The sequence below is a fragment of the Allocellulophaga tsushimaensis genome, assembly GCF_055383085.1.
Genome location: NZ_AP039451.1, coordinates 1,903,157 through 2,133,842, shown reverse-complemented (window position 1 = coordinate 2,133,842; position 230,686 = coordinate 1,903,157). Strand labels below are relative to the sequence as shown.

General features: G+C 32.4%; 200 protein-coding genes, 5 tRNA genes, 3 rRNA genes and 2 riboswitches (2 of these 210 cut by a window edge). Of the genes, 75 read left to right on the top strand and 133 right to left on the bottom strand.

From position 1 onward, the window contains the following. On the bottom strand, window positions 1–779 hold the 5' portion of the coding sequence (locus ACZ451_RS09125; protein WP_464216807.1) for a hypothetical protein. It extends 691 nt beyond the left edge of the window; the window shows 779 of its 1,470 coding nt (coding positions 1–779); its start codon is at window positions 777–779; its stop codon lies beyond the left edge, outside the window. Between the two features lie 180 nt (window positions 780–959). Here ACZ451_RS09125 and yiaA point away from each other — a divergent pair, with 180 nt between their 5' ends. Beyond that, window positions 960–1,442 carry an inner membrane protein YiaA gene (yiaA, locus tag ACZ451_RS09120; RefSeq protein ID WP_464216806.1) on the top strand — a complete coding sequence of 161 codons (483 nt, stop codon included), beginning with the start codon at window positions 960–962 and terminating at the stop codon, window positions 1,440–1,442. Between the two features lie 428 nt (window positions 1,443–1,870). Here the strand turns inward: yiaA and ACZ451_RS09115 are convergent, their stop codons facing one another. From ACZ451_RS09115 to ACZ451_RS09100, 4 genes are all read right to left on the bottom strand, one after another. Beyond that, entirely contained in the window at window positions 1,871–4,150 is a 2,280-nt protein-coding gene (locus tag ACZ451_RS09115) for a sodium-translocating pyrophosphatase (protein WP_464216805.1), read from the bottom strand. A 146-nt stretch (window positions 4,151–4,296) separates the two neighbouring features. After that, window positions 4,297–4,824, bottom strand: coding sequence for an inorganic diphosphatase (locus tag ACZ451_RS09110; RefSeq protein ID WP_464216804.1), 528 nt, complete (start codon window positions 4,822–4,824; stop codon window positions 4,297–4,299). A 153-nt stretch (window positions 4,825–4,977) separates the two neighbouring features. Then, complete coding sequence (locus tag ACZ451_RS09105; protein ID WP_464216803.1) at window positions 4,978–7,473, bottom strand: DUF5686 family protein; 2,496 nt, start codon at window positions 7,471–7,473, stop codon at window positions 4,978–4,980. Between the two features lie 102 nt (window positions 7,474–7,575). Further along, the gene (locus tag ACZ451_RS09100; RefSeq protein WP_464216802.1) at window positions 7,576–8,556 is read right to left on the bottom strand and encodes a pyruvate dehydrogenase complex E1 component subunit beta; all 981 of its coding nucleotides are present in this window, start codon (window positions 8,554–8,556) and stop codon (window positions 7,576–7,578) included. A 178-nt stretch (window positions 8,557–8,734) separates the two neighbouring features. Here ACZ451_RS09100 and ACZ451_RS09095 point away from each other — a divergent pair, with 178 nt between their 5' ends. From ACZ451_RS09095 to ACZ451_RS09050, 10 genes are all read left to right on the top strand, one after another. Then, window positions 8,735–9,475 (top strand): electron transfer flavoprotein subunit beta/FixA family protein, encoded by a 741-nt coding sequence (locus ACZ451_RS09095; protein ID WP_464216801.1) that lies wholly within the window; start codon window positions 8,735–8,737, stop codon window positions 9,473–9,475. A gap of 77 nt (window positions 9,476–9,552) precedes the next feature. Continuing rightward, complete coding sequence (locus ACZ451_RS09090; protein ID WP_464216800.1) at window positions 9,553–10,521, top strand: electron transfer flavoprotein subunit alpha/FixB family protein; 969 nt, start codon at window positions 9,553–9,555, stop codon at window positions 10,519–10,521. Between the two features lie 90 nt (window positions 10,522–10,611). Next, complete coding sequence (locus ACZ451_RS09085) at window positions 10,612–11,241, top strand: bifunctional nuclease family protein (protein WP_464216799.1); 630 nt, start codon at window positions 10,612–10,614, stop codon at window positions 11,239–11,241. A 21-nt stretch (window positions 11,242–11,262) separates the two neighbouring features. Further along, window positions 11,263–13,074: a NupC/NupG family nucleoside CNT transporter gene (locus tag ACZ451_RS09080; RefSeq protein WP_464216798.1), complete on the top strand. Its 1,812-nt coding sequence runs from the start codon at window positions 11,263–11,265 to the stop codon at window positions 13,072–13,074. Between the two features lie 100 nt (window positions 13,075–13,174). Next, entirely contained in the window at window positions 13,175–13,999 is an 825-nt protein-coding gene (locus tag ACZ451_RS09075; protein WP_464216797.1) for a thymidylate synthase, read from the top strand. Between the two features lie 43 nt (window positions 14,000–14,042). Next, entirely contained in the window at window positions 14,043–14,921 is an 879-nt protein-coding gene (locus tag ACZ451_RS09070) for an energy transducer TonB (protein WP_464216796.1), read from the top strand. A gap of 11 nt (window positions 14,922–14,932) precedes the next feature. Continuing rightward, a complete protein-coding gene (locus tag ACZ451_RS09065; protein WP_464216795.1) occupies window positions 14,933–15,796 on the top strand; it encodes an energy transducer TonB in 864 nt (287 codons plus the stop codon). Window positions 15,797–15,856: 60 nt separating this feature from the next. After that, window positions 15,857–17,017, top strand: a complete 1,161-nt coding sequence (gene egtB / locus ACZ451_RS09060) for an ergothioneine biosynthesis protein EgtB (RefSeq protein WP_464216794.1) — start codon at window positions 15,857–15,859, stop codon at window positions 17,015–17,017. A gap of 13 nt (window positions 17,018–17,030) precedes the next feature. Then, complete coding sequence (gene egtD / locus ACZ451_RS09055) at window positions 17,031–18,008, top strand: L-histidine N(alpha)-methyltransferase (RefSeq protein ID WP_464216793.1); 978 nt, start codon at window positions 17,031–17,033, stop codon at window positions 18,006–18,008. A 35-nt stretch (window positions 18,009–18,043) separates the two neighbouring features. Then, entirely contained in the window at window positions 18,044–18,325 is a 282-nt protein-coding gene (locus ACZ451_RS09050) for a DUF427 domain-containing protein (RefSeq protein WP_464216792.1), read from the top strand. Window positions 18,326–18,401: 76 nt separating this feature from the next. On the opposite strand, the gene ACZ451_RS09045 is transcribed toward ACZ451_RS09050, so the two are convergent. Then, window positions 18,402–18,698, bottom strand: coding sequence for an isoamylase early set domain-containing protein (locus ACZ451_RS09045; RefSeq protein ID WP_464216791.1), 297 nt, complete (start codon window positions 18,696–18,698; stop codon window positions 18,402–18,404). Between the two features lie 152 nt (window positions 18,699–18,850). Continuing rightward, window positions 18,851–19,936, bottom strand: a complete 1,086-nt coding sequence (locus ACZ451_RS09040) for an aminotransferase class V-fold PLP-dependent enzyme (protein WP_464216790.1) — start codon at window positions 19,934–19,936, stop codon at window positions 18,851–18,853. A gap of 342 nt (window positions 19,937–20,278) precedes the next feature. On the opposite strand from ACZ451_RS09040, the gene ACZ451_RS09035 reads away from it, so the two are divergent. Beyond that, on the top strand, window positions 20,279–20,758 hold the full coding sequence (locus ACZ451_RS09035) for a dihydrofolate reductase (protein WP_464216914.1): 480 nt from the start codon (window positions 20,279–20,281) through the stop codon (window positions 20,756–20,758). A 37-nt stretch (window positions 20,759–20,795) separates the two neighbouring features. Here the strand turns inward: ACZ451_RS09035 and rlmN are convergent, their stop codons facing one another. The 8 genes from rlmN to rsgA form a co-directional block, all read right to left on the bottom strand. Next, a complete protein-coding gene (gene rlmN, locus ACZ451_RS09030) occupies window positions 20,796–21,839 on the bottom strand; it encodes a dual-specificity RNA methyltransferase RlmN (RefSeq protein WP_464216789.1) in 1,044 nt (347 codons plus the stop codon). Between the two features lie 106 nt (window positions 21,840–21,945). Then, complete coding sequence (gene queA / locus ACZ451_RS09025) at window positions 21,946–22,995, bottom strand: tRNA preQ1(34) S-adenosylmethionine ribosyltransferase-isomerase QueA (protein WP_464216788.1); 1,050 nt, start codon at window positions 22,993–22,995, stop codon at window positions 21,946–21,948. Between the two features lie 102 nt (window positions 22,996–23,097). Then, window positions 23,098–24,327, bottom strand: a complete 1,230-nt coding sequence (locus ACZ451_RS09020) for a 3-phosphoshikimate 1-carboxyvinyltransferase (protein WP_464216787.1) — start codon at window positions 24,325–24,327, stop codon at window positions 23,098–23,100. A 139-nt stretch (window positions 24,328–24,466) separates the two neighbouring features. Beyond that, window positions 24,467–24,793 carry a nucleotide pyrophosphohydrolase gene (locus tag ACZ451_RS09015; protein ID WP_464216786.1) on the bottom strand — a complete coding sequence of 109 codons (327 nt, stop codon included), beginning with the start codon at window positions 24,791–24,793 and terminating at the stop codon, window positions 24,467–24,469. A gap of 4 nt (window positions 24,794–24,797) precedes the next feature. After that, window positions 24,798–26,828: a DUF3857 domain-containing protein gene (locus ACZ451_RS09010; RefSeq protein WP_464216785.1), complete on the bottom strand. Its 2,031-nt coding sequence runs from the start codon at window positions 26,826–26,828 to the stop codon at window positions 24,798–24,800. Window positions 26,829–26,864: 36 nt separating this feature from the next. Next, window positions 26,865–28,775, bottom strand: coding sequence for a DUF3857 domain-containing protein (locus ACZ451_RS09005; RefSeq protein ID WP_464216784.1), 1,911 nt, complete (start codon window positions 28,773–28,775; stop codon window positions 26,865–26,867). A 76-nt stretch (window positions 28,776–28,851) separates the two neighbouring features. Beyond that, on the bottom strand, window positions 28,852–29,304 hold the full coding sequence (gene dtd / locus ACZ451_RS09000; protein WP_464216783.1) for a D-aminoacyl-tRNA deacylase: 453 nt from the start codon (window positions 29,302–29,304) through the stop codon (window positions 28,852–28,854). Beyond that, window positions 29,301–30,254, bottom strand: coding sequence for a ribosome small subunit-dependent GTPase A (gene rsgA, locus ACZ451_RS08995; protein ID WP_464216782.1), 954 nt, complete (start codon window positions 30,252–30,254; stop codon window positions 29,301–29,303). The genes dtd and rsgA overlap by 4 nt, the downstream gene beginning before the upstream one ends. Before the next feature lie 152 nt (window positions 30,255–30,406). Between rsgA and ACZ451_RS08990 the strand changes: the two genes are divergently transcribed. Further along, window positions 30,407–31,042, top strand: coding sequence for a hypothetical protein (locus ACZ451_RS08990; RefSeq protein ID WP_464216781.1), 636 nt, complete (start codon window positions 30,407–30,409; stop codon window positions 31,040–31,042). A 69-nt stretch (window positions 31,043–31,111) separates the two neighbouring features. Here ACZ451_RS08990 and ACZ451_RS08985 read toward each other — a convergent pair whose 3' ends face one another. Beyond that, window positions 31,112–31,789, bottom strand: coding sequence for a head GIN domain-containing protein (locus ACZ451_RS08985; protein WP_464216780.1), 678 nt, complete (start codon window positions 31,787–31,789; stop codon window positions 31,112–31,114). 131 nt (window positions 31,790–31,920) lie between these two features. On the opposite strand from ACZ451_RS08985, the gene ACZ451_RS08980 reads away from it, so the two are divergent. Beyond that, window positions 31,921–32,571 carry a hypothetical protein gene (locus ACZ451_RS08980; protein WP_464216779.1) on the top strand — a complete coding sequence of 217 codons (651 nt, stop codon included), beginning with the start codon at window positions 31,921–31,923 and terminating at the stop codon, window positions 32,569–32,571. Window positions 32,572–32,631: 60 nt separating this feature from the next. On the opposite strand, the gene ACZ451_RS08975 is transcribed toward ACZ451_RS08980, so the two are convergent. The 8 genes from ACZ451_RS08975 to ACZ451_RS08940 form a co-directional block, all read right to left on the bottom strand. Further along, entirely contained in the window at window positions 32,632–33,714 is a 1,083-nt protein-coding gene (locus tag ACZ451_RS08975; RefSeq protein WP_464216778.1) for a chorismate mutase, read from the bottom strand. Between the two features lie 8 nt (window positions 33,715–33,722). Further along, complete coding sequence (locus ACZ451_RS08970) at window positions 33,723–34,583, bottom strand: prephenate dehydrogenase (protein WP_464216777.1); 861 nt, start codon at window positions 34,581–34,583, stop codon at window positions 33,723–33,725. Window positions 34,584–34,715: 132 nt separating this feature from the next. Continuing rightward, complete coding sequence (locus tag ACZ451_RS08965) at window positions 34,716–35,861, bottom strand: pyridoxal phosphate-dependent aminotransferase (protein WP_464216776.1); 1,146 nt, start codon at window positions 35,859–35,861, stop codon at window positions 34,716–34,718. Continuing rightward, complete coding sequence (locus ACZ451_RS08960; RefSeq protein ID WP_464216775.1) at window positions 35,858–36,688, bottom strand: prephenate dehydratase; 831 nt, start codon at window positions 36,686–36,688, stop codon at window positions 35,858–35,860. Before ACZ451_RS08960 ends, ACZ451_RS08965 begins: the two co-directional genes overlap by 4 nt. Window positions 36,689–36,991: 303 nt before the next feature. After that, window positions 36,992–37,483 carry a hypothetical protein gene (locus tag ACZ451_RS08955; protein WP_464216774.1) on the bottom strand — a complete coding sequence of 164 codons (492 nt, stop codon included), beginning with the start codon at window positions 37,481–37,483 and terminating at the stop codon, window positions 36,992–36,994. Window positions 37,484–37,523: 40 nt separating this feature from the next. Continuing rightward, window positions 37,524–39,851 carry a TonB-dependent receptor domain-containing protein gene (locus ACZ451_RS08950; RefSeq protein WP_464216773.1) on the bottom strand — a complete coding sequence of 776 codons (2,328 nt, stop codon included), beginning with the start codon at window positions 39,849–39,851 and terminating at the stop codon, window positions 37,524–37,526. An 85-nt stretch (window positions 39,852–39,936) separates the two neighbouring features. Further along, window positions 39,937–40,911, bottom strand: a complete 975-nt coding sequence (locus tag ACZ451_RS08945) for a response regulator transcription factor (RefSeq protein WP_464216772.1) — start codon at window positions 40,909–40,911, stop codon at window positions 39,937–39,939. Window positions 40,912–40,974: 63 nt separating this feature from the next. Continuing rightward, complete coding sequence (locus ACZ451_RS08940) at window positions 40,975–41,820, bottom strand: alpha/beta hydrolase (RefSeq protein WP_464216771.1); 846 nt, start codon at window positions 41,818–41,820, stop codon at window positions 40,975–40,977. Window positions 41,821–41,984: 164 nt separating this feature from the next. Here ACZ451_RS08940 and ACZ451_RS08935 point away from each other — a divergent pair, with 164 nt between their 5' ends. Continuing rightward, window positions 41,985–43,196, top strand: a complete 1,212-nt coding sequence (locus ACZ451_RS08935; RefSeq protein WP_464216770.1) for a redoxin domain-containing protein — start codon at window positions 41,985–41,987, stop codon at window positions 43,194–43,196. On the opposite strand, the gene ACZ451_RS08930 is transcribed toward ACZ451_RS08935, so the two are convergent. The 19 genes from ACZ451_RS08930 to ACZ451_RS08840 form a co-directional block, all read right to left on the bottom strand. Then, on the bottom strand, window positions 43,174–44,253 hold the full coding sequence (locus ACZ451_RS08930) for a serine hydrolase domain-containing protein (protein ID WP_464216769.1): 1,080 nt from the start codon (window positions 44,251–44,253) through the stop codon (window positions 43,174–43,176). The genes ACZ451_RS08935 and ACZ451_RS08930 overlap by 23 nt on opposite strands. Before the next feature lie 6 nt (window positions 44,254–44,259). Next, window positions 44,260–45,048 (bottom strand): head GIN domain-containing protein, encoded by a 789-nt coding sequence (locus ACZ451_RS08925; protein WP_464216768.1) that lies wholly within the window; start codon window positions 45,046–45,048, stop codon window positions 44,260–44,262. Window positions 45,049–45,084: 36 nt separating this feature from the next. Beyond that, complete coding sequence (locus tag ACZ451_RS08920; protein WP_464216767.1) at window positions 45,085–46,182, bottom strand: acyloxyacyl hydrolase; 1,098 nt, start codon at window positions 46,180–46,182, stop codon at window positions 45,085–45,087. A gap of 55 nt (window positions 46,183–46,237) precedes the next feature. Next, on the bottom strand, window positions 46,238–47,191 hold the full coding sequence (metF, locus tag ACZ451_RS08915) for a methylenetetrahydrofolate reductase [NAD(P)H] (protein WP_464216766.1): 954 nt from the start codon (window positions 47,189–47,191) through the stop codon (window positions 46,238–46,240). Between the two features lie 173 nt (window positions 47,192–47,364). Further along, window positions 47,365–50,517: a vitamin B12 dependent-methionine synthase activation domain-containing protein gene (locus ACZ451_RS08910; RefSeq protein ID WP_464216765.1), complete on the bottom strand. Its 3,153-nt coding sequence runs from the start codon at window positions 50,515–50,517 to the stop codon at window positions 47,365–47,367. A gap of 108 nt (window positions 50,518–50,625) precedes the next feature. Continuing rightward, complete coding sequence (locus tag ACZ451_RS08905) at window positions 50,626–51,630, bottom strand: homocysteine S-methyltransferase family protein (RefSeq protein ID WP_464216764.1); 1,005 nt, start codon at window positions 51,628–51,630, stop codon at window positions 50,626–50,628. 245 nt (window positions 51,631–51,875) lie between these two features. Further along, window positions 51,876–51,982: riboswitch (SAM riboswitch) on the bottom strand. 149 nt (window positions 51,983–52,131) lie between these two features. Continuing rightward, a complete protein-coding gene (locus tag ACZ451_RS08900; RefSeq protein ID WP_464216763.1) occupies window positions 52,132–53,196 on the bottom strand; it encodes an NAD(P)/FAD-dependent oxidoreductase in 1,065 nt (354 codons plus the stop codon). A gap of 22 nt (window positions 53,197–53,218) precedes the next feature. After that, on the bottom strand, window positions 53,219–54,004 hold the full coding sequence (gene cobA, locus ACZ451_RS08895) for a uroporphyrinogen-III C-methyltransferase (RefSeq protein ID WP_464216762.1): 786 nt from the start codon (window positions 54,002–54,004) through the stop codon (window positions 53,219–53,221). A 4-nt stretch (window positions 54,005–54,008) separates the two neighbouring features. After that, on the bottom strand, window positions 54,009–56,099 hold the full coding sequence (locus ACZ451_RS08890) for a HEPN domain-containing protein (protein WP_464216761.1): 2,091 nt from the start codon (window positions 56,097–56,099) through the stop codon (window positions 54,009–54,011). Between the two features lie 120 nt (window positions 56,100–56,219). Then, window positions 56,220–57,467 carry a sulfate adenylyltransferase subunit 1 gene (locus ACZ451_RS08885; RefSeq protein WP_464216760.1) on the bottom strand — a complete coding sequence of 416 codons (1,248 nt, stop codon included), beginning with the start codon at window positions 57,465–57,467 and terminating at the stop codon, window positions 56,220–56,222. Window positions 57,468–57,578: 111 nt separating this feature from the next. Beyond that, complete coding sequence (cysD, locus tag ACZ451_RS08880) at window positions 57,579–58,481, bottom strand: sulfate adenylyltransferase subunit CysD (RefSeq protein WP_464216759.1); 903 nt, start codon at window positions 58,479–58,481, stop codon at window positions 57,579–57,581. 42 nt (window positions 58,482–58,523) lie between these two features. Beyond that, window positions 58,524–59,147, bottom strand: coding sequence for a phosphoadenosine phosphosulfate reductase domain-containing protein (locus ACZ451_RS08875; protein WP_464216758.1), 624 nt, complete (start codon window positions 59,145–59,147; stop codon window positions 58,524–58,526). Window positions 59,148–59,168: 21 nt separating this feature from the next. Then, entirely contained in the window at window positions 59,169–59,432 is a 264-nt protein-coding gene (locus tag ACZ451_RS08870) for a DUF2061 domain-containing protein (protein WP_464216757.1), read from the bottom strand. 179 nt (window positions 59,433–59,611) lie between these two features. Continuing rightward, window positions 59,612–60,022 (bottom strand): RrF2 family transcriptional regulator, encoded by a 411-nt coding sequence (locus ACZ451_RS08865; RefSeq protein WP_464216755.1) that lies wholly within the window; start codon window positions 60,020–60,022, stop codon window positions 59,612–59,614. Between the two features lie 88 nt (window positions 60,023–60,110). Continuing rightward, window positions 60,111–61,274, bottom strand: coding sequence for a trans-sulfuration enzyme family protein (locus ACZ451_RS08860; RefSeq protein ID WP_464216754.1), 1,164 nt, complete (start codon window positions 61,272–61,274; stop codon window positions 60,111–60,113). A 111-nt stretch (window positions 61,275–61,385) separates the two neighbouring features. Then, entirely contained in the window at window positions 61,386–61,697 is a 312-nt protein-coding gene (locus ACZ451_RS08855) for a GIY-YIG nuclease family protein (RefSeq protein WP_464216753.1), read from the bottom strand. 93 nt (window positions 61,698–61,790) lie between these two features. Next, window positions 61,791–65,177: a bifunctional aspartate kinase/homoserine dehydrogenase I gene (gene thrA / locus ACZ451_RS08850; RefSeq protein WP_464216752.1), complete on the bottom strand. Its 3,387-nt coding sequence runs from the start codon at window positions 65,175–65,177 to the stop codon at window positions 61,791–61,793. Between the two features lie 32 nt (window positions 65,178–65,209). Continuing rightward, window positions 65,210–66,619 carry a pyridoxal phosphate-dependent decarboxylase family protein gene (locus ACZ451_RS08845; protein ID WP_464216751.1) on the bottom strand — a complete coding sequence of 470 codons (1,410 nt, stop codon included), beginning with the start codon at window positions 66,617–66,619 and terminating at the stop codon, window positions 65,210–65,212. A 21-nt stretch (window positions 66,620–66,640) separates the two neighbouring features. Next, window positions 66,641–67,915, bottom strand: a complete 1,275-nt coding sequence (locus ACZ451_RS08840) for an O-acetylhomoserine aminocarboxypropyltransferase/cysteine synthase family protein (RefSeq protein WP_464216750.1) — start codon at window positions 67,913–67,915, stop codon at window positions 66,641–66,643. Between the two features lie 178 nt (window positions 67,916–68,093). Then, a riboswitch (SAM riboswitch) is annotated at window positions 68,094–68,212 on the bottom strand. Window positions 68,213–68,399: 187 nt separating this feature from the next. On the opposite strand from ACZ451_RS08840, the gene ACZ451_RS08835 reads away from it, so the two are divergent. Then, window positions 68,400–68,816, top strand: a complete 417-nt coding sequence (locus tag ACZ451_RS08835; protein WP_464216749.1) for a hypothetical protein — start codon at window positions 68,400–68,402, stop codon at window positions 68,814–68,816. Here ACZ451_RS08835 and ACZ451_RS08830 read toward each other — a convergent pair. The 7 genes from ACZ451_RS08830 to ACZ451_RS08800 form a co-directional block, all read right to left on the bottom strand. After that, on the bottom strand, window positions 68,813–69,280 hold the full coding sequence (locus tag ACZ451_RS08830; RefSeq protein WP_464216748.1) for a hypothetical protein: 468 nt from the start codon (window positions 69,278–69,280) through the stop codon (window positions 68,813–68,815). The genes ACZ451_RS08835 and ACZ451_RS08830 overlap by 4 nt on opposite strands. Before the next feature lie 32 nt (window positions 69,281–69,312). Beyond that, a complete protein-coding gene (locus tag ACZ451_RS08825) occupies window positions 69,313–71,268 on the bottom strand; it encodes a CocE/NonD family hydrolase (protein WP_464216747.1) in 1,956 nt (651 codons plus the stop codon). A gap of 108 nt (window positions 71,269–71,376) precedes the next feature. Next, window positions 71,377–71,766, bottom strand: coding sequence for an ankyrin repeat domain-containing protein (locus ACZ451_RS08820; protein ID WP_464216746.1), 390 nt, complete (start codon window positions 71,764–71,766; stop codon window positions 71,377–71,379). Between the two features lie 474 nt (window positions 71,767–72,240). After that, window positions 72,241–73,497 carry a methionine adenosyltransferase gene (metK, locus tag ACZ451_RS08815; protein WP_464216745.1) on the bottom strand — a complete coding sequence of 419 codons (1,257 nt, stop codon included), beginning with the start codon at window positions 73,495–73,497 and terminating at the stop codon, window positions 72,241–72,243. 357 nt (window positions 73,498–73,854) lie between these two features. Beyond that, entirely contained in the window at window positions 73,855–74,400 is a 546-nt protein-coding gene (locus ACZ451_RS08810; RefSeq protein ID WP_464216744.1) for a hypothetical protein, read from the bottom strand. 113 nt (window positions 74,401–74,513) lie between these two features. Further along, complete coding sequence (locus ACZ451_RS08805) at window positions 74,514–77,204, bottom strand: carboxypeptidase-like regulatory domain-containing protein (protein ID WP_464216743.1); 2,691 nt, start codon at window positions 77,202–77,204, stop codon at window positions 74,514–74,516. A gap of 209 nt (window positions 77,205–77,413) precedes the next feature. Then, the gene (locus ACZ451_RS08800) at window positions 77,414–78,256 is read right to left on the bottom strand and encodes a GLPGLI family protein (protein ID WP_464216742.1); all 843 of its coding nucleotides are present in this window, start codon (window positions 78,254–78,256) and stop codon (window positions 77,414–77,416) included. Window positions 78,257–78,418: 162 nt separating this feature from the next. Here ACZ451_RS08800 and ACZ451_RS08795 point away from each other — a divergent pair, with 162 nt between their 5' ends. The 4 genes from ACZ451_RS08795 (at window position 78,419) to ACZ451_RS08780 (ending at window position 82,330) form a co-directional block, all read left to right on the top strand. Further along, window positions 78,419–79,897, top strand: a complete 1,479-nt coding sequence (locus tag ACZ451_RS08795; RefSeq protein ID WP_464216741.1) for a sensor histidine kinase — start codon at window positions 78,419–78,421, stop codon at window positions 79,895–79,897. Next, on the top strand, window positions 79,894–80,580 hold the full coding sequence (locus ACZ451_RS08790) for a response regulator transcription factor (RefSeq protein ID WP_464216740.1): 687 nt from the start codon (window positions 79,894–79,896) through the stop codon (window positions 80,578–80,580). The genes ACZ451_RS08795 and ACZ451_RS08790 overlap by 4 nt, the downstream gene beginning before the upstream one ends. Window positions 80,581–80,676: 96 nt before the next feature. Next, window positions 80,677–81,291 carry a deoxynucleoside kinase gene (locus ACZ451_RS08785; RefSeq protein WP_464216739.1) on the top strand — a complete coding sequence of 205 codons (615 nt, stop codon included), beginning with the start codon at window positions 80,677–80,679 and terminating at the stop codon, window positions 81,289–81,291. Window positions 81,292–81,442: 151 nt separating this feature from the next. Further along, complete coding sequence (locus ACZ451_RS08780; protein WP_464216738.1) at window positions 81,443–82,330, top strand: alpha/beta fold hydrolase; 888 nt, start codon at window positions 81,443–81,445, stop codon at window positions 82,328–82,330. 86 nt (window positions 82,331–82,416) lie between these two features. Here ACZ451_RS08780 and ACZ451_RS08775 read toward each other — a convergent pair whose 3' ends face one another. From ACZ451_RS08775 to ACZ451_RS08725, 11 genes are all read right to left on the bottom strand, one after another. Then, window positions 82,417–83,217, bottom strand: a complete 801-nt coding sequence (locus ACZ451_RS08775; RefSeq protein ID WP_464216737.1) for a hypothetical protein — start codon at window positions 83,215–83,217, stop codon at window positions 82,417–82,419. A gap of 156 nt (window positions 83,218–83,373) precedes the next feature. Then, window positions 83,374–83,485, bottom strand: a 5S ribosomal RNA gene (rrf, locus tag ACZ451_RS08770). 283 nt (window positions 83,486–83,768) lie between these two features. Further along, window positions 83,769–86,603 (bottom strand): 23S ribosomal RNA (locus ACZ451_RS08765). 217 nt (window positions 86,604–86,820) lie between these two features. Continuing rightward, window positions 86,821–86,894: transfer RNA gene (locus tag ACZ451_RS08760), tRNA-Ala, on the bottom strand. A gap of 156 nt (window positions 86,895–87,050) precedes the next feature. Continuing rightward, window positions 87,051–87,124 (bottom strand) — tRNA-Ile (locus tag ACZ451_RS08755). A gap of 211 nt (window positions 87,125–87,335) precedes the next feature. Beyond that, window positions 87,336–88,855 (bottom strand): 16S ribosomal RNA (locus ACZ451_RS08750). The 16S, 23S and 5S rRNA genes sit together here with 2 tRNA genes alongside, the layout of an rRNA operon. Window positions 88,856–89,251: 396 nt before the next feature. Next, a complete protein-coding gene (locus ACZ451_RS08745) occupies window positions 89,252–90,121 on the bottom strand; it encodes a DUF5777 family beta-barrel protein (RefSeq protein WP_464216736.1) in 870 nt (289 codons plus the stop codon). Window positions 90,122–90,150: 29 nt separating this feature from the next. After that, entirely contained in the window at window positions 90,151–90,549 is a 399-nt protein-coding gene (locus tag ACZ451_RS08740) for an OB-fold protein (RefSeq protein ID WP_464216735.1), read from the bottom strand. Window positions 90,550–90,563: 14 nt separating this feature from the next. Continuing rightward, window positions 90,564–91,106: a YceI family protein gene (locus ACZ451_RS08735; RefSeq protein WP_464216734.1), complete on the bottom strand. Its 543-nt coding sequence runs from the start codon at window positions 91,104–91,106 to the stop codon at window positions 90,564–90,566. Between the two features lie 27 nt (window positions 91,107–91,133). Beyond that, window positions 91,134–91,502, bottom strand: a complete 369-nt coding sequence (locus tag ACZ451_RS08730; RefSeq protein ID WP_464216733.1) for a c-type cytochrome domain-containing protein — start codon at window positions 91,500–91,502, stop codon at window positions 91,134–91,136. A gap of 291 nt (window positions 91,503–91,793) precedes the next feature. Further along, a complete protein-coding gene (locus tag ACZ451_RS08725) occupies window positions 91,794–93,800 on the bottom strand; it encodes a putative porin (RefSeq protein WP_464216732.1) in 2,007 nt (668 codons plus the stop codon). Window positions 93,801–93,991: 191 nt separating this feature from the next. Here ACZ451_RS08725 and ACZ451_RS08720 point away from each other — a divergent pair, with 191 nt between their 5' ends. From ACZ451_RS08720 to ACZ451_RS08710, 3 genes are all read left to right on the top strand, one after another. Further along, entirely contained in the window at window positions 93,992–98,260 is a 4,269-nt protein-coding gene (locus ACZ451_RS08720; RefSeq protein ID WP_464216731.1) for a thrombospondin type 3 repeat-containing protein, read from the top strand. After that, complete coding sequence (locus ACZ451_RS08715) at window positions 98,257–98,976, top strand: hypothetical protein (RefSeq protein WP_464216730.1); 720 nt, start codon at window positions 98,257–98,259, stop codon at window positions 98,974–98,976. The genes ACZ451_RS08720 and ACZ451_RS08715 overlap by 4 nt, the downstream gene beginning before the upstream one ends. Before the next feature lie 143 nt (window positions 98,977–99,119). Further along, a complete protein-coding gene (locus ACZ451_RS08710) occupies window positions 99,120–99,806 on the top strand; it encodes a hypothetical protein (RefSeq protein ID WP_464216729.1) in 687 nt (228 codons plus the stop codon). 1,308 nt (window positions 99,807–101,114) lie between these two features. Here ACZ451_RS08710 and ACZ451_RS08705 read toward each other — a convergent pair. The 3 genes from ACZ451_RS08705 to ACZ451_RS08695 are packed head-to-tail and all read right to left on the bottom strand — an operon-like array spanning window position 101,115 to window position 106,527. Next, on the bottom strand, window positions 101,115–101,951 hold the full coding sequence (locus tag ACZ451_RS08705; RefSeq protein ID WP_464216728.1) for a hypothetical protein: 837 nt from the start codon (window positions 101,949–101,951) through the stop codon (window positions 101,115–101,117). A 19-nt stretch (window positions 101,952–101,970) separates the two neighbouring features. Continuing rightward, entirely contained in the window at window positions 101,971–103,461 is a 1,491-nt protein-coding gene (locus ACZ451_RS08700; RefSeq protein ID WP_464216727.1) for a RagB/SusD family nutrient uptake outer membrane protein, read from the bottom strand. Between the two features lie 12 nt (window positions 103,462–103,473). Further along, window positions 103,474–106,527, bottom strand: coding sequence for a SusC/RagA family TonB-linked outer membrane protein (locus ACZ451_RS08695; RefSeq protein ID WP_464216726.1), 3,054 nt, complete (start codon window positions 106,525–106,527; stop codon window positions 103,474–103,476). A 226-nt stretch (window positions 106,528–106,753) separates the two neighbouring features. Between ACZ451_RS08695 and ACZ451_RS08690 the strand changes: the two genes are divergently transcribed. Together ACZ451_RS08690 and ACZ451_RS08685 are read left to right on the top strand one after the other, a co-directional pair. Then, window positions 106,754–107,350 (top strand): ribonuclease HII, encoded by a 597-nt coding sequence (locus tag ACZ451_RS08690; protein ID WP_464216725.1) that lies wholly within the window; start codon window positions 106,754–106,756, stop codon window positions 107,348–107,350. 27 nt (window positions 107,351–107,377) lie between these two features. Further along, window positions 107,378–109,783: a ribonuclease HII gene (locus ACZ451_RS08685; RefSeq protein ID WP_464216724.1), complete on the top strand. Its 2,406-nt coding sequence runs from the start codon at window positions 107,378–107,380 to the stop codon at window positions 109,781–109,783. A gap of 11 nt (window positions 109,784–109,794) precedes the next feature. Here the strand turns inward: ACZ451_RS08685 and lipB are convergent, their stop codons facing one another. Together lipB and ACZ451_RS08675 are read right to left on the bottom strand one after the other, a co-directional pair. After that, entirely contained in the window at window positions 109,795–110,508 is a 714-nt protein-coding gene (gene lipB / locus ACZ451_RS08680; protein WP_464216723.1) for a lipoyl(octanoyl) transferase LipB, read from the bottom strand. A gap of 50 nt (window positions 110,509–110,558) precedes the next feature. Next, on the bottom strand, window positions 110,559–110,714 hold the full coding sequence (locus ACZ451_RS08675) for a YqaE/Pmp3 family membrane protein (protein ID WP_216783444.1): 156 nt from the start codon (window positions 110,712–110,714) through the stop codon (window positions 110,559–110,561). Between the two features lie 182 nt (window positions 110,715–110,896). Between ACZ451_RS08675 and lysS the strand changes: the two genes are divergently transcribed. The 7 genes from lysS to ACZ451_RS08640 all read left to right on the top strand — a co-directional run bounded on the left by lysS (window position 110,897) and on the right by ACZ451_RS08640 (window position 119,369). Further along, window positions 110,897–112,588 (top strand): lysine--tRNA ligase, encoded by a 1,692-nt coding sequence (gene lysS, locus ACZ451_RS08670; protein ID WP_464216722.1) that lies wholly within the window; start codon window positions 110,897–110,899, stop codon window positions 112,586–112,588. Between the two features lie 192 nt (window positions 112,589–112,780). Further along, the gene (locus ACZ451_RS08665) at window positions 112,781–114,208 is read left to right on the top strand and encodes an SLC13 family permease (RefSeq protein WP_464216721.1); all 1,428 of its coding nucleotides are present in this window, start codon (window positions 112,781–112,783) and stop codon (window positions 114,206–114,208) included. Between the two features lie 414 nt (window positions 114,209–114,622). Next, window positions 114,623–117,121, top strand: coding sequence for a zinc-dependent metalloprotease (locus ACZ451_RS08660; RefSeq protein ID WP_464216720.1), 2,499 nt, complete (start codon window positions 114,623–114,625; stop codon window positions 117,119–117,121). Window positions 117,122–117,310: 189 nt separating this feature from the next. Further along, a complete protein-coding gene (locus ACZ451_RS08655) occupies window positions 117,311–117,487 on the top strand; it encodes a hypothetical protein (RefSeq protein WP_464216719.1) in 177 nt (58 codons plus the stop codon). An 88-nt stretch (window positions 117,488–117,575) separates the two neighbouring features. Beyond that, window positions 117,576–117,944, top strand: coding sequence for a hypothetical protein (locus ACZ451_RS08650; RefSeq protein WP_464216718.1), 369 nt, complete (start codon window positions 117,576–117,578; stop codon window positions 117,942–117,944). Window positions 117,945–118,095: 151 nt separating this feature from the next. Then, window positions 118,096–118,503, top strand: coding sequence for a hypothetical protein (locus tag ACZ451_RS08645; protein WP_464216717.1), 408 nt, complete (start codon window positions 118,096–118,098; stop codon window positions 118,501–118,503). A 362-nt stretch (window positions 118,504–118,865) separates the two neighbouring features. Further along, window positions 118,866–119,369, top strand: coding sequence for a hypothetical protein (locus tag ACZ451_RS08640; RefSeq protein WP_464216716.1), 504 nt, complete (start codon window positions 118,866–118,868; stop codon window positions 119,367–119,369). Window positions 119,370–119,434: 65 nt separating this feature from the next. Here ACZ451_RS08640 and hemL read toward each other — a convergent pair whose 3' ends face one another. Genes hemL through ACZ451_RS08620 form a run of 4 tightly spaced genes read right to left on the bottom strand, consistent with a single transcriptional unit; the run spans window position 119,435 to window position 122,798 of the window. Then, the gene (hemL, locus tag ACZ451_RS08635) at window positions 119,435–120,715 is read right to left on the bottom strand and encodes a glutamate-1-semialdehyde 2,1-aminomutase (RefSeq protein ID WP_464216715.1); all 1,281 of its coding nucleotides are present in this window, start codon (window positions 120,713–120,715) and stop codon (window positions 119,435–119,437) included. A gap of 9 nt (window positions 120,716–120,724) precedes the next feature. After that, complete coding sequence (locus ACZ451_RS08630; protein ID WP_464216714.1) at window positions 120,725–121,555, bottom strand: glucosaminidase domain-containing protein; 831 nt, start codon at window positions 121,553–121,555, stop codon at window positions 120,725–120,727. Beyond that, entirely contained in the window at window positions 121,552–122,478 is a 927-nt protein-coding gene (locus ACZ451_RS08625; protein WP_464216713.1) for a 1-aminocyclopropane-1-carboxylate deaminase/D-cysteine desulfhydrase, read from the bottom strand. The genes ACZ451_RS08630 and ACZ451_RS08625 overlap by 4 nt, the downstream gene beginning before the upstream one ends. After that, complete coding sequence (locus tag ACZ451_RS08620) at window positions 122,469–122,798, bottom strand: hypothetical protein (protein ID WP_464216712.1); 330 nt, start codon at window positions 122,796–122,798, stop codon at window positions 122,469–122,471. The genes ACZ451_RS08625 and ACZ451_RS08620 overlap by 10 nt, the downstream gene beginning before the upstream one ends. Before the next feature lie 237 nt (window positions 122,799–123,035). Between ACZ451_RS08620 and ACZ451_RS08615 the strand changes: the two genes are divergently transcribed. Both ACZ451_RS08615 and ACZ451_RS08610 read left to right on the top strand, forming a co-directional pair. Then, complete coding sequence (locus tag ACZ451_RS08615) at window positions 123,036–123,188, top strand: DUF5522 domain-containing protein (protein WP_464216711.1); 153 nt, start codon at window positions 123,036–123,038, stop codon at window positions 123,186–123,188. A 195-nt stretch (window positions 123,189–123,383) separates the two neighbouring features. Further along, a complete protein-coding gene (locus ACZ451_RS08610; RefSeq protein ID WP_464216710.1) occupies window positions 123,384–123,974 on the top strand; it encodes a DUF4136 domain-containing protein in 591 nt (196 codons plus the stop codon). Window positions 123,975–124,202: 228 nt separating this feature from the next. Here ACZ451_RS08610 and ACZ451_RS08605 read toward each other — a convergent pair whose 3' ends face one another. Continuing rightward, the gene (locus ACZ451_RS08605; protein ID WP_464216709.1) at window positions 124,203–124,673 is read right to left on the bottom strand and encodes an Lrp/AsnC family transcriptional regulator; all 471 of its coding nucleotides are present in this window, start codon (window positions 124,671–124,673) and stop codon (window positions 124,203–124,205) included. Window positions 124,674–124,824: 151 nt separating this feature from the next. On the opposite strand from ACZ451_RS08605, the gene ACZ451_RS08600 reads away from it, so the two are divergent. Continuing rightward, window positions 124,825–126,585 carry an aromatic amino acid hydroxylase gene (locus ACZ451_RS08600; protein WP_464216708.1) on the top strand — a complete coding sequence of 587 codons (1,761 nt, stop codon included), beginning with the start codon at window positions 124,825–124,827 and terminating at the stop codon, window positions 126,583–126,585. A gap of 3 nt (window positions 126,586–126,588) precedes the next feature. Here ACZ451_RS08600 and ACZ451_RS08595 read toward each other — a convergent pair whose 3' ends face one another. From ACZ451_RS08595 to alaS, 4 genes are all read right to left on the bottom strand, one after another. Next, complete coding sequence (locus ACZ451_RS08595) at window positions 126,589–127,203, bottom strand: DUF4230 domain-containing protein (RefSeq protein ID WP_464216707.1); 615 nt, start codon at window positions 127,201–127,203, stop codon at window positions 126,589–126,591. Then, window positions 127,203–128,228, bottom strand: a complete 1,026-nt coding sequence (locus tag ACZ451_RS08590) for a GSCFA domain-containing protein (RefSeq protein WP_464216706.1) — start codon at window positions 128,226–128,228, stop codon at window positions 127,203–127,205. The genes ACZ451_RS08595 and ACZ451_RS08590 overlap by 1 nt, the downstream gene beginning before the upstream one ends. A gap of 14 nt (window positions 128,229–128,242) precedes the next feature. Continuing rightward, window positions 128,243–128,929, bottom strand: coding sequence for a hypothetical protein (locus ACZ451_RS08585; protein WP_464216705.1), 687 nt, complete (start codon window positions 128,927–128,929; stop codon window positions 128,243–128,245). Between the two features lie 78 nt (window positions 128,930–129,007). After that, a complete protein-coding gene (alaS, locus tag ACZ451_RS08580; RefSeq protein WP_464216704.1) occupies window positions 129,008–131,620 on the bottom strand; it encodes an alanine--tRNA ligase in 2,613 nt (870 codons plus the stop codon). Window positions 131,621–131,727: 107 nt separating this feature from the next. Between alaS and ACZ451_RS08575 the strand changes: the two genes are divergently transcribed. After that, the gene (locus ACZ451_RS08575) at window positions 131,728–132,705 is read left to right on the top strand and encodes a M23 family metallopeptidase (protein WP_464216703.1); all 978 of its coding nucleotides are present in this window, start codon (window positions 131,728–131,730) and stop codon (window positions 132,703–132,705) included. Then, window positions 132,705–133,034 carry a MerR family transcriptional regulator gene (locus tag ACZ451_RS08570; protein ID WP_464216702.1) on the top strand — a complete coding sequence of 110 codons (330 nt, stop codon included), beginning with the start codon at window positions 132,705–132,707 and terminating at the stop codon, window positions 133,032–133,034. Before ACZ451_RS08575 ends, ACZ451_RS08570 begins: the two co-directional genes overlap by 1 nt. Window positions 133,035–133,129: 95 nt before the next feature. Here ACZ451_RS08570 and ACZ451_RS08565 read toward each other — a convergent pair whose 3' ends face one another. Next, window positions 133,130–133,432, bottom strand: coding sequence for a hypothetical protein (locus ACZ451_RS08565; protein ID WP_464216701.1), 303 nt, complete (start codon window positions 133,430–133,432; stop codon window positions 133,130–133,132). A gap of 317 nt (window positions 133,433–133,749) precedes the next feature. Between ACZ451_RS08565 and ACZ451_RS08560 the strand changes: the two genes are divergently transcribed. Continuing rightward, window positions 133,750–134,085, top strand: a complete 336-nt coding sequence (locus ACZ451_RS08560; RefSeq protein WP_464216700.1) for a hypothetical protein — start codon at window positions 133,750–133,752, stop codon at window positions 134,083–134,085. Window positions 134,086–134,169: 84 nt separating this feature from the next. Here ACZ451_RS08560 and der read toward each other — a convergent pair whose 3' ends face one another. From der to ACZ451_RS08535, 5 genes are all read right to left on the bottom strand, one after another. After that, on the bottom strand, window positions 134,170–135,477 hold the full coding sequence (der, locus tag ACZ451_RS08555; RefSeq protein WP_464216913.1) for a ribosome biogenesis GTPase Der: 1,308 nt from the start codon (window positions 135,475–135,477) through the stop codon (window positions 134,170–134,172). A 189-nt stretch (window positions 135,478–135,666) separates the two neighbouring features. Continuing rightward, window positions 135,667–137,187: a choice-of-anchor I family protein gene (locus tag ACZ451_RS08550; protein ID WP_464216699.1), complete on the bottom strand. Its 1,521-nt coding sequence runs from the start codon at window positions 137,185–137,187 to the stop codon at window positions 135,667–135,669. Window positions 137,188–137,588: 401 nt separating this feature from the next. Further along, entirely contained in the window at window positions 137,589–138,017 is a 429-nt protein-coding gene (locus ACZ451_RS08545; RefSeq protein ID WP_464216698.1) for a BLUF domain-containing protein, read from the bottom strand. Window positions 138,018–138,113: 96 nt separating this feature from the next. Beyond that, on the bottom strand, window positions 138,114–138,998 hold the full coding sequence (era, locus tag ACZ451_RS08540; RefSeq protein ID WP_464216697.1) for a GTPase Era: 885 nt from the start codon (window positions 138,996–138,998) through the stop codon (window positions 138,114–138,116). Then, a complete protein-coding gene (locus ACZ451_RS08535; RefSeq protein WP_464216696.1) occupies window positions 138,985–140,349 on the bottom strand; it encodes an alanine/glycine:cation symporter family protein in 1,365 nt (454 codons plus the stop codon). The genes era and ACZ451_RS08535 overlap by 14 nt, the downstream gene beginning before the upstream one ends. 184 nt (window positions 140,350–140,533) lie before the next feature. On the opposite strand from ACZ451_RS08535, the gene ACZ451_RS08530 reads away from it, so the two are divergent. The 5 genes from ACZ451_RS08530 (at window position 140,534) to ACZ451_RS08510 (ending at window position 146,497) form a co-directional block, all read left to right on the top strand. After that, a tRNA-Met gene (locus ACZ451_RS08530) sits at window positions 140,534–140,606 on the top strand. A gap of 169 nt (window positions 140,607–140,775) precedes the next feature. Continuing rightward, window positions 140,776–140,973, top strand: coding sequence for a helix-turn-helix transcriptional regulator (locus ACZ451_RS08525; protein WP_299073076.1), 198 nt, complete (start codon window positions 140,776–140,778; stop codon window positions 140,971–140,973). 4 nt (window positions 140,974–140,977) lie between these two features. After that, on the top strand, window positions 140,978–142,840 hold the full coding sequence (locus ACZ451_RS08520; RefSeq protein ID WP_464216695.1) for a site-specific DNA-methyltransferase: 1,863 nt from the start codon (window positions 140,978–140,980) through the stop codon (window positions 142,838–142,840). Window positions 142,841–142,843: 3 nt separating this feature from the next. Continuing rightward, a complete protein-coding gene (locus ACZ451_RS08515) occupies window positions 142,844–145,504 on the top strand; it encodes a restriction endonuclease (RefSeq protein ID WP_464216694.1) in 2,661 nt (886 codons plus the stop codon). 63 nt (window positions 145,505–145,567) lie between these two features. Next, window positions 145,568–146,497: a toprim domain-containing protein gene (locus ACZ451_RS08510; RefSeq protein ID WP_464216693.1), complete on the top strand. Its 930-nt coding sequence runs from the start codon at window positions 145,568–145,570 to the stop codon at window positions 146,495–146,497. A gap of 7 nt (window positions 146,498–146,504) precedes the next feature. Here the strand turns inward: ACZ451_RS08510 and ACZ451_RS08505 are convergent, their stop codons facing one another. Together ACZ451_RS08505 and ACZ451_RS08500 are read right to left on the bottom strand one after the other, a co-directional pair. Further along, window positions 146,505–146,918, bottom strand: a complete 414-nt coding sequence (locus ACZ451_RS08505; RefSeq protein WP_464216692.1) for a hypothetical protein — start codon at window positions 146,916–146,918, stop codon at window positions 146,505–146,507. A 199-nt stretch (window positions 146,919–147,117) separates the two neighbouring features. Continuing rightward, window positions 147,118–147,672 (bottom strand): hypothetical protein, encoded by a 555-nt coding sequence (locus tag ACZ451_RS08500; protein ID WP_464216691.1) that lies wholly within the window; start codon window positions 147,670–147,672, stop codon window positions 147,118–147,120. 334 nt (window positions 147,673–148,006) lie between these two features. Between ACZ451_RS08500 and ACZ451_RS08495 the strand changes: the two genes are divergently transcribed. Next, window positions 148,007–148,423, top strand: a complete 417-nt coding sequence (locus ACZ451_RS08495) for a thermonuclease family protein (RefSeq protein WP_464216690.1) — start codon at window positions 148,007–148,009, stop codon at window positions 148,421–148,423. Window positions 148,424–148,452: 29 nt separating this feature from the next. Here ACZ451_RS08495 and ACZ451_RS08490 read toward each other — a convergent pair whose 3' ends face one another. The 3 genes from ACZ451_RS08490 to ACZ451_RS08480 all read right to left on the bottom strand — a co-directional run bounded on the left by ACZ451_RS08490 (window position 148,453) and on the right by ACZ451_RS08480 (window position 150,859). Next, window positions 148,453–149,247: a cation efflux transmembrane domain-containing protein gene (locus tag ACZ451_RS08490; protein ID WP_464216689.1), complete on the bottom strand. Its 795-nt coding sequence runs from the start codon at window positions 149,245–149,247 to the stop codon at window positions 148,453–148,455. Window positions 149,248–149,481: 234 nt separating this feature from the next. Beyond that, window positions 149,482–150,054, bottom strand: coding sequence for a hypothetical protein (locus tag ACZ451_RS08485; RefSeq protein WP_464216688.1), 573 nt, complete (start codon window positions 150,052–150,054; stop codon window positions 149,482–149,484). A 454-nt stretch (window positions 150,055–150,508) separates the two neighbouring features. Further along, window positions 150,509–150,859, bottom strand: coding sequence for a DUF3768 domain-containing protein (locus ACZ451_RS08480; RefSeq protein ID WP_299073053.1), 351 nt, complete (start codon window positions 150,857–150,859; stop codon window positions 150,509–150,511). A 234-nt stretch (window positions 150,860–151,093) separates the two neighbouring features. Between ACZ451_RS08480 and ACZ451_RS08475 the strand changes: the two genes are divergently transcribed. Genes ACZ451_RS08475 through ACZ451_RS08465 form a run of 3 tightly spaced genes read left to right on the top strand, consistent with a single transcriptional unit; the run spans window position 151,094 to window position 151,774 of the window. Continuing rightward, window positions 151,094–151,252, top strand: coding sequence for a hypothetical protein (locus ACZ451_RS08475; protein ID WP_464216687.1), 159 nt, complete (start codon window positions 151,094–151,096; stop codon window positions 151,250–151,252). Beyond that, a complete protein-coding gene (locus ACZ451_RS08470) occupies window positions 151,249–151,575 on the top strand; it encodes a hypothetical protein (protein ID WP_464216686.1) in 327 nt (108 codons plus the stop codon). Before ACZ451_RS08475 ends, ACZ451_RS08470 begins: the two co-directional genes overlap by 4 nt. Window positions 151,576–151,591: 16 nt before the next feature. Continuing rightward, window positions 151,592–151,774 (top strand): hypothetical protein, encoded by a 183-nt coding sequence (locus tag ACZ451_RS08465; protein ID WP_464216685.1) that lies wholly within the window; start codon window positions 151,592–151,594, stop codon window positions 151,772–151,774. Between the two features lie 119 nt (window positions 151,775–151,893). Here the strand turns inward: ACZ451_RS08465 and ACZ451_RS08460 are convergent, their stop codons facing one another. The 3 genes from ACZ451_RS08460 to ACZ451_RS08450 are packed head-to-tail and all read right to left on the bottom strand — an operon-like array spanning window position 151,894 to window position 154,806. Continuing rightward, window positions 151,894–152,364: a hypothetical protein gene (locus tag ACZ451_RS08460; RefSeq protein ID WP_464216684.1), complete on the bottom strand. Its 471-nt coding sequence runs from the start codon at window positions 152,362–152,364 to the stop codon at window positions 151,894–151,896. A 35-nt stretch (window positions 152,365–152,399) separates the two neighbouring features. Next, window positions 152,400–154,532, bottom strand: coding sequence for a type IV secretory system conjugative DNA transfer family protein (locus tag ACZ451_RS08455; protein ID WP_464216683.1), 2,133 nt, complete (start codon window positions 154,530–154,532; stop codon window positions 152,400–152,402). Window positions 154,533–154,557: 25 nt separating this feature from the next. Continuing rightward, complete coding sequence (locus tag ACZ451_RS08450; protein ID WP_464216682.1) at window positions 154,558–154,806, bottom strand: hypothetical protein; 249 nt, start codon at window positions 154,804–154,806, stop codon at window positions 154,558–154,560. Window positions 154,807–154,915: 109 nt separating this feature from the next. On the opposite strand from ACZ451_RS08450, the gene ACZ451_RS08445 reads away from it, so the two are divergent. Continuing rightward, a complete protein-coding gene (locus ACZ451_RS08445; RefSeq protein WP_464216681.1) occupies window positions 154,916–155,518 on the top strand; it encodes a recombinase family protein in 603 nt (200 codons plus the stop codon). A 63-nt stretch (window positions 155,519–155,581) separates the two neighbouring features. Here ACZ451_RS08445 and ACZ451_RS08440 read toward each other — a convergent pair whose 3' ends face one another. From ACZ451_RS08440 to ACZ451_RS08405, 8 genes are all read right to left on the bottom strand, one after another. Further along, window positions 155,582–157,213: a relaxase/mobilization nuclease domain-containing protein gene (locus ACZ451_RS08440; protein WP_464216680.1), complete on the bottom strand. Its 1,632-nt coding sequence runs from the start codon at window positions 157,211–157,213 to the stop codon at window positions 155,582–155,584. 40 nt (window positions 157,214–157,253) lie between these two features. Continuing rightward, complete coding sequence (locus tag ACZ451_RS08435) at window positions 157,254–157,601, bottom strand: plasmid mobilization protein (protein WP_464216678.1); 348 nt, start codon at window positions 157,599–157,601, stop codon at window positions 157,254–157,256. Window positions 157,602–157,927: 326 nt separating this feature from the next. After that, window positions 157,928–158,257: a DUF736 domain-containing protein gene (locus tag ACZ451_RS08430; protein WP_464216677.1), complete on the bottom strand. Its 330-nt coding sequence runs from the start codon at window positions 158,255–158,257 to the stop codon at window positions 157,928–157,930. Window positions 158,258–158,547: 290 nt separating this feature from the next. Beyond that, window positions 158,548–158,895, bottom strand: a complete 348-nt coding sequence (locus ACZ451_RS08425; RefSeq protein WP_299073036.1) for a hypothetical protein — start codon at window positions 158,893–158,895, stop codon at window positions 158,548–158,550. Window positions 158,896–158,897: 2 nt separating this feature from the next. Further along, window positions 158,898–159,449: a hypothetical protein gene (locus tag ACZ451_RS08420; protein ID WP_464216676.1), complete on the bottom strand. Its 552-nt coding sequence runs from the start codon at window positions 159,447–159,449 to the stop codon at window positions 158,898–158,900. Window positions 159,450–159,463: 14 nt separating this feature from the next. Beyond that, on the bottom strand, window positions 159,464–159,709 hold the full coding sequence (locus ACZ451_RS08415; protein ID WP_464216675.1) for a hypothetical protein: 246 nt from the start codon (window positions 159,707–159,709) through the stop codon (window positions 159,464–159,466). A 1-nt stretch (window position 159,710) separates the two neighbouring features. After that, on the bottom strand, window positions 159,711–159,983 hold the full coding sequence (locus tag ACZ451_RS08410; RefSeq protein ID WP_464216674.1) for a helix-turn-helix domain-containing protein: 273 nt from the start codon (window positions 159,981–159,983) through the stop codon (window positions 159,711–159,713). A gap of 9 nt (window positions 159,984–159,992) precedes the next feature. After that, window positions 159,993–161,336, bottom strand: coding sequence for a tyrosine-type recombinase/integrase (locus tag ACZ451_RS08405; RefSeq protein WP_464216673.1), 1,344 nt, complete (start codon window positions 161,334–161,336; stop codon window positions 159,993–159,995). Window positions 161,337–161,991: 655 nt separating this feature from the next. Between ACZ451_RS08405 and ACZ451_RS08400 the strand changes: the two genes are divergently transcribed. From ACZ451_RS08400 to ACZ451_RS08390, 3 genes are all read left to right on the top strand, one after another. Continuing rightward, window positions 161,992–162,684 (top strand): hypothetical protein, encoded by a 693-nt coding sequence (locus ACZ451_RS08400; RefSeq protein ID WP_464216672.1) that lies wholly within the window; start codon window positions 161,992–161,994, stop codon window positions 162,682–162,684. Window positions 162,685–162,689: 5 nt separating this feature from the next. Beyond that, window positions 162,690–164,675 carry a S8 family peptidase gene (locus ACZ451_RS08395; protein ID WP_464216671.1) on the top strand — a complete coding sequence of 662 codons (1,986 nt, stop codon included), beginning with the start codon at window positions 162,690–162,692 and terminating at the stop codon, window positions 164,673–164,675. 440 nt (window positions 164,676–165,115) lie between these two features. Beyond that, window positions 165,116–165,712 (top strand): hypothetical protein, encoded by a 597-nt coding sequence (locus ACZ451_RS08390; protein ID WP_464216670.1) that lies wholly within the window; start codon window positions 165,116–165,118, stop codon window positions 165,710–165,712. 62 nt (window positions 165,713–165,774) lie between these two features. Here the strand turns inward: ACZ451_RS08390 and ACZ451_RS08385 are convergent, their stop codons facing one another. Both ACZ451_RS08385 and ACZ451_RS08380 read right to left on the bottom strand, forming a co-directional pair. Continuing rightward, window positions 165,775–166,338, bottom strand: coding sequence for a hypothetical protein (locus tag ACZ451_RS08385; protein ID WP_464216669.1), 564 nt, complete (start codon window positions 166,336–166,338; stop codon window positions 165,775–165,777). Between the two features lie 18 nt (window positions 166,339–166,356). Beyond that, window positions 166,357–167,964: a hypothetical protein gene (locus tag ACZ451_RS08380; RefSeq protein WP_464216668.1), complete on the bottom strand. Its 1,608-nt coding sequence runs from the start codon at window positions 167,962–167,964 to the stop codon at window positions 166,357–166,359. Between the two features lie 1,120 nt (window positions 167,965–169,084). Here ACZ451_RS08380 and ACZ451_RS08375 point away from each other — a divergent pair. Continuing rightward, window positions 169,085–169,312 carry a hypothetical protein gene (locus ACZ451_RS08375; RefSeq protein WP_464216667.1) on the top strand — a complete coding sequence of 76 codons (228 nt, stop codon included), beginning with the start codon at window positions 169,085–169,087 and terminating at the stop codon, window positions 169,310–169,312. 208 nt (window positions 169,313–169,520) lie between these two features. Then, on the top strand, window positions 169,521–170,042 hold the full coding sequence (locus tag ACZ451_RS08370) for a glutathione peroxidase (protein ID WP_464216666.1): 522 nt from the start codon (window positions 169,521–169,523) through the stop codon (window positions 170,040–170,042). Window positions 170,043–170,553: 511 nt separating this feature from the next. On the opposite strand, the gene ACZ451_RS08365 is transcribed toward ACZ451_RS08370, so the two are convergent. Further along, entirely contained in the window at window positions 170,554–172,425 is a 1,872-nt protein-coding gene (locus tag ACZ451_RS08365) for a M61 family metallopeptidase (protein WP_464216665.1), read from the bottom strand. Between the two features lie 203 nt (window positions 172,426–172,628). Here ACZ451_RS08365 and pyrH point away from each other — a divergent pair, with 203 nt between their 5' ends. The 6 genes from pyrH to ACZ451_RS08335 all read left to right on the top strand — a co-directional run bounded on the left by pyrH (window position 172,629) and on the right by ACZ451_RS08335 (window position 180,107). Further along, window positions 172,629–173,336 carry a UMP kinase gene (pyrH, locus tag ACZ451_RS08360; protein ID WP_464216664.1) on the top strand — a complete coding sequence of 236 codons (708 nt, stop codon included), beginning with the start codon at window positions 172,629–172,631 and terminating at the stop codon, window positions 173,334–173,336. A 32-nt stretch (window positions 173,337–173,368) separates the two neighbouring features. After that, window positions 173,369–173,926 (top strand): ribosome recycling factor, encoded by a 558-nt coding sequence (gene frr / locus ACZ451_RS08355; protein ID WP_464216663.1) that lies wholly within the window; start codon window positions 173,369–173,371, stop codon window positions 173,924–173,926. Between the two features lie 146 nt (window positions 173,927–174,072). Beyond that, window positions 174,073–176,472 carry an efflux RND transporter permease subunit gene (locus ACZ451_RS08350; RefSeq protein WP_464216662.1) on the top strand — a complete coding sequence of 800 codons (2,400 nt, stop codon included), beginning with the start codon at window positions 174,073–174,075 and terminating at the stop codon, window positions 176,470–176,472. Window positions 176,473–176,566: 94 nt separating this feature from the next. Continuing rightward, window positions 176,567–178,009 carry an asparagine--tRNA ligase gene (asnS, locus tag ACZ451_RS08345; protein WP_464216661.1) on the top strand — a complete coding sequence of 481 codons (1,443 nt, stop codon included), beginning with the start codon at window positions 176,567–176,569 and terminating at the stop codon, window positions 178,007–178,009. 37 nt (window positions 178,010–178,046) lie between these two features. Then, the gene (rpoN, locus tag ACZ451_RS08340; protein ID WP_464216660.1) at window positions 178,047–179,501 is read left to right on the top strand and encodes an RNA polymerase factor sigma-54; all 1,455 of its coding nucleotides are present in this window, start codon (window positions 178,047–178,049) and stop codon (window positions 179,499–179,501) included. Next, window positions 179,502–180,107: a hypothetical protein gene (locus ACZ451_RS08335; RefSeq protein WP_464216659.1), complete on the top strand. Its 606-nt coding sequence runs from the start codon at window positions 179,502–179,504 to the stop codon at window positions 180,105–180,107. Here ACZ451_RS08335 and ACZ451_RS08330 read toward each other — a convergent pair. From ACZ451_RS08330 to ACZ451_RS08285, 10 genes are all read right to left on the bottom strand, one after another. Continuing rightward, a complete protein-coding gene (locus tag ACZ451_RS08330; protein ID WP_464216658.1) occupies window positions 180,102–180,812 on the bottom strand; it encodes a porin family protein in 711 nt (236 codons plus the stop codon). The two genes, ACZ451_RS08335 and ACZ451_RS08330, sit on opposite strands and share 6 nt — an antisense overlap. Window positions 180,813–180,905: 93 nt before the next feature. Continuing rightward, window positions 180,906–181,391 carry an ExbD/TolR family protein gene (locus ACZ451_RS08325; RefSeq protein WP_464216657.1) on the bottom strand — a complete coding sequence of 162 codons (486 nt, stop codon included), beginning with the start codon at window positions 181,389–181,391 and terminating at the stop codon, window positions 180,906–180,908. A 17-nt stretch (window positions 181,392–181,408) separates the two neighbouring features. Then, on the bottom strand, window positions 181,409–182,032 hold the full coding sequence (locus tag ACZ451_RS08320) for an ExbD/TolR family protein (protein ID WP_464216656.1): 624 nt from the start codon (window positions 182,030–182,032) through the stop codon (window positions 181,409–181,411). A 517-nt stretch (window positions 182,033–182,549) separates the two neighbouring features. Beyond that, the gene (locus ACZ451_RS08315; RefSeq protein ID WP_464216655.1) at window positions 182,550–183,035 is read right to left on the bottom strand and encodes an ExbD/TolR family protein; all 486 of its coding nucleotides are present in this window, start codon (window positions 183,033–183,035) and stop codon (window positions 182,550–182,552) included. Between the two features lie 17 nt (window positions 183,036–183,052). After that, entirely contained in the window at window positions 183,053–183,673 is a 621-nt protein-coding gene (locus ACZ451_RS08310; RefSeq protein WP_464216654.1) for an ExbD/TolR family protein, read from the bottom strand. A gap of 10 nt (window positions 183,674–183,683) precedes the next feature. After that, complete coding sequence (locus tag ACZ451_RS08305) at window positions 183,684–184,127, bottom strand: hypothetical protein (protein ID WP_464216653.1); 444 nt, start codon at window positions 184,125–184,127, stop codon at window positions 183,684–183,686. Between the two features lie 26 nt (window positions 184,128–184,153). Next, window positions 184,154–184,921, bottom strand: a complete 768-nt coding sequence (locus tag ACZ451_RS08300; protein WP_464216652.1) for a MotA/TolQ/ExbB proton channel family protein — start codon at window positions 184,919–184,921, stop codon at window positions 184,154–184,156. An 80-nt stretch (window positions 184,922–185,001) separates the two neighbouring features. After that, window positions 185,002–185,089: transfer RNA gene (locus ACZ451_RS08295), tRNA-Ser, on the bottom strand. Window positions 185,090–185,157: 68 nt separating this feature from the next. Next, window positions 185,158–186,189 (bottom strand): asparaginase, encoded by a 1,032-nt coding sequence (locus ACZ451_RS08290; RefSeq protein ID WP_464216651.1) that lies wholly within the window; start codon window positions 186,187–186,189, stop codon window positions 185,158–185,160. Between the two features lie 12 nt (window positions 186,190–186,201). Next, window positions 186,202–186,969 carry a TatD family hydrolase gene (locus tag ACZ451_RS08285; RefSeq protein ID WP_464216650.1) on the bottom strand — a complete coding sequence of 256 codons (768 nt, stop codon included), beginning with the start codon at window positions 186,967–186,969 and terminating at the stop codon, window positions 186,202–186,204. 42 nt (window positions 186,970–187,011) lie between these two features. Here ACZ451_RS08285 and ACZ451_RS08280 point away from each other — a divergent pair, with 42 nt between their 5' ends. Then, complete coding sequence (locus ACZ451_RS08280) at window positions 187,012–187,458, top strand: retropepsin-like aspartic protease (protein WP_464216649.1); 447 nt, start codon at window positions 187,012–187,014, stop codon at window positions 187,456–187,458. A gap of 87 nt (window positions 187,459–187,545) precedes the next feature. On the opposite strand, the gene odhB is transcribed toward ACZ451_RS08280, so the two are convergent. Next, the gene (gene odhB, locus ACZ451_RS08275) at window positions 187,546–188,763 is read right to left on the bottom strand and encodes a 2-oxoglutarate dehydrogenase complex dihydrolipoyllysine-residue succinyltransferase (protein ID WP_464216648.1); all 1,218 of its coding nucleotides are present in this window, start codon (window positions 188,761–188,763) and stop codon (window positions 187,546–187,548) included. A 41-nt stretch (window positions 188,764–188,804) separates the two neighbouring features. After that, window positions 188,805–191,600: a 2-oxoglutarate dehydrogenase E1 component gene (locus tag ACZ451_RS08270; RefSeq protein WP_464216647.1), complete on the bottom strand. Its 2,796-nt coding sequence runs from the start codon at window positions 191,598–191,600 to the stop codon at window positions 188,805–188,807. Between the two features lie 102 nt (window positions 191,601–191,702). Here ACZ451_RS08270 and ACZ451_RS08265 point away from each other — a divergent pair, with 102 nt between their 5' ends. Beyond that, on the top strand, window positions 191,703–192,224 hold the full coding sequence (locus ACZ451_RS08265; RefSeq protein ID WP_464216646.1) for an alpha-ketoglutarate decarboxylase: 522 nt from the start codon (window positions 191,703–191,705) through the stop codon (window positions 192,222–192,224). Between the two features lie 156 nt (window positions 192,225–192,380). Here the strand turns inward: ACZ451_RS08265 and ACZ451_RS08260 are convergent, their stop codons facing one another. The 6 genes from ACZ451_RS08260 to ACZ451_RS08235 all read right to left on the bottom strand — a co-directional run bounded on the left by ACZ451_RS08260 (window position 192,381) and on the right by ACZ451_RS08235 (window position 198,017). Next, window positions 192,381–192,548, bottom strand: coding sequence for a DUF6747 family protein (locus ACZ451_RS08260; RefSeq protein ID WP_464216645.1), 168 nt, complete (start codon window positions 192,546–192,548; stop codon window positions 192,381–192,383). Window positions 192,549–193,593: 1,045 nt separating this feature from the next. Continuing rightward, window positions 193,594–193,761: a DUF6747 family protein gene (locus tag ACZ451_RS08255; protein ID WP_464216644.1), complete on the bottom strand. Its 168-nt coding sequence runs from the start codon at window positions 193,759–193,761 to the stop codon at window positions 193,594–193,596. A gap of 244 nt (window positions 193,762–194,005) precedes the next feature. Next, window positions 194,006–194,359 (bottom strand): hypothetical protein, encoded by a 354-nt coding sequence (locus ACZ451_RS08250; protein ID WP_464216643.1) that lies wholly within the window; start codon window positions 194,357–194,359, stop codon window positions 194,006–194,008. Between the two features lie 107 nt (window positions 194,360–194,466). After that, window positions 194,467–195,747, bottom strand: a complete 1,281-nt coding sequence (locus ACZ451_RS08245) for a metal-dependent hydrolase family protein (protein ID WP_464216642.1) — start codon at window positions 195,745–195,747, stop codon at window positions 194,467–194,469. Between the two features lie 63 nt (window positions 195,748–195,810). Next, window positions 195,811–196,827: a UDP-glucose 4-epimerase GalE gene (gene galE / locus ACZ451_RS08240; RefSeq protein WP_464216641.1), complete on the bottom strand. Its 1,017-nt coding sequence runs from the start codon at window positions 196,825–196,827 to the stop codon at window positions 195,811–195,813. A 35-nt stretch (window positions 196,828–196,862) separates the two neighbouring features. Continuing rightward, complete coding sequence (locus ACZ451_RS08235; RefSeq protein WP_464216640.1) at window positions 196,863–198,017, bottom strand: DegT/DnrJ/EryC1/StrS family aminotransferase; 1,155 nt, start codon at window positions 198,015–198,017, stop codon at window positions 196,863–196,865. Between the two features lie 132 nt (window positions 198,018–198,149). Here ACZ451_RS08235 and ACZ451_RS08230 point away from each other — a divergent pair, with 132 nt between their 5' ends. The 4 genes from ACZ451_RS08230 (at window position 198,150) to ACZ451_RS08215 (ending at window position 202,786) form a co-directional block, all read left to right on the top strand. After that, entirely contained in the window at window positions 198,150–199,397 is a 1,248-nt protein-coding gene (locus ACZ451_RS08230; protein WP_464216639.1) for a 3-deoxy-D-manno-octulosonic acid transferase, read from the top strand. A 16-nt stretch (window positions 199,398–199,413) separates the two neighbouring features. Continuing rightward, on the top strand, window positions 199,414–199,668 hold the full coding sequence (locus tag ACZ451_RS08225; RefSeq protein ID WP_464216638.1) for a hypothetical protein: 255 nt from the start codon (window positions 199,414–199,416) through the stop codon (window positions 199,666–199,668). A gap of 1,035 nt (window positions 199,669–200,703) precedes the next feature. After that, window positions 200,704–201,915 (top strand): outer membrane beta-barrel protein, encoded by a 1,212-nt coding sequence (locus ACZ451_RS08220; RefSeq protein ID WP_464216637.1) that lies wholly within the window; start codon window positions 200,704–200,706, stop codon window positions 201,913–201,915. A gap of 106 nt (window positions 201,916–202,021) precedes the next feature. Further along, a complete protein-coding gene (locus ACZ451_RS08215) occupies window positions 202,022–202,786 on the top strand; it encodes a dienelactone hydrolase family protein (RefSeq protein WP_464216636.1) in 765 nt (254 codons plus the stop codon). Window positions 202,787–202,809: 23 nt separating this feature from the next. Here ACZ451_RS08215 and ACZ451_RS08210 read toward each other — a convergent pair whose 3' ends face one another. The 10 genes from ACZ451_RS08210 to ACZ451_RS08165 all read right to left on the bottom strand — a co-directional run bounded on the left by ACZ451_RS08210 (window position 202,810) and on the right by ACZ451_RS08165 (window position 211,208). Next, entirely contained in the window at window positions 202,810–202,983 is a 174-nt protein-coding gene (locus ACZ451_RS08210; protein WP_464216635.1) for a hypothetical protein, read from the bottom strand. A 408-nt stretch (window positions 202,984–203,391) separates the two neighbouring features. Next, a complete protein-coding gene (locus ACZ451_RS08205; RefSeq protein WP_464216634.1) occupies window positions 203,392–204,066 on the bottom strand; it encodes a ZIP family metal transporter in 675 nt (224 codons plus the stop codon). Window positions 204,067–204,436: 370 nt separating this feature from the next. Then, window positions 204,437–205,066, bottom strand: coding sequence for an NAD(P)H-dependent oxidoreductase (locus ACZ451_RS08200; RefSeq protein WP_464216633.1), 630 nt, complete (start codon window positions 205,064–205,066; stop codon window positions 204,437–204,439). A 49-nt stretch (window positions 205,067–205,115) separates the two neighbouring features. Continuing rightward, a complete protein-coding gene (locus tag ACZ451_RS08195) occupies window positions 205,116–205,544 on the bottom strand; it encodes a nuclear transport factor 2 family protein (RefSeq protein WP_464216632.1) in 429 nt (142 codons plus the stop codon). A 60-nt stretch (window positions 205,545–205,604) separates the two neighbouring features. Continuing rightward, window positions 205,605–206,660, bottom strand: coding sequence for a DUF2911 domain-containing protein (locus ACZ451_RS08190; RefSeq protein ID WP_464216631.1), 1,056 nt, complete (start codon window positions 206,658–206,660; stop codon window positions 205,605–205,607). A 38-nt stretch (window positions 206,661–206,698) separates the two neighbouring features. Beyond that, window positions 206,699–207,172, bottom strand: coding sequence for a YybH family protein (locus tag ACZ451_RS08185; protein WP_464216630.1), 474 nt, complete (start codon window positions 207,170–207,172; stop codon window positions 206,699–206,701). Window positions 207,173–207,252: 80 nt separating this feature from the next. Next, complete coding sequence (locus tag ACZ451_RS08180) at window positions 207,253–208,332, bottom strand: zinc-dependent alcohol dehydrogenase (protein ID WP_464216629.1); 1,080 nt, start codon at window positions 208,330–208,332, stop codon at window positions 207,253–207,255. Window positions 208,333–208,590: 258 nt separating this feature from the next. Beyond that, complete coding sequence (locus tag ACZ451_RS08175; protein WP_464216628.1) at window positions 208,591–209,166, bottom strand: Crp/Fnr family transcriptional regulator; 576 nt, start codon at window positions 209,164–209,166, stop codon at window positions 208,591–208,593. Window positions 209,167–209,619: 453 nt separating this feature from the next. Beyond that, on the bottom strand, window positions 209,620–210,312 hold the full coding sequence (locus tag ACZ451_RS08170) for a LytR/AlgR family response regulator transcription factor (RefSeq protein WP_464216627.1): 693 nt from the start codon (window positions 210,310–210,312) through the stop codon (window positions 209,620–209,622). After that, window positions 210,312–211,208 carry a sensor histidine kinase gene (locus tag ACZ451_RS08165; RefSeq protein WP_464216626.1) on the bottom strand — a complete coding sequence of 299 codons (897 nt, stop codon included), beginning with the start codon at window positions 211,206–211,208 and terminating at the stop codon, window positions 210,312–210,314. Before ACZ451_RS08165 ends, ACZ451_RS08170 begins: the two co-directional genes overlap by 1 nt. Window positions 211,209–211,595: 387 nt before the next feature. Between ACZ451_RS08165 and ACZ451_RS08160 the strand changes: the two genes are divergently transcribed. The 4 genes from ACZ451_RS08160 (at window position 211,596) to ACZ451_RS08145 (ending at window position 215,709) form a co-directional block, all read left to right on the top strand. Beyond that, window positions 211,596–212,129: an ankyrin repeat domain-containing protein gene (locus ACZ451_RS08160; RefSeq protein WP_464216625.1), complete on the top strand. Its 534-nt coding sequence runs from the start codon at window positions 211,596–211,598 to the stop codon at window positions 212,127–212,129. Window positions 212,130–212,148: 19 nt separating this feature from the next. After that, window positions 212,149–213,126: a DUF6624 domain-containing protein gene (locus ACZ451_RS08155; protein WP_464216624.1), complete on the top strand. Its 978-nt coding sequence runs from the start codon at window positions 212,149–212,151 to the stop codon at window positions 213,124–213,126. Then, window positions 213,123–214,034, top strand: a complete 912-nt coding sequence (locus ACZ451_RS08150) for a M28 family peptidase (protein WP_464216623.1) — start codon at window positions 213,123–213,125, stop codon at window positions 214,032–214,034. The genes ACZ451_RS08155 and ACZ451_RS08150 overlap by 4 nt, the downstream gene beginning before the upstream one ends. Before the next feature lie 100 nt (window positions 214,035–214,134). Next, window positions 214,135–215,709 (top strand): amidohydrolase family protein, encoded by a 1,575-nt coding sequence (locus ACZ451_RS08145; RefSeq protein ID WP_464216622.1) that lies wholly within the window; start codon window positions 214,135–214,137, stop codon window positions 215,707–215,709. A gap of 69 nt (window positions 215,710–215,778) precedes the next feature. On the opposite strand, the gene ACZ451_RS08140 is transcribed toward ACZ451_RS08145, so the two are convergent. The 3 genes from ACZ451_RS08140 to ACZ451_RS08130 all read right to left on the bottom strand — a co-directional run bounded on the left by ACZ451_RS08140 (window position 215,779) and on the right by ACZ451_RS08130 (window position 219,129). Next, a complete protein-coding gene (locus ACZ451_RS08140; RefSeq protein WP_464216621.1) occupies window positions 215,779–217,161 on the bottom strand; it encodes a pyridoxal phosphate-dependent decarboxylase family protein in 1,383 nt (460 codons plus the stop codon). Window positions 217,162–217,272: 111 nt separating this feature from the next. Next, complete coding sequence (locus ACZ451_RS08135) at window positions 217,273–217,842, bottom strand: hypothetical protein (RefSeq protein WP_464216620.1); 570 nt, start codon at window positions 217,840–217,842, stop codon at window positions 217,273–217,275. Between the two features lie 177 nt (window positions 217,843–218,019). Continuing rightward, window positions 218,020–219,129: a serine hydrolase domain-containing protein gene (locus ACZ451_RS08130; protein ID WP_464216619.1), complete on the bottom strand. Its 1,110-nt coding sequence runs from the start codon at window positions 219,127–219,129 to the stop codon at window positions 218,020–218,022. 286 nt (window positions 219,130–219,415) lie between these two features. On the opposite strand from ACZ451_RS08130, the gene ACZ451_RS08125 reads away from it, so the two are divergent. The 3 genes from ACZ451_RS08125 (at window position 219,416) to ACZ451_RS08115 (ending at window position 224,652) form a co-directional block, all read left to right on the top strand. Continuing rightward, window positions 219,416–220,159, top strand: a complete 744-nt coding sequence (locus ACZ451_RS08125; protein ID WP_464216618.1) for a LytR/AlgR family response regulator transcription factor — start codon at window positions 219,416–219,418, stop codon at window positions 220,157–220,159. 15 nt (window positions 220,160–220,174) lie between these two features. Further along, window positions 220,175–223,042: a sensor histidine kinase gene (locus ACZ451_RS08120; RefSeq protein ID WP_464216617.1), complete on the top strand. Its 2,868-nt coding sequence runs from the start codon at window positions 220,175–220,177 to the stop codon at window positions 223,040–223,042. Window positions 223,043–223,125: 83 nt separating this feature from the next. Continuing rightward, entirely contained in the window at window positions 223,126–224,652 is a 1,527-nt protein-coding gene (locus tag ACZ451_RS08115) for a serine hydrolase (RefSeq protein WP_464216616.1), read from the top strand. Between the two features lie 205 nt (window positions 224,653–224,857). Here ACZ451_RS08115 and ACZ451_RS08110 read toward each other — a convergent pair. Further along, a tRNA-Leu gene (locus ACZ451_RS08110) sits at window positions 224,858–224,939 on the bottom strand. A 131-nt stretch (window positions 224,940–225,070) separates the two neighbouring features. Here ACZ451_RS08110 and ACZ451_RS08105 point away from each other — a divergent pair. Continuing rightward, window positions 225,071–226,462, top strand: a complete 1,392-nt coding sequence (locus tag ACZ451_RS08105; protein WP_464216615.1) for a dipeptidase — start codon at window positions 225,071–225,073, stop codon at window positions 226,460–226,462. 352 nt (window positions 226,463–226,814) lie between these two features. Here the strand turns inward: ACZ451_RS08105 and ACZ451_RS08100 are convergent, their stop codons facing one another. Continuing rightward, window positions 226,815–228,404 carry a DUF4139 domain-containing protein gene (locus ACZ451_RS08100; RefSeq protein ID WP_464216614.1) on the bottom strand — a complete coding sequence of 530 codons (1,590 nt, stop codon included), beginning with the start codon at window positions 228,402–228,404 and terminating at the stop codon, window positions 226,815–226,817. Window positions 228,405–228,631: 227 nt separating this feature from the next. On the opposite strand from ACZ451_RS08100, the gene ACZ451_RS08095 reads away from it, so the two are divergent. Both ACZ451_RS08095 and ACZ451_RS08090 read left to right on the top strand, forming a co-directional pair. Further along, window positions 228,632–228,997: a BlaI/MecI/CopY family transcriptional regulator gene (locus ACZ451_RS08095; protein ID WP_464216613.1), complete on the top strand. Its 366-nt coding sequence runs from the start codon at window positions 228,632–228,634 to the stop codon at window positions 228,995–228,997. 2 nt (window positions 228,998–228,999) lie between these two features. Then, a protein-coding gene (locus ACZ451_RS08090) for a M56 family metallopeptidase (protein ID WP_464216612.1) crosses the window boundary here: on the top strand, window positions 229,000–230,686 show its 5' portion. 698 nt of this gene lie beyond the right edge of the window; the window shows 1,687 of its 2,385 coding nt (coding positions 1–1,687); it begins with the start codon at window positions 229,000–229,002; its stop codon lies beyond the right edge, outside the window.

Below are 230,686 nucleotides of genomic sequence, written 5' to 3'. Positions count from 1 at the left end.
TAATAGATAATTTGTATTTGATAATACAAGTACTTGCCATCATTTTCTTTTTGACTAAGCAACTCATAAGATTCTATTATAAAAGGTAATACAGACTTATGATCTCTTACTAGATTTGCTGTTTGATTCGCTATATCTAAAATTTTAAAGAGCGACCGATAGGTTACCGTTTCTGATATAGATATATTAAATCTTTTTAGATTCTGTAAAAGCAAATTTTCAATCTTAAATTGATTCAATGCTATGTCATTTTGTACAGATGCATAAAATAGATTTAGTTTTTCTTCTTGTATTGCTAGTTTTTTATTGATTTCAAAATCAGCAATGACTTCTTCTAAATCGATAGTTTCGTCTAGGTGCGCGTATTGAATCTTAGTATAATAAATTTCATTCAAAGCATTAAAAAAGTCTAATTCTTTAGCTTTTACCTCAGCTTTCTTAAGAATCTTAAAACCTACTTTATAGTTTGATTGTTCAAAAAAAACCCTTGCAGTAATAAGCAGTTTTAAAACCTCCATTTCTTCAGAAGATTCTTCTTTAAAATTTTTTACGGCTATAAAATCAATAAGACTATCACTCAATCGCTTACTTAAAGCATGATATGCACTGGCAGATTTCTTCTTATACAACTGAACACTATAATCATGATGACTACCAGATGCAATTAAATTAAACAAGGCTATATTTTTAGTGTCATTTCTCTTATTTTTCTTTTTCAACTGGTATAGAAATGCTGCTTTTTCTTCTGGAGTAAGTGAAATGATTATTTCGTTAAGCATATTTTATATCATAAGTATTTATGCTTCAAAAATACTGTATTTATTAAATATTACTCATATTTATCATTTTTATATCGTTAGTTTTTATAAAAAATTAACTTTCTAAAATTATAGGTTTGCTTCAAATTTGCCATGTCAAAATAAAATGACAAAAAATGATATTCATTAAAAATAAAATGTATGGATTATAAATTTAATAGTGACGCAACTGAAAAAAGTATTCTTAAAGAGAAGACAAAAAAGGGGCCCAAAATCTATGATCAAAAACCAACTTCAGCATTTGAGGGCGCTTCATGGATTGCATTAATTGCTGGTATGGTAAGTTTCTGTGTTGGCTTATGGAATGTTGATATGGCCCTAAATGAAAAAGGCTATTACTTTACCATATTACTTTTTGGTTTATTCTCTGCCATCTCTGTACAAAAAACTGTACGTGATAAATTAGAAGGCTTAGCAGTAACAGAAATGTATTATGGAATTAGTTGGTTTGCAACTATAGCCTCGGTTACACTACTTGTAATTGGCTTATGGAACGCGGACATTGATTTAAGTGAAAAAGGATTTTATGGAATGTCTTTTACACTAAGTTTATTTGCTGCTATTGCAGTTCAAAAAAACACAAGAGATAGAAAATATATTGAAAATAATACTTCAGAAATATAACTAAAAAATGATGCCATTATTTAAAACTAATTGCATCATTTCATTTTACATAAGTACCTAATATTATGTTTCCAACAGATTCAGAATTTTCTACACTATACTTAGCATATTGTGCGCTATTCATCTTTCTAGTTATTGGAATTATTAGCTCCAAAAAAAAGAAGGCATTCATTATAAATTTAATCTGTTATGGTATTTACACCACTATAATGATTTATATTTTTTTTGATAAAAATAATTTTAAAGGAGGCAATTCTCTTGTTATACTATTCTATGGTTTTTTGTTTTTAATCATACATATTATAATATTCTTGATCCTAAAAGTATACAAATTCATTAAAATCAAATACAATAATTATAAGAAGAAAAAATCCCGTATTTAGAAGTTTCTTCCAAATACGGGATTTAAAATAATTATAAACTATTATTTATTTAACAACATCCATATAAGAAACTGTTGTTTCTGAGGTTTCTACATTTTCGATGCTAACCTCTGCTTTAATCTCCTTATTTTCTGTATTTGCAACACCTTCTTCTGTATGCCCTCCTAATATTGGCGCAATAACTAAACCTATTAAGCACGTTAACTTAATTAAGATATTCATAGATGGCCCAGAGGTATCTTTAAAAGGATCTCCAACAGTATCACCAGTAACTGCTGCTTTATGTGCTTCAGAACCTTTGTACGTCATTTCTCCATTAATTTCTACGCCTGCTTCAAAAGATTTTTTAGCATTATCCCAAGCACCACCTGCATTATTTTGGAAAATTGCCCAAAGTACACCAGAAACAGTAACACCAGCCATATAACCTCCTAACATTTCTGCTATTGCTAAAGAATCCATTCCAAATAAAAGTGGCACAAAAGCAATAACTAATGGAAACCCAATGGTTAATAAACCTGGTAACATCATTTCTTTTAATGAGGCTTGTGTGGAAATTGCCACACATTTATCATATTCTGGTTTCCCAGTACCCTCCATTATTCCTGGTATATTTTTAAATTGTCTACGGACTTCTTCAACCATTTCCATTGCTGCTTTTCCTACTGCATTCATCGCTAAAGCTGAAAATACTACTGGAATCATTCCTCCAACAAATAACATGGCTAAAACTGGTGCCTTAAAAATATTAATCCCATCTATTCCGGTAAACGTTACGTATGCAGCAAACAAAGCTAAAGATGTAAGTGCTGCTGATGCGATCGCAAACCCTTTCCCTGTTGCTGCTGTTGTATTACCTACTGAATCTAAGATATCTGTACGCTCTCTTACTACTGGTTCTTGCTCGCTCATTTCTGCAATACCACCTGCATTATCAGATATAGGTCCAAAAGCATCAATTGCTAACTGCATCGCTGTTGTAGCCATCATAGCAGAAGCTGCTAATGCTACACCGTAAAAACCTGCAAATGCATAAGATGCCCAAATAGCTCCAGCAAATAATAATACAGAAGGAAATGTAGAAATCATCCCTGTTGCTAAACCTGCAATAATATTTGTTCCTGCTCCTGTACTAGACTGCTGCACTATTTTTAAGATTGGCTTTTTACCTAAGCCTGTATAATATTCTGTTACTGAAGAAATTACTGCCCCTACAAATAACCCAACTAGCGTTGCATAAAATACGCGCATTGCAGAAATTGCAACTTTACCTTCTCCAAAAAACTCCATTTGCATTGTTTCTGGTAACATATATTTACACAACCCAAAACAAGCTAATGCTACTAAAATAATAGAGGTCCAGTTTCCTTTATTAAGAGCACCCATTACCTGAGATTCTTTTGCTTCGTTATTTTTTATTTTAACAAGCATTGTTCCGATGATAGAAATAATAATTCCTACACCAGCAATTGCCATTGGTAATAAAATTGGACCAATACCTCCAAAAGCATCCGAGATACTTCCTCCCATATCTTTGATCACATAATTACCAAGCACCATAGCTGCTAATACGGTAGCTACATAAGAACCAAATAAATCTGCTCCCATACCTGCAACATCACCAACATTATCACCAACATTATCTGCAATAGTTGCTGGATTACGAGGATCGTCTTCTGGGATACCAGCTTCTACTTTACCAACAAGGTCTGCTCCTACATCGGCTGCTTTAGTATAGATACCACCACCTACACGTGCAAATAGCGCAATGGATTCCGCTCCTAAAGAAAAACCTGCTAGGGTTTCTAAAACAATGGTCATATCTATAGTAGAGGTCCAAGCACCTCCCATAAATATCTGAAAGAAAACAATAAAGAAACCTGTTAAACCTAATACTGCCAAACCAGCAACACCAAGCCCCATTACAGTGCCACCACCAAAAGAAATTTTAAGCGCATTTGGTAAACTAGTACGCGCTGCCTGTGTAGTTCTTACATTCGTTTTTGTTGCTATTTTCATTCCTATATTTCCTGCAAAAGCAGAAAAAATAGCACCAAAAATAAATGCTATTACAATAAGCCAATGAGTTGTAGGCACCACAAAAGAAACTATTGCAAGTAACACACTTACAATTAATACAAAAATTGTCAATAATTTATACTCTGCTTTTAAGAATGCTAATGCTCCTTCATAGATATAATCAGATATCTCTTTCATTTTACCGTCTCCAGCATCTTGCTTCATTACCCAAGATTGCTTGATTACCATGTAAATTAAACCTAATACCGCCAAAGCTATTGGCATATAAATCATTAGTCCTTCCATTCTTAATTTTATTTATGCATTATTAAAAGTTCGGCAAAAATAACAAAATCCATTAAACTGTATCAATAAAGCAATATTTAAATACTTGATATTGCTTTAATATGATTTTGTATTCTAAATAATATGTAATTGATAATATTTCTTTTTTAAATCGTAAAGGTGCGTTTCTTTTTATGTTCGCTTTCATCATAGCGTTTTACGCACTCTTTATAAATTTTTACAGCTTCATCTGCATTACCCCAACCTCCAGTATCTACTTTTTTCTTTTCTAGGTCTTTATATACTTTAAAAAAGTGTTCTATTTCTTTTAGTCTGTGCGGATTTAAATCGCTTATATCTTTATTATTACTCCAAATAGGGTCGGAAACTGGCACACATATAATTTTTTCATCTGGCCCTTTCTCATCTGTCATATGAAAGACACCAATAGGCCTTACCTCCATTACCACCATTGGATAGGTGGGCTGATGCCCTAAAACCAAAACATCTAACGGATCACTATCTAGAGCCAATGTTTCTGGAACAAAACCATAATCACCAGGATACATCATAGAAGAAAAAAGCATCCTATCAAATCTAATTTTATGGAGTGTGAAATCGTATTCGTATTTATTTCTACTTCCTTTTGGAATTTCTATTAAAACATCGAAAGTTAAATTTTCTTTTACGCTCATTATGTTCTTTATTTTCTGGCGCAAAGATACTTTAATTAAACAATTAAAAACTAATGAACATCAGTAAAAACCTACTCTAACGATATAGTTTTATGAGTTTAAAAAAATAAAGCTATTTCAAATGGGTATGGCAAAAAAATATTCTTTTAAAACTTAAAAATTTAATCCATAGGCTATGGTAAAGCTAAAAGGTCTGGCATCTGGAAGTTCTAAATAATTTCCTCTAAAATTAAAATCAACTCGAAGTACTTTTAAGATATTTCCAATTCCAAAAGAATATTCCCAATAAATGCGATCATTAGGGGCTAATAATGGGATGTTTGTAGGGCTATTTAATGCAATATTTTCATCAGAAAGACTCCCCCAAACACCTCTTACCCCTATTATTTCTCTAAGATTTAGCTTTTTAAGCAATGGCAATCTGGAAAAAATTCTTCCATTAAAATTTTGTTGCAAGTGTACTGACGCATATGTATCCGTAACAAATTCATAAAAATTCAGATTCGAAAAAGTATTGTATACAGAAAAGAAAGTTTGGTTCCCAGGTACAACATTCAATAAACCTAAAGGAACTACACCAAAAGTTTTACCCACTTCTACAGAGCTCACAAACCTACCTAAACCTCCAATTCTAATAGGTTGGCGATATGAAAACTGTACTTTATCATAATTGAAATCACTATTTAAAACCTCATCTATTCCTTTAGTATATTTAAATAGTATGGTGCTATGATCAAAATTTACGGGCACACGCTCTACACCAAACCCAACAACTTTTTGATTAGGAGAGTAAATAAGCGTTGCGTTCACATCAAACTGATTAATCTCGGATGACACCCCATTTGGTGATAAAGCATCTATATAATCGATATTAAAATCGTCTGGTAATGCAGAACTTATTGTTCTAAAACTACTCCCTGTTATTAGCCTAAGGTCTTTAATGGGTTCTATCTCCACATTAAAAGCAGACAAATTAATATTTGATAATCTATTATTTGCTCCTACCGAAAATACTGAAGAAGACGCCACACTTCTTCCTAAAACATCATTTGTAGCAGTTAAATTAACTCCTAATTGCTCTATATCTCTTCGGTTACCGCCAGATACGATCAGCCTACTTTTTTTATCGATCAACCATTTTGCAGAAAAACCATGTTTTACTTTTTTATCTAAAAAACCATAGGCGGCATACCCTTCTAGACGCCATGGATCATTACTCCCAAAAAAAGTTCGTGCACCCGCTCTTAAACGGAGTCCCTCTGCATTATTATACCCAAATGTATTGTACATGTCTCCAATATCAATCTTCCATTTAGGAATCTCTATATATCCGGAACCAAGAATACTTACAATATTATAAAAGGTCTTAAATTTTTTTACTGTTTTTAGAGTATCTAATAATTTATAAACACCAACTTCATCTTTACTAAGTTCCTCCAGCCTATTTTTTTTCCAAAACAAGCTATCTTTTTCATAAATAGTTCCATCAAATTGAGCAACTCTTTTTTTATAAAACGCATCTGGTTTAGGGATATCAAATTTATAATTATTATAAATGGTTGTTTTTTTTCCGTAAACGCCTCTAGACTTTTCTTTTTTACTAAGGCTAAAATCACTAAGGATATAGTCTCTTTTTAATACAAAAACTGAGTCATTTAAATTCTCAAATTCTTGCTCTATATAAATTTCTCTAATTAAATTAATATTAGCGCTTTTTACAGCTTCAAGATTAATTTTCTTAATGGCATAAGTAGAATCATTCACCCAAAAATCTCCTTTAAAAGTGAGCTCATTACTTCTTCGTGGATAGTATGTAATATTATAACACAACTTGTTATCTATATATGCTGTATCAGAAAGTACATAATTATAAACATCTATCCCTGTTCTAGAAAGTGGACTTGTAAAACTTTTATCAAAAATTTTAAGGTAATTATCATAAATATCATAATCGTTGTACAGATCTTTTATAAATACAGTGATAGATTGGTTGTTGCTAAAACCTGAATTTTTACTTCCTGTGACTTTTTCTTTTTCCCTTTTTAAAAGGTTATTTCCATTGACTTCTGATACGGTTTCATTGATAAAAATAGGCAGGTACGTTTTACCTGTAACTCGTGAAGTATCTACATTTTTAAACATAAACTCTAAGCCTTTAAAAAGTCTTTTTTGCATTAAAGCACTATCAACAGTATTTAAATCAAATTCTACTTTTTCGTACTTATCATAGCTATATTCTCTAAACTTACGAACGCCATTAGATCTTTTCTTCTCCCATATTTTGCGTAAAATATCTATTGCGGGGTTATTCTTTTTAGATTGCTTTCCAAAATAAACAACCACTTCGTCTAATTCTTGTCCGCCTTCTTTTAAAATTATTTTCATTTTATAATTAGCACCTTTAGAAAGAGATAATTCTTTGGTCTCATACCCAATAAATGAAACTAATAAAGTAGTATAGTCTTTATCCGATTCTAAGTAAAAAGCACCATTATCATTAGTGATTACACCTTCTGAAGAGTTTTTAAAAAGTACTGTTGCAAAGGCTATTGGGTTTCCTGTTTCATCTACTACTTCTCCACTAACCTTAGTTTGCGAAAAGGCTACAAGAATAAAAAACTGAAATAAAAAGAAAAAGATTTTTTTCATATGTATAATTCCAAGAAACATTACTGTGTGTATGTCGCATATACCACAAAAGCTTTGCCAACAATTTGTCAACAAAGCTTTTGCCTACTTCATAAAGGTTTTTTAGTTCTTATATAAAACTTTTTTTACAGCTTTAATTACATCTTCATGATTAGGCAACCACTCTGCTAATAAAACTGGAGAGTATGGTGCTGGAGTATCAGCTGTATTTATTTTTTCTATTGGCGCATCTAAATAATCAAATGCATTAGATTGTATATGGTATGTAATTTCTGTTGCTACATTCCCAAAAGGCCAAGCCTCTTCTAAAATTACCAATCTATTTGTTTTCTTTACAGAGTTTAAAATAGCATTGTAGTCCATCGGCTTTACGGTACGTAAATCTATTATCTCGCAACTAACACCCTCATCGGCAAGTATATCTGCGGCTTTATACGCTTCTTTAATAATTTTACCAAAAGAAACTATAGTAACATCTGTTCCTTCTCTTTTAATATCGGCTACACCTATAGGAACAATATAATCTCCTTCTGGCGCTTCTCCTTTATCTCCATACATTTGCTCAGATTCCATAAAAATAACCGGATCATCATCGCGAATAGCTGCTTTTAATAATCCTTTTGCATCTGCAGGGTTAGAAGGCACTATAACTTTTAAACCAGGACAGTTAGCATACCAACTCTCAAATGCTTGTGAGTGTGTTGCCGCTAATTGACCCGCTGATGCTGTAGGACCTCTAAAAACGATAGGGCAATTAAATTGCCCACCAGACATCTGACGAATTTTTGCAGCATTATTTATAATTTGGTCAATACCTACTAAGGCAAAGTTAAAGGTCATAAACTCTACAATAGGTCTATTCCCATTCATGGCAGAACCAACAGCTATACCGGCAAAACCTAACTCAGAAATTGGAGTATCTATCACTCTATCTGGCCCAAACTCATCTAACATACCTTTAGAAGCTTTGTAAGCACCATTATATTCAGCAACCTCCTCGCCCATTAAATAAATAGACTCATCTTTTCTCATTTCCTCAGACATTGCTTCGCAAATGGCTTCTCTAAATTGTATTGTTTTCATTTAAATGGAATTTCTTAATGTTCTTGTTCTAAAAACGGTAGCAAAAATAGCAAAATATATGTCAAATTTACGCTTGTTAGAATCAAAAAAAGTTATAAAATTTACTATGCACGCATAGTAAATTGAAAAAATATGACTATATTTACAATCTCTAAATAAAGAAAAATCATCTTGAGATATGAAGATATTAGTTTGTATAAGTAATGTACCTGACACTACTTCAAAAATAAATTTTACTGAAAATGACACCAAGTTTGATACCAATGGTGTACAATTTGTAATCAACCCAAATGATGAATTTGGATTAACCAGAGCCATGTGGTTTAAAGAAAAGCAAGGTGCCTCTGTACATATTGCTACTGTTGGTTTAGCATCTGTAGAACCTACAATGCGTAAAGCATTAGCCATTGGTGCTGATGAAGCTATTCGTATTAATGCAGAACCTACCGATGGTTTTTTTGTTGCAGAACAATTAGCAGCAGTTATTAAAGATGGTGAATATGATCTTGTTATTGCTGGTAGAGAATCTATAGATTATAATGGTGGAATGGTACCAGGCATCTTATCAAGTCTTTTAGACATGAATTTTGTAAACACCTGCGTAAGTTTAGATGTTGATGGTACAAATGCTACTGCTACAAGAGAAATTGATGGTGGTAAAGAAAAAATTGAAACAAGTTTACCTTTAATTATAGGTGGGCAAAAAGGACTCGTAGAAGAAAGTGATTTACGAATTCCTAATATGCGTGGCATTATGATGGCGCGTAAAAAAGTATTAAATGTAATAGATCCAACTGATGCTGTAAAAGCCACTACAGATTCTAAATTTGAAAAACCCGCAGCTAAAGGTCCTGTAAAATTGGTTGATTCTGTGGAAGAATTAATTGATTTATTACATAACGAAGCAAAATCGATTTAAAAAAATAAAAACAAACTTTAAAATGTAAAGCAATCTCTTTTCGCTTTAAATTTTAAAATTAAAATATTGATCTTATTATGTCAGTTTTAGTATATACAGAATCCGAAAACGGAAAATTCAAGAAAAATGCTTTTGAAGTTGCATCTTATGCGGCTAAAGTTGCGGAACAAATGGGCACTACTGCAGTAGCTATTTCCATAAATGCTTCAGACAATCAAGACTTAGGGAATTATGGTATTTCTAAAGTATTACAAGTTTCTAATGATAGCTTAAATACTTTTAATGCAAAAGCATATGCCAATGTTATACAACAGGCAGTTGCAAAGGAAAATGCTACTGTTATTATCGTTAGTTCAAGTACGGATACAAAATTTCTTGCACCAATTTTAGTTGGCCATTTAAAAGCTGGCTACGTTCCCAATGTAGTTTCAGCTCCAGAAAGCACAAACCCATTTACCGTAAAAAGAACTGCTTTTAGTAATAAAGGCTTTGCTTTTTCTACCATTAATACCGCTATAAAAGTAGTAGGCGTATCAAATAATTCTTTTGGGATCATTGAGAATGATACAAGCACCACTATTGAAGATTTTAATGCCACTGTAAATGATACTGATTTTTCCACAAAATCTATTGAAATAGACAAAGTAGTTGGTAAAGCTACTATTGCAGATGCTGATGTTGTTGTTTCTGGAGGTAGAGGACTAAAAGGACCTGAAAACTGGGGACTAATTGAAGACTTAGCTGATGTTTTAGGTGCTGCAACAGCATGTTCTAAACCAGTATCAGATTTAGGATGGAGACCACACGGAGAACATGTAGGGCAAACAGGAAAGCCAGTTGCTAGTAACTTATATATTGCCATAGGAATTTCAGGAGCCATTCAGCATTTAGCTGGAGTAAGCTCTTCTAAAGTAAAAGTAGTGATCAACACAGATCCTGAAGCACCTTTCTTTAAAGCTGCTGATTATGGTATAGTAGGCGATGCTTTTGAAGTGGTTCCAAAACTTACCGAAAAATTAAAGGAATTTAAAGCGCAAAACGCATAAAAATTGTTAAATTGTGCCCCTTAAAGGGCTGTTTAAATAAATAGGTCTCTGCCTTTTATTTAAACAGCCCTTTAAGGTTTATAATCAACTATGAGTTTAGTACGACTAAAAATAAAAGGAATATCATATAGCCAAACACAAAATGGGGCATACGCTTTAATCTTAAATGAGGTTGAAGGTGATCGGAAATTACCCATTGTAATTGGTGCCTTTGAAGCACAATCCATAGCCATTGCATTAGAAAAAGAAATAAAACCTCCAAGACCGCTAACCCATGATCTTTTTAAAAACTTTGCAGATCGGTTTGATGTGGTTATCAAGCAAGTTATTATTCATAAACTAGTAGATGGCGTTTTTTATTCTAGTATTATATGCGAGCGCGATAAAATTGAAGAAATTATTGATGCTCGTACTAGTGATGCTATTGCTTTAGCCTTGCGTTTTAATGCTCCAATATTTACCTACAAAACCATCTTAGACAAAGCAGGAATCTTCTTAAAATTTTCTTCTAAAGAAAAAGAAGAAAATGATATTAGCGATAGTATTATGGTAAATGAGATTTTACAAGAAGGTGAAACTGTAGAAATTAGTGGATCAGCGTCTGATGGATATACTGAACTTACTACTGAAGAACTTTATAAAGAATTAGAAAAAGCGGTAGCTAGTGAAAACTATGAAAAAGCCGCAAAACTTAGAGACGAAATTTCTAAGCGCGAATAAAATTTGTTCATTTAATAGCCTATGAAAAACAAAATTTGTTTTGTTCTATTCTTACTCACATGCTTTACCTTATTCTCTTCTATTTATGGACAAGAAATAGACTCTATTAAAGCCACTACAGACGCAGTTGAAACCATTACTGTTGATGATATAAAAAAAACAGAGAAAGATCTTATAACATCTTGGCAATTAGACAAGAATGTAATTTATGAAGATCTCAAAATTTATCCTGATAGTATAAAAACAATTCTTGAAATAAATAAAGGAGTCGACTTTCTTTCTTTACAAAAAAATGGAGAATATCAATCCTTAATCAACGGTTTATTTACTTCAGGCTATTGGCTACAAAATCAAGATTTACTGCTATTTAAACAAAAAGTTCCTATTGTTGTAGATGTTTATTATGAAATTTCTACTCAAAACAATAACATCCTCAAATTAAAAAACGGAAATAATATATTAACATTTTTATCTAAAAAACATCCAGATTATATTACACTTAATACTTCTAAGGGTAAAATAATGGAAAACGCTGATTTTTCATTTAATAGTTTTTTAAGAGGAGTTCTGGGAATGTTCGTTTTACTTTTGATCGCTTTTTTATTTAGTAGTAATCGAAAAGGCATAAACTGGAAAACGGTTGGAATAGGCTTATCCATACAAATAATAATAGCCATTTGTGTTTTACAAGTTCCTTTTGTACAGGGAATTTTTGAGAGTATTGGAAAAGTATTTGTTAATATACTCGATTATACTAGATCAGGTAGTGAATTTTTATTTTCGGGCATTTTAGATATAAATTCTTATGGTTTTATATTTGCATTTCAAGTACTTCCAACTATTATTTTCTTTTCTGCACTTACCTCAGTACTATTCTATTTAGGTATTATCCAAAAAGTAGTAAAAGCTTTAGCTTGGTTATTAAGTAAAAGTTTGGGAATTTCTGGCGCAGAAAGTTTATCTGTAGCAGGTAATATATTTTTAGGACAAACTGAAGCTCCATTACTCATTAAAGCCTATTTGGAAAAAATGACTAAATCAGAAATACTATTGGTTATGATTGGCGGTATGGCAACTGTAGCAGGTGCTGTTTTAGCCGCTTACATTGGTTTTTTAGGAGGAGACGATGCAGCACTACGATTACAATTTGCAAAACACCTGCTTGCAGCTTCAGTAATGGCTGCACCAGGTGCTATTATAATATCTAAAATATTATACCCCCAAACCGAAAAAATAAATACAGATGTGCATGTTTCATCAGAAAAAATAGGAGCTAATATTTTAGATGCCATTGCCAATGGAACCACAGAAGGTTTAAAACTTGCTGTAAATGTAGGTGCAATGTTATTGGTTTTTGTTGCCTTTATAGCTATGCTTAATGGAATCTTTGGTTGGTTTGGAGATATTACTACTCTTAATACTTGGATGGCTGAAAATACTTCTTACAAAACATTTTCTTTAGAAGCAATTTTGGGTACAGTTTTCGCACCTCTAATGTGGCTTATTGGTGTTGCTAAAGAAGATATGATGCTTATGGGGCAATTGCTAGGTGTAAAATTAGCTGCCAGTGAGTTTATTGGTTACATCCAATTAGCAGACTTAAAAAACGTTGCCAACGCAACGCATCTTAGCTATAATAAATCTGTAATCATGGCAACTTATATGCTTTGTGGATTTGCCAACTTTGCATCTATCGGCATCCAAATTGGTGGTATTGGTTCTCTAGCGCCTGGACAGCGAAAAACCTTATCAGAATTTGGACTAAAAGCTGTTTTAGGTGGCTCTTTAGCTTCTCTCCTATCTGCTACAATTGCTGGGATGATCTTAGGATAAAACTGCAAAAAAATAATACGACATTAGTGGTTAATAAAATGTAATAAGTCTAAAGTTTAATTTTTTAATCATTCCCTATAAACTTTTATCTTTAACCACTATGAAGCAATACCACGATTTATTAAGACATATTCTTGAAAATGGGAATCAGAAAGGAGACAGAACAGGAACAGGAACAAAAAGTGTTTTTGGATATCAAATGCGATTTGATCTTAGTGAAGGTTTTCCTATGGTTACTACAAAAAAACTGCATTTAAAATCTATTATATATGAATTATTGTGGTTTTTAAAAGGAGACACTAATATAGACTACCTTAAAGAAAATGGAGTGCGTATTTGGAACGAATGGGCTGATGAAAATGGTAATTTAGGACCTGTTTATGGACATCAGTGGCGTAATTGGAATAGCGAAGAAATAGACCAGATAAAGGAAGTTATTGATAGTTTAAAGACAAATCCTAATAGTCGTAGAATGCTTGTATCTGCATGGAACCCAAGTGTTTTACCAGATACCTCAAAATCTTTTTCAGAGAATGTAGCTAATGGAAAAGCTGCTTTACCACCTTGCCATGCTTTTTTTCAATTTTATGTGGCAGATAATAAGCTTTCTTGCCAATTGTACCAGCGTAGCGCAGATAGCTTTTTAGGTGTTCCATTTAATATTGCCTCTTATGCCTTATTTACAATGATGATGGCGCAGGCTTGTGGCTATGAAGCAGGAGATTTTATCCATACATTTGGTGATGCGCATATTTACAACAACCATATGGAACAGGTAGAACTACAACTAAGCAGAGAACCTAGACCTTTACCAAAAATGGAATTAAACCCTAATGTTAAAAATATATTTGACTTTACATTTGATGATTTCACGCTAGTAGATTACAACCCGCATCCACACATAAAAGGAGTGGTGGCAATATAAGCTAAAGTGCATCGTTTTATAGTTTCACCAAACACGCTATAACATGACCATTTCACACCTTAAATTTTCAATATTTTTTATTGCAATGATGAGCATTTCTTCTAATGCTCAAGAAATTATTGAAGATGGTATAGAAATAACTTCGCACAAACCTTTTGAAAATATAGAAACTTTTGCTTATTTCCCTAACTGTGCTTCAAATAATATTGAGAAAAGGAAAAATTGTACTGTAGAAAACATCAAACAAATACTTGGCGAAAACTTTAAAAAGCCACAGGATTCTACATCGCAAGCTTTTAATGGAAAAATATATTTTAAGTTTCAAGTAGATACTACTGGAGCGCTTGCCGAAATTAAAATTTTTGAAAGAGGAGGTTTAGAAGCTATTCAAGCAGATTTAGAAAAAGCAATAGAAAAATTACCAAGAATGACTATTGTTGAAAATGATGAGATGATCGCAACATCAGAATTTGTATTATACGCATACATTTCCCCTAATGCCCCAATACAATTTAAAATAATTGATTTAAAAATTAGTGAAATACAGAGAGAAAATCTTAAAAAAGAAGAAAGCGTTCCGTTTCAAATTATTGAAGAAGTTCCAATATACCCTGGATGCGAAACTTTAAGCAAAGCAGAACAAAGAAGCTGTTTTCAACAAAAAATACAGAAGCATATTAGAAGAAACTTTAAATACCCAGAAGAAGCTCAAACTTTAGGAATACAAGGACGTGCTTATGCCTTTTTTAGAATAAATAAAGAAGGTTTTATAACTCACATAAAAACAAAACAAGCACATCCGTTACTTGAGTTAGAAACAAGACGTATTATAAGTAAAATACCCCAATTAATTCCGGGGAAACAAAGAGGAAAAGCAGTGAGTGTTCCTTATGCAATTCCGCTTACTTTTAGATTGCAATAATTAAATTATATATGAAAAAAATAATTTTTATACTATTCGTTTTCTGTTATACAGGTACTACTTATGCTCAAAAAATTAAGAAACCTATTTACTTCCCCCAAGAACAGTTAATTCACCCTGAATGCACAGATGCTGATGATAAAAATGCTTGTTTAAACAGTCTTATTCAGCACAAACTAACAGAAATTATAAATAAGGAGATTATAGGAGTTACAATACCAACTGACACGTTATCAACTCGTGTTAGTTTTCGTATAAATACTGATGGCACCTTAAAAGACTCTACCTATCATACATCTGTATACATCAAAGGAATTAAAGCTAAAGAAAAATCTGAAGAGCAAAAAAAATTTGAAAAAAATGCGGCAGAAAAAATGAATACTTTTCTATCAAGTTTACCCAAATTAGAGGTATTGAACAAAAAAGATAATATTTATGAAAGTACACACTATTTTAGCTTTAGTTTTCTTACCAAAAAAGAGAACCTTATAGAACATATAAAAGGCAAAAAAAAAAATTATACATACACAGGTGGAATTATTGAAGAAGTGCCTGTTTTTCCCGGATGTAAAAATTTAAGAAACAAAGAATCTCGAGCTTGTTTTCAAAGAAAAATAATAAAACATATTAGGCGTAATTTTAGATATCCTAAAAGAGCACAAGCATTAGGTATAGAAGGGAAAGTAAATATAATGTTTATAATTAATAAAGAAGGAGAAGTAACTAAAGTACGTAAAAGAGGACCCCATCCTATTTTAGAAGAAGAAGCTGTTAGAATTATAAAATTACTTCCAAAAATTAAACCTGGAAAACGAAATGGCAAACCTGTACGTGTCCCTTTTTCAATTCCTATTGGTTTTAAACTAAGAGGATGAGTTTTTTAAGATAGCATAAATAATTTCAGATTACTTATCTTTAGGGCTGATTATTTTATCATGATTAGTATTGATTCCCTTCTAGATTTTTTCCTAGAAACAAGAGCACATACCGAAACCTTATGCAATCCTTTAGAAATTGAAGATTATGTGGTGCAGCCCATTGCAGATGTATCCCCTCCCAAATGGCACTTAGGACATACCACTTGGTTTTTTGAAGAATTTATATTAAAACCGCACGCCAAAGACTATCAAATTTTTAATGCAGATTTCTCTTTTGTTTTTAATAGCTATTATGAAACGGTTGGAAAACGTGTTATTCGCTCAGATCGAGGAAATTTATCTAGGCCATCTGTAAAAAAAGTTTACGAGTACAGAGCGTATGTTACAAGTGCAATAAAAGTTTTTTTTGAAAATGAACAACCTAAGAAATTAAATGATCTTTTAGAAATTGGTATTCATCATGAGAAGCAACATCAGGAATTACTACTTACTGATATCAAATATATTTTAGGAAATAATCCTTTACTACCTACATATTCGGATACTATAGCAGAATATACTGCCGAAGAAAATACGCAAGATTGGATTCCGATAAAAGAAGGCATTTATGAAATTGGCCATACATCAACAGATTTTTGTTATGACAATGAGCTTTCTGCCCACAAAGTTTTTTTACAAGATTTTGAAATATCAAATCGGTTAGTTACTAATAAAGAATATATTGATTTTATAACAGCTGGAGGTTATAAAAAGTTTGATTTATGGCATGCTGAAGCTTGGGATTGGGTAAGTAAAAACCATATAAAAGCTCCTTTGTATTGGCATCTTATAGATAACGAATGGTATTTTTATACTTTAAATGGCTTACAAAAAATAAGCTCACAAGCTCCTGTTACCCATATTTCTTATTTTGAAGCATTTGCCTTTGCACAATGGAAAGGCTACCGACTCCCTACAGAATTTGAATGGGAAGCGGCGCAAAATTATTTTTCTTGGGGCAAACGTTGGGAATGGACAGAGAGCGCCTACCTCCCTTATCCAAATTACAAAAAAGCGCCTGGCGCTCTTGGAGAATACAACGGTAAATTTATGGTAAACCAAAAAGTACTTAGAGGTGGTTCTATTGCAACACCAAAAAAGCATACCAGGCCAACGTATCGTAATTTTTTTCAAACCAATCTAAGGTGGCAATACACCGGAATAAGATTAGTTAAATAATAGTGAATAAAACATGCAAAACAAATTCCCATCAACTACTTTAACACAGTTTGAAGAAGACGTTTATAAAGGGCTTACAGATTTTCCTAAACACCTATCCTCTAAATATTTTTACGATAGTAAAGGAGATAAGCTTTTTCAAGATATTATGAATATGCCTGAGTATTATCTTACCGATGCAGAATACAATATCATTGATCAGTATAAGGCAGAAATAACAAATCTATTTTCTAAAAATGGATCTCCTTTTAATTTAATAGAATTAGGAGCAGGTGACGGTAAAAAAACAAAAGTTTTACTAAAGCATTTAATCGAAAATAATATTGACTTTACGTATCAACCTATCGATATTAGTCAGAATGCGCTAGACCAGCTAGAAGCTTCTGTACATAAAGAATTGCCAAAAGTTGCAATAGACACCTTACAAGGTACCTATTTTGAAACATTAGAAGAAATTGCTAAAGATGAGAAAACTAGAAAAGTAATCTTATTTTTAGGTTCTAACATTGGGAATTTATTACATGATCAAGCTATTGTATTTTTAAAAGATATTCAAAAATTATTGCATGAAGATGATTTGGTATTTATAGGTTTTGATCAGAAAAAAGCACCAAATATTATTTTAGATGCTTATAATGATAAAGCTGGTATTACAGCCGCTTTTAATAAAAATATATTGGCCAGAATTAATACTGAATTAGGAGCAAATTTTAATTTAGATTCTTTTACACATTGGGAAGTATATGACCCAGAAACGGGAACAGCAAAAAGTTTTTTAGTTTCTAAAATGAAGCAAAGTGTAATAATACCAGCTATTGAAACAACAATTCATTTTAATGCTTGGGAAACGATACACACCGAAATATCTCAGAAATACGATGATAAAACAGTGAACTGGCTTGCAGAAAATGCAGGATTACAAATTGAAACACAATTTACAGATACGGAAAAACTGTATAAAAATTATATTTTTAGTAAGACATCCGTTTAAAGTGTGACTAAGTAAAAAACAAAATTTATAAAACCATGAAAGCAATTTGGAATGATACCGTTATCGCAGAAAGTGATGATACTGTTGTAATTGAAAACAATCATTATTTTCCTGCAGATAGTATTAAAAAAGAATATTTTAAAACTACAGATACGCATACTACTTGCCCATGGAAAGGTGTAGCTTCATATTATAGTTTAGATGTAAACGGAAAGGAAAATAAAGATGCTGCCTGGTATTATCCAGAGGTTAGCGAATTAGCCAAACAAATAAAGGGCAGAGTTGCTTTTTGGAAAGGTGTCCGTGTTGAAAAGTAAAGGATATGTTTGTATTAATACTATAAAATCCCTGCAATAACATGTTATTGCAGGGATTTTATAGTATTTGGATTGCTTATAATTCTAGAACAGCATTTTCTGTCCCAGCATAATCATTCCATTGAAAACGATCTGCTTCTTGATCGTTGATGTAATCATTATCAACTAAATATCTAAACTCATAGGAGGTTTCTTTAGGGAGGTCTATAGTTCCTTTAAAAGTACCATTTTTAAGTTTTCTTAAGGATCCTTTTTTAGGATTCCAATCATTAAAATCTCCAACAACAAAAACTTTTGATGCCCCTTCTGCAGGTACGGTAAAGGTTACTTTGCAAACTGGTTTGCTCTTTAAATACTGTTTTGTAATAGCCATAATTATATTCTTTAAAAAATTCGACGCAAAACTCGTTATAAAATTATTGAAAACCAATAAGTTAAATTCGATTTATCATATTGATAAATTTGAATTTACAAAAAATCAACATTCTTAATATAGACCTTAATTTTTTTGCATTTAAATAACCATTACTTTGTTTTTTTTATAACATCTACAATCTTTTCTATATTTTTAGTCGTGTTATAAAAATGAAAACCAAAGCGAATCCCATTTCCTCTAAGCGAGCAAATAATATTGGCATCTGCTAAATTATGATACAATTTATCGTCCCCTTTTATATTAAATATAGTGCTATGATTTTTTCTATTGAAAACAACTTCTTCTAATACATTTAATTTAGAAAAAGCTGCAAAAGCAAATTTGCTTAAAATTTTATTTTGCTTCTCGATGGCATCTATTCCAATTTTCGATAAAAATTTGAGCGAATAATTAAGACTTCCAAAATTAAAACTATCTAAATGCCCAGGTTCAAAATGTTTTACAAAAGCAATCTTTTCTTTTTTAGCTTCATCTCCACTAGCTGCATTAAAACCTGTAAAATTTAAAGAAAAATGTTTTTTTATTTCTTCTTTAAATAACATAAAACCATTACCATTACCCGCAAGCAACCATTTATAGGCGCTAGCTCCTAAAACATCTATAGCAGATGTTTCAAAATTAAAATTAGTTGTACCACAAAACTGAGTACCATCAGCAATTATGATAAGGTTAGGAAATTCCAATTTTAGTTTTTTAAGAAAATTAAGGTCAATTTGTATTCCATTTAACCATTGTACTAAACTAATTGCCAATACATCTATACTTTCGTTTTTAATTTTTTGATAAATAGAATCTTCCAATTTTTCGGTTATCTTAACATAAAAAACTTGAAATCCTTTGCGTTCAACTGGCCATAGTACAGAAGGGTAGTCTTTTTCTAATAAAAGGATATTATTTTTTTTATCTAATCCTTCTAAAAGCATATTAAAACCTAAAGAAAAATTTGGAATTAAGGCCACATTATCTGGCAAACAACCAAAAAAATTACCCACTGTTTTTCTAGTCTCAGTAATAACTTTAAATGCATTGTTTTTAATAGCACTTCCTCCTATTAAAAAGTCCAAATCATGTTCTTGTCTCCATTCTAAAAGTCCATTAGATAAAATACCACAAGCGGCAGTATTTGCATAAATATGATGCTTTAGAATAGGAAACTCTTTTCTGCTATTTTCCATTTTGTAAAATAGGTATTTATTTATCTTTGTGAGTAAAGATACACATTGCCATCTTCCCGAAAGGGAAAAGTAATTTCCAAAATTAAACTCAAATTAAAACATTCTAATATATTAGAATATGATAAACTAGACTAAAGAAGTGCTATCAATTTTATTTTTATTTGTAATTCACTTCATAAATGTTTTTATTACCTATAAATTTATAGTCAAAATAGGAAAGAGAAAAACACAAAACTAGTCTTAATGCAAGAGAAAAAAAATACTGAGGCACCAACAGAAATTGAAACTGATTTTCCTATTTCAAAAAAAATAATAACTAATAAAAGGTTAGGCTCTATAGTAATGATTGCTGCAGTTGCAGAAAATAATGCTTTAGGAAAAGACAATGATTTACTATGGCATTTACCTGATGATTTTAAGTATTTTAAAAAGCTTACTACTGGGCATAAAATTATTATGGGTCGTAAAACATTTGAAAGTTTCCCTAAACCGCTACCTAATCGTATCCATATTATTATTACGAGAGATATCAATTATACTACAACGTATGCAAATTGTTTAGTTGTTCATAGCTTAGAAGATGCTCTTAATTTAATTAATGAAAATGAAATCTGTTATATTATTGGAGGTGGTGAAATTTATAACCTGGGAATGCAAGTTGCACATATCCTAAAAATCACTAAAGTTCATGAAAATTTTGAAGCTGATGCCTTTTTTCCTGAAATTGATATGGATATATGGGCATTAGAAAGTGAGGAATATCATCCCAAAGACGAGAAACACACTTATGATTTTACCTATCAGACTTTTAGCTTAAAATAATAGCATTCTACTATTTCAATAATTTCTAAAGCTACTTTTAACTTTTATTGGCTAGTTGCCCACAAGCTGCATCAATATCTTTACCTCTGGAGCGACGTACTGTAACTGTAATATGATGTTGCTCTAAAGTATGTACATACATGTCTATAGCTTTATTTGACGCTTGCTTAAATGCTCCATCATCTATTGGGTTATATTCTATTAAATTAATTTTACAAGGAGCAAATTTGCAAAAATCAACCAAAGCGTCCACATCTTTTTGAGTATCATTTATCCCATCCCAAACCACATACTCATACGTAATTCTACTTTTAGTTTTACGATACCAATATTGTAATGATTCTCTTAAGTCTTTAAGTGTAAAATTAGCATTAAAAGGCATTATTGAGGTTCTAATAGTATCAATTGCAGAATGTAACGAAACAGCTAAATTAAATTTAACTTGTTCATCTGCCATTTTTCTAATCATTTTAGGAACACCAGAGGTAGAAACCGTAATGCGTTTTGGAGACATCCCTAAGCCTTCTGGGGATGTTATTTTTTCTATTGATTTTAATACATTATTAAAATTCATTAATGGTTCTCCCATTCCCATAAAAACAATATTACTCAACGGTCTATCGAAATACAATCTGCTCTCATTATCAATAGCAACTACTTGATCATAAATTTCATCTGGATTTAAATTACGCATGCGTTTTAAACGTGCAGTTGCACAAAATTTACAATCTAAGCTACATCCTACCTGGCTCGATACACAGGCTGTTGTTCTTGTTTTTGTCGGTATTAAAACAGATTCTACCACTAAATCGTCATGCAATCGGACAGCATTTTTTATGGTACCATCAGTGCTCCGTTGCATCACATCTACTTTTATATGGTTGATGACAAAATTGGCTTCTAACATTTCTCTAGTCTGTTTAGAAACATTAGTCATTGCATCAAAAGAATGTGCTCCTTTTTGCCAGAGCCACTCATATACTTGGTTTCCTCTAAAAGCTTTATCTCCATTAGCTACAAAAAATGCTCTTAATTGCTCTTTTGTTAGCGCTCTAATATCTTTCTTTTTTATAATTTCCACGAGTTAAAGATAATTGATATCCTGTATTTAAAAAGAAATCTCGCTTTATAGCATCTTATAAAGCGAGATTTTATATTTGATTTCCAAGTAAAAAGGAAACTATTTTTTATAAGATTAGCATTGCATCTCCATAGGAATAGAATCTATATTCTCCTTCTACTGCTTGTTTATATGCTTCTTTCATTAAATCATGGCCCATAAAGGCAGAAACCATCATTAATAGTGTAGATTTAGGTAAGTGAAAATTAGTAATCATACAATTAGCGATACTAAAATCATGTGGAGGGAAAATAAATTTATTTGTCCATCCTTCAAAAGTATTTAAGGTATTTTGAGACGATACTCCACTTTCTAAACCTCTCATAGCTGTGGTTCCAACTGCACAAACTTTACGTTTGTTAATTTTTGCATTATTGACAATTTCAGTGGCTTTTTCGTCAATAATTAACTCTTCACTATCCATTTTATGTTTAGAAAGATCTTCTACCTCAACTGGATTAAAAGTTCCTAAGCCAACATGTAAGGTTAATTCAGCAAAATCTATTCCTTTAATTTCCAATCGTTTTAACAAATGCTTTGAAAAGTGCAACCCAGCTGTTGGAGCTGCTACAGCACCTTCATATTTTGCATATATCGTTTGGTAACGATCTGCATCTTCTGGTTCTACATCTCTTTTTATGTATTTTGGAAGTGGTGTTTCTCCTAACTCTTTTAATTTTCTTCTGAAATCTGGATAAGCTCCATCATACAAAAAGCGTAATGTTCTACCTCTAGAGGTAGTATTATCAATTACTTCTGCTACTAAAGTATCGTCATCTCCAAAGTATAATTTATTTCCAATTCTTATTTTACGAGCTGGGTCTACTAAAACATCCCAAAGACGTTGTTCTTCATTTAATTCTCGTAACAAAAAAACTTCTATCCGAGCACCCGTTTTTTCTTTATTACCATATAATCTAGCAGGGAAAACTTTGGTATTATTTAATACCATGACATCACCTTCGTCAAAATAATTGATCATGTCTTTGAACATTTTATGCTCAATTTTACCAGTTTCTCTGTGAATCACCATTAATTTAGATTCATCTCTATTTTCTGAAGGGTGTTCAGCTAATAATTCTTCGGGTAAGTCAAAATTAAAATGCGATAATTTCATACATGTTTTTTGTTACGTTATTGCGGCTGCAAATATACAATCCTGAATAGGGCGTTGTCAAGTAAAATAGCTTTTATCTTTTCTAAGCTCTAAAATTTGAGTTTAAATTTCTTTAGTTGCTATTTTAAATCGATTTAAATCTGTCCAAAAATCTGGGTATGATTTAGATACTACTCCTGCATCATTTATAATAATACTTGTTTTTAATGCCAATGGCGCAAAAGCCATTGCCATTCTATGATCATGATAGGTATCTATAGCAATATCTTTATGTAAAATAGTAGTAGGTATTAGTGTTAAGCTTTTATCTGAAACAGAAATATTTGCGCCCAACTTTAAAAGCTCAGTATGTAATGCCTCTAACCTATCGGTTTCTTTTATTTTAAGTGTATGTAGACCTGTTAAATGACAACCAATACCTAAACCATAACAAGTCACCGCTATTGTCTGGGCAATATCTGGGGCGTTTACCAAATCATATGTTACTGTTTCTAATGTACAATCCGCTATTTTACGTAATATAATTGTGTTTTCGTTAAAAATAGTTTTAACTCCAAAATCTTTATAAATCTCAGAAAGTACGCTATCACCTTGTAAACTATTTTTTTTATAGGAAGACAAACTAATTTCTGAACCTATTGCTGCAAGTGCAACTACGCTGTACGAATACGATGCGGAACTCCAATCAGATTCTACTACTAATGTTTTTTCTTCTACTATTGGTTTATATAACACTTTAATGGTGTTCCCTTCAAAAGAATTTGTTATACCCACCTGCGTTAATAAGGCAAGTGTCATTTTAATATAGGGCACCGAGGTTATATCACCCACTAATTCTATTTCTAATCCATTTTCTAAACTCGCTGCTGTAAGCAATAATGAAGAGATATACTGACTACTAATATTAGCAGGTAAACTCACTTTATTTTTAGTAAGTTTTTTTCCAACAATTTTTATTGGCGGATAACCTTCTTCTTTTTCATAAGAAATGGTTGCTCCTAACTTTATTAAAGCATCTACTAAAACTTTTATAGGGCGCTCCGTCATTCGTTTAGAACCAGTTAAAACCACTTCCTTCCCTTCTTGCGCTGCAAAATACGTAGTTAAAAAACGCATAGCTGTACCAGCATGATGTATGTCTACAATTCCTTTACTTACTTTAAGCCCCTTTGCCATTACCTGTGCATCATCAGAATTAGAAGTATTACGAATACTTAAATTTTTGTATAGGGCCTGTAATAATAATATCCGATTAGACTCGCTCTTTGAACCAGTAACTTGTATATTTGCTTTTATAAGTGTATTTGCTGGTGGGCTTAAATATAGTTTCAATGTATTTATTTTACTTAAAAAAGCAAAAATAGAAGTTTTAAAGCGTATTATATATCTTTTTATATAAGGAATCCTGATTTTGTTTTATTCTAAACAAAATCAGGATTTAAAGTAAGTACTAATATCTCAAGAAATTACTTTATTTCAATTTCTCATTAGCATGATGTCTATTGTGATCTCTTTTTGTTTTAATATCTAATTTTTGGTCAAAAGCTTCTTGGAGATTTACCCCTGTTTGGTTTGCTAAACATAATACTACAAACATTACATCCGCTAATTCTTCTCCTAAATCCTTATGTTTGTCAGATTCTTTCTCACTTTGTTCTCCATATCTACGCGCTATAATTCGGGCTACTTCACCAACTTCTTCTGTAAGTTGTGCCATATTGGTAAGCTCATTAAAGTACCGAACTCCATGTTCTTTTATCCAATCATCTACTGCCTTTTGAGCGTTTTGTATGTTCATGACCTTATATTTTTGTCAAAACTACTTTTTCTGTTTGTTTTTCTACTAAAAGTCTGTAAAATTCTTTTAATGACTCATACATATGTGTGGGTATTATTGCAGATTTTATTGAGGTTGTAGTCATTATATTAATTTGATTTTCAGTATGACTAATATTAAATCTAAAGGAACCCATATTATCTGGCATAGCTGTAGAAGACGGTTCTGGCATAGATTCTATTTTATAGCCTTCTGGTATTTTTATAGAAATAATATTTTTATCTGTCCAAGGATGAGAAAAATCTATTGGGTATTCTCTTTTTTCTAATGTGAATGGATTTTTTGTATTTGCTTTAAAAAATAAAGGCGAAAAATATATTTTATCTCCAATAACATCTGCCTGACTTTCTATAGAAAAGCTGAATTTTTCCATAATTGGCTTCCCCAATTCTTTTTTGTTTTGCACTGAAAAATCATCAACTTCCATATCATTATTACTAGTTTCCAATTTTTCTAAATAATCATCCTCATCTAAACCATTATAACGTTGTCTATAATTATAGGCGTTATAATCTGTATAATTAATTCTCATCATACCATCTAAAGAACCATCATCATTTAAAGTTACTTGCATCATATTAGTTTCATTGGCTGTACGGTTTGTTTGTAAAGGGATACTCATCGAATTTCCATTTTCAGCGATTAATCTACCATTCCAGTTTACTGCTCTATTAGGAATCATATTAGGCTCCGAATAGGTTTCTGTGGCATCAAGTAATATAATTTCTTCTCCTATTTTAACTGATGCAATAACATAATTAAAACCTTCTCTTGTTGGGAAAATTGGAATACCATGACTTCTTGTACTTACTAATACGGGAAACGCTTTTAAGCCAGCTTCTTTTAACATAGCAACAAGCATTAAATTAATATCAGCTACATTTCCTGTTTGTTCTTTGAATGCTGTTTTAAGTCCTCTACTACAAAATACACCATAATTTTTATTCCAATTCATATGGTGCTTTACAAAAGAAAAAACAGCACTAATTTTCTCTTCAGGACTAGTTTTACCTTCCAACAAAACTGTTAATTCATCCCTAAAATATTTTGTGCCATTTAATTGTTTTCCAAAATTAGGACTCTCATAAATTGTTTTTGCAACTTTTTCCCATGTAGTAGCGTAACTTTTTACTGGTGATTGGGGGAAATTTGTATATTGTAATTCATAATTTACAGAAGATCTATAATTATCCATATTGTTAACATATGGCTCTTCTTTTAATGCTGGCACATCTACTAAATTATAAGATGTTTCATTAATTCTATAATCTATTATAGAAGTAGCATTAGACCTATTTAAAGGATCAAAATTTGAGCCTCCGTAACGATTTTGTCTGTTATTAAAAGTTATTTTCCCTGATTTTGAATTCGTTTTGGGTTTAATCATTAAATACCCTTTCATATTGGTTTTAAAAGAAAAATATTCTGGTACGGCAATACTAATATCTTCTTTTTTTATAGGAATATCATATTGTAAGTCTATTTCATCTATACTATACCAATGAGGAGAATCTATTTTATAGGTATATTCAATTACACTACCTTCTTTTACATTCCCCATTGTAAATTTCTCTTTATTGTAGTTTTCATTTACCTTTTCTTTAAATATTTGAGAATTTAAAAGTTTTGTTTTTTCTATTTTGTTATCTACTAAATTATAGGTGTATGCTTTTAAACTTATTAATTTCTCTCTATCATCACTACTTTTTCCTGTATATATATACTCAGACACAGTAGCATACTTAAAACCTTTATTACTATATATTTTTATACGCTCTTGAACTTTTCTAGTAATATAAAAGCCCCCATTTTGATTGTCGTACCTATAACTAATATCTATATTTCTATACAAAACTGATGCTGCAGCTGTAGAATCTTTGGCGTAAAATTTTTCTTGTAATTCTTCTTTACTTACTTTCCCAAATTTATGTACTTGAGCATGTACTGCCGTTATACTTATTAATAATAATAGATTAAATTTAAATATGAATCTCATTGGTTAGGATTGGTTTAATTACTATTCTTTTTTGGTTTATTTTTTTACTAATACTGCTTTTGCATTATCTATGCTTTTCATTTCTTTCATAAAAGCACGGTATTCTTTATATTTTTCTTTGGCATACATCCCTTTTTTCACTAGACAACTCCTCTTATAAATAATAGATTTTTCATCAGCTGTTTTGGTAATTGCTACTTTATAGTGTCCAAACTCGTTTTCTATATTTTTAGAATCCGGTAATGCTTCAATAAGATACCCTTCCGGAATATTAACTTTAAACTCATCTTCATCAAAATAACCGCGCTGTATTTCTAAGGGTAAATTTCTATTTCTATATCTTTTAGGAATAGCACTTGATTTATTAAATGTATTTAGCACAAATAGTAGTCTATTTCCACTCTTACTTGCGTAGTTAATTGCATCTACAGATACTTTTTCAGTAAAAGCTATATTCTTTTCATCATTTTTAAAATCATAAGAAGTAATATTTAGATTATTAATATTATTCCAATTAGTCTTGTAATGTTTTAAGACTTGTTCGTCTGTTCTATCTTCTAAATAAAATCTATTATCGTATTGAGTACCTTTCGTAGTGATGGTAAGGTCTGCTTTAATATGACCGTTTTCGGATACATCATACGCACCATTGATAGCCTGATAGTTTTGCTCATTAATATATGCGTCTGTTTTAACAATTTCGCCACCTTCAGGTTTTATAACCAATACTTTTCTATCGTCAGTAAAATCACCAATAAAACCAAAAGGATGTACTTGCGATGTACAATCTATCCAGTAATATTTATTCTTGTAAGGTATTGCTAAAATCACATGATCTCCTGCCCATAAATATGGAAAATCTTCGTCAAAATCTACTTTATTCTGCCCAGATTCTACATGCGTATAATACGCTTTTACTCCTACTACATTTAGTAAAGCCTTTGTATAGTTGGACAAGCCTTTACAATCGCCATATTTTACTCTATCTACTTCTAATGCACTTATAGGTTGTATGCCTCCAATACCTACTTGTACACTGATATATCTTGTATTATCCTGCACATATTTATAAATAATTTTAGCTTTTTCTAAATCATCTGTAACTCCTTTTACTAAAGAGAGGACTTTTTGTATTGTCTGTTCTGGCAGACCGTCCTGACCTTTTATAAGGTTACTATGCATCCATACACCTACATCACTCCATGTATCTATTTCCCCATCATAACCCTCGTAATGGAAATTTTTTATCCTTGGAATAATCCTTGGTGCAATTTTGCTAAAAGAAGGGCTTAAACTCTCATGTTTAACAGCCTTAATATTTGAAGCTTTATAGGAAATACTATTCGCTGTTTCTTCTTTTTCAAAAGTAATTTTGTGTAAATTTTCTTCTTTTATTTCTGGTTTTAAAGTATTCGATTTATAATTTATAGTATAATAAGACGCTTCGGTACTTACTAAGAATCCATCTGAAAAATACCAAGGTGGTATAAAACCTGTGTTTTTAGTTGTGGTTTCTACAGTAAATTCTATGGTATATGGATAAGCAATAGGAGTATAATCTAAATACAGTACTCTGGAATCTGAATATAGGGTTCCGCCACTTACAGCGCTTACATCTTTAAAATCTTTACGTTTTATTTTATCAATTTCTTGCCCTAATTTGTTATAAACTATTGCTTGGATGCTAGTTATTTTTAAGCCATCATCATACCAAGATCTTGCATTTACAAACTTTTCTCCTTTTTTATTGAGGACAGTAACTATTCTTTTTTGTTTGATAGTCATGCTTTGTTGTGACAAAAGATCTATTTGAATTTCATCTAAACGAACTATAGCATTGGCATTTTCTGTTAAGCTCTCATCTAAAAGTAAGGCCTGGTATTTTGGATTTTGTGATGATGCTAATTGAAAAAATAATGTAAAATAAATAAATAATAAAAAGCGCATACTTGGTTTGGTTTGGTCTACGCTGTTAAATTATTAAATTTTAGCACAAATAAGAAAAGAAAATCGTTAAAAAACTCTATTCTTTGTTTTTTGTATCAATTATAATCGTAACTGGACCATCATTAAGCAAATCTACTTGCATATCTGCTCCAAAAACTCCTACACCAACTTCCTTTCCTAAATCTGTTTCGAGTTGGGTTATAAATTGTTCATAAATTGGGATTGCAATTTCGGGTCTAGCGGCCCGTATGTATGATGGCCGATTGCCTTTTTTTGTAGCAGCGTGTAATGTAAATTGACTTACTACTAATGCAGCTCCATTGGATTTTAACAAAGATAAATTCATTACACCATCACTATCATTAAAAATACGAAGATTCACTATTCTTTTTGAAAGCCATTTAATATCTTCTTTTGTATCTGCACTTTCTATACCCAACAAAATTAGTACCCCCGAAGTTATTTCCGAAACTAGTTTTTTATTTACTGTTACACTACACCTAGATACTCGTTGTATAACTGCTCTCATTTTTTTTCACCATAAATATCTGTTCGGTAATTTTCTTCTTCTCCGGTAAGCATTTGCACGTAACTTTTATACCTCGTCCATGCTACTTTTCCATCTTCTAAAGCATCTTTTACAGCACATTTAGGCTCTTCTAAGTGCACACAATTATTAAATTTACAATATTGTTTTAATTCAAAAAATTCTGGGAAATAGTCACCTATTTCATTTTGCTCCATATCTACAATACCAAAACCTTTTATCCCTGGAGTATCTATAATTCTAGCGTCCATTTCCAAATCAAACATTTCTGCAAAAGTTGTAGTATGTTGTCCTTGTGCATGTTGTTGTGATATTTGAGTTGTTTTTAAATCTAGATTTGGTGCTATGGCATTTACTAATGTAGATTTCCCAACACCAGAATGACCCGAAAACATACTAGTTTTACCTCGCATTAATTCTTTTACTTTATCGATATTTTTACCAGTAGTAGAAGAAATACCAATACAAGTATAACCTATATTTCTATAAAGAGCAGCTAAATACTTAATTTCAGCTAACTCGTCTTCGTTATAGGTATCAACTTTATTAAACAGTAATATTGCAGGAATATGATACGCTTCTGCAGTAATTAAAAAGCGATCAATAAAACTGGTAAAAGTAGGTGGGTTGTTTAAGGTAATCATTAAAAAGACCTGATCCAAATTTGCTGCAATAATATGAGTTTGCTTAGATAAGTTTACTGATTTACGAACAATATAATTTTTACGTTCTGTAATATCTGTAATAATTCCCACGGTTTCATCACCAATTGTTTCTACTTCAAAAATCACTTTATCCCCTACTGCCACTGGGTTAGTACTCTTAATTCCTTTTATCCTAAATTTTCCTTTTATTCTACATTCATAAAAACTACTATCCTCTGCCTTAACAGTAAACCAACTCCCAGTAGATTTATATACAATTCCCTTCATTCAATTTAGATAAAATTTATCACACAAAATAACAACTTTTATACTAAATCGGCTTTAGGGGATAAAAATTAGTTTATTTCTAATAAAAGCAATTCGTTTTTACTCGATTTTATCGTATTTTTACTCAATATTATAAACCAAAAACCAAAAAAATGAAGACTTTAATTTTATTTTTATTACCACTTTCTTTAATTGCTCAGACTAGCCTTTATGAAAACCCTAAGTTTGATAGTATCTCTAAATCGCATAAAATAATAGCGATGACACCCTTCAAAACTCAAGTTAAATTAAGACCAAAACAAATGAAGGAAATGAATTCTGATGATATAGAAAGACTTGAAAAATCTGAAGGCCAAAGTATTCAGTCAGCTATGTACTCATGGTTTTTAAAAAGAAAAAAACGAGGCAAATTAACATCAATAGAAGTACAAGATCCAAAAACTACAAATGCATTACTTGCTAAAAAAAATATTAGTTATGAAAATATTAATGAGTACACTCCGAAAGAATTAGCAGATATTTTAGAAGTAGATGCCGTAATATCTGGAGATTTCAAAACTGACAAACCAATGTCTGAAGGTGCTTCTGTTGCTCTTGGGCTTTTAATAGGCTTTTGGGGAGCAACAAATAATGCCGTTATAAATATGAGTGTTCACAATGCTGATGATGGATTATTGCTATGGAATTATAACAAAAAAATAAGAGGAAGTCTAGGAAGTAGTCCTGATGACCTTATAAATATTTTAATGCGGAAAGCTTCAAGAAGATTAGCTTACACGAAAAATTAAAAATTTGTTATAGTTAGTTAACGAGCCTAATTATAATTAGGCTCGTTAACTTTTAAAATATTGTGAGTGTTAATCTATAAAAACCACTCTTCCACCAGCAAAAGTTTTCTTTTTTACATTTTTAGGACTCCCGTATACTTCTACATCGCCTCCTGCTTTTACATTTATGTCCACACTCTCCGATGCGTAAACCTCTGCTTCACCAGCCGCAGTAATTTTAACTTTTGCCATTTCGGTTCTTAATGCTTTTCCTTCATAAACGCCACCAGTATTTAAAACTACTGTTTGGTTTTCTGCAGTACCAGAAGATTTTACAATACCCCCAGTAACTGCTCTTACAATAAGATGTTCTACATCTAAACCAACTTTTATTTGTGCACCTTCTTGCGTTTTTAATTCTAAAACAGTTTGTTCTATGGTGGCATTAGAAGTTATTCTAGCCCCTTCGTTAGCATCTATAAGATCTAAATGGGTGTAATACACTTCAACAAAAGTATCTTCGCCACTAAATTTCTTATCTAATTGCATTCGTATTTTAAGTGTTCCATTTTTATTGACCAAGTAAATATCATCAACATTATCACCTTTAATTAAAACTTTATTCTCATCAGATTTTATAAGATTCACCTCAATAAGATCAAAAACTTTAATTGTATTAAAATTCCCCATATCTCTGTCTACAATTCGTTGTCCTGTAGCTAAAAAAGAAATGAATAGTAAACAGATACCACTTATAACATTTTTCATAATAGTTGTTTTTGTAATTTATTTAAAGATAACAAGATGAATATATTGTTACAGTTTTAAACATCTATATTTCAAAAAAAAATAAACGCATTGGTATACTTCTTGATCAAATTATATAAAAATTAGTAATTATGCGAAATACTTTTCTTTTGTTTATAGTTTTAGGAAGTCAATCTTTTTTTGCTCAGCAAAATAACAAGAAACACAATCCAAATTTTGATACTTATTCTCTAATTGTGGAAAACCAAAGGTTAGAAACAGGTATTTACTATTTAAAAGATGGCCTCGAAGAAAAAATACATCCAAGTGCAGTACATAATGTTAGAACAAGAGGTTTCTTTGGATTTGCACTTACCTTGGGTTTAGCGCCATACACTACAAAATCAATTATTCTTCATGAAAAATCTAATAATAAAGTTCAAGGAAACGAATTTATTTTCAGTTTTGATACGAATAATAAAACTACTGTAACCAACTATGTAGAAACAGACTGGTACACTATTGCAAGTTCCCCAAATGAATTTATTCTTTTAAAACTAAAAAGTAATAAAAAAAGAAATAACCGGGAATTTACTACAGCAAGAGGCAAATTTTTTAAATCTACAAATGGACTGGATACTAAAAAAATAATTCAGTTTTATATTGAATATATAAATGAAGGTGAATACAAAATTATTCCATATCAACCATTAGAAAAAGGAGAATATTGCTTTATATATAATGGCAAAGGTGGGAGTTATGATCATCTAAGTAAACTAATTTTTGATTTTTCAATTGAATAAAAAAACACCGTTTATAACTATAAATTACAAACGATGTTTTGGTATACCACAAATATTCTTTTAAGAATTTACAATCTTTTCTTGATGATTGATGGATTCTTGGTGTATGGCTTTAAACATGCGTAACACAAACTCTTCACTAAGGCCTTTTTGTTCTCCTTCTAAGATCATGGCTCCCAATATTTCGTTCCACCGATTACTTTGTAAAACAGCAACATTTTTTTTCTTTTTAAGTGCTCCAATACTATCAGACACCTTCATTCTTTTTCCTAAAGTATCAATTAACTGATTATCAATCACATCAATCTGAGCTCTTAAATTACTTAACTCCGTATTGTATTCTGCTTCAGGATCAGATTCTTTTCTGATTTTTAAATCTCTCATGATTTGCACCAATTTAGCTGGAGTAACTTGTTGTGCAGCATCACTCCAAGCATTATCAGGATCATGATGCGTTTCTATCATTAAACCATCAAAATTTAGATCTAAAGCTGTTTGCGAAACATCAAAAATCATTTCTCTGTTACCAGTGATATGAGAAGGATCATTGATCAATGGAATATCTGGAAATTTATTTTGAAATTCTATTGCCATTTGCCACTCAGGAATATTTCTATATTTTGTTTTTTCATAAGTTGAAAAACCTCTATGTATAGCTCCTAGTTTTTTTATACCTGCCGTATACAATCTTTCTATACCTCCTAACCATAAGGACAAATCTGGATTCACAGGGTTTTTCACCAATACAATTTTATCAGTACCTTCTAAAGCATCAGCAATTTCTTGCATTATAAAAGGACTTACTGTAGATCTTGCTCCTATCCATAATAAATCTACATCATTTTCTAATGCTAACTTAACATGTGCAGCGTTTGCTACCTCAGTACAGGTTTTCATTCCTGTTTCTTCCTTTACTTTTTTCAACCACTTTAATCCTAAAGCACCAACACCTTCAAAATTCCCTGGGCGTGTTCTTGGTTTCCAAATCCCGGCACGATAGTAATTTACATCCGTATCTTTTAACTCATGTGCAATTTTTAATACTTGCTCTTCTGTTTCTGCACTACACGGTCCTGCAATAACTAATGGATGATCTAGTTTCATATCATCCAACCATGTTCTCATTTCTTTTGAATTTTTCATTTTGTACTTTATTTTTTATTTAGTGGTATTCCGTTTAATATTTGTTTTATTTTATTGGTATTATTCATCTCTTCAAAAATGCCTTTATAATTGTCTTCTAAAAGCAATTGTTTAAATGCTTCTAAATTCTGGATATACTCTTCCAATGTTTCTATTACATTATCTTTATTCTGTTTAAAAATAGGAGTCCACATGGCAGGCGAACTTTTTGCTAAACGCACTGTACTCTCAAAACCACTTCCTGCCATATCAAAAATATCGCGTTCATTCTTTTCTTTCTCAATCACCGTTTTTCCTAACATAAAAGAACTGATATGCGATAAATGAGACATATAAGCAATATGCTTATCATGTGCTTCTGGATTCATATATCTAATTCGCATTCCTAATTTTTGAAAAAGTGCTAATGCTTTTTCCTGTAATTTAAATGCTGTTTTTTCAACTTCACAAATAATATTTGTTTTACCATTGTATAAGTTATGAATTGCTGCTGAAGGACCAGAAAACTCTGTACCTGCTATTGGATGACACGCTAAAAAATTTCTCCTTTTTGGATGATTTTCTACGGTTTTGCATATTAAACTTTTGGTAGAACCTCCATCAAAAACCACAGCTTCATCAGTAACCAAATCTAATATCTTAGGCAATTCTGCAACCATAACATCTACAGGGATGCTTACAATAACCATATGCGCCAAATGTAAATCTGCATAACTAGATTTTACATCAATTATACCCAATGATAATGCTTCTTCTAAATGCTCAGGATTTGCATCAATACCATATATTTTAGCATCTGGCATAACCTGCTTAATATCTTTAGCTAAAGACCCCCCTATTAACCCTATGCCTATTATAAATATGTTCATTTCTTACTTGTATTCTGTATTCCAAAAAATACCCCTAAAATCCCCCAAGAGGACAATCTAAAATCATTAAATTTTCAACTCTTTACTTTTTTTACTTTTTACTTTGCACATAATATTTCGCACCTCGTACTTTTAAAACCTTTGTATTGCTTCATTAATTTTTTCTTCTGTTACACAAAGCGAAAATCTTATGTATCCTTTTCCGTTACTCCCAAAAATAGTTCCTGGTGTTATAAATATATTTTTATCATATAAAATTGTATCTATAAACGTTTCAGCTGATGTAATAGCCTTAGGTAATTTTGCCCAAACAAACATACCTACAGCATTTTTATCATAAGTACAGTTGAGTTTGTCTGCTAATTGAAAAATTAGAGCTCTACGCTTTTGGTATACTTGGTTGAGTTGATTAAACCAAATTTCATCACTTTCTAAAGCGGCTATAGCTCCTTTCTGAATGCCATAAAACATTCCAGAATCCATATTACTTTTTACTTTTAGCACACTATTTATATTTTCTTTACTACCAAGTAACATCCCTACACGCCAACCCGCCATGTTAAAAGTTTTACTAAGCGAATTTAATTCTAAGGCAACTTCTTTAGCACCTTCTACACTTAAAATACTGGTTGGTTTATCATTTAAAACAAAACTATAAGGATTGTCATTCACAATTAAAATATTGTTTTGTTTTCCAAAAGCAATAAGTTGTTCTAGCTGTGTTCTTGTTGCAACTGCTCCTGTTGGCATATGCGGATAACCCACCCACATTATTTTTACCTTAGATAAATCTTGCTTTGCCAAAGTTTCTAAATCTGGAAACCAATCGTTATCGGCTACCAAATTATAATACATAGGTGTTGCCCCTACTAATTTAGTAACAGAGGTATAGGTAGGATAGCCTGGATTTGGAACTAATGCCATATCACCAGCGTTTAAGAAGGCCATACTAATATGCATAATCCCTTCTTTTGATCCCATTAAGGGTAAAATTTCATCTAAAGGATTAGCAATTACATGATATCTTACTTTATAAAAATTTGCAATTGCTCCTCTAAATTCTGGTAATCCTTGGTAACTCTGGTATTGATGTGCTCCTTTATCTAATACTGCTTTTTGTATAGCTTCAATTACTTTTTCTGAAGGTGCTAAATCTGGACTTCCTATTCCCATATTTATAATGGGTCTTCCTTCTGCCATTAGTCCTCTCACTTCTCTTAATTTTTTAGAGAAATAATATTCTTTAACGGTTTTTAACCTGTCTGCAGTCATCATCATGATACTCTAGCGTTTTTATATTCCCCTAATACTTTAAACTCTTCTGACATAATCTCTAAAAGCGATTTCCCTTTTTGGTAATTTTCGTAAGCGTCAAAAGTAACATCTACAAAAAAAGCATATTTCCAAGGCCGTTCAATTACAGGCAAGGATTGTATCTTGGTTAAATTTAAATTGCAATCACTCATTACATTTAAAATAGCAGCTAAACTGCCTCTTTTATGATCTGTTATAAATCGTAACGAAGCTTTATTGATCTCTGTTTGAGGAAGTTCTTTGTTTTCCTTTTTTATGATGATAAATCTTGTTGAATTATTAGAAATGGTTTGTATTTCTGATGCTATAATTTCAAGATCGTATAAGTCTGCTGATGCCTTTGGAGCAATAGCCGCAATTTTCTTTAGTTGATGATCTCTAATTCTTTTGGCTGTTTCTGCGGTATCTACAGATTCTACTAATTTTATATTTGGATATGCTTTTAAAAAGTCTTTACACTGCAAAAGTGCCATAGGGTGCGAGTGTATTTCTTCTATATTTTCTATTCGTTGCCCTTTATGCACCATTAAATTATGGTGTATACTTAAATAACATTCCCCAATAATATGTAAGTTATTATGATGAATTAACGCATAATTAGGAATTATAGAACCTGCTATGGAATTTTCTATTGCCATAACTGCCTTATCGGCGGTACCATTTAAAACCTTTGCAACTAGTTCATCAAAAGATAAACATTCTACAAGTATTATACTATCTCCATAATAGTCTTTAGCTACTTGATGGTGGTTAGATCCTTTTATTCCTTGTATGGCTATTTTTAAACTCATTTATCTTATCTTAAAACAAATCAAAAAAAAAGCCCCGTTTGTTACGGGACTTTTCATTGTTTATATTTTTTAAATATGCTACAACAGTCCCGTACCTCTCTTAAAAAAGAAGTAAAAAAAGAAACCGTTCCAGAAATATTGCTTTGTCATAATTTATAAAACTTTGGCTAAAGTAATAATTATATTTAGAAATTACCTTTTACAATATTTTTTTTTGGAATTATTAAATCCGAAAGGTTTTCTTTATCAAATATTAAAATTAAGCACTTGATAATTAAGAATACTGAATTAGTTCATACAATATCAAAACTTTAAAGCTAAGCCTAATCCATTTTTATTACTAATAGGTGCTAAACGAAATGCTGTCTTATCATCAAATTGTTTGTTGTATGTTAAAATTGCTTTTCTTTTTGATTTCCTTGCTGCTAAATCAAAAATTACCCCTAAAATTCCTGTTCCTATAACACCAATTGTTGGTGCTAAACTATTTCTAGATTTGTCTCTACTACTGAGATTTGGATCTTCATTAAGTAATTCTGACATTCCCCAAATTAAAAATCCAAATTCTGCAACATAGCTAACTGTAGCAGTAATTTCTTGTCCTTTTGCTTTTTTCCAATAGGCTTTTACTTTTTCATTTTTATCAAATAGCATTTGAAGTTCTTTTTTATCAATTTCTTTATCGTCTTGATAATATTTGTATCCTCCAAAATTTGGAAACATTGTAATTTCTTGAGCTTTGGTATGCATTGAACATAGCATTAAAAAAAGTGATATGGTGATTATTTTTTTCATAATGAGTTTAGTTTAGCCTATTAAAACACTAAAATATAAATTATTTAATCCTATTTAAATTTTCGTCTACATTTTTATGCTTATAATTCAGTTTTTTTATTTTCCCAAAAGAGTACTTTAAGGATAATGCCACTTCTTGCCCATCTGCAAAATAAGCTCCTTCTGCAGTAATACCATTAATACTATAACGTTCTTCAAAATTCAACCCCTTAGTGATATCATTAAAACGTAATGAACAATCTAATTTTTTAAAAAATGTTTTTGTAATAGTGGCATTCAATACTAACATCGCATTTCTTTTAAAAATACCTTCTGAGCGCCTTGTTAATAACCACCCACCAAAAGAAAGGCTTGTTGTTTTTTGAAATTCTAATTGCTGATTTGTGTATAAATATGCATAAGGAGTAGCTGGTAGTATTGTTGCTGTTGCATCTCTTATTATTCTACTGGATAAGGTTATCGTATTGGTTGAAGTCCAAATCCCTTTTGTAAATGGTATGGTTAATGTAATATCTACTCCCGATTCTTTTTCTAAATTTCTAAGTGATAAAACGGCACTATCACTAGTATCTTCTAAACCAATAGTAAAAAACATAGGATTTTCTCGTCTCAAATAATTGATCGTTAAAGCATTATTTTTTATTTGAAAATTAGCTGATACCTCCTCAATAAATGTTGGTCTTAGATTTACATTACCTGCTCCTTCTAAAATAGGGTTTATAAAGGAACTTATAGAACTTGCTCTTGAGTAATTAGGGCGTACAATACTTTTAGAATAATTAAAAGTAATACTCTTGGTACTATCAATTTTAAAATTAAACTGTGCTTTAGGAAATAGATTTGTATTTGCTCTGTTTACTAAAGGAATAATATCTGTTTCAATTTCACCTTTAACCTGATTATTTTCAACACGCAACCCAGCATTAAAATCCATTTTTTTACTAAGATTACCAGTAAAGTGCATATATCCTGCATAGTTCTTTTCTGAATAATCATAATTAGTATTAGCATTTGTATTTTGCTCTAAAAACTGAATATTACTCAAAGCATTTGCTTTTGCTGTACTGATATTTGTACCCATTTCTAATTTTGTAGTATTTTTAAAAGTCTTCTCTATATCTAACCTATAAGCGAGTACATTGATATTATATTTTTGTTGTCTGGCTTGAGAGCGAATAAATGCTGTTGCATTAAAATTATTTGATATCGTAGTATTTAAACCTTGTTCAAAAGAAGAATATTGCAAACCCGTAAATAAATTAGTGCTTGAATTTATTTTTTTATTATAATTAAAATTAGTAGTTATAAAGTCTTTTGAATTATCATTCCTTGTTTTGGTAGTAATATCATCTTCTTGTTCACCTTGTCGTAAAAAAGTATCTGTATCAATATTAAAAATATCAGCTTGTAATCTTATGGTTGTACCTATAGAGAAGTAATCATTAGCATTAATCTGGTAAAATAATCCACCTCCTGTATGTATTTCCTTTCTATTATTTGGATCTATTAAAACAAGGTAATCTGTAAAAATATTTGCTTCAGGAATTTCAAAAGCAAACTGATTGCTTTCCCATGTTTGCAAATCGTTATAACTAAAATTTGCTCTTATACTTAGCTTCTTCTTTTTATAATTAAAAACACTACTATTATAATCATTAAAATTTTGCCGAAATGAAAGTGTTTTTGAAAGACTTGCCTTAAAACCTTCTCTAGCATCATTTCTTCTTGTCACTAGAAGTACTGCTCTACCATTGGCTTCATATTTTGCAGATGGGTTTTTAATAATTTCTATACTGCTTATTTCATCAACTGGTAAGGCACTAAACTCTTCTAGAGTAATTCTTTGATTGTTATAGTAAATTAGTGGTGTTCCTTTTCCAATAAGTGTTAGTGAAGTTCTATTTGCATCTAATTGTATACCTGGCAATGTATATAAAATAGCTAATGGGTCTGGAATAGACGACAATACTGGATTTTCTACATCTACTTTTAGATTACCATTTTTATAGGTGAAAATAGGTTTACGAGCTACTAATGCTACCTCATCTAAAACTGTAGTTTCTTCAACTAATACAGCATCAACAGATACATTCTTATTTAGTTTAATTTCTTGTTCGTTATTTTTAAATCCTAAACTAGAAATTATTAAAAAATAGTCTCCTCTTTCTAATTCAGGAAACAGAAATTTTCCTTCTTCTATAACAACATATTTAAACGGAGATGCTTCTCCCAATTTATATAAAATGGCATCTCCTATAGGCAGGGCTTTATGATCATGATCCAAAACGGTACCTGAAAGCGAATAGTACGTTTGACTAAGTAGTATGTTTGAAAATAAAAAAAAGAATAATTTGCCTAATGGTTTCATTTTGATTCTTTGTTAAGAAACAAATTACCATCAGAAAAATAAAAAGTAAGCTTTTAAAAAGTCTGATTTTAGGACTAGTCCCCTACTAATTTTGAACTTTACGCAATAATTCTTGGCGATTAGACACTTGTAACTTACTATAAATACTGGTAATATGCGTTTTTACCGTACTTAAACTAATAAAAAGCTCATTAGCAATCTCCTTATTGCTTTTGCCTTGTAAAATAAGCCCTTGAATATTCTTTTCTTGCCTACTCAGATCAGAAATAGGAAGCGAGTTTCTTTTGTTTCGCAACCGATACACAAAAAATAACAACCCAGTTACTGCTATACCTAAAAAGATGTTGATCATTACACTGGTTACATATTTACTTTCGGCAACTTCTGTAGTTAAAAAGGCAAGCTTGTTTTCTAAAAATAAATACTCAGAACGGTCAATATCGCTTTCCTTTAATTCTTTTAATAAACTTACATAATAAGCTGTATTCTTAGTAATATCTTTATCTAATAGTTTCTTGTTTTCTAATTGTTTTATTCCAATTAGTTTTACCATTAAAGTTTGTAAAGAATCTTTTGCATATGTTTTCATTGTTTTAACATATACATCAGCAATACTATCTTCTTTATTAGAAATAGCCCAAGAAAACTTTGCTTCAAAAGTTTTTAGTTTTTGCCATTCCTGATCAGCCTTATTGGTATTGGTATAAGAGCTTAATAGCTTTACACTTTTTCTAAACCTAATACTGTCTTTATTCGAAAAAATAAACGAAGTATGAACCGTATCACGCCTATTTTTACGAAGCATGTATAAGCGATACAGCGCTTCATTAGTAGAAAACAATTTTCTTTTAAATGCAAAAAAACCATTTTCAGCTATGGTACAATTTGTTATTTCTTCAACTTTTGGAGATTCATCAAATTCACTTACAGTAACTTTAGCAATATAAATTTTTGGCTCCCAATCTAATTTACTTTCTAAATCTACATAACCAGATACCGCATCTTGAGCTCCAAGTGCTGAGCTAATACATAAAAAAAATAGAAAAAATCTGGTATACAAAGTATGCTACTTTAAAAACTATAAATCCAAGATAATAAATTCAAATCGTCTTTAAAAAATCAATTAAGTTTTTTTAAAATACTTGTGATCTGTCAACCAATCTGTTAACCTTTCTGGCCAGCCTTGTATGGTTTTAAAAGAAGACCTATCTCCCATATTAAAACCATGGGCATCTTTAGCGTATAAATGCGCTTCTACAGCTGCGCCAGCTTTACGGTATACTTCTAATAATTTCATTACTGAAGCAGAACAACATTCATCATTATTAGAAGCTAATAAAAAAACAGGAGCTGCATTTTTAGTTACTTTTTCCGGAATCCCTAAAGGCCCTGGGTATATTTGAATATGAAAATTAGGAATTGCGCTATAGCGCTCTATCTTATCTTTAGAATCAGTATTTCCTGGCAAATCTTCAAAAGCAATCATATTTACTACTTCCCCACCAGCAGAAAAACCCATAATGCCAATTCTATCTGTATCTACTAGCCATTCTTTTGCTTTACTTCGCAATAAACGCATTGCTCTAATGGCATCTTGCTTTGGATGTGCAACGGTGTACTCTGAACCTTCTTCTCTGAATAATCTATATTTTAATACCGCTGCCGTTACTCCTTGTTTGTTCAAATATTTTGCCATTTTAGTTCCCTCTTCATCAAAAACCAGTTCTTTATGCCCTCCACCTGGGCAAATAAGGATCATTACTCCATTAGGCTTTTCAGGCCTAAATAGGGTTATTGAAGGGTTATGAACACTTTTCACCCACCAATCTTTAGCTTTTTCAGGAATGCTTTTTTTATGCTCAAAACCTGGAGCGCCTTTTTCCCATAACGGAATAACCTGAGTTGTATTCTGAGCAAAAATAAAATGAGCCACAAGGATACCTAAAAACGATAGAACAAACTTTTTCATTATGTTTTTAATTAAAAAATAAACATAGGAATTTTTAAATACATTTATCTCAATACCCTCATAAAACTTCTAAAAGCAATTAAAAATCTCTTTTTCAAATTCAATATTCGCATAGCATTTTCTATTTCCTTATTTTTAATGTAGATTTTAAAATCGTACCCATTATGAAATTCATTACAAGCTTTTTGATATGCACGTTATTAGTTACTTTTTCTTGTAAGGAAGGAAAAGAGAAAACAATAAATACCGAAACAGAAGAAACTACTGAATTAACAGAAAAAGAAACAGCTTTTTTTACTGCTAGTCCGCAAGCTGTTCCTGAACAAGAAGTAAACACCCTAAAAATTGGCGAAAAAGCGCCAGATTTTAAACTTCCAGGAGTAGATGGGAAATTCCATTCTTTAGCAGAGTATGACGGTTCAGATGTTTTGGTGATTATTTTTACATGCAACCATTGCCCAACAGCACAAGCTTATGAAGATAGAATGATTCAACTTACTACAGATTATAAAAATAAAGGCGTACAAGTTATCGCTATTTCTCCAAATTCTATTAATGGAATTCTTTTAAATGAATTAGGGTATAGTGATTTAGGCGATAGTTTTGAAGATATGATCATCAGGACTAAAGATAAAGGCTATAATTTTCCTTATTTATATGATGGAGACACCCATACTGCTTCTCTTAAATATGGTCCAGTAGCTACGCCACATTCATATGTGTTTAATAAAGAACGTAAGCTTACTTATGTGGGTAGGTTAGACACCTCTGAAAAACCTGGTTCTGCCAATGCAGATGATTTACGGAATGCTATTGATGCCACACTTAATGGAACACCTATTGCGGAACCTGTTACTAAAACTTTTGGATGTTCGGTAAAATGGGCTTGGAAAGATAAATATGCAAAAAAAGTAAACAAAGAATGGAAAGAAAAGCCAGTTAGCATTGCAGAAATAGATGCTAAAGGCATTAAAGCGCTTTTTAAAAATGATTCTGATAAATTACGTCTCATCAACTTATGGGCTACATGGTGTGGCCCTTGTGTGCAAGAATATCCAGATTTTGTTGATATCCATAGAATGTATAGCCTCAGAGATTTTGAATTTACCTCTATAAGTGCAGATAATTTAAATGCTAAAGACAGAGCCTTAAAATTCTTGCAAAAACAACATTCTGTTTTAGACAATTATATTTATGCTGAAGGAGATAAATATAAGATGATAGAAGCTGTAGATCCAGAATGGAACGGTGCATTACCATACACGGCATTAGTTGCTCCTGGTGGAGAAATTATATATCGAAAAATGGGAAGTATTGATGCTTTTGAATTACGAAAAGCTATTGTTGAACATCCTATGATTGGGCGGTATTACTAATTAAATGATCTACTACATCATCTAATACCATTTGGATATTAGGATTGGTACAGTTTATTAAAATTGCAATAACAATTTGTTGGTCTGGATATACAAAAAAATTAGAATAACCTCCTATTCCATTCCCAATATGGCCGTAATAAGACCTTCCTTTTTTATCCTCACTCACCTGCCAACCTAAACCGTAATAGGTAGAAGTATTTTGTACCGTTGTTGCTGTTATAAAAGGTTTAATTATAGCTGTGTTTAGGATTTTATTTTCTAAATAAGCCAGTCCTAATTTTATAATATCATCTACTGTAGCTAAAAAACCTCCTCCTGCTAATTTATAAAAGTTATTTACAGGAATTGCTTTCCTAAAGCCTAAGGCATTTTTTGTGTAAAAAGTGGTGCAATTCTCCTGTTCTTCATCTGCAATTTCCGGAAAAGTTCTTTCCATCTGTATAGGTTTTAAAACCTTTTCTTTTACATAGGTTTCAAATGTAATTCCACTTGCTTCTTGTATGGCTAAAGAAATTAATACCCAATCAAAACTATTATAATGATAATCAGTCCCTGGCTCAAAAAGTAAATCATCATCTTTAAAGATTGTAATACTCTCTTTAATACTATAGGGTTCATTTAATCCATATTCTTTTCCTTTATATCCTCGTATACCTGCGGTATGACTTGCTAATTGCCTAATGGTAAAATTCCATTTCTTTTCTGGATAGTAGGGAACATAAGTATGATAAGCAGCATCTAAATCTATGATTCCGTCTGCAACGGCATAAGCTAAGGCAGTTGCGGCAATAGGTTTAGAAACACTTGCTATCCTAAAAACTGTTTTATCTAGTTGTATTAAGGTTTTCTTTTCTATATCTGCATAGCCATAACTCTTTTGAAAAAAAGCAGACCCATTTTTTACGGCTTTTATGGCAATCCCTGGCACTTTTTTATCAGTAATCAAGGTATGTAACAATGCGTCTGCTTTGGTAAAACCTTGCAAAGTTTCATCATTTCCCAAAATACGTTTCTGAGCAAACAAATTTTTAAAATATGTGATGATTGGTTTCAAGAAAAGTTATTCTTTGAATATTAATTTCCCATCAAAAAGTTCTTCCACTGCTACTACTTCGGGTCTATTACAACTAATTACATCGCCAGTACCTACAATTCTTCCTCTTAATACCAACTGCGGATTTACTAACATATCATTAGAACCTCTATTGTTTATAGTAACATTATCTGCTAGTAAATTTGTAGCATCTAATCTTGGGTCTCCAGCAGCAAAAGTTATATTAAGGTTTTCTGTAACACCGCTTATATTAAAAAATGCTACTCCATTTGCAACAATAGCCACATTGGCACTATTTACTTCTAAATTAAATTCTCCATCAGTAGTTTCTGCTTCAGGCACTCCAAAACCTTCGGATAAAAGTGTTAGCGATGGATAATTTAAAACGCCATTACTTGTAATTGCAAAACCGGTACTGCTTCTAATTTCTGTAATATTAGGAGAGGTTATATAAATAGTAGTCAATCCAAAATCTCTAAACAAATTACAATTGTTTTCATTACGTGCCACCAAACGGTTTCCTTCAACAACAAGACTTACATCATTGCGTAAAAATTCACCTGTTTCTACCTCAACTCGCTGCGTTGCTCCTTCTTGCACAACCAGTTTTAAATTTTCAAAAACAGTAATGGTACTAAAATCTGCTAGAGTTACCTCTTCCCTAATTAAGTCGCCCGCATTCTGGAAGCAATCATTTGCATTTTCACTATTACATGATGAGAATATAAAAATCAATATAAATAGCTTTACTACTTTTTTTGAAAAAATAACAAATCGCTCCTTTCTTAATTTCATTTTATTTTTTATGCCTTGTATCTGTACTATCATTTCTTAAAGTCGTATTCCTATTCCAAATTCTACGGCTTCTGCTTTAGCTGCATGCGATTTTAGAGTTACAGCGCCATACCATTTATCATTAATATAGCGTTTAAGCCCTATTCTATTATATACTCTACCTTCAAAATCATAAGGGTAATACACATAATACCCTAACTGAGCTATCACAGACATTTTATTGATAAAAAGTTCATGACCAACAAATAAACCTACGCGCTTGTAATCTTCATCACCAGTAACATCGCCTTCTGGAAAGGCAATAGCTCTAAACCGAATCTCTTTCTTTAAAAAATTAGAAAAATAAACATCTGTTCCAAGTTGTATAGCACTTTTAGTCCCTAATCGTTTATCGGCATAAGCAGAGAAGATATAAAATGGGAATTGACCAGAATTGTTCACATCGCTCTCGTTAATACCAGATCTAAATGCAAAATTATATTTTATAGGTTCCGTAATTTTATCCTGATCTGTTTTTATATATTCATATATATCTTCTTCATCTAAACTATATACCAAACCTGCGTTTAATGTAAAGGTATTTGTAGAGGTATTGGGCGCTCTTACATTTGCATTAGAATAGTGTATTACAGCTATCCCTGCTTTGAAACCTAAACCTTTATAAATTTTTTCTTTATGGTAGTTTAGCATTATATAAGTAGAGCTTAAAATATGCGAACCAAAAGCATTATTCCTAAAGTTAGTTACTTTATCGTACGGATTTGTATTGTAAGCTATGCCTTGTCCTAACCTAAATTGTAAACTTCTTTTAAAAAAGTAAAAATTATAATGTGCAAATAAACTGTAATTTTCACCTAAAACTTCATTATCAAAATTTTGATAAATAAACGAATAGCCTAAATCCGGATAATTATAGCGTTGCTCCCAATCTTCCTGTCCAAAGGTTTTTCTATTAAAACTGGCTATAATACCTGTTGGATGTGAGGTTATTAAATGTGATATTACAGGAGCATGTCTTAAAATGGTACCATGAAAGTAATTAAAATCTAAAGTATACTTTTTGTCATTTACTTCCTCTTGAGAAAAACCAAATGTTAGTACAAAAAGAAGAAAGAAAAAAGGTTTAAAATTCATTTATTCAGGTAAATTAATACATAAGCGTTCTAATTATATTAAAACGCGTAAATAATTAAAACAATGCCTTTGCAATTGCTTTAATGTTATTAGATTTTCCCATAGAGTAATAATGTAATACAGGAACTCCAGCTTCTTTTAGCTCTTTAGATTGTTGAATAGCCCATTCAATACCTACTTGCCGTACTGCTTTGTTATCTGCACAAACATCTACAGCATCTACTAAATCTTGCGGTAAATCTAAACTAAACACTTTGGGCAGTATTTGTAAATGTCTTTTTACAGCAATAGGCTTTATCCCTGGAATGATAGGCACATCAATACCCATTTTTTTTGCTGCAGCTACAAATTCAAAATACTTTTGATTATCAAAAAACATTTGAGTCACCACATAATCTGCCCCAGCAGCTACTTTTTCTTTTAAACGTTTTAAATCTGTTTGTAAAGATGGAGATTCCATATGTTTTTCTGGGTACCCAGCAACCCCAATGCAAAAATCAGAATTGTTAGTCCCATCTAATTCTCCATGTAAATATTTTCCTTTATTTAAATTTTGAACCTGAGCAACTAAGTCAATTGCATAGGCATTGCCTCCTTTTGTTGGGGTAAAATACGACTCATCTTTCTTAGCATCTCCACGCAATGCCATTACATTTTCTATCCCTAAATAATGACAATCTACAAGCATATATTCGGTTTCTTCTTTGGTAAAACCGCCACAAATTAAATGTGGTACCGTATCTACATTGTATTTATGCTGAATAGAAGCACAGATCCCTAAAGTACCTGGCCGCATACGTGTTGTTTTCTTATCTAAAAGTCCTTTTTTTTCTATATAAACGGTTTCTTCCCGAGAAGTAGTTACATCTATAAATGGAGGTTTAAACTCCATTAAAGGATCTATATTATCATATAAATCCTGAATTTTATTGCCTTTTACAGGCGGTACTATTTCAAACGAAAATAAAGTATTTCCGCTGGCTTTTTTAATATGATCTGTTACTTTCATTTATGCTCGACTATATGCTTAACAAATTTTAGCATTTTATTTTATGGCGTTCAAGCGGGCTTTTCGTTATATCTTTTTTGTGAAAAACAAAAAAGGATGCCACTACAATCCCTAACGCAAATTTTAAATTTCTATAAATCAGTTTTGTTCAAAAATAAATATTTATAGAACTATTAATCATCAGCAATATTCGGTGCTAACCATTTGGTAGCTTCTTGCAAAGATATTCCTTTTCGCTGGGCAAAATCAGCAACTTGGTCTTCTTTAATTTTACCTAAGCCAAAATAACGCGATTCTGCATTTCCAAAATAGTATCCACTCACAGATGCCGCTGGCCACATCGCTAAACTATCTGTTAGTTTTACGCCTATTTTTTCTTCTACTTCTAGTATTTCCCAAATCGTTAATTTCTCTAAATGATCTGGGCAAGCGGGATACCCTGGTGCCGGCCGAATGCCTTTATAGGTTTCATTAATTAAGTCTTCTTGACTTAAACCTTCATCCTTTGCATACCCCCAATGCTTTATACGTACTTCTTTATGCAAGTATTCTGCAAATGCTTCTGCCAATCTATCTGCTAAAGCTTTTATTAAAATAGAATTATAATCATCTAAATCTTTCTCGTATTGTTTTGCTAATTCTTCAGTTCCAAAACCTGTACTCACACAAAAACAACCTATATAATCTTGTTTTCCTGTTTCTTTTGGCGCTATAAAATCGGCTAAAGCATAATCAGGAACACCTTCACGCCTTTGTAATTGCTGACGTAAAGTTCTAAAAATAAATTCTTCTTTCGCTTCGGCTCCACTAGGCAAATTATTAACAGTATTTTTAGCTCCTGACCGAAGTTGAAGGACTATATCATCATCGTTACTACTATTTGCAGGAAATAAACCAAAAATAGCTTTTGCTTTCAATTGCTTTTCAGAAACCACCTTTTTTAGCATCTCTTGTGCATCAGAAAACAATTCTGTTGCCTGCGTTCCCACAACATCATCTGTTAAAATATCTGGATATTTGCCATGTAATTCCCAACTTCTAAAAAATGGAGTCCAGTCTATAAATTCTAGTAATTTTTCTAATTCTAAATCTTTAATAATTTGTATGCCAAGCTGATTTGGCGGTACAATTTCAGTAGCATTCCAATCTATCTGAAACTTATTAGCTCTGGCAGCAACAATTGTTTTGTATTCTTTTGTTTTGGTTCTTTTTAAGAATTTATCCCTAAACTCTTCATAATCCATCTTTATTTTTTGCTGGTACCCAGTTGCCGTTTCTTTCTTTAATAAATCACCAACAACAGTTACCGCTCTAGAAGCATCATTTACATGTACAACCGCATTACTATATTGTGTATCTATTTTTACTGCTGTATGTGCCTTACTTGTTGTAGCACCACCAATTAATAAGGGTACTTTAAAATTCTGACGTTCCATTTCTTTAGCTAAAAATACCATTTCGTCTAAAGAAGGAGTTATTAAACCACTAAGACCAATAATATCTACCTGATGTTCTATTGCAGCATTAATAATTTTTTCTGGGGGCACCATAACGCCTAAATCTACTATCTCATAGTTATTACATGCTAATACTACACTCACAATATTTTTTCCAATATCGTGTACATCACCTTTAACAGTTGCCATCAATATTTTTCCAGCCCCCTCCGCCCCCGAAGGGGGAACTTTAAGTGCTGTCTGAATTTTTTCTAAAACCTCTTCAAGGTTACCTAAAACTTCATTATTTGTAAAACGTATAACACGATAACCTTCTTTTTCTAACCAAGCTGTACGTTCTGAATCACTTTTTTTATTTTCTGGTAATTGATGTATTAAACCATCTACCTCAACAATCAAATTCTCTTTTAAACAAATAAAATCTGTAATATAATCTCCAATAATATGTTGCCTTCTAAATTTATACCCTCCTAAACTTTTACCACTTAATGCATTCCACAGCATTTCTTCTGCCTTAGTTGGTTGATGTCGCATTTTCTGAGCATATTCTTTTAGCAAACCATATAATCCAGGATTTGCCGTTCTCCAATATTGCTCCCCCTTTGGGGGTGGGGGGGCATTCAATAATTTCTCTTCTTCAATATAGGGCAATAGATAAGCTACCGCTTTTTTCATTACTCGGGCAGATTTAACCACTTGCGGTAAAAACATTTTTCCACTTCCAAAAAGATCTCCAACAACATTCATCCCTGTCATTAAATTTCCTTCTATCACTTCTATTGGTTTCGAAGCTAGTTGGCGGGCTTCTTCTACATCTTCTACTACATATTGATCTATCCCTTTTACTAATGCTCTGGTAATTCTATTTTGCAATGATTCTTCACGCCAAGATAAATCTATGGTGCTTTCTTTTGCTTTACCTACTACCGTTTCAGCAAAATCTAACAAACGTTCTGTTGCATCATCACGTCTATTTAAAATAACATCTTCTACACGTTCTAATAAATCTTTAGGAATATCATCATAAATCTCTAACATACTCGGATTTACAATTCCTATATTCATCCCTGCTTTTATAGCATGGTATAAGAATACGGAATGCATTGCTTCTCGTACTGGGTTATTTCCTCTAAAACTAAAAGACACATTACTTACCCCTCCACTAACGCTACAATGTGGTAAATTTTCTTTCACCCATCTAGTAGCTTCAATAAAATCTATTGCATTTAACTTATGCTCATCCATTCCTGTTGCCACAGGAAAAATATTTAAATCGAAAATAATATCCTCTGGTGGAAAGCCTACCTCATTTACTAAAATATCATAAGACCGTTTAGAAATTTCTATACGACGCTCATAATTATCTGCTTGCCCTACCTCATCAAATGCCATAACAATTACGGCAGCACCATACCGTTTAATGAGTTTTGCATGGTGTTTAAATTGGGCCTCCCCTTCTTTTAAACTTATAGAATTTACAACGCACTTTCCTTGTACTACCTGAAGTCCTGCTTCTATAATTTCCCATTTAGAGCTATCAATCATAATAGGCACTCTAGAAATGTCTGGCTCGGCAATAACAAGGTTTAAGAACTTAACCATAGCTTCTTTACCATCAATAAGTCCATCATCCATATTAATATCGATGATCTGTGCTCCACCTTCTACCTGATGCCGCGCTACATCCAAAGCTTCTTCGAACTTCTCTTCTTTTATGAGTCTCAGAAACTTCTTTGAACCTGCTACATTAGTACGTTCGCCTACATTCACAAAATTACTTTCGGGAGTAATCACTAGTGGCTCTAAACCGCTTAGCTTTAGATGACGTTGTTGGTTGTTGGTTGTTGGTTGTTGGTTATTTCCTATCATAACTAAAAACCTTTATAATATTTTATAAATCCATTACGCAATTTTTCAAAAATGTTAATTTGATTTATAGTATTTTTTAACTCCATATGCTTCATAATTCACTAACAACTATTCACTAACAATTGACAAAGATCTCGGTTTAAAACTCTTTACCACCTCTGCTATTGCTGAAATATGTTCTGGGGTTGTACCACAACAGCCTCCTACAATATTCACTAAACCTTTTTCTACATATTCTTTTATTTGAGCTGCCATCTGTTCTGGCGTTTCATCGTACTCACCAAAAGCATTGGGCAAACCAGCATTGGGATGTGCAGACACGCCATGTCCTGTTTTTGCAGATAACACCTCTAAATGTGGTACTAACTGGCTTGCGCCTAAAGCACAATTAAAACCAACTGATAAAATGGGAATATGAGAAATAGAAATTAAAAAAGCTTCAGCAGTTTGCCCTGATAATGTTCTCCCAGACGCATCGGTAATGGTTCCGCTGATCATAATTGGAACATCAATATTTCGCTCTTCTTTTACTTCTTCTATTGCAAAAAGGGCTGCTTTTGCATTTAAAGTATCAAAAATGGTTTCTACTAATAAAATATCAGCACCACCATCTAGCAAAGCTTCTATTTGTTCTTTGTATGCTATTCTTAGCTCATCAAAAGAAACGGCTCTATATCCAGGGTCATTTACATCTGGAGACATACTAGCTGTTTTATTGGTTGGCCCTATACTCCCTGCTACAAATCTAGGTTTATGGGGTTCTTTTGCGGTAAACTCATCTGCTACATGTTTTGCAATTTTTGCAGACTCGTAATTTAGTTCATACACTAAATCTTCCATAAAATAATCTGCCATTGCTATGGTAGTCCCAGAAAATGTATTGGTTTCTACAATATCAGCTCCAGCAGCAAAGTATTGGCGATGCACGTCTGCAATAGCTTCTGGCTGCGTTATAGATAACAAATCGTTATTTCCTTGTAAAGGATGCTCCCAATCTTTAAAGCGTTCTCCTCTAAAATCTGCCTCAGTAAATTTATGACGTTGCAACATGGTTCCCATTGCGCCATCTAAAATTAAGATTCTATCTTTTAATATCTCTTTTATATCTTTCATAATATCGTTCAAAAACTAAGTTTAAAAACAAAATGTATTTTGCGTTAGGGATAGTACTGACATCCTTTTTTAACTTAAAAAAGTTAAAAAAGATATAAGGAATAGCCCGACAGTACCACTTTTTATGTGGTATGGAACGCCATGAATATCAAGTTAAAGGAAAGTGAAAATTAAAAACACTTTGTTATCTGCCTTTACACTACATATATTTCAATAACTAAAGTTTAATCAACTATAATTTTGAAAATATATCTAAGGTTAAGATAGAAATTAGCACCTTCTTTTAATCTAAAGATATAAAGGGTTGCTAAGGTTTCATTGGGTCTAATCCCTCCACCTTTCTTGATAACTACATATCTGTTAAAGAACTATTTGCAAAGTAACGCTACAACTTTGGCAAAAGCAAGTAAAGTAAGCCTTTTTTACAAAGCTAAAAAACATATAAAAAAGCCTTACAATACTATGATTGAAAGGCTTTTCGTATTTTAATAATGGTATGCTTTACGAAATACTTTGTACCACTTCTTTTTTAGCTTCTTTTTTACTACCATCAAAGCCAGTTACACCACCTACCGTAGTGTATTTCATTACAAAACGTTTGTTAGGATTAATAATTTGGTAGGCAAACTGACACATTACAGCCGCTTCATGGAAACCAGAGAGTATTAGTTTTAATTTCCCTGGATAGGTATTTACATCTCCAATAGCAAATACCCCTGGAATATTAGTCTGGTAATCTTTAGCATTATTTACTTTGATGGCATTTTTTTCTATTTCTAAGCCCCAATCTCCTATAGGCCCTAATTTTGGAGAAAGACCAAAAAGTGGAATAAAGTTATCTACTTCTAAGATTGTTTCTCCTTTTTCTGCATCATTATGCTTGATACCCACAGAAACTAATTGACCATTTTCTCCTTGTATGGTTTTAACTTCTGCTTCTGTAAACAATCTAATTTTCCCTAATTTTGCTAATTCTGCTGCTTTTTCTACTGAATCTAAAGCCCCACGAAATTCTTTTCTTCTGTGTACTAAAGATACTTCTTCGGCAACATCTGCCAAGAAAATAGCCCAGTCTAAAGCGGAATCTCCACCACCTGCAATCACCACTTTTTTACCTCTGTATACTTCCGGATCTTTAATCATGTAAGCAACTCCTTTATCTTCAAAATCTACAAGATTAGGAATTAGCGGTTTTCTTGGCTCAAAAGAACCTAAACCACCTGCAATAACAACTACTGGCGCATGGTGCTTAGTGCCTTTATTTGTTGTTACAATAAAGGTACCATCATCTAACTTATCTAAAGTTTCTGCTCGTTCTGCTAGGGTAAATCCAGGCTCAAATGGCTTTATTTGCTCCATTAAATTATCTACTAAATCTCCTGCCAATATTTCTGGAAATGCAGGGATATCGTAAATAGGTTTCTTTGGATATATTTCTGAACACTGCCCCCCCGGCTGTGCTAATGCATCTATAATATGTACTTTTAACTTTAGTAATCCTGCTTCAAAAACAGTAAACAAACCTGTTGGTCCTGCTCCTATTACTATAATATCTGTTTCAATCATTTCTTTTATTCTTACTTTTAAACTAACTCGCTAGTATTGCTTTGTTTGCTTTAATGTTATGTAGCGCGTTTCTATGTTTTACAACTTCTCCAATAATAATTATTGCTGGATTTGTTAATTGTTGTTTTTCTACTTCTTTTTCTATAGTCGCAATTGTTGCTATTCCTATCTTTTCGTTTTCTCTTGTTCCGTTTTGTATGATTGCTATTGGCGTTTCTGCTTTTCCTTCTCCTTTAAACAAGCTTACAATTGCATTTAGTTTACTCATACCCATTAGAATAACTACCGTAGCGTTAGATTTAGCGGCCAATGCTACATCAGCAGATAACTTATGCTCTTTTGTAGTTCCTGTGATCACCCAAAAACTCTCTGATGCTCCTCTTTTGGTTACGGGAATATTTTGTGATGCCGGTACTGCTACTGACGATGATATTCCTGGCACCATAGCTACTGCTATTCCATATGATGCGGCATATTCCATTTCTTCTGCGCCTCTCCCAAATATAAAAGGGTCTCCTCCTTTTAAGCGAACTACATTTTGTGTTTTTGCTCTTTGCACAATAAGCTCATTTATTTGCTCTTGCTGATAGGCATAACATCCTTTGCGTTTCCCTACAAAAATTTGTTCTGCTTTTGGAGCATATTTTAATAATTCCGGATTTACCAAAGCATCATACAACACCACATCTGCCGTTTCTAAAGCTTTAATTGCTTTTAACGTGATTAATTCTGGGTCTCCAGGCCCTGCGCCTATAACGGTTAGCTTACCTGTACTATTAGAATTGGTATGGTTTGGAAAATCCTTCATAAAATTATGCTTTGGCTAAATCTTGTTCTCTAAATGCTTCAACAGCTTTTAAAAATATTTTTGCATCATTAATATAAGCATTTGCAAAGGCTTCTGTTGGTTCATTTTTATTTAATTGAAGTATTAATTCTTCAAACGAAGTTGCTAAACTAATTCTTCCTGGTGCTACAAAAGTAGTATCAAAATCTTTAATGATACCAGCATGTGTATTTGTTTTCACTTTTTCTGCAGTCAATATTGCTTTTGCCGTATTTACCATAGAAGAGTACGAATGGTAGATGCTTGCTGCCCATTTACCTTCTTCTAAAGTTTCTTGAGCATTTTGTATTTTCTCTTCACTCTCAAATAAAAGTGTTGCAATTAAATCTATAACTACACCTGCACATTCTCCTATACCAATTGCTTTTACATATTGTTGCGTATTACCCCAATCTATAAAATCTTCTTGTGTTAGATTATCAACATCTGATAAATGTTTTAGATGATCATAAAAATAAGGTTCTCCCTTTTCTGCATAATACGCAGCAAAAGGCAATCCATTTCCGTTAGCATTATAATCATCTAAAATGATACGTAATGCTTCTGGCCCTCTTTTACTTGGTATTTTAACTACCTTATCGGCAAAAGTACCTACTCCGTTACCCATATTACCACCACCTAATAATACTTGTAAGGCTGGTGCTACTAATTTATCTTTTGTTCTTACAGACATGCCTTGGAAACCAATATTTGCCATATTGTGTTGCCCACAAGCATTCATGCAACCACTAATTTTAATCACTACATCTGGATTATTAATATAGTCTGGATATTCTGTTTTGATTACTCTTTCTAATTCTTCTGCAATCCCTGTACTACTAGCTATTCCTAAATTACAAGTATCTGTTCCGGGGCAAGCTGTAATATCTAATGCTTTATTATAACCTGCTTCTACAAACCCTAATTTTTCTAATTCATTATAAAAGAAAGGCACTAATTCTTCTTTTACAAATGGGATTAAAATATTTTGGCGTAGTGAGAATCGTAACTCATTCGCAGCATACTTTTCTATTAAGTCTGCTAACTGACGTGCTTTATCGATATAAAAATCTCCTAACAATACTTTAATTCCTATAGCTACATACCCTTCTTGTTTCTGAGGGATAATATTTGTTGACTTCCAAGCATCAAATGCTTTTTGGTTTGCAATCGTCACTTCTGGTACGGTAACCTCTGCTACTTTGTATGCTGGATAGGCTGCTGCATCTATTTCAAACGTTTTTACTGGCACTGCCTTTTGTTCCTGCGCTAGTAATTCTTTAAAACCATCTAAACCGATATCTTTTAATAAGAATTTTAGTCTTGCTTTTGCTCTACTTTTACGCTCTCCGTATCGATCAAAAACACGAACAACACCTTCCATTAAAGGAATTATTTTATTAGTAGGTAAAAAAGAGAAAAGTTCGTCTGCATGACGTGGTTGCGAACCTAAACCGCCACCTAACATGACTTTAAACCCTCTTTCTCCATTTTCTATTTTAGCAATAAAACCAATATCGTGCATATAAGAAAGTCCAGTATCTTCATTTGTAGAAGAGAACGAAACTTTAAACTTACGCCCTAATTCTTGGCTAATTGGATTACGCAAAAAATACTCAAAAAGTGCTTGTGCATAAGGCGAAACATCAAAAGGTTCATCTACGTCTATTCCTGCTGTTTCACTTGCCGTTACATTACGTACTGCATTACCACAAGCTTCACGTAAAGTAATATCAGACTTTTCTAGTTCTGCCCATAGTTCTGGAGTTCTATTTAAATCTACATAATGAATTTGAATATCTTGACGTGTAGTAATATGCAAACGCCCTGTAGAATACTCTTCCGAAACATCAGAAATTCGTCTTAGCTGCTCAGAAGTAACTTTTCCGTAAGGTAATTTAATACGGATCATTTGTACACCTTCTTGGCGTTGTCCATAAACACCTCTAGCCAAACGCAGACTTCTGAATTTTTCTTCGTCTATTTTTCCATTGTGGAACATTTCAATTTTGTTCGCTAAATCAACAATGTCTTTTTCTACTATTGGATTTTCTATTTCTGTTCTAAAACTTTGCATTTTTTCTAGTATTAAGTAGTTAGTATAAAGTAGTTAGTACTGTGTACTCTAAATATAAACTCGCTACTATTTTTAATAAATCAATTTCAACACTTCGTACTTTGTACTAGTAGTCAAAGACTACTGAATAAAACCTGCTCCTACTGTATTATTATTTTTTGTGTCAATTAAAATAAAAGAACCGTTAGTTCTATGATTTTTAAATGCATCAAAGAAAATAGGCTTATTTAGTTTAAAGGTTACTTTAGCAATATCATTCATTCCTAAACCTTCTACATTTTCGTCTATACCCGAATAATCTGGATGTATTTTATGATGTATTTTATCTACTTTGGCTAACACTTTATTAACGCCATGTTGTATTACGTATTTAGCCCCAGATGTTAACTGATCAGAATCCATCCAAGAAATGGTAGCCGTAAACTGTTTGTCTATGGTTGGCAAATCTCCAGCTTTTACAATCATATCACCTCTACTCACATTTATTTCATCTTCTAAAGTGATGGTTACGGAAGAACGTCTGGCTGCTGTTTGGTATTTTTTATCGTGAAAGTAAATATCTTTTATTTTAGATTTTGTTTGCGATGGTAAGGCAACTACCTCATCTCCAACACTTAATTCCCCACCATACACTTTACCAGCAAAACCTCTAAAATCATGAAAATCTTCTGTTTTAGGTCGTATTACGTACTGTACAGGAAATCTTGGAGTCCCTACATTATAAACATCTTTCCCTTTTATATTCTCTAGATAGTCTAATAATGTATCTCCATCATACCAAGGTGTATTTTTAGATTTATTTACTACATTATCTCCTTTTAAAGCACTTACAGGAATAAAGGTAATATTCTGGTCTTCATAATCTCTCTTGCTCATTAAGGCTTCAAAATCGGCTTTAATAGCATTGTATTTTTCTTCTGAAAAATCTACTAAATCCATTTTATTTATGGCTACTATTACCGTTTTGATGCGTAATAAGTTATTGATAAAGAAATGGCGATTTGTTTGCTCAATTACTCCTTTTCTAGCATCTATTAAAATAATTGCTGCTTGTGAAGTAGACGCTCCAGTAACCATATTTCTTGTATATTCTACATGGCCCGGTGTATCTGCTATGATATAACTTTTTTTAGCAGTGGAAAAATAAATATGCGCTACATCTATAGTAATCCCTTGCTCACGTTCTGCTACCAATCCATCTGTTGCTAAAGAGAAATCTAAGTAATCATAACCTTTTTGCTTACTTGTTTTTTCTATAGCTTCTAACTTATCAGTGGTTAAGGATTTTGTATCGTAAAGAATTCTACCGATTAGGGTACTTTTTCCATCATCTACACTCCCCGCTGTTGCTAATTTTAATACTTCCATTATTTTAAGCTGTTGGCTTCTAGCTTTTCGCTATTGGCTAATTTTTATTTGTTTTATAATTTGCTACTAGCAGGCAGCTAATAGCTAAAGGTTGAATTTGCTTTGCAAATTCTAGAAATACCCTTGTTGTTTTCTTTTTTCCATTGCTGCTTCGGAACGCTTATCATCTATACGCGCACCTCTTTCAGAAATAGAAGAATCTCTAATTTCTTCAACAACTTTATCTATACTTACTGCTGCTGAGAGTACTGCTGCTGTACAAGACATATCGCCCACAGTTCTAAAACGCACTAAACGCTCTTCTACTACTTCATCTTCTTCTCTAAAAACAATATCGTCTTCTGCAGACCATATCATACCATCTCTAAGGAATGTTTTACGTTTATGCGCAAAATAAATAGAAGGGATTTCTATTTCTTCTTTTTGTATATAAGACCAAACATCTAATTCGGTCCAGTTAGAAATTGGAAAAACACGAACATTTTGTCCTAATTCAATAGCACCATTCAGCATATCAAATAATTCTGGTCGTTGGCTTTTTTCATCCCATTGTCCAAAATCATCTCTAACAGAAAAAATACGCTCTTTTGCTCTTGCTTTTTCTTCATCCCTACGTGCACCACCAATACAAGCATCAAACTTAAATTCTTCTATAGCATCTAAAAGTGTAGTTGTTTGTAATGAGTTTCTACTCGCATACCTTCCAGACTCTTCTTTTACTTTTCCTTGATCTATGCTATCTTGTACATTACGTACTATAAGCTCTACACCTAATTCTTTTGCCAATCGATCTCTAAATTCTATTGTTTCAGGGAAATTATGTCCCGTATCAATATGCATTAAAGGAAATGGAATTTTAGCAGGCCAAAATGCTTTTTGTGCTAAACGAACTAAAGTAATGGAATCTTTTCCTCCTGAAAACAATAAAACAGGTTTTTCAAACTGCGCCGCTACTTCTCTAAAAATATAGATCGCCTCGTTTTCTAATTGATTGATATGTGATGTGTTTTTCATTTTATGCTGAACTTGTTTCAGTATCTATTTAATTTTGTCTTGTTAACTATGTAATCCACATTCTCTATTTTCAAGAACTTTTGTTGGATCAAAATATTTATGCTCATTAGGTAAATTCTCTTGATTTAAATACTCATCTAGTGCTGTATCAGACCAGTGGTAAAAGGGGCTAACTTTTAACACACCATCTTTGCTTAAACTAAAAATGTCTAAGGAATCTCTAAGTGCTGTTTGCCCTTTTCTAAGGTTTGTAAACCATACGTCTGGTTGATGTTCTGCCATTGCTCTTTTAAAAGGCTCAAGTTTTACTTGTTCTGTGAATATGCCATGTTGCTCATCATCAATACCAGGAATACCCATAACTACATCTCTATGTGAAGCAGTTTGTTTGGGTACATATAATTTTATGTTCAATCCTAATTTTACAATAATTTCTTCTGCATGTTTATAGGTGTTTGGAGTATTATATCCTGTATCACACCAAACTACAGGAATGGTATTTTTAACCTTAGTCACCGCATTTAGTATTGCTACTTCATAAGGTCTAAAGTTTGTAGTAACTAAAGGCTTTTTAGCATTCTCTATTGCCCAAGAAATAATCTCTTGAGGTGATGCCTCTTTATATTGTTCGTTTAAATCTTGTATTTGTTCTGCTGTAAAACTCATTTTTCTAATCCCTATTTATACTTATTTACCCCAACCTATTTTATTCCAAATTCGTTCATGGAAAAAATATAAAATCATCTTTGTAATAAAATCTACACCTGCAATTGAAGCAGCTACTGATGTGTTTTCTACAAAAAAGAGAGAAACTACCAAAGTATCTATCGTACCTATAAGCCTCCAACTTACGGCTTTTGCTATACTACGAATAGGCTTTTCCGAAGTCTTATCTTTCTCATAAGTACTTTTTGAAGTTGCTTTTCCCCCTATCAATTGTTCTGTAATCATTTTTAAAATCTTAGACTATATAAATACCCTATCAAATTAGTAGGATAACAAAAATAATACTATTTTAGATACTAAGACGTACTTTATCATTAAAAATAACTAAAACCCTACAGATTTAGTAGATTATTAACAAAAGGCAATATATAATATGGAATTATGATTAGAAAGCTTGATTTATATTAAGAAATTAAATCAGCTAGCGTATTGTTTTTCAATACTTTTAATGTATTATCACGGATTTGCAACATTAATTTGTTTACACCACATACGTGTTCATCTGGGCAATCATCACATTTTTCGTAGAAATTTAAACTCACGCACGGCACCATAGATATGGGTCCTTCTAGCACTCGCATCACATCAGCCATTTGAATTTCTGATGGATCTTTGAGCAAATAATACCCTCCACCTTTTCCTTTTTTACTACCTAAAAAACCCGTTTTACGTAAGGAAAGTAGGATACTCTCTAAAAATTTATGTGAAATATTTTCTTGTTTTGCAATTTCAGCAATCTGTACAGGGAGTCTTTCTTCTCTTCTTGCTAGAAAAGTAAGTGCTTTTAGCCCATATTTTGTTTTTTTAGAAAGCATGTAACGAATATAAAGGAAAATTAAGACTTTTCAATAAAAGTAAAAAACTAGCTATAATTTTTAATTTCATTTTTCTTTGTTTATGAAATTAGCCCAAAGCTTGTTTAATATCTGCTATAATATCATCAATATGTTCTAAACCCACAGAAACACGTACCATACCATCTGTAATATTTACAGCCAACCGTTCTTCAACAGTTAGTTTGCTATGTGTTGTAGATGCAGGATGTGTGACAATACTTCTAGCATCTCCTAAATTAGCAGATAGTGATAGTAGTTTTATAGCATCAAAAAAGGTTCTCCCAGCTTCTAGTCCACCTTTTATCTCAAAAGCAACTATACTTCCTCCTGCTTTCATTTGTCTTTTAGCAACTTCAAACTGGGGGTGCGATTTTAAAAATGGATATTTCACCCAATTGATTTTCTCATGATTTTCTAAAAATGTTGCCAATTGTAATGCATTTGCACAATGACGATCTAAGCGTACTGCCAAAGTTTCTAAACTTTTAGAAATTACCCAAGCATTAAATGGTGATAATGCAGGCCCTGTGATTCTAGAAAAACGATATATTTTATCCATCAATTCATGGCTACCAACAGTAATACCTGCAAGTACTCTTCCTTGCCCATCCATTAATTTTGTGCCTGAATGGATCACTAAATCTGCTCCAAATTTTATAGGCTGCTGTATATATGGCGTAGCAAAACAATTATCTATCACTAATATTAAATTATGTTTTTTAGCTATTTTACCTAATACCTCTAAATCTAATACATCAACTCCTGGGTTTGTTGGCGATTCTGCATAAATCATTTTTGTACTAGGAGTGATAAGGTTTTCAATGGTTTCTAGTTGATCTATCTCAAAATAACTGGTTTCTATATTCCACTTGGGTAAAAACTTTGTAAATAATGTATGTGTAGACCCAAAAACATTACGAGCAGAAATAATATGATCTCCACTGTCTAATAATGCTGCAAAAGTTGAAAATACAGCTGACATACCAGAAGCGTAAGCAAAACCAGCTTCAGCGCCTTCCATTTTACATACTTTCTCTATAAACTCATTAGTATTAGGATTAGAATATCTAGAATAAATATTACGCTCTTTTTCCTCGCTAAAAGAAGCTCTCATATCTTCTGCATCTTCAAAAACAAAACTAGAGGTAACATATAGTGGTGTAGAATGTTCTAAAAATTGCGAACGTTCTGTTTGTGTTCTAATCGCTTCTGTTTCAAATTTTTTATTCATGATTTTATTTTATTCGCTTCATTACAAAGCTAACTTTTATTATATTTTTGGCTTCGACTGCGGTCAGCCAACGAAATTTGTCAAAACGGTGACTGAGCGGAGCCGAAGTCACTATTTTTCTTTAAAGTATTTGTAATGCGTTTCATTTTTACATTCTGATAAATCTGGTAATCTACCAAATTCACCATCAATTAAAGCCTCTTTCTTTGCTCTTGACCACCCTTGAATTTGCTTCTCTCTTAAAAATGCTTTGTCTATTCTTACATATTCTTCTACGTAAATTAATTTTACAGGGAGGCGCTTTTTGGTGTGATTTGCTCCTTTTCCTTCTTTATGCTCTGAAATCCTTTTATCTAAATCAATAGTACTCCCTGTATAATAACTCCCGTCCGAACATAACAATATATAAACAAATCCTTTCATAATTTATCTATTCTTTGGCTTCGACTCCGCTCAGCCCACTGCTTCAAACATTCAATCAACGAAATCTAAACTGGTGACTGAGCGTAGTCGAAGTCAACGTTTTTCTGCTATTCTTAGAATATCACCAAACACACCTCGTGCAGTTACCGCTGCTCCTGCACCTGCGCCTTGGATCACTAATGGGTTTTCTCCGTAAGATTCTGTATAGATTTCTACAATAGAATCTGATCCTTTTATTTGCCCTAAAGCACTTTCTTTAGGTACAGAAATAAGCTTTACTTCTAAATTACCTTTATCTTGCTGCAAATCTCCAGATAAATCTCCAACATACCGCAATACGTGATCTGGTTTTTGTTCTTTTTTAATTTGATCAAAAATAGGGTTTAAGCTTTCTAATTGCTCCATAAAATCCGTAACCGTTACATTTTGCAATGCTTTTGGAATTAAATTTTGAATCGCAATATCAGAAAATTCATTTCTCAAATCCAATTCTCTAGCTAAAATAAGCAACTTACGCCCCACATCATTTCCAGATAAATCTTCACGTGCATCTGGTTCCGTAAAACCTTTATCTATAGCCTCTTTTAAAATTTCTGAAAAAGGTTGATCTACTTCAGAAAATGTATTGAAAAGATAACTCAAAGATCCAGAAAACACCCCTTTTATTTGTGTGATGTTCTCTCCTGAGAGGTGTAACAATTTAATCGTATCTATTAGTGGAAGTCCTGCCCCTACATTGGTTTCATATAAATATTGTTTCTGACTTTTATCTAAAGCCAAACGCAATGTTTTATAAAAGTCAAAATCTAGGGTGTTTGCTATTTTGTTGGAAGAAACCAGGTCAAAACCATTAGCAATAAAATCTGTGTACGAAGCTACAAATTCTTGACTCGCTGTATTATCAACCGCTATTAAATTTTCTAAATGATGCGCCTTAGCAAAATCAAAAATAGTATCTAAAGTATATGAAACTCCTTTTTCTGCTATATTTGTTTTCCAATTTTTAGTGATGCCTTTTTTGTTGAGCAATACTTTTCTAGAATTTGCTACTGCAAATACATTTAATTGAATTCCTTTGCGTTCTTCTATTGTTTTTACCGATTTCAATAATTGGTTGATTAAAGTACCCCCTACAGTTCCATGACCAAATAAAGCGATATTTACTTTTTTGCTAATGCCAAAAACCTGACCATGCATAACATTTAAGGCTTTGTAGAGCTGTGACTTTTTCACCACCAAACTCACATTTTTACCCGTAACCGTATTATTAAATAACAAGGGTACAATCTGGTTTTTAATCAGTTCATTAAAAGGTTTATGAAAAGAGCTTAGATCCTGACCAACAATAGAAATTACAGAAACATCAGCAGTAACCGTAATCATATTTACATCTTTTGATTGAAAGTCAACACTAAATTCATTTTCCAATACTCTTTTTGCCTTGGCTGCTTTGCTAGCTTCTACTACCAGACCAATACCTCTTTCCGATGATCCTTGTGATATGATGTTTACACTAATATTATTTTCACTGAGTGCTTTAAAAATACGAGCATCTACCCCTACTTTCCCTAAAAGACCTCGTCCTTCAAAATTTATAAGTGCTACATCTTCTATCACAGAAAGCGATTTTATCCCTTCTTTATTGGTTTTAGCACTAATCAGTGTGCCTTCATTATCTGCATTAAAGGTATTTAAAATCCGTAATGGAATATTTTTCTCTATCAGCGGAATAATGGTCTTTGCATGTAATATAGTTGCACCAAAATTGGCTAATTCATTTGCTTCAGAATAAGATAGTTCTGCAATTCGTTTTGCATCTGGCACATAATCTGGATTAGCGGTATATATCCCATCCACATGGGTATAATTTTGCAATTCGGAAGCGCCTAAGAAATTTGCTAACAAAGCTGCCGTATAATTACTTCCGTTTCTTCCTAAAGTAGTGGTTTCATTAGCTGTATTTGAGGCTATAAAACCTGTAATTACAGGAACCACCGAAGATGCTAAGGTTCCTATAGCTTGTTGTACATTTTCTTTAGAGATACTTTCTATAACTTGCGAATCGCCAAAATTACTATCTGTTTTGATAAGCTTTCTGGCATCTATAAACTTGGCTTTGACACCTTTTTCCTGTAGTACTTTGGTAATTTGTTTTGCAGAAATAATTTCTCCATAGGCTAGAATCTCATCTTTTATTTTAGTACTGTAATCTCCTAAAAGCGAAACGCCTTCAAACAAACGTTCTAATGCTTCAAAATCTTTAGACAAACCAGCATCAGGAAAATTATGTTTCTGATATTTCTGAAAAGCAATTAAATCTTTAGCATAAGAAACACCTTTAGAAGCCTTCTCTAAAATAGCCTCCAACTGATCTGTTGCTTTTTCTCTAGCCGAGAGTACTACAACAATATTTTCTTTGGCTTTTACCTTATTGGTAATAATTGCTAAAACGCTATCTATTCCTTTTCCGTTTGCTAAAGATTTCCCTCCAAACTTTAAGACTTTAGTGCGTTGCTTCTCACTTTTGGGCTCAAAAATACCTTCAAGCAATTTTTCCATTTGCTTAAACTCTAGTAAAAAAGCATCATGTCCATGTAAAGATTGTATTTCGCCATAAGTAACATTACTATTTGCCCTTGCTAACTGCTTATGTGTATCTCTATTTTCTTTGGCAGTAAAAAACAAATCAGAATCTACGCCTATAATATGAATATTGGTTTGACTCTTTTCTATCACATGGAATGCATTTTCATTATCCCTAGTAATATCAATAGTCTTTAATAACTGATTCATTAATTTATAGGCAGACAACTGAAAACGTTCTTGTAATTTTTCGCCATGATGCGTTAACCAGCTTTCTACATTAAAAACTTGTAAGGCTTCATTAGTAGTTCTTTTAAAGCGTTCTTTAAAAGATTCTGGTGTTCTATAACATAGCATCGCATGCATCCGCGCATCGTGCACTGGCTGCTTAGAATTTACTAAAAATTGCTCCTGGATCTGGCAATTTGCAATTAACCAATCCGTAGATTTCCAATCGGAAGCTACCGGAATAAGGTGCTGGGTTAACTCTGGAAATAAAGCCACCATTTCCCATGCAATACCGCCTCCCATAGAACCACCTATTAATGCAAAGAGTTTGGATATCTGCAATTGTTGCAAGCCTTCTAAAAATAGTTTTGCAATATCTTGTGCAACAAAATCTTTATAGTTTTCTATTACAAAACCATCATGGCCATTTCCAGGTACATTAAATGCTAACACGGTATATTTCCCCGTGTCAATACACTTATCTTCTCCTATTAATGCAGACCACCAACCGCTTTCTCCTGCAACATCAGAATTACCGGTAAGGGCATGGTTCACCAAAACAATAGGAGCAGTATGTAATTCTTGCCCAAATACCTGATACGATAATTCTATATCTTGCGAAGTACCGGCGTAGTTTGTATAATTTTCTATTTTTAAACGATGTAACATAATTACTATCTTAAAACACTAACCTAATAAGATTAGGTATTAATTAATTTAATTGTTTTTAAAGCTTTTTTTCTGGAGGTTGAAAAAACCTGTATGGTCTTATTAATATCTACTTCTGTAGTTGCCCACGAACATATGCTTATGCGAATTGCTGCTTCACCTAACCAAGTAGAACCTCCACACCAACACTCTCCTGAGTTTTGAATATTCTCTAATGTTAGTTTCGTTATTTGATCTGTTTCACAAGCAACTAATACCTGATTAAAAACAACAGTATTCAATACTCTAAATCCACTTTTTCTTAATCCGTTTTCCAATTGTTTTGCTCTTTTGTAAAAGCCTGTAACCATCTCATTTATACCATTTTTGCCTAAATACTTCAGGGTTACCCAAAGTTCTATGGCTCTAGAACGTTTAGACATTTCCGGACCAAATAACATGGGGTCTTTCTGCTTGCTATATATAATATATTCACCTGTGGCTTGCAAAGCACTTACTAAAGCCTTTGAATCTCTACAAAGTACAATACCAGAGTCGTATGGTGTATTTAAAGTTTTATGACCATCTGTACACCAGGAGGTTGCCTTTTCAATACCTTCCGTTAAATACGATAAGCTTTCTGTAGCGGCTGCCCATAAACCAAATGCTCCGTCTATATGCACCCATGCATTTGCTTTATTTGCCTTTTCACATACATCAGCAAAATCGTCAAACACACCTGTATTTGCATTACCTGCCTGTAATAACACCAAACAACTATCATCTAATTCTGGTAACGCTTCTAACACTAATCTTCCTTGGTTATCAGATGGCAGCCATTCAATATTAGACTGTCCAAATCCTAAAATAGCCAAGGTTTTTTTAATACTAGAATGTACTTGCTTATGCGCTATTATTCTAATTTTTGGAGCTCCATTTAAGCCAAATTCATTTACATCCCAGCCTTGGTTTTTAAATAATCGGTATCTAGCTGCGGTTAAAGCAGACAAATTAGCCAAGGATGTTCCGCTTACAAAACCAGCAACCGTTTCCTTTGGTAAACCAAATAAATCTTTTAACCAAGCTTCACAAATACTTTCTAACTTGGCATTTAAGGGTGATGTTAAATATAAACCTCCATTCTGATCCCAGAAGTCTGACAACCATTTGGCAGCAACAGAAGCTGGAATTGCTCCTCCATTAACAAATCCAAAATACCTACCTCCTGTTTGAGCTATTGTATTTGGAGAACCATATTGGTGTAGTTGCCCAATTATTTCTTGTGCCGAAGTTTGCCCAATTGGAAAACCTTCATCAAAATTTTGAAGCTTTTCAAGGTTTTCTTTAGATGGAAACACCTCCATTTTGGGAATACCATCAGCATATGCATATGCATATGAACGAGCTTGGTCAAAAATAGTTTTGTCCTTTAGTTCTTGAAACATTTTATCCTGAAGACTCATATCCTATTGTTTGATGCTATTTTAAAGCGATTGAAATGCTTGTTCTAAATCTGCTTTTAAATCTTCTATATCCTCTAAGCCTACTGATAACCGGATTAAATCTTTAGTTACCCCTGCCGATTCTTGCGCTGCATCATCTAATTGTTGATGCGTAGTACTTGCTGGGTGTATAATTAATGATTTGGTATCACCAATATTTGCTAACAAAGAGAAAACCTTAGTGGCATCTGTTACTTTTTTAGCTGCTTCAAAGCCGCCTTTTACACCAAAAGTAACCAAACCACTCTGCCCTTTTGGTAAATATTCTTGGGCAATATTATAATAGGTACTGCTTTTTAAACCTGGGTAGTTTACCCATGCTATTTCTTCCCTATTTTCTAACCAAATCGCTAATTCCAAAGCATTTTCGCTATGTTGTTTAATTCTAATCGGTAATGTTTCTAAACCTTGTAGTATTTGAAACGCATTAAACGGACTTAAGGATCCTCCAAAATCACGCAATCCTTCTAATATGAGTTTAAAGGTAAATGCAGCAGCTCCTAATACCTCACTATATACCAAACCATGGTATCCTGCAGAGGGTTCTGTAAATTCTGGAAACTTACCATTAGTCCAATCAAAAGTACCCGCATCTATAATAGCACCTCCCAATGAAGTTCCGTTTCCATTGATGTATTTTGTTAATGAATGTATTACAAGGTTAGCACCGTGTTCTATTGGGTTTAATAATGCTGGTGTAGCTACTGTATTATCTACAATAAAAGGCACCTCAGCAGCTTTCGCTTCTTTAGAGATCCCTTTTAAATCTAACACATCTAATTTTGGATTTCCTAAAGATTCTACAAAAAACGCTCTGGTATTATCTTGTACCGCATTTTTAAAATTTTCTGGATCAGATGCATCTACAAAAGTAGTTGTAATGCCTAGTCTGGGTAATGTTACACTTAGCAAAGTATAGGTGCCACCATATAAGCTACTAGAAGCGACAATATGATCTCCTGCTTTTAATAATGTCATTAGTCCTGTAGAAATAGCTGCTGTTCCTGATGCAAAAACTACAGCACCAATACCACCCTCTAAAGCCGCTAATCTGTTTTGTAGAATTTCATTGGTGGGGTTGTTTAAACGGGTATAGATAAACCCTAATTCTTTTAATGAAAATAGGTTTGCTGCATGATCCGTGTTGTTAAATACATACGCCGTACTTTGGTAAATAGGAATTGCTCTAGTCCCTCCGTTTTGTGTGGTGTCATGCCCTGCATGCAATGCGTTTGTTGAAAATTTTTGTGTACTCATAATTTTGGTTTTTAATCGTTAGCCCCTTTAGCTTCGCTAAGGGTACAAAATACATTAAAAGTCAAACCCATTGCTATGACGTTTGTAGCATGGTTAAAATTAAAAAGTTATGAAGAAGAAAAATTCAATTACAGGAAGTAATTGGGTTTTTGTTATCCTTCCCTAATGCTTGGCGATATTGCCATGAGTTCCTGAAACGAGTTCAGGACAAGGGTAGAATGTAGCACCTTCTTTGTATAAAACAAAGGGTTGCTAAGGTTTCACAGGGTCTAATCCCTCCACCTTTCTTGATAACTATTCAATATGTGTTTGAACTTGAATGCAAATATAAGCGTAGAAAGCTTTACGATCCTAATAATTTATAGAAAAAACATATATTCTTATTTTTTCTTCTTGTGTAAGTAAGAGTATACGTATTTTAGAGAAATTTAAAGTAAAAATACCATCGGTATGCTAATTATATACATTTATTAACCAACTTAGAATGAAAATATTAAATGTTTTTTTGATTTTAGGAATTGTATTGAGTTGCCAAAACCAACAAAGTCTTGAAGGAAATTATTTTGTTTGTGATAACGGAATATATTCAGAAATTTACTTCAAAAATGACTCAATGAGAGTAGCATCGGATAGTAAGTGGATATCACTTTCTGAATGGATAAAAATTGAAATTAAAAATGATACTCTCTATTTCGATTCGTTTGGAGAGTGGCGAGAACCTAGAAAAGTTGCAATAAAATATGTTGGACAAGAAAAAATAAAATTACGGAATTTAGAGAATAATAAAGAACTTCATTTACAACCGCTTCAGGAAGATCTAAATTTTGAAAAACCAAAAGAATTTTGGACCAGTTTTATAAATCGACAGAATTTAAATGATTGTGAACCTATATCTAATTAGTTACAATTTAAATTAGAATAATACCATTTTATAGGGTTATACTTTAAGTATTTCTTTCCTTTTACTGATTTACAAAATTTTTCTTTATCAACTGCAATCAATTGTTCTAAAGCTTCAGTGAAATTTTCTGCATATTCACCATCAGCAAAGCTAATAAGTTGTAAACATGGCAAATAAAATTTATCATCTTTTTCATCAATAGCTTTATTAAAAATCATCTCACAAGTATCATAAAAAAAAGCTGTTTCATATAATTCATGTTCTGGTCCTGTTGTTTCATAATAGGTTGAAAAATCAGAATTTGTATATGGAACTAAATCTAATAGAACATTATCTGGAATCTCTTTACCCAACAAATAAAAATCAGCAGCTTCACTTATAATCTTGTAATACTCTTTATTAACTTGTCCGAAGCTAACAAACGAGGTTAAAACAATAAAAAAGACGATTGAAAATTTGTTCATTTCCTTTTCTTTGTAAAGCTACTTTACAATTTCTACTCCAAAACGATAAACTCCACACTAGAATCTGTAAAAACAGTATGCGTTTGGGTTTTAAAGTCCTCTTCATTGGCTTTAAAGATATTATCTACATAGGTCTGCGGGTTTAAATCTATTAATGGGAACCAAGTACTTTGCACCTGTATTTGCAGTTTATGCCCTTTTTTAATGGTATGGAACACATCTTGTAATTTTATGTTTACGGCCGTCTTTTGGTTCGGCACAAAAGGCTCCGGGTTACTAAAACTATTTCTAAACCTGCCTCGCAATACTTCACTACGTACCATTAAATGGTAATTGCTCATTTCTAAATGGTCTTGCATTTCTTCATTGGTTTCTGATACTGCTGGGTGTACGTCTATCACTTTAACAATCCAATCGGCTGCGGTACCTGTAGTGGCTACTTGTAGCTTCGCCAAAATATCACCTGCAAGGGTAAAATCTTCTTCCATCACTTCTGTTTCAAAAACCAACACATCAGAACGTCGGGCAGCAAAACGCTGATCGTCCGTCATGTATTTACGTGGAGTAAAAACAGTTTTTACATCCTCAGAATAGGGTACTGGTTTTTTAACATCACTAATAAATTGTATTCCTGTGGTGCTTTTTGCTTCTTTGGTCAACTCTTGGTTTTCGGACAAAAATAATTCTTGCTTTGCTACGCCTTTTGGAGGCCAAGCATCATATTGTTTCCATTCTTTTCGTCCAGAATCGTAAACATAGGCTTCTGGCAATCCGCTATTCTGATCTCCTTTTCCTTTTAAAAAGTGTTGAAAGAATTTAGTTTCTATATTTTCCTGAAAAAATTCTGAAATATTATCTCCAAAATAATAATTCCCTACTAAATTTCGTCCATTGCGTCTTGCCCATCTGCCATGATCCCAAGGACCAAAAACCATGGTATTGTAATTTCCTTTGTTGTACTTCTCTATATTCTTATAGGTTTCTAAAGGGCCATATAAATCTTCTGCATCAAACCACCCACCAACTATCATAGTGGCCACATGAGATTTCACCTTTTTTAAATGCTGAATGAGTCCACGACTTTGCCATAGGGTATCATAATTAGGATGTTCTTTAAGTTCGTTCCAAAAATAATCGTCGGTAAGGCCGTCATCTAATTTTGTTCTGGGCATATCTTTGGTTTCAAACTCAAAAAAAGAATCTAAATTTTTTAAAGGGCCCTTATCTAAAAAGAATTGATACTGATCTTGGGTTTCTAAATCTGGAAAAGTATACCAGGCCTTATTAGTCGGTTTATCACCGTCAGGTCTTGGTGTTCCAAATAAAGAGGTTACTCTAAAATAACTTAATAAATACGCTCCGTTATGATGAAAATCATCAAAAAAGAAATCTCCAATACAAGCTTGTGGAGAAGCGGCTTTTAAAGCGGGATGCGCATCTACAGTTGCATAGGTAGAATAGTAGCCTGGGTATGAAATACCCCAGATCCCAACTTTTCCATTGTTATTGTCCACATTATTAACCAACCACTCGATGGTATCATAGGTATCAGAACTTTCATCAATATCATTATCTGTTTTTTTATTAGGAATATAAGCTCGCATATTTTCATAATGCCCCTCACTCATCCAACGCCCACGCACATCTTGGTATACTACTATATAACCATCTTGCATCATATGAATATTAGGCGCAATTGTTTTCTTATAATTATCCTCCCCATACGGTGCAGAACTATACGGAGTACGCTGCATAATAATAGGATATTCTTTAGACGTATCTTTAGGCGCATAAATAGTAGTGTGTAATGTTGCACCATCTCTCATTTTGATGTCTACCTCTTTTTTGGTGTAATGATCTTCCACATAGGTTTCTGATAGTTCTGACCCTGTATCTTGATCTGTTTTTGTTGTTTTATTGGTACAAGAAGTAATAGTAAATATTATGGCTATACAAAGCTTAAAAACGATTGTGGTATCTCTAAACATACGATGTGATTTTTTTGATGCCTAAAACTACGGATTTACGCATAAAAAAAGGAGCTAATTAGCTCCTTTTTTTATTTTGATTGATGTGATGATTGATGAAAGGTTTTCTTATAAAGCTTTTAATATAGCTAGCACCTCGTTTGCACTACTAGCTTTTGCATAATCTGCTGCGGTCCACCCTAATTTAGAAGTGCTTGTTGTATCGGCTCCATTCGCTATTAAAAACTGTACTAAAGCTACATTATTGTAACGTGCCGCATACATTAAAGGAGTCATTCCATTAACAACTGTTTTTTCTTCTACATCAGCACCAAATTCTATAAATTTCTGTACTATAGCGAAGTCATTTTTAGCGACTGCAATACTTAATGGTGCAACCCCAGTAATAACTGTTTTAGTTACTTTTTCTTTGCTAGGCTCTACAGGGTTATGTGCGTTTACTGTTGTGGTTAAAAATACACTTGTTAAAAGTCCGAAAGCGATGATTGATTTTTTCATGATTAAAATTTTAAAATTAACTGTTTGTTTTTTGATTACGGTGTAAAAGTATAGCCATGATACCGTTTTTGAAAAGAGAATAGTACCAACGGTTGTTTTTTAGTACTGAACGGTGAAATGTATACTCCAAATCGAAAAAAGCACTCTAACTTATTTATTTGATAGCATTAATTTATTAATATTTAAATATTAATAACCTAAAGTTATTAAATAGAAAGAGGAGCCTAGTGGCTCCTCCTTTTATCATTTTGTGTTGAATTAAACCGTTGTACGCTTAGAAAAAAATTCTGTCAATTCGAGTGATCTTTAGAAATGAAATGAAGAAAAATTGTATCAGGTCTTTCGACTACGCTCAAGATAACATAGAATTTTAGTTCCAAAACTGTTCTCGATACACTTTTTCGTGCCTTAAAAGTACTCGAACTGACATTTTAAGGCTACTACAACTCTAAAATACGATAAGTTGAAAAAATCTTATAACGAAAATACTTCCTTAACCGCTTCTACCATATCTAACTTCTCCCAAGTAAAAAGTTCTACATCTTTAGTTACTTTTCCATTATAAGGAGACTCATAGGTTTTGGTTACCGTTATTGGTGTTTTCCCCATATGCCCGTAAGCTGCAGTTTCTAAATAAATAGGATTTCTAAGTTTTAGACGTTCTTCTATGGCAAAAGGGCGCATATCAAAAAGTGCTGTTACTTTATTTGCTATTTCGCCATCATTTAAATTTACTTTAGCTGTACCATAGGTTTCTACAAAGATTGAAGTAGGTTCTACTACCCCAATAGCATAGCTCACTTGTACTAAAATTTCATCTGCCACACCCGCTGCAACCAAATTTTTAGCAACATGCCTTGCTGCATAGGCGGCACTTCTATCTACTTTACTAGGATCTTTACCACTAAAAGCACCACCACCATGAGCACCTTTACCACCATAAGTATCTACAATAATTTTACGCCCTGTTAAACCAGTATCTCCGTGTGGCCCACCAATTACAAACTTTCCAGTAGGGTTAATATGATAGGTAATTTTATCATCAAATAATTCTTGAATATGTATTGGTAATTGCTCTTTTACTAAAGGTATCAATATCGAAACAATATCCTCTTTAATTTTAGCTAGCATCTTAGCGTCGTCCGCATCAAAAGCATCGTGCTGTGTAGAAACTACAATAGTATCTATACGTTGTGGTACATTATCATCTGAATACTCAATAGTCACCTGTGCTTTAGCATCTGGTCTTAAGTAGGTAATGTCTTTGTCTGCTCTTCTTAAATCTGCTAGAACTTCTAATATTTTATGCGAAATATCTAATGCCAATGGCATATAATTTTCGGTTTCTTTAGTTGCATATCCAAACATCATTCCTTGGTCTCCAGCCCCTTGTTCTTCTTTAGAACCCCTATCTACACCCTGATTAATGTCTTGAGACTGTTCATGGATAAGAGAAATGACCCCACAAGAGTCTCCACTAAACTGATATTCTCCTTTTGTATACCCAATTTTATTAATAACGTCTCTAGCAATTTGTTGTACATCTAAATATGTACCACTCTTTACTTCTCCTGCTAAAACTACTTGCCCTGTTGTTACTAAGGTTTCGCATGCTACTTTACTTTCAGGGTCAAAAGCTAAAAAATTATCTAAAAGTGCATCGCTAATTTGATCTGCAACTTTATCTGGGTGTCCTTCACTAACCGATTCTGATGTGAATAAATATGCCATCTATTTCTTTTTTACTTTCAGAAAGATTTGACGAAATTTTTTAAAGAAGATAACAAACAATTAAAGCCTACTGTTTGAAACTGCTTTAGCATTTTTTAAGAGGTTGCAATCAGTCAAATCCTTCCTCTAATTATTTGGTGGACAAAAGTAGTAGAAATCATTTGATTTTCAAATGCTGTTTTGTTATAAATTATAAAAAAAATAAAATCTCCTAAAATACTATTAGGAGATTTTAAACATGATACTTTTTAAAATGTACTCGATAATCGAGATTTAAAATGCTCCAACGCTTGCTTCCAAATCAATGTGAATTATTCCTTTTAATACTTTTTGTGCTTTCCTGGAGGTTATTTACTTTTATTCTTTTCTATAGCCTTTTTTTAGTTTTTCTGAAATTTGTATTAATTGTTTCATTATCTCATCTTTTTCATTTGTTAATCCTGATAAATTAACTTTTAAATTAGGTCTTTTTTTATTCAACTTCCAGTCTTTGTTATTTAACTTTAATATTGCATATTCCAATTCAGAAATTCCTAATTGTTTTCTTAAGTTTCCTTTTTTTAATTTTCTGGAAATTCTCTTTAATTCCTTTAAAAATTGATTTGTATTATATGTATTTAAAGCTGCCTCTAAGTCATAAATTGTTGCTTTTTGTTTAGGCTTTTCATTAGAAATAAAATTTTCTAATTTAAATGATACTTCTATTGGAGTTTCTGGGGTATTATGATCAAAAACTGTAAAATTCTCTTCCCAATTTATAGCTCCCAATTCTTCTAAAGAATTAATGGTAATTTCCATTTTAGTAATATTAAAATTACTTATAGTTTCTTTTTTTATTTGAGAAAAAACTGATACGCTAATCAATAAAAATAATGTTGTCGATAAAATTGTAATTGTTTTCATAATGTAGTTGTTTATAGTTAAAATTTCTTTAAACAAATCTACTTACACTATACTGTTATCTTAGTTAAGAGAAGTTAACTAGTGTTAACATTTCATGTTTAATATTTTTTAAATCACAATTCGTATTTTACACCAAATAAAATATAACGTGGCTGTACAACATATTCTAAAGTGCTGATTAAATTATTAGAAAAAGCATCTCTACGGATTGAGGTGGTGTTTAAAAGATTGGTACCCGAAATACTAAACTCCCAAGCGCTATCTTCTTTTTTATAAAAAAGCGACGCATTTAAAAAATCGTATGTACTTTGCGTGTTTCCATTACGACTCTTATAATCATTAAATTCATAATCGGCAAGTAAGGAAAAGTTCTTTAAAAAATAGGCCTCAAAATTGGCAAAAGGTCTATTGGTTACAAAAGTGCTTTCTCCATTAAAACTTTGATAGATATTGATTGTCTTTTCAAAACCTACTTCAACATTAGGCCATTCTTTAAAGTTAGTAGCTAAAGTAGTTTTAAATTTTTGAAGAAAAGAAGTGTTTTCATTCACCACTCCATCAATAAAATTATTGTATTTAGAATAGCCTAAATTAACTTCTCCTTTCACTTTCATAAAAGAAAAACGTTTTTCATAGTTTCCCCTACCCGATAAATTTTCATTAACCGCATCAATATTAATGGGAGTATTAGTACGATCTAAATTTTGATAACTAACTATACCCTGAATGTCATCTTTTTTACGCTGATAACTAAAGTTTGCATAGATATTGGTAAAGTTAAACATGTTAAAATTAAAATAGTCTAAGGTATAAGTTTGATACCAAGCATTTTCTAAATTAGGATTTCCTTGAAACAAACTATTGTAACTTTGAATAATTGTACCTTGTGATAGGTTTGCGATATCTGTAAACTCTGCTTGTGTGGCATAAGCAAAGCTTAGCGATTCTGACTTTCTAATATTATATTTTGCATTAAGGCTAGGTAAGAATAATGTTTTATCTAATCTTGTTTCTGTACCCAATTGTATGTTTCCTGTTATATAGTTATGTACTGTAAAACCAGGATGTAACGTTAATTTACCTAGTTTGGTTTTATACCGCAATCCAGCATAAACATCTAAAAAATCGTAAGCTACATTATTCGTAAAATTAGGCGCTGTAAATGCTGTACTTGTTCCATTAGTAAAAAGCTCTTCTATAGAAGATTGTAACCTTTGAGAATTATTATTTGTGCCTACCAAAAAATTAATATGGTTGGTTTTATTTAATACGTGATAATAATTTACAACAGCATTAAAGCTGTTGGTAAAAATAAGTTGTTCTTGTGCTAAATTAAACGGACTTTCTCCATCAAGAGTAAAAGCAGCTAAAAAAGGTGCCTGAGAAGTGCTTAAATCATAGGTAGGATCTTGTTTTTTATAATTATAACTCGCTTCAAAAGACCATACATTTTTTTCGTTTTTAGCATAATACCCTTCTATTATTTGTTCTACAGAAAAAGGTTTTCGAGCAATATCAGAAGTGATATTATTGTTTATGATACCAAAATCAGAATTAGATACAGTATTCTGACGCAGTGAAGCTGTTTTTACAAAACCATCATAAGCAATATGTAAGCTGCTATTAGGAGTATAGGTAGAAGACCATTTTAATAATCCTGATGTATTATTTTGTTCGGTAGCAGAGATGAGTGTTTCTTCTGTATCACCAGAGTTTCTAATATACGTTCGGAAAGAATTAGAATTGAGTGCTGTTTTAGTATTTGCACCTATAGCAAACCCAGAAAAATTAATCTTCTTATTCGGTTTATAACTAAAGTTTAACGCTCCCAATTTAGACACAATATTTTGAGCTTGGTTATTTTGCAGAAAAGCAAGTCCAGTATTGTCCGAGTTTACTAGAAAAGAAGAACCGGAGCGGCGTCCTAAGTTTTTTAAGCCTCCACTAAATCTAAAATAATCTTGTATGGTAAATAATTGTTCTCCAATATTATTAGCGCCTCCAATAAAATTAACGCTAGTTTTTGGTGAATAATAAAAGAGATTAGCTTTTGTTTTATATCGTTTTTTAAGTCCTGAGCCTGCCGAAACATCTCCAAACCACAAATTCTTCTTTCCTTCTTTTAACCTAATATTCAATGCTATTTTATCGTCACTATTTAAACCTTTTAAAGGACTAATATCATTAAAATTTCGTAATAAATCTACTTTATCTACCGCATTAGCAGGAAGATTCTTTGTTGCCATTTTTGTGTCTCCATCAAAAAATTCTTTGCCATCTACCAATACTTTACTAACACTTTTGCCTTGTACTTTTACTTGCCCATCCTCATTTACTTCAAAACCTGGAAGTTTCTCTAAAACATCTTTTAATTTTTTCTCCTTTCCGTCTGTAAATGCATCTGTTGTATACGTAATAGTATCACCAGAAACACGTATAGGAAGTTCTTGTACTACTTCTACACCCTCTAATTGATTGGCAGCTGATTTAAGTATAATATCTTGATTTAGTGTTTCTTTTGTTTTTATTTGTACTTCTTTTTCCCAAGTCTCAAAACCTAAATAACTAACTCGTATAAGGTAAAGACTATCTACTTTTAATGCCAGTCTGTAACGACCATCACTATCCGTAATACCATAAGAGGCAATGCCTTTACTATTTTTATTGATGGCTATAACATTTGCTAGTTCTAATGGTTGACTTAAAGAATCTTTTACTACTCCTTCTAATGAGGCATTCTGGGCCACAATATTTGGACAAAAAAATCCTAGTCCTATAAATAGGAAGATGTATATATTTTTCATGTTTTAAGTTGATTTTTCTAAAACTACTCTAAGTCAAGTACTTGAATTGAATATTGTTTTTTATTAGTAATGCTTGCAATGAGACTTACTGTATATTTTTGTATTCTTATGAAAAGGAAAGTTTTTAAAAGATTGACATTCCGTTTTTTGATTGATGATTTTAAAAAGAATTATAAAATACTGCTATATACAGTAAGTCTAACTATTGACTAATTGCTTATTTTTATAGAAAAACTAGTATTTCCATTTTTTTTACGGCCTTCAGCATTATACATTTTTTGCATTTCCATAGTTTTTGCTCGTGCAATATCTTCTAATTCTTTGCTACTAATTTCTTTTCCTTTAGTAGGTGGAATAATTGTAATTTCTTGTTTTGGATTTAATACAATTTTACTACAAATCAAAATTCTTTTTCCATCTTTCACTTCTAAAATCAAGCCAGGAAGTCCCCAATAATTTTCAGGACCATGATTTACTGGTATTTCAGGAGTATACCAAGCTGTAATAGTTTGTGTTTTTACTTCCTTTTTTTCTTCATAAGCGCCGTTTTTAGCTATCATTTGGGTAGAGTTTATCTCCTTAGTTAATATAGCTTTATAACAAGTATACTGTCCAATTTGTTTGGTCTCACTTCCCAGTTTCCATTCATAATCCTTTAAACCATCCTTAATAAGGAATTGTTTTCCAAAAAGATCTGTAGATTCCACCTTTGTTTTATTTTTTGTATTCTTATATAATGCACCATTACCGCCACCAAAACCGGACACTACTAATTTTATACTAGAATTTGTAGGTGCCGCATCTCCAAGACTTTCAGCTTCTTTCCAAGTAGATTCAGAAGCATTAAATTGTAATTCAAACTCTTTTTGCATGGCTTTTTTAAGCATGGCTTGTATTTCACTAATCTGATCATTAGGCATTTGCGTACTATCCATTTTTACATCGATACTGGATGTTGTTTTATACGTAGCTATTCCCTTAAAATTCTGTGCACTAAGTTGAACTGATAAAATAAATAAGAGGCAGATAAATAATTTTGTTATTGTTTTCATAATTGTTGATTTTAGTATTGATTACTGTTGCAAATTTGATTGACTTTCTCAAAAAACAAGGTTAACCAGTGTTAACGAGTGTTAACCGTTAGATATGCAACCATAAATTGTAGTTACTTTTGATATATCAAACGCTTAGCTTGTTTAAAAATCAGCAGAAAAATGAAGCAGAAAAATTATCCTTTACTTATTTACTTTATAGCTATTACAATTATAGCTACAATAGCACTGCAAGTATATTGGAATATTCAGAGCTATAAAAGCAATAAACAACGTCTCATCAATGAAGTTCAAATTAGTTTAGATAATGGTGTGGAAGTTTATTACTCTAATCTAGTAAAAGCTGATTTTCTTTCTTTTGTAGATACCAAAGAAGATACAACCTATACTCTAGATAGAGCAAAAAAGTTTTTACAAAAACTAACTTTATCTAATCTTAATAAAGAAATTGACAGTTCATTATTAGCAAACAAAAACAACAATCCGTCTTTTAATTTTTCTACGTTTGCTGATAGTATTACTACAATTAATGGAAATAGGTCTTCTAAAAATTTTGAGTCGATTTCTATTTTTACAGAAAAAAAAGCTGTGGATAGCATCCAGAATATATCTTCAGCTATTAATAAGCTTACTGTTTCTTTTATTCAGGACAGTATAAATTTTAAAAAATTAGATTCTGTTTTTAATAAAGAGTTAAACCGAAAAAAAATTGCTATCCGTTACCAAATTAATCATTTTAAGCAGGATACTATTTTTGATCAATTTAATCCTAACAAACTAACTAATTTAGAATTAGCAACATTTTCAAAATCTACTTACTTGCCAAACGGGCAACAGTTAGAACTAAAGTATAACAACCCCACTATTACGGTACTAAAAAGAAGTATTACTGGTATTTTATTATCTTTTTTATTATCCACCTGTATTATTATCTGCCTATTTTATTTGCTACACATTATTAATAAACAAAAAGAGTTGGCAGAAATAAAAAACGATTTAATCAGTAATATTACACACGAGTTTAAAACACCTATTGCAACAGTTTCAACCGCTATAGAAGGCATTAAACATTTTAATGAGGCTAATGATCCTAAGAAAACAAATGCTTATTTAAATATTTCTGATCAGCAGTTGAAAAAACTACATCAAATGGTAGAAAAATTATTGGAGACTGCAACTTTGGACAGTGATAAACTAATCATCAACAAAGAGAAAACAGACTTAGTAGCTATGCTTCAAAAAATTACAGAAAAGCATCAAATGCTCTCACCTACAAAATCAATTTCATTTAAAACAAGCATAGCTTCTTTAGTATGCTCTGTGGATTCTTTCCATTTTGAAAACGTAGTCACAAACCTTATTGATAACGCCGTAAAATATGGTGGAGATATCATTGAAGTGAATCTGAATTCGTTATTAGATACAACCGAAATTACTGTAGCAGATAATGGCGGAAAAATTGATAAAAACCAACGAGACAAGATCTTTGATAAATTCTACAGAATCCCTACAGGAAATAGGCATGATGTAAAAGGTTTTGGAATTGGCCTATTTTACGTTAAAAAAATTATAGAAAAGCATGGAGGTACCATTCAACTGCTTCCAAATGTTAAGAACACTATTTTTAAAATAAGTATATGAGTAAGCAACCTATAAAAATATTATTAGCCGAAGATGAATTGGCTTTAGGGCAAATTGTAAAAGAAAGTTTAGAAACCCGGAATTTTGAAGTTCTTTTTTGCGAAAATGGAGAAAAAGCGTACAAAGTATACCTTTCTGAACAGCCAGAGTTATTAGTCTTAGATGTTATGATGCCTAAAAAAGATGGCTTTACCTTAGCCAAAGAAATTAGAGCACAAGATCCTAAAATTCCAATTATATTTCTTACAGCTAAATCTCAAGCAAAAGATGTTGTGGAAGGCTTTCAGCATGGTGGAAACGATTATTTAAAAAAACCTTTTAGTATGGAAGAGTTAATCGTTAGAATCCATGCACTTCTAGAACGCAAAAGTTTAAAACAACAGCCCGAAAACATCACTATAGGTAACTATACGTTTAATTATACACGCCAACATTTGCAAATTAATGATGATAAAATTTTACTGACGCATAGGGAAGCAGAATTATTATTTCACCTTTCAGAAAAAAGGAATGAAATTTTAGACCGTTCCCTTATTTTAAAGAAAATATGGGGTGATGATGATTTTTTTAATGCGAGAAGTATGGATGTTTTTATTACAAAGCTTCGTAAAAAATTACACAAAGATGCCGATATCCAAATTATAAATGTAAGAGGTTATGGCTATAAACTCCTTTGCCCATAAATCAAAAATTTATTTCAGTAACTATTTTTTTATCAACCCAAGAATCGTTGTATATTGTATCCCCGATTAATACGAACTCATAATTAGAAAAATAGGATGCATATTGCCGTAGCTGGAAATATTGGTGCAGGAAAAACAACTTTAACGAGATTACTTTCTAAACATTATAAATGGGAAGCACACTTTGAGGATGTAGTTGATAATCCATACCTAGACGATTTTTACAATCAAATGGAACGTTGGAGTTTTAACCTTCAAATTTATTTTTTAAATAGCCGGTATCGTCAAATTTTAGAAATTAGAGAAAGTGGTAAAAGCATTATTCAAGATAGAACCATCTATGAAGATGCTTATATTTTTGCTCCTAATTTACATGCAATGGGTTTGATGACCAACCGCGATTTTAGCAATTACTCTAGTCTCTTTGAACTTATGGAACGTTTGGTACAACCGCCAGATTTGCTTATTTATCTCAGAAGTTCTATTCCTAATCTTGTAAATCAAATTCATAAACGTGGTAGAGAGTATGAAAATACAATTTCTATAGATTATTTAAGTCGACTTAATGAGCGTTATGAAGCATGGAGCCAAAGCTATGAAAAAGGCAAACTATTAATTATCGATGTAGACGATTTAGATTTTGTTGATAATCCTGAAGATTTAGGAACAGTTATTAATAAAATTGATGCAGAAATAAATGGATTATTCTAGTAAAACATAGAGTAACTTCTATTTAAAAATTTGCATTTAACTCGTAATAATTTATTAGTATTTAGTGGCAAACATTTTAACTTCTATTATACCAATCAAAAATATTTAGTTTAGGTAAGTCTATTTTTTTCGACCAATCTCTTTTTACGGCATGAAAATCACTAAAAAATCATTAAAAAGAGGAGCAACATTTTTTACTTTAATAATTGTAGGCTTATATGTATTAGCCTGTTGTACCTTTTTACAATGGAGGGCATCAGATGAGGATATAAAAACTAATTTTTCAGAAATTCAGATCCCAACACGTATTTCCTATTATGAGGTAGATAGCCTTGATTTAAAAATTAGAATACAACATATAGAACAATCTAAAGATTCCGTTCATCTTGTTTTTTTTCACGGTTCTCCTAGTTCTTTATCAGCTTGGAATGGTTATTTAAAAGATTCTGCATTAATTAAAAAAGCAAATTTACATGCTATTGACAGACCTGGTTATGGCTATTCTAATTTTGGAAAAGAAATGACTTCTATAGCGCTGCAAGCCTCACTAATGAGTAATTTAATAGATCAATACCATTTAAAAAATGTAATTGCAATAGGTTCTTCCTATGGTGGGCCTTTAGCCGCAAGGCTTGCTTATTTAAATAAAAATGTAAAAGGAGTTATTATGATCTCTCCAGCGATAGATCCTAAGCAAGAGAAAAAAATATGGGCTTCACGTTTCACACAATGGTGGCTTACCCGTTGGCTATGCCCAACTACTTATAGAGTAGCCGGTGATGAAAAAACAACGCATCCTGAAGAACTTCGTTTAATAGAAAAAGATTGGAATGCTATCGAAATTCCTATTTTACATATTCATGGAAATAAAGATGATCTTGTACCCTATACAAATGTTGACTATACTCGTGAACAATTTAAAAATATTAAAATTATTACCACTCCTAATACAGGTCATGAAATTGCTTGGGCCAAGCCAGAATTAATTCTTCCTCATATTTATAATATGATCGATGAGATTAGTAAAGAATTAAAATAAACCTTAAAATACTTTTCTTGCTTATACTTTCTTAAGTATTCAAAGAATTTGAGTATGTATTTTAATAAGATCGTTATGTTCGTTGATTATTTTAATTGGATGTGAATATGGTTATCATGCCGTACTGCTCTACAGCCGTGATATCGTATTCTATTATCCTTTAAATTCATTCTATTTTTTAAATGAGGCTCAATGAATAGCTTTCCTAAATTTTGATTTTTTAAAATAGTAGATATCAATTTTCTTGTCCCTTTTTCAGAGAATACATAATCTTTATTTATTTTCCCAAAACTCACATACTTTGTAAAGTCATATTGAAAATAACCATTTTGTAAGCACTTTTTAATTTGGTTAAATTCATTTGGTTTTGGGTTCTCAAAAACTCCATATCCACTAACAGATTTCTGTCCTTTTTCTATGATCCCGTTTTTTGTTTCGTAAATCAGACTAATATCAATTTTCTTTCCGTCATTATGACTTAAATGAGGAAGCAACGGAAACTTATTAATAAAGGGAAAGTTTGCATCTAAATAATGAATTTCAATAGCTGTTTCATTTAAGCCTTTTGCTGTTCTGCTTAATAGCTCATTTAGTTGAGGATTTACATAATTTCTGTTCAATAAGACAGTCATATAATTCGTTGGGCTAATTTTTTCTGAATGTATTACTTTTTCACGACCAAAAATTGGCGCGATTAAAGGAACGATTAAAAGTGTAGTGCATAAATACAAGCATGTAAAAATCATAAGCGTTTTAAACTTTAGCTTTTTATTCCATTTTTTTGAAATTAGTAGACTTACTAAATAAACAATTCCACCTATTTGAGTTATTACTGTAAGTATTCCAAAAAGAATTAATTTTAATATAGCTTTAAATAAGATTTTCAATTTTAAGTTTTGATTTTTAATAACATAAAACTATGACTATCAACTAAGATAGAAAACTTAAGAGTTATATCGTGAAGTAGATTAGAATTTAATAAATACAGAAAGATAGATATAAACAAAAAAGTCCTTCATCGTTATGATGAAGGACTTTTATAAAAAAGGCAACGACCTACTCTCCCACTTGGTATAGCAGTACCATCGGCGCTGATGGGCTTAACTTCCCTGTTCGGAATGGTAAGGGGTGAACCCCATCGCCATGGTCACCTTAAATCTTTAGTTGCTGAGCAACTATATTTTAATAACTTCTAACTAGCATCACTTTTTTTTAGTGAGTGTAACTGATATGGTTACTGAGCGTAGCCGAAGTGAACATATTAAAGGGATAAAGATGGTCTAAGACCACTATTTAGAATTTAAACTCGGTTAACTTAAAAAGTAGCCAAAGTAATGAATGTAGATTAAAGAAAAGTAAGTTTAACTTATTAGATACTGAAAATTAATTCAGCATAAAAAAAAAGGTGTCCACTGCTACCTCTTTTCGAAGTAGCAGCGAGTGCAAGCCTATGAGCTATTAGTACCACTCGGCTACATGTATTACTACACTTCTACCTATGGCCTATCAACGTGGTCATCTCCCACGGCTCTTTAAAGAAATCTCATCTTGTGGCTGGTTTCGCGCTTATATGCTTTCAGCGCTTATCCAATCCCGACATAGCTACCCAGCAATGCTCCTGGCGGAACAACTGGTGCACCAGCGGTCAGTCCAACTCGGTCCTCTCGTACTAGAGTCAGATCCACGCAAATTTCTAACGCCCGCAGTAGATAGAGACCGAACTGTCTCACGACGTTCTGAACCCAGCTCGCGTGCCACTTTAATGGGCGAACAGCCCAACCCTTGGGACCTTCTCCAGCCCCAGGATGTGACGAGCCGACATCGAGGTGCCAAACCCCCCCGTCGATATGAGCTCTTGGGGGAGATCAGCCTGTTATCCCCGGCGTACCTTTTATCCTTTGAGCGATGGCCCTTCCATACGGAACCACCGGATCACTATGCTCTTGTTTCCAACCTGTTCGGCCTGTATGCCTCTCAGTCAAGCACCCTTGTGCCATTGCACTCTACGCACGGTTACCAAGCGTGCTGAGGGTACCTTTAGAAGCCTCCGTTACTCTTTTGGAGGCGACCACCCCAGTCAAACTACCCACCACGCACTGTTCTCTCACAAGAGAGTTAGGCCTCAGACAAGTAAAGGCTGGTATTTCAACAATGACTCCACAACACCTAGCGATGCCACTTCATAGTCTCCCAGCTATCCTACACATTACTTGACCAAGGTCAATACGAAGCTATAGTAAAGGTGCACGGGGTCTTTTCGTCCCACTGCGGGTAACCGGCATCTTCACCGATACTACAATTTCACCGAGCTCATGGCCGAGACAGTGTCCAGATCGTTGCACCATTCGTGCAGGTCGGAACTTACCCGACAAGGAATTTCGCTACCTTAGGACCGTTATAGTTACGGCCGCCGTTTACTGGGGCTTCAATTCAATGCCTCGCCGAAGCTAACATCTCCTCTTAACCTTCCAGCACCGGGCAGGTGTCAGGCCCTATACGTCATCTCTCGATTTTGCAGAGCCCTGTGTTTTTGATAAACAGTCGCCTGGACCTCTTCACTGCGGCCCACCTAAAAGGTGGGCGACCCTTCTCCCGAAGTTACGGGTCTATTTTGCCTAGTTCCTTAGCCATGAATCTCTCGAGCGCCTTAGAATACTCATCCCAACCACCTGTGTCGGTTTACGGTACGGGCTGCTTCACTTGTTTTTCTCGGTAGATCTTACGCTAGATTATCACCTTGACCGAAGTCGCAGTGTACTATCGGGGTGTCACCACTCCCTTCAACGTACTATTCCGTCTGTACGCACTAACTCCAGATCCACGTCACTTTTAATGTGAGCAGGTAGCAGAATATTAACTGCTTGTCCATCCACTACCCCTTTCGGGTTCGCGTTAGGTCCCGACTGACCCCCAGCTGATTAGCATAGCTGGGGAAACCTTGGTCTTTCGGCGTGCGGGTTTCTCGCCCGCATTATCGTTACTTATGCCTACATTTTCGTTTCTATACGTTCCAGCATGTCTTACAACACACCTTCAACACCTATAGAATGCTCCCCTACCCCTCTGTACCGTGTACAGAAGCCATAGCTTCGGTGGTATACTTATGCCCGATTATTATCCATGCGGAATCGCTCGACCAGTGAGCTGTTACGCACTCTTTAAATGAATGGCTGCTTCCAAGCCAACATCCTGGCTGTCTATGCAATTCCACCGCGTTATATCAACTTAGCATACACTTGGGGACCTTAGCTGATGGTCCGGGTTCTTTCCCTCTCGGACATGGACCTTAGCACCCATGCCCTCACTGCATACAATCATTTTATAGCATTCGGAGTTTGTCAGGAATTGGTAGGCGGTGAAGCCCCCGCATCCAATCAGTAGCTCTACCTCTATAAAACTATGTATACGCTGCACCTAAATGCATTTCGGGGAGTACGAGCTATTTCCGAGTTTGATTGGCCTTTCACCCCTACCCACAGGTCATCCCAAGACTTTTCAACGTCAACGGGTTCGGTCCTCCACTTTGGGTTAACAAAGCTTCAACCTGCCCATGGGTAGATCACACGGTTTCGCGTCTACTACTACTAACTAAAACGCCCTATTCAGACTCGCTTTCGCTACGGCTCCAATTCTTAAAATCTTAACCTTGCTAGTAAAAGTAACTCGTAGGCTCATTATGCAAAAGGCACGCCGTCACACATAAATGCGCTCCGACCGCTTGTAAGCGTATGGTTTCAGGATCTTTTTCACTCCCTTATTCAGGGTTCTTTTCACCTTTCCCTCACGGTACTGGTTCACTATCGGTCTCTCAGGAGTATTTAGCCTTACCGGATGGTCCCGGCAAATTCATACAAGGTTTCACGTGCCCCGCACTACTCAGGATACCACTATCAATAACGCTCTTTACTTATACGGGACTATCACCCTCTGTGGTCACTCTTTCCAAAGTGTTCTAATTCATTGCGCATTAAATAGCGTGGTCCTACAACCCCAATTATGCCGAAACATAATTGGTTTGGGCTAATCCGCGTTCGCTCGCCACTACTAACGGAATCACTATTGTTTTCTCCTCCTCCGGCTACTTAGATGTTTCAGTTCACCGGGTTTGCTTGCCTTGCGGCATAACTGGCCTTCAACCAGCTGGGTTGCCCCATTCGGATATCTACGGATCATAAGTTGTGTGCACCTCACCGTAGCTTTTCGCAGCTTATCACGTCCTTCTTCGCCTCTGAGAGCCTAGGCATTCCCCATACGCCCTTTCCTAGCTTGTCACTAGTCCTTTTTAATTCTAATCTTTGTACTTATCGTACTTCTCTTTACTCTAATTCGTTTCTCTTTAATTCTGTTATACATAAATATCCTGTAGATTCTATGTATAACCTTTATCCCAATATGTCAATGAACTTTTATCAATTTGAAAATTTGAAAATTAAATAATGTAATAATTAAATTGTTACATTATCAAATTAGTTAATTATCTAATTGTTCTGTGGAGAATATCGGAGTCGAACCGATGACCTCCTGCGTGCAAGGCAGGCGCTCTAGCCAGCTGAGCTAATCCCCCATGTTTTAGTTATGAGCTATTAGTTATGAGTGATGAGTAATTCTCTACTCAAAACAAACTCAACTTCTAAAATTTCCTTTCAATTTATACTAATGAACGTATTTCTAAAACTTAATTATTATTAAATATATCTAATAATAAATCAGCCTTAGGCTGTAGTCTCAGGCAGACTCGAACTGCCGACCTCTACATTATCAGTGTAGCGCTCTAACCAGCTGAGCTATGAGACTCTCACTTTTTTGTTACTATTGCTTCACTTTTAAAAAACTAACAATACTAACTTCCAATATTTATAATGAACATATCAAAAAAGACAACTAGACATTTAATAAAAAATCTTATCAAAATTTAGAACAAGTATAATAAAGCTATGAGTTAAGCTAAAAATTCTATAGATAATAATTACTCATTATCTGCATAACTGGTCGTGAACTTCTCTAGAAAGGAGGTGTTCCAGCCGCACCTTCCGGTACGGCTACCTTGTTACGACTTAGCCCTAGTTACCGATCTTGCCCTAGGCCGCTCCTTACGGTGACGGACTTCAGGCACTCCCGGCTTCCATGGCTTGACGGGCGGTGTGTACAAGGCCCGGGAACGTATTCACCGGATCATGGCTGATATCCGATTACTAGCGATTCCAGCTTCACGGAGTCGAGTTGCAGACTCCGATCCGAACTGTGACCGGTTTTGTAGATTCGCTCCTTATCACTAAGTGGCTGCTCTCTGTACCGGCCATTGTAGCACGTGTGTGGCCCAGGACGTAAGGGCCGTGATGATTTGACGTCATCCCCACCTTCCTCACGGTTTGCACCGGCAGTCCCGTTAGAGTCCCCATCTTTACATGCTGGCAACTAACGGCAGGGGTTGCGCTCGTTATAGGACTTAACCTGACACCTCACGGCACGAGCTGACGACAACCATGCAGCACCTTGTAATATGTCCGAAGAAAACTCTATCTCTAAAGCTGTCATACTACATTTAAGCCCTGGTAAGGTTCCTCGCGTATCATCGAATTAAACCACATGCTCCACCGCTTGTGCGGGCCCCCGTCAATTCCTTTGAGTTTCATTCTTGCGAACGTACTCCCCAGGTGGGATACTTATCACTTTCGCTTGGCCGCGCAGTCCGAAAACCACACAGCTAGTATCCATCGTTTACGGCGTGGACTACCAGGGTATCTAATCCTGTTCGCTACCCACGCTTTCGTCCATCAGCGTCAATATATTGTTAGTGATCTGCCTTCGCAATCGGTATTCTAAGTAATATCTATGCATTTCACCGCTACACTACTTATTCTAACCACTTCACAATAATTCAAGACCGCCAGTATCAAAGGCAATTTTACAGTTGAGCTGCAAACTTTCACCTCTGACTTAACAGCCCGCCTACGGACCCTTTAAACCCAATAATTCCGGATAACGCTCGGACCCTCCGTATTACCGCGGCTGCTGGCACGGAGTTAGCCGGTCCTTATTCTTACAGTACCGTCATCAGTGCTCACGAGCACCTTATTCTTCCTGTATAAAAGCAGTTTACAACCCATAGGGCAGTCTTCCTGCACGCGGCATGGCTGGATCAGGCTCTCGCCCATTGTCCAATATTCCTCACTGCTGCCTCCCGTAGGAGTCTGGTCCGTGTCTCAGTACCAGTGTGGGGGATCTCCCTCTCAGGACCCCTACCCATCATCGTCTTGGTAAGCCGTTACCTTACCAACTAACTAATGGGACGCATACTCATCTTATACCGTAACCTTTAATTATATAATCATGCGACTTTATAATACCATGAGGTGTTAATCTTCGTTTCCAAAGGCTATCCCTCAGTATAAGGTAGATTGTATACGCGTTGCGCACCCGTGCGCCGGTCGTCATCAAGTGCAAGCACTCATGTTACCCCTCGACTTGCATGTGTTAGGCCTGCCGCTAGCGTTCATCCTGAGCCAGGATCAAACTCTTCATCGTTGTTTTGTAAATATTATATATCCACTTCCCAATAACTCAAATTATCATCCTAACTCAGTAACTATATTAAAACTTGTTCTAAATCCTAATATCTCTTTATCTTATATCTTATATGTGGCCATTATTTGATTCCTAAAAAACCAAACAACAACTATCATACGCGTTGTCTTTTCTATATGTCAATGAACTTTTTAATACCCTTAACTAAACCATTGTTTAACTAAGCGGGTGCAAATATACATACCTTTTTTATCCCAACAAGAATTTTTTAAGCTTTTTTTGGAAACATTTTAAAATAAATAATAAGTGACTGTATTATAGTGATTTACAATAAAAAAATAATATGAAAAAAGTGAAGCAATTTAATACTATGTATATTTTTACAATAGTTGCTTATTATTTTTTATTCCCAATACTAAAAGCTCTAGATATGTTAAAACCTAAAAATATATTTCCATCTCCAAAATCACCCCTTGCTTGCCCTAAAAAACCATTAGCAAAAATTGCTCTTGAATTAGAAACATGTAATTGAAATACATGACCACCAGTTTCTATCTCTATACCTAAAGCTAAGGAATTGTTAGAGTTAGAATTATCTACTCTATTTAAATGAATTCCATAATCTCCTATCAATGCAAGTCTTTTTGTTAATTTAATACGCCCTCCCACACCTAAGGCAAATTGCGCATTATCCTGATTATCTTCCATTACGGTATTATCATAAAAAAATGTTGGTATTAACTGTAAGGATAACCAATCATTAAATTTTCTTGAAATTAATAATTGATTGGCATAGCCTATCCGATCTGAAAATGTTAATCCTGGATATAGATTTACATCAAAATCTGTATTAATATTTATAAGATGGTAACCTACTAATGTAACAGGAGAACCTCCTTCTATTTGATTTACAAATCTATATTTAACAGCTGCATCATAGGTTTTATTGAATCCTGAACGAGATACTCCTACATTTAACCAATCTGTAGGACCATAAACAAATTGTATTCGCGCAGTTGCATCATCTAAACCTAAAAAATTATCTATTCCATCACTTAAATCTCCAAAACGATGTGATATGATAAATTGTAATTGCTTTCTGCCTACTAGTTTTGTGGATTCAAAATTAACAATTTTAATCCCTTTAAAAACCGATGTTACTACAGTTGGCTCATCAACAACTTCTTCCTCTAATTCATCTAGTAAATCGTCTTGCGCAAAAGTAATTACAGGTAAGAGTAATAATAAGAATACTAATTTCTTCATTAGGTATTATTTAATTTGTAGTTTAATTTTTACTTTATCAAAGAAGCTTGATCAAGTTTAACTTCTTCTAATAAATTATCATAACCAATACATCTACCTTTAACTTTTATGGTAGTATTTAAAAGGTTAGCTGTTGGCATCTTTACATCTTCTCCGCTGAAAGCACAAAAAACAACATCTTCAATAACAATAGAGGTTTCTTCAATACCAGTTAATACCCCTTCTATTGCAATTGTTTTATTTAAATACTTTTCAGTAGCCTTTTCTTCTTGATCTTGAAATTCTTTTATAAGGTCAGTTGCTTTTAAGGTGTAAATTGGTTGCTCTGATTTAATATCTCTATGGTCTTGATATATATAATTATAACTTGCAAAAGCAATAATTAAAACAACAATGATAGCTGTTATAAGTATTTTTTTATTTTTCATATATTCTAATATGATTATCTTTTCTTTAAATTAAAGCTTGCACTAATATTAATTTTATCTGAAATTTTTTCGCTAACCACATTAGGGATTTCAATATCAAAATCTGCTGGAGTTACTGAAAAGTTAGTTTTCACATCAATAACAACTTCATTTTTAATAATGAATATTGATGCTGTAACTTTTTTTGTTTTTCCATGAATGGTAAGGTCTCCTTCTACAGTATATTCTTTCTCTGAAGCTATTTCATCAATTGAAAAACCTTTGACTACACCATTAAAAGTTGCTTTAGGGTAGGTATTACTTTCCATATAGTTTTCATTAAAATGCTCCTCCATTAACGCATTTCTAAAACGAAAACCTTTGACCAATCCTAATACTGCTATTTTTCCTGATGTAATATCTAATATAGCAGTAGTAGTAGTGTTACTTGCTTTTACAGGCTCAAATGCTTCTACTGAAGCTTCAAAATCTAAAGTTCCTGTTTTTGTATAATATTTTTGTCCAAAACTTTGCGCTACTAGTGCAAAAAACAAAAAAGATAAAATTACTTTCTTCATGCTTACTTTCTTTAAATTTGAAGGATATTAATTTTCTAAAATACCATTATCTATCCAATTTCTAATATCGTCTATTATATTAGTAGCAAGATTTCTGGTAGGAGGCATTGGATTTGTTGTACTTGTCATACGGATAAGCATTCTTCCATTATTTGCAACTATAAATGCTCCTTCAAATGTATCTAAACGAACACCAGCTGTAGGATTGCTTGCACTATGGCACTCTACACATGAGCTTCCTAATATTGTCTGAACACGATTCTCATAAGTTATAATATCAGGACTTTCTTGTTCAGCAAGTTCTGAAAGTGTACTTGTTTCACAACTCATCAATCCAATCATTAAAAATAAAGCACAGTAAAAACCTACTTTTAATAAAGAACTATTTTTTTTCATGTTATTCTATCTTTTGTTTTAGCTTAGTTTTTGATAATTTAATAGGGTTTCAATAAAATGGAGTCAAAATTTTATCTTCTATATCTTACTCCGTTACAAGAACAGTCTATCTTAAAAACAAAAACTAACGCTATCTAAGTTACATTTATGTTTAAAACAAAGTAAAAAATTCAACATAAGCAGTTATATTACTAAATATGAGAAATATAGTAGTCTTTATTTTTCTACTCAAAAGTGAAAAAATAATATTAAACCTAAGTTAATTATGTTGTCAACTAAAATTTCTTTTCTTTACGAAAAGAAATTCCATACTACACCAAAGCGCACAATAAAATCTCTATAAGGATAGTCTGGAGCCGCATAAAAGTTATTTGTTTTTGAAAAAGAAGAGTTAAAGTGCTCAGCTTTAAGAAAAATACGTGTTTGCTTTACTTTAGCATTAACAAAAAAGTCTAATAATGGAAAACCTCCTATCTTTTCATTATTTTGAACATAAAATTCCCCCAAAAGAGGATTGTAAGCATTTGCATTATACTCGGTAAAATATTTTAAAGTAACTCCAGTTTGTAAAAACATTGCCTTTTTAAACACATCTGTTGAAAAATAAAGTGTATTTCTGGTCACTAATTGAGGCACATTTAAAACAGTATTGGTTTGAGATACGCTTTGATACATTACCGTATTATCTAAAGCAAAGCCTTTCCACTTGATTTCTTTTTCGTATTTTACTTTTATATAATTTACACTATTATTTTCTTGGATTGGTTTTACAATTTGATTCTCCGAACTTCCTTCAGCTATAACCGCACTAGCATCTGTTCCAAAATAGGTGTAATTATCTATGGTAGTAAATTTTGCAGAAACATTGCCTAATAATTTAGAATCTAAATTAAATTGCAAACTATTAGTACGTTCGTTTTCAAACACATCTGTATTCTGCCAATTGTAGTTTACATAATTACTTTGATAGAGTAAAAAATTAAAGTTTGGCAGTTTTGAGGAAGAATATAAAGTTGCATTTAAATTCATATCTGGGTTTAATTGATAAGCTAGAGATGCATTTAACAAACTATTTGTTAATATCCCTGAGAGACCAAAAGAACCATTTCCTTTTATTTTAAAATTTCCTATTTTTTTCTCATAATTAGCCCCTAAAACTAGCTCTTCACCCTGCAGTTTATTAGGAATAACAGTATTATCTGCTAATACAACAAGACTGTTAAAAAAGTAATTATAATTATATAAGCTAATTGACCCCCTTAATTTTCCTAATGTTGCATTATAAAACTCTGCATAGACCTTATTATAGAGTGTTTTTAGACGTGCTCTATCTTGTACATTTTGATTTAAAAATGATTCTCCAAAAAAACTATTTAAGGGTTGATCTTGCAAAAAATCATATAGTTTTGTTTCATAATTATACTGATGCCCAATAGCCAAAGATGTTTTCTCTACATAAGTAGAGTCTTTCTTTTTCCGGATTAATTTAAATTGATGTTCTAAAAAATAGCGTTTCCCTAAAAGCCTATTGTTCGCATTATCAAAATTAATATCTACTCTAATTCTATCGGAAAATGTATCGTCTTCTTTAGATTCAAATTGATTTACTTTATCACTTAAACCTCCATTTTCTAAAGTATTGATATCTTGAGCCGCAATATGAGCCCTTAAAGTATATCTATCATTTTTACTCTGATAATTTGTTGTTGTTCTAAAATTACCCGATTCTGCCTCACTAAATCTATATTTACCAAAAGACCTAAAACCTTTATACCCTATTGAAAAGTTTAGCCTTTTAGACAAATTAAATGCAGCCATAATATCTAATAACTGACCTTCTGTCGATGTTGTTTTAAACAATGCATCCGTCATAGGCGTAGGCACATTATAGTAATTTACATCTTCTTTTTCAGCATAATTAAAGTGTTTTGCTCTCGCTCCAAAACTTGGATAAAATTCTTCATTTTCAAAATCTACTCCTAAACTGTTATAAGGTTGCCCAATATTAGCAAATGGTAGTAACTCAAAATCATCTTTTCTTAAGTAATTGTATTTATAATCTTTTTTTACGCTAAGTGTAGTATCAACATAAGTAGTGTCTCTATCATAAGAGATTATTTTATAAAGATTGATAGGTGGTTTTTCACCTTCTTCTAAAGAATTAATATCAAATTCTTTAGAAGTTATCTTTTTTTCTACTTCTAGAGAATCAATTTTTTTTTCTTTTGGGATAGAATCGTTTTGTGCAAAAACTAAATTAAATAATAATAATAAGCCTAAAAAAAATAAATACTTCATTTGTAAAACTTGATTAAACAAAGGTAATTTTTTTGTCCTTAACTAAATGTGAAAGTTTTAGTAAGATTCTCCGACGGAATTAGAAAACATTTTTTTTCAAAATAAAAGCACCTTCCCGAACAAAAACTATATTCACCGAAAAAAAGTGGAGTATTCACTTTTTTTTGAGATATTTACACAAAAAAAGAATTATGTTAAGAAAATTATTTTTGGTTTGTTTTTTCATATCAACTTTATCGTACGCCCAATATAATGAAAGCGCACCTTGGATGGAAGATTTAAAAAAATCTAAGTCTACCTCTACAGCCAAAAACCAATCTTACACATTAGATGAGATTTCTAATGCCTTTGATAATTATTGGAAAGATAAAGACTACAATAAAAAAGGGAGCGGTTACAAACCGTTTAAAAGATGGGAAAACTACTGGCGCAATTTAGTAGAACCTAATGGGCAATTACCTACTGGAGATAAGATTTTTAGGAGTTTCCAAAAAAAAATGGCTAGTACTGCCAGAGTCAACCCCACGAGTAATTGGAACCCAATTGGCCCTTTTTCACCCGGCACTCTAAATACTAGTTTACCAGGTACTGGAAGAGTAAACCAGATGGCCGTGGATCCTAACAACCCCAATATTTGGTATGCTGGTGCAGCAGCAGGTGGAATATGGAAATCTACTGACGCAGGTGATACTTGGGTTAGTTTATTTGATCAGTTTTTACAAATTGGAGTTTCTGGAATAGCAATAGATCCCAACAATTCTGATATTATTTATATTACTACAGGTGATGATGATGGCGCAGATTCTCACAGTATTGGTGTATTTAAATCAATTGATGGAGGTTCTTCATGGAATGCTACAGGAAACATCCCTGGCAGTAGTGGAATTAATTTATTTATGAACGAAATTACTGTAGATCCAAATAATAGCAACATTGTATGGGCCGCTGGTACAACTGGACTATATAAGTCCATAAATGCAGGAACATCTTGGGAATTAAAAGCTTCCGGAAATATTCTTGATTTTAAATTAAAACCAGGATCTAGTAATACCATTTACGCAGTTACCAATTCAAGATATTTTAAATCTACTAATGGTGAGAATTTCACACGAATTACAGATATTTTACCCGCAGTATCAGGACGATTAGTTTTAGGAGTAAGCCCTGCAGACCCTAATACGGTATATATACTTAGTGCTAATAATGATAATAATAGAACCTACCAAGGATTATATAGATCTATTGATAGTGGTGAAACTTTTACTGAAGCAGCAAATACTACAAATATTTTTGAATCAAATCAAGCATTTTTTGATTTAGCACTAGCAGTATCACCAGATAACGCTAACCAAGTTTTTGTAGGCTGTCTAAATATTTGGCGAAGTAATAATGGTGGAAATTCATTTGCAAGAATAAATCAGTGGAATGTAAACAATCAGTCTTACTCTCATGCAGATATTCATACTTTAAAATTTTTCAACAATATATTATTTGCAGGTACAGATGGTGGATTGTACACTTCACTAGATAAAGGAACTACGTTTACAGACAAAACTAATAATATGGCTATTACCCAGTTTTATAGAATTTCTACTGCTAATAATAGTAGTAATAGAATAGCTGGTGGCACTCAGGATAATGCTGGTTTTGTTTCTAATGGAACAAACTGGAACGTTTACACTGGTGGAGATGGAATGGACTATGAAATAGACCCTAACAATCCGGATTTAATTTATGGCTTTTTTCAAAATGGCGGAGGGCTATTTATAACCACAAATGCTGGCGAATCTTTAGGCCGTGTTAATCCTCCTAATGGTGATGATGGAATGCCTTTAGTTGGAAATTGGATAACTCCTTTAGCTGTTTCAATTGATGGTGATGTTTTTGCTGGTTACAATAGGGCAGTATACAAATTAGTGGGTAATTCGTTTCAAAAATGGTCAAATGACTTTGGCAATGGAAATATAGATGATATCGAAACGGACCCTAACAACCCATTAATAGTCTATGCAGCTGAAGCCGAATTTTTATTCAGAAGTGAGGATGGCGGAGTCACTTTTTCTGCTTTTAATAGGTTTGATTCAGATATATCAGATATTGCTATTAATCAAACTGATGGTTCTTTTGTATATGTAACCACATCAAATAGAGTTGGTAGCGGAAGACCTCTATCTAGTCAACAAGCCTTAAGAGGCGTATTCAAGGTGCCTGTTAACTCAGACGGAAATGCTGGACCTGAAGAAGATATCACATTAAATCTCCCTTCGGATCAAGCTTTTTATGCCATAGTACATCAAGGCCGTCATACGGACAACCCAATATATGTAGCGACGAACTTAGGTGTTTACAGGCTTGACGATACTTTAACAGAATGGGAAGACTATTTTACTGCACTACCAAATACTGCTGTCAGTGATTTAGAAATTAATCTTAATGATGAAATTATCACAGCATCCACATATGGAAGGGGTGTTTGGCAATCTCCAATTCCAATTCAAATACCAGAAAATGATATTCGCTTAATTAATTTAACACCTTCAAATTCAATTCTATGTGGCGAAATTATACCGGAAATCACAGTTGAAAATAATGGATTAAACAGTATTACAGAAATTCAAATTTCTTATGAATTAGATGACACTGGTATTCAAAACACTATTTGGACAGGCACTCTAAATAGTGATGAAACTGTCACTATTCCGCTTCCTGCTATTACAGCTCTTGAAACTGGCTTACACACCTATAGCGCAACTGCAACTATTGCAAATGATACTTTTGCTGATAATAATACAATAGAAAACAGTTTTTTTGCAAATGATTTTGCCATTGGAGATGATGTTATAGATTTTGAAAGCGAGAATGAATCGCTACTCAATTATAATGCTGATGATTTTACTACAAGTGTTTGGGAAAGAGGAGTTCCTACTGGAACGTTATTAAATACAGCAACTTCCGGAACGCAAGTATATGGAACAAACTTAACTGGAAACCACCCTGATGGAACAAGAGGCTTTATTGTAAGTGGTTGTTATGAGTTAAATTCTATACTTGCTCCCGTTCTAAAGTTTAACATGGCTTATGACTTAGAGCTTAATTTTGATATTGTTTATGTTGAATACTCCATAAACGACGGAAGTTCTTGGAACGTTCTAGGCACAACAAATAGCTTACCGAATTGGTATAATAGTGATAGAACCGATAATGGTAACGATTGTCAAAATTGTACTGGAGCGCAGTGGACAGGGACTAACATTACTATGACTGAATATGCATATGATTTTGTTGCGAACGCAGCAGCTGGTGAAGTAGATTTAACAAATGAAAATAATGTTCTTTTTAGAATAGTTTTTCAGTCAGATCCTGGGATGAATCAAGAAGGCGTTATTATAGATGATTTTGTTGTTACTGGTTTTCAAGATGATGATGACGATGATAATGATGGAATTTTAGATGTTGATGATAACTGTCCATTAATTGGAAATTCAGATCAAGCAGATAATGATATGGATGGTATGGGCGATGTCTGTGATCCAGATGATGATAATGATGGAATTTTAGATATCAATGACAACTGTCCTTTTACTGCTAATGCAGATCAAGCAGATTTTGATAATGATGGTATTGGCGATATTTGTGATGATGACATAGATAATGACGGTGTCTTAAATACTGATGATCTGTGTTTAGAAACACCAGCAAATGCTGTAGTAGATATTGATGGTTGTGAAGTTTTTTCCTTACCTGCAAATAATTTTAGAATATTGGCAACAGGAGAATCTTGTACTTCTTCTAATAATGGATCAATTAGTATCACAGCAGAAAGTAACCTAAATTACACAAGTACTTTAACTGGAAATGGAGTAACTGAAACTAACGATTTTACTACTTCTACTTCTCATAATAATCTATCATCTGGCACCTACCAAATTTGTATTACGGTAGCTGGACAAGCTGATTATCAAATATGTTTTGAACTTAATATTGATCAACCTGAAGATTTATCTGTTTCCTCTAAAATAAATTCTTTAGAAAATAAAGTCACGCTAAGCCTATCTGGTGGTAAAACATACATCATAAATTTAAATGATAAAGTGTTCGAAACTTCTAAAAACGAAATTACACTTCCATTAGAACAAGTAGAAAATTTATTATCAGTTAAAACGGATAAAGATTGCCAAGGTTCTCATAATGAAACTATCTTATTAAATAATGAATTACTTATTTATCCTAATCCAATTTCTAATGGCGATTTAAATATCTTTTTTAATAAAAATTTAAATACAAGCACTGCTGAAATCTCATTATTTAGTGTTTCTGGTGGTTTACTTTACAAAAAAGTCATTGATTCTAATGGTTTTGGGGAATTTTCTTTTAATATGGATAATTTCTCTAATGGCGTATACATCCTTAATTTAAAAACAAATCAGTCATTACTTACTTATAAAATAATAAAAAAATGAAAAATATAAATAGTACATATATCATAGCTGTTTTACTCATCGCTTTTCTATTTTCTTGTGGGGGCTCAGGCTCTGGAGATGACGGAACAGATATCCCTGAAACACCAGTAGCAGCACCTTCTGCTGCAACTATAATATTTCCAGAAGATAATACAGAATGTAATACTGGAGTTATTGTAAATGACGAACAAAGTAATGTTACGTTCGAATGGAGTGCTTCACTAAATACAGATAGTTATGAAGTAAACCTTACTAACCTTAATACAGGAATCACTTCTAGATCTACCTCCTCTACCACAGAAGCTACTATCACTATTCAAAGAGGTACTCCATATGCTTGGTCTGTAGTTTCAAGAGCTGTTGGAACAGCAGAGACAGCAGAAAGCTCAGAATCTCGTTTTTATAACGAAGGGCCAGGTACTGAAAATTATGCTCCTTTTCCTGCTCAAGCTATTAGTCCAGTAAGAGGAAATAGTGTTACAGGTACCACTATAGATTTAGTTTGGGATGCAAGCGATGTAGATAATGATATTGTTAGTTATGAAGTTTTCTTAGATACTAGTGCTATACCCTCTACTTCTATTGGTACAACAGTAGGCATGAGAATAGAAAATGTTAATATTACAGGAGGAACAAAGTATTATTGGCAAGTAACTACCTCTGATGCTGTAGGAAATTCATCTCAATCAGAAATTTTTGAATTTATTGTTAATTAGGAAAATTTTAACTGAAAACTATTTTTTAATAATTTTTTTCTATATAAATTGAATAAAAATCAAAAGGAAATAAACAATATTAAGGCTATTTTATTCATAAAACAGGGAATTTTACCAAAATTGCCCATTAAATCTAAACCAGTATGAAATTTCTCAAAAAAAAAATAATCTTCATAGTACTCATTAATCTAGCATTGTATTCTTTTAATGTTAGATCACAAGGAATTAACTTACCAACAGACTACATTCGTAATAGTGTTCAAGGTAATAATATAACTCTCAGTAAAGTTGAGGGTTCACCTTACATAAACGACAACTTCTTAAACGGGAAAATATATATTAGAAAAAAAACATATAATGGTTTTTTACGATACAATGCATTAAATGATGAAATTGAATTAAAAGAGAATGATGGTACAGTGACAAGTCTTCTTAAAAGAAATTATGTTAAAGCTTCTATACAAAAAATGAATTATGCAATTCATAATTTCAATAAGGGCAACACAATAAAACAAGGCTATTTTCAAGAAATAACTGAGTATAACAATCCTACATTATTACTTTACAAACAGGAAAAAGTCTTAATACCGGCACAAAAAGCAAGTTCAAGTTATAAAAAAGGAAGTCCTGCCAGAATTATAAATGAAAATACCTACTATATCAAAATTGGCGATAATCCAGCTCAACCTATCAATCTAAATAAAAAAAGTATATTATCTGTAATAGGCGCCAATAAAGAAAAACTTAAAACATTCATAAAAACCAGCAAATTAAATCTTAAAAAAGAAGAAGATTTAATAAAACTTATCAATTACAATAATACTTTGTAGCATAGTTCATTTTTGATTAAATTATAAGCACATATAATAACTCATAATCAAAAAAAGATTGATATGAAGTTATCAAATATTCTTTAGTGATATCTAATTGGATAGTTTTTATTTTCAATTAGATATCACTTTTTTTAAATGCCGTTTTTACACAAGTGTTCAAACAGCACATATCTACGCAACTAAATTAGGATATACCCTGAAAATAAAAGTATATATAGTAAAGCTCATGTACGACAACAAGTAGAGTCCAAAATTGATCGCAAAACACTTTGCAAAGGAAGTTTAATCTAATTCTAATGACGATATCATCAGTAAATGGATTAGGCAAAAGCATAGTCATTATCGGAAAAAAGAGTCTATACAGCATACTTACGGAAGATAGCAAACGAACAATCCATGAGATAAACAGTAAACTGTTTTTAAATAAAGTGACCTGCCAGTAGTGGCCCAACGCAAACGTATTGGGGAAATAGAAGTTAATCTGATAATATCATAAGATAACATTATTTCTAATAACCGATAGCGCTACACTAGTGACCATGCCAGAAAATCTCAATGGTCTAAGCACGGAACACGTCTATGACAGAATAAAAAAACATATGCCAAACTACAGTATAGTGAATAAAGATTACTACCATTGATAACGGAAAATTTGCACACCTTATTAAAACATAATTTATCAGACGATACACCAATAAAGGCAAAAGAAACCTTTGGAAATAGAACAGGAGTCATTAGACAGACTTCACAAAAAACCAAATTTGACCTAGCAACGGAAAAGAGAATCTAAGAAGTAGAAGTATTAGTAAATTGTAAACCTGTTAGAAAATTTAAGTATAATAGTTCTATTGAAACCTTAAAAAAGTATGTTGACTTAAGCTTATCTTTCATTAAATCATCATCAAATTACTTTTATTCTTTAGATAAACGTTACAATATGAAATCCTAACAAATACTTATAATACTTAATACTATTTATAAACATTTATTAAACCCCCAGTTAATAAAAGATGTTTTTTATAATGAAGTTGAGGCTATATACTTTGTATTCAGTATAATTTAAAACAATTGCTACTGCAATGCATGACTGGCTATATTTGACAGGTAACGATAAGTATCTTGTTGATCTAGATATAATTATAATACATTTAGTATTCATTGAACACCTATTAACAATTGAATTAATTAATTTTATGAGAAATAAAATAAAAGATGAATAAAAAAAATCCCTTACTACGTAAATTAGTAAGGGATTTGTAAATATCAATAAGCTAAATTAGTAAAGCTTAAAATTTAAAAAAATTATTATGGTGTTACAGATAATACTAATGTAAAACTATCATTTGGTGCGGCGAATATAGTATTTGTTACTGTAATACTAATTTGATTAATACACGTTAGAGCTCTCCCGCTTAAATCTACAATAGGTACTGGAAGTGTTCCTCCATTGACAAAAATATTTGTTCCTTCTGGAGATCCATTAGAAATAGTTCCATCATCTGGATTTATATTCAGAATAATATCATCCGAAGAACCCACTCCAAATCCACCAACAATAGTAACTTGATTTTCACCAGGTCCTGCTATAACAGTTCTAGGATCACTAGCAGTTACTGGGTTTCCAAAAGCAGCTAGTAATGTATTAGAAGTTGTGACTGCCATTCCAGTAATATCATCAATATCTGTTGACGGGCACTCTACTGTGAAACCTATTTCATAAGTATCAATGCTTCCTATAGAATCATTAACAATCGCTCCTTCAACAGCATCTAAACTAAGTACTAAATTACTACCCATATCAGGAAAAACATCAGTAGCAAATGTCGTAACAACTACATCAACTGAAAATTCTCCAGCTGGTATTACAGGACTCAATGTCTCAATTGCATATAACGTAGGATCAATACTTGATAAAGAATCAACAGAAATATTTACTGTACGATCTGCAGATGAAACAGTAGATACACTAACTGCATATGTCTGGTCTGTATCTGCAGCAGGATTAAATACCAAATCGTCTGGTGAAGGGTTTTCAAATGTAGCAAATGATGTACCGTTTACTTCATCAAAAGTAATAAACTCTGCATCATCGCACCCCATAAAAGAAAGTGCAATTAGAGATAATAAAATATATTTTTTCATGTTATTCATCATTTAATTGTTAATACCCAGGGTTTTGTTGTATTTCATTATTAGCATTAAGTTCGTTCAAAGGAACAGGTAACGTAAATCTGAAATCAGTAGCTGGCAATGAGCAAGCACCATTTACCGCGCAATCTAAAGGACTTCTTAAAATACCTCTATTTCCTCTTTCTCCTAGCCTTTTTAAATCTACCCAACGATATCCTTCAAAAGCAAACTCAACCCTTCTCTCATCTATAATAGCTCCAAATGCATCCTGAGCACTAGAAAAAGTGGGGGCAGCCGTATCTATACCAAATCTTGCATCTCTTAATTCCTTTATAAAATTAGCTGCAGCTCCCAAGTTACCATTTGCAACTGCTGCCTCAGCTCTAAATAAAACAAGCTCTGAAGATCTAAAAATTTTATGATCATTAAGTAATGGCTGTCCAGGCTTTCCTTCATACTTACTAACCAAAAGAACATCATCATTAGCGAAATCACCTGCATTCGCTGGATCAGGACTTATTACTGAACTTGCACCAACAATAACATCAAAACGAACATCATCAGGGTCTAATATGTCAAACAATGATCTCCCTATATCAAAATAAGGTGCTCCACCAGCTGTTGAATTTACAAACGCATAATTTGCTCCTATCCAACCACCACCACCAGCAGTACCTGTAGGCCCTTGGTTATCAAATGGTCCATTTATTACACGTAATAATTTAAAAATAACCTCACCATCATCAGTATCTGCAAACATAGCTTCATACTGTGCTCTGTTCGACAAAGGATGTCTCGATAACAAATCAGCCGCCATTGCATCAACTTGACCATATTGCTGTCTAAAAGCTGCAATTCTAACTCTAAGAAAATCAATAAAATCAAGACTTACACCCGTAGCGTCTGACTGAATGTTTATAAAATTCTCCGCTGTGTTTAAATCATCGTTAATAGCATCATAAAATACTCCATTAGTACTACGTGGTAATTGCAAATCTACAGTAGGAACAAAATCTATGAAAATTCCTGCAAGTGCTGTGTCATCCGTATAATCTGTTGAAAAATAAGTAAGTATCTCAAAATTTACATATGCTCTTAAAGCAAGTAGAGTTCCTAAAATTTCATTTCCTCTTACCTGTTCATCATCTTCTAATTCTACAGATTCTGTAGCTACTATAAGTCTATTTATTCTGTTCAAAGCAAAATAATATCTGAACCACAATGAATTTGGAGCAGAACTACCTGCATTTAGAACAAAACCATAAGATCCATCATTTAGACCTTGGCCACCATTACTAGGTCCAATACCAACTTCATCTGTAAAAACAGAATTAAATTGGGTTTGCCCAGAATTATCAAGTGCACCTAAAACTCCTGGTAAACCAGCTTCTAAATCAGCTAGGTTTTTAAAAGCAACATCTGCACTTAATCTTCCTGGTTGCTCTATATCTATAGCATCGTTACAGGATAAAAATAACCCTACTGAAGCTAAAATTAATAATTTAAAACTATATTTTTTCATATCTTATTTTTTTTAAAAACCAATTTCAATACCAAATGAAAATACTTTTGGAGTAGGAAAAAGTCTGCTTTGAGTTGGGTCAAAAGTATTTACAACTTCAGCATCAAATCCTCTCCATGGAGTAAATGTAAAAATATTTTCGCCTTGACCAAATACTCTTAATCTAGAGATCCCCGTACCCTTCAAAAATTCTGCAGGAAAATTATACCCAATTGTTGCAAATCTTAAACGTAAAAAATCTGCACTTTGCAAAAATCTATCTGAATTAGCACCTAAAGCAAAGTTGGTAGCATCTAATGAAGGAATATCAGTTACCCTGTTATCAGGTGTAAAAGCGCGCTCTAAATCTGCTGATGTTCTAAATTGTCCAATATTATTTGGATTTAAAAATCCTGCAAGATCATTGTCTATTCTATCTACTCCAATAGCATAATTCCATTGAGTTGATGCAAAAAATCCTTTATAATTAAAATCAAAACCAAAACTACCTTGGTAATCAGGTGAGATATTTTTTCCTAGAAAAACTCTATCTGTATCTACATCTGGGTTTTCTGTAGTATTACCATCTGCATCTAAGAATAATAAATTACCATTAGCAGGGTTAACACCTGCATACCTAACCAAAAAGTATTCGTTAATTAGCCCACCTTCTTGCAAAGCAATACCACCAATACCACCAGGGTTTCTGATTATACCATCTTCTGTAGGTAAATCTATAACTTCTTGTTTATTGTAATTAGAAACAAAATTTAAGGTTAAGCCAATATCTTTTGTTCTTACAATATCATAATTTAAAGTAAGTTCTACACCACTGTTTTTGATTTCTCCAGAATTTGTATTTAGTAGTGTCTGTCCATTTATAGGTGAAATTGGTGAACCAACAAATAAATCAGAAGTTGTTCTTGTGTAAACATCTGCATTACCTCTTAATTTGCTGTTAAATAATTCAAAATCTACACCAATATCAGTTTGTTTTGTTGTTTCCCATTTTAGGGTATTATTACCAATTTGCCCTAAAAATAGAGAGTTCTGACCTCCAAGTCCAGCTCCGGTAACAAATAAATCCCTGGTTAAATCTGGTGCATCAAAATTGATTCCTCTTGGCGCAGTATTCGCAATAAACTGGTTCCCAGTTACACCCCATGAACCTCTCAACTTTAATACATTAACAAAAGAATCATCACTAAACCATTTTTCCTCGTTAATATTCCATCGTCCAGAAACTGAACCAAATGTACCAAACCTATTACTTTCTGCGAATCTGAAAGAAGCATCCCTTCTTATTGTTCCTGTAATACCAAATCTTCTATCATAATCCCAATCTCCTTGAAAAAAGTAAGAAAACAATCCAGACCTAAGCCTGTTAGCATTTATTGTATCTACAAATAAATCATTATCTGGATTATCCGGAACAAAAGCACTTCCATCACCAGGGCTAGCAAGTTCTGGAACTAAACCATCTGCAAAGAAGCCGAAATCTTGAAAGAAACCTCTAAAATACTCAGTGTAAGCTCCTAAATCAATAGTGTTTTTACCAAAACCTTTGTTATACGTAAGAGATGTAACTTGATTATACAAAAACTGTTGCTCAATATCTTGTATTTGAAAACCTGGAGGATCTTGTGGTCCTGCAAATATTAAGGCGTTAAAAGAGTTTGGAAATTCTGTTTGATTTAATGTTTGCTGACGATATTCACCACTTAATCTAACATTAGCTCTAAAACCATCAAAAAGTTCATAGCTAGTGTCAAAATTACCAAGAATCTGAAGTTCATCTTCTCTTCTTTCAAAAGTGTTTACAAGATCTAATAATAAAAATGGAGTATCTGGAAAAAAGTTATTCCTTGCTACTAACTCAGCACCATCTGGCAAATCATCAGGGTTTAAATATGGCAAACCTTGTACAGCTCCAAGCACTAAATTTCTATTAATGGCACCTCCTCCAATATTATTTGGCTCATCATTCTGTGAATAGTTAACTGCAATATTAGATGAAAAATTAAACTTATCATTGTCTGATTTACCAGTAAGGTTATTTCTAAAATTAAATCTAGTTAACCTACTGTTTTGAAGGATTCCTTCTTGATCTCTAAAACCTAAAGATGTGAATTGTGTAAAATTCTCTGATCCACTTGATAAATTTATAGTATGGTTTTGCGCTAGTGCTCTTCTAAATAAAACTTGAGTCCAATCTGTAGTCTCAAATGCTCCAATTTCAGCATCTGTTAGCCCATTTCCTACACCAACACTACGTTGACGCTCTAATCTAAGCTGCTGTTGTGAGTCATTTAAATTATATCTCTTCCCATCATTAATAAGACTAGACAATTCTAAAACACCATTGTAAGTTACTTGAAGCTTTTGGTTATAACTACCATTTCTAGTAGTAATTAAAATAACACCGTTTGCTCCACGGTTTCCATAAATTGCTGTAGCTCCTGCATCCTTTAGCACGGTAACTGTTTCAATATCATTATTACCTAAACTTCTAAAGGCATTACCATCCACAGGTATACCATCAATAACAAATAACGGATCAGTATTACCATTTAACGAACCAACACCTCTTAAATTAACTCTTGGTGGTGCTCCTGGTTGTCCAGACGCAGCAGTGATATTTAAACCAGCTATTTGACCTGAAAGCGTTTGAACCACACTCGCATTTGGTCTATTGATTAAAGTTTCTGCAGTCACCGTTGATGTAGCAATACTAGATGTTGCTTTAGTAGCAGTACGATACCCTTGAACAACAACCTCATCCAAAGCCTCCGCATCTTCCAACATCTGAACATTTATTGAGTTTGAAGAACCGACAGTTCTAGTTTCAGTTTTCTGACCCAGATAACTGAACCTTAATTTCTGCCCAACACTTGCAGTTATGGTATAGTTACCATCAAAATCTGTTTGTGTTCCACTAGTAGTACCTACTACTAATACGGAGACACCAGGCAATGGTAGACCACTTTGATCTGTCACATTACCCGAAATAGTTTTCCCTTGTCCATAAGAGAAACTCATAAATAACACCAACAAAGGTGTTAAAATCCAAGTTAACTTTGATTTCATTTAAATAATTTTTTGAATTAGTCAACCGCTAAAGTCTTAATAAATAGTTAATAATCCAAAAAATAAATCTAAAACAATGGCATTTTGTTAAAATTGATGAAAATTTTATGAGATCAACAGAAAAATAATTTTTAATTGCTCATTATTTACCAATTTTAACATAATAGCATATATTACATCAAATATATAGTGGTATCACTATTAACTCATATTATAATTATACAAAATGCTAAAAGAATTTTATGCTACGCCAAACGAAATTGGAACTGATGAAGCTGGGAGAGGCTGTTTAGCAGGACCAGTAACAGCCGCAGCAATTATATTACCTAAAGGATTTAAAAATAAAATACTCAATGACTCTAAACAATTATCCGAACATAAAAGAAATATGCTAAAACCAATACTAGAGGAACAAGCTATAGCTTTTGCTGTTTCACATATATACCCAAATACTATAGACGAAATAAATATTTTAAATGCTTCTATCTTAGCAATGCATAAAGCAATTGATCAATTAAATATAAATACTGACCTTATTATAGTAGACGGTAATAAATTTAAAGCGTATAAAAAAATTCCACACAAATGTATTATTAAAGGTGATAGTAAATATATGAGTATTGCAGCTGCCTCTGTATTGGCAAAAACAGCTAGAGATGTCTATATGGAAAAAATTCATCTAGAATACCCAATGTATAATTGGAAACAAAATAAAGGATATCCTACTAAGGAACATCGTGAAGCGATAAGAACCTATGGAGTTACAAAATACCATAGAAAAAGCTTTAGATTATTATCTGAACAATTAAAAATGGATATTTAAAAACTTAAATTTGCAAAAAGCTTTTCTATGAACCTTAGAGTAGTAGTCCTTTTATTATTACTATTAACGAATTGTAAAGAAAAAACAATAACCAAGCATACTAGCCTAAACTATATCCCTAAAAATAGTATTGCAATCCTTAAAGTAAATGACTTCCCTGTTTTTAAAAGTGTTCTGAAAAATAATACTTTTCTGAAAAACCTTGTAAAAACCAAAAAAACAGATGTCTTCTTAGATAAAATTACTTTTTTAGAAACTGTAAATTTAGTTCCTGAAAGCCTTTTGCACATTATTGAAACAAAAAAGGATACTTTAGATTTTTTTATCAAAACAAATCAAAGTATTTACACAAACAAACTATTTAAAAGTACATCAGAAAACACATCTTATCAAAATGCTGAAATACAAAAACATATTGTCCAAAATATTCCTATTTATAGTTATTCCTTTGACAACAATACTTTTCTAAGTTCATCTGAGGACCTGATAGACGAATTAATTGCTGTTAAAGGGCAAACAAAAATTAATCCACAGCTTAGAAAATTATATAAATCCACAAACTCATCTAAACCTGCTACACTTTTTATCAACACAAAAAACAATTCCCTTTTTTCAGGTATCCAAAAAGGAGGTGACTCATTTTCTGATTGGACCGCAATTGATATTGAAATAAAACCTAGTGAAGCAAATTTAAGTGGTATTAGCATTTCTGACAGTCTTAACCACAATTTCATTGATCTGTTTAAAAACACAATTCCGATTGAAAGCACCATACCATCTTATGCCCCTATAAATGCTGATGCTGTTCTTTCTTATTCATTTAGCAATTATGCTACGTTTTCTAAAAATCAATCTAATTATCTACAAGAAATAGTTGAATCAGACAGCATTTTTAACACAACTGAAGAAGTAGGTATCGTTTATGTGGAGAATAAAAAAGCATTTATAATAAGTACTTATGGTGCTGATGCTATTATTAAACAATTAGAAAGCATTACTAACCAAACTTATAATTATCAGAATAGTGAAATTTTTACTTTAAAAAAGAATATAATTTTAAATAAAGCTTTTAAGCCTATACTAGTTAATTTTAATACCAACTTTTACACTGTTATAGAAAATGCCCTTATTTTCTCTGAAGATATAAGCACTCTAAAATCTATTATTAGCAATTATAAAAACAACACCACTTTTAATACATCTCCCGTTTTTTTAAATGCGAAAAATAAGATTGCTGAAGCCTCAAATATTCTTTTTATTGCTTCATCAAAAGGAATAACTAATTTCTATCCTCATATAAAGAAAGAAGATTTTTCCAATCATACTTTCTATAGTCAAATTGTTGCTGATAAAAGTTTTTATCATACGACCATAGGGGTAAAAAAAATAACGACTACACAAGAAAATCATGCTATTACTCCGCTATTTAACATAAAATTAGATCATGATATTGCTATTAACCCTCAATTCATTACCAACCATCAAACCAAAAAGAAAGAAATTATAATTCAGGATACCAATAACACTCTTTACCTAATAGCTACAGATGGTACAATACTGTGGAAAAAAACTTTAGAAGGGAAAATCCAAGGGAAAATTCATCAAGTAGATGTATATAAAAACGGAAAATTACAATTAGCATTCACAACAAATAATCAGTTTTTAATTCTTGATAGGAATGGAAAAACTGTGGAACCGTTCAGTATTAACTACAGTGACGAAACCTTAAACGAATTAGCAGTTTTTGATTATGAATCTAATAAAGATTACCGATTTGTAGTCACTCAAGGAGCTACTATTTTTATGTACAACAACAAAGCTGAGTTAGTTAAAGGCTTTGAGTACAAAAAAGGGAGCAAAGCTATTATGAAAGCGCCCAAACATTTTAGAATCAATAGTAAAGATTATATTGTTTTCCCTGAAGAAGATGGCACTTTAAAAATATTGAGTAGAGTAGGTAAAAACAGGATACTTCCTAAAAGTAAAATCAATTTTTCCGAGAATGAGATTTATCTTTATAAAAATAAGTTTACAACTACTGATGATAAAGGTTTTCTACATCAGGTTGATGAAAAAGGAAACATGTCTTCTGTAGATTTAAAACTTCATACAGATCACGGTATAGATGCCACTAACAAAACACTAGTAAGCATAAATGATAATACTCTAAGTATTAAAGGAAGAAAAGTACATTTAGATATTGGCGTTTATACAAAGCCTGTACTTTTTTACATTAAAAATAAAATATATATTAGTGTAACTGATATCCAAAATCAAAAAATATATGTGTTTGACAGCAATGCAAAACCACTACAAAACTTTCCTGTTTTTGGAACTTCTATTATAGATTTAGCAGATATAGATAATGATAAAAAATTAGAATTGGTCACTAAGGATCAAGAAAACTCATTAATTGTTTACAAAATTAACTAAACAAATGACTTTTAAAATTGAGTTTCACTAATAAATTTACTTTCAAAAAGCACTGTAAAGTGTTTTAGCAACTTTTGTTTTACTTCTTCTATATCCACATTTTTTACACCTAGTTCTACATTTAAAGAAGTGACTGCCTTATCCTTAATACCACATGGGATCATTAAATCAAAATAACCTAAGTCTGTATTTACATTAAGCGCAAAACCATGCATGGTAACCCATCTGCTAGCTCTTACTCCCATAGCACATATCTTCCGAGCAAAAGGCGTACCCACATCTAACCAAACACCAGTTTCACCTTCAGACCTTTCAGCCTTAAGGTCATATTCTGCTAAGGTTAAAATTACTATTTCTTCTAAAAAACGTAAATATTTATGAATATCAGTAAAAAAATTATCTAAATCCAGAATAGGGTACCCTACTATCTGTCCGGGCCCATGATAGGTAATATCTCCGCCTCTATTAATTTTATAAAAAGTAGCACCTTTACGAGCAAGTTCACTCTCATCAATTAATAAATTACTCATATCGCCACTTTTTCCTAAGGTATACACATGAGGATGCTCCACAAACAAAAAATGATTGGGGGTCTCAATTTGTAAGGCTTCCCTCCTATTCTTTATTTTTAAAGCTACAATAGCCTTAAATAGTTCTTCTTGATATTCCCAAGTTTCCTTATAATCTTTAAACCCTAAATCTTGAAGGAAGATATTTTTATTCATAAGAACAAAGATAAGATTTATAAGTATTTTGCTATAAGTAAACCGTGTTCTTAATCTGGGTTATTTAAAATAACCAAAGCTGCAATTACACCTGGCACCCAACCACAAAGGGTTAATAAAAAAACAATAATAATAGAGCCACAACCTTTTCCGATAACTGCCAATGGTGGAAAAAGAATGGCCAAAATAACTCTCCAAATACTCATTCTTGATTTAATTTTTGATTGATGAATGCACAGATCATTAAGACTAGCACTACCTATTTGACGCTAAATTATTTATTTTGTTACAGATTATAGTTCAAAAAACAAGTTTTATAAGATTAGCCTTTTTCAAATTGACGGATTGAAGCATTGTAACTATATTTGCAGCCTTAAAATAGTACACTATGCAACTTTCGGAACAAGAAGTTATTAGAAGAGAAAAACTTGTTAAACTTAGAGCATTAGGAATAGATCCTTATCCTGCAGCATTATACCCTGTTGATGCAACCTCTAAAAGCATTAAAGAAGATTATAAAGAAGGTAAGAAGGTTATTGTTGCTGGCCGATTGATGCGAAAAAAAATACAAGGTAAAGCCTCTTTTGGAGAGTTGCAAGATAGTGAAGGTAGAATACAACTCTATTTTAATAGAGATGAAATTTGCCCTGCTGACGATCATTCTAAATACAATGATGTTTTTAAAAAATTACTAGACTTAGGAGACATTTTGGGTATTGAAGGGGAGTTGTTTACTACTCAAGTAGGCGAAAAAACAGTTCTGGTAAAAAACTTTACTATTTTATGCAAAGCATTACGCCCTTTGCCCTTACCAAAAGTAGATGCAGATGGTAATAGCTATGATGAGTTTAATGATCCAGAATTACGCTACCGCCAACGTTATGTAGACTTAGTGGTAAACCCTGCCGTAAAACAAACCTTTATAAAAAGAACTAAGATTACCAATAGTATTCGTAAGTTTTTTAATGATAGGGAATATTTAGAAGTAGAAACTCCAATATTACAACCTATTCCTGGTGGAGCCTCTGCACGCCCTTTTTTAACGCATCACAATGCGCTTAACATTCCTCTATATTTAAGAATTGCAAATGAGCTGTATTTAAAACGATTAATAGTTGGCGGTTTTGATGGGGTTTATGAGTTTTCTAAAGATTTTAGAAACGAAGGAATGGACAGAACGCATAACCCAGAATTTACAGTAATGGAACTGTATGTTGCTTATAAAGATTACCATTGGATGATGGATATGACTGAGCAATTATTAGAAAAAGTTGCTGTTGATGCTAACGGAACATCTAAAGTAACCGTTGGCGAAAACCAAATTGAATTTAAAGCTCCCTATCCTAGAGTACCCATATTAAGCGCTATTAAAGAACATACGGGTTATGATGTTGCAGGTAAAAATGCAGAAGAACTCTTAGAAATTGCCAAAAAATTAGGTTTAGAGGTCGATAATACCATGGGAGTTGGGAAGCTTATCGATGAGATTTTTGGTGAAAAATGTGAGCACCTATACATTCAACCAACCTTTATTACGGACTACCCAAAAGAAATGAGTCCACTTACCAAAGAGCATAGAGATAACCCCGCGCTTACTGAGCGTTTTGAATTGATGGTTAATGGTAAAGAATTAGCAAATTGTTACTCGGAGTTAAACGATCCTATAGATCAAAGGGAACGTTTTGAAGAGCAATTAAAGTTATCTGCTAAAGGAGATGATGAAGCCATGTTTATAGATCAGGACTTTTTAAGAGCATTAGAATATGGAATGCCTCCTACCAGTGGAATAGGGATTGGAATAGATCGTTTAGTGATGCTTATGACCAACAATTCTTCGATACAAGAAGTTTTATTTTTCCCTCAAATGCGCCCAGAGAAAAAACCACTAGCACTTTCTGATAACGAAAAGGTGATTTTTGAAATTCTCAAGAAAGATAAACAAATGCCTTTAGCTGATTTAAAAACTGCTTCTGGCTTAAGTAACAAGGCTTGGGATAAAAGTTTGAAGTCTTTAGGAAAAGCAGGTATCACTAAAGTGATAAAGACTGATGATAGCTTATTGGTAGAACTCCAAGATTAATATTCAGTGTTTGGAATGCGACTTTTTTACTTAATACGCTGTACTGTTTACTACATACTTTTCATAAACTTATGAGTAAATTTTTTTAGAGACAATTTTTGCAAAACTTATTTTAACCTAAAAAAGAATTTTTATATTTTTCCTAAATCCAATCAAAAAGTATAGTTTAGAGGCTATTAATTGATATTTGATATGCCTCTTAGCAGAAAAATAGGGCTTTTTTTAGGCCCTTTACTTTTTTTTATCTTTTCTAATTTACCTTTTATAATCGTTTCTAAAGATGGTGATGCCGTAATTGCTGTTGCATTATGGATGGTTATTTGGTGGATTACAGAAGCAGTGTCCATATCTGTAAGTGCATTATTACCGCTTGTTTTATTTCCATTATTAGGAGTAATGCCAGTAAACGAAGTAGGTGCAAATTATGGAGATAAAATTGTATTCTTATTTTTTGGAGGATTTATACTAGCATTAGCTCTAGAAAAAGTAAATCTCCATAAACGCATTGCATTAAATATTATTAAACTTACTGGTACAACTCCAAATAAAGTTATTTTAGGCTTTATGATTGCCACAGCTACCTTAAGCATGTGGATTAGCAATACTGCAAGTACTGTAGTAATGCTTCCCATTGCCATTTCTGTGATACAATTACTTGTTAATGATGCCGATGGTTTTACCAAAAAAGATCAAAATTTTGCACTAAGTGTCATGCTAGGCATTGCTTTTTCTGCTAATGCTGGCGGTATTGCAACATTAATAGGCACTCCTCCTAATTCTGTAATGGTTGGCCTTTTGGAAAGAGAGTATCACATAGAAATATCGTTCTTAAAATGGATGATTATTGGTGTACCATTTTCAAGCATAATGATAGCCGTTAGTTATTTTGTATTGATTAAAATATTTCCAAATAAAAATTTAAAATTTAATGCTTCAAAAGATATTATACAAACACAACTAAATGCACTTGGAAAAATTTCGGGAAGAGAAAAAATGGTGCTTGTAATTTTTGGAGTTACCGTTTTTTTATGGATTTTTAGAACCTTAATCAACAAGCTATTTCCGCAAATAGGACTTAATGATACGATTATTAGTATGATTGCTGCTATATCATTATTTGCCATTCCTTATGATATTAGAAAAGGTGATTTTATTCTTGAATGGAAAGACACTCAAAAATTAGCTTGGGGTATCTTAATTCTTTTTGGTGGTGGTTTAGCCTTAGCTGCGGCAATGAAAACAAGTGGTATTGTAGATCTAGTAGCGAATCTTATAGCATCTAGTGATATCAGCATTTTATTAACAGCTTCTCTATTAATACTATTATTATTATTTATGACAGAATTAATGAGTAATGTAGCCCTTATTTCTGTTTTAGCACCAGTTGTAGCTGGTATTGCTATTGGTTTAGATATTCCTATTCTACATCTTTTAATTCCTGTAACAATGGCTAGTAGCTGTGCTTTTATGCTACCTATGGCAACTCCTCCAAACGCCATAGTATTTGCTAGTGGCTACATAAAAGTAAATCAGATGGCTAAAGTTGGTTTTATCTTGAACTGTATAGCGGTACTATTATTAATTTTACTATTTCAATTTATACTCCCTTTTGTTTTTTAAAAAGAAAAAGCCCCTGAATAACAGAGGCTTTTAATCGACTAATTCAAAAAAATCATACTTTGGTAAGCTTCAAGTATTTCTTACAAATGTTTCATTACTACATTTAAAAATTTATTGCTAACCTATAAATAACCTAAAACAACCAACTTTGGTTAGCAAATTTATTTTAACACTTAAAAGCATACTAATTTTGTACTGATTGATGAATATACTTATAAGACTATATAAATATTTAAATGTTACATTTTTTATATGGTTTTAACATTTTTAAATCATTAAATCATGATTTAAACATTATTTCATCTTTCAAAAAAGAAAATATACCTACCTCATTCTTTAGCTTATGATTTTATTAACAAAGAATTAAGTTTATTTTTCGGTTATTTGGCGCCGACTAATTAAATGAAAATTAATATGATTAAAAGTATACTTCAGAAAGTACTTTTTGCTTTCTTACTGATCGGTTGTTTTTCAACAACAGAAGCACAAATCTTCAAAAAGAAAAAGAAAAAAACACAACAAACTAATAATAGTAATGCTAGGCCAAAAAAAGGAGCCATACAACCCTACAGCAAAGTAATTACTAAAAAGGCCGTTACTGATAAAGGTCTTTTTGATGTTCATACAGTAGACAACAAACATTTCTATGAAATTCCTGACTCTTTATTTAATAAAGAAATGCTCATGGTAAGTAGAATTTCTAAAACAGCCAGTGGTATTGGTTTTGGTGGTGGCAAAATTAACACACAAGTATTACGTTGGGAAAAGAAACAAAAAAAGGTATTAGTACGCGTCGTATCCTACAATATATATGCTGCAGATTCTTTACCAGTACACCAAGCAGTAGTTAATTCTAATTTTGAACCCGTTTTATATTCTTTTGATATTAAAGCCTTAAAAAAAGATTCTTTAAACCCAGCTACAGTTATTCAAGTTGATAATTTTTTCCAGAAAGATGTAAAGGCACTTGGTATGCCAGATTTTTACAGAAAAAGATATAAAGTTTCTCGTTTAGATGGCGAAAGAAGTTATATAGAGTCATTAAAAAGTTATCCTCTAAATGTAGAAGCAAGACACGTAAAAACATATTTTGCAAATGGAGCCCCCTCCAATAGTAGTTTAGGTTCCATATCTATAGAAATAAATAATTCTATGATTATGCTTCCGCAAAACCCTATGAAAAGACGCTATTTTGATGAGCGAGTAGGATGGTTTGCACGCGGACAAGTAGATTATGGCTTAGATGCCCAAGAAAGTAAAACAGTTAGGTATCTAGACCGATGGAGATTGGAAGTAAAAGAGGAGGATATCGAGAAGTTTAAAAGAGGTGAATTAGTTGAACCTAAAAAACAAATTGTTTATTATATTGATAGAGCTACTCCTAAAGAATGGGTTCCTTATTTAAAACAAGGCGTTGAAGATTGGCAAGTTGCTTTTGAAGCGGCAGGTTTTAAAAATGCTATTATTGCTAAAGACCCACCTACAGAAGAAGAAGATCCAGAATGGTCTCCAGAAGATGTACGCTATTCTGTAATACGCTATTTGGCTTCACCTATTCCAAATGCAAATGGTCCACATGTTAGTGATCCTAGAACTGGTGAAATTTTAGAATCAGACATCAACTGGTACCACAATGTAATGACCTTATTACGCAACTGGTTCTTTATCCAAACTGCTGCAATAAATGAAGATGCTAGAGGCGTAGAATTTAAAAAGGAAGTCATGGGACGTTTAATTCGTTTTGTTTCAGCTCATGAGGTTGGGCATACTATAGGTTTACCACATAATATGGGTAGTAGTGTTGCATATCCTGTAGATTCTTTACGTTCTGCATCGTTTACTAAAAAATATGGTACAGCACCTTCTATAATGGATTATGCTCGTTTTAATTATGTAGCCCAACCAGAAGATAAGGGTGTAGCCTTAATGCCAGATATTGGAGTTTATGATAAATATGCAATTAGCTGGGGCTATAAACCAATTTTAGATAAAAGTGCTGAAGATGAAAAGAAAACTTTAGATGGTTGGATTTTAAAACATGCTGGAGATCCACTATATCGTTTTGGACATCAACAAGCTGGTGATGTTGTAGACCCAAGTTCGCAAACTGAAGATTTAGGAGACGATGCAATTAAAGCCAGTACCTATGGCATTGCCAACCTTAAGCGTATTGTACCAAATATATCTTCTTGGATTGCTGAAGATGGTAAAACCTATGACGACCTAGGAACTTTATACGGGCAAGTTTTAAGTCAATATAATAGGTATATGGGGCATGTGTCTAATAATATTGGAGGTGTATATGAACACTATAAAACTTTTAATCAAGAAGGTGCAGTATATACTCCTGTTGCTAAAGACAGGCAAAAAAATAGCTTGTTATTTGTGCAAGATCAACTGTTTAAAACCCCAGAATGGTTATTAAACCAAGATATTTTTAATAAAATAGAATATTCTGGTTCTGTAGAGCGTTTACGAAGCATTCAGGTAAGAACTTTAAATAATATCTTAAGCTTAGGTAAAATGGCGCGTATTATTGAGAACGAGACGGCAAATGGCAATAGTGCATACAAGTTAACAGATATGATGAAAGATCTTCGCAGAGGAATATGGTCAGAGTTGTCTAGAGGTTCAAAAATAGATACCTATCGTAGAAACTTACAAAAAGCACATATAGATCGTTTATCATTTTTAATGACTGCTCCTAACCAAAGAAAATTAAACTTTGGACCTTATGTAAAATCTACTGCGGTAAACACAAGTCAATCAGACATAAGATCTGTTGCTAGAGCAGAACTAAATATATTAAAAAGAAGTATTAGGAGTGCTGTAGGTAGAACTACAGATAGTATGAGTAAATATCATTTACAAGATGCTATTGAACGTATTGATACTATTTTAGACCCAAAATAGCTTAAAAAAATATCTAACACAAGCCTTGCATATATAGTATATGCAAGGCTTTTTTAATTGTATAAAGAGTGATTAAAACAAATTTATGATGTAATTCAACTGACACACCACAAAAAAATAGAAATTCACAACAAAATAGTAAATAGTATTGATTTGTTATTGTAATTTAAGAGTCCAAACCCCGAAATTATGTCTCAAAAACGAAAAAGTCTATTATACCTTACTTGTTTCATAATGTGCGCTATAGCACTCTATTTTGTGGAAGAAAAACCAACAAATAATACATTAGAGTCCTCAAAAATAGCAGTTATAGAAATGTCTGATTCAGGTGACGAAAACTACAATACAATAGAAGAAGAAAAATAAAGTCATTGTTAAAATAAAATTAAAGTGAGTATCGTTAGTAGTGTATAATTTTCATTACTAATGATACTATTTTTAAATAATTAAATTCATGAAAAAAATAATTGTAATTGCATCTTTACTTGTTGCAACTTTAGGGATTGCACAAGACCTTACTATTAAAAATGATGCAGTTGAAGTATACAGCCCAGAAGAAATAAAAAAAATGGAGTTTGAAAGTATGGCTTCCTATTTACACCTTACTACTTCACAACAGAAAGCAATACGCACAATAAACCCTTCTACTATATCAAAAAAACAGAAAGGAAGAATAAATAAACAATCTAATGATGGTTTGGGCGCTGCTAGTGCTATAAAAAATGAAGTGAAAAAAATATTATCTGAAGATCAGTATAAAAAATGGATGCAAATGATGCGCCACAAAAGAATGACTGAACTTGCAGAAGCTGAAAAAGAATAAAAGAAAATTATTAAAATCTAAAAAGAGTCACGGTATGTGACTCTTTTTTTTTGCATATAAGTCATCTATAAAGTATTAATACAGGTGTCTTATTAAACCTTAGCCCATAAAATTAGTCCTAGGATAAAGAATCATAAAAAATCAAAAAACAATGAAAAAAGTATTTTTTACCATGGCAGTTTTAATAGGTGTAATAGGTTTTGCACAAGATAAAATGCATAAAGATTTAAGTCCAAAGCAAATAGCAGAATTGCAGACTAAAAAAATGACATTAGCTTTAGACTTAACTCCCAAACAACAGGAACAAGTAAATGAGGTGCTACTTGAAAGCGCTATACTCAGAAAAGAAAAAAAAGCTTCTCGCAAAAATAAGGCAGGTGAAGAAAAACCTACATCAGATGAGCGTTTTGCAATGATGAATAGCAGGCTAGAACATCAAATAGCGCAGAAGAAAAAAATGAAAGAAATTTTAAATGATGAACAATATTTAAAATTCGAAAAAATGATGGCAAAAAAGAAAAAACGATCAAAAGAAAGGAAAAGAAAATCTCATCATTAAAAATAATAGAAAAGAGACTGTTTAAAAAGGCAGTCTCTTTTTTTGTCTTATAAATAATTTATGCTATTGCCTAAAACTGTTCTATTTTAGAAGTCCAATCTTTTCTTCTTGAAAAGAATTAAGGCTCCCAAAACATACATTCTCTACAAAAGTTATTCTACAGTATAACTTATTAAAAAGGTTCCTTGTATGTATTTAGTTTTATCTTTATTTTAGATCACAAAACCTACACCGCTAAGCTGCTATACACCAAATAGAATAGGAAATTGAAGTGATAAAACTTTCATCATAATGTAAAGCATATTCAAGTGATGATTTTAGAGATCCTAGAATTATTAGAATATTATAAAACAATAAACAACATGGAAATATTAAAAATAGCTATTGAATGGGCAAAAGCGGAAGTGTTTTCATCAAGATTCTTTATTCTTTCTGCCATTCTATTCCTAGCTGCAAGTACTGGGTTTTGGCAACTTGGTAAAACTGAAATGGCTAAGGCTTACATTATTCCAACATTGGTATCTGGAGTTTTACTGCTTGCAGTAGGACTTGGAATATTTTTCACAAATAAGTCTAGAATTACAAGCTTTGCCGATGCATACCATACCAATGCAACCGAATTTGTGAAATTGGAAATAACACGTACCAAAAAATCAATGGGAGAATACAAGACTATTGTTTTCAAAATAATTCCAATCATCATCATTGTTGCTGCACTAATTATTGTTTTTGTTGACAAAGCCCTTTGGCGGGCAATTAGCATTACAACAATTGCACTGATGGTGGTTATTTTACTTGTAGATAGCAATGCCAATTCTAGAATTACAACTTACTACAAACAATTAGAATTGGCAAAAAAAATGTAAACTACCAATAATTCTTAACAAAAAAACTTGATGCAAATCTCCAATAAAGCTAACGCTAGATAAAATTACAGTTCTAATTTTTCTAAAGCTGCTATGGTAAAATCAAGATCCTCATAACTTAAAGCATCATTTAAAAAATAGCTTTCAAAAGCACTTGGTGGCAAATAAATTCCTGCTGCTAGCATTCCATGAAAATATTTTTTAAACCTGTCATTATTTCCTTTTGCAGAAGAGGCAAAATCTACCACGGGCTCATCCGTAAAATGGACACTTATCATACTCCCAAACCTGTTAATTTGATACGGAATATTTTTATTCTGTAAAACTGTATCAAGTCCTTGATTCAGATAGGCAGTTTTATCTGCCAGACTTCTAAAAATCTCTGGATCATTATTTAAAGCGGTTAACATTGCCAAACCAGCACTCATGGCCAATGGATTACCACTTAAGGTTCCGGCTTGGTATACTGGACCATCTGGTGCAAGGAAAGACATAATTTCTGCTCTAGCCGCAAAAGCGCCCACAGGCAACCCTCCTCCAATTACTTTTCCAAAAGTAACAATATCTGCTGCCACGCCTAAAACTTCTTGTGCGCCACCTTTCCCCAAACGAAAACCAGTCATTACCTCATCAAAAATGAGTAAAATACCTTCTTTAGTACAGAGTTCACGTAATCCTTTTATAAAATCTTCATCAGGGATAATACAACCCATATTTCCTGCTACTGGCTCTATAATGATTGCTGCTATTTCATTTTTATTAGCTGTAACTAATGTTTCAACACTATTTAAATCATTATAATTAGCCAGTAATGTATCTTTTGCTGTACCTTGAGTAACTCCAGGGCTATTTGGAGAACCAAAAGTAACAGCGCCACTACCCGCTTGTATTAAAAAAGAATCTGAATGACCATGATAACAGCCTGAAAATTTTATAATTTTATCTTTTGAGGTATAGCCACGTGCTAAACGTACGGCACTCATACAAGCTTCCGTTCCACTGTTTACAAAACGAATCTTATCTATATTTGGAACCATAGAAACGGCAAGTTTTGCCAACTCCGTTTCAATTTCTGTAGGCATTCCAAAAGAAGTTCCTTTTTTTGCTTTTTCGATTACTGCATCGATAACCGGTTCATAGGCATGCCCTAAGATTAATGGCCCCCAAGAAGATATGTAATCTATTAACCTATTATCATCTTCATCTATTAAATAAGCTCCTTTGGCCTCCTTCACAAATATCGGCGTCCCTCCTACGGCTTTAAAAGCTCTAACGGGTGAATTTACACCTCCTGGAATATAGTTTTGGGCCTCCTCAAACAAAGCACTACTTCTTTTATAAATCATGCTAAAAACTTATTTTAATTCTTTTTTTACAATCAGTTTCTGTCCTATAGAAATGGTATTGTCACGCATTTTATTTAATTTCTTGAGCGCTTCAACGGTAATGAAATAGCGTTGTGATAACGAATACAAAGTATCTCCTTTAACTACTTCGTGTATGCTATAAATATATTCTTTTGCTTTTGGCGTAACAGACCCTACTTCTTTTAAAACGGATTTATCGTACTTGTATAACTTATATTTTTCTATAAAAGCAATAAGTTTTTGAGGATATTGTTTATCTGTAGCATAACCAGCTTTCTTGAGGCCTTTTGCCCAAGCCTTATAATCATCACTTTTTAACTCAAATAAAAACGCATAACGCGATCTTTTTGATAAAAACAAGCTATGGTCTCTAAAAGAATACATAGGGTGATTGTATTTTCTAAAACACTCCCCTTTTGCATCATCATCATGAAGTTCATAATCTCCTTTCCAACCTGTATGACATTTTATTCCAAAATGATTATTGGTCTTTTTAACTAAAGTACTTTTTCCAAAACCACTTTCCAAAATACCTTGAGCTAAGGTAATACTTGCAGGAATGCCAAAAGCTTTCATTTCAAATTGCGCAATCTCCGAAAAAGTTTTTATGTACTCTTTAACATCTGAAATAGGAAACGTTACAAATCTTCCATCATCTTCTGGTAAAGGATATAAACCGTCATCTTCACTACTAGGGTAGGTTTTAACACTCTTCTTAGAGCTTGTTTCAGTGCTGTTTTTAGTAGAAATTGTTCTCTTTTTTGCTTTACAAGCCGATAATAATACTATGATTAATAATAAGCTGGTTCTTTTTATCATGTGTTTAGTAATGGTAAATTTTTCTTTTTTAGTTTTAAATTCATTCCAGAAATTCCTTGTAAACCTCCTGTATGAATGGCTAAAATTTTCGTCCCTTTTTTAAAATAATCTTTTTTAATCAAATCTAAAATCCCATATAATTGTTTCCCTGTATATATAGGATCTAATGGTATTCCAGTAGCTTGTTTAAAATCATTTATAAAATGAATTAAAACAGGAGTAATTTTAGCATAACCCCCAAAATGATAATCCATTTGTAATTTCCAATTATCTTTCTGAACAAATTTACGAATATCTTCAATTAGAAAATCACCTTTTAAAGCAGGAAAACCTAAAACGATTTGTTTTTTTTGAGCGGCATTAATAATTCCTGCAATTGTACCTCCAGTCCCAACACAAGTACAAATCACATTAAAAAAAGCATCCTCTTTTGTTACTATTTCTTCGCAGCCTTTTACTGCCAAGGCATTTGTACCCCCTTCTGGGATGGTATAAAAATTTTTAAATTCAGATTTTAAACCTTCAAAAAAATCTTGCTTTTCTTTTTCTCTATAGGTAGTTCTAGAAATAAATTTAAATTGCATACCGTTTTCATGTGCTAATTTTAAGGTAGGATTATCAAACCATTTATCAACTAGTTCTTCTCCTCTTATAATACCAATAGTCTTAAAACCATATTGTTTGCCCGCATAAGCTGTTGCAGCAATATGATTAGAGTATGCTCCTCCATAAGTAAGAACAGAAGAAAACCCCTCCTCTTTGGCTTTGATAAAATTGTATTTTAATTTACGGTATTTATTACCAGAAATAAAAGGGTGTATTTTGTCTTCTCTTTTTATGAAAAGAGAAATTTTTTTTTCTGATAAAACAGGAAGATGTACTTGCTGATTTTGTGAATGCACTCCTTGGATTTCTACATCCAAAGATATTTAATAAAGCTGAAGTATTTTCGGTCTTGTAAATAATTTAAATTCCCTTCGTTATAATATGCTTCACGTTCAAAACTAATATTTCTATACGCCTTATAAGTATTTAAATAAAGAATACAACGAAATAACCATTCTAGAGTATAAAGGATATAAAAAGGAAGTACTAATAATTCTTTTTGTTGTTGTAGATGAATACGCTCATGGTTAATTAGTTTTGCGTCCCATTTTAGAGCATCATTTTTTAAAATGATAAATGGCCAAACCGATAAGCCGATATAGTTTTTATGAAAAAATAATTTTGATACTACAATCATACATTTTAGGATCTATATCAAATATATAACCTAAAAGTGTGCCAAATACAACTTATTAGTTTTGTTACTTACAAAAACGACCAATGGTAAAAAATGGTGAAATATATCGTAAAATATAGATAAAATGCACTTTTAAAAATAGTTTATTAACAAAGAAGAAGTATTTTTGACTAGAAATTAGGTGCTGTAAAGTGGCTAATTATAACAAATTAAAAAGATACCATCTTAATTTTATAAATGAATAAAATATTGCCATTAGAAGAAGGAGATTATTATTTGTCTCCTGAAGGGTATAAAGTTTTTACAGAGCAATATCATTTAAAAAGAGGGTATTGCTGCGAGAGCGGCTGTAGACATTGTCCTTATGGTTATCTAAAAAAAAGAAAATAATTACCTACATCAGTTTTCTAACACCTTACCTTAGTATTATACTCTTTGGATTCAAAGATTTAAGAATCCTTTACAAAAAAGTGATTTAAAATTTGTATTTTTAACTTACAAAGCCCATGAAATACACATATTCGGCATGATTATTGTTATTTCTTTTATGTCACTAGCTGCTATTAATCCATTAAAAAAAATATTATGAAAAAAATTAAACTCCTGTTAATTCCAGTACTAGCATTACTTGTTTTAGGCTCGTGTACTTCGGTTAAGGTTTTATCTGACTATGATAAAAATGTTAATTTTGAAGGCTACAAAACCTATGCTTTTTACAAAACTGGTATTGATAAAGCTCAAATTTCAGATTTAGATAAGAAAAGAATTTTACATGCAATTGATGAACACATGAGTTCAAAAGGCTTTGTAAAATCAAACAATCCAGATATTTTAGTCAGCATTTTTACAAAAGAACGCGAACAAGTAGACATCTACAATAACTACTGGGGCGGTGGTTTGGGCTGGGGATGGAACCCTTGGTTTTATGGGCGTGGTTTTGGCCCAGGATTTGGCTTTGGTTACGGAGGTTTTGGCGGAGGACCAAATGTAAGCACCCGTACACAAGGATCGCTTTATATAGATTTAATTGATGCAAAAAATAAAGAATTAGTTTGGCAAGGTAGAGGCGAAGGCACTCTCTATCAAACTAAAAAAATAGAAAAAAAAGAAGCTCGTATTAAAGAATTTGTTTCTGAGATATTGCAAGCATACCCACCTATGCTAGCAGCTCAGTAGCAAATACTCAAATTATTACTTACTCAAAAAACCGCTCTTTGAGCGGTTTTTTGATTTTAAACTCGGATTATGTAATAAAACTTCGTAATGAGGGTTGAAACAGCAATACAATATGGCGTTTTCTGAGTTTTAACATAGCATCGCTATGGTTAAACTTAAAAATGTAGCGCAATGTTATATTTTGCATCAGTTTAAAAACGGAATAGATTTTCTATTGCATAATGCGGGTTAAAATAATAAAGGAAAATTAGTGGTACACTTAGATTCGTTTAAAACAAAAGCACTCTTAACAGTTCCTATATAGGCTAAAGAAGCAACTTTATCTTTAGAAAATTTAAAATAAGCATCAAGATCTTTTACGATTATTTTTAGTAAGAAATCAAACTCTCCACCCACAACAAAACATTCTACAACCTCTGGGTATCTTTTTATATTTTCAGCAAACTCATCCATCATTTTTCCTTTTTGCACTTCTAAAGACACAAAACTAAAAACTGTAATGCTACTCTCTATCTTATGTCTATTAAGAATGGCAACATATTTAGAAATAAAACCTTCTTTCTCTAATCGTCTTATTCGCTCATAAACAGGAGTTTTTGTGATATTTAATTGTGATGCGATGTCTTTTGCATTTGTTTTTGCATCATTTTCTAATATTTTTAATATTTGCCTATCTAGTGTATCTAACTTTAATTCCATTTTTCCTTATTTACAACCAACACTATTCTAAAATAGTATAAAATTCCTAATTTATATCTAATAATAGGAATAATTCCTGATTTATATATTTTTAACAAATACTTATCACTATATATTATAATTTTATAGGAAAATAGATCATATTTATAAGATGAACGCATCATACGAAAGCAACGAAATACTACAGAAGCTTCCTGAGCATTTAAAGCAGTTTATAAAACCTCAGAATTATGAAGACTATACTGCAATTAACCAAGCAGTATGGCGTTATGTAATGCGTAAAAATGTAGATTATTTAAGTACTGTTGCACATCAATCCTATGTAGATGGGCTTCAAAAAACAGGAATTTCTATAAATAATATCCCTAATATGTATGGCATGAACCGAATTTTAAAGGAAATTGGTTGGGCTGCCGTTGCTGTTGATGGTTTTATACCCCCTTCTGCTTTTATGGAATTTCAGGCTTACAATGTATTAGTTATTGCATCAGATATTAGGCAATTAGGACATATTGAGTACACGCCTGCTCCAGATATTATTCATGAAGGTGCAGGGCATGCTCCTATTATTGCTAATCCTGAGTATGCAGAATACCTTAGGCGATTTGGAGAAATAGGTTCTAAAGCCATTTCTAGCGCTAAAGACTATGAGCTCTACGAGGCGGTTAGGCATTTATCTATTATAAAAGAAGCTCCTGGAACCCCACAAACAGAGATTGAAACCGCCGAAAAACACATAGAGGACATACAAGAAAATATGGGAGAGCCTAGTGAAATGGCACTCATTAGAAATTTACATTGGTGGACAGTAGAATATGGTTTAATTGGCACTGTTGAAAATCCAAAAATATATGGTGCTGGCCTACTTTCTTCAATTGGCGAAAGCGCTTGGTGTATGACTGATGATGTAAAAAAAATTTCATATTCTATAGAAGCAGCGCATACGCCTTTTGATATCACCAAACCGCAACCGCAATTATTTGTAACACCAGATTTTGCATATTTAAGTCAGGTTTTAGAAGAATTTGCAAATACAATGGCATTGCGTCAAGGTGGTTTAAGTGGTCTTGAAAAATTAATTAATTCTAAAGAATTAGGGACTATAGAATTAAGTACTGGCATCCAAATATCTGGTAGTTTTACAAAACATATTGTTTATAAGGGAAAACCAGTATATGTGCAAACAACCGGAGAGACTGCTTTATCCTACAGAGAAAAAGAATTAGTAGGTCATGGTGTTAAACAGCACCCTAATGGCTTTGGTTCGCCTATTGGGAAATTAAAAGGCATCAACCTTGCCATAGAAGATATGAGTCCACGCGACTTAAAAGCTTATGCCATTTTTGAAGGAGAAAGGGTGAGCCTAGAGTTTGAAGGAGATATTACCGTTACTGGGGATATTATTACGGGAACAAGAAATTTAAAAGGTGAAATTATTTTAATTACGCTTGATCATTGTACGGTTACGCATCATAATACCATCTTATTTCAACCTAGTTTTGGCTTATACCATATGGCAGTGGGCGAACATATTCAATCTGCATTTAACGGTCCTGCAGATCTTAGCAGTTTTAATCTAATAACCCATAACATCTCTGAAACAATAAAAACAAACACTGTAGATAACAAAGCACAGCAATTAGAAAGCTATTACCAGCAAATACGAGAGTATAGAGAAGGTACAAATACCACTATTTCTAGATACAAGGTTTTTGAAGCCTTAAAAGAAAACCATCCTACAGATTGGCTCTTGGTAGTAGAATTATACGAACTGGTAAAAAATGATGAGAACAGCAATTTTGCTGAAGAAATTCTCAAGCATTTAGAAAATGTAAAAAGAGAAAACCCTAAAGTTGGGCATCTTATTGATGATGGATTGGAATTAATTGATAAAGCAAACGCTCTTGCTTAAATATTATCCTTTAATTAATTGTATATCTTTTACACTGTTTATAGGTGTACCATCATAGGTTAAAGTCCAACCCATAGTATGGGTTAATACATAAATTTTTGACAATTCACTTAAAAGCCGATTTTGGGCATTTGAAATTAAAGAAGACTGACGTACTTTTTGTAAGAGCGACTCATTTACGTTTGCTTTTATTTTATTATAATCACTAGCTGTAAATTGATTTAGATAGTCAGCAGTAACATCATAATACTCAAAATCTGGATGTAATTTAATTTCGGGTTCTGGTATGTTTTCTAAAATGACTGTTTTCATTTCAGAATCAATACTAGTTACAATTTTACTAAGATCGTACACAATATCGACCTCAGCATTTACAACCACCAATGCTTTTTTATCTGCGGTAACAAGCGCTCCAAAAAGTTCTTTAGAATCTTTATAAGTATATACTTCAGAAAAATGACCCTCTGTAACAATTAGCTTAGATACATTAGAAATTTGCTCTTGAAGAAGCATAGAATTCTCTCTTAGAATCGATTTTTCGGTATTGTAATCTGCACAAGATTTATAAATTAAAATAGAAGCTAAAGTAATGATAGCTCCAACTAAGACTTTTTTCATTATTGAAATTTCATAAATGCATATTCCTTTTGAAGATACTGAATTTTCTTTTGAAGTGAATTTATAAACTTCTGATGCTGATCAGACTCAGGATTAAAAGGTCTGTGTGCAATTCCTTTTTGAACAGTTGCTACCGCTTCCATCACCTCATATACCTTTTTGTTTACCCAAACCGCTACAAATTTCTCCCAAATATAGGCTATCGCCAAATCATTAGGATGTACCATATCCGTTTTATAAAAACGATAATCTCTAAGCTCATCCATCATAATTTCGTAGGAAGGGAAATAATTCCCCCAAGCCCCAAAAGGGGAAATTTTTAAAACTTTGTGTAAAGCACTTACTAAGTGCGCTTTACTTTGCTGGTTTTCTATAAACCCATCTTTGAGATGACGTACTGGAGAAAGGGTAAAAATGATCTGTGCTGCTTGGTTTTGTTTTTGAATTAGATCAAATGTTCGTTTAAGACTTTCTTCTATTTCTTGTACCTCTAAAAGCTGTTTATTAAAGCTTGCCTGAGGCACTTTATGGCAGTTAGCAACTCTTAACCTGGTTTCTTTGTCTTGATACACCCAAGCTGTTCCTAAAGTGATTAGGATATGTGTGGCTTTTTTTATGTGTTGCCCCGTATCGGTTAGGGTTACATTTAATTTTTCTAAAAGCTTTTCTTTGGAGGGATCACTCAAATCAGAATGTGCATCAAAACAATGCCAACGTTCATTTAAAAAAAAGACATCTTCTTCTGAATATTGTTCTTTTTTTATCGCTTTAGAAATCAGTTTTTCAATAGCCAAAGGGTGAAACAAGATCCCAAAGGGGTTTTGAAGATTTTGAAATTGAAAATAATTTAATTTTGCTCCAATATGCTCCGCAAAACAAGAGCCTAAGACCAATAACTGACTGTTATAATCAATTTGATGGTCTGCTTTTTGTAATGGGACTTGTGTTTGGAGTTTCATATCGTAGTTTTCTGTGGAAATTTTAACATCTCCTGTATGATTCCTTTGCTTTTCAAGAGGTAGCATGTACGCTATATAAATTACTGTACATAGTTTTTTATTATTTGTTTAATAAATTGAAGGGTTTTATCATCAACATCATAATCTTCTTTAAAATCATATAATATCTCACTATCAACATCATTCTTTAGTTCCGTTATATATTTAACACCTTCTAATTCAACACCTAAATCTATGTTTTCAACAATATTTTCTTCGGTAAACTCTATTGAATTCATATACATCATAGCAATAAAATGATCTAAATTATCTCCAGTTTCGTATGGAATTTCTTCATCATCTTCTTCCATTTGTTTTAAATCAACAATATATATAGGCTTCTTATTTGTTATCAAGTTTAAAATTTCTAATATTATTTTTTTTACACTCTCTAAAGAATCAATGATGTAAGCATTTTGTTCTTTAGAAAAGTCAAAAATGTTTTCCCTTATTAATTGTTCACAAACATTTTTTTCAACTAGAGCTTGATTTTCTATAGATTTTAATTTATACGAAACAATTAAAACGATTGTTCTCTCAACAATTCCTTCTTCAACTTCTGGACAAAAAACAATACTCAATTCATGTAATCCATCTTCATTTTGGTGGATTTCTATTCCAATAGATGTTTTGTTTTTAGAATCCCACCAGTCAAGTTTAATAGGTTCGTATTCGTATATAAAAGAATCAAAATTATCAATCCCTATATTGTTTAATAATTCTTTCATTGTTTTTGTCTCAATTATATAAAACAGAAATATTTAGTTTATTATTTAAAACCAAGAAGAAGCAGTATTTTCCATCTGTTACAAATACCCCTCAGCATTCGCTAAAGCCTCTGCTATACCATCTGGGTTTTTACCTCCTGCCGTTGCAAAGAAAGCTTGTCCACCACCACCACCTTGGATGTGTTTTCCGAGTTCACGAACAACCGTTACCGCACTTAAGCCTTTAGATTCTACCAACGTTTTAGAGATATAACAAGACAGCACTACTTTACCATTATTTTCTGCGGCTAGTAAGAGAAATAAATTATCTTGATTCTTTGCCATTTCAAAAGACAAATCTTTAATACCACCTGCGTCTAAAGCTACTTTTTCTGCTAAAAATTGTATTCCGTTTACTTCTTTTAGTTTCGCTACTAATTCGCCTTTTAAGTTTTTTGCTTTTTCTTTTAATAAAGCTTCCACTTCTTTTTTAAGCTTGATATTCTCATCTTGTAAAGAACTCACTGCTTTTACAGGGTCTTTTGTATTGTTTAATAGATCTTTTATTTCGAATAATGTTCTGTTATTATCAAAATAAAAATCTTTAACAGCATCAGAGGTTATAGCTTCTATTCGTCGTATTCCTGCTGCAACCGCACCTTCGGACTTTATTTTAAAATGCCAAATATCACCTGTATTTTGTACATGTGTACCTCCACAAAGCTCTACAGATTGTCCAAATTTAATGGTACGCACCGCATCACCATATTTCTCTCCAAAAAGTGCCATAGCCCCTTGTGATACCGCTTCTTCCATAGGCACATTTCTTTGTTCTTCTAAAGGTAAATTCCCTTCTATACGAGCATTTACAAAATTCTCTACCGCTCTAAGTTCGTCTAGTGTTACTTTAGAAAAGTGAGAAAAGTCAAAACGTAAGTATTTAGAATGTACTGCAGATCCTTTTTGCTCTACATGGGTTCCTAAAATTTCTCGCAATGCCTGGTGCAATAAATGTGTAGCGGTATGGTTGCACTCTGTACGTTTCCGTTGTTTGGCATCTACAGTTGCTTTAAAAGTAGTATTTACATCTTTTGGCAAACCCTTTGCAAAATGGATACTTTCATTATTTTCCTTTTTAGTATCTATAATATAGACAACATCTCCATTTGGCGCTTCCAGATAGCCTTTATCACCTACTTGCCCACCACCTTCTGCATAAAAAGGGGTTAGATTAAAAACCAATTGATATTGTTCTCCTTCTTTTTTAGAAGTAACTTTTCTATATTTCACCAATTTCACATTGGTTTCTAGCGTATCATAGCCTACAAATTCCTGCTCTGTATCTAATGATAATACCGTCCAATCTTCTTTGGAAACCTCAGAAGCTGAGCGAGAACGCGTTTTTTGCTCTTGCATCCCTGCATCAAAACCTTTTTCATCTAAAGTAAAGCCCCTTTCACTTAAAATAAGTGCCGTTAAATCTTTTGGGAAACCATAGGTATCATACAATTCAAAGGCTTTTCTACCATTTACTTCTTTGCCTTTTGTATTTGCAATAATCGTATCTAACAAAACAAGCCCTTGGTCTAATGTTTTTAAGAAGGAGTTTTCTTCTTCTTTTACTACATTTTCTATCAGCTGTCTTTGTTCTTTTAGTTCTGAAAAAGCATCGCCCATAGTATCGATCAATACTTTTACTAAACGATACATAAAAGGTTCTTTGGTATTTAAAAAAGTGAAGCCATAGCGAATGGCTCTCCGTAAAATTCTTCTGATCACATAACCAGCTCCGGTATTACTCGGCAACTGTCCGTCTGCTATTGAAAAAGCTACCGCCCGGATATGATCTGCAATAACTCTAATGGCGATATCAATTTCTTCTTCCTTAGCATAAGTACTGTTGGTAATGGTTTCTATTTCTCTAATAATGGGTGTAAATACATCAGTATCATAGTTAGATTGTACCTGTTGCATCACCATACAAAGACGTTCAAATCCCATTCCTGTATCTACATGTTTAGCAGGTAATGCTTCTAAAACACCATTAGCCTTACGATTGTATTGCATAAAAACCAAATTCCAGATTTCTACAACCTGCGGATGATCCATATTGACCAAACTAGCTCCAGAAACTTTAGCTTTTTCAGCTTTTGGTCTGATATCTACATGTATTTCGGAACAAGGGCCACAAGGGCCTTGACTTCCCATTTCCCAAAAATTATCTTTTTTATTCCCAAACAGAATCTGATTTTCTGGCACAATTTCTTTCCAAAGATTTAGCGCCTCAGTATCTTGCTCTAAATTATCTGCGTCCTTACTCCCTTCAAAAACCGTTACATAAAGACTTTCTTTATCTATTTTACATACTTCAGTTAAAAATTCCCATGCCCATGCAATAGCTTCTTTTTTAAAATAATCACCAAAACTCCAGTTTCCTAACATTTCAAACATGGTATGGTGATAGGTATCTTTTCCTACTTCTTCTAAATCGTTATGCTTACCACTTACTCTAAGGCATTTTTGCGTATCTGCAACCCGTACATTTTTTGGTTCATTTATTCCTAAAAAAAACGCTTTAAACTGGTTCATTCCTGCATTGGTAAACATTAATGTAGGATCGTCTTTAATTACCATCGGTGCAGATGGCACTATTTTATGGCTTTTATCTGTAAAAAATGTTAAGAATTTTGATCTAATTTCTTGAGATTTCATAGGAAAAAGGTAAGCTTTTGATAATTTTAACTTATTCTATAAAACAATTTTTATATTTGTTTGTTAACCTTATAGAACTAAACCACAAAAATAGGATAAATCCGTTTATGTCTAAAGTAAAATATTATTATGATCCTGATACGCTTTCGTATCGAAAATTAGAGCCTAAAAAATCTCGGAAATATAGGAACATCAGCTTGTTTTTACTGTCTGCGTTTTTGTTTGGCGCTATTGGACTTACTTTATTACTAAATACAAACCTGATTAACACTCCAAAAGAATTATCATTAGAAAGAGAACTTAATAATTATGAACTTCAGTTTGAGATTCTAAATAAAAAAATGGAACAAATTGAACGTGTTTTAGCAAATGTTGAGGATCGGGATAATAACATCTACCGTTTGTATTTTGATGCTAACCCAATTTCTGAAGAACAAAGAAGAGCAGGATTTGGTGGGATCAACAGGTATAAATCTTTAAGTGGTTATAATAATTCTGAAATGATTATTGCGACAACAAAACGCATGGACATTATTCAAAAACAAATGGTGATACAATCTAAATCTTTAGATGAAATTACGGTATTAGCTGCTGAGAAAGAAAAACTAATGGCTGCTATTCCAGCAATACAACCTGTAAAAAATGAAGACTTAAAACGTATGGCTTCTGGATATGGTTGGCGATCTGATCCTTTTACTAAAGTGCGTAAAATGCATAGAGGTATGGATTTCTCTGCCAAAAAGGGTACTCCTGTATATGCAACGGGTGATGGGGTAGTTACAAGGGCAGATAGTGGCTCATCTGGATACGGGAACCATATCAGAATAGATCATGGTTTTGGTTATACTAGTTTATACGCGCATTTAAGCAGGTATAATGTTACGAAAGGTAGAAAAGTTAAACGTGGTGATCTCATTGGTTTTGTTGGAAGCACGGGTCGTTCTCAAGCACCACACCTACATTATGAAATATTTAAAGGTGGTGAACGTATTAATCCCATTAACTTTTACTATGGTAGTTTAACTGCTGAAGAATTTAATAATTTATTGAAAAACGCATCTCAAGAAAATCAATCTCTAGATTAATGCATATAGAACTGCCGGAAAAACGATATTATGGTATTGGCGAAGTAGCCAAAGCTTTTCATGTAAACACCTCTCTAATTCGTTTTTGGGAAAAAGAATTTGATGTCTTACAACCCAAAAAAAATGCAAAAGGTAACCGTAAATTTACACCTCAGGACATTAGCAACTTAAAATTAATATATCATTTAGTAAAAGAACGTGGTTTTACTTTAGAAGGCGCCAAAATACACTTAAAGGAAGAAAAACAAAAGACTTTATCTAATTTTGAAATCATTCAAAAACTAGAAGGTGTTAAAGCTGAACTGATCCGAATAAAAAGTCAACTCTAAATCATCTAGAATTTCTTGAACTGAGCATCTAATTAAAAGTTAAGAATATGGAATGATTGTATAACACATCTCCATTTAAATTAGTTATGGATTAACTAACCCCTTACATCATATGACGCTATAAACTCTTTGGAAACTTCGGTATATAATTTCCCCAAACGTTCGTGAAATTCTTTATCCATTTGTATCGTAAAACCCTTAAAAGTAACATGTGGAATTAACAATGCGTCAATATATCCTGCAATCATAAATTGCTCTATTTCATCTTGATGCAATAATTCGTCTAATAATTCTAAAGGGTGTGCAGTAAAAACAAGTTTTTCTGGATATGAAGATTTGTAGGAATACACCACTCTAAACCCTATTTCTACATAGGTTATTAAATAATCATCATTCATTTTTATTTACCGTAAAATTTAGAGTTACATCTAACAAAAACTTATTATAAATTATATAAAAACCTTATAAAAATAGCGGTTATAGTATAATTAAATATAGAAAAATTCTTATAGATTATATTTATTTATACAAATAAATGTAATTTTTTTCACTTTTTTATATAGAAAAATACTACTAAATATTAAATTTTATTAGTATTTTTGAAAATGAACACCTGCTTTCAAAATTTCTTATCAATTAAAAAATTATTGTTTTTAGCGATGTTTTACACTATATAATTATTATAAGTTTTTATAACATTATTAATTAAAGTAAAATGGAAAAAGTAAATAGCTACAATAACGGAACTGCATTTAATTTTATTACAAGTATTGGCGAAAAATTGAGTCAAAGCTTAGTTGAATTAAATGATATTATTTTTGGGGTAAATGATACGAAACCATATGTATTAGATTGGAAACATATATTAAAGAATTATTACAGTTATAAAAAAAAACATGGTAAAGTAGAGATTGATTCTTTTTCGTTTGGTTATGTATTAGGCTATTCCCTAATGAATCAATTTAGTAATAATGAAGAAATGAAAGAAGCTATGTATTTGCATCTTAGATCTGAATTATTAACAAAACAGGAAATGGGCGAATTAGACTAACCCAAGGAATAATACTACTTAAAAACTACCACCTGCTTCCTAAAGGTTATACTCTTTTTATAATTTTAATACTTTAGCCTTAAACTATTTTTTTCTCATAAAAATAGAGATAGGTACTCCCGAAAAATTAAAGTGTTCTCTTAATTTATTCTCCAAGAAGCGTTTATATGGATCTCGAATGTATTGCGGTAGGTTACAAAAAAAAGCAAACTGTGGATATGGTGTTGGTAATTGTGTACAAAATTTTATTTTAACAAATTTACCCTTATATGCTGGAGGGGGATAGTTCTCAATAAGTGGCAGCATCATATCATTAAACTTTCGCGTTTGTATTTTACGGCTTCTATTCTGGTAAACTTCTACTGCGGTTTCAATAGCCTTAAAAATACGCTGTTTAGTTAAAACCGATATAAATAAAATAGGAACATCTGTAAAAGGAGCTATGGCCTCTTTTATTTTTTGCGTGTACTGTTTAACAGTATTTGTTTCTTTATCTTCTATTAAATCCCACTTATTAACTAAAATAACTATTCCCTTATTATTACGCTGCGCTAACCAAAAAATGTTTTGTACTTGACCATCAAAACCACGAGTAGCGTCTAATAATAAAATGCAAACATCTGCATGTTCAATAGCACGTACCGAACGCATTACTGAATAAAATTCTAAATCTTCACGCACTTTAGCTTTTCGTCTAATTCCTGCAGTATCTACCAAATTAAACTCAAACCCAAATCGGTTATATTTGGTATCTATACTATCTCTTGTAGTACCCGCTACATCTGTTACAATATAGCGTTCTTCACCAATCAAAGCATTTATAAAGGATGATTTACCTGCATTAGGCCGACCTACTACTGCAAAACGTGGTAAATTATCTTCCTTTTCAATTTCTTTCTCGGGTAAAACTGCTACTAAAGCATCTAACAAATCTCCTGTTCCACTACCATTTGTACTGGCAATAGTATAATAATCCCCAAGTCCCAAACTATAGAATTCTACTGCATCTTCTGCTCTTTTATTATTATCTACTTTATTAACTGCTAAAAGCACTGGTTTTTTAACCCTCCTAAGCAAGTTTGCAACATCTTCATCCATACCAGTTACACCGGTTTCAACATCAACCATAAATATGATTACATCTGCCTCGTCTATTGCCAACTCAACTTGCTTATCTATTTCTGCTTCAAAAACATCATCACTCCCTAATACATAACCACCAGTATCTATAACAGAAAATTCTCTCCCATTCCAATCGCTTTTTCCATAATGGCGATCTCTTGTAACACCACTTACAGCATCTACAATTGCTTCTCTACGCTGAATTAATCTATTAAAAAAAGTAGATTTTCCAACATTAGGTCTTCCCACAATGGCTACAATAGCACTCATAACTTCCTTATTTTCTGCAAAAGTACTACTAAATTCTGAAGTAAAATACCATCTTATGGGTGGATCGTTCTTATTGAATTTCATGATCTGTAAGATCTTCTAGAAATTTAATCTCTCTTTTAAATTTTTGAGCATAAAAAAACCTTGAATCACTACAAATTCAAGGTTTTATGTAAAACTATGTCCTGTTTATTTAATCTCGTAAAATACCACCGTATTAGAAACTTCATTTGTAATAACTACTAAGGCATTTCCTGTAGGGCTATTTTCTTTCGCTATTACAAGTAAGCCTTCTGGGCCAACATCTCTTGTATTTAACAACCATTCTACAAATACTGGTTGATTAGGATTGGTAATATCATACACTATTACACCTCCTGTTCTTTCTAAACCTACAAATAATAAGGTAGCATTTCCAACTTTTAAAGTTGTTACTGCTTCTGGTTCTGCTCCTTTATCATCACTTCTTTCATCTACCTCACCTTCATCATTATTAAAAAGAGAAGCTCTTAACTCAAATGTTCTTCTTCCAAGTTCATCAGCACTATCATACACTAGAGACCCATCTGTATTCCAAATTGTAAATGATCTGGCGCCATAAGCATAAATTTCATCAAAATCACCATCATTATCTATGTCTCCATTGACTGTAGTAGTCTTTAATCTTCCTAAATTTTCATCTTTTTGCAACTCAGCAGCATTAGGAAAAATTATAGGATCTAAAACTAAGTTTTTAATACGATCTTCTTCTGAAAAACCATCATAATCTCTTGCATCACCTTCATTAGCACTTATTATGTATGGATTGCCATTAATTTCTGCAAATGTAATTGCGTCTGGCATATAGAAACCAAAAACGGGCCAATTTTTAAAATTACCTACAATACCGTCTCTATTACTTGCATCAATTTTATTTTCTGAAAGGCTAAAATCTTTTACACCTAAGCCAACTACATTAGAAATTGTCATTGCATCTAAGTCTACAGTAGCGAGACCATTATTCTCTTGTAGTGCTACATACGCATACTTACTATCGTTTGAAACTGCAATATATTCTGGTTCTACATCTTGGCTAAATGTTGCACTAGGACCAAACACTCTAAAATCATTACCAATACTTAATGCATCAAAATTTGAGAAATACAGGGTGTTTATTTCATTTTTTTCTAAATTTACAATAGTAATAGACCCCATAGGATCAACTGAATAATCATCACTTGGTTCTCCTTCATTAGCAGAAATTAAAAATTTACCATCTGGACTAAAAGTTACCATATCTGGTAATGCGCCAGCTATATATGTTTGCATTAAAACCTGCGTATCCGTATTATAAGTAACAATATTACCGTTTGCTTGCTTATCTATATTCTCTACTGCAACTGCTAATATTCCATTATGTACTGCTACACTATTTGGAATTCCTTGAAGTTGAATTGGAGATAACTTTATTGCAGCCGAAGGGATGGAAATATCCCAAACAGAAATTTCAGTATCGTTAGGATTCACTACAAACAACTTTCTTGTTTGCTCATCATAAGCACTAATCTCGGCGAAACCCTCGTCTCCGGTACCATTTGTAAAATAACCTATTTCTGTAAAAGTTAACGCAGAGGTATCTACATCTGAATCTTCTCTATCTCCTGTAAAATCTTTTACACAAGAAGATAATAACGTAATTGCTAATAATGTAATTGGTATTGTTTTTTTCATTTTCTAGATAAATTTGTTATGCTACAAAAATGAAAACCAGAATTAAAATTATTGTGATTACAAAATTATTCTAATGTTAAGTATTGGCTTTTATTATTACCTTATTATTATGTGAAGAAAAAATAGGCTGGCATAAGTGAGTATAAACATCATACTGTTTTCTATTTTTTCAATAGATAGCCTAGCTAACAAATAACGTACTGGCAAAGGGTCATCCAAAATACAAATAAGCCATTTTTTAAGAAAAAGTGTTCTTAAATCTTAAGATACTCAAGTTTAAAAAAGTTGAAGTTAAAGCACAAAGAAATATCTTAATATCAGAATATACCTCATTAGATATAAGATCCTAACTATTATTAAACCTTATTTAGAGATATGAAATAATACTTTAGCTAAACTTATTAACCAACATTAACATTATTGTATTCATTAAATTCACTTAACGAATCAAAATCTATCTTATCTATAAATTCAAAAATTTCAGTTTGATGAGAATCATCATATAAATTTTCAAAGTCTTTATGTTGTATCATTTCTAATTCTGGTAAATAAAGCATTCGCCAATTTGCAAATATTGAATTTTTCAAAGGTCGATCTACTAAGACTTTTAGTTCGTGATGACGGGAATCTTTTAGCAAGTAATCCATAAGATTCGAAAGATTTTCGGGTGGCCCTTCTACCCATTGAATAAAAAATCCTTCTTTGTATATTAAGAATCCTGTTATGTTGTTTTTTCTATTCTTTACTCTTGCTTTAAATAGCAACTCTTTTATTTCTATTTTAGTAAAGACCTTTTTTGCTTTACTAATATAAATAACATTACGAATCATATTTTTTATAGGTTGACAAAAATTTCGTTAAAATTAAAAAATAATCTTAATTATTTATCACTCTAAGCTAATATTCTTTGAATCGCTATTAAATACCTATGTATTATAACCAAAACGTTTTAATTGATTAGAATTGCTTCTCCAATTCTTATTTACTTTAACATAAAGTTCTAAATGCACTTGTTTATCAAAGAATTTTTCTAAATCTTTCCTAGCTTCTACACCTACTCTTTTTAATGCAGCTCCTTTGTGTCCTATAATAATTCCTTTTTGAGAATCTCTTTCTACCATTATTACAGCACGCATTCGTATTATTTTTTCATCCTCAAAAAATTCTTCAGTATCTATTTCTACTGCATACGGGATTTCTTTCTTATACTGTTGTAAAATTTTCTCTCTAATAGTTTCGTTTACAAAAAACCGTTCTGGCTTATCCGTTAACTGATCTTTTGGATAATACGGTGGACTTGCTGGTAATAATTCTATAATACGCTCAAAAACCGCTTTAATATTAAAGTTCATTAAAGCAGAAATTAAATGTATTTCTACAGTTGGCAGTTGTTCTTGCCAATATTGTACTTGTTCTTCTATAATTTCTTGTTCAGTATCATCTATTTTATTTAAAAATAATAATACCGGGATTTTACTGTTTCTAATTTTCTCAAAGAAATGTTCATCTTTCAATGTTTTTTCTCCAATTTCTACCATATAAATTAGAATATCTGCATCTTCAAAAGCAGATTTCACAAAATCCATCATAGAAGATTGTAATTCGTATGCAGGTTTTATTATCCCAGGCGTATCTGATAAAATTACTTGAAAATCATCACCATTAACGATCCCTAAAATACGATGTCTTGTAGTTTGTGCTTTAGAAGTAATTATAGAGAGTTTCTCTCCCACAAAGGCATTCATTAAAGTAGACTTACCCACATTTGGGTTGCCAATAATATTTACAAAACCAGCTTTATGCTTTGTCATTCTTCATTTTTAAAAAATAAGTTTTCATGGCATCATTCACTTTTGGAGCCAAATACAAAACGGCAATCATATTAGGAATTACCATTAGCGCAAAAGATAAATCTATTAAATTAATAACCAAATCTACAGATGCCACTGCTGCAAAGGTAATACTCCCTATATAAATGAGATTATAATACTTTCCAATTTTAGCATTTGTTAAAAAAGATAAACATTTTGTGCCATAATATGAATAAGTAAATAAAGTAGACAGTGCAAAAGCTGTTACAATAATCATGAGTAACACATTCCCAAAAGGAATAGATTTTTCAAAAGCATTTAGGGTCATCGCAATTCCGTTGGTTTCTGTTTCTAAATAAGCATCACTTAAAATAATAACTACTGCTGTTAATGTACATACAATTATGGTATCTATAAACGGACCTAGCATAGCAACTAAACCTTCTTGTATAGGTTCTTTTGTCTTAGATTGCCCGTGAAACATAGGCGCATTACCAACACCAGATTCGTTTGAAAAAACAGCTCTACGGATTCCTATAATAATTAAACCCCAAAGACCACCTGTTACTATTGTTTTTAAATTAAATGCTTCAACTACTATTAATTGAAGTGAAGGAAAAACAGCAGTGAAATTCATTAGTATAATATAAAAAACAGCTATTAAATATAATAGTACCATAAAAGGCACTACAGCTGTTGCTACTTTTGCTATTTTTTTAAGTCCACCAAAAATTACAAATGATGTGATTATTGATAATACAATACCGATAATTAACCTCCAATTAAATTCTCCTAAAACAGTAAATGCATTATCTGGTTTCACAACCGACATTAAAGTTTGCGTAAACTGATTTGTTGTAAATGCTGGTAACACTCCAAATAAACCAGCGACACAAAAGAATATTGCTAATGGCTTTGCATTTTTTCCCATACCGTTTAAAATATAATACATAGGACCTCCTTGTAAATTCCCATCGGAGTCATTTCCACGGTACATAATGGCGAGACTACAAGAATAAAATTTTATACACATACCCACTAATGCGGTTATCCAAATCCAAAACACCACCCCAGGACCTCCTTGATAAATAGCAATAGCTACTCCTGCAATATTACCCATACCCACTGTTGCCGCAACAGCAGAAGACAAAGCCTGAACAGAACTTACCTCTCCAGGATTATTAGGATCATCGTATTTCCCTGATGTAATTTTTATAGCATGTTTAAAATAACGGTAGGGTAATAATTTAGAATAAAACACAAGAAATAATCCGCCACCAATAATTAAAAAAAGCATAACCCACTCAGTATAAGGAAGAACGCTAGACAAAAAATCATTTATATAATTCATATGAAGAAATAAAGGTTTTTAAGACTGGTAATTTAAGCATTTTTACAAGGATAACATTAAAATAATTATTCTTGAATTCTTTGATAGTATTAAAAAAGCATCGTATCTTTGCAGTCCAAAATAAATCAGTCAGCATTATGAACTGAAAGCTAAAGGCTAAGTTGATTGTTTTGGAAACCCATATCGCGGGATAGAGCAGTAGGTAGCTCGTCGGGCTCATAACCCGAAGGTCACTGGTTCGAGTCCAGTTCCCGCTACTAGTAAAATCAAGCCTTCACAGAAATGTGAGGGCTTTTTTTATACCCTTCCTAAAACATACCTAAAACAAGTAGCCGTTTTAAAAACATCCTGTTTTTATTTTAATACTCACTTCGTGAGATATTGATTGAACTTTTATATCTTAGTCAGCTTAATATAATATGCAAAATGAACCGTATTAAAGAGGTTTTAGAAGAAAAAGGCATAAAACAAAAATGGTTGGCTGAACAACTTGGCAAGAGTTACAACATGGTAAACTCTTATGCACAAAACAGGCGACAACCTAGCCTAGAGGATTTATACAAGATTGCAGATATACTAAATATAGAAGCGCAAGAATTACTGACTAAAAGAAAAGATTGCTAAAAATATGGACGGAACTAGCCTAACACCACAACAACAAAAACTTAATGCGCTGCGTGAAGTATTACCCGAAGCTTTTGCAGAAGGAAAAATAGATTGGGAAAAATTAAAAGCTGCTCTTGGGGAAGATATAAACTTCACTAATGAACGTTATGTACTGAATTGGGCAGGAAAAAGCGAAGCGTTTAAAGTTTTACAAGCCCCGACTAGTAGTACACTTACTCCTGTAAAAGAAGAATCTGTAGACTTTGATACAACCGAGAACATTTTTATTGAAGGCGAAAATTTGGAAGTGCTTAAAGTGCTTCAAAAGAGTTATTTCGGTAAAGTGAAAATGATTTATATCGACCCTCCCTATAATACTGGAAACGACTCATTTATTTATCCTGATAAATTTGCTGAAACTAAAGAAGAATATGAAAAGCGTGTAGGCGATAAAGACGATGAAGGTTACATGACTAAAGACGGTATGTTTAAGAAAAACCGTAAAGAAAATGGTCAATATCATAGTAACTGGTTGAATATGATGTACCCCCGTTTGTTTTTAGCAAAAAATCTATTAACTCCTGATGGTGTGATTTTTGTTTCAATAGATGATAATGAAGCGCATAACCTGAAACTTGCTATGGATGAAGTTTTTGGTAGTGAAAATTTTCTAGGAAATATAGTTAGAAGCACAGGACAAACTACAGGGCAAGATAGTGGTGGTTTAGGTAGTTCCTTTGATTTTGTACTAGCCTATTCTAAAGATGATGTCGATTTAAGTGGACTTAGGTTAAATGAAAAAGACTTAAAGAGGTTCGAAAATGAAGATGAACGCGGAAAATTTGCTTATGACCAAATGAGAAAAACGGGTAGTCAGGATAAGCGAGAGGATAGACCTAATATGTATTATCCAGTTATCGACCCTGATGGAAAAAAAGTATTTCCGATTGCGCCAGCAGGATATGAAGGTCGATGGCGATTTGAAAAATCTACATTTGAAAAATACAATTCGGAAGGCTACATTTTTTGGAAAAAAACAAAAAGAAACAACGAAGAAATATGGTGGCCTTACGTTAAGTATTATTTAGAGGGTAGAACCAAAAGACCTTCTCCCTTATGGACAGACCTTGATGGAAATAAAAAAGCTTCAAGAGATTTGCGTTCACTTTTTGATGGTAAGAAATTATTTGATTTTCCGAAACCTACTCAATTAATAAAAAGACTAATTGAGATTGTGCCAAACTCAAATGATGGCGATTTAGTTTTAGATTTTTTTAGTGGTTCTGGAACTACCGCACATTCTGTATTTGAAATAAACGCTGAATTAAATAGTAATCGAAGATTCATATGCGTTCAAATTCCAGAGTTATGTGATGATGATAGCGAAGCCTTTAATGAAGGCTATACAACAATTGCTGATTTAGCTAAAGAACGTATTAAAAGAGCTTCGAAAAAGGTTCAAAAAGATTTTCCAAAAAATAAAAGTGATAAAGGTTTCAAAGTTCTTAAACTTTCCGATAGTAATTTTAAACAATGGCAGCAAATAAAGGGTAAAGATGCAAAAGCCTTAGAGGAACAAATGAAACTATTTGTTGACCCCGTTTCTAAATCGGCAACTATTGAAAATATGGTCTATGAATTATTATTGAAAAGTGGAAAAGACCTAAATAGTAAGATTGAGCATAAAGGGAACTACTATTCTATAAATGATAATGAACTGATTTTTATGCTTGAAAAAGCAGATAAAAAAATAGTGGATGCCGTCTTAAAAGAACAGCCTCATAAAGTTATCGCTTTGGATAAATTATTCAAAGACAATGACCAATTAAAAACCAATACGGTTTTACAAATGAAGGATTCAGGCGTTGAATTTAAGACGATATAAGCTATGAAGATAAATTTTGAAGCTAATCTACAATTTCAACAAGATGCGATAAAATCCATAACGGACTTATTTGAAGGTCAGCCCTCGGATGAATCCCTGCTAGAATATGATTTTAGTGTACAAGGCGAACTACATTCTATTGTTGGGGTGGGTAATAAATTGATACTTTCCGAAGGTCAAATACTATCCAACCTACAAAACATACAAGAAAACAATGAAATCGAGCAATCGTCTGAATTGGATGGGATGAATTTCTCCGTAGAAATGGAAACGGGAACAGGAAAAACATACGTTTATCTGCGAACCATTTATGAACTTAATAAGCTTTACGGCTTTAAAAAGTTTGTCATTGTTGTTCCTTCAATTGCTATTCGTGAAGGGGTTTTAAAAAACTTAGAAATCACTCACGAACATTTTCAAAATCTATATGATAATGTGCCTGTTAATTTTCAGGTTTATGATAGCGGAAAGCCTTCTACATTAAGGGGTTTTGCTACAACCAATACAATTGAAGTTTTAGTTATCAATATTGATTCCTTTGCTAAGGATGAAAATATCATCAATAAGCCAAACGATAAACTGAACGGGCGCAAGCCTGTACAATTTATTCAAGCGGTAAACCCTTTTGTTATCGTAGATGAACCGCAAAATATGGAAACGGAAAAAAGAACCGCAGCCATTGAAAATCTAAAAGGGCTTTGTACGCTTCGTTATTCCGCCACACATAAAAACCAGTATAATTTAACCTATAGCCTGAACCCCGTAAAAGCTTATGATTTAGGCTTGGTAAAACAAATTGAAGTGGATTCCATTGTTGAGGAAAACGCCTTTAATGATGCCTTTGTTTCAGTTGATAGTATTACTGCAACCAAAACTAAGGTAACGGCAAAACTATTCATCAATGCCAACGATAATGGCGGTGTGAAAAAGAAAAAAGTTTCAGTAGAAGTGGGCAAGGATTTATACGCCCTATCAAACGAACGGGAAATATATGCGGATGGTTATATTGTTGAGGAAATAGATGCATCGAACGAGTGTATATCTCTTTCCAACGGTACAGTTTTATACCAAGGCGATAGCCAAGGCGGTCTTTCCGATGAAATTATGAAATTTCAAATACGAAAAACTGTAGAAGAACACCTAAAAAAAGAAAAAAGGCTTAGTAAAAAAGGTATTAAAGTACTCTCTCTATTTTTCATTGATAGAGTTGCGAATTACAGGCAATACGATAGCAATGGTAATCCTTTAGACGGCAAATATGCCCAATGGTTTGAGGAAATCTATACGGAATATGTGGCGCAAAAAGCCTTTAAAGAATTGGATAAATTCCCAATTGATAAAATACACAATGGTTATTTCTCCCAAGATAAAAAAGGAAAAATAAAAGATACCAATGGCGTTACAAAAGCCGATGATGATACGTATAGCTTGATAATGAAGGACAAGGAAAAGCTTTTGAATATAGCTAATCCCTTACGATTTATCTTTTCGCATTCTGCACTTCGTGAGGGTTGGGATAATCCTAATGTATTCCAGATTTGTACGCTAAACGAAACAAAATCAGAAATTAAAAAACGTCAGGAAATAGGAAGGGGCTTGCGCTTGGCAGTTGACCAAAAAGGAAAACGAACCTATGACCAAAACATTAACCGCTTAACTGTCATTGCTAATGAATCCTATGATGATTTTGCTAAGACATTACAAAAAGAAATCGAAGATGATTGCGGTGTTTCTTTCCAAGGACGTATCAAAAACAAAAGAGAACGCACGCCGATTAAATACCGGAAGGGCTTTGAAGCTGACCCAAAATTTTTAGAAATATGGGAAAAGCTGAAACAAAAAACGACCTATCGGGTAGATTATAATACAAGTGATTTGATTGTTTCGGCTGCTAAAGTTATCAGCGAACTACCTAAAATCAAAGCCCCTGCCCTGCGCTCCATAAAAACGGCTGTAACAATGGATGAAACCGAAGGCGTTGGCGGTCAGTACAAGGGCGAACGTTTAGAAAGCTATGAAGGGCATACGTGGCAGATTCCCGATGTGTTGGGTTATATCCAAAGTAAAACAGAATTAACACGCTCTACCATTCAGGAAATTTTGAGTAAGTCAGGACGTATAGGCGATATATTGGTAAACCCTCAATTATTCCTAGACCTTGCTGCACAGGCAATCAAAAGGGCGTTGTATGCCATTATGATAGACGGAATCAAATATGAACATATTGGCAGTTCTGAATATGAAATGGCGTTGTTTGAAGCACAAGAATTAGAAGTGTATTTGAATGATTTTACGTTTAATGTTTCAGATACGACTAAAACCATATATGAGGAATTTATCCCCTTGGATTCAGGTGTTGAAAGTAGATTTGCAGCCGATTGTGAAACAAGCGACCAAATAAAGTTCTATTTCAAATTGCCGAATTGGTTTAAGATTCCTACGCCTATTGGAAATTATAATCCAGATTGGGCTTTGGTATTTCAGGACGACAATAAAATTTATTTCGTTGCCGAAACTAAAGATACAGGAACGCCCGAAGTTGATTTATCAAAACTTAGTGGCGATGAACAATTAAAAATCAAATGTGGTAAAGCCCATTTCAAAGAATTTGAAAAACTGGAATACAAAGTAGTAAACAAGGTTGGGCAGCTTGTAGAAAAATAAGGAAACGTTGAAGTGAACTGTGAACAAGCCAATAAAATACCTTTAGAAACGGTGCTAAAAAGCATGGGTTATAAGGCTTTGGGTAAACATTCGGGCGGTTCGGAACAATGGTTTGAGAACCCTTTGCGAACGGAACGCACCCCTAGTTTTTCCGTTAATCATCAAAAGAATGTTTGGCAAGACCTTGGTACGGATAAAGGCGGTTCGGTCATAGACCTTGTAATGGAATACGGCAACACAAGCGTATCAGGTGCGCTCACATGGCTATCCGACCATATTGGCGGTAGCTCCCTGCCCCAAATAGAACGAACGCACTCCACGGGTGAATATGAGCAAAAGAAAGCCCGTTATGAAGTTAGAAAATCAGGGGTCATTATGAACCCCGCTTTAATGGGCTATGTTGAACAACGTGGCATTTCCCAAAAGGTCGCACGAAAACATTTAAAAGAGGTTCGTTATTTTGATACCGAAACGGAAAAGGAATTTTTCGGGCTTGGTATGCAGAACGTTTCGGGTGGTTGGTCAATTCGTAACAAATACATGAAAACTGTTATCGCTCCCAATGGGTTCGCTAACGTTCGAGGAAACGGTGAAGCAGCGAACACGGTAAACATTTTTGAAGGAATGTTTGACTATCTAAGCTACTTAATGATGACTGACCAAACGGATGCCAGAATGCGTTGTATTGTCTTAAATTCAACCAAAATGGCGAAGCAAGCTGCGGATTTTCTTCGAAAAGATATAACGGTTCAAAATGTAGTCTTGTGGCTCGATAATGAACCCGAAGGTTCAAAAGCTTCCGAAGCGGTAGAACAAGCAACGGCGCATTTTACCGCCCTGCCTTTTGCTGTGTATGATGCTCGTGATACCTTTTATGGTTTTGAGGATTTGAATGCTTCTTGGGTCGCCACAAAAGAGATGCACCGTATCGAAATGCGCCCTATTAAATATCATGACCATGACCAAAACGACAATTTACAAATGGAACTATAATTCCATTCTATTTACCAAATAACCGTCCGAAAAAACCCTTTTTAACAGGGGTTTCTTTTCGTTCGTGTGTAAGCTGTGTGAACAGTTTCCACCGTTCTTCACTTTCCTTGTCCAATCGGGATTTATAATCTTCTTTATCTGCTTCCAAGGTATTTACTTTTTCATTTGCCGCTTCAAGTTGCACCTCTAACACTTTGATTTTGTGTTGTGTTTCGGTGTTCGCCTTTGGGGTTGCCAATGGTTCGACTTTATTGTTTTCTTGTTCGTTCTTGGGGTACACACGAAACAATTCGGCGGGGTCTATTTTAAAACCGCTTGAATCTTTAGATACATAGGAAATTTTGCCGTTTTTCAACGCTTTTGAAATAGTTGATTTGCTCTTTCCTGTTAATTTGGCTGCTTGTCCAAGTGATAAATACATAATGTATTCCTATTCTTTTAGGGGGTTGCCAATCGTTCTTTAAAACGTTTATGAAACAGTTTACCGAACGAATAGGATTAATACATCCATACTTCAAGCTTCATCCACAAAATTCTTGTTCTTTTTCTTTTAGCTAGTCAAAACAAAGTTCTTTCGCTTATGCGAAAGTCAATTTTAGGCTAAAAATGAACCTATGTATTCAATCAGGATGTAAAACAATACCGTTTCTACTCGCCATTAAATTCAGTTTATCTAAAAAATCCTGTTCTTGAGTCGTATTTTCCCTTTTATATATATAGTTATTATTAGTGTCAGCCTTATATGTCTTACCCTGTTTCTTGCTCTTTTTAGCCTTAGTCGGCTTAAGTGCAAAGAAATTCAGGTGTATTTTAATCCCTGTATAATAGCCCCAACGGTTTTTGGTGCGGCTATAAAATAAATAACCTTCCTCTATGGCATCCTTTAGATAGCGTTGTACTTGGCGAACGCTGCGCCCTAGCTTCTTGGCAATAATGCCCATAGTGGTTTCCAAAGGCTGTTCTTGTCCTGCCCATCCTAAAAGCATAAGCACCATACAACGGGTCATAGGCATTAAACGGGGGTTTCGCACAAAGTCCTGTTGTACGGGTTTCACAAAACCAAAATTAGGTGATTGCAGCTCCAAGGATTTTCGCTTTGGCGCATCAGGCTTTTGTTTTTGTGAGTAGGGGGCATTTAGTAATCGGATGTTTCCGATGTTCGCAAGGTGTTTCATTGGGTGTTTCCTTTCCAAAAAGGGAAGAAAATTGCACCGTTGCATTAAGGTCGCAAAAAACTGTTACAAGAAATCATTTTTTTCTTGCATCGCTCTTTATATTAGGCGATGCTGTGAGTGTTCAGTTCAGGTTGCATTGCCTAGATAAAGATTTTTTAAAGACCGCTTCGGCGGTTTTTTTCTTGCCCGTTATTTCGTTGTGTTTCTCCAAAAATTTGAATCGTTATTCAGTTTTCCCGTTTTCATCCCCTAAAGCAATCACAAATTATGGGGATAACTTAGTTATGGACAGGAAAACGGTTGATATGACCATAAGCACAACCGCCAATAAGGTATGCTTCAAACCTTATGTATCATTGGAATAGGTGTTTTTCTTATTGCCTTGCTTACGCATTGGTTCAATCCGCAACCTTATCCATTGCAGCCAAAGAGGAAATACGGAAAGGTGCGCTATGTACATGATGGCGATACTTTGTATTTATATGGTTTAAAACCCGCTATTCGTTTGTGGGGTGTAGATGCTCCAGAAGTAGGGCAAAAAGGCGCACAGGCTGCTACAAATGCCCTAATAAAGCTATCTAAAGAAAAAAGAATATCCTATATCCCAATTGATACCGATAAATACGGGCGTATTGTTGCTCGTTTATTTCTATCAGACGGTAAGGAAATCAATTGCATACTGATAGGGCAGGGTGTCGTAAAACAGTATAATAAATATTCAAAAGGCTTTTATGATAGTTGTGAACCTTGATATGGCTTGGAAAATTGCTACTTTTCGTTTTATTTGCTCAATTTGAGTATTCTAAATGCACCTTGAATTACAAGAATGAAAACAACTGTTCCTATAATCAAATCAGGTGTTCCAGAGTTTAACCAGTTTACTAATATTCCTGCTATTATTACTCCTAAATTGATAATCACATCATTTGATGTAAAAATCATACTTGCTTGCATATGCGCCTCTTTTTTGCTTTTTGACCTTTGCATTAAATACAAGCAAATTCCGTTGGCAATTAGAGCAAAAATTGAAACAACAATCATCGTTGAAAAATCAGGAAGCCTTTCATTTCCGAAAAATCTTCTTAAAATTTCTACAAAGCCAATAATTGCTAGAGTAATTTGAAAATATCCTGCGAGCTTTGCAATGCGTTTTTTTCTTTTTAAAGTACCTCCAACCGCAAAAAGACTAATTCCGTAGACGAAGCTATCCGCTAACATATCTAGGCTATCCGCAACAAGTCCCATAGATTTTGAAAAGACACCTGTGGTCATTTCGATAATGAAAAAAGCAAAATTGATTGCAAGTACTGACCAAAGTAACTTTTTCTGGTTTGTATTTTCTTCAAAATTCATTTGGTCGGTTTGGTCGGTAGAAATTTTCTTTCCACCTAAATTGAGGTCGATAACAGACTTTTCGATTTGGTCTATTTCTCCACTATGAAAAACAGTCAATTTTCGGTTGGGAATGTCAAAGTCCAAATTTGCAATGCTTGAGATTCCATCCAATTTCATTCGGATTAGATTTTCCTCCGATGGACAATCCATTTTTGTTATTTCAAATATTGTTTTATTCAATTGGTATTATGCTTTTCGACATTAATAATAATTTTTTACAGTTAGGTTATCCTCCAAATATAAAAAATATTTACTGCGGGGGATTCTATATTTCTTATGTGTCATTGAGGAAAGTCTTTGAACCTTACATTGGGCTTAGTGAAATGAGACAAGCAAAGATTTAAGTTAAGCCCCCGAAGGGATCTTAACGTAATTTTGCGTAGTCCGAATGAGATAAGAACGATTATAATAGGTTTAAACTTGAACCTTCATAAAATGTAAGCCTCCTCTACTGTTCCAGTTGAAAGAATAGTTACCTCTTAATTTTAAAGGGTCGCCGTATGGTTTGTCTGTACGATATTCTAAAACTGTTCCAGAAACGTAACTTTTACCATGTCTAAAATCAAAATCTTTAGTTTTATCAGAATAATTTTGTTGATTTACGTAATGGGAATGGTCTGTTGAAATATAAAAATAACAAAGGTCTGTTTCGTTATTTTTGTAATCCTCCAAATTTGCTAAATCCTTAAAAATATCATATCTATTATTTGGTTCTCTATGGTTTTCTTTTTTTAAGAATTTTAATTCTATTGCAGAATTTACTTTTTCAGACTCCGTTCCAAACTCCATATAAATATCAATTCTTGAATTTTCGGTTTTACTTTTTTTGCTGATATTTTTAAGCATCATTGGATGCTCCAATTCCATATGGAATTTTTCATTTGGATGAAACTCGTAAAGTTGACCAACCACTTTTAGAATATAACCAAGTTCGAGTTGAAAGGATGCTTCGTTCTTTGAAATGATGCCACCGTTTGCAATTTTCATTTCCAAGAGGTTAAAGGAAGTTTCAATTATCTGTATTAACCTTTTTTTATAGTCGTCGAGCATTATAATTAAATGAAAAAGTTGAGTGAACAATATAACGAGATATTTGGACATCAGAAATGCAAAATTTATTCTTTGTTTAATTTTTGAAAGTGATGATAATATCCATTACGGAAAATGTTTTGAAGTAGTCATTAAATATTTAAGAGCAATAAAAAGAGGGCTGTTAATACAGACCTTTTTTTTATTTCAAAATCATAATATTCATTTATGTTTTTTAGCCTGTGAATACTGTTCGTATCGAAAGAGGGTGCGGTGGCAAAAAAGAACTGTTGAAACGATTTTATTTTTCTTAAAATCGCTTTCATCTGTTCGCGCGCGTTTGGAATTTTGGTTGATTTAACCATGCGCTTTTTCGCGCCTGGTTAAATCAATCCTGAATGAAAAAATGGCTTTAATATTCACTAGCCAACATTACAGTTAAAACCCTTCTTGTTTGTTTTAGGTCATGTGGTTGTTCGGAACCATAAGTATAGTTCGTATCGTAAAGGTCTATTTTCCAAAATATTTTCTGGCCGTTATATTCAAACGCTCCGAAATCATGCTCCCCATAAGGGTCATTGTTTTCGTTAAAAATATTGAAATCCTGAACCTTTTTATAAATCTCTAATTGGTCTTGATATGACATTGCAGCAATACCTTGAGTCATAACCGCTTTTCCTTTTATCCCTTCCAATCCCGCACTAAATGCGTTTTTTCTAAATGTATCGTTTTGTTGTTGTACTAATTTGTTTTCATCTTCCATTTTCTTTTCCTTTCAGAAGTGTTTTTTAAGCTTTTTCGCTTTAAAACCTGACTTACTGGCGAAGTATGGGGGTAACAAGTGCAATGAAAATCTGTATCGTTTAGGTGCGGGCAGGGGCATTTTGCCACAACACGGCTATACTTATTTTTATTGTGGGCGTGAGGGGCAAAGCCCCTTAGTAAATTCTTCTATTTTTTGAGATATTACCTAAATAAGAATCCGTACATTTATTTTATGATTAGAATGAAGGTAAAAGACGGTTTTTTTATTTCAATATCAGGAAGGAATCTTGATAAATTAGATTTATCCTCTTTTGGTGTAAAGCATAGCAAAATCCCTAATTCTGAACGTCTTGATTTTACAAAAGTATTATTAAATCAAAAGAAAGTATGAAACAGGACAGCCCAAACAATTCCGAATTACGCCCGTTACCTTGGCATATCCGTACTGAAAAAACTTCCAATTCAGAAGAACGTAAAGGGCTTTTAATTCATGTTGAAGAACCAAAATTTGAGTGTCGTTTCTATATAGGAAATGAACAAATAGAAACTAAGGGGATTTCAACTCTAAATACTGAAACAGGCGTGTTATTGTACGATGTTGTTTTGCCAAAAGACCAAAATATTACATCAAATTTCAAAGAAATTAATGTATGGATGAAAGAGGGGTCTAGGGTTTTATATGATATGCTATACTTACCTTATTTCAGAAAGTAACCACTAAGGAAAAAAGATGAATCCTTTAAAAGAACTTGAAAACCATATTCTAAAACTATTTCAAGAAAAGGGTGCGGATGCCAAGGAAGATATACAAAAGTTTTTATCTCCTAACGCTTCCCTAAAAAAACGTGCTGCGATTAGAAATATAATGTCTCGTTTAGAAGTAACGAATGACGGTACTTATTTCCTTAAATAAAAAAGCCACATAACTTTACGTTATGTAGCTTCACGTTTTCATGTGTGGCGAAAACTAATTACCACTATAAGTATTAAATCGTAAAAAGAAAAGATTTTTAATTTTAAGGTAATGCAAAATTAGTTCGCACTAAAAACGTTGTATTTACTTTTAGCTATGAATGCCCAAAAGTTTTTACAAGTTACTTCTGTGCTTAAATCAGGGTTAAATATTTCAGCAAGCAAAACCCATTTTTTTACGAACCCTTTTCCATATGGGTCATAGCGTTCGCATGTTACCCGTTTGTCTCGGTAGTTGTGCCTTAAACGAACTGCGAAGCCTTGAGTTATGAAATATTGAAAATCTTTACGATTTAATGAGGGGTCGATACTTAACTTAACCTGTTCGTAATTATTTGTCGCAATATTTGCCCAAAAATGAATGGCGTTTACTTCTTTAAAATGTTCTTTATCCATAAACCTTAGCATTCGCCAATCAGAAACAAAATCTTGTTTCGCAATATCGTAACGTTCTACATCATTTGTTTTGCCTTGTCTGTCAAGTTCCACCCTTACCGAATGGACTCCTTGAATATAATATAGATACCCCATAGCCAATTTGTTTTTACATAGATTTATATATTTAATTAATAAGTGTTTTTTCCGTATTGACTGCTCTTAAATAGCTTGTAGAAAGGTACTCTTTTTAGCTTTAATGGATGCCCTTGTCTTGGAATAACTAATTGATTTTTTGTTCCTACGTCCAAGAAGGTAGCTACCTCAACTGCTTCCATTAATTTATATGTGCGTTCTCCCTCTTTAGTCTTTAATGTATAGCTGCCTAAAATTTCTGAAATGAAGTTTGCAGTCGTATTATCCTTTTTATCTATAGCGAATATTTGTAAATCACTACTCCCAAAAAAGTCTGAAGCGTTTTTGTAGTTGGTCGTCAATTGTTCCATATTCTGAAGAATAAACCAAAATTTAATATGACTACTCGCTGCAATAGTGATTTTTCGAGCTACTGGCGCAAAATACCCTAGCTTGCTAAATTCTTCCATAAGAAACAAAACTCTGCGTTTAGAGCCTTTGGGCTGTGGTGTTACATGGTTACTGCATTTGTTCAGTCCAGTAGTGAAAAAACTTGCAGTAAGACGGCTAAATTTTTCCAAATGTTGTTCAGGCAATACTAGAAAAATACTCGCTTCTTTAGTTTTTGCATCCGCTAAACTAAAATCGCTTTTATGACATATTATTTTTTGTATTGATGGTGAGTTTACCCAATCAATTCCTCTTGTTAGAGTTGTAAGTATAGCTCCTTTTTCTCTAGACCCTGCTGTTGTCAAAACACTTGCGGCTTCTTTTGCTGCGCCGTTCACAGCATTATTTGTAGTTAATGCGGTTTTGATAAACGCATCTACTTTTAGAGGGCTAAATTCTGTTGGTTCTGCTTCGCCGTATTTGATAAAATTAAAGACCGTTCCTAAATGTCTTTGTTCGTCCTTTAAAAAAGGGTCTGATAAGACATAGGCGATAACCCCACGTAATACTATTTGTGCCATTTCCCTAAAGTGCGCCGTATTCCCTTGTTCATTTTCTCCCTTTTCGATACAGGATTCTGCCAGTGTCTTTATATGTTCTCTTGCTTCAACATTATTAACGTCAATTTCATCCAACGGATTCCAATGGGAATTTCTTAATGGTACACCAGAATCTTTTTTACCGATGACCACATTAAAAGGGTCAATAACGTAAAATGGGCGCTGTTTGCTTCTTCTTTTCCATACCACTTGGGTAATTTCCCCTTTGGGGTCTAATGCAATTATACCACCTGAATAGTTCAGCACATTGGTATAGATGACATTAACTGACTTTCCGCCCCGTGTTCCTGCAATTAATATATGATGCCATTGATTTTTGACGCCAATATTTCTTCCCCCAAATTGAAAATCATCCTCCCATAAGGTTTTGCCGTAAAAAATGGTACTCTCTGCCGTAAACCAAATGCGGTTTCTATTCTTAAAAAACCAAGCTCCAATATCATTTCTAAAGAAACTATAAAAGCTGCCCCATCTTGCGGTAACGCCTTTTCGCGCATTGGTAAACAAACGCTGGTAGATATAACTTTCTTTAATGTACTCTTTGCCAACTAATATCAAATTTTTAAAATATAGAATGATGGTTGGAATAATTATCATCCAAAATATATACCAAATGTATTTAGAAGGATGTAAATAGTGTAAAATGCTAAACAGCACAAAAACATTGATAGCGTTAACAGTAAAAAATTTTCTAGCTTTAATTTTCTTTTCACTAACTAGATATACATTAGTGAAATGGAATATAACTATCAAAGCCGCGGCAATATAGATAGGTATTTCTTGAACATCTGGTAAAGTATGGAAATGAAATCCATAGAAAAAAAAGAAATAGAGTAAGCATAATACGGGTATGAAATACTTAGCATTCATAAACAATTTGAGCCTAATAACGGCAAGTTTAGAAGCAAACATTAACCAAAATATAAAACATAGTATTATGCCACCAACTAAAATAAAAAATGTTAGTTCTCCTTCGTTTTCTAATAAAACATCCCATATCCTATTTCGCCTATGCCTTAAATTATGAAGGTTGAATGCCGACCAATCAGGCAAGTTTTTCCAAATTGTACGACTTATTATTAAGCCATAAATACCGATTAAAATAATCGCCACACAGTAATTGATACGTGCGGTAATTCCATTTCTTCTGATTGCTGCGGGTGTGTGTTTCGTCTTCATAATAGATAGATTTTAATTAAATTGATTAATCCTCGAACAAGTCCAAACCTTCTCCTTGGTCTTGTTCTTTTTCTCGTATGTCCTGATGCTCTATTTCAGCGATGGTAATTTCTATTTGCTTAATCTGTTCAAATAACTGATTACGCTGTGCTTCGGCTTCGGGGCTTCCTTTTACTTCTTCTAGTGAGCTGTATTGCTCTCGTGTGTGTTCTAGTAATTCTGTGTAATGTTCAATTTGCTTTTCGCTGTTACCTTCTTGTTCTAACCATTTCATAATCTTGTGTTTTAATTTGTATTTAACTTTAAAGTTAAATACAAAGCTAATAAAATAATATTACATTTGTATTTAATTTGACTAAATCAATAACAAATAGCTTGTAATTATGGAATATGTTGGGTTTAATGACTGGATAGCGGAAGCTACACAGCTACCATCGTGGAAAAGTTTACTAAAGCCTGACAAAAGGTTCGCAACAAGGCTTCAAGGTGCGGAAGGATTTAAAATGATTACTGGCAGACTATCAAATTCTTATAATGCCGTAAACAAACTCGCAGAAAAATTAGATGACCAAAATTTTATTGATGGGTTAATTCATTCGGATTCAGACATAATCGAATTACTTAAAGAAGATTCAGACTTTAGGGATGAAATGCTAAGAGATGAATTGTTTATTAAAATGGCAAGAGCTATTTCTAATACTGTAGCTTACACAACAGAAAAACTAAAACCAAGTAACCCTAAAATAGGCGTTCAAAGTAAAAATAGAGCAGATAATTTTGCAGAACAAATCGGTGAAGATTTACAAAAAGTGAGAAAAGAAGGATATACTACTGTTCGTTCAATTGCTGATAGGTTCAATGAGTTAGGGATTAAATCCGCAAGAGGAAACGATTGGACACATGGCACAGTTTTTCAACTTATTAAAAGGCGTAAAACATTGGGTTTGGAATCTGATGAAAAAAATGACGGACTTGATGTAAGTTAGTTCTCGAATAAGTTTATAGTTTCATTTTGGCTTAATTCAATATCTGTATTAAGGTTCAAGAAATTAAATATCTAAACCTGCATCTTGGTCTATATCCTCGTTATTCTCTTGTTCAATTTCGTTAAACTCCATCCAAATACGGCGTTCTTCCTCGTTTTTAAATTCAGGAATTTCTTTATCGGATATTGCCGCTTCTTCATCTAATTTTTGTTTTTCCAACATCTCAAATTCTCGAGCAATACGCTCCTGTTCGGCTTTCTGCTCTAAGGCTTTTTCGTTAGCTTTAAAATCTTCTGCAATTCGTTTAATTCTGCCGACTTTTTTACGTTGTCTTGGGGTTTTGCCAGTTACGCTATTTCCTAAACGTGCTGCTGCTTCGGGGCTTGCTTCTGCTTCTTTTATAATATCTCCTTCATCCTCCATTTTTTGCTGCGCTGCTTCGATGGTTTCTTTGCTCTGGTCAGTCTTACCTTCCAAAGCTTCCATTTCAGCGAAACCTTGCTTTTCAAGCTCTTTATTTATCTGCCATTCTCGACCTTTATAGATGGCTTCAATATCAATTTTGAAACGGCGCATTTGCTCGTCCAATTGCTTTTCGCGGTTTTGTAGATTGTCGTGGGCTTCTTCAAAAAGTTCTCTCTTAAATAATCGTGAACCTACGCCATGAACTTTTGCATATTCTTCTTTTGCATCTTTTAAGCGTTCACGACTTCCTTCGATATCGTGGCGTTGTTTTGCATCATCGATGCGTTTGCTAAAATAATCATTGAAGCTTTTCGCCTTTTCCTGCTTAGCGATACGCTTGCGTTTTGCTTCAAGTGCTTCCTCTTTTTCCGCTTTTTGCCTTCCTGATATATTGGCAGCTTCTTCTAATTTTTGCTGTTGTTCGGCTTCTGCTGCATCACGGTCAAAAGGTTGATTTTCCTTTTTAATACGTTCTGCAAGGTCGTCAACATTTGGCAATGCATCACGGTCTATATCCGCAAATTTATTTTTCATGTCTCTAGTGGTATGACCATCTATGACTTTGGCGATATTGACCATTTTGCCTTTATCATCAACCGCTAAAAGAAAACGGCGACCACGGGCAAGCTGTAAACCTTCCAGTTCCAAAGCATTCTTAAAACTCTTTCCATCGTCGGAAGCATTATAGGCACGTGTTACTTTAATGCCGTGTCGTGCTTTTTGGGTTTCGGTGTAATAACGTGAACCATCCTGTTCCCTTAATTGGGCATTCAATACTCGATTTTCGCAATGTATGCCGTGTTCTTGTTCATATTCCAAAGCCCAAGCTTGCAAGGCTTTTCTATCCAATCCTATATGGGTACGCTTACCCGTTTCAGGATTGGTTAAATTGGCAACAATATGAACATGGGCATGTTCAGTATCATTATGACCTACTAAGTAATATTCATTTTCAGATAAGCCCAAATGCCCCAAGGTTGCCAAGGCCATTTCTCTTTGGTGTTCTTCATTTGGGGTTTCCCGATGCGCCCATGATAGCGAATAATGATAAACGCTCCCCGTTTCTGTTTTACGTCCTGCGGTACTGCTCCCATTTTCTATTTTAAGCTGTTGGGCGTTCATGTCCGTCCATGCCATGACCTTCGCAGCTTTAAAAATATCATCGGTGTACATATTGCCCGTTTCAGTCCATGCCACGCGCTCGTCCGTATCGGCTTTCTTATCGTGCATAAGATAGTCCGTAACGCCTTTAAAGCTATATCCCTGACTATTAACCCTCGGTATCATGTAGCAATCTATTAAGAACGGTTTCTAATTTTTCGATAGTGCCAAAAAGTAAATCGTGTTCTTGTACGGTAAGCCCCCCGATATGGGTGCGCTTAACATATTGGTTCAAGTTGTTTCCAATGCCCAAAAGCTGACGAACCATACCTGTATCGGCTCTACTTTCCTTTACTATGATTTTGCCTTTTGTACCCATTCGGCGCATATATTCCGAAAGGGTAAAACCTGCTTGCGCTGCTCGTGCATCAATTGCAGCCCGTTCCGATTTTGTACATCGGGTACGGGGCAAATGTGAATCGAAAACTATCTTTTTTTGCGCTTTGGGCTTGGGCATTTCTTTACTTTTTTTTAAAGCCTTTCGGCTATCATCTTAGGGGATGCAACGGGGATTACTCCCCTTGCCAAGATTGGGAAATATAAGTAGCAAAAATTGCAAATTTGTAGCTACATTTCCACATCTTGCTGCGCTGCACTTTTGCTAAATTACTGAATTACCCAAACACTAGCAATTTTATTAGCATTATTCATCCACAGGCATCCCGATAGGATTGCCCTTATGGGCAACATTTTTGATTGCTTGCTATCTAAAAAAAGAATAAAAAAAAGCCCCGTTACCAATGTAACGAGACTTAACTATTTCAAGATTTGAACTCGATTATATTATTCGGTTCTTGGCTTTGGTCTTTCCCAATTTGCCGTGTAAAAGTTCACGGATTCCTCAAATAGATTTATATATGTGGGGTTTGGAAAACTAGGACAATCTAGCACCAATTGAACATATACATTATCCTTCTTGGATGTCTTTTCCCAAGCTGCTCCAATTTCATATCTATCAGTATCATCGGTTTCGACATATACCCTATGCGTTGGTGCACTTTGATTTGAACTATCATTCGGCTCTAAGAGAATTGGAAATCTCCCGATACCCAAAGTATATATATCGCCTTGGAAAGTGTTATCCTTATGTTTTGTGAATGTTCCTATTTTCATGTTGTAGTCCTTTCGGTAAATGGTAAGGCTGCTTAATTGCCGCCTTTGATGAAAAGCGTTAAAAATTCAGGACTAAAAAAAATCAACTTAAAAATTTATATTCCATCCCTTGCCTAACTATAAGCCAATCGGATTTTTCCGTCTAATTTTTGGGTTTATTTTTTTTCGGCTTGGATTTAGTGTTCATCAAAAAAAGGTGGTAATTTTTTTAGCGGTCTTACCATTTATCGAAAGGGCGGTAAAGCTAGGTACTGGTTGAAAATAGAAATCGCTGCTTTCTAAAAGAAAAATTAAAAAGGCAAATCGTCTGTATCATTTGGGTTCTTAGGCTTAACATATGGCTTGTCTTTCTTCATAGCCTTATTAGGCTCATCTTTAATCATAACATCTACAATGCTCTGCATAAATTCAAGGTCAATGCCGTCTCTAGCGCAACCTCTTATCAAATGTGAAATAGATGTTTGAATACTTCCGAAAAAGTTATCTGAATGGTCGCAAAGTCCCTTTAAAAACTCATATTCTCGTTTTTCAATTGTTATGAGTAATTGAACTGGGTTATCTAAAATATATTCCGCCTCTTTTTCATATGGATATATTCCGCGCTTCCATAGTTCATTTAAAAGTTCTTTATCTGTCATAGTTAAAAGGGTTCTTTTGCCCAATCGCTAAAAATCGGGTGTCCTGAATTACGGTGTTCGTCTTGTCGTAAAGGTGGTAAAATTTCTATGCTTTGTTCATCTTCGTAATTAATCAGGTAAGATGTATTGAAATTCTGTTTTTGCCAAAATGCAGAACTGGAACGAAATGGTAAGCTAAAGAACTCTTTGCAATACCAAGTAAATACTTGCGGGTCGTCATATCCTGTTTCAAAAGGGAATTCCTGACCGTAAAACTTAAGAGAAGGGCAGACCGAACGAGCTTTGACTAAAAGGCTATATAATTCCTCTGAAAACGCACTACTATCCATAACATCTATAAAGCCAAGATAGGTGTAATATGCTGTATGTAATTTGTGTAACTGCTTAGGGTCAATTTTAAAAACTTTTAATTCTGATTCACTCGTATAAAATTGGCTCGTATCTTCATTAAGGTATGAATGATTTTTGATAATGGGGTTAGGGTATTTAATTGCCCATTGCTCCACCATATCAGCAAGCAATAAACACAACTGTACTTGTTCGTCTTTTCTCATACTCTAAAGTTTAACTAATACTCCATACCCATATCTGCATCTTCATCCAATCCATTTTCTCGCTCTATTTGTATAAATTCATCCCGAATTCTATCGCGGTCATATTGTAATTCTCCATCCCCAAATCCTATTACATAATCTTCGGGTAAATCTTTTGCACTTAAAATTGTGTCTTTCATTTCAGGGCTATCCCTACTAATTACATAGCCATGATTAAAGCCTTTCATGAAATCTTCTGATGGTTCAATTATTCCGTCCATTTTAAAAAGTGTTTTTTGCGTGTTTCTCTAAATATTCGTTGATGCTATCCGTATCATACAAAATGATTTTTTTTCGAGGTTGGCTAAATCGTATATCCCCGTTATTTCTCAATTGCGAAATGGTCGTTTTTGAAGTTACACGAAGTAAGCGCATAGCTTCTTTTTCAGAAACCCATTTATCTTGTGTTTCCTTACTTTCAATCCCCTTCATGCGCTTAACGACCTTATCTACAAGGTCATAAAAAGCTTTGGTTTCTAAACATATTACTTCCATATGGCTAATCTATGAATTTAGTACTGCATCTAGGGCATCATCTGCATCTTTATGGATGAAGTTAGCCTGATAATTAATTGTCGTTTTTAAATCGCTATGGCGATATAATTTTTGAAGCATTATTGGCGATATTGAATCCCCTGCTACGTTTCCAAAAGAATGCCTTGCTATGTGATTTGATAGGTTTTTATCAATCTCACAAATTGCAGCAATTCGTTTCAAATATTTATTAAGTAACGTAGATGCGTTTCGTGTTTTAACGAAAATATCTCGTTTGTTCTTAGGGTCTGCTTTTTTCAAGTAAGGAAAAATATAATCTGAATTATCCCGCTTTTCGCTTTTATAAAATTCAAGGATAGCTTTTGCTTTGTCAGGCACTTTTAAACTTACGGGTTTTTCATTCTTATTCATTGTATAAAACAAACGTCCATCCATAAAATCTGACCATTTCATTTCTAAGACATCGGATATCCGTATTCCTGCGAAGTAATAAGCGAATAGCCAAATATTCCTAGTGTGCCAAATGGTTTCGCCTTCTTCTAAATCTGCATTTTCAATACTGGCTATTTCATCCCTTGTTAAACCAATTTTATGCCCTGATTTTACCCGTATGCGTTCTTTCTCCCCCGCAAATGGATAGTGTTTAGAATCAACAATACCTTCTTTTATTGCTGCGTTAAAAAGGGTTCTAATAAAAATTAATTGATTGGTTACTGTTCTTGTTTTTTGTTCTAAATATGAAATACAGAAAATTTTATAATTGCTTAAAAAAGCTTCGTTTATATCTTCAAAATAAAGGGATGTATCTTTTTCAAACTCGTTTTTTACCTCGTTCAAAAAAGAATACCCCGCCTTTCTTGATTTTCCGATACGTGCTTTTCTACTCTGTTTAATTCTATCTATAATGATTTGTCTTTCTTCAAACTTGTTCCAGTTTAAAAACTCACGGATATTGAACAAAATGGACAATTCGGGTTTAGCTACTGAATACGTTCCAGATTGGAATTTTTGTTTTACCCTTTGCGCTCCAAACTGAAAAAATGAAACACTTTTGCCCTTTCTTTGAACCTTCTTTTTTATATCCTTGCTTGTAATGTTTTCTTTAGATACGTCTGCATCAAGCGCAATACTGTCGGCTTCTGTTAGCTTCTTTAAGAGATAATTATTTAGGCGTACAGAATTAGGATGTGATTTTTTGACTTTGCTTAGAGTTTTGTTCCATTCATTTTCAAGAATGTACTTACCAGTAAAGACATAACGTGTTTTTCGATTATGAGTAATGCGAATAGCTAACGGAAAAGTGCCGTCTTTTTTTTGGTCATGCTTCCAAAGTATTATCTTTACCGATGCCATAATGTACTGGTTTTATTGGGCTAAGATACGAAAATACAAAAACCTTACCTAAAACATACCTAAAACATTTTGCGGTTTTACGTGGTTTTATCTATTTTTATATAAATCATAAAATACTGAATATCAGATATATGAAATCATATTAAACCATATGAAACCAATTACTGTTAGGCTCATAACCCGAAGGTCACTGGTTCGAGTCCAGTTCCCGCTACTAAAAATATAAGCCTTTCAAGAAATTGAGAGGCTTTTTTTTTGCACTATTTTAAACGTTTATGACATATCGTTATTAAATCTAACAAGATTAAGGTTTGGACAAAAGCTTAATATGGTTCCACTTAAAATAGTAATCATACAAACATCAGTCCTATTAGAAAAATATTGAATATAGATATACTTTTTTTAAGCATAAAAAATGACCTTTATAACTAATCAATAAAAACACTTTACAAGGTGTCATTAATTTTATTTAGTTGAAAACAATATCTAATTATTATTTTTCAAATAACACATATCAAAATAAATACGCTTTTGAAACGGATGTCTACGCTTTTGAAATGAGGTATGGAATATTGCCTTTTAACTTTTACATTTAGACATAACGAATTAATTTCTTAGACAAAACTACCATAAGAAATTTACTAAAAAACATATTATGAAAACAACATTACTACTCATTGCAACACTATTATTTTTTGGACATTCTTATGCTCAATTCAACATTTTTCACAATTTTGATAATCAAAATATTATGTTTGGACACGGCCCAAATAACAACAGAATCACTATAGGAAACAATCAATTACAAGGAGGATATGGTCTAGATCCGCAGTCAAGTGTACTTGAAGTTACATCTTCTACAGCTGCTTTTTTAAGATTAGGTGCTCCTTCTTCAGAATTATTTTTATTTGCAAGTGACCAATTTGGCCATAGAATATTGACACCTTCAGGGTCGCCATTAAACATAAATTCTATCCTTCGTACAGATCGTGATTATGTAAGCATAAACACCACCTATATTCCTACAGAATACAAGCTTGCTGTGGGCGGCAAGATTATTGCGGAAGGAGTACGTGTAGAACTGGAAACAAACTGGCCAGATTATGTATTTACTCCTAATTATAATTTAACTCCTTTAATACAGGTAGAACAATTCATAAAAGATAATGGACATTTACCAAATATTCCAAGTGCAGCAAATGTAGAAAAAGATGGAATTGACCTTGGAGATATGGTCACCAAACAAATGGAAAAGATAGAAGAACTAACACTCTATATCATTGAATTGCAAAAACAAATTGATGTACTTAAAAAAAACACTAAAGAATTAGAACTTAAATCAAAATAACAATTATGGAATTTAATAAAAAAATACTGCTTTTATTAAGTTTTATGATCATATCTTTTGCAATACAAGCACAAAATCATAAATTCTATATAAGAGCAATTAGTCATAATTTTAATCCAAATATTTCTACCAGCAAAGGTGTAATTATATATAACGGAAAAGATGCTCGTTTACGAAAAATATTTAATGAAAATAAGATATATACTTTTAGAAATGCATTTGTAAATTCAGTTAACTCAAAACTACAACGCACCTGGTACATAGAAAGTAATTCTAAAACTACAGTAGATGACTTTTTAAAATATACATCAAATATATTTGAATTTGGCGAACCTATTGAAGAGCCTAGTCTAGCAAATAGTTATCCTAATGATTATGGAACTACTGGGCCTTTAGGAACTAATCAAGGAATTGCTGCAGATTTAGGGTATTTAGATTTTATAGGAGCACCTCAAGCTTGGGACTATACTACAGGGACTTCTATAATTCGTGTTGGGATTTCTGATGGAGGCATTACAGAGGGTGACGATGATTTTAGTAACCAAATAATTGAAGATGGGGTACTATCAACAACAAATTTTACACCACATATAAGCCATGGTAATACTGTAAGTATGATACTTGCAGGAAAAGGGAACAATAAATATGGTTCTACAGGAATTTGTCAAGATTGTGAAATTACAACACATTATTTCTCTAATAACCAACATGATATAGGAAGTGATTTAACTAGTTATGAACGTCTTCTTGATCTTGCTCAGAATGGTTCCAAAATAATTAATTGCTCATGGGTAGGAGGTAATGTTGATTGCGGTCAGGATGTAATTAATGAGATAACGGGAAACAATTATAATGCTATTGTTATAGCTGCTGCAGGAAATGGCAACTCAAGCACTTTAGCATATCCAGCCTCTTATGACAATGTTATTTCTGTTGGTGGAGTTGGTAGTGGAAAAGATTTTACCTACGATAATATTGAGCCTCCAGCTGCAGGAGGTACATTCTATACAATAAAAAATTTAAAACATGCGCTTGGTGGAAATGTTGCTTTTGCAGGTAACAATCCTACTCCAGAAAATTTTCAAGAAACGGCTTACATTATAGGAGGAAGAGCAAGAATGAATGAAAAAGTTGATATTATGGCCCCAGGAGGTAGCATATTTAGATATGGTGCTTATTTGGATAATGAAGGTATTCAATATACCTCAAATCAAACATTTTTTACATCTCCTGCTACTCCAATGGTATCTGGTACAATAGCTCTTATGTTAGATTTAAACCAATGTCTAAATTTAGTAGAAGTAGAATCTATACTTAAAGCTACTTCTACTTACATATCTGAATTCAATTTTAACAGGAATTTTAATGGAACTGTCTATGACAACAGATATGGCTCTGGAACTTTACATGTAGGAAGATCTTTAAAATTAACTAACGATTTATTAGATCCAACCGAAATTGCATATATAGAAAATCAGAAATTTACGCGATGGAATTTTGAATTTAAGGGAGTATCGAGAAGGATAGAAATACGGAATCAAGAATTTACAGCAAGCTCAACACTTAAAGTAGTTGCCAAAAATCTAATAACCATAGAAGAATCTTCTGTTATAGAACCTAACATAGATGGATATACTTTATTAGAAATTGACCCAAACCTTGTATTACAAAGCAATTGCCCATTAAGTATTACAAGAAAAACCTCTATTAATACAAGGGATAAAGTGTATGATAAAAATACATTATACACTATATATCCAACCAGGGTTACTTCTAATATGACTATAGAGAAAAAAGAAAATAGTGCAAGCGAAATAGCAATAATTGAAATTTATGATTTGTCTAATAGAAAAGTTTTTTCTAAAAAGGGGTTAAATGAAAATATAATTCATCTTGATCTTTCTTTTCTCAAAGAAGGTATTTATATCGTAAAAGGATATTCAAAAAAATCAAGAGAAGCAATTCTAACAGAAAAAATCATTAAAAACTAAAGCTAATTAATATTTAAAATGTTAATATAAATGCTTAACCTATAATAGACAAGATATTCATTTGAACATTCATCAAATTAAAGTATAGAAAATTACACTCTCTATAAACTATTATTAAAATAAATCTAAAAAAACGCTCATTCACAAAAGTGAGCGTTTTATACTTACTTTACCAAAAAAAATTATAATTATTATAATTAAAGTATGTAAAAAGTAAAAGTATCTTAAGCCACTTAAATTCAGAAACAGCATATTTATAAGTACTTAGTGTCTAAAGAACAATATCATTAAGAAATCAAACAAAGACATTAATCACGTACCTATTCTCAATATAGCCCTTCCTAAAGAAAAGGTGTTTTTGTTAGAGGAGGGATTATACCTTATTAATACTTGGATGAGTTTCCTCAAAATTCTACTATCTTGTACATCAAAAAAAATAAATGAAGAAATTGATTGTAATATTACTCATACTACACTGCTTAATTTCAAGCTGCGTGAATACCAGATATTCATATCATGTTGACAGAGGTAAATCTTTAGATTTTTCATCGGGTAAGTGGATATTAAACAAAGTTCATACGGATAGGAAAATAAAGCATCTAGAAGACATTGCTTTAAAGGAATTCCGTTCAATATTGAACGATTCTCTATTTAAAATAGAAGATTTAAGGATTAAATCTTTGATATCTCCAAAGCTCCCATACAATTTATCTAAAAAAGATTTAATAGATTTAAAAGCAGGAACAAATTCTAATTTTATAATTAACTACAAAGTTGATATTATTGTTGATAGGCTTAATTCTTTAACTGTCGCCCCTCCAATTGGAACAACCAGAAAAATCAATGAAGTATTGGTTGAAATCTCTATTTATGACATTAAACAAGCAGCGCTGATATCTCGCACTTCCATTGTTGGAAAAGCAAAATTGGACATTAGCGAGAATGATTCTGGGTGGGATATAGCTGATACCCCTAAAGTTATATCAAGAAAAGCACTATCTAAATTAATAACACAATATCGTCGAAACAAAAAATAAAACCTCGGCTGAATCACATCACATGATCAACCGAGGCCTTGACTCAAAATTACTTTACCGTACTATTTCGACAAGTTTAATCCAAGATTTACTTGTACCATAAATGGAAAAAAACCACTATTTCCCATGGTGTCAAAATAATATTGAGGGCCGATATCGGCTAAAAAACGAAATTTATCATATGAACGTTGGATGCCCCATGTAGGTCCAGCTGCGAAATCAAAATCATCGCTTTTAAGTAGCACGTTATCTGCAATAGACCATCCTCTCGCAATCCCCCTAAGAGATATAAAATTACCTGAGTTTTTGTAAGAAAACCGGTTCTTCATCTCTCTTTTCCGACGATTATACATCAACTTAAATTGCACCTCTATAAATGGTTGAATGATATAATTAAATCCATCATCTGTGATGGTAAGTCCTTCATAGGCTCCATTATATCCAGCTCCAATGGATCCCGATAAAATGGTATTTTTCCCTGTGACCCATTCATACTCTAGTGCAGGGTTTATAAAATTTACAATGAAATTATTTTGTAAACCGTTATCCGAATGCATATCTTGTCCAATACCTAATATAGAGAATAACATCATACTGAAAAAAAATAAATTTCGCTTTATTTGCATACCAAAATTGAGTTTTTATTAATCCTTACCTATAATACGTTTTCCCTTCCAGACACCGTTTCTTAATGCAGCTCCATATAAATTAATTTCTGCTACATCATATTTCGTTGCCTTGAACTGTTTGAAAAATTTCGCAAACTTACCTGCATCTACATCATATGTGAGGACGAAATTGAAATCAAATCTGTAAGTTTCATTTGATTTACCTCTCGCAACACGGTTAACAACTACCATTTCGGTTTTGTTAGTACTGAATTTGACAATTTTCACTTGGACTTTATTGTTCGCTAAATCATTCTTAATGCCCGTCCAACTGGGAATGGTCTTTGCTGCATTTTTCAAAAGTTCTTTAATAGCTCCGTTTATATGCCCCGTGGTAAGGTTAAATTCTTTATCTATTCTTTTTCCTAAAATATCATCGATATAAATTTCAAGAGTAAGTAACTTTTGATTATCATCATAAATTGGCCATGGATTCGGATTTGCTGGAAAATTGGTTTGTTGACCCGTCGCTGTAGAATAAGTATTTCCTTTATATTTATAAGTTACGTGTATATCTCCAAACGGATTATATTGTTTTATAGGATGGTTATATGTGTATTTCACACTGTTAATACCCAATTCAACAAATGAAGCTGTACGCGATTCACTCCATCCAATAAAACGTTTTTTCTGGTATTTCACCTTTGTCCCGATAGATGAAAAAATGAAATAATTTTCATTCCAAAACTGTGTTTGTACCCTATGAGTTGAATCGTGATAATCATTACACTTAATCCTTTTACCAAAAATCTGCTGCCAGATACTATTCTCGGAATACACACAGCTACCAAAGGTTTGTGGTTTTAAAATAGGATAAGATGTAGAGCTTCCACCACCAGAACCTCCACTGGAACCTCCCCCTCCGGAGCCCCCTCTGCCTCCACCTCCACAAGAGGCTTCGACTAAGGTAATTTTATCAGTTACTCGTGTCTGTACTGTTTCTGTAGGAGTTATAGGCAAATAATCACCACCAGATTTCTGAATGGGTACTTCACAAAGAGAAATCCTACTGGCTATGTAATCTGATTTACTAGTGATTGAATTTTCTAGTTTTATTAAATATTCTCGCAATATTTGCTCATCTTTCTTATCACAAAAATATAGTCCATTAGTTGTATATTTATAGAATTTATTACCAATGTAAATCTCACGATCTTCATTTAAGACAGCAGCAAATCCTTCATCAGATACTAACTCGTCGTCTAAATCAATCTCGTCATCACTAGTTTTAAGAGAATAGAGCAATCCTTTTTTCGCGATTTTAGATTTCTTTGAAGCTAAAAAATCATCGATTTTCACATCGTCATTCTCATCAAAAAAAGGTCTTAATGAGCTGAATCCTTTTTTATTTAAGTCCATAATAGCTCCCTTAAAACTTTCCGTCTCTGTCCCTAAGATAAATTGTTTCAGTGACTGCTCATCGGAAAATTGTAATTTATTGTCAATCACTTCCAATGATTTAATATTAAAAGTGTTCTCTTGCAATGCATTTTCTTCTACGCTGATTACAGCTTCTTCTTTTGAGCATGAAAAACTCAAACAAAAGAGCATTAAAAAAGCGTAAGCTTTTGTTAAATGTTTCATTTTGTTAATTTTATAGTTAATAATTTATTAATGAATTTATTCTATAATATGGCCATATTTCTATAAATTCAATATAAACTTACAAAATAATTGTTAATTTAACTTACAAAAAGTTAAATTATTACTTATTTTCTATTAAAAAATGAAATCATAAAGTGATAACTCATAAAAAAACGGAAGGCTTATTATTTATTACTAGCCCTTTTTCAGTAGCTCTTTTAAAAAGTTTCTTAGTACTAGAAAATAGATTTCTTTATCCTTCAGTTTGTCGTAATGATTCATTCTTGAGCAGTAAGTATAGTGATATTTCACTTTAACAAAATCCAACAATAACAAAACATTTTTCATTATTTTATTACACCTAAAAAAAGAAACTAAATGAATATTTAACCAAAGTTTTCCAAAAAACAGAATACAATGAGTTTGTGATTTTATAATGTAAACTATAAAAACAACTTCAAATACTCTAAAAAAAAGATGTAGCAATATATTGTTTGATCGATGGGTTATTGAAAGAAATGAAAAATAACGAACATAACAACTAAAAGATAAGTGATATACAGGTAATCGTCATTACTTTGATATTGGCGCGATATTTTCACAACAACCAAACATTGTCTTTGGGTGATGTGAGTCTCTCGAGTTATTTATTTTCAGATTGAAAATAAGAACATAGCTACAACAATTAATATTTTAATACCTAGACAGTTTAATAGTTATTACAAATAGCACTAAATATAAAATTTAATAAAACAGTATAAACAGATTAAAAAAGAATTAAGAATTAAACAAATACTAACACTTTGTATATTTAAGTCCTTATGAACTATAAACAAATAGTAATGTTACTCTTAAAAAAATAATTTTCCCATCAATATTAATCTTAATTCTAAATAAGAATACATAAAATTATTTTCAATAATTATATATTTTGTTTAACTATTTTAATTACAATATCAAACAATAAATAATATAAAAAATAGAATTACGCATTAAAAGCTCCTACACCTAAGACATAACGAGCATTAATTAAATTGTTCAAATAACAACAACTCAGTTCCGCTTAAACAAACTTGTATATGTTATTTTGTTTAACTATTTTTATTAAAATTTAAACAAAATGAGTATTATAGAAGAAGCTTTAGCTTTTGAAAACGCTAAAATGAGTAATATGTCTACTAGTGATAGAGTAATAGCTTCTCGAGAAGCCAAACGACTTATATTAGCCATCAATGAAATTTACAAAGAAACAAAAGAAACAGAATTGATGGATATCATGAAGCGTTTAACGGTAAAGAAAAAAAGAATTGATGTAAGGTTAAAAGGTAGACCAGATCCTGGTATTTAAATCTTTTTATATAGCTACTACTAAAAATCTTGTTCGATATCGATATATTTTAAAGAACTTCGATTTTAAGATCAAAATAACAAACAAAAATCCCCCCAACTATAATAAAAAGAATTTTCTTCAGCCCCACATTGTACTCCCATTCATAACTCTTATAACAAACAAAAAAGCTTTAGGACAACTTTTTATTAAATTAATTGATTCAAGTATGAAGATCATTAACAATATTAAAACTTCTGTAAATCATTCTAAAAACACCTTAAAGTCTCTATATGAGATTAAAATTAATAGTTTAGATGGTAATCCTATTGTACTTTCTGATTACAAAGGAAAAAAATTACTCTTTGTAAATGTTGCCTCTAAATGCGGTTTTACCAACCAGTATGAAGCATTACAAAAATTAAGTGAGACACATAAACACAAACTTGTAGTCATTGGTTCTCCTTGTAATCAGTTTGGAAGTCAAGAGCCTGGTGACACATCAGAAATTAAAACCTTTTGTCAAAAAAACTATGGGGTAACATTTCTACTTACTGAAAAAATAGAAGTTAAAGGAAGTAATCAACACCCCCTCTATCGCTGGCTTACTTTAAAAGAAGAAAATGGTAAAAAGAACTCTAGTGTAAAATGGAATTTCCAGAAATACTTAGTAGACGAAAATGGCAATCTTATTGATTATTATTTTTCTATAACTAAACCAAATAGTGCTAAAATTATCAAACATTTATAAATGTCTTTGCATAGTATTCAGCTTTTTTTTGATTTTGGCTTGGTTGTATTAATTTGGATGATACAGACCATAATATACCCTAGTTTTAAATATTATAAAACTGATGATTTGGTGAGTTGGCATCGTCTTTATACGTTTAGAATTAGCTACATTGTAATACCCTTAATGCTGGGGCAATTAACTTTTTCTACTTTTTCAGCTATCAAGTCTCCTGATTTCTTTACTTTCCTCAATCTATCGCTTATTTTTCTAGTTTGGGTCTTAACTTTTACCATATTTGTACCTATTCATAACAAAATATCTTTTGGAGAAATAGATCCTAAAATGCTTCCCAGATTGGTTAAGATGAATTGGTTACGTACAGTTTTATGGACCACAATATTCATTATTTGCTTGTTCCATCACTGTTACTTTCTGTAAAAAACAAAAGAATATGTATTACCACACAAATTAGTTTGATTAATTTGGGCGCTTAAACAATATTTGTCTTAATCCACAAATTCAACAAAAACTACTTTTTCATCCAGATATTTCTCAACTGCATTTGAGCATCAGTAGCTTTCTCCATAGGTACTATCGTTTTAGCTTTTAAAACTGGTACTCCTACTTTCCCTTTTAAAGTGATCGCTTCTTCCTCTTCCCCTCTTAGCACTACCATTTCAATTTCTTTTTCTGGGGTCCATGCAAAACTCCCAACAACTATTGGTCGCATACTTTCTAAGTTAATTTGTGTTCCGTCAATAGATTGAATAATATCTCCACTCTTGGCTCCTAAATTGATCAGGAAACTATTTAAATCTATATTTCTAATAAAAATAGCATCGTTATTGGATTGATCTACATCTATAAATGGTATTTGTTCGGCATCTAAAAAATAACTGCTACTTTTTTCAATATTCCCTATTCCTAAACCTACTTTAGCTAAATAGCCTGCATAATCTATTGGGGTATTACCAACTACATGTGTATCAAAAAAAGCACGAACCTCTGGGTAAGTCATTTCAACTATTTCATCTAATAGGTTATCATCCTCAAAAGGCTTACTATCTCCATATTTTTTAGACAATTCTTTCAGTAACCATAAAACACTTTTCTCTCCATTACTCAATTCTTTTAAAGTAATATCTAAAACCATATTTATTAAAGTTCCTTTTTCATACACATTTGCATAATTATCCTTGTAAGGATCTTTTAGGATATTCTGACTCATTTCTGTAAAAGACATTTCATCATCAAATCTTTTTGCGCCATTTATTTTCCCCATTATTCTTTCGTAAAACTCGGCTTCTGTAATTAATCCCTGCTTAATTTGAAAGAGGTTAGCAAAATATTCTGTTGTCCCTTCATACATCCACAAATGCTTAGACATCTTAGGATCGTTAAAATCAAAAAACTGAATTTCTTTAGAATGAACACTTAATGGGGTTACGATATGAAAAAACTCATGAGACACTACATCAACCATAGCTTGTTCCAAACGCTCCTTATCCATTTGTTCTGGCAATACTACCACTGTAGAGGTATGGTGCTCTAAAGCCCCAAAACCATTTGCATCATTCTCTATTTCAGAAAGGTATAGTAGTATATTATATTGTTTTGTACTATTAACTTCTCCTAAGAAAGCCTTTTGAGCTCCCATCATTTTTGTCATTCTTTCTTTTAAATCAGTAGCCTTATACACTCCGTTAGGAGAATATACACTAAGGTTTACAGTAATGCCATTTATTTCAAAAGAAACATTATCTGCCTTAGCATATAAAATAGGGTTGTCTATCACTTGGAAATACCTACTTGCAGCATACACATCTACATTAGGCTTGCTATTAGGATCACTAACCTTACGTAACGATGTAGTTCCGGATAAACCCTCAGGAACTGTTACACTTAAAACATAAGGAACTTCCTTTAAATCTTTAAAATAACCTACAAAACCATGCAAATTTAACATGTAATTTTCTCCAGCCTCAATATTTGTACCTGATGGTGAAAACACAGGGTCTTCTGTAATACCTTCTGTATCATAGGTGTCATTCACAAAATAAGAAATACGATCTAAATTTTTACCATCCGTAATAACCCACGTATTATTATCTCTTTTGGAAACAGAAAGTTCATTCCCTTTATAGTCAAAGGCTTTAAAGCTTTCTATATACTTGCCATAATTATCTTCACTATAGGTTCCAGGAACTGTTTTAGGAATAAAAAAAGATACTTCTTCAGTACTAAAAGCACCTGGATCTATAGCTACCAAAACTTTATCTTCTTGAACATTTACCAAATCAATAGAAACGAATACCGATGATTTTTCTGCACTAACCAAAGTTTTTGTTGCACCACAACTCGCTAACAAAACACCAAACGCTATTAAAATAATTTTTTTCATAATGAAACACTAAAAATTTACGCTATTACACTTCTTATTTTATTAATTTACCGCAAGAATATAAAATATAATTAGAATACGATTACTTTTTTTGAAAGAATTAAGACCTAAAACCCAAACCTTAGTTAATATTAAAATAACAAGTACTATTCTCATAAATTATTTTGATTATTTTTGTTTCGATTTTCAACTAAATATAAAGCATGCAATACAAACGAATTCTCTTAAAACTCAGTGGCGAAGCATTAATGGGGGAACGCCAATATGGAATTGACCCGAAAAGACTTGCTGAATATGCCGAAGAAATTAGAGAAGTTGTAGCAAAAGGTATTGAAGTTGCTATTGTTATAGGTGGCGGAAATATTTTTAGAGGTGTTGCCGGAGCCAGCAATGGGATGGACAGAGTGCAAGGAGATCATATGGGTATGCTTGCCACAGTAATTAATGGCTTAGCATTACAAAGTGCTTTAGAAGAGAGTGGTATACAAACAAGATTACAAACTGCAATAAAAATAAATGAAGTTGCCGAACCTTTTATTAGGAGACGCGCCATGCGACATTTAGAAAAAGGGAGAGTTGTTATTTTTGGTGGTGGCACAGGAAATCCTTATTTCACTACAGATTCAGCAGCTGTATTACGAGCTATAGAAATAGAAGCTGATGTTATTTTAAAAGGAACGCGTGTAGATGGCATATACACTTCTGATCCAGAAAAAGATAAAACAGCCACTAAATTTGACACGATTTCTTTTAAAGAGGTATTAAAACAAGGACTTAAAGTAATGGACACTACTGCATTTACCCTAAGTCAGGAAAATGAATTACCCATTGTAGTTTTTGATATGAATACAAAAGGAAACTTATTAAAATTAGTTTCTGGTGAAAATATAGGTACCGTAGTAAATCTTTAATGTAGGTTGACTACTTTTTAAATTTTAAACACATGAATGAAGAAATTACATTTATTTTAGATAGCGCTAAAGAGAGTATGAATAATACGTTAACGCATCTAGAAAAAGCATTTATAAAAATTAGAGCCGGAAAAGCTAGCCCCGTAATGCTTTCTAGTGTAATGGTAGATTACTATGGCGCTCCTACCCCTTTAGCACAAGTTGCCAATGTAACTACTCCTGATGCTAGAACAATTACAGTACAACCATGGGAAAAAAATATGTTGCAAGAAATAGAAAAAGCAATTATGATTTCTAATCTTGGTTTTAACCCAATGAATAATGGTGATTATGTTATTATAAATGTACCTCCATTAACGGAAGAACGAAGAAGAGATTTAGTAAAACAAGCTAAAGCTGAAGCAGAAGATGCAAAAGTAGGGATACGTAATGCCAGACAAGAAGCTAATAAAGAAATTAGAGGTTTAGACGATGCTTCAGAAGATCTAAAGAAAAATGCTGAAGCAGATGTACAAGATTTAACTAACACCTATAGCAAAAAAATTGATGATACGCTTTCATTAAAAGAAGCAGAAATCATGAAGGTGTAACGTACTCAATTCGTATCAAAAAAGAGCGACAACTGTCGCTCTTTCATTTTTAAACAGCCCATAAAAAATGGCGCTTAAAATACAAGTCAGGTTTTTAGCCATACTAACAATCATTTTTTACCTTTGCAGCGATTTTAAAATATATTATGGTTGCTAAACTAACGCAAGGTTTCTGGGCTAAAACGGCCAATATAATTCTCAGAAACCGGATCCTTATCCTTATCTTAATCATTGCAGTTACTGTATACTTAGCTTTACAGTGGGATAAAATGCGTTTCTCTAGTTCGCAAGCAAATCTTCTGCCAGACGAACACCCTGTAAATATTCAGTACAAATCTTTTTTAGAACGTTTTGGAGAAGAAGGCAATGTAATGGTACTTGCTATTAAAGACAGTGCTTTTTTAAATAGTAAAAATTTTAACCGTTGGAATAAATTTAGCAAGCAATTGGCTGCTTTTCCAGAAGTAGATTTTGTGCTTTCTACAGATAATCTTCAAGAACTAGTAAAAGATACTGTAAAACAGGAGTTTGTTTTGCAAGCATTTCTAAAACAAAAAACTTTAAGTAAAGCTGAAATTGATACAGCTACAAATCATCTTTTTAATGATTTACCTTTTTATGAAGATCTTATTTATAACAAAGAGACCCAGACGATTAGAACTATTGTTTATTTAGATAAAGACATCGTAAATACTGCTGCTAGAAAAGATTTTATTTTAGGAGACTTCCTAGATCTAGTATCGGATTTTGAAAAAGAAACTGTTTTAGATGTTCATATTTCCGGAATGCCATATATCCGTACCATGAACTCTCAGAATATTATAGATGAAATTGGAAAATTTATTTTAGCAGCTTTAGGGGTTACCTCTCTTATATTTTTCTTTTTCTTTAGGAGCTTTAGAGCAACATTCATTTCTATGTGCATCGTAATTATCGGTGTAATGTGGGCTTTTGGCATCCTTGGTTTATTACAATACGAAATTACAGTACTAACAGCTTTAATTCCGCCACTTATTATTGTAATAGGCATTCCAAACTGTATTTTTTTAATAAACAAATATCAGCAAGAAGTAAAAAAACATGGCAATCAGGCCTTATCCTTACAACGTGTTATTTCTAAAATTGGTAATGCTACATTAATGACAAATATTACTACAGCATCTGGTTTTGCAACTTTTATAATTACAGATAGTGAGTTACTAAAAGAGTTTGGAATAGTTGCATCTATTAATATTATTGGAATTTTTATTCTTTCGCTATTAATTATTCCTATTGTATATAGTTTTATGTCGCTTCCAAAAACAAAGCACTTAAAGCACTTAAACAAACGCTGGATAGATACTTTTGTAAATTGGATGGAACGTATTGTTAGAGAAAGAAGAATTTCTGTTTACATTGTCTCTATTTCCCTATTAGTGCTTAGTATTATTGGAATTTATCAAATTGATATTTCTGGAAGCCCCATAGAAGACATGCCTAAAAAAGCAGAATTCTTTAAAGACATTCGGTTTTTTGAAGAAGAATTTGATGGTATTATGCCTGTAGAAATCGTAGTAGATACCAAAAAGAAAAAAGGCGTTTTAAAATCTTCTACCTTAAAAAAAATGGATCAGTTGGGTGAAGTGATAGATGGCATTCCAGAACTTTCTAAACCGGTTTCGGTAGTTAACTTAGTAAAATATTCCAAACAAGCCTTTTACAATGGAATTCCAAAATATTATCAATTGCCCACCTCTCAAGAAAATACTTTTATTATGGATATTGCCCGCAAATCTGCAAATAATGGCAATCTTTTAGAAAGTTTTGTAGACAGCGTTGGGCAAACTGCCAGAATCACAACCTATATGAAGGATGTAAAAACAACTCGTATAGAAGAGATTAAGAAAAAATTAAAAGACAATATCCAAGATATTTTTCCAGAAAAACGCTATAACGTTTATATGACGGGTAGTGCTTTATTATTTTTAGAAGGCACCAAATACCTTGTTAATAATCTCATTTTATCGCTTGCCTTAGCTATTGGCTTAATTGCTTTGTTTATGGCCTATTTATTTAGATCTTTTAGAATGATCATCATTTCTTTAATTCCAAATTTACTTCCATTAGTGATTACTGCTGGGCTTATGGGTTTTGTAGGCGTACCCATTAAACCTTCTACTATATTAGTATTTAGTATTGCTTTTGGTATTTCTGTAGATGATACCATTCATTTTTTAGCAAAATACCGTCAAGAATTAATTGCAAATCAATGGCGAATTAAAAAATCTGTTTACGCTGCTTTAAGAGAAACAGGTGTAAGTATGTTTTACACATCTATTGTATTATTCTTTGGGTTCTCCGTCTTTATAATTTCTAATTTCGGGGGAACAGTTGCACTAGGTGCATTAGTATCTGCTACGCTACTGTTTGCAATGTTGGCAAACCTTGTACTTTTACCCTCATTACTTTTATCATTAGAGAAAAATATTGCAAACAAAGAGATTTTAAAAAAGCCACAAATAGATATCTTACCAAAAGATGAACTTCCTTTAAACGATTCTGAATAAAATAAGGTATAAATTCTGATTTTATAGCGTTATAAAATGAAACCTTTTTTATCAAAAAGGCTATATTTGTTACTCAAAATTTACATTTTTTAGAATGAAACCACTTAGTATAAAAGAAATACTTGCTACAACTCCTAAATTACAGGAAATTACAATTAATGGATGGGTAAAAACATATAGAAGCAATAGATTTATTGCTTTAAATGATGGTTCTTGCCTCCAAAATATACAATGTGTTGTTGATTTCGAAAATTTTGATGAAGAATTGCTTAAAAAAATAACTACGGGAGCTGCTTTAAAAATTAGCGGTACGTTGGTAGAAAGTCAAGGAAAAGGCCAAAAAGTAGAAATTCAGGTAAAAGAAATTTTTGTTCATGGTATTGCAGATCCTGAAGATTTAAAACTTACGATTCTTTCTCCTAAAAGACACTCACTAGAAAAATTACGAGAGCAAGCTCATCTACGTGTACGCACCAATACTTTTGGCGCAATTATGCGAGTACGCTCTAGCTTATCGTTTGCGGTACACCAATACTTTCAAAAGAACGGATTTAACTACGTACATACACCAATAATTACAGGTTCTGATGCAGAAGGAGCTGGAGAGATGTTTCGAGTTTCTACATTAGATCAAAAGAAACCACCATTAACAGAAGATGGTGAAATTGATTTTAAACAAGATTTCTTTGGAAAAGAAACTAACCTTACTGTGTCTGGGCAATTAGAAGCCGAAACCTATGCTATGGGCTTAGGAAAAGTATATACCTTTGGTCCAACATTTAGAGCAGAAAACTCAAATACTTCTAGGCATTTAGCAGAGTTTTGGATGATAGAACCCGAAGTAGCTTTTAATGACTTAGATGCTAATATGGATCTTGCTGAAGATTTTATAAAAGACGTTATTACCTATGTTTTAGAAAATTGTGCTGAAGATTTAGCATTTTTGGAACAGCGTTTGATACAAGAAGAAAAAACAAAACCTCAGGCAGAGCGAAGTGACATGACTTTAATTGAAAAATTAAAATTTGTTGCCGATAATAATTTTAAAAGAGTATCTTATACAGAAGCTATTGATATTCTTAAAAATAGTAAGCCAAATAAAAAGAAGAAATTTAAATATATTATTACTGAATGGGGTGCCGATCTACAGAGTGAACATGAACGTTACTTAGTAGAAAAACATTTTAACTGTCCTGTAATTTTATTTGATTACCCCGCAAAAATAAAAGCATTTTATATGCGTTTAAATGAAGACGGAAAAACTGTTAGAGCTATGGATATTTTATTTCCTGGCATTGGAGAAATAGTAGGTGGCTCACAAAGGGAAGAACGCTTAGACGTTTTAAAACAAAAAATTAAAGAATTAGATATAGATGAAGAAGAACTATGGTGGTATCTAGACCTTAGAAAGTTTGGAACAGCAGTTCATAGCGGTTTTGGATTAGGTTTTGAACGATTAGTTCTTTTCGCTACAGGAATGGGGAATATAAGAGATGTAATCCCGTTCCCTAGATCACCACAAAATGCAGAGTTTTAATAAGCTTTCTGCATTTTAAAAGAAACCAAATAGTAATATGCTTAAACAACATTTATCGTTTAAATTATCGCAAAAACTATCTCCTCAACAAATCCAGTTGATGAAACTTATTCAATTGCCAACACAGGCATTTGAACAACGTTTAAAACAAGAATTAGAGGAAAATCCTGCTTTGGAAACAGGTAAAGAAGAAAACGATGCTATTAATGATGAATTTGAAGATAATTATGATGCTGATGATTCGGAAAACATCAATGCTGAAGATATTAATATTGATGAATACCTAAGTGATGATGAAATTCCGGATTACCGAACAAAAGCAAATAATTATAGTGCTGATGATGATGACAAAACAATACCCTATGCTTCAGGGATATCGTTCAATCAGTTTTTAATAAACCAACTCAACACCATTAATTTAAGTGATGATGAGTGGGCCATTGCAGAGTTTTTAGTAGGCAGTGTAGATGAAAGTGGGTATATCAGAAGACCTATAGCTGACATTTTAGATGATTTAGCCTTTACCCAAAACATTTATACAGATGAAGCCGCAATACAAAAAATTCTAAAAACAGTTCAAGAATTAGACCCTCCTGGTGTAGGCGCCACTTCATTAGAAGAATGCTTAATTATTCAATTAAAAAGAAAAGAACCTACTCAGCATATTGAATTAGCCATTGCTATCTTAGAAAAATCTTTTGATCAATTTACAAAAAAACATTACAAAAAGCTTATTCAAAAACACAGCATCTCAGAAGAAGAACTTAAAGATGCTATTTCTGAAATAGAAAAATTAAACCCAAAGCCTGGTGGTTCTTACGCTGGCAATACTAGAATTATAGAACATATTGTTCCAGATTTTTCTATAAAAATACTTGATGGAGAATTAGAACTTTCCCTAAACGGAAGAAATGCTCCAGACCTTCATGTATCTAGAGATTATAATAATATGCTTGAGGGTTACAAAAACTCCAAAAAAAAGTCTAAATCTCAAAAAGATACTGTGCTTTTTATCAAACAAAAGTTAGATGCTGCTAAATGGTTTATAGATGCAATTAAGCAAAGGCAGCAAACGCTTTTTATTACCATGAATACCATTATGGAATATCAAAAAGAATATTTCCTAACAGGTGATGAGCGCAAATTACGTCCAATGATCTTAAAAGATATTGCGGATACTATTAATATGGATGTTTCTACCGTATCTCGTGTAGCCAATAGCAAGTATGTAGACACCCCGTATGGCACCAAACTCATTAAAGAATATTTCTCTGAATCTATGAAAAACGATCAAGGGGAAGATGTTTCTACAAAAGAAATTAAAAAGATTTTACAAACCGTTATTAAAGAAGAACCTAAAAGAAAGCCATTAACTGATGACAAGCTTTCTGATATTTTAAAAGAAAAAGGTTATCCAATAGCAAGGCGAACAGTTGCGAAATACAGAGAACAATTAGGAATACCCGTAGCAAGAATGCGAAAAGAAATATAGATGAAATTATTTCTAAAAAGTATTGCTTATTTGTTTCATCCAATTTTTGTTCCTACTGCCGGCACAATCTTATATTTTTTTGTAACACCCAGGTATGTCCCTATTGAAACGCAAGGAAGCAATTTACTTCCTATTTTCATCTTAACAGTTATTATACCTATTATAAGTTTTTTTATTCTAAAAAATCTTGGAATAGTTAACTCTGTTGCTATGACAGATACAACAGAGCGCAAATACCCTTTGTATATATGTATTTCTTTACTATTTATGATTATTTACAAAGTAATCCCTACTAATTATACCCCAGAGCTTTATTATTACTTTATAGGGCTTTTAGCTGCATTAACTTTTTCTTTAACCTTAGTCTTTTTTAAATACAACCCAAGCATTCATATGATTGGTATTGGAAGTCTTTTAATGTATCTTATCAATCTAAGCATTCATTTTGAAAAGAATTTAACGCTTAGCATTAGTATTTTTTTAATATGCACAGGATTGGTAGCTTCTTCTAGGTTATATTTTAGAACCCATAATAAATTAGAGCTAGTTATTGGTCTATGCATAGGGATCATAACACAATTTTTGACTATCAAATTTTGGTTATAAAATATAAAAAATAAGTCCTATTCTTAAGGGCCGTATTTCAATAGCTTCTCCAGTATCTAAAATAGTGCCTTTTTTAAAAAAATTATTTAGACCATAGTAAACACCTAAGTTAAAGGTATTGTAACCTAAATTTAAAGTTAAACCATATTGCAAGCTCTCAATATCTGTATTAGAAAAAGCATTAGAAGACAAACTAGCGACATCATTATTATCGCCAACAACTAATTTAGATCTCTGAGCAAAATTATACGACACTTTTATACCAGAATACAATCTAAAAAATTTATATTCTAATGCTGTAGAATTCCTCCAACGAACTTCTAAAGGAAGTTCCATAGCATGCGTTTCTAATTTACTCCTATTAAAACTAGTGTTATCCGAAGCTGCAAAATAGGTAATAGCAGCTGCTGTTTGTGTAGCTATTAAATTGCTATAATACGAATTTACAGCATAGCCTATTCCGATCCCTAAACCAAAATTTCTTTGACTGTTTAATGGAATATCTTTTATAAATCCTCCTTTTAAACCATAAGAAAAATTCCTTTGTGTAATTGCCTCAGGTTGGTCTAACATTAAGTTATACGTTAACCCCAAATAAAATTGATCTTCTAGATAATTATTGTCTACTTCAGAAGACTTTATAGGCGTTTGAGCATGTAGCACAATGGAGATCAAACAACAGAAGAAAAGAAATAGCGTTCTCATTGCCTAAAGATATAAAAGCTTAGCTATAAAAAAGCCTGCCAAATATAAAATTTGAAAGGCTTATCTATTTTTTTAACACAAGGCCTTATTTTACTAATTTTTTAGATTAGCAAATGCATCACCCTCATTCGTAGTATAATTTACTTTTAAAGCATTTACTTTACGTAATTCTTCTTTGATATCAGAAACAATACCCATATTAGCATCAACGTCAACTTTTAAAGATGTAGTTAAAAACGGTTGAATTTCTTGAGGTCTTTTAGCAATTTCAGCTAAAATATAAGGTCCAACTTCTTTTGGAGTAGAAAACTTATCGTTTAACTGAATTTGATCTTGGTCGCCAGCAATTCTCCGGTATTCTTCTGTTGGTTTCCCTACATAAATATAGATTACCCTATCTTTTTTTTCTAATTTCTTAGTTTGGTTAGCAATAGGCAATGTATTCTCTACCTTAATAGAATTATCTTTCATTACAGTAACCGTCATAAAGAAAAATAACAACATAAATACAATATCGGGTAACGATGCTGTTGATACTGCTGGCACATCACCATCTTTTTTTTTACTAAATTTTGACATAATTCATTTCTTTATTATTAATTACTTGTTGCTTCTGCTTCAGATAATATAAGAGGAAATAGTTCTTGGATTTTCTTAATTTTTTCTTTTAAAATTAATTTAGCTTCACCACTTGTTTTTCCATCTGTATATTGCTCCTCTAGAGTAGAAAAATCTCTTTTAAAAAGTCGTTGTGACTCCCTATTTCTCAACTCATTATACGCAGCAACCAATTCATTCTGAACCGTAATGTATGTTGCATATTTAGTCTGTCTATCGTTCTTTAATGATATCACAGCCTTACTAGGACTTTCAGAAGATTCTTCTAGTCTTTCTCCTTTACAGTAGTCACAGTATTCAGGAGTATCTGGTTTTGCACCGCCATTATCTAAAAAAGCTATTGCTTTTTCTTTTAAGGATTTAATATCGGTTATCTCATCCTCTACTAATAACTGACCATTTCTATTAATATTTACCGTAAAAATATTTCTCTTTCTAATAATTGGAGGCCTTGGATTATCCTCTTCAATTCTTGGCAACCTACGGTCTAAACCTGTATCAGTTTCTATAGTTGTCGTCACTAAGAAAAAGATAAGTAATAAGAAGGCAATGTCTGCCATAGATCCGGCATTTACTTCTGGTGGTGTTCCTCTTTTTGGCATAATTTTATATTTATTTGTTAAACAGTCTTTTTACTCCAGGAACTATCATTGCTAATACAGCAATAAGCGTTAAAACAAAGAACATATTCATAAAAGCCCACTAGTTTTGAGGATTCCTCCATCTGTTACAATGCTCTTTGCTACCATTTAATAAATATCAATTTCTATGCCAGAAGCAAGCACTTAAGAAGTTACTGCAAGCATTACTAAGTCTTATTTAAAACAAGATTTTTTAAACTCTCTTTTAGTACATAAGAGAAATTTGTTTGCGAAATAATCTAGTTGGTTTAATATTAAGCATAGCTTAAAAGCAAATAAAATTGATCTTCTAGATATTTATCATCTACTTCAGAAGACTTAATAGACCTAAGAATGCACTATAAAAGAGATAACGCAGCAAAAAAAGAGTAATTAAGTTATCATTGCTAAAGGATGTAAAAGCTTAGGTATAAAAAAACCTTCCAAATATAAAATTTGAAAGGTTTATCTATTTTTTATGAAAGAATATTGTATTCTACTAATTTTTTAGATTAGCAAAAGCATCACCTTCATTAGTTGTATAATTTACTTTTAAGGCATTTACTTTACGTAATTCTTCTTTGATATCTGAAACAATACCCATATTAGCATCAACGTCAACTTTTAAAGATGTGGTTAACACATTCTGTAATTCTTGATCTTTTTTAGCTCTTTCTGCTAAAATATAAGGCCCTACTTCTTTAGGAGTAGAAAACTTATCGTTTAACTGGATCTGATCTTGAGTCCCAGCAATTCTCTGGTATTCTTGTGTTGGCTTCCCAACATATACATATATTACCCTATCTTTCTTTTCTAATTTCTTAGTCTGATTAGCAATAGGCAATGTATTTTCAACCTTTACCGAATTATCTTTCATCACTGTAACTGTCATAAAGAAAAACAACAACATAAATACAATATCAGGTAGCGATGCTGTTGATACTGCTGGTAAATCTCCGTCCTTTTTTTTACTAAATTTTGACATACTATTGACTTTTACAATTAACTCTTACTTGTCTCTGCTTCTGATAACTTCTGAGGAAATAACGCTTGAATCTTTTTAATTTTATCTTTCAAAATTAATTTGGCTTCATCACTAGTCTTAGGATCAGCATACTGCCCTTCTAAAGTTTTAAAATCTCTTTTAAAAAGACGCATTGCTTCTCTATTTCTCAGCTCATAATATGCAGCAACCAATTCGTTCTGAACAGTGATATAGGTTGCATATTTAGTCTGCCTATCATTTTTTAAAGATATAATAGCTTTTGAAGGATTATCTGAAGATTCTTCAAGTCTTTCTCCTTTACAATAATTGCAATACTCAGGAGTACCAGATTTGGCTCCTCCATTATCTAAAAATGCAATTGCAAGGTTTTTTAAGTCTTTTATTTCAGCTAGCTCACCTTCTACCAATAACTGGCCATTTCTATTAATAACAACTTCAAAGATATTTTTTTGCTTTAAAATAATATCTTCAGTGTCCTCTTCAATTGGTGGCAACATACGATCTAAACCTGCATCAGTTTCAATAGTGGTTGTTACTAAGAAAAATATCAGCAATAAGAAAGCAATATCTGCCATAGATCCAGCATTTACTTCTGGTGGCGCTCCTCTTCTTGGCATAATTTTATATTTATTTGTTAAACACTCTCTTTATTCCTGGCACAACCATTGCTAATACCGCAATGATGGTTAGTATAAAAAACATATTTAGAAAAGTTCCTATCGTTTTTATAGTACTTTCTTTTGTTAAAATGTTCTTTTTAGCCATGGCATCTATGTCAACATCCGTACCAGAAGCTAATGCATAAGAAATTCCTGCTACTACCAATAAACCTCCAATTCCGAATAAAGTCTTTTTTAAAGCTGCTGGTTTAGAAACCACATTTAAAAGACCAAATGCTACAGTAGCCAAAACTGCAATCCCAAGTAGAACAAATGTTATAATAAACATTGCATGCATAGGGTTACTTTGTATAGCATCAGCTTTTGGCATTTCTTTTTCAGGAAGAAGTACCCAAAGTACAACCCCAGCTACGCTAAGTAGTGCTAATATTATTTTTATTACTAATTTCATAATCTAAACTATATTGTGGATACTATTTATTTTTTGTTGTCTACCAACATATCAATCAAAGAGATTGATGAATCTTCCATATCGTTTACAATACTATCTATTTTTGCGATAATATAGTTGTAAAAAATTTGAAGAATAATAGCCACAATAAGACCAAATACTGTAGTTAATAAGGCTACTTGAATATCCGCTGCAATAAGCGAAGCACTTAAGTTACCTACTGCTGCAATTTTCTCAAAGGCTTGGATCATACCAATTACAGTACCCATGAAACCAAGCATAGGTGCAATAGCAATAAATAAAGACAACCAAGAAACGTTCTTTTCTAATTGACCCATTTGCACACCACCATAAGCTACAACAGCTTTTTCTGCAGATTCTACACTTTCATCAGCTCTATCTAAACCTTGATAAAATATAGAAGCAACAGGTCCTTTTGTATTTCTACATACTTCTTTTGCCGCTTCAACGCCTCCAGAAGCTAAAGCATCTTCTACGCTTTGCTTTAACCTAGACGTATTTGTTGTTGCTAAATTTAGGTAGATAATTCTTTCGATTGCAACTGCCAAACCTAGTATTAGACACAAAAGTACTATACCCATGAAGCCAGCTCCACCTTCTATAAACTTTTCTTTTAACACTTGCACAAAGCCTCTGTCTTCAGTAGCTTTTTCCGCTGCACTTTGAATCATTGTAGCCGCTGTAGTAATTGTTGAAGTTACATTAGCGTTCATAATATTTGTATTCATAACAAATAACCCAGCAAAAGCTAGGATAGAGAATAATCTTTTCATTTCTTTCAAACTTATAATTAGATTAGTTAATCGGGTTAAAGATATTAAATTTTTTCAATTAAAAAACTAAAAATTTAAAGCAGAGAGGAAGGGATTCGAACCCTCGATGCCCTTTTGGAGCATACACACTTTCCAGGCGTGCGCCTTCGACCACTCGGCCACCTCTCTTTTTTTCATTTTTAAGGAGGTCGAAATAACAAAAAATAAATTAGTCTACGAAATTTAAACTGTTATTTTTAGCTCATTTCTCCACGTAAAGAAGTTTCAAAAACTGTTTTAAATAATTTTGGAGAAACTTTACTCCCTAATAAATACATTAATTTTGTAATGGCGGCTTCTGTTGTAATATCCTTACCATTAATCACTTGCAATTTCTTTAATGCTATACTAGTCTCGTATTGTCCCATAATAACACTTCCACCTGAACACTGTGTAACATTAATAATATGGATTCCTGTTTTCATGGCTTCTTTTAAGCTATTGAGCAACCATTTTTCGGTTGGTGCATTACCGGCACCATAGGTTTCTAGTATTAGCCCTTTTAAATTTGGTGTACTCAATACTGCTTGTATTAAACTTTTGTTAAACCCCGGAAACAACTTTAAGATGGCTACATTATTATCAAATTCAGTATGCACTTTAAGTTTTTTAACACGTTTTTTCTTTAATAAATATTCATTATAAACTTTTAAATGAACACCAGACTCCACTAAATGATGATAATTTAAAGAACTAAATGCTTCAAAATGTTCTGCATTTATTTTTGTAGTCCTATTTGCTCGATACAATTTATATTCAAAATAAAGACAAACTTCTTGAATTACTGCTTTTCCTTTATGCTGTAAGGATGCTATCTGAATTGAAGTAATTAAATTTTCTTTAGCATCTGTTCTTAAATCTCCTATTGGTAACTGCGAACCTGTAAAAATAACTGGCTTTGATAAGTTTTCTAACATATAACTTAATGCAGAAGATGTATAACTCATGGTATCACTACCATGCAATACTACAAAACCATCATACGCATCATAATTAGTTGCGATTGTATTGGCGATGTCTGCCCAGTGCTCTGTATTCATATTAGAAGAATCTATGGGTTCTTCAAAAGAAAATGTATTGATACTGCAATCCAGTTGATTTAACTCAGGAATATTTTTTAATAGCTTTTTAAAGTTAAATGCTTTTAAAGAACCTGTCTCATAATCCTTTACCATTCCAATAGTTCCACCAGTGTATATAAGGAGTATATTTGTTTTTTTAGATTCCATTTGCTTTTACTTTTAAACTCCAAAAATAGCCTTTGAATTTTCTGTAGTTATTGCAGCTATTTCTGTATTTGACATTCCATAAATTACAGTTAATTTTTCTAAAACCTGAGTAATATAGGAGCTCTCATTTCTTTTTCCGCGGTAGGGCGTAGGGGCTAAATAAGGAGCATCTGTTTCTAATACGATATGTTTTAGGTTTATTTCATTTAAAAAAGTGTCTATCTTCCCATTCTTAAAGGTAACAACACCACCTATTCCCAATTTCATATTGTAATGGATTGCCTGACGTGCTTGTGCTAAGGTTCCGGTAAAGCAATGAAAAATGCCATACAAATCTGACCCTTTTTCGGTTTCTAAAACTTCAAAAACTTCGTCAAAAGCATCTCTGCAATGAATTACTATGGGTAATTTATGTTTTTTAGCTAAACGTATTTGAAAACGAAATGCCTCTTGTTGTTCTTTTAAAAGTGTTTTATCCCAATATAAATCGATCCCTATTTCTCCAATAGCATAAAATTTATGTTTAGACAACATTTCTTCTACATGCTCAAGTTCTTTTTTATAATCTTCTTTAACATGGGTTGGATGCAAACCCGCCATTAAAAACATATGCTCTGGATATGCTTTTTCTAAAGCTAACATTGCATTGGTATAGGTTGAATCTATGGCTGGAATAAAAAAACGAGAAACACCATTATCTATAGCTCTTTTCACCATCTCATCTCTATCTTCATCAAAAGCTTCACTATATAAATGCGTATGCGTATCTGTAAGTATCATAGGGCAAAAATAATCTTATCTTTGATAAAATAATTGCATTCCATGAGTAGTTTAAAAAAATTTTTACAATCAAAAAAATATCACAAAATAAAACTTGTATTAACGGCAACAAATCATTTTGAAATACAAGCTACTATTAATGGTATTTCTGGTCGGTTTATTCTAGACACAGGCGCTTCTAATACTTGTATTGGTTTTGATAAGATCGATCAGTTTAACCTTACTTCTAAAGCATCTAAAATAAAAGCTGCTGGTGCTGGTGCTACAAATATGGAAACTCTAATTTCTACCAAAAATAAAATTGAAATAGGGAAATGGACTTCTAAAAAACTAAAAATTGTTTTGTTCGATTTAGTTCATGTGAACGAAGCATTAATTGCTCACAAAGCACTACCTGTAGATGGTATTATTGGAGCTGATATTCTAAAAAAATCTAAAGCGATTATTGATTACGATAAAAGCTGTGTGTACTTGAAAAGAAAAAAATAGAGTCAGTTTAAGTATAATATTCTATCACAAAAAAAGACCCATTTAGATATCTCCAAATGGGTCTTTCATAAATTATTTAAAGCTTTATTATAGCTCTAAAGCTTTGGTAACATTACCACCCATTAATAACTCTTCTGGGTTTTCTAAAGCTTCTTTAACGGCTACTAAGAACCCTACAGATTCTTTACCATCAATTATTCTATGGTCATACGATAAAGCCACATACATAATTGGCGCAATAACTACTTCGCCATTTTTTGCTATTGGTCTTTCTACGATATTATGCATGCCTAATATGGCACTTTGCGGTGGATTGATAATTGGTGTAGATAACATAGAACCAAACACACCTCCGTTTGTTATTGTAAAAGTACCTCCTGTCATTTCATCAACTGTAATCTCACCTTCTCTTGCTCTAATTGCTAAGCGTTTTACTTCTGCTTCAACTCCTCTAAAGCTTAAATTTTCTGCATTTCTTATTACTGGCACCATTAAACCTTTAGGGCCAGAAACGGCAATACTAATATCGCAAAAATCAAAAGAAAGCATTTCTTTACCATCTATCATAGAATTTACAGATGGGTACATTTCTAATGCTCTAACCACGGCTAATGTAAAGAAAGACATAAATCCTAAACCTACATTATGTTTACTTTTAAAGGTTTCTTTGTATTGTTTACGCAACTCAAAAATAGGAGACATATCTACCTCATTAAAAGTAGTTAACATAGCCGTTTCGTTTTTAACTGAAACCAAACGCTCTGCTACTTTTCTACGCAGCATAGATAATTTAGATCTGCTTTCTCCTCTATTCCCTCCACTACTAGGAGCTCCCATAGCTGGCTTAGCACTTACTGCATCTTCTTTTGTTATTCTTCCGTCTCTTCCTGTTCCTTTTACTGCATTGGCTTCCATTCCCTTTTCTGCCAATATTTTTTTAGCAGCAGGAGATGCCGCTCCCGATGCATAGGTTTCTTTTTTAGCCGCTGGCGCTTCTTCTTTTTTAACTTCCGCTTTAGGGGCTTCTTTTTTTATTGGTTTTTCGGTTACTCCACCTGCTGGTTTTTCTGCACTTGTATCTATTAAACATACCACAGCACCAACTTCTACTGCATCACCTTCTTCTGCTTTTAACGTGATTATTCCACTTACCTCAGCTGGCAATTCTAATGTTGCCTTATCGGAATCTACCTCAGCAATGGCTTGGTCTTTTTCTACATAATCGCCGTCTTGCACTAACCATTCTGCAATTTCTACCTCTGTTATAGATTCCCCTGGTGAAGGAACTTTCATTTCTAAAATCATTTCTTATAATTTTAATTTATACCCTTGTATATATTTTAGTTTTATTTTTTTGCTTTTGGCCTAATCATGTTATCTTTTGATTGATCAAAAACATAATCTACCACTTCTTGATGACGACGTTTAGAACGCACAGCACTACCTGCTGCTGGAGAAGCATAAAAACGTCTTGAAGCTACTCGCATTTTTTGCGCATCACTAAAATGCATCATAATATGACTCCACGCTCCCATATTTCTTGGTTCTTCTTGTGCCCAAACAATATCTTCTGCATCGTATTTTTTAATTAAAGCTTTCATTTGGTCTGATGGTAATGGAAATAATTGTTCTACACGAACTAAAGCGACATCGTCTCTTTCCTTTTCTTCTCTTTCAGCCAATAAATCATAATAAAATTTCCCTGTACAGAATACCAATGTTTTTACCTTTTTAGGACTAGCAGCAACATCGTCTATTACTTCTTGGAAATTTCCATTGGTAAATTCTTCTACTTTAGAAACTGCTTTTGGATGACGTAACAGACTTTTTGGTGTAAAAACAATGAGTGGTTTTCTAAAATTAGCTTTCATTTGTCTACGTAACAAATGAAACATATTTGCTGGTGTGGAACAATCTGCCACATACATATTATCACTTGCACATAATTGTAAATAACGCTCCATACGCGCTGATGAATGTTCTGCTCCTTGACCTTCATATCCATGCGGCAATAGCATAACCAAACCATTTTGCAATTTCCATTTGTCTTCTGCAGCAGAAATATACTGATCTAACATAATTTGTGCGCCATTGCTAAAATCTCCAAACTGTGCTTCCCAAATAGTTAGCGTATTAGGACTTGCCATAGCATAACCATAGTCAAAACCAACAACACCATACTCTGATAAATGGGAATTATATATTTGGAAATCGCCTTTTTTGTCTGAAAGGAGATTTAATTGCAATACTTCTTCTTCACTTTCTTCAGCTTTGATAACGGCATGACGGTGCGAAAAAGTACCACGCTCTACATCTTGCCCAGACATACGAACGCCATAGCCTTCTTGCAATAAGGAACCATATGCTAAAAGTTCGCCCATTGCCCAGTCTAATTGATCATCTTCAAAGAACATTTTTTTACGAGCTTCTACTAGCTTTACTACTTTGCGCAAGAATTTTTTATCTGATGGTAATGCGGTTAAAGCTTTTGCTACCTCCGTAAGCTTATCTTTATCATATGCAGTGGCTACCTCCTGTGTCATTCCTTCCTCTTGCACTGTTTCAAAACCACTCCATTCGTCTGCCATAAATGGCGTAATAATCGTTTTGTCTTCTTTTCTAGAATCTTCCAATTCTACCTCAAGACTATTTTTATATTCTTGCTCTAACCCTTTAATATGAGTTTCATCAATAATACCTTCTGCTATCAGTTTTTCTGCATAAATATCTCTTGGGTTTTTATGCTTTGCAATAGCTTTGTAAAGTTTAGGCTGTGTAAAACGAGGTTCATCACCTTCGTTATGCCCATACTTTCTATAGCCTAATAAATCTATAAATACATCTCTTTCAAAACGCATTCTGTATTCCAAAGCAAACATTGATGCATGCACTACTGCTTCGGCATCATCTGCATTTACATGTAAAACCGGACTTAAGGTTACCTTACCAATATCTGTACAATAGGTAGAACTTCTGGCATCTAGATAATTAGTTGTAAACCCTATTTGATTGTTTACTACTATATGTATGGTACCTCCTGTTCTATAACCATCTAAGGCTGCCATTTGGATAACTTCATACACCAAACCTTGGCCCGCAATTGCTGCATCACCATGAACTACTATAGGCAATACTTTAGAAAAATCTTCCTTATAATGTGCATCTTGTTTTGCTCTTGTAATGCCTTCTACTACTGCACCTACAGTCTCTAAATGAGATGGGTTTGGTGCAATATTCATTTTTATTTTATTACCATTATCAGACATACGATCAGAAGTCCAGCCTAAGTGGTATTTTACATCTCCATCAAAAATTACTTGCTCATAATCTTTTCCATCAAACTCACTAAAGATATCTTTTGCTGCTTTTCCAAAAATATTGGTTAACACATTAAGTCTACCTCTGTGTGCCATCCCCATTACAAATTGCTCAACCCCTAATTCTGCAGCTCTTTCTACTATTGCATCTAGTGCTGGGATTAGAGACTCATTCCCTTCTAATGAAAAACGTTTTTGCCCTACATATTTGGTATGTAAAAAACTTTCAAAAGATACTGCTTGATTTAATTTCTTAAGAATATGTTTTTTTGCTTCTGAGTCTAATTTAGGGTGATTGTCATTTACATTCAACCAATTCTGAATCCAATCTAAACGTTCTGGATTTCTAATATACATGTATTCCACCCCAATAGCATCGCAATAAATATTATTTAAATGCTTCAATATTTTATCGAGCGTACTTGGTCCTATATCTAAGATTTCACCTGCTGTAAAAACAGTATGTAAGTCAGCAGAAGAAAGTCCAAAATTTTCAATAGCTAATGTTGGAGTATATGTTCTTCTGTCGCGGACAGGGTTAGTTTTCGTAAACAAATGCCCACGAGAACGATATCCATCTATTAAACGAATGACCTGAAATTCTTTTTGTAAAGAATGAGGCACTTCTGTTGCGCCACTTAAAGCCATATCTGCATTTGCAGGAGCTATATCTAACTCATCTAACAAACTTTCATGTCCAAAGTCGTACCCTTGAAAAAAAGCACGCCAACTTGGCTCAACACTATCGGGATTCACTAAATACTTGTCATATAACGCCGCAAAATAAGAAGTGTGTGCCGCGTTTAAAAAGGAATATTTATCCATAAAATACTTTTCTTTCCTTAAGAATAAAATTTAAATCAAAAATACAACATTTCATTTTTCTAGTATTATCTTAGACAGTAATTATACTAAAAAATAACAATTATGCTTAAAAATGGTTTTACAGCTTTAAAAAATATTTTTTTTGCCCTCTTTTTTATAGTATTCTCATTTTTTTCTTATGGTCAAAATACTATTACGAAAAGTAATTTTTGGGAGAAAGTACGTTATGGCGGTGGAATAGGCTTAGGGTTTGGAAACGGATCATTTAATGCAAGTATAGCGCCTAGTGCTATTTACCAAGCTACAGATATATTTGCCGTGGGTACTTCTTTAAATTTTAATTACACGCAGTTTAGCAATCAAGAGTTGGTTTCGTATGGTGCTAGTGCTTTAACACTATTTAATCCCATACCACAAGTACAACTTTCTGCTGAGTACGAGCAACTAAGGGTAAATAGAACATTTGGAGGGATAGAAGATAATTACTGGAGCCCTGCTTTATTTTTAGGAATTGGTTACGTTAACCAGAATATTACTGTAGGGATACGATACGATGTTCTTTTTAATACGAACAGAAGTATTTATATAGATGCACTTACCCCTTTTGTTAGGGTTTATTTTTAAGATTATTCAAAAACAAACTTCATTATTAAAGCTGATATAAAAGAATACATAAGAATGTATATCGCGGCTATTAATAATGCAATACTAAACCATTTGATAAATCTTAACGATTTTTGAGTTATTTGTTCTGTCATGTTATTTAATTTTATAATGATATTAAAATGCAAACCCTGTAACTAATCTATATACAAAGGCATATACTACTACAGCAAAAAGTGAGATACTCATCCAAGCAAAAACACGCATTGAATTCCTTACTACAAAATTTGTAATGCTATTTAATCTTTCTGAGTAAACTCCCTTGATAAGTAAAATTGTTTTCATAATTGTAACTTTTAGTGAGATACAAAGGTCTAGATTCATCTCAGAAAAAAGCGTAAAAAATTAGATTTTTGGTTTAAATCCTTTAAAAAAATGATGAAATACACACTAAAAAAAACAACAACTTATTAAATTGCATTTTGTCGATAAGCACAATTATAACAGCTCTAGACAAGTGGTTTGTCTAAATCGATAAACTACAATACCAAGAAAAAGAGCACTCATACAGAAGTGATGACTCATTAAAAGAATTGAAACGAAATTTGAAAATTGGATCTGATTTTGAGCTGACAACTAGCTTCCCAAAAGTCTTTTTGGAATTCTCTTTTTAGAATATAAGAATATTACTTGCTTAGATTTTTTATATCTAATCTAAACTTTAGAATTCTAATGAATAATTTGTAAAACAATGTGGTATCGTTTTACTCGATCATAGAGCGTAAAATACTCTGAAGCTTGCCTCGGTATTTTTAAGTTATTTCCTTACAAATATCTCATAAACTTACCCAGAGGTAGTTTATTTTTATATTAACTATATAGTGGAAGATAATTTAATAGAAACTAAAAACCTTAACCTTGGTTTCTGTTATATATAAAAGGTATTAAACCCTAGGGCAAACCCTAGACTCAATAAAAGGAAATCGACACAAGGGTCGAGATTATTCAACCAAGATCTCGCTAAAAAATTGGGATTAATGGAATTGTTTTGGAAATAGAAGGCAATTGTTAAAATCTAGTTCTAGAAATTTCTTATAAAATAGAACAGAAGAGGTTCTAATCATTTTTATAACAAAAATATTCACACTATGTTAACGCATCTATTCTTTTACTCTATAATCGGGATTTAAATGTTCCTAAGCTTGTCCTGAGGTTGTTTATTTAAAAATAAACGCTGTAAAAATGCTTGATACTACTATGTATATAAGAATATATATTCCAATGATAAAAAAGCTAGTAATACTAAACCATTTTATCCATTTTAAAGATTTTTGATTTATAAAACCTTTCATTTTAATTGACTTTTTAATTTATAAATAAGTAAGACTTATTAAAATACAAAACCAGTTGCTAATCTATATATAAAAGCATATACCACTACAGCAAAAAGTGAGATGCTCATCCATGCAAAAAATCGCATTGAATTTCTTATTGCAAAATTTGTAATACTATTTAATCTTTCTGAATAAACTCCTTTAATAAGTAAAACTGTTTTCATAATTGTAACATTTGGTGAGCAACAAAGGTCTATAATCATTTGAGAAAAAGGCTCTCGAAATTTGATTTTTGGTTTAACTCCCCTAAAAAAATGATGAAATACATCCTAGAAAAAACAACAACTTATTAAATTGCATTTCGTCGATAAGCACAATTATAGCCTTTCAAGACAAGTGGTCTATCTACATCGATAAACTACAAAGCCCAGAAAAAGCAGATTAAAAAATCTTTACAAGAATAGTTACTCAACTATACTTTGCTTTATAAAATACTTTTTGAAACTCTCTTTTTAAAATTAGAAAGGCTACTTGTTCAGAAATTTCGATGACATCTGTTGCGGCAATTTTTTTAACAGCTTGTTCTGATACATCTATGATATACAAAAGGTTTAAATATTTAGAAAAATCATCAAGAAGAAGTCTATATATTTTTTGGTGTAGAATTGTTTTTAAATTTATGGCTGATACATGTAAAGGCAAATTAATTTCAATGTTAGCTAAATTAAAGTCTTTCTTTAATTGGTCTACTAACTTCTTATATAATGCTTCTGATTGTGCATTTTCTAAAAGAGCAGAAATTGTATTAAATTGTACTACCATACTTATATGTACGGTGATACTGGAAATTTAGCTTATGTAAATTAAAAATTAATATCCAAAACTCTTCAGTAGAAATAGCACTATACTAAGTACAAAAGAATTAAAACTTATTTTAAATGTTTATACACTTTACCATTTTTCATTACAAAAACTACATTTTCTAAGGTAGACACCTCTTTTAGTGGGTTAGCGTCTACTGCAATAATATCTGCAAAAAAGCCTTCTTTTAATTGTCCTATTTCATCAGCAGAGCTCAATAAATCTGCATTTGTTATTGTTGCAGATTGTATAGCTTTAATACTTGGCATCCCTGCTTCTACCATATAACCAAACTCTTTGGCATTTTCGCCATGCGGAAAAACACCTGCATCTGTACCAAATGCAATGGGCACTCCTTTTTTATAGGCTTTCCTAAAAGTACCTTGTAGTTGTGGCCCTACTTCTAAAGCTTTAGGTACAATAATAGCAGGGTAAAACCCTTCAATCTTTGCTTTTTCTGCCACATATTTCCCTGCACTAATGGTAGGCACCATATAGGCATTGTATTTTTTCATTAACTCCATGGTTTCTTCACTCATAAAAGTACCATGTTCTATGGTTTTAATCCCTGCTTTTACCGCACGTTGCATCCCCTCATCACCATGCGCATGTGCAGCGGTTAACATTCCATAATCTTTAGCTGTAGCTACAATAGCTTCTATCTCGGCAATAGTAAATTGCGAATTACTACCGTTTTTTGCTACACTCAATACGCCTCCAGTTGCAGTAATTTTAATAACGTCTGCACCATTTTTATAACGCTGCCTTACCGCTTTACGAGCATCTTCAGGCGAATTTACCACACCTTCTTTTGGACCTGGATCACCTAATAATTCTGCTTTTCCTCCATTAGTAGGATCTCCGTGCCCACCTGTTGAAGATATGATGTTCCCAGCCGTAAATATTCTAGGCCCATCTACTTTACCCGCATTAATTGCATTACGCAATGCTATATTTACACCTGTTCCTCCTAAATCTCTAACGGTAGTAAACCCTGCCATTAAAGTACGTTTTGCATATACTGTAGATTGGAATGCAATATCTGCTTCGTTATCGGTATACTTAGCACCATAACTTTTAGGATTTGTTTCGCTTTCTATATGAACATGTAAATCAATAAGGCCAGGCAAAACTGTTTTAGTTCTTAAATTAATCATCTTGTCTGCTGCAGTACCAGAAGTGTACCCATTTTGGATACTTTTAATTTTGTTAGCAGATACTACAATTGTTTTTTCTGATAGTAGTTTACCCGATTTTACATCTAATATGCTTCCACATTGGATATAGGTATCTTGCGCAGTAACTGTTAAGGCAAAAAGAAAAGCGATAAGTGTTATTAATTTTTTCATCTTAAAAAAGTGTACTTTATAAATATTGATTATTAAAATCTCTTTTTAGAACAACTGGAACTTTTAGCTTCTAATTTTCTGCTCCCAATCCCAAGCAGATTTCATGGCTTCATCTAAAGTAGATTGTGCACGCCACCCCAAAACAGTGTTTGCCTTTTCTGTATCTGCATAAGCTGTTGTAATATCGCCTGCTCTTCTAGGTACTATTTTATAGTTTAATTTTTTGCCTGATGCTTTTTCAAAACTTTTTATGACTTCTAAAACAGTACTTCCTTTTCCTGTTCCAACATTAAAAACTTCATAATTAGCATCATTTTTTTCATTCAATAATCGTTGCAATGCTATTACGTGGGCTTTAGCTAAATCTACCACGTGTATATAGTCGCGAATACAAGTACCATCAACTGTGGGATAATCATCTCCAAAAACTGATAATTGTTCTCGCATTCCAATTCCGGTTTGCGTGATAAAAGGCACTAAGTTTTGTGGCACTCCTGTAGGTAGCTCTCCTATTTCTGTACTTGGATGCGCCCCCATTGGATTAAAATAACGCAAAGCAATAGCATTTAAACTTGGGGTAACTTTACAGGTGTCAGCTATAATTTCTTCTCCCATTTGCTTGGTATTCCCATAAGGAGATTCTGCTACTTTAACAGGTGCATCTTCTGTAATGGGCATCTCATCTGCCTGCCCATACACGGTACATGAAGAGCTAAAAATAAAACTAGCTTTGTTTTTTTGTGCCAATTCTTTAAGGATATATACTAAAGTTCCTATATTATTCTCATAGTAGAGTAATGGTTTCTCTACACTTTCACCAACGGCTTTAGAAGCTGCAAAATGAATAACACCTTGTACATCTTGATGTCTTTTAAAGAAATCTTCTACTTTATTTTTTTCTTTTAAGTCTAATTTTTCAAAAACTGGTGTTTTCCCAGTGATGGCCGTTATACCATCTAACACTTTTTCTGATGAGTTAGAAAGATCATCTATAATTACAACATCAAAGCCTTCATTTTGAAGTTCTACAACAGTGTGCGAACCTATAAAACCAAGACCTCCAGTGACTACTATTTTCATTTTATTGCTTCTTTAGTGGTGTTTGTTTTTTCATCTTAATCCTGAACAAAATCAATGACTGTTTTGGTTATAAAATCAATTTGTTCATCGTCTAATTCTGTATGCATAGGCAAAGAGATAACTTCTTGCACCAATTGGTTGGTTACCAAAAAATCTTCCTCTTTATACCGATCATCTAAATATGCTTTCTGTTGGTGTAATGGTATTGGATAATACACTCCACAGGGAATATTATTTTCATTCAAATGTTTTACCAAAGCATCTCGCTTTCCATTTGTTATTTTTAAAGTGTATTGATGAAATACATGGCAATCACAAGTATTGCAAATACCGTCACATCCATTTACAGTTATTGGCGTTATTATATTTGTAATACCCGTAAAAGCGGCATTATATTTTTTTGCAGCGGCTCTTCTTTTTGCATTATACGTATCTAACAAAGGTAATTTTGCTCTTAATACTGCTGCTTGAATACTATCTAATCTAGAATTCACACCTACTACATCATGATGATAGCGTTGATACATTCCATGGTTTACAATTCCTCTTAATGTATGTGCAAGTTCATCATCATTTGTAAAGATAGCACCTCCATCGCCGTATGCCCCTAAATTTTTAGACGGGAAGAATGAAGTTGCAGAAACATGCCCCATAGTTCCTGCCTTTTGCTTTTTACCATTTTTAAAGGTATGTGTAGCCCCTATAGCCTGTGCATTATCCTCAATAACAAATAAATTATGTTTTTCTGCTATTTCTAAGAGCACATCCATATTTGCACATTGCCCAAATAAATGAACAGGAACTATTGCTTTTGTTTTAGCTGTAATTGCTTTCTCAACAGCAACTGGATCTATATTAAAGGTATCTGGTGTTACATCAACTAAAACTGGTGTTAGTTGTAATAATGCTATTACTTCTACGGTAGCTGCAAAAGTAAAATCTGCGGTAATAACCTCATCACCCGGTTGCAAACCTAAACCCATCATTGCAATTTGCAATGCATCCGTACCATTAGCACAAGGAATTACATGTTTAGCACCTGTATATGCTTCTAGCTCTTTCTGAAAGCCATGTACTTCAGGACCGTTTATAAAGGCTGAAGTTTCTAAAATATTGGAAATAGAAGTATTTACTTGTTCTTTGATGGATTGGTACTGCCCTTTAAGGTCTACCATTTGAATTTTTCGCATCTATATTTTTTAAGATCTGTGCCAATCCATATTGCTATTTCTCAGCATTACGAATACAAATTTACAAAAATTAGAATCGGCACCCAATGAATTTATATAAAGAAACGTATTTTAGCGCTAAAGCAAAATAGTGTGGGTTTTATTTACAATTGTTTGGTTTATATTGCTGGTTTTTTTTTAAGACTAATTGCACCATTTAACCCTAAACTAAATCTTTTTATTAAAGGTAGAAAATCTGTTTTCACAACTTTAAAAGAACAAATTTCAACTAGAAAAACTGTAAAAGAGGCTGTTATTTGGGTACACACTGCTTCTTTAGGTGAATTTGAACAAGGTTTACCTGTAATAGAAAAACTTAGAATTGCCTACCCTACTTATAAAATACTAGTTACTTTCTTTTCTCCTTCTGGCTATGAAGTAAAAAAAAATACGCCTGCAGCAGATTTTGTAAGTTACCTTCCTTTAGATACCAAATACAATGCAAATAAATTTATTAAGATTGTAAATCCTAAGCTCGCCATTTTTGTGAAATATGAAATTTGGCCTAATTATCTGAATGCACTAAAAAAACAGCACATTCCCACCCTATTAATTGCTGCTTTATTTAAAAAAGAACAAATTTTCTTTAAACCATATGGTAGTTTTATACGGAAGAGTCTATCTAATTTTACACATTTTTTTGTGCAAGATGATCAGTCTCAAAAATTATTAGAAAGTATTCACTTAAAAAATACTAGCATTGGTGGAGATACTCGCTTTGATCGGGTATTAGAAATTTTAGATCGCGATAATACATTAGATTTTATGGTTCCGTTTAAAAACAACAAGTTTTGTTTGGTTGCGGGGAGTACATGGCCAGAAGATGAAACCATTTTAGTTGACTTTATAAACACCTCAGAAAATGACATCAAATATGTAATAGCCCCACATACCATAAAAAAGAGTCATATCAAAAGTTTAAAAGCTGCGCTAAAAAAGAAAACACTTTTATATTCGGAGTTAGATGAGCATACTACTTTTAATTATGATGTTTTACTTATAGATACTATAGGCTTATTAACTAAAATATACCACTACGCCGATATTGCTTATGTGGGTGGTGCTTTTGCTACTGGTTTGCACAACACTTTAGAACCAGCTGTTTTTGGAATTCCTGTTCTTATAGGACCTAAATACAAGAAATTTAAAGAAGCAGTAGACTTAGTACAACGAAATGGTATTATTACGATCAACGATATCAATAGTTTTAAAACTGAAATTGACAAACTATACAAGCAACCCGAATATGCTTCTAAAACTGGAGCTATTAACGCTAATTACATCAAACAAAGTAAAGGGGCTAGCATCCAAATTATAGACTTTATCCGTACTTTATTATAAAGTTGTTGGATTTAGGATGAAAAAATATATTGATTTCTTATTTGTATTAGTGTTTTGTGCATTTTGTTCTTGTGAAGATGATAACAGGCAAAAAAAAATTGATGCTCCAATAGAAACGCCTGCTCTTAAAGAAGAAGTACAAGAAAAAGACAATTCAAAAATAAAACCACTCCCACCATCTAAATCATTACCTAAAAAAGTTCCTAAAACGGAACTGAAACAACAAAAAATTAGGTCTAATGATACTTTACGTCCAATTTTAACAAGATAAAAGCAATAGCTAACGTACAACTAATAAAATCTTATTTTGACCGATTAAAACGGCTACAATAATAATAGTTAGATATTTATACTTAAATTTAAGTATAAAATATACACTTATGGAAAATGTTTCAATTGGCACCAGACTGCTCAATGGATTTTTAACTTTAATGGTTGGAGTTCTTATTAGCATCATCGCCTCCGTTTTTGTTTGCCTTATTTTAGCTTTCTTTAATGTGATATAGAAGACCTAATAACTTCTCCAAACAAACTTTGAAAGCTAACTAACTATTAATTACTGAACATATTACAGAGCCCTTTTTTTAAAGGGCTTTTTTCAATTCATATGATTTATGAATGTAATTTGAAAAATATATTCACCTCATCTAAACCCCATAATATTACTCTAACATCATAAAAAATAGGTTCAAACAACTATTTTTAAGAATTTCACAACAAAATATGTAATACTTTTCTTTCTTTTATATATATTTGTGTAAGAAAAATAATATAAACCATAAAGATATATACAAAACAGCGATTTGGTTGTAATTTAGGTGAGTTAGAAAAAGCTTAGAGATATTTCTCTAGGCTTTTCTGTTTTTAAAAACTAATTAAAAAAGGTATCAGACCTTTTAATCCTAGCATATCCGCATTTAAAGTTTATAATAATTTCTATTTAACAACTATATTGCTTAAGACTAATTAAATCTAATTATTTAAATAAAAACTCTAGAAACAAATTGCCTGCAATCTAACCATTTATTTAAGTTAAATAAGAATGAACAACCTTCTTACTTGAGATTTTAATTCTTATTTTACTTAATTAAAATATAGTTTATATGTTATTTTAAATAAAAATTGAGCATTTTATCGTAATATGTATTATAATTGTATTTAAATAATTAAAAGATGATTACCAGTGCTTATTTGCTTTTTTAATAAGTTTTGACCACCCTATTCTAAATACATAACAAATTCTATTAATTACTGAATACCGCAACAATATAAAGATATACTACAAACACTAAATTTCTAAATTATAATGAAAAAACAGCTATTATTATTTTTAAGTACAATTTTATGCTTAAATAGCTATTGTCAGATTTCCTTTGAAAAAGGATATATTATTGACAACTCTAATCAAAAAAAAGAATGTTTAATAAAAAACATTGATTGGAGAAGCAATCCAACACAATTTCAATATCGATTGTTGAATGATAGTGAAACTAAAATTGGTGATCTAAAATCTATTAAAGAATTTGGAATTGATAATGCTTCAAAATACATAAAAGCTACAGTTAACATAGACAGATCTAGCAAAAACATAGAGTACCTTAGTTCAACAAAAGAACCTATTTTTAAAGAAGAAGTACTCTTTTTAAAAGTATTAATTGAGGGCAAAGCAAGTTTATATCAATATCTTGATGGAAATTTAAATAGATATTTTTATAGTCATAACAACGATAATATAGAGCAATTAGTATACAAATCATATAAAGATGAGAATTCTACAATAAGAGAAAATGATAAATTTAAAAAACAACTATGGGATGATTTAAAATGCTCATCTTTTAAAATCTTTAACTTTAAGAATTTAGATTATGAGAAAAAAGATTTAATTAATTTTTTTGTGGGATACAATGAATGTTTGGCCGAAAACTACACCAATTATGAGCAAAAACAACCTAAAGATTTATTCAATTTAAATTTTAGACCTGGCTTTAATTATTCTACTCTCTCGCTACAAAATAGTATTATAGAAATGACACAGTTTGATGATCAATTTTCTTTTAGAATTGGAATTGAAGCTGAGTTTGTAATTCCATTTAATAAAAACAAATGGTCATTTATTATTGAGCCTACCTATCATAATTTTAAATCAGAAGGAGTAGCCATTATTTTCCAAAATGGTCGACTAATCCGTATGGATAATGCACAAATTAACTACAAATCAATTGAATTACCAATTGGAATACGGCACTACTTCTTTCTTAATGAAAACGCTACATTTTTTATTAATGGATCCTTTGTTTTAGAGTTAATTAATAATAGTTCGGTTATTGATTTTGAAACACCAAGAAGTTTAGAAGTTAAACCCTTAACCAATTTGGCTTTTGGACTTGGTTTTAAATATAATAATAGGTATAGCATAGAGGCAAGATACCTAACTCCTAGAGAAATTTTAGGCAATTTAGTGATTAGTAGCTCCAGTTATCAAACGTTTTCTATAATATTAGGATATTCAATATTTTAAAAATCAATGGTTTAATTTAAAACCAACAGATAGTAATTAGTTATTTAAAATTATACACTAAACCAATTTTTAAAAAACACATATCTTTATGTCATACTAAAAAGATATGATTACACCCATTTCGGCTTATACACAAGAGGTGTTCAGTGCCACTATTAGAAACGGAAAAACAGTACATCACGATATCTACACCAGAGGAGAAAGCCATAAAATTGTAATCCTAATGCAAGAAATGCCTGGAATAGACCAAAAAGCTTTGGCTCTTGCAGATCGTTTTGCAAATGAAGGATATCGCATAGTTATTCCACATTTATTTGGTCCTATAGGAAAAACTGCAGTGGCAAGTAATTTTATTAGAGTGCTCTGTATGCGCAGAGAGTTCCGCATGTTTGCTTCTAATAAATCTAGCCCAGTAGTAGACTATCTATCCGCATTATGCTCCCATGTTAAAAAGAAGTATAACGTAAAAGGTGTTGCCGTTATTGGTATGTGCCTTACTGGTAATTTTGCTATTTCTTTAATGGCCAATGATGCTGTTTTAGCTGGTTTTGCAAGTCAGCCTTCTATGCCATTACTAAAAAAAAGCAACATACATATGTCTCCAGAAGAAATTGCTACTATTAAAGATAAACTAGACAATATTGGACCTATGCATTGTGGACGCTTTAAAAAAGATATTTTTTGCAAAGCCTCTCGTTTCAATACTTTAGACAGCACTTTTAATACTGATGAGAAGCAACGCATCATTTTTCACGAATTACCCGGCAGAGGACATTCTATACTTACACATGATTTTGTGGATGATGATAAGCATCCTACCAAAAAAGCTTTTTTAGAAGTATTGGATTATTTTGATACTGCTTTAGCCTAATTTCCATTAAAAGCACTGCTTATTTAAATTAAACCTTCCTTTTCTAAACGTGATTTTAAGAAGTAATACTCTTTAACCATTTGCTCGATATCCGGTTCTTTATCCATTTTTCTAATTTGAATAGGATCAGAAGGCGCTTCAATATTTTTAATTTTAAGCGTTAGTGTATCACCTTCTTTTAATGCTGTAATTTCCAATCGATGTGTTTATCATCCTCTTTGGTATCCAGTCCAGTAAAATGTAAATCAATGGTATCTTCTTAAGAATTCGTTACTTTGGTAACGACTAATGATAAAACGCCTTCCTCTATTGAGGCAGCCGTTTTTTCTCCATGTATTTCAAGTTCAAATCCAATCATTTTTCAATGATTTAAAAATCTAAAAGAGTACTTTTATTTAACCTCACAGTAGTCGTCTTGGTTAATAATATCAATGATTCCCTCCTTTTCTATAATCATCATTCCTTGCCTGTCATCTGTAATGCCTTCTTTTAAGCTATAGGTAAGTTTGTTTATTATCTTTTACAGCGGGTAGGTATTAAATGTAATATGTAGCCTATAGAGCTATCAATTAATTTCTAAACGATCTCATTAGCAAAAGAAACCTTTACATAAAATGAGCAATTGAAATCCCCAAACATATCATAACTAGTTTGGATAAATTAAATTTATGACCTTCACCCGTTTCAAATAAAATAGTTGTAGCAATATGTAAAAAGATCCCAATTACTACAGCATTTACAATATCTATATATTCCGTAGCCAAAATGGTATTGTTAGAAATATATGTACCTAAAGGGGTCATTATTGCAAATACAAGCAAGAAGCCAGTAATTTGAAGTGTACTATAATTAGATTGAAATAAAAATGTAGTAATTAATGCCGCTATCGGAATTTTATGAATCAAAATACCATACACCATATCATTATGCTGATGAATAGGAAAGCCTTCTAAAAAACTATGAATACAAAGACTGATAAATAGCACCCATGGAAAGTTTTGAGACTCATTTTGGATAGCTGAGTGACCATGTTCAACCCCTTTAGAGAAAAATTCTAAAATAATTTGCAATAGAATACCTAACATAATAAACAGCCCAGTTTGTTTCGCTTCTAAATGATGATACACCTCTGGTAATAAGTCAAAAAGTGCTAATGCTAATAGAAATGCGCCACTAAATGATAATAAGAGTTTAGTAGCTATTGATTTTTTATTTTTGGTAATAAGTGCAATAAAAACACCAATAACAATAGCAATAACAGGAAGGAGATAGGTATTCATAATAATATTATTTATAATTTAAGATGAAATCTTTGTATGTCTTTTAAACCAGATTCATCAATGCGTAACAGGACAAAATTGGCATATATTTGAAGGGTATACTATGATGTATGCTAAGAAAAAAGCTTGACCACTATCATCAATACATCTTGATTTAGATCAAGATCTAATTAATAAGTGTAAATCAGTACGATCTAAGAAAGCAGTAACAGTTAAAAAAGATGCTTCTATGTACTATAATAGTTAATTTATAATGAAAAGCCATTGGAAAAACACTAGCACTATAGCACTCATATAAATTTATAAAGGTGGGTTCATAAACTTATGTAAATGAGCCCACCTTTAACTGAAAATTGAACATTAAATTAAACTATATTTTTTCAAAAATAGCTTCAAGCGGTTTTCTAATTTTTTTTGTGTGTTGAGCGGCATCTTCTTCACTTCTATATCCAACTGTTAAAACTACGCTAGCGTTAAGACCTTTATCTTTTAAGTTTAAAATTTCATTATAAGATTCTGGTTCAAAACCTTCTATAGGGGTACTATCTATTTGAAGTTCAGCACAAGCATTTAATGCATTAGATAATGCTATGTAAGCTTGCTTTGCCGTCCAAGATTGTTTTTCTTCCACTGATTTTTCTTTCATCTTCATTTTCATAAAATCACTAGCACCCTCTAAACTAGCTACCGCTACCCCATGTGTTTTAGCTTTTAAATTGATATAGTTCTCTACGTCTTGATCCGTTACATCATTATAAGCACAAAATACAAGTAGATGAGAAGCATCTGTAATTTGGGTTTGACCCCAAGACACAGGTTTTAATTTTTCTCTTATAACGGCATCTTCAATAATAAGAACCTTAAACAACTGCAACCCATACGACGTTGCCGATAATTGAATTACTTCTTTGATGATTTCTAAATCTTTAGCGCTAATTTTCTTTGAAGTGTCATATTTTTTAGTGGCATATCTCCACTTTAAGTTTTCAATCAATTGCATTTAATACTTTTTTTAATTTGATGAATACCAAAACTTTAACAAAATAACCTTATTGCGCATCTTGCCTTGTGTAAAATATTTTACTGACTATTTTCCACTTCCCGTCTACCTTTAACACATGCATAAAATCTATGTAGGTAAATGTTGGAAATTGAATTTCTAATTGTGCACTAGCGGCGTCTCCAGATATGCTTACAGAAACTACTCTTGTTTTTATCTTTTCTTTTAGAGGAGTTCCATCCATACCTTCCGTTAAACCTTCAATAGCATTAACTTCTGTATACTCTTTACCGATCCATTTCATCGTTGCTGTAGGATGAAAAGCTTTTATTAAGGTTTTTGCATCATTATTTACAAGCCCTGTGAGATAGTAATTTAAGGTCGTTTCAATATGTTCTAAATCTGTTTGTTGTGCTTTTACTGCTGTTGTCATTGTCATAGTAATTACTGTTATTAATGTGAATAAATTTTTTTTCATGTGTTTTAATTTAAATTTTGTTTGAATAAGCTTGTTAGCTCTCATAAGATTGAACTATAATTAGTTCATATTAATTTTTTTTCCGCTTTTTAATTGTTTCTTATATTTTACAAATCTAAGTTTAAAATGCTCTGGAGTGTCTGTCCCCGTTTTTTCTAAAGCAATCAATGCATTTTTAAAGTCTTTTTTAGCAGAATATGCTCTTGCTAATCCATAATGACTTGGAAAAGCACCATCATTATTTTTAACATTTGCTTGCATAATTGCTATTGCTTTATCTAATTGATCGTCTATTATAAATCCTAAACCCAAACGATAAAGTTCATTAGGACTTCCTAATGGAATCGCTTTTTGCAGTATGCGTTCTGCCTCGTCAATATCGCCTTGTTTTTCTAAAATCCGAGATTTCAAAGAAAGGTTACTAAATGTTTCTTTACTAAAAAAGTGACCTTCAATAGACGCATTGATCCATTCTAATGCTTGGTCTAACTGGCCTACACTAAAAGCATAATTGGCTGCACTATCCCAAGTAGTCTGCTGAAACCCTTTTGGATTCCTTAAATCATTACGAATCCCTTTCATAACTATTTCATCAACTGCTACATCAATTGTAAAGGGGATCTCTTTGGTATCCCAATGCAAAGAAACTGTTGCACTTGTTGGAGCTACAGTATCAAAACTATAAGTCAACATTTCAGTAGATATAGTTTTATCTATAGCAGTAACTTTAAAACGAAGTACATCTTCTTTTTGATCGTAATAGTACGAACCCCAAGAAGTAGCATTAGAAGACAAAATAATGGTTACTTCTCCATTTTCTTCAGGTGCCATAAACAAAGCATATGTTCCTGCAGGAACCTTGTTCTCTTGTATACGAACTTCATGTGTAAAAGTAATGGTGGTATTAAAATCCGATCCTGCTCTCCAAGGCGCTGCTTTAGCCGTTCCAAAGCCTAAATAATTAAATCCATAAGGCACTACATTACCCCATATTTTTCTTCCTTTAACATATGGCCTATTGTAATGAATGGTAATATCAGTAATCCCGATACGTTGACTAACCTCAGCTTCAGGGCTCGAGGCAGGTAGGGTAATCTGTGCTTTTAAGTTTGACATATTAGAAAATTGTTATGATGAAATAGAGAAGTAAACTATTAATGAATGGATTTTAGAGTTGGGTCTGCATTCCAAATATCTACAGCCATTTTCCACTCCCCTTTTTTATCTTTTTTCCAAATAGAAACCACTTTTTCAAATTGGTTTACGGTATTGCCCGCTTCATCATCAAAATTCACCAACATCTTATCTATGGTATAGCCTAAATCTCCATCCTTAGACACAAATACTTCTTGTGGTTCCCAAGTAACCTTAAAACCTGGTAGCGCTTGAAATTGTTTCAATACCTTTCTAATTTTTTCATGACCTCGTAAAAGAGGTTGTTCTGGAGCCATCATAATACCATCTTCACCAATAAAACTAAAATAGGCTTCGGTAGAAAATGATGCAGACCATTTGCGGCTTGTTTCCATTAAAGTAACTTCGTCTTGTTTTTTCTGTTCTGCTGTTCGTTCTTTTGCGCAAGAGACTAGTAAAATTCCTGTCAATGCAACTAAAAATAATGTTTTCATATCTGTATTTTAGAGCTGAGAAATGTGTCAAAAAAAGATGTTTTATAGCCTTTTCCGACACATTAATTTTATTGTTTCAATTAAGGGCGTAATGCTACTTTAAGGGTTCCTGATGAACGATCTCGCATTAAATCATAGCCTTTTTCTGCAGCTGATAATGGTAAAATATCTGTAAAGATTTTACTAGGGTCAATTACACCTCTTTCTACAATAGGCAGTAATTTTTTCATATATGCCGCAACATTTACAACACCAGTATGGATTGTTATATTTCTAAACAAGGCTGATGAATACGGTGGATCTACAGTTTCATAAAGGTGACCAAATCCTAGCACACTGATCGATGCGCCAGCTTGCGTCATTTCCATACCTTGTGTAATAGCTGTTTTATTACCTACAGAATCAATAACAGAATTTGCGCCTCTACCTTCTGTAAGCGATTTTACAAATGCTACAGGATCTTCGTTTTTTGAATTCACAACATGGGTTGCTCCAATAGTTTTTGCCAATTCTAAACGACTCTCATGACGTCCTACTAAAATAATAGTAGAAGGACCAAATAATGTAGCAGCCATTACTGCACTTAGCCCTACTGCACCATCACCAATAACCACTACAGTTTCTCCTGTTTTAATATTCGCATTTAATGCGCCATGATAACCTGTAGCAAAATTATCTCCTAAAGGAAGTACTTTGGTATCATGCTCATCTCCTGTTAAACCTTCTGGAAGTTTAAATAGTGAAGAATTACCATAAGGCACACGGATAAATTCTGCTTGTCCTCCTTGGATATCATCACCGCCGTGCTGCGCAAAAAGTGGTGTTCCAAACAAACCTCCATGATCACATGCCGAAGGTAAATCTCGTTTACAATAATAACAATCACCGTCTACAAACATAGCAGAAGCGATAACACGATCTCCAACTTTTAAGCTATGAACTCCTTTACCTACTTGGTCTACTATCCCTACAAACTCATGACCTATTCGCATTCCTTTAAATAAACCCATTTCTGGTCCATTTTGTGTAAACTCTAAATCTGCCCCACAAATACCTGCAAGTGTAATTTTTACAATTACATCATCGTCTTTTACCAATTGAGGTTTGGGCAAATCTACAACCTCAATTTGAGCTCTTTCTTTGTATACTACTGCTTTCATACTAAATTATTTACTTTGTTTTTTAAGATTATGTTTTTCGTTTGATCAAAAATTGCACAGTTATTAGGAGAAACCTATTCCTAATGAGCACTTGAAAAATGTTACTATTTTTAAAGGCTTTGTGTTTTTATGATCTATATATAATTTCTCAATTATAGACATGACAAAGTTGCGCCATATGTAAAGAGATTCATATGACCTGTGTTAAGAAAAGAGCTTGACGTTTATCAAGCGGTAAAATTGATCTACATCAATTTTTTAAGATTTTGAGCGGATTCTGCTTATTGATTCTGGAGAAATTCCTAAATAGGATGCTAAGACATACTGCGGTACCCTATTTGCAATTTGTGGGTATTTATTAACGTAATCCCAATACCGTTCTTCAGAGCTTTTACTAATATTGGTAATAACTCTCTGGTTAGAATGGGATAAGGCTTTTTCTATATACATTCTAAAGTATTGGCATAAAGGGTGTATTCTGCTACAGAGTTCCTCTATGTCATCATATTTCATTTGTAGTATTACGGAATCCTCAAGCGCTTCAGCATAGTATTCTGCAGGAGTTCTATTTAGATAGCTGTGAAAGTCTGTAAAAAACCAATCTTCTACCCCAATACTTACCGTATGTTCTTTCCCTTGGTCATCTAAATAAAAAACCCGAACTGCTCCTTCTACAATATAATTTCTATATTCAGCAACAAACCCAGGTTGAACAATAAATTGCCTTTTCTTTACTCTAGTGGTTTTTAATATGGAAGTAAACTCCTCTATTTCACTATCTGACAATTCAACATATCTTGCTATGTTATTCAATATTCCTTTGTAGTTACTCATCGGTTTCTATTTTTTAACTCTTGCTGCTAAGAGTTTTACTTTGCAAAGTTATCATTATCTCATTTGACTAAGAAACAAAAAAGGGGCTAAAAATGATCTTTGGAATTACATTTCTTTTTTAGATATCAGACTTCAAGTATCTTTAAAACAAAAAAACCTTAATAGTCTTATTTCAATTAAAATTGCTTAAGCAAGAAAATCGTTCATAGAATTACAGAACAAATCTAATAACACTTCTCCGAAACAAATAAAACTGAAATAGATAGACCTATTTTCGACTACGTAAAGGAACATATAGAGGGCTTTGGATACTGAAGGCAAAATTAATAGAAAGTATATGGATTCTGATTTAAAAATAACAATAAATTATGAAGTAAATTTTAAATATAAAGAGGCAGATGATGCACTATATAGTGTTCTTAATTTTTAAAACGTTTTAATAGATAAGCAAAGTCATTTTCCTAACTTTCTTATCTCATCTCTGTAGTAATTTCCAATTGGAATTTCAATGTCTTCAATTTCAATGTCTTTGGCAGTATAAGCAGTTATCTTATTTTTATTTACAATATAGGATCTATGAACCCTGATAAAATCTTCTGATAATTTCTCTATAAAAGAACTAATTTTTTCTTTAGTGACAATTGTTTTTTCAGAAGTATGAATTCTAATATAATCCTTGATACTATCAATATAAAGTACTGAATGAAAATCTATTTTTATATTTTTTTTATTTGAATTCACATAGATGAAATTATCATCAGAACGAGATTCAAGCCTATTGTTATTCTCCAAACTATTCTCTTCATATTTATTAATCGCTTTGAGAAATCGTGGAAATGAAATTGGTTTTAAAAGATAGTCTATAACATCTAATTCATAACTTTCAATGGCGTAATTTCTATGCGCTGTAGTAAAGATAACTTTTGAATTAATTTTTACGGTTTTTATAAAATCGATTCCTGTTATCAAGGGCATTTGTATATCTAAAAAAATTAAATCAATGTTATTTGAATTTAATAATTCTTGAGCTTCCATAGGGTTTTCAAATGTGCCTTTTAGAATTAAATTATTCATATTAGAGATGTATTGCTCTATGACTTTGATAGCCAGAGGTTCGTCATCTATAATTATACAATTTATATTCATTATTTTAAGAATATATTTAAATCAACTTTGTAATAGTCGTGTCCATCGTCTATCATTAAATCATGGCTGTTTTTATAATGTAATTCTAATTGCCTTTTTATATTTCCCATACCAATACCGCTACTTCTTGTAATATTAACAGAAGTAGGTTTTGAATTTCGAATCTTAAATTGCAGATTATTGTTTGTCATATTTAGTTCTATATCTATTACTGGTGCTGGTGTTGTTCCATTTGCACTATGCTTAAAAGCGTTTTCAATAAAAGGTAATAAAATTAATGGGGCTATTTCAGCATCAGTATTATTACAAGAATGCTTAAAATTAACGTTTAATGTGCTATTATATCTCAAGGATTCTATATCTAAATAATTCTGTATTAATTCAATTTCTTTAATGATAGATACCGTAGGTTCATTACACTGGTATAACATGTAGTCTAACATATCTGATAACTTCAAAACCACTTCTGGAGCTTTGTCCGATTTAGCCAATGTAAGTGAGTACAAATTGTTTAGCGTATTGAATAAGAAATGTGGATTGGTTTGAGCTTTAAGAAATTTTAATTCTGTATTGGCTTTTTCTTTCTGCAATATCTCAAACTGATGTTTTTCTTCAAAGCGGTCTTTTACTACTTTAATTATAAGCATTAAAAACACTACAACATAGACAGTAGGAAAGTAAACAATAGCCAAATAAAGAGGGTCTTTCATAACTTCAAGCAAACTTTCTTGATAAAAATCTTCTCTATAAAAAGGTTCGGCAAGGTAAATACTGTTCAGCCTGGCTACAATTGAAAAAATATAAACAGACAAAAGAAAAGAAATACCAAATAAAGCATACTTCTTCTTTAGTAAAAGTTTAGGGACTTGATAGTAGACCAAAAAATAACCTGCCATTAACTGGGAGGGTAATAAAGCAAGATAACTAAGTATTGATTCTTTTAGATTTCCAGAATTCAACACAGCAAGAATAGAGAAGATAATAAAAAACAAAATCCAGAAAATAAAGTGCGATACTACCCTATTCTGTATGATCCTATCGATATAACCTTTTTTTACAATCATAAAAACCCAAAGGTACTAAACAATGCTATTTAGTTTTTATTAATAGACGAATCCAAATTTTATCATGACTAAACCCCATTTTCGATTGATCAACTAGTTTTCAGTCAATATCAATTGTATTTGTGTACTAAAAGTCAATTGGTCTATTTATCACTTTTAGTCTGAGGTCTTTAGATATGTTTGCCTTGAATTAAATAATAATCTAAAATATTTAAAAGAATGAAAACAATTGTGTTTACGCTAATAGCTTGCCTTAGCCTAACAAGTGTATTTAGCCAAGAAGAAAACAACAAAGACGTACCTATTCAACTTATCGCTTCAGGCGATCAAAATACTATAATTTTTCAAGGAAATGGCTCACCTTTAATAAATGCTGTAAAAACAGGTAATATAAAAGCTGTGAAAATTCTTGTTGAAAAAGGAGCAGATGTTAATGAAGGCGTTAAACTAGATGGCAGCCCTTTAATTGAAGCGTCTAAACTTGGGTATCTAGACATAGTAAAGTATTTAATTTCAAAAAATGCAAATGTGAACATTCATGTAGAAGGTGACGAGACACCGCTAATCAGAGCAGCTTGGAATGGGCATTTAGATGTTGTTAAATATTTAGTGGAACACGGAGCAGATATTAACAAAACTGTTAGGGAAGGTTATCGACTAGGAGCCGAAAAAAGAAACCCTTTACGTATGGCTAAAAAAGGGAAGCACAAAGCTGTAATAGCTTATTTAATCAGTAAAGGAGCAACTCAATAAAAACAGAAAAACCATACTTATGAAATTGACTATAAAATTAACAATACTAATACTATTGCTATATAGTTGTGATGTAGCTTCACAACATATTGAAAATCCTAAATTATCTAAAGAACTGATTGGAATAAGAAGCACTGATAAAAAGCTAAGAAAGAAATGGGCTAAAATGGCCAGTTCTGGAAAAACAGATCATCCAAAGTTCAAAACACTTACTAATAAAATTATTGCTTCAGATAGTAACAATACCGAAAGATTAAAAGTTATTATCGGTAAATATGGTTGGCCTACCTATAGTTTAGTAGGAAAAAAAGCTAGTGTTGGTGCTTGGCTCATTGCACAACATTCAGATAGAGATCCGCTTTTCCAAATAAAGTGCTTACCACTTTTAAAAGAGGCTGCAGATAAAGGAGAAGCTGACCCAGTTAATTATGCATTTTTGTACGATAGAGTTGCTGTATTTAAAGGTATTAAGCAATTATATGCTACTCAAAGTAGCACCAATAATGGTATTACCAAGGGAAGTTTTCAACCTATAGAAGATGAAGCCAATGTGCAGAATAGAAGAGCCGTTATGGGCTTTGACCTTCACGTTGAAACCTATGCGCAACAATATGGATTTAATTATAAAATCCCTACTAAAGAAGAGGCTATTCAACGTAGTAATGCTTTTGAAAAAGCATATAGTAAAAATGTACAAAAAGCGAAACAAGCAATGATTTATAAAAATTATGACGAAGCAGTGACCTATTACTTAGAAGCTTTAAAATCAAACGGTTCAATAAAAACTGAAGATTATATTAATACGGCACGCGCTTGCTCATTATCAAAGCATGAAGAAAGTAATTGGGCATCTTTTTATCTAGTAAAGGCCATTATGAATGGACACCGAAATGGTCAAGAATTTCTGTCTGATAGTGATTTTAATTATATAAAAAAAGTAAGTCCTAGAAATTGGGCTTATCTAAAAAAAGTAATTCAGGAAACATCATCAAAATGAAAAAAACACCAATACTTGTCTGTTTATTGCTCTTCTTTTTAAATAGTTTTTCACAATCGGACACTGTATTAATAAAGAAACATTTTGATGAAATTGTTAATACCGAAAAGCACAGAAATTATCGCAATTTCCATACATTAGATTCAATTGCTTTGTATATAAGACGGCAATTGGAACAATATGCAGATACCGCATACTATCAAAAATATAAGGTTGACGGTAATGAATATAAAAATGTTATTTCAGTTTTTGGAAAACATTTAAAGAGAACTATTATTATTGGAGCACATTATGATGTTTGTGGAGACCAAGATGGTGCAGATGATAATGCAAGTGGTGTGATTGGTCTTCTAGAATTAGCCAGATTACTAAAAGGAAAACCATTAAATTATCGTATTGAACTTGTTGCGTATACCCTAGAAGAACCACCGTTTTTTAGAACAGAAAATATGGGAAGTTATAGACATGCAAAATCTCTTTTTGATACTAAAAGAGATGTTTATGGGATGTTATCTTTAGATATGATAGGCTATTTTGATAAGACAAAAAAATCGCAGAAATTTCCTATTGGCCTTATGTCCTGGGTGTATGGTACAAAAGGCGATTATATTATGCTTGTCAATAAGTGGGGGAAAGGAAAATTTGCAAGGAGGTTAAAAAGAAAACTGAAAAGTCAAAACAAAATAAAAGTAAAATCATTGTCTGGGCCAAAATCCATAGAAGGCCTAGATTGGTCCGACCATTTAAATTATTGGAATTTTGGTTATAGTGCATCTATGTTAACGGATACAGGGCCTAATCGCAACAAAAATTATCATCGAAAATCTGATACCATTGAAACGATTAATATTCAAAAAATGTCTAAAGTTATTGATGCTGTACTTGAAAAAATACTGAAAATGAACTAGTCTGAAGACTTTTCGTTAAACAAATTTTGTATTCATCAAACAGTAAACATGCCTATAATTAAATAATTTAAATTATTTAATTAAACCAAACCAATCAAATATGGGTAAATCTAAACGGGTTCTAAGAGTAATAAAAAAAGTATTTAAAATTTTATTTTTTATACTTTTTATTTTGTTCGTTGTTGGTGGTATCTACATGAACCGACAGGGAAAATTAATGTATGGTCAACTCACAGAAAGAGTTGACTACAAAAAATTTAATCCGCAAAAAGGAAACTTTGCAATTACTAATGTTAATCTTCTTTCAACTGACGGTAAAACCATGTTGAACGATAGAACAATAATTATTGAAAAAGCTATAATAAAATCTATAGATACCCTTTTAGATGGTTCATACAAAGGAAAAGTTATAAATGGTAAAAACAAGTATTTAGTACCAGGTTTCATAGACACCCATGTTCACCTATTCCAAAGCCCTAATGATTTACTCTTATATCTTGCTAATGGTGTAACCGAAATAAGAGAACTTATTGGTGAAGAAGATCATGTAAAATGGAAACAACAAATAGAGGAAAACGAAAGAATTGGACCAAAAATGTATGTATCCTCACCTAGGATTGGAAGTTTTGAAACTCTTGAAGGTTGGTTTATGGAATATTCTCAAGGCTATGCTAATATTAAAACATCAGAAGAGGCTAGAGAAATGACTCAAGAATTTTATGACCAAGGCTATGATGGCATTAAAATTTATAGTCAAGTTACTAAAGAAGTTTATTATGCCCTATTAGATAAGGCAAATGAATTAGGAATGCCAGTATCTGGGCATATCCCTTGGTCGGTTAATTTTGATGATTTTTGGAAAGGTGGTCAAAAAAATATTGTTCATTTTGAAGAATTAATGAATGCACTAAGTAGAGAATTTGATGGTAAAAGAAAAATTGGAAGTTTTAAAGGTAAAGAGGAAGCATTCATAAAATACATTCAATCAAGAGCCGCTAAAATAGCTGAAAATTTAACTAAAAATGATGTAACCATTACCTCTACTTTATGGCTTACAGAAAGTTTTGCAAAGCAGCCTTTTGAGATAACAGAAGTTTTAAAGAGTGTGGAGTTAGAATATGAAAACCCTGGAATAAGTGAATGGGTTTCGTACATACCCCAAGGATTAGGTTGGCTTCCTAATGTAAATCGTTATAGGTTGCCCAAAAACATTACAGAAGAACAAACAGAAGAATACAAAGAGTATTGGAGTACCTATGTAAAAGCATGCCAAATCCTCGCAAAAGTATGTGCTTCAAAAGGCGTTAAAATAATGACAGGTACTGATGCGAATCTTCCGCCAACCGTTCCCGGGTTTTCACTTCATGACGAGTTTTTGAGCTTAAATAATATAGGAATGTCAACTGCACAAGTTTTACAGTCAGCAACAGCTATACCAGCTAATTATTTGGGAAGTAATTCTGGGGTTATCGCTTCGGGAAGAGATGCTAACTTAGTACTGCTGAATAAGAATCCTTTAGAAAATATAAGTAACACCAGGAGTATTAATTCTGTTATAATGAAAGGTGAATTATTTGACCGAACTTTATTGGATGATATCCTAAAAGCTGTAAAAGATGCTAACGACTCTAGTCGAAAAATTGATATAAGTAATTACACAGATTTAGACTACTAATCAAAAACATCGTGGTTGCCTAAAAATAATTCATAGTTTTAATGTAGTTGATTAATAATTTTGAAATCCCTAATTATTTTTTGCTGTTTCAAAAATATTGATAGTCTTTTCTATATCACTTTCAGTTGTCATCCAAGAAGAAATACTAATTCTAATTACAGTTTTTCCATGCCAAGTAGAACCACCTAACCAACATTCCCCTGATTTTTGAATGTAATCCAATGTTTTTTTGGTCTTTGCCTCATTATCACAAGCAACGAGAACTTGATTGAAGACAACTTCATTGAGAATTTGAAATCCAAGTTCTCTTAATCCTTGTTCTATCTGTTTCGCTCTTACATGAAAAGTTGTAATCATCTCATCAACACCTTGAACTCCTAAATACTTTAATGTAGCCCATAATTCTATCACTCTTGAACGTTTAGACATCTCAGGCGTATACAGCATTGGGTCTCTTTTTTTAGAAGTGTAAATTATATATTCACCAGTAGCTTGTAATGCATTTGCCATAGCATCAGGGTGTTTACAAATAACAATTCCAGAATCGTAAGGAGTATTTAAGGTCTTATGTGCATCTAACGCCCAAGAATCAGCTTTTTCTATCCCTTTAGTCAAATAAGATAGTTCCTTTGATGCAGCAACCCACAATCCAAATGCACCATCAATATGTACCCAAGCATTTACTTTATTAGCCATTTTACAAACAGTATCAAAATCATCAAAAGCACCAGAATTTGCATTACCTGCTTGTAAAAAAACTAAACAAGAATCGTCTAGTTTTGGAATTGAATTAACAATTATCCTGCCTTGATTATCTGATGGTAAATATTCTATGTTTTCATCTCCAAATCCAAGAAGGATAAGGTTCTTTCGAATACTCGCATGAATTTGTTCATGAGTAATAATTCTAATTTTAGGGGAGCCATTTAATCCCTTTTTATTAACATTCCAACCAAGATTTTGTAGAATATGATATCGAGCAGCAGTAATAGCACTAAAATTAGCCATTGAACCACCACTTACAAAACCAGCAATAGATTCCTTTGGTAGTCCTAATAATTCTATCAACCATTTTTCGCATAAAACTTCTAACTCAGAGTTAATGGGTGATGACACATATAACCCACCGCATTGGTCCCATAAATCAGTAAGCCATTTAGTGGCTATAGATATGGGCGTTACTCCACCAATTATAAAGCCAAAATACCGACCTCCTGTATGCTTAACAGTACCTAAGGAACCTTTGCTGTGAAGCAGAGATAGTATATCAGATGCCGTTTTACCTTTTTCAGAAAGAGTTTCTTTGAAAACTTTAAGTTTAGCTAAATCTTCTTCATTTGGATATACTCTAGATGTTTCAAGATTATCTATATACTCAAATGCATAATTTTGAGCTTGATAGAAAATTTTCTTTTGCTTTAATTCTGAAAGCATTTTTTTATAGATACTCATCTTTTAACAATTTTGCAGTTATTAAGCTTAATCGGAAGTACTGAATGTTATTTTTAGGAAACTATTGATAAAAGGATGCATATTTGAGCATATAAATAAGAAAATCAGCAATTAATTTTTATAAAAAAGTGGATAAAACTCTTCTTCTATTTTCACTTTAACCTTGTCATTTTCTTTTAATACCCTAATAGAACCACCACTAACAATATCAGGATTATTGTGTGTTTGTTCTAACATTAACTTTACAAATTCATGACTAAGCATTTCTTGGGATTTTTCAAGAGATACCCATTTTATTTCCGAGACTGTGAATGGTTGATTTTTAGGAAAATGAATATCTCCTTTGATATACTTACAGGTGTAATAATTTCGTAACCACATTTCTTTTTTTTCATCATTTTCATATTGGACAGAAAAAACTCCTTTTAGTTTGGGATTGGATGTTTCTATACCATACGTTTTCACTAAATCATCTAATCCTTTTTTTACGAACTGATTAGAATCTTGATAAATACCAGGTGTAACCCAAACTTCAGCACCTTTTCCTTTAATTTTCACAAGCATTATTTCGTTTTCAGAATTATAAATTAATAATCTATGAAAGACTGAAACAGTATTATTTTCTTGTGCAACACTTAATTGAAAAAAGGTAAAGGCAAGTACAACTAACAATTTCTTCATTTTATTTTTTATTAATTCAAACTTTAATTTAGTCTTTTTATGTATTGATATTTGTATGATTTAATGAGTATTAAATATGTTTAATGAAAATAAACATTGTATTTTGAGAAAGGGTAATTTTCTTAACAACATTATTTTTTGTAAAACTTAAAATAGATAGTTAGAGGTTTTATGTGTTTATTTTACCAAAGTGCTGTTTAAAACGATCGCTGTTATCTCTTTTTCAAAATGGAAAAAAATAAGGCTATCATCGTAATATAAATTTTGTAATATTATTATGTTTACATCTTTTTTGGGCACGTAAAATTTAAACGAACCAAATCCCAATCCTTTGCCGGGATGCCCAATATTAAGTACTGGTTCTTTACTTATACAGACTCCATAACCATAACCTACTTTATCTTTTCCATAGGCTTTAAAGTAATTTGTTTTTCTATAACTACATGTCATTAATTCATATGTTTCAGGTTTTAGCAAATTACCTTTGTAAAGGTTTTTATCCCAAATGTTTAAATCATTTAAATTAGAAATGATACCGCCTGCTGGAATAAAGTCTTTCCACCATTCCTTTGGATTAGCAAGGTCCGCCAAATTCTTATCTATGTTTTTAACAATAAATTTATTATTTTCATTATCATCGGCATAGCCATTAATTAATTTATTAGTTGTCATCCCTAATTCGTAACAATATGTGTTATGCATAGCTAATTCTTCAAATAGTTCATTAGCCTTTTCTATATATGTTTTTCCAGTTACTTTTTCAAGTATTCTTCCAAGTAGTGCATATGCGGGATTGCTATAATAAAAATCTGTTCCGGGCCTAAAAAGTAATGGTTCATCTAAGCTCTTTATCCCAGATGACATATTAAGTAATTGATGAACAGTTACCTCATTTGACCACTTTTGGTTGATTTCAGATAAATACTTTTTAACTGGGCTTTGTAAGTCTATACCACCGTTTTCAACTTCTCTTAGTATTAAAACAGCAGTAACCTGTTTGCTATTGGATTGGATTCTGAAGTTATCGCTTAGTTTAATAGGCATTTTATCTTCTAAATTAGAATAGCCATACGCTTTTGAATATTTAGTCTTACCTTTTTGAGTAATAAATATTACCCCATTAAACTTTCTAGGATTCTTTGTCTTGATTAAGCTATCAATTTTAAAAGAATAGTCATCTGTTTTTATTTTTTCATGAGTACTACATATTTTATTCTTACTACCTTCTTTGCATCCTATTATAAATAATGAAATTATGATGAACGATAATTTTATATAGTAACACATAGGGAAATATATTTTAGGTACTTGCTTTAGAAAGATAAATCCTCAATTAAGCAGTAATAAGATTTAAGCTAACATAATTTAAATACAATAATAAATAAACAGGTACTTTTTGAATATCAATTCTGATTAATAAATATTTTTTAGATATTTTCAGACATATAATAAACACTCTATTTTTTTGCTATATCATGATACAACTTAACGGACATCAATTTTAATTAATGAACAGAAATCAAATAAATCGCTAAAAAACATATTTTAAGCACTTTAAACTACCTTTAACCTTATGAAAGAAATTACGGCGATTATAGTAGATGACGAAGCTAGAGCACGAAGCGTGCTAGGTAGTTTACTTAACGATGATATTTTAAATATTAACGTTATTGAAGAGGCATCAGATATTCAAGAAGCCGTATTTAAAATTAAAAGACATAAACCCCAAGTTGTTTTTTTAGATGTAAAAATGCCCAATTATTCTGGTTACGAAATAGTGAATTTTTTTAAAGAAATTGATTTTGAAATTATTTTTGTTACCGCTTATGATGAATATGCAATCAAGGCATTTGAGCTTTGCGCTGTAGATTATTTGGTTAAGCCTATTGATAGAAATCGACTTAAAGATGCCGTACAAAAACTAAATACAAAGCTAAGCAATAAGGACAAACTATCACATTATGAAGTTCTCTTGGAAACTGCAAAAACTAAAGAGTTTAAAAAACTTGTTATACCAGAATTAGGCAACAAACGCATTGTTAATATTGATTCAATAATCGCTATTGAAGCTGATGGCGCTTATAGTAATATCCATATAAAGGATGACAAGGTATTGTTTACAAGCAAAAACCTTAAATATTACGAAGACGTCTTAGAAACTGAAGTTAATTTTTTTAGAAGTCATCGTAGTTGGATTGTAAATTTAGATTTTCTAAAAAGCATTAATCGTTCGGAAAGTAAACTTTTTTTGAAAGGCGAAATAGAGGCCAGAATATCAAGGTCGCAATACGAAGAGTTTGATAATAAAATGATTTAAGAAATTATCAAAATTATGCAACGTAAGCTAGAGCTATTTTTTCTATTACTATTTGCTATTGCTTCAACAGTGGTTTGTAAATGCTATGCGCAAGATTTAAACTATTTTGTAATAGGCAAAGAAGAGTTAAAAAACGCTGATATTTATTCCATTCTTCAAACAAAAGATTTACGATTGTTTGTTGCAACAAACGAAGGTCTTTATCAATACAAACATGGTAAAATGAAACTTGTTTCATCAAATGAAAAGCAATTAGGGATTTCATTATTTAACCTAATAGAGAATAAAAAAGGCGATGTGTTTTGCTATAACCTAAATGGCCAAATATTTACAATAAAGAACAACAAACTAGAATTATATCAAACAATTCCTGCAAATTCATTATCTACTAGCATGAGTATGACGTTTGATGAAGATGACAACCTTATTTTAGGTTCTAAGGGTTGCTTTATAATATTGCCTGATAGTATTAAAACCATATACCGCAGACCTAATGAAATAACTAAATTTTCTAAGCTACCAGATGGTAGAATATTCATTTCAACAAAAAAAGAGGACACATTGTTTCAAATCTCTAGAGGTAAAATAATACCAAATCAATATAAGTTTGAGCATACTTCAGAATTTAACAGACTCGTATACATATTAGGTAAAAAACTGATTAATGCAGACAGACTTAATGAGATTAGAGAAACTAAGAACAAAAAAAAACTAACATCTCTAACCAGTTATGTTCAGTTTAATAATAAAACTATTTGGAGAAAAAACCATACCAGCGGTATTGAAAAATTGGTCATCGAAAATGATACGATAAAAGTTAAAGAAATATACTTAAAAAACACATTTATATCTCATATCGCCGAAGGTGTAAATGGAGAATTGTTTTTGGGCACTTTTGGAAAGGGATTATTTGTGATACCACATAAAAATATTTTTCAATATAAATTCAAAAACCTAGGGAATAATATTCAGTCGATTGCCTCAAATAAAAAAGGTGCTATTTTTATCTCTGATAGAATAAATGGAATCTTAAGTTATCATAATAATCAGATAGAAAAGCTTAGTATTGATACAGAGTTTATACCTGAAAAAGTGTTTTCCGTGGAAGATTTCCAGATGAATATTAATAGAAAATTCCCTACTGTTTTTTATAATAATTCTGGTATTTATGGTGCTTTAAAAAACATTAATAGAGTTGATGGTCATACGATGTTGTTGAGCACATCAGAAGGGTTGTACAAATTTGGGAATAAAGAACTGTTGTCTGATGTTATTTGGAAACCTGTAAAAGACAATATCTATCTTTTAAAAGATATAAAAATAAGGTGTTTAGATGCTATTTATATACCAGATGAAAAGGCTATTTATCTATCTACAATATCCTCATTAATTAGGATAACGAAAGACGGAGGCAAGGAAGTTCTGATGTTAAAAAACAAGGAATTAATAGCTAATGATTTATTAGCTTTTAATAATGAAGTATGGGTAGCAACACAAAGTCAGGGTATCGTTATTTTTAAAGAAGGGAAATTATTCTATACCATTGACATCAATAATGGTTTAGCTAATAATTATGTTAATAAAATAGACAAAAAAAACGAACTAATTTACATCTCTACAAAATCTAGCTTTCAGCTATACAATACTACAAATAAAACTTGGCAAACCATTGGCCTTGAAGAAGGTATTGAAGATGGAAGTATTAATGATTTTACAATTACTGATGATGCTATTTGGTTGGCATCTGACAATACTTTAGTCTCAATACCTATCAGCTTTAAAACTAATCTTATTGACTTAGAAATGCAAATTGATTCTATTAAAGTTGGGAACAAACACTTAGGTAAAGTAACTAAAAATAGTTTCAATTTTAAAGAAAATAAATTATCTGTATTTCCAGACTTTAGGTCAATACTCTATCAGAATGAAGGTTTTTATACCTATCAATTAATTGGTTTTGATAACAAGCAAAGAATTAAAAGCGTTCTAACACCAAAAATTCAATATGACTATTTACCACCTGGCGATTATACTTTTTTAATAAGCGTAAAATATAGAGATAGAGAAAGTTCTGAGTTAGCTTATAGTTTTAGTATAAAGAATCCTTATTGGCAAACATGGTGGTTTTTTGCAATTGTAGTTTTAGCTTTAGTAATTACAGGATTCTTTTATACCACATATAGAGCCAAGAGACTTAAGAAAATAAACACAGAAAAACTTCTTAGACAATCTTTAAAAATGGATTCTATAGAGTCTGAATTAAGAGCCTTAAGGTCTCAGATGAATCCTCATTTTATCTTTAACTCTCTTAACTCTATTCAAGACCTTATTTTAAAGCAGGATACGAATGCCTCATACGATTATATTGTTCTCTTTTCAGATTTAGTTCGTAATTCATTAAATTATTCTAATAGACATTCTATAAGTATACAAGAGGAAATAAGTTTTTTAAAAACATACTTGAAATTAGAAAAACTTAGATTTGGTTCTGACCTTCAATACCATATAATCAATAAGTGTTTATTAGATAAAAAAATTCCATCATTGGTGATTCAGCCATTTGTAGAAAACGCTATTGTACATGGCTTGTTTCACAAAAAAGGCAAAAAAACTCTCAATATAGAATTTACACCTTACCCAGATGGACTACAGTGTACAATAACCGACAATGGAATTGGTAGGCAAAAAGCTATAGAAATTCAAAAAAGACAAGGAGAATATCATAGTTCTTACGCTATGGATGCGATTAAAAAACGGTTGAAAATTTTAGAAGAAAAATATAATAAAACTATTGGTTTTGAGGTCAAAGACCTTATTTTAAACGAAGCTTCCTCAGGAACGCAAATTGTTATCACATTTCCTAATATCAATTTCTTTAAATAAATTCATTAACTGTTTTTCTCAGTTGTAAATTCTATTATTATGCCTCAAGATTTATGATTTATTTTATTATAAATCTTTAATCTATGAAAATAAATAAGCGAATAAAGTACCTATCATTTTTGTTAGTTTTTTTGGCTTTGTCATGTAAACAGTCTCATGATGAAAGTATAGTAAATCCAAATAGTTTTAAATCTGTAAAAACCCCAAATCAAAAGTTAGATTATTTTTTAAAAATTGCTGATTCGCTTAGAATAACAGCTAATGTACCTGGAGTGGGCATTGCCATAGTATACAACAATAAAACTTTGTACACAGGAGGCTTAGGCTTTAGAAATGTTGCCAGTAAATTAAAAGTTACTGAAAATACATTATTTAGTATAGGTTCTAATACCAAACCATTTACAGGGCTTTTATCTACAAAACTAGTATCGGAAGGATTGTTAGATTGGAGCACTCCAATTAAAAATTATATACCAGAATTTAAACTAAAAAATAAATATGTTACAGAGCATGCAACTATTGCTGATGCACTTGCTCACCGTACAGGACTTAGTAGAAGAGATGATTTATGGAAATTTAAAGATTATCCTAGAGATAGCATTTTAGAAGTAATTTCTAGTATCGACATGTCAAGTAGTTTCAGAAGTTCTTTTAACTATAACAACTTCATGTATGCTGTTGTGGGTATTGCTCAAGAAAGAGTTACTGGTAAAACTTGGGAGCATCTTATTGAAGAGAGGATATTCAAACCTTTAACCATGAAAAATTCATATACCCGTTACTCAGATTTTATTAATACATCTGATAAAGCTATTGGTTATAAAGGAGATGGAGTTACCCCTGAAGTTATAGTTAACCTTACAAATGTAGCTCCATCTGGCTCTTTAAGTTCAACACCAAAAGATATTGGAAAATGGATAAAAATGTTAGTGAACGATGGTAAGCATGAAGGTGAACAATATCTAACCGAAGAGGAATACAATTATATGCTAAGACCACATTCCAATATTGGTTTAAGAAATGATGATGAATTTTGGTACTATAATATTGGTTTCGGAGGATATTGGAAAAATAACAAAGTAAACTTAGGGGCTGAAGGTGCTATAGAAGGCCAAAATTCTAGATGCGTTTTACGCATAGATGAAGGCTTTGGTATTTTTATAATGATAAATCAAATTTCGGATTACAAAGCCTTAATTACCAATTATGCTGAAAATATTTTTATGGAGAATAATTATTCTCGAGATATGGATTGGGAGAAAAGATTAGCTAGTAATTCAGATTTTGAAAAATTCAAAAAAGTGTTACTAACAGAAGATATCAGTAAGGCAAAAACTTTTTATGAATCAATCCCTTTAAAAGCTTTTGAAAATCAGATGAATAATCTAGGTTATGAACTAATAAATAACAAAGCGTTTAAAAAGGCTATATTGGTTCTTAAACTCAATGCAGAAGATAATCCCAATTCTTCTAACGCATATGACAGTTTAGGTGATATATATATGCTTATCGATGAAAAAGCATTAGCAATAAAAAATTATAAAAAATCACTTGAATTAGACCCTGAAAACGGAAACGCTGAGGCTATGCTCATAAAATTGAATCAATAAAGAAATAAACTTCTCGTCTCTCTCAAATAGAAAATCAATTTTAGAAACAAAAAAAGCCTCTCTGTAAAGAGAAGCTTTCTTATGAAGTACAGGCGGAGAGACTTCCTTCGACTACGCTCAGGATAAACTTCTCGCCTCTCTCAAATGGAAAATCAATTTTAGAAACAAAAAAAGCCTCCCTGTAAAGAGAAGCTTTCTTACGAAGTACAGGCGGAGAGACTCGAACTCTCACACCTCGCGGCACTAGATCCTAAGTCTAGCGTGTCTACCAATTCCACCACGCCTGCATCAATTTCCTTTTAATAAAAACAAATTATTATCTTAAAAGGAGTGCAAATATAAAGCAAAAAATCAATTTTAAAATAGTTCCTTTAAAAAACTTCTTTTTTGTAATTTTAGAATTCCTATAAAATATAAAATGAAAGATATTAAACAATATATAGACACCCATAAAGAACGGTTTTTAGAAGAGATTATAACATTATTAAAAATACCTTCTGTAAGTGCAGATCCTGCGTTTCATAAAGATGTATTAGATACTGCTGATGCTGTTCAAAAAGCACTTTTAGAAGCTGGTTGTGATCCTGTAGAAATTTGTGAAACAGATGGCTACCCTATTGTATACGGTGAAAAAATTATAGACCCAAATTTACCTACCATCTTAGTATATGGTCATTATGATGTGCAACCTGCAGATCCCATAGAATTATGGGATTCTCCACCTTACGAGCCTGTTATAAAAAAGACCGATTTGCATCCTGAAGGAGCCATTTTTGCTCGTGGTGCTTGTGATGATAAAGGACAAATGTACATGCATGTAAAAGCATTGGAGTTTTTGGTAAAAACCAACCAATTGCCTTGCAATGTAAAGTTTATGATAGAAGGCGAAGAAGAAGTTGGGAGTAATAATTTAGCGGTCTTTGTAGCAGCAAACAAAGAAAAATTAGCGAATGATATTATCTTAATTTCCGACACGGGTATGATTGCTAATGATGTACCTTCTATTACTACAGGGTTACGCGGACTTAGCTATGTAGAAGTAGAAGTTACCGGACCCAATAGAGATTTACATTCTGGACTATATGGAGGCGCTGTAGCCAACCCCATTAATATTTTAACAAAAATGATTGCTAGTCTCCATGATGAAAACAACCATATTACTATTCCAGGTTTTTATGATAAAGTAGAAGAACTTTCTACTGAAGAACGTGCGGAAATGGCAAAAGCGCCTTTTAGTTTAGAAAACTACCAAAAAGCTTTAGAAATTGAAGCTGTTTATGGTGAAAAAGGTTATACCACCAATGAGCGTAATTCCATACGCCCTACATTAGATGTTAACGGAATTTGGGGTGGATATATTGGTGAAGGTGCTAAAACAGTAATTGCAAGTAAAGCCTATGCAAAAATTTCTATGCGCTTGGTTCCAAACCAAGATTGGGAAGAAATAACAGAATTGTTTATCACACATTTTGAAAGTATTGCTCCAAAAGGTGTTACTGTTAAAGTTACACCGCATCATGGCGGGCAAGGTTATGTTACTCCTATAAATACCATTGCTTACCAAGCTGCCTCTAAAGCCTATGAAACTACTTTTGGCAAAAAACCTGTGCCGCAACGTAGTGGTGGTAGTATCCCAATTGTATCGCTTTTTGAGCAAGAACTACATAGTAAAACCATACTTATGGGCTTTGGTTTAGATAGTGATGCCATACACTCCCCTAACGAACATTTTGGAATTTGGAACTATTTAAAAGGGATTGAAACCATCCCCTATTTTTACAAATATTTTACAGAGATGAGTAAAGAGTAATATGTTTATTAGGGCATTCCCTTTCAGGTCGGGCTATCGTTACAAGTCCTCGCTACAGAAAAAGTAGCTGTGGGCTTTTCACTCCTATCCCTAATGCAAAACCATTCAGCATTTAAAAAAAAACAGAAATACCTATTGTGCATCATATGGTTTTATCCAAAATTCGTCCATTCGAGTGTTTCGACAGAAGGAAGAAATGTATCGAGAATAGGATTTTGAGTCCATAAAGCTGTTCTCGATACAATTTTTCTTTATTTCATTCCGAAAACTCACTCGAACTGACGCTTTTCTTCAACATTCATTTCATAATGCTAAAGAGTTAACTTAACTAACATATGAAAGAAAGAAACCCTTAATAATACTGGATCACCATATCTTTTGGATGTTTAACCTCATAAGAAAAATTAAATACGCTACTACTACCTGCAGGCATCGTTTTTTTCCAAAGGATACTTCCCGTTCCTTTATCATAATCTCCACCCGCTAATTCTAATTGCTTTACTTCAATCTTATTATTTTGTGAGATAGGTAATTGGTCAAGAATCTCTAGTGTAATTGCTTTAGAACCATTGTTCCGTATATTAATTTCATATGCAAAAGCGGCTACTATTTTACTACTCAGCGTTTTTTTAGTAGTCAGATTATCCAGCAAACGCCTTTTTATAACAATACGCTCATCAACACCTAATGATAGTGGATAATTATCTTTAGTATAGTTTGGATTAATAGTCGTTTTTCCTATAAAATTACCCTCAAAATAAATATTAGCTTCTGTTAAAAGTAGGTTTAATGATTGCCAATTTTTTATATTCGCTAGTAAGAATACATCTTCTGTAACTTTTGGAACGGCATGATATACATAATCTGCCGCAACACTTTTATTATCTAAAATAATAGTTTGCCCTTTTCCTGTTGAAGGGATCGATTGTGTTGAAACAAGTTCATATGCTACATTAAACTGTTGTTCTATAACTTCGGTTACAGCAACATCACTCATTGCCTTTTCTTTACGCATTTGTAATGAGTTAACTGCTATAGACTCCATAGGTATCTCTTCGAGATCATCTTTATCAAAAGGTATATTATTTTGTTGCTCTTTTACATAAAAGGGATTTAAAATAGGTCGGTTTTGATTGGTCTTTGGCAAATAGGTAGAAACCTTGAGTTCTACTTGATTCCAATCTTTTCCTGTATTTTGATAAATTCTCCCCTTAGTAACAAGTGTTAAAGGAGCCTCTAAAGAGCTAGCTCGGATATCATAATAGGGCTGCCATCCCGCATTTTGTACCACATAAGTTAATGAAATTTTTGCTGTCATATTTCGTGTAGCATTCACTTCAAGTAGTAGCTCTTGTCTATTTTCATTTTGCTGAGAAGCCGTTTCTTGTAACTGCCTCTTTATCTTACTAATTGCTTCATTTAAGCTTTTCGTTTCTTTTTTTAGAAGAATTTGTTTTTTAGTGATTTCTAATACTCTACTGGCATAAAAATTAGCAAGGTTAGCAAGTTGTTCTGTTGTCCATCCTTGATTAGCATTTCCTATTTTTCGATTTTCTTCTATCAAATTAAGTTCACCTACTAATGCTTTTTCATTCGCTCTTTTAAACGCTAAATCTAATTCTAAAGCTTCCTTTTTATCCAATAGCACTTGTTCTTCTTTTGTATATTCATCTGCTTTTAAATAATTGGTTGTTGGTGTTACAGAAAGTAGTGTAGCCCCTTCAGATAATCCAATCTGGTAGGTATTAATATCAATAAAATTAGAAAGGTTGCGAACAGACAAGATATTTTTACCTTTTGATAATACCACATTACCCTTTTCAATTACCTTGGCAGATTTAAGATACACCGTTACCTCTTTTGGTGTTGTCGTTACAATTTTATCTTGACTGTATCCTTTAGTTAGAACACCTAAAAAAAGTATGATAAATAGATAGCGCATAGCGAAAAAATTTAAATTAAGTTGATATCAAAGGTAGTTGCGTTATCTAGTATTACAAAATACAAATGAGTAAACCTACCTTAATGTTAAGGTAAATAAAGATATGGCTGATTCTATGGGATTATTCTTTAAAATTTAACCTTAGTCTCTCAAAATATAAAACTCTACATTTGTAGAATTAAAATATTTATTCTATGTTTGTAGAGTTAATTCTAAAAACGTAGAACATGCAGCTATCTAAGACAGAAGAAGAACTTATGAATATTTTATGGAAGCAGAAAACTGCTTTTATGAAAGATTTACTAGATGCTTATGATGACCCAAAGCCTGCTACTACTACTATAGCTACTTTATTAAAGCGTATGACAGACAAAGGCTTTGTGGCATACAATACTTTAGGGCGTGCTAGAGAGTATTATCCTTTAGTAAAAAAGAAAGACTATTTTTCTAAGCATGTAAACGGACTCATTAAAAACTTTTTTAATGATAGTGCAAGTCAGTTTGCCTCTTTTTTTACAAAAGAGACTGATCTTACTAAAGAGGAATTAGAAGATTTAAAAGCTTTGATAGATAACGAAATTAAAAAGAAATAGGGATGCTTTTTTACATCATAAAATCTGGTGCCTGTATGGCAATTTTTCTACTCTTCTATAAGGTCTTTTTAGAGCGAGAAAACATGCACAAGTTTAAACGCTTTTATTTATTAGGAGCTCTAATAGCAAGTTTAGTTATTCCTAGTTTAGTGTTTATAGAATATATTGAACCTACTATTGTAGACACCACAACTTATAACGCTGCTTTAATCAATACTGGCACAAATACTAAAATAACATCTGATATTGCAGAAGACAATGATATGATTAACTATTCCTTAATTGTGCTAAGTATTTATCTTTTAGGTGTATTGGGTTTTGGTCTTCGCTTTTTTAGAAATTTGAATCAGGTAATCCAAAGAATACGTAAAAACCCTAAGGTTAAAACTAATAGTACCATCAATGTATTATTGCATGAAGTCTTGGCTCCGCATACCTTTTTAAACTATATTTTTCTCAATAAGAAAAAGTTTGAGTTGCAACAGATTCCACCAGAAGTTATTTTACACGAACAAACACATGCCAAACAAAAGCATAGTATAGATATTCTTTTAATAGAACTACTACAAGTATTTTTATGGTTTAACCCTTTTATATATTTCTTTAAAAAAGCAATTAAATTAAACCATGAATTTTTAGCTGACCAAGCGGTCCTTAAAAACGGAATTACATTACCTATATATCAAAAAATACTACTGGCTTTCTCATCAAAAGCTACAGCACCTCTCTCAAAAACTGTGGAAATGGCAAATGCCATTAATTATTCATCAATCAAAAAACGATTTACAGTCATGAAAAAACAAACATCAAAAAAAGCAGTATTATTAAGAAGTTTTTTATTGCTTCCCCTATTTGCTTTATTACTTTACGGATTTAGCGAAACAAAAGTTATTGAAAAGGATGTATCTATTGATGCTCCAATTCAGAAAAAACAACAGGCTGAACAAAGTACAATTACATCAGTACAAAAAGAATTAGAAAAAGTTAATCTTTTGTCTGTGAATTATTATCTACCAAAAGAAGAGTATTACAAAAATGTAATCTTCAAAATAAGAGATAAAAACAAAAAAATTATAGCTACAAAAACTTATTTTGAATTAACAGAAGAAGAAAAGAATAAACTTTTAGAACCTCGGACTTCTCCAATGAAAATAGCACCTACTGATAAAGATATCGTAAACTGGAAAAATTCAAAAAAATATGGTATTTGGATAGATGGGAAAAAAATTAAAAACACACTTTTAGCAAGTTATACAAATACAGACTTTGCTTCAGTATTGAAGAGCAAATTAGAAAAAAATGCTCTTCATTATGGGGAATATTTTTATCAAATAAATTTATATACACATCAAGGGTTTAAAAAAGCATTTCCTGCTATTCCAAAACCATTAAGTAAAGGTTCTATTATTTTCTTATCTGCAACCAAAAATACTCCAGACCAAAAACAATTAAATTCGTTTTATCAAAATTCTTCAAATCAGGAAAAAGATATATATAATATTCCTGAGTCAACAGTAAATTTTAAAAATAATTCTAATAGTATAAAAACATCTGTATTACAAGATAAATTAATGCAGTATAAGAAAATGCTTGCTCAATATGAGCTACTTAGAAATAAAAAACCACATTACATTCATAAACCGAAAGAAGAACAGCAAAAAATAGATGAAATCTGTTCGAAGTTAGGAG

What these genes read in the sequence shown, in the direction of transcription:
- yiaA (WP_464216806.1), top strand. Translation starts at nt 960, where the DNA reads ATGGATTATAAATTTAATAGTGACGCAACTGAAAAAAGTATTCTTAAA.
- ACZ451_RS09115 (WP_464216805.1), bottom strand. Translation starts at nt 4,150, where the DNA reads ATGGAAGGACTAATGATTTATATGCCAATAGCTTTGGCGGTATTAGGT.
- ACZ451_RS09110 (WP_464216804.1), bottom strand. Translation starts at nt 4,824, where the DNA reads ATGAGCGTAAAAGAAAATTTAACTTTCGATGTTTTAATAGAAATTCCA.
- ACZ451_RS09105 (WP_464216803.1), bottom strand. Translation starts at nt 7,473, where the DNA reads ATGAAAAAAATCTTTTTCTTTTTATTTCAGTTTTTTATTCTTGTAGCC.
- ACZ451_RS09100 (WP_464216802.1), bottom strand. Translation starts at nt 8,556, where the DNA reads ATGAAAACAATACAATTTAGAGAAGCCATTTGCGAAGCAATGTCTGAG.
- ACZ451_RS09095 (WP_464216801.1), top strand. Translation starts at nt 8,735, where the DNA reads ATGAAGATATTAGTTTGTATAAGTAATGTACCTGACACTACTTCAAAA.
- ACZ451_RS09090 (WP_464216800.1), top strand. Translation starts at nt 9,553, where the DNA reads ATGTCAGTTTTAGTATATACAGAATCCGAAAACGGAAAATTCAAGAAA.
- ACZ451_RS09085 (WP_464216799.1), top strand. Translation starts at nt 10,612, where the DNA reads ATGAGTTTAGTACGACTAAAAATAAAAGGAATATCATATAGCCAAACA.
- ACZ451_RS09080 (WP_464216798.1), top strand. Translation starts at nt 11,263, where the DNA reads ATGAAAAACAAAATTTGTTTTGTTCTATTCTTACTCACATGCTTTACC.
- ACZ451_RS09075 (WP_464216797.1), top strand. Translation starts at nt 13,175, where the DNA reads ATGAAGCAATACCACGATTTATTAAGACATATTCTTGAAAATGGGAAT.
- ACZ451_RS09070 (WP_464216796.1), top strand. Translation starts at nt 14,043, where the DNA reads ATGACCATTTCACACCTTAAATTTTCAATATTTTTTATTGCAATGATG.
- ACZ451_RS09065 (WP_464216795.1), top strand. Translation starts at nt 14,933, where the DNA reads ATGAAAAAAATAATTTTTATACTATTCGTTTTCTGTTATACAGGTACT.
- egtB (WP_464216794.1), top strand. Translation starts at nt 15,857, where the DNA reads ATGATTAGTATTGATTCCCTTCTAGATTTTTTCCTAGAAACAAGAGCA.
- egtD (WP_464216793.1), top strand. Translation starts at nt 17,031, where the DNA reads ATGCAAAACAAATTCCCATCAACTACTTTAACACAGTTTGAAGAAGAC.
- ACZ451_RS09050 (WP_464216792.1), top strand. Translation starts at nt 18,044, where the DNA reads ATGAAAGCAATTTGGAATGATACCGTTATCGCAGAAAGTGATGATACT.
- ACZ451_RS09045 (WP_464216791.1), bottom strand. Translation starts at nt 18,698, where the DNA reads ATGGCTATTACAAAACAGTATTTAAAGAGCAAACCAGTTTGCAAAGTA.
- ACZ451_RS09040 (WP_464216790.1), bottom strand. Translation starts at nt 19,936, where the DNA reads ATGGAAAATAGCAGAAAAGAGTTTCCTATTCTAAAGCATCATATTTAT.
- ACZ451_RS09035 (WP_464216914.1), top strand. Translation starts at nt 20,279, where the DNA reads ATGATTGCTGCAGTTGCAGAAAATAATGCTTTAGGAAAAGACAATGAT.
- queA (WP_464216788.1), bottom strand. Translation starts at nt 22,995, where the DNA reads ATGAAATTATCGCATTTTAATTTTGACTTACCCGAAGAATTATTAGCT.
- ACZ451_RS09015 (WP_464216786.1), bottom strand. Translation starts at nt 24,793, where the DNA reads ATGAACATACAAAACGCTCAAAAGGCAGTAGATGATTGGATAAAAGAA.
- ACZ451_RS09010 (WP_464216785.1), bottom strand. Translation starts at nt 26,828, where the DNA reads ATGAGATTCATATTTAAATTTAATCTATTATTATTAATAAGTATAACG.
- ACZ451_RS09005 (WP_464216784.1), bottom strand. Translation starts at nt 28,775, where the DNA reads ATGCGCTTTTTATTATTTATTTATTTTACATTATTTTTTCAATTAGCA.
- dtd (WP_464216783.1), bottom strand. Translation starts at nt 29,304, where the DNA reads ATGAGAGCAGTTATACAACGAGTATCTAGGTGTAGTGTAACAGTAAAT.
- rsgA (WP_464216782.1), bottom strand. Translation starts at nt 30,254, where the DNA reads ATGAAGGGAATTGTATATAAATCTACTGGGAGTTGGTTTACTGTTAAG.
- ACZ451_RS08990 (WP_464216781.1), top strand. Translation starts at nt 30,407, where the DNA reads ATGAAGACTTTAATTTTATTTTTATTACCACTTTCTTTAATTGCTCAG.
- ACZ451_RS08985 (WP_464216780.1), bottom strand. Translation starts at nt 31,789, where the DNA reads ATGAAAAATGTTATAAGTGGTATCTGTTTACTATTCATTTCTTTTTTA.
- ACZ451_RS08980 (WP_464216779.1), top strand. Translation starts at nt 31,921, where the DNA reads ATGCGAAATACTTTTCTTTTGTTTATAGTTTTAGGAAGTCAATCTTTT.
- ACZ451_RS08975 (WP_464216778.1), bottom strand. Translation starts at nt 33,714, where the DNA reads ATGAAAAATTCAAAAGAAATGAGAACATGGTTGGATGATATGAAACTA.
- ACZ451_RS08970 (WP_464216777.1), bottom strand. Translation starts at nt 34,583, where the DNA reads ATGAACATATTTATAATAGGCATAGGGTTAATAGGGGGGTCTTTAGCT.
- ACZ451_RS08965 (WP_464216776.1), bottom strand. Translation starts at nt 35,861, where the DNA reads ATGATGATGACTGCAGACAGGTTAAAAACCGTTAAAGAATATTATTTC.
- ACZ451_RS08960 (WP_464216775.1), bottom strand. Translation starts at nt 36,688, where the DNA reads ATGAGTTTAAAAATAGCCATACAAGGAATAAAAGGATCTAACCACCAT.
- ACZ451_RS08955 (WP_464216774.1), bottom strand. Translation starts at nt 37,483, where the DNA reads ATGAAAAAAATAATCACCATATCACTTTTTTTAATGCTATGTTCAATG.
- ACZ451_RS08950 (WP_464216773.1), bottom strand. Translation starts at nt 39,851, where the DNA reads ATGAAACCATTAGGCAAATTATTCTTTTTTTTATTTTCAAACATACTA.
- ACZ451_RS08940 (WP_464216771.1), bottom strand. Translation starts at nt 41,820, where the DNA reads ATGAAAAAGTTTGTTCTATCGTTTTTAGGTATCCTTGTGGCTCATTTT.
- ACZ451_RS08935 (WP_464216770.1), top strand. Translation starts at nt 41,985, where the DNA reads ATGAAATTCATTACAAGCTTTTTGATATGCACGTTATTAGTTACTTTT.
- ACZ451_RS08925 (WP_464216768.1), bottom strand. Translation starts at nt 45,048, where the DNA reads ATGAAATTAAGAAAGGAGCGATTTGTTATTTTTTCAAAAAAAGTAGTA.
- ACZ451_RS08920 (WP_464216767.1), bottom strand. Translation starts at nt 46,182, where the DNA reads ATGAATTTTAAACCTTTTTTCTTTCTTCTTTTTGTACTAACATTTGGT.
- metF (WP_464216766.1), bottom strand. Translation starts at nt 47,191, where the DNA reads ATGAAAGTAACAGATCATATTAAAAAAGCCAGCGGAAATACTTTATTT.
- ACZ451_RS08910 (WP_464216765.1), bottom strand. Translation starts at nt 50,517, where the DNA reads ATGATAGGAAATAACCAACAACCAACAACCAACAACCAACAACGTCAT.
- ACZ451_RS08905 (WP_464216764.1), bottom strand. Translation starts at nt 51,630, where the DNA reads ATGAAAGATATAAAAGAGATATTAAAAGATAGAATCTTAATTTTAGAT.
- ACZ451_RS08900 (WP_464216763.1), bottom strand. Translation starts at nt 53,196, where the DNA reads ATGATTGAAACAGATATTATAGTAATAGGAGCAGGACCAACAGGTTTG.
- cobA (WP_464216762.1), bottom strand. Translation starts at nt 54,004, where the DNA reads ATGAAGGATTTTCCAAACCATACCAATTCTAATAGTACAGGTAAGCTA.
- ACZ451_RS08890 (WP_464216761.1), bottom strand. Translation starts at nt 56,099, where the DNA reads ATGCAAAGTTTTAGAACAGAAATAGAAAATCCAATAGTAGAAAAAGAC.
- ACZ451_RS08885 (WP_464216760.1), bottom strand. Translation starts at nt 57,467, where the DNA reads ATGGAAGTATTAAAATTAGCAACAGCGGGGAGTGTAGATGATGGAAAA.
- cysD (WP_464216759.1), bottom strand. Translation starts at nt 58,481, where the DNA reads ATGAAAAACACATCACATATCAATCAATTAGAAAACGAGGCGATCTAT.
- ACZ451_RS08875 (WP_464216758.1), bottom strand. Translation starts at nt 59,147, where the DNA reads ATGAGTTTTACAGCAGAACAAATACAAGATTTAAACGAACAATATAAA.
- ACZ451_RS08870 (WP_464216757.1), bottom strand. Translation starts at nt 59,432, where the DNA reads ATGATTACAGAACAATTGATAGGGGGAAAAGCAACTTCAAAAAGTACT.
- ACZ451_RS08865 (WP_464216755.1), bottom strand. Translation starts at nt 60,022, where the DNA reads ATGCTTTCTAAAAAAACAAAATATGGGCTAAAAGCACTTACTTTTCTA.
- ACZ451_RS08860 (WP_464216754.1), bottom strand. Translation starts at nt 61,274, where the DNA reads ATGAATAAAAAATTTGAAACAGAAGCGATTAGAACACAAACAGAACGT.
- ACZ451_RS08855 (WP_464216753.1), bottom strand. Translation starts at nt 61,697, where the DNA reads ATGAAAGGATTTGTTTATATATTGTTATGTTCGGACGGGAGTTATTAT.
- thrA (WP_464216752.1), bottom strand. Translation starts at nt 65,177, where the DNA reads ATGTTACATCGTTTAAAAATAGAAAATTATACAAACTACGCCGGTACT.
- ACZ451_RS08845 (WP_464216751.1), bottom strand. Translation starts at nt 66,619, where the DNA reads ATGAGTCTTCAGGATAAAATGTTTCAAGAACTAAAGGACAAAACTATT.
- ACZ451_RS08840 (WP_464216750.1), bottom strand. Translation starts at nt 67,915, where the DNA reads ATGAGTACACAAAAATTTTCAACAAACGCATTGCATGCAGGGCATGAC.
- ACZ451_RS08835 (WP_464216749.1), top strand. Translation starts at nt 68,400, where the DNA reads ATGAAAATATTAAATGTTTTTTTGATTTTAGGAATTGTATTGAGTTGC.
- ACZ451_RS08830 (WP_464216748.1), bottom strand. Translation starts at nt 69,280, where the DNA reads ATGAACAAATTTTCAATCGTCTTTTTTATTGTTTTAACCTCGTTTGTT.
- ACZ451_RS08825 (WP_464216747.1), bottom strand. Translation starts at nt 71,268, where the DNA reads ATGTTTAGAGATACCACAATCGTTTTTAAGCTTTGTATAGCCATAATA.
- ACZ451_RS08820 (WP_464216746.1), bottom strand. Translation starts at nt 71,766, where the DNA reads ATGAAAAAATCAATCATCGCTTTCGGACTTTTAACAAGTGTATTTTTA.
- metK (WP_464216745.1), bottom strand. Translation starts at nt 73,497, where the DNA reads ATGGCATATTTATTCACATCAGAATCGGTTAGTGAAGGACACCCAGAT.
- ACZ451_RS08810 (WP_464216744.1), bottom strand. Translation starts at nt 74,400, where the DNA reads ATGAAAACAATTACAATTTTATCGACAACATTATTTTTATTGATTAGC.
- ACZ451_RS08805 (WP_464216743.1), bottom strand. Translation starts at nt 77,204, where the DNA reads ATGAAAAATATATACATCTTCCTATTTATAGGACTAGGATTTTTTTGT.
- ACZ451_RS08800 (WP_464216742.1), bottom strand. Translation starts at nt 78,256, where the DNA reads ATGAAAACAATAACAAAATTATTTATCTGCCTCTTATTTATTTTATCA.
- ACZ451_RS08795 (WP_464216741.1), top strand. Translation starts at nt 78,419, where the DNA reads ATGAAGCAGAAAAATTATCCTTTACTTATTTACTTTATAGCTATTACA.
- ACZ451_RS08790 (WP_464216740.1), top strand. Translation starts at nt 79,894, where the DNA reads ATGAGTAAGCAACCTATAAAAATATTATTAGCCGAAGATGAATTGGCT.
- ACZ451_RS08785 (WP_464216739.1), top strand. Translation starts at nt 80,677, where the DNA reads ATGCATATTGCCGTAGCTGGAAATATTGGTGCAGGAAAAACAACTTTA.
- ACZ451_RS08780 (WP_464216738.1), top strand. Translation starts at nt 81,443, where the DNA reads ATGAAAATCACTAAAAAATCATTAAAAAGAGGAGCAACATTTTTTACT.
- ACZ451_RS08745 (WP_464216736.1), bottom strand. Translation starts at nt 90,121, where the DNA reads ATGAAGAAATTAGTATTCTTATTATTACTCTTACCTGTAATTACTTTT.
- ACZ451_RS08740 (WP_464216735.1), bottom strand. Translation starts at nt 90,549, where the DNA reads ATGAAAAATAAAAAAATACTTATAACAGCTATCATTGTTGTTTTAATT.
- ACZ451_RS08735 (WP_464216734.1), bottom strand. Translation starts at nt 91,106, where the DNA reads ATGAAGAAAGTAATTTTATCTTTTTTGTTTTTTGCACTAGTAGCGCAA.
- ACZ451_RS08730 (WP_464216733.1), bottom strand. Translation starts at nt 91,502, where the DNA reads ATGAAAAAAAATAGTTCTTTATTAAAAGTAGGTTTTTACTGTGCTTTA.
- ACZ451_RS08725 (WP_464216732.1), bottom strand. Translation starts at nt 93,800, where the DNA reads ATGAAGTATTTATTTTTTTTAGGCTTATTATTATTATTTAATTTAGTT.
- ACZ451_RS08720 (WP_464216731.1), top strand. Translation starts at nt 93,992, where the DNA reads ATGTTAAGAAAATTATTTTTGGTTTGTTTTTTCATATCAACTTTATCG.
- ACZ451_RS08715 (WP_464216730.1), top strand. Translation starts at nt 98,257, where the DNA reads ATGAAAAATATAAATAGTACATATATCATAGCTGTTTTACTCATCGCT.
- ACZ451_RS08710 (WP_464216729.1), top strand. Translation starts at nt 99,120, where the DNA reads ATGAAATTTCTCAAAAAAAAAATAATCTTCATAGTACTCATTAATCTA.
- ACZ451_RS08705 (WP_464216728.1), bottom strand. Translation starts at nt 101,951, where the DNA reads ATGAAAAAATATATTTTATTATCTCTAATTGCACTTTCTTTTATGGGG.
- ACZ451_RS08700 (WP_464216727.1), bottom strand. Translation starts at nt 103,461, where the DNA reads ATGAAAAAATATAGTTTTAAATTATTAATTTTAGCTTCAGTAGGGTTA.
- ACZ451_RS08695 (WP_464216726.1), bottom strand. Translation starts at nt 106,527, where the DNA reads ATGAAATCAAAGTTAACTTGGATTTTAACACCTTTGTTGGTGTTATTT.
- ACZ451_RS08690 (WP_464216725.1), top strand. Translation starts at nt 106,754, where the DNA reads ATGCTAAAAGAATTTTATGCTACGCCAAACGAAATTGGAACTGATGAA.
- ACZ451_RS08685 (WP_464216724.1), top strand. Translation starts at nt 107,378, where the DNA reads ATGAACCTTAGAGTAGTAGTCCTTTTATTATTACTATTAACGAATTGT.
- lipB (WP_464216723.1), bottom strand. Translation starts at nt 110,508, where the DNA reads ATGAATAAAAATATCTTCCTTCAAGATTTAGGGTTTAAAGATTATAAG.
- ACZ451_RS08675 (WP_216783444.1), bottom strand. Translation starts at nt 110,714, where the DNA reads ATGAGTATTTGGAGAGTTATTTTGGCCATTCTTTTTCCACCATTGGCA.
- lysS (WP_464216722.1), top strand. Translation starts at nt 110,897, where the DNA reads ATGCAACTTTCGGAACAAGAAGTTATTAGAAGAGAAAAACTTGTTAAA.
- ACZ451_RS08665 (WP_464216721.1), top strand. Translation starts at nt 112,781, where the DNA reads ATGCCTCTTAGCAGAAAAATAGGGCTTTTTTTAGGCCCTTTACTTTTT.
- ACZ451_RS08660 (WP_464216720.1), top strand. Translation starts at nt 114,623, where the DNA reads ATGATTAAAAGTATACTTCAGAAAGTACTTTTTGCTTTCTTACTGATC.
- ACZ451_RS08655 (WP_464216719.1), top strand. Translation starts at nt 117,311, where the DNA reads ATGTCTCAAAAACGAAAAAGTCTATTATACCTTACTTGTTTCATAATG.
- ACZ451_RS08650 (WP_464216718.1), top strand. Translation starts at nt 117,576, where the DNA reads ATGAAAAAAATAATTGTAATTGCATCTTTACTTGTTGCAACTTTAGGG.
- ACZ451_RS08645 (WP_464216717.1), top strand. Translation starts at nt 118,096, where the DNA reads ATGAAAAAAGTATTTTTTACCATGGCAGTTTTAATAGGTGTAATAGGT.
- ACZ451_RS08640 (WP_464216716.1), top strand. Translation starts at nt 118,866, where the DNA reads ATGGAAATATTAAAAATAGCTATTGAATGGGCAAAAGCGGAAGTGTTT.
- hemL (WP_464216715.1), bottom strand. Translation starts at nt 120,715, where the DNA reads ATGATTTATAAAAGAAGTAGTGCTTTGTTTGAGGAGGCCCAAAACTAT.
- ACZ451_RS08630 (WP_464216714.1), bottom strand. Translation starts at nt 121,555, where the DNA reads ATGATAAAAAGAACCAGCTTATTATTAATCATAGTATTATTATCGGCT.
- ACZ451_RS08620 (WP_464216712.1), bottom strand. Translation starts at nt 122,798, where the DNA reads ATGATTGTAGTATCAAAATTATTTTTTCATAAAAACTATATCGGCTTA.
- ACZ451_RS08615 (WP_464216711.1), top strand. Translation starts at nt 123,036, where the DNA reads ATGAATAAAATATTGCCATTAGAAGAAGGAGATTATTATTTGTCTCCT.
- ACZ451_RS08610 (WP_464216710.1), top strand. Translation starts at nt 123,384, where the DNA reads ATGAAAAAAATTAAACTCCTGTTAATTCCAGTACTAGCATTACTTGTT.
- ACZ451_RS08605 (WP_464216709.1), bottom strand. Translation starts at nt 124,673, where the DNA reads ATGGAATTAAAGTTAGATACACTAGATAGGCAAATATTAAAAATATTA.
- ACZ451_RS08600 (WP_464216708.1), top strand. Translation starts at nt 124,825, where the DNA reads ATGAACGCATCATACGAAAGCAACGAAATACTACAGAAGCTTCCTGAG.
- ACZ451_RS08595 (WP_464216707.1), bottom strand. Translation starts at nt 127,203, where the DNA reads ATGAAAAAAGTCTTAGTTGGAGCTATCATTACTTTAGCTTCTATTTTA.
- ACZ451_RS08590 (WP_464216706.1), bottom strand. Translation starts at nt 128,228, where the DNA reads ATGCTACCTCTTGAAAAGCAAAGGAATCATACAGGAGATGTTAAAATT.
- ACZ451_RS08585 (WP_464216705.1), bottom strand. Translation starts at nt 128,929, where the DNA reads ATGAAAGAATTATTAAACAATATAGGGATTGATAATTTTGATTCTTTT.
- alaS (WP_464216704.1), bottom strand. Translation starts at nt 131,620, where the DNA reads ATGAAATCTCAAGAAATTAGATCAAAATTCTTAACATTTTTTACAGAT.
- ACZ451_RS08575 (WP_464216703.1), top strand. Translation starts at nt 131,728, where the DNA reads ATGTCTAAAGTAAAATATTATTATGATCCTGATACGCTTTCGTATCGA.
- ACZ451_RS08570 (WP_464216702.1), top strand. Translation starts at nt 132,705, where the DNA reads ATGCATATAGAACTGCCGGAAAAACGATATTATGGTATTGGCGAAGTA.
- ACZ451_RS08565 (WP_464216701.1), bottom strand. Translation starts at nt 133,432, where the DNA reads ATGAATGATGATTATTTAATAACCTATGTAGAAATAGGGTTTAGAGTG.
- ACZ451_RS08560 (WP_464216700.1), top strand. Translation starts at nt 133,750, where the DNA reads ATGGAAAAAGTAAATAGCTACAATAACGGAACTGCATTTAATTTTATT.
- der (WP_464216913.1), bottom strand. Translation starts at nt 135,477, where the DNA reads ATGAGTGCTATTGTAGCCATTGTGGGAAGACCTAATGTTGGAAAATCT.
- ACZ451_RS08550 (WP_464216699.1), bottom strand. Translation starts at nt 137,187, where the DNA reads ATGAAAAAAACAATACCAATTACATTATTAGCAATTACGTTATTATCT.
- ACZ451_RS08545 (WP_464216698.1), bottom strand. Translation starts at nt 138,017, where the DNA reads ATGATTCGTAATGTTATTTATATTAGTAAAGCAAAAAAGGTCTTTACT.
- era (WP_464216697.1), bottom strand. Translation starts at nt 138,998, where the DNA reads ATGACAAAGCATAAAGCTGGTTTTGTAAATATTATTGGCAACCCAAAT.
- ACZ451_RS08535 (WP_464216696.1), bottom strand. Translation starts at nt 140,349, where the DNA reads ATGAATTATATAAATGATTTTTTGTCTAGCGTTCTTCCTTATACTGAG.
- ACZ451_RS08525 (WP_299073076.1), top strand. Translation starts at nt 140,776, where the DNA reads ATGAACCGTATTAAAGAGGTTTTAGAAGAAAAAGGCATAAAACAAAAA.
- ACZ451_RS08520 (WP_464216695.1), top strand. Translation starts at nt 140,978, where the DNA reads ATGGACGGAACTAGCCTAACACCACAACAACAAAAACTTAATGCGCTG.
- ACZ451_RS08515 (WP_464216694.1), top strand. Translation starts at nt 142,844, where the DNA reads ATGAAGATAAATTTTGAAGCTAATCTACAATTTCAACAAGATGCGATA.
- ACZ451_RS08510 (WP_464216693.1), top strand. Translation starts at nt 145,568, where the DNA reads ATGGGTTATAAGGCTTTGGGTAAACATTCGGGCGGTTCGGAACAATGG.
- ACZ451_RS08505 (WP_464216692.1), bottom strand. Translation starts at nt 146,918, where the DNA reads ATGTATTTATCACTTGGACAAGCAGCCAAATTAACAGGAAAGAGCAAA.
- ACZ451_RS08500 (WP_464216691.1), bottom strand. Translation starts at nt 147,672, where the DNA reads ATGAAACACCTTGCGAACATCGGAAACATCCGATTACTAAATGCCCCC.
- ACZ451_RS08495 (WP_464216690.1), top strand. Translation starts at nt 148,007, where the DNA reads ATGCTTCAAACCTTATGTATCATTGGAATAGGTGTTTTTCTTATTGCC.
- ACZ451_RS08485 (WP_464216688.1), bottom strand. Translation starts at nt 150,054, where the DNA reads ATGAAAATTGCAAACGGTGGCATCATTTCAAAGAACGAAGCATCCTTT.
- ACZ451_RS08480 (WP_299073053.1), bottom strand. Translation starts at nt 150,859, where the DNA reads ATGGAAGATGAAAACAAATTAGTACAACAACAAAACGATACATTTAGA.
- ACZ451_RS08475 (WP_464216687.1), top strand. Translation starts at nt 151,094, where the DNA reads ATGATTAGAATGAAGGTAAAAGACGGTTTTTTTATTTCAATATCAGGA.
- ACZ451_RS08470 (WP_464216686.1), top strand. Translation starts at nt 151,249, where the DNA reads ATGAAACAGGACAGCCCAAACAATTCCGAATTACGCCCGTTACCTTGG.
- ACZ451_RS08465 (WP_464216685.1), top strand. Translation starts at nt 151,592, where the DNA reads ATGAATCCTTTAAAAGAACTTGAAAACCATATTCTAAAACTATTTCAA.
- ACZ451_RS08460 (WP_464216684.1), bottom strand. Translation starts at nt 152,364, where the DNA reads ATGGGGTATCTATATTATATTCAAGGAGTCCATTCGGTAAGGGTGGAA.
- ACZ451_RS08455 (WP_464216683.1), bottom strand. Translation starts at nt 154,532, where the DNA reads ATGAAGACGAAACACACACCCGCAGCAATCAGAAGAAATGGAATTACC.
- ACZ451_RS08450 (WP_464216682.1), bottom strand. Translation starts at nt 154,806, where the DNA reads ATGAAATGGTTAGAACAAGAAGGTAACAGCGAAAAGCAAATTGAACAT.
- ACZ451_RS08445 (WP_464216681.1), top strand. Translation starts at nt 154,916, where the DNA reads ATGGAATATGTTGGGTTTAATGACTGGATAGCGGAAGCTACACAGCTA.
- ACZ451_RS08440 (WP_464216680.1), bottom strand. Translation starts at nt 157,213, where the DNA reads ATGCACGATAAGAAAGCCGATACGGACGAGCGCGTGGCATGGACTGAA.
- ACZ451_RS08435 (WP_464216678.1), bottom strand. Translation starts at nt 157,601, where the DNA reads ATGCCCAAGCCCAAAGCGCAAAAAAAGATAGTTTTCGATTCACATTTG.
- ACZ451_RS08430 (WP_464216677.1), bottom strand. Translation starts at nt 158,257, where the DNA reads ATGAAAATAGGAACATTCACAAAACATAAGGATAACACTTTCCAAGGC.
- ACZ451_RS08425 (WP_299073036.1), bottom strand. Translation starts at nt 158,895, where the DNA reads ATGACAGATAAAGAACTTTTAAATGAACTATGGAAGCGCGGAATATAT.
- ACZ451_RS08420 (WP_464216676.1), bottom strand. Translation starts at nt 159,449, where the DNA reads ATGAGAAAAGACGAACAAGTACAGTTGTGTTTATTGCTTGCTGATATG.
- ACZ451_RS08415 (WP_464216675.1), bottom strand. Translation starts at nt 159,709, where the DNA reads ATGGACGGAATAATTGAACCATCAGAAGATTTCATGAAAGGCTTTAAT.
- ACZ451_RS08410 (WP_464216674.1), bottom strand. Translation starts at nt 159,983, where the DNA reads ATGGAAGTAATATGTTTAGAAACCAAAGCTTTTTATGACCTTGTAGAT.
- ACZ451_RS08405 (WP_464216673.1), bottom strand. Translation starts at nt 161,336, where the DNA reads ATGGCATCGGTAAAGATAATACTTTGGAAGCATGACCAAAAAAAAGAC.
- ACZ451_RS08400 (WP_464216672.1), top strand. Translation starts at nt 161,992, where the DNA reads ATGAAAACAACATTACTACTCATTGCAACACTATTATTTTTTGGACAT.
- ACZ451_RS08395 (WP_464216671.1), top strand. Translation starts at nt 162,690, where the DNA reads ATGGAATTTAATAAAAAAATACTGCTTTTATTAAGTTTTATGATCATA.
- ACZ451_RS08390 (WP_464216670.1), top strand. Translation starts at nt 165,116, where the DNA reads ATGAAGAAATTGATTGTAATATTACTCATACTACACTGCTTAATTTCA.
- ACZ451_RS08385 (WP_464216669.1), bottom strand. Translation starts at nt 166,338, where the DNA reads ATGCAAATAAAGCGAAATTTATTTTTTTTCAGTATGATGTTATTCTCT.
- ACZ451_RS08380 (WP_464216668.1), bottom strand. Translation starts at nt 167,964, where the DNA reads ATGAAACATTTAACAAAAGCTTACGCTTTTTTAATGCTCTTTTGTTTG.
- ACZ451_RS08375 (WP_464216667.1), top strand. Translation starts at nt 169,085, where the DNA reads ATGAGTATTATAGAAGAAGCTTTAGCTTTTGAAAACGCTAAAATGAGT.
- ACZ451_RS08370 (WP_464216666.1), top strand. Translation starts at nt 169,521, where the DNA reads ATGAAGATCATTAACAATATTAAAACTTCTGTAAATCATTCTAAAAAC.
- ACZ451_RS08365 (WP_464216665.1), bottom strand. Translation starts at nt 172,425, where the DNA reads ATGAAAAAAATTATTTTAATAGCGTTTGGTGTTTTGTTAGCGAGTTGT.
- pyrH (WP_464216664.1), top strand. Translation starts at nt 172,629, where the DNA reads ATGCAATACAAACGAATTCTCTTAAAACTCAGTGGCGAAGCATTAATG.
- frr (WP_464216663.1), top strand. Translation starts at nt 173,369, where the DNA reads ATGAATGAAGAAATTACATTTATTTTAGATAGCGCTAAAGAGAGTATG.
- ACZ451_RS08350 (WP_464216662.1), top strand. Translation starts at nt 174,073, where the DNA reads ATGGTTGCTAAACTAACGCAAGGTTTCTGGGCTAAAACGGCCAATATA.
- asnS (WP_464216661.1), top strand. Translation starts at nt 176,567, where the DNA reads ATGAAACCACTTAGTATAAAAGAAATACTTGCTACAACTCCTAAATTA.
- rpoN (WP_464216660.1), top strand. Translation starts at nt 178,047, where the DNA reads ATGCTTAAACAACATTTATCGTTTAAATTATCGCAAAAACTATCTCCT.
- ACZ451_RS08335 (WP_464216659.1), top strand. Translation starts at nt 179,502, where the DNA reads ATGAAATTATTTCTAAAAAGTATTGCTTATTTGTTTCATCCAATTTTT.
- ACZ451_RS08330 (WP_464216658.1), bottom strand. Translation starts at nt 180,812, where the DNA reads ATGAGAACGCTATTTCTTTTCTTCTGTTGTTTGATCTCCATTGTGCTA.
- ACZ451_RS08325 (WP_464216657.1), bottom strand. Translation starts at nt 181,391, where the DNA reads ATGTCAAAATTTAGTAAAAAAAAAGATGGTGATGTGCCAGCAGTATCA.
- ACZ451_RS08320 (WP_464216656.1), bottom strand. Translation starts at nt 182,032, where the DNA reads ATGCCAAAAAGAGGAACACCACCAGAAGTAAATGCCGGATCTATGGCA.
- ACZ451_RS08315 (WP_464216655.1), bottom strand. Translation starts at nt 183,035, where the DNA reads ATGTCAAAATTTAGTAAAAAAAAGGACGGAGATTTACCAGCAGTATCA.
- ACZ451_RS08310 (WP_464216654.1), bottom strand. Translation starts at nt 183,673, where the DNA reads ATGCCAAGAAGAGGAGCGCCACCAGAAGTAAATGCTGGATCTATGGCA.
- ACZ451_RS08305 (WP_464216653.1), bottom strand. Translation starts at nt 184,127, where the DNA reads ATGAAATTAGTAATAAAAATAATATTAGCACTACTTAGCGTAGCTGGG.
- ACZ451_RS08300 (WP_464216652.1), bottom strand. Translation starts at nt 184,921, where the DNA reads ATGAAAAGATTATTCTCTATCCTAGCTTTTGCTGGGTTATTTGTTATG.
- ACZ451_RS08290 (WP_464216651.1), bottom strand. Translation starts at nt 186,189, where the DNA reads ATGGAATCTAAAAAAACAAATATACTCCTTATATACACTGGTGGAACT.
- ACZ451_RS08285 (WP_464216650.1), bottom strand. Translation starts at nt 186,969, where the DNA reads ATGATACTTACAGATACGCATACGCATTTATATAGTGAAGCTTTTGAT.
- ACZ451_RS08280 (WP_464216649.1), top strand. Translation starts at nt 187,012, where the DNA reads ATGAGTAGTTTAAAAAAATTTTTACAATCAAAAAAATATCACAAAATA.
- odhB (WP_464216648.1), bottom strand. Translation starts at nt 188,763, where the DNA reads ATGATTTTAGAAATGAAAGTTCCTTCACCAGGGGAATCTATAACAGAG.
- ACZ451_RS08270 (WP_464216647.1), bottom strand. Translation starts at nt 191,600, where the DNA reads ATGGATAAATATTCCTTTTTAAACGCGGCACACACTTCTTATTTTGCG.
- ACZ451_RS08265 (WP_464216646.1), top strand. Translation starts at nt 191,703, where the DNA reads ATGCTTAAAAATGGTTTTACAGCTTTAAAAAATATTTTTTTTGCCCTC.
- ACZ451_RS08260 (WP_464216645.1), bottom strand. Translation starts at nt 192,548, where the DNA reads ATGAAAACAATTTTACTTATCAAGGGAGTTTACTCAGAAAGATTAAAT.
- ACZ451_RS08255 (WP_464216644.1), bottom strand. Translation starts at nt 193,761, where the DNA reads ATGAAAACAGTTTTACTTATTAAAGGAGTTTATTCAGAAAGATTAAAT.
- ACZ451_RS08250 (WP_464216643.1), bottom strand. Translation starts at nt 194,359, where the DNA reads ATGGTAGTACAATTTAATACAATTTCTGCTCTTTTAGAAAATGCACAA.
- ACZ451_RS08245 (WP_464216642.1), bottom strand. Translation starts at nt 195,747, where the DNA reads ATGAAAAAATTAATAACACTTATCGCTTTTCTTTTTGCCTTAACAGTT.
- galE (WP_464216641.1), bottom strand. Translation starts at nt 196,827, where the DNA reads ATGAAAATAGTAGTCACTGGAGGTCTTGGTTTTATAGGTTCGCACACT.
- ACZ451_RS08235 (WP_464216640.1), bottom strand. Translation starts at nt 198,017, where the DNA reads ATGCGAAAAATTCAAATGGTAGACCTTAAAGGGCAGTACCAATCCATC.
- ACZ451_RS08225 (WP_464216638.1), top strand. Translation starts at nt 199,414, where the DNA reads ATGAAAAAATATATTGATTTCTTATTTGTATTAGTGTTTTGTGCATTT.
- ACZ451_RS08220 (WP_464216637.1), top strand. Translation starts at nt 200,704, where the DNA reads ATGAAAAAACAGCTATTATTATTTTTAAGTACAATTTTATGCTTAAAT.
- ACZ451_RS08215 (WP_464216636.1), top strand. Translation starts at nt 202,022, where the DNA reads ATGATTACACCCATTTCGGCTTATACACAAGAGGTGTTCAGTGCCACT.
- ACZ451_RS08205 (WP_464216634.1), bottom strand. Translation starts at nt 204,066, where the DNA reads ATGAATACCTATCTCCTTCCTGTTATTGCTATTGTTATTGGTGTTTTT.
- ACZ451_RS08200 (WP_464216633.1), bottom strand. Translation starts at nt 205,066, where the DNA reads ATGCAATTGATTGAAAACTTAAAGTGGAGATATGCCACTAAAAAATAT.
- ACZ451_RS08195 (WP_464216632.1), bottom strand. Translation starts at nt 205,544, where the DNA reads ATGAAAAAAAATTTATTCACATTAATAACAGTAATTACTATGACAATG.
- ACZ451_RS08190 (WP_464216631.1), bottom strand. Translation starts at nt 206,660, where the DNA reads ATGTCAAACTTAAAAGCACAGATTACCCTACCTGCCTCGAGCCCTGAA.
- ACZ451_RS08185 (WP_464216630.1), bottom strand. Translation starts at nt 207,172, where the DNA reads ATGAAAACATTATTTTTAGTTGCATTGACAGGAATTTTACTAGTCTCT.
- ACZ451_RS08180 (WP_464216629.1), bottom strand. Translation starts at nt 208,332, where the DNA reads ATGAAAGCAGTAGTATACAAAGAAAGAGCTCAAATTGAGGTTGTAGAT.
- ACZ451_RS08175 (WP_464216628.1), bottom strand. Translation starts at nt 209,166, where the DNA reads ATGAGTAACTACAAAGGAATATTGAATAACATAGCAAGATATGTTGAA.
- ACZ451_RS08170 (WP_464216627.1), bottom strand. Translation starts at nt 210,312, where the DNA reads ATGAATATAAATTGTATAATTATAGATGACGAACCTCTGGCTATCAAA.
- ACZ451_RS08165 (WP_464216626.1), bottom strand. Translation starts at nt 211,208, where the DNA reads ATGGCAGGTTATTTTTTGGTCTACTATCAAGTCCCTAAACTTTTACTA.
- ACZ451_RS08160 (WP_464216625.1), top strand. Translation starts at nt 211,596, where the DNA reads ATGAAAACAATTGTGTTTACGCTAATAGCTTGCCTTAGCCTAACAAGT.
- ACZ451_RS08155 (WP_464216624.1), top strand. Translation starts at nt 212,149, where the DNA reads ATGAAATTGACTATAAAATTAACAATACTAATACTATTGCTATATAGT.
- ACZ451_RS08150 (WP_464216623.1), top strand. Translation starts at nt 213,123, where the DNA reads ATGAAAAAAACACCAATACTTGTCTGTTTATTGCTCTTCTTTTTAAAT.
- ACZ451_RS08145 (WP_464216622.1), top strand. Translation starts at nt 214,135, where the DNA reads ATGGGTAAATCTAAACGGGTTCTAAGAGTAATAAAAAAAGTATTTAAA.
- ACZ451_RS08140 (WP_464216621.1), bottom strand. Translation starts at nt 217,161, where the DNA reads ATGAGTATCTATAAAAAAATGCTTTCAGAATTAAAGCAAAAGAAAATT.
- ACZ451_RS08135 (WP_464216620.1), bottom strand. Translation starts at nt 217,842, where the DNA reads ATGAAGAAATTGTTAGTTGTACTTGCCTTTACCTTTTTTCAATTAAGT.
- ACZ451_RS08130 (WP_464216619.1), bottom strand. Translation starts at nt 219,129, where the DNA reads ATGTGTTACTATATAAAATTATCGTTCATCATAATTTCATTATTTATA.
- ACZ451_RS08125 (WP_464216618.1), top strand. Translation starts at nt 219,416, where the DNA reads ATGAAAGAAATTACGGCGATTATAGTAGATGACGAAGCTAGAGCACGA.
- ACZ451_RS08120 (WP_464216617.1), top strand. Translation starts at nt 220,175, where the DNA reads ATGCAACGTAAGCTAGAGCTATTTTTTCTATTACTATTTGCTATTGCT.
- ACZ451_RS08115 (WP_464216616.1), top strand. Translation starts at nt 223,126, where the DNA reads ATGAAAATAAATAAGCGAATAAAGTACCTATCATTTTTGTTAGTTTTT.
- ACZ451_RS08105 (WP_464216615.1), top strand. Translation starts at nt 225,071, where the DNA reads ATGAAAGATATTAAACAATATATAGACACCCATAAAGAACGGTTTTTA.
- ACZ451_RS08100 (WP_464216614.1), bottom strand. Translation starts at nt 228,404, where the DNA reads ATGCGCTATCTATTTATCATACTTTTTTTAGGTGTTCTAACTAAAGGA.
- ACZ451_RS08095 (WP_464216613.1), top strand. Translation starts at nt 228,632, where the DNA reads ATGCAGCTATCTAAGACAGAAGAAGAACTTATGAATATTTTATGGAAG.